The organism is Streptomyces sp. LaPpAH-108, assembly GCF_000373625.1.
Lineage (GTDB): Bacteria > Actinomycetota > Actinomycetes > Streptomycetales > Streptomycetaceae > Streptomyces.
In genome coordinates, this window is sequence record NZ_KB891987.1 from 1 (window position 1) to 230,686 (window position 230,686).

The following is a 230,686-nucleotide window of genomic DNA, read 5'->3' on the forward strand; positions in this document are numbered from 1 at the left end:
AGCGCCGATGGTACTGCAAGGGGGACCTTGTGGGAGAGTAGGACGCCGCCGAACAAATTTTAGGGAAACCCCCGCACCAGTTGGTGCGGGGGTTTTCTGCGTTCCGGGACCTTTATAGGGTCGGGTATATGCGCTACGACCTCATTCTTTTCGACAACGACGGTGTCCTGGTGGACAGCGAACCCCTCTCCAATCGGCTGCTCGCCGCGTACCTCACCGAGCTGGGGCACCCGACGTCGTACGAAGACTCCATCCGGGACTACATGGGCTCGGCCATGCACCGCATTCACGAGCTGGTCCTGGAGCGGACCGGGCGGCGGCTTCCTGAGGACTTCGACGATGTGTTCCATGCGCGGGTCTTCGCCGCGTTCGAGCGGGAGTTGCGGCCCGTCGCCGGGGCCGACGGTGTGCTGGAGAAGCTGGCCGCGGATCGGGTGCCGTACTGCGTGGCGTCCTCCGGGAGTCATGAGCGGATCCGGGTGGGGCATCGGGCGACCGGCCTGGACCGGTGGTTCGACGAGGGGCGGGTCTTCAGCTCGCAGGACGTGGGGCGGGGCAAGCCGGCGCCCGACCTCTTCCTGTACGCGGCCGAGCGGATGGGGGTCGCTCCCGATCGGTGTCTGGTCGTGGAGGACTCGCCGCTGGGTGTGCAGGCGGCCGTGGCGGCCGGGATGGACGTGTACGGGTTCACCGCGATGACCCCGGCCGAGCGGCTGGCCGGGGCGAATCAACTCTTCTCCACCATGGGTGAGTTGGCCGACCTGCTGGTATGACGGGGGCCATCGCCCGGGGGCTGACAATTGTCATGCGGACCTCCGGACGATCGTTTCTACTGCCGGACCCCCCTCGGCCGCGAAGCTGAGGGCATGACGAAGACGACGGGGAACCAGAGCCGACGGCCGAGCGCGCTGGAGAACTTCAAGCCGCTGCTCGTGGACGTGGCGGTGCCGCTCGGCGCGTACTACGTCCTGAAGGATGCCTTCGGGATGAGCACCTTCGCCGCTCTCGTCTGGAGCAGTGTGGTGCCCGCCGCGCGGACCGTGTGGAGCTTGGTGCGGGAGCGCACCGCCAACGCGCTCGCGCTGCTCATCCTCACCGTGAACGTGGTCGGCCTGGCGCTCAGCTTCGTCTCCGGCGACCCGCGGCTGATGCTCGCCAAGGACGGCGCGGTCAGCAGCACGGTCGCCGTCGGCATCCTGGTGTCCGTGGCGCTCGGGCGGCCGATGATGACCGCGGGCATGAAGCCCTTCCTGGTGAAGGGGGACGCGGCCAAGGAGGCCGCCTGGGAGCGGCTGATGTCGGGTGCGGCGGCCGGGTCGGCGGACTTCCGGCGCAAGGAGCGGGCCTTCTCCGTGGTGTGGGGTGTGGCGCTGCTGGCCGAGTGCGGGGCGCGGGTGGTGGGGGCGTACACCGTGCCCGTCGACACCATGGTGTGGCTGGGCGGGGTGCTGATGGCCGTGGTGATGGCCCTGGCGTTCGTGGTCAGCGGGGCCGTCGCCGCCGGGCCGATGGAGCGCATCCTCGCCGACGAGGTGAAGAGGAGCGGTGGCCCCGTGGCCCCGAAGTGCCTCGCCGCTGCCTGACCCGGCGTCCGGCCGACTGCCGGTCACCAGCCCTGCGTCCGGCTGAAGATGAACAGAACTCATCTTTGGCCGGATCTACCCATGCGCACCCCGGGGCCCTACGCTCGCCGCCATGACGGATGTGCTGCGGCGCGGCAGGGCCTCGCTGGCGTTCGGCTTCTTCACCCAGGGCGTCGCCTTCGCCCTGCTCGTGACGCGCATCCCGGCCGTCCAGGAGCGGTACGGGGTCTCCGACGCGCTGCTGCCCGTCTTCCTCGCCGCGGTGCCGATCCTCGCCGGGTGCGGGAGTGTCGCCACCGAGCGCCTGGTGCGGCGGATACGGCCCAGCCGGTTGCTGCGCTGGTCCCAGCCGGTGGTGCTGCTGGCGCTGCTCGGGGTCGGGGCCGGGGATCAAGTCGCGGAGCTGGCTGTCGCGTTGGGGGTGTTCGGGCTGTCGGTGGGGGCGCTGGACGCCTCCATGAACATGCTCGGGGTGAGCCTCCAGCAGGCGTACGGGCGCAGCATCATGCTGAGCTTCCACGCGGCCTACAGCCTCGGTGGCATCCTCGGGGCCTCGCTCGCCTGGGTGGGCGCGCACGGGGAGTTGGCGCTGTGGGTGTCGTATCTGCCCGTGGTCCTGGTGCTGTTGCCCGCGACGCTGGTGGGGAGCCGGTGGTACGTCGACGGGGAGAGCACATCGGCGGGGGAGCAGGCCGGTGCGGGGGGCGGGGTCGCGTTCCGGGTGCTGCTGCCGTTGTGTCTGGTGATGACGTTCGCGTACATCGGGGACTCGACGGTCTCCAACTGGAGCGCGAAGTACGTCAAGGACGTGCTCGGCGGCTCGGAGCAGCTGGCGACCGTGCCGTACAACGTGTACATGGTGACCACGCTGGTGGGGCGCGCCCTTGGGGATCTCGGGGTGCGGCGGCTCGGGGCGGTCGCGGTGGTGCGGCTGGGGGCGCTGGTGGCGGCGGGCGGGTTCGTCGTGGTCGCGGTGGCGCCGGGGGCGTGGCCCGGGATGCTCGGGTTCACGCTGGTGGGGCTCGGGCTGTGTGTGCTGGTGCCGCAGACCTTCGCCGCCGCCGGGCGCCTCTTCCCCGGGGGGTCGGACGCGGCGATCGCGCGGCTCAACATCTTCAACTACGTCGGGTTCCTGGTCGGCTCGCCCTTGGTGGGGGCGCTCGGGGACGCCTGGAGCTATCGCGGGGCGATGCTCGTGCCGATGGCTCTGGTGCTGGTCACCACGGTGTACGCCCGGTCGTTCGGGTCCGGAGGCGACCGATACGGTGGCGGGCATGAGCGGCCGCGCACAGCTGATGTGGGACGAGGCAGTAACGGGCTATGACTTCGGCCCGGACCACCCGATGGCTCCGGTGCGCCTGGAGCTGACCCGGAAGCTGGTGTCGGCGCTCGGGCTCGACAAGGAGCTGGAGATCGTGGCCGCGCGGCCCGCCGGGGAGTCCACGCTGCGCCTGGTGCACCGCGAGGACTACATCGACGCGGTGAAGGCGGCCTCGGCCGATCCGGGCGCGGCGGACGGAGCGTACGGGATCGGGACGGTCGACGATCCGGCGTTCGCCGGGATGCACGAGGTGTCGGCGCTGATCGCGGGGCAGTCGGTGGCGGCGGCGGAGGCGGTGTGGCGGGGGGACGCCGAGCACGCGGTGAACTTCGCGGGCGGGCTGCACCACGCGATGCCGGGCGGCGCGGCCGGTTTCTGTGTGTACAACGACGCGGCGCTCGCGGTGGCCCGGCTCCTGGAGCTGGGCGTCGAGCGGGTCGCGTACGTGGACGTGGACGTGCATCACGGGGACGGGGTGCAGGCGGCCTTCTGGGAGGACCCGAGGGTGCTGACGATCTCGCTGCACGAGCATCCGCGCACCCTGTTCCCGGCGACGGGCTGGCCGCAGGAGACCGGGGCCGGTGCGGGTGAGGGCGCGGCGGTGAACGTGGCGTTGCCCGCCGGGACCGGGGACGCCGGGTGGCTGCGGGCGTTCCACGCGGTGGTGCCCGAGCTGCTGGCGGACTTCCGGCCGCAGGTGCTGGTCTCGCAGCACGGCGCCGACACGCACTTCGAGGACCCGCTGGCGCATCTCGCGGTGTCGCTGGACGCGCAGCGGGCGGTGCAGCTGGCCTGTCACGAGCTGGCGCACGCGTACGCGGACGGGAAGTGGCTCGCGCTGGGCGGCGGCGGTTACGCGGTGGTGGACGTCGTCCCCCGGTCCTGGACGCATCTGGTGGGGATCGCGGCGGGCCGGGAGATCGCTCCCGAGACGGTGATCCCGGAGGGCTGGCGGCAGGAAGTGTACGCGCGGACACGGCAGTTGGGGCCGCAGCGGATGACGGACGGGCGCTGGCCGGTGGGTTACAGGGACTGGTCCGCGGGGTACGACCCGGCCGACCGTCTCGACCAGGCGGTGCTGGCGACGCGGCGGTCCGCGTTCCCGCTGCGGGGCCTGCTGCCGTGACCGGTGGGCGGCGTGCGGGCTCGCCGGCCGTGTCCGGTGGGGGCGCTCGGCGTTAGGCCGACCGTGCGGTCTTTGGCCGTTCCGGTCGCCGGGGCCGCGTTCGTGGGCCACTATCGCTGCCGTGTCGGAAACCGGTGCCCTGCGGGCGCACCTGCTGGCCGCCCGGCTCGCCGGTGAGGTGGCCACCGCGCGCGAGGACAGTCTGCGCCGCTACCGGCTGTTCGCCGCGTGCGACCCGCGGGTGCTGATCGGGATCGATCCCGTGCGGTCCTGGGGGCCGGGCGAGGTGCTGGCGCTGATGGCGGAGCGGTGCGGGGTGTCGGCCGACCCGGGGTGTGTCTCGGGCCCGGACGTGATCGACCCGGAGCGGACGCTGGCCGCGCTGGACGCCTTCGCGGGGCGGCTGCGGGCGGCGGCGGAACGGGGTGTGCCGGTGCTGTTCGGCACCGGGCATCCGGGCGCGCTGCTCGGTTTCTACGCCGGGTTGGCGGCGGCGATGTCGGCGGTGGGATGTGTTGTGCTCACCCCGGCGCAGGGTCGCTGTGTCGACATATTGACCCGGTTCGGTCTACGCACGCACCGCCTCGACTACGTACGAGGTGTTGCGTTGGTGCGGGAAGCGGGCGCCGGGCGCCCGGGGCGTGAGCCGGGGGCGCACAGCCATTCCCCGCTGCCGGTTCGGCTCGCGCTGGCCGCTCTGGCGGAGGCCGGAGAGCCGCTGCCCGGACTGGTCGTCGGGGACCACGGATGGGTCTGCGGCGCAGGTCAGCTGGGGTTCGAGGCGATCGGTCTGGCCGACTCCGACGATCCCGCGCCGTTCGTCGGCGAGGCGGAGGGGACGGTGTCCGCCGTCGTTCCGCTTGACGACGCCGTGCGGTCTAGTCACTACCGCCCGCTCACCCGCTACGTACTCAAACGGGCCTGTCTGTCACAGTAGGCCGCCGATGCGTCCACCTCTTCCCCACTCGCATCACCCGCCCCTACATTGGGGAGTGAGCACGCAACGACGAAGAGTCACCGGAAGGGGAAGCCGGTGGCCGTCGAGTGCGGAAGGTTCAGGTGTGTCATGGCAGCTGGTGAGAGGCCTCTGAACGAGGTTCAGTTCCTTACCGTGGCGGAAGTCGCCTCGGTCATGCGAGTCTCGAAGATGACCGTGTACCGGCTGGTGCACAGCGGTCATCTGCCCGCGATCCGGGTGGGGCGGTCCTTCCGCGTCCCCGAGCAGGCGGTCCACGAGTATCTGCGCGAGAGCTATGTGGGGGTGGAAACGGCCTGACGGCGCCCTCGCGATCTTCCCGGAAGACCTCGATTACGACCCTGGCGTCCGGGCGGGTAGGCTGTCCCCTCGTAGGTCGTATGGGCCCATGGCGCCCAACAACCGAGTCATGAGAAGTGAGCGAGGGTAGTCGTGGGCTCTGTTATCAAGAAGCGGCGCAAGCGGATGGCGAAGAAGAAGCACCGCAAGCTGCTCAAGCGCACGCGCGTTCAGCGTCGCAACAAGAAGTAGGCGACGCGCCGCGAAAGCGCGGTCGGTGGCCCTTCGTCCCTCTGGGGGCGGAGGGCCACCGGCATGTCCGGAGCCGTTCGGCATGTCCGGGCCCGTGTGGTCATCGTGGCGCAACACCGACCCGATAGGTTGGCCGCACACGGGGAACGCGGGCGGAGAGCCGGGTTTCGCGCGAGGTCGGGAAGGAAGGCGCTGGTCTTGGGGAAGATCGTGCTCGTCACCGGAGTGGCCCGGCAGCTGGGCGGCCGGTTCGTGCGCCGTATCCAGCGGGACGCCGACGTGGACCGGGTGATCGCGGTGGACGCGGTGCCGCCCGCGCACCATCTCGGCGGCGCCGAGTTCATCCAGGCCGACATCCGGCAGCCGACGATCGCCCGGGTGCTCGCGGAGACCGGCGCGGACACGGTCGTCCACATGGATGTGACCGGCACCGCGCTCGGCGGCGGCAGCCGGGCCACGGTCAAGGAGACCAACGTCATCGGCACCATGCAGCTGCTCGGTGCCTGCCAGAAGTCGCCCACCGTCAAACGGCTCGTGGTGAAGTCCAGCACCAACGTCTACGGCTCCGCCCCGCGCGACCCGGCCGTCTTCACCGAGACCACCCCGGCCAAGTCGCTGCCGAGCGGCGGTTTCGCCAAGGACGCCGTCGAGGTCGAGGGGTATGTGCGCGGGTTCGCCCGGCGCCGCCCGGACGTCGCGGTGTGCGTGCTGCGGTTCGCCAACATCCTGGGGCCGACGGCGGACACCCCGCTCGCCTCCTACTTCGCGCTGCCCGTCCTGCCGACCGTGTTCGGCTACGACCCGCGGCTGCAGTTCGTGCACGAGGACGACGTGATCGAGGTGCTGCGGATCGCCTCCCACGAGCCGCGCCGGGGCACCCTCAACAGCGGCACCTTCAACATCGCCGGGGACGGCGTGCTGCTGCTCTCCCAGTGCTCGCGCAGGCTCGGGCGGCCCACCGTGCCGCTGCTGCTGCCCGCGGTCACCTGGGCGGGCTCCCTGGTGCGTACGCTCGGTATGACGGACTTCTCGCCGGAGCAGATCCGGCTGCTGACCCACGGCCGGGTGGTGGACACCGGGCAGATGCGCGAGACGCTCGGCTTCGCACCGAGGTTCACGACCGCGGAGACCTTCGCGGACTTCACGCGCGGCCAGGGCCCCGGCCTGCTGCCGCCCGAGGCGCTGGCGGGAGCCGTCGACCGGATCGCCGCGCTGACCGCGAGAAGCGGTGGCCCCTTCCCGCAGCCCGGCGCCAACTGAGGAGCGCAGCAACAATGGCGGACGCCAAGGTCATTCCGTTCGACGACGACCGGTCCCGGGGAAGCTCCACAGGCCGCCCGCAGCGGCGCCGGAGCACGGGCGGCCGGCCTGCCGGGGCCGGTGAGAGCGCGCCGGTCCAGCCGCTGCCGACGCGGACCGTGCCCGAGGAGCACCCCGGGGAGCCGCCCGCGGGCGGCCCGCACGAGGACGACGGCGGGCTCGACCGCCGCATCGCGCGCGGCCTTTCCTTCCTGCGCCGCAGGCTCACCGGGGACTACGAGGTCGACGACTTCGGCTACGACGAGGAGCTGACCGACCAGGTCCTGATGTCCCTGCTGCGGCCGGTGTACGACAACTACTTCCGGGTCGAGGTCAAGGGCATCGAGAACATCCCGGCCGAGGGCGGCGCGCTGATCGTCGCCAACCACTCCGGGACGCTGCCGCTGGACGGCCTGATGATGCAGGTCGCCGTGCACGACCACCATCCGGCCGGGCGCCATCTGCGGCTGCTCGCGGCCGACCTGGTCTTCGTGCTGCCGGTGGTCAACGAGCTGGCCCGCAAGCTCGGGCACACCCTCGCCTGCACCGAGGACGCCGAACGGCTGCTCGGCCAGGGCGAGCTGGTCGGGGTGATGCCGGAGGGCTTCAAGGGCATCGGCAAGCCCTTCGGGGAGCGGTACAAGCTCCAGCGGTTCGGGCGGGGCGGGTTCGTCTCCACCGCGCTGCGGCAGGGGGCGCCGATCATCCCCTGCTCGGTCGTCGGGGCCGAGGAGATCTACCCGATGATCGGCAACGCCAAGACGCTGGCACGGCTGCTCGGCTTCCCGTACTTCCCGCTCACACCGACCTTCCCCTGGCTCGGCCCGCTCGGCGCGATCCCGCTGCCGACCAAGTGGACCATCCAGTTCGGCGAGCCGATCCCCACGGACGGCTATCCGCCGGAGGCGGCCGAGGACCCGATGCTGATGTTCAACCTCACCGACCAGGTCCGCGAACAGATCCAGCACACGCTGTACAAACTGCTGGTACAGCGGCGGTCGGTGTTCTTCTGAGGTCGCGCATACGACGACGGGGCGCCCCCGCTCGGAAAGGGGCGCCCCGTCGTCGTACCGTGCGCGGCTAGTTGGAGTCCTGGCTGTCGATGCCCAGGCCGGGCAGGAGGCCCGGCAGAAGCGGGGGCAGCGTGACGTCCGGCTTGGCCGACGGGGACTTCTCGGCGGACGGGGAACCGCCTTGCTCGGAGCCCGTCTTGGGCGGGTCGAGCAGTCCGCCGGTGCTGCCGCCGAGCAGGCCCTCGTCGCGGGCGCCCGCGGAGCCGCTGGGGCTGCTGCCGGGGCTCGCGTGCTTGCCGCCCGCGCTGGGCGTGCTGCCGGGCTTGCTGGGCGTGGCCGGGCTGTGGGTGCCGGAGGAGCTGGACGGGGTGGCGGAGCCCCGCTCGCCGTCCTTCTCACCGGTGGCGGGCGGCTGCGGGAGCAGGGACTCCAGCGGGGCCACCTCTTGGTCTATGGCGTCGAAGACGGAGGAGACCTGGTCCTTGACGTCCCCCAGCTGGACGGGCAGCCGGTCGCTCAGGGTCGTCCAGGTGCCGCGATGGGAGCGGGAGAAGGACGAGAGGGCCTGGATGGGGCCGAGGGACTGCGGGTCCGCCTCGTAGGCCGCGTGCAGCAGGCGGTGGCCCTCGGTGACGTCCTGGCGCATCCCGGACAGGGTGCGGCGGATCTCACCGATGGACTCGTGGTCGAGCTGGCCGCCCCGGCCGCGCTCCATCAGCCTGCGGGCCTCGTTGAGTCGGGTGGACGCCTGGTCGAGGTAGTTCTGGCCGCGTTCGCCGTCGCCCTCGCTCAGGTAGTTCAGCCGGAAGTCCTCGATGCCGCGTTTGAGGCCGTAGAGATGGTCGCCGGGCAGGGCGTCGGAGCTGGCGGCGGCCACTCCGCCGAAGGCGCCCGCGGTGACACCGAGGCCGAGTCCGCCCGCCGTGAGCCCCTTGGCCAGCCGCGAACGGGGCCGCAGTCTGCTCAGCGGGCTCGCCCGGTGGGCGCCCCGGCCGGGGGAGCGCTGCCCGGGCACCGACGCGTCCGCGGCTCCGCCCAGGGTGCCCTCCTGGAGCATGGCCTCCATCGCGGCCACCAGCTGGGCGCGCTGGACGACCTTGACCTCCGGGTCGAGCTGCGGCTTGGGCAGCGCGCCGAGGTCTCTGGTCAGGGACAGCAGCGCTCCCTGCTCGGAGGGGTCCTCGGTCGGCGGTGATCCCGCCCGTGCTGCGGACTGCTCGGCCGCCGTGTCCCGGTCGGACTGCTCCTCCAGGGCCTGGGCGAAGGCGTTCGCCCGCCGGTGCGCCGATACGTTCGCGATCACTGGCGGCACCTCCTCTCGTCATGACGGTCGACTCCTGTATCCCGCACAACGAGCGGCTCGGCACTTCGGTTACGGACGGCGGATGACCGGATCGGAAAGACAACTGGCGCTTACGGAACGTGAGTTGATCGGTGTTCGTGGTCGCGCAGCGTCAGCGGGCGTCGTCCGGGAGGAGCCGGGCGAGGGTGCGGACGGCGCGGTACTGGAGGGTCTTGATGGCGCCCTCGTTCTTTCCCATCACCCGGGCGGTCTCGGCGACCGAGAGGCCCTGGAGGAAGCGGAGCGTGACGCACTCCTGCTGCTGGGGGTTGAGCCGTCGTACGGCGTCGAGGAGGGCGGCGTTGGAGAGGGACTCCAGGACCGAGTCCTCCGGGGAGCGCTCGACCTCGTTGGCGTCGAGCATCTCGCCGGTGGTGACCTCCAGGCGGAAGCGGCTGGACTTGAAGTGGTCGGCGACCAGGTTGCGGGCGATCGTCACCAGCCAGGCGCCGAAGTCGCGGCCCTGCCAGGTGAAGGTGCCGATCCGGCGCAGGGCGCGCAGGAAGGTCTCACTGGTGAGGTCCTCGGCGGTGGCCTTGCCGCCCACGCGGTAGTAGATGAACCGGTAGACGGTGTCGCTGTACTGGTCGTACAGCCGGCCGAACGCTTCCGCCTCTCCGGCCTGGGCGCGTTCGACCAGGTCCATCATGCGGGCGCTGTCGCTGTCCGCCGCGGGGCGGCGGGCGGCGGGCGCGCCGGACGACGCGGTACGGCCGCGTCTGCCGACGGCGGCGCTGCCCTCGGCCAGTGCGTAGCACGGGCCCAGGGGTGCGCCGGTGGCGAGGGCGGGGACGGTGTGCGCGGTGGGGACGAGGCCGCGCAGCGTCTCTTTGACCGTTGCGACAGTTGCGCGCAGCGTAGCCAGGCCCGAGGCGTCAACCCCGACGTGTGGGTACACGGGACTCCCAGAGGCAGAGCTTCCATCACGTGCAGTACGGGACCGTTCACCCGTCGTAGCGACGGAGGGGTACCGGTTTGCGTCTGAGGAGAATAACGCTTCGTGTAGACCCTGCTACACCCAGTTGCTCAAATCGTCGATTACGTTGCTTCTGTTACCACTTGACGGCCTGCCAGCTTCCGGTTTCTGATCGTTTCTCGACCGAAAACCGGCCGATTCCTGTGAACCTGAGGCGTTTCCGGGTCGGGCGCACATAATCGGCCGACTTGAGAAACGATTCAGCGGAAAAGCCCGGTCCTGAAGTGGTCAGGACCGGGCTCGGGGTTCGTTCGACGGGGTCTGCGGCGGCGTCAGCGCCTGCGCCGGGTCAGGGCGATGGCCGCGGCCGTGCCGCCCGCCACCGCGCCCACGCCCGCCGCGGCCGGGATGCCGACCTTGGCGGCCTTGCGGCCGGTGCGGTAGTCGCGCAGCCGCCAGTCCTTGTCGCGGGCGTGCTTGCGCAGCTTGGCGTCGGGGTTGATGGCGTAGGGGTGGCCGACGAGCGAGAGCATCGGGATGTCGTTGTGACTGTCGCTGTAGGCGGCGCAGCGCGAGAGGTCCAGGTCCTCGGCGACGGCCAGCGCGCGCACCGCCTCCGCCTTCGCCGGGCCGTGCAGGGGCTCGCCCACCAGGCGCCCGGTGTAGACGCCGTCGACCGACTCCGCGACCGTGCCGAGCGCGCCGGTCAGGCCGAGGCGACGGGCGATGACCTGGGCGATCTCCACCGGGGCCGCCGTCACCAGCCAGACCTTCTGGCCCGCGTCCAGGTGGGCCTGGGCAAGCGCGCGGGTGCCGGGCCAGATGCGGTCGGCCATGTACTCGTCGTAGATCTCCTCGCCGATCGTCTCCAGCTCGGCCACCCGGTGGCCCTTGACGATGGAGAGCGCCGAGTCGCGCGCGTCCTGCATGTGCTCGGGGTCCTCGACCCCGGCGAGCCGGAACCACGCCTGCTGCCAGGCGAACTTGACGAGGTCGCGGGTCTCGAAGAACTTCCGCTTGTACAGCCCGCGCCCGAAGTGGAACAGCGCGGCGCCCTGCATCACGGTGTTGTCGAGGTCGAAGAACGCAGCCGCGCGGTCGTCGCCGAGCACCGGGAACTCCGGCTCGGCGGCCTCCGGTTCCGGTGTGTTCCGCGCCGATTTGCGGGCGGCCTCGGCCGAAGCCTCGCCTGCCAACACGCTCCGCGCCGTGGCGGAGCGCCTACGGGGGGTGAGCCATCCTAGAGCGGCCATGGCGTGAGCATAGCCAGTCCGTGACGCCGCTTCGGAGCCGAGAGGTTCGAAGGGCGTGAACTCTGCACGACCGCGTTGTTAAGGAGCGCGCGTGAGCGGAGTGAGAATGGGCGGCATGAGTCCCCTCTTCCGGCGCCCGCCCGCGCCCCAGGAGCGCCTGGTCACCCTGATCCGCAAGCCCGGCTGCCACCTCTGCGAGGACGCCCAGGCCGTGATCGAAAAGGTCTGCGCCGACCTCGGCGTGCCGTGGGAGAGCCGGGACATCACCGAGGACCGTGAGCTGTACGACACGTACTGGGAGCAGATCCCGGTCGTCCTCGTCGACGGCGAGCAGCACACCTTCTGGCGGGTGGACGAGGACCGCCTTCGTAAGGCTCTGACCAAGTAGTCCACAGGCGTCCCGGAACACCCGGAACGTCGCTTAGGATCGGACGCCTGTTTGGTCTCGGGGGCGGGATTCGCGAGGAGTGTGTAGCTTTGCCCCCAGGTACAGCCCCGGGAAGAGGGCGCGTGACCCCGGTCACGTTCGCCGGGCAAATCGGACACCATCTTTGTGCACACGTTCACAAAGACATAGCCTGCATTCGACGGGGCGGTCCGGGGACGCATGACCGCCAGCCCCGCTCTACCCGCAGGAGCACCGTGGCAACTGGCCGAACTCACCGACCGGCGACCCGCAGCCGAGGGATTCCCGAGGCCACTGTCGCCCGGCTTCCGCTGTACCTCCGAGCCCTGACCGCGCTGTCCGAGCGTTCGGTGCCCACGGTCTCCTCCGAGGAACTGGCCGCCGCCGCCGGAGTCAACTCCGCCAAGCTGCGCAAGGACTTCTCCTACCTCGGTTCGTACGGCACCCGGGGCGTCGGCTACGACGTCGAATACCTCGTCTACCAGATCTCCCGCGAGCTGGGCCTCACCCAGGACTGGCCGGTCGTCATCGTCGGCATCGGCAACCTCGGCGCGGCCCTCGCCAACTACGGCGGCTTCGCCTCGCGCGGCTTCCGGGTCGCGGCGCTGATAGACGCCGACCCCGCGATGGCCGGCAAGCCGGTCGCGGGCATCCCGGTCCAGCACACCGACAGCCTCGAGCAGATCATCGAGGACAACGGTGTCTCCATCGGCGTGATCGCCACCCCGGCCGGCGCCGCCCAGCAGGTCTGCGACCGGCTCGTGGCCGCCGGGGTCACCTCCATCCTGAACTTCGCGCCGACCGTGCTGACCGTCCCGGACGGCGTCGACGTGCGCAAGGTCGACCTCTCCATCGAGCTGCAGATCCTCGCCTTCCACGAGCAGCGCAAGGCGGGCGAGGAGATCGCCGCGAACGACGGCGCGCTGCCCGCGACCGCCCCGCGCGCCGCCGCCGGGCACTCGACCGAGCAGGGACCGGACGGGGACGTACCCGCCGTGATGCCCGCATGAGCCTCCTCGTCGTCGGACTGAGCCACCGCAGCGCGCCCGTGAGCGTGCTGGAGCGGGCCGCGCTGAGCACGGACGCCCAGATCAAGCTGGCCCAGGACACGGTCGCCGCCGAACCGGCCACCGAGGCCGCCGTGCTCGGCACCTGCAACCGCATCGAGCTGTACGCCGACGTCGACAAGTTCCACGCCGGTGTCGCCGAGCTGTCCACGCTGCTCGCCCAGCACTGCGGGGTCGGCCTCGAGGAACTGACGCCGTACCTCTATGTGCACTACGAGGACCGGGCCGTCCACCACCTCTTCTCGGTGGCCTGCGGCCTGGACTCCATGGTCGTCGGCGAGGGCCAGATCCTCGGCCAGATCAAGGACTCCCTCGCCCGCGCCCAGGAGCTGCACACCGCCGGGCGCCTGCTCAACGACCTCTTCCAGCAGGCCCTCAGGGTCGGCAAGCGCGCCCACTCCGAGACCGGCATCGACCGCGCCGGGCAGTCCCTGGTCACCTTCGGCCTGGAGCAGCTGTCCGCGGGCGAGGACGTCGAGGCGTGGGCCGAGGGCCGCCGGGCGCTGGTGATCGGCGCCGGTTCGATGTCCTCGCTGGCCGCCGCGACGCTCGCGCGCGCCGGGGTCGCCGAGATCGTCGTCGCCAACCGGACCTTCGAGCGCGCCGAACGGCTCGCCCAGATCCTCGCGGACGCCGAGGGCGCCCTCGCGCGCGCCGTGCGGATGGACGCCGTCTCCGCCGAACTGACACGTGCCGACGTCGTCGTCTCCTGCACCGGCGCCACCGGTCTGGTGCTCACCGCCGACGCCGTCGCCGAGGCACTTCAGGACCGCACCGGCGCGCCCGCCACCGAGGTCGCGGACAGCGGCCGTACGCCCGCCGCCGAGGTCCCGCTGCCGCCGACCACCGTCGGCACCGAGGAGAACTGCCCGCTGGACCTCGCCGCCGTGCAGGGCGCGAGCGGCTTCTCCGTGCACGGCGAGGCCGCCGTGGCCGGGCTCGACGCCGCCGCCCTGGAGCAGCACGCCGCCTGGGTCGCGGGCGGCACCGTGGACCGCCGCGAGCAGGGCACCGGCCGGGCGCTCAAGGCCGTCGAGGACACCCGCGCCGAGGCCGGGCTCATCGACGCGCTCGCCCAGACCGCCGCCACCGTCGGCCGCGTCCCCGAGCACCGCAGGCCCGAGCCCGTCGCGGAGATCCCGCGCCCGGCGCCCGCCGTCTTCCTGCTCGACCTCGCCATGCCCCGTGACATCGACGCCGCCGCGCACCGCCTGGCCGGGGTGCGCCTGGTGGACATCGAGTCGCTGGCCGAAGCCTCCGCCGACGCGCCGATGGCGGCCGACGTGGACCAGGTCAGGCGTATCGTCTCCGACGAGGTCGCCGCCTTCGGCGCGGCCCAGCGGGCCCAGCACATCACGCCGACCGTGGTCGCCCTGCGCACCATGGCCGCCGATGTCGTCGCCGCCGAGATCGCGCGGCTCGACGGCAGGCTGCCCGGCCTCGACGCGCGCCAGCGCGGCGAGATCCGCCAGGCCGTGCACCGGGTCGTGGACAAGCTGCTGCACGCGCCGACCGTACGGGTCAAGCAGCTCGCGGCCGAGCCCGGCGGCGCCGGGTACGCGGACGCGCTGCGCACCCTGTTCGACCTCGACCCCGAGACGGTCGCCGCCGTCTCCCGGGCCGTGGACAACACAGACGAGAAGGACCGACCGGCATGACTGACAACGCACTGAGGCTGGGGACGCGGCGCAGCAAGCTCGCCATGGCCCAGTCCGGGCTGGTGGCCGAGGCCGTGAGCCGGGTGACCGGCCGGCCCGTCGAGCTGGTCGAGATCACCACGTACGGCGACGTCTCCCGCGAGGCGCTGGCGCAGATCGGCGGCACCGGTGTGTTCGTCACCGCGCTGCGCGACGCGCTGGCCCGCGGCGAGGTGGACTTCGCCGTGCACTCGCTCAAGGACCTGCCCACCTCCCAGCCCGAGGAGCTGGCCCTGGCGGCCGTCCCGGAGCGCGAGGACCCGCGCGACGTGATCGTGGCGCGCGACGCGCTGAAGTTCACCGACCTGCCGCGCGGCGCCCGCATCGGCACCGGTTCGCCGCGCCGCATGGCGCAGCTGAACGCGTACGCCCGCGCCCACGGCCTGGACATCGAGACCGTCCCGATCCGGGGCAACATCGACACCCGCGTCGGATACGTGCGCGAGGGGCGGCTCGACGCCGTCGTCCTCGCCGCCGCCGGACTCCACCGGATCGGCCGCATCGACGAGGTGACCGACTTCCTGTCGGTCGACACGGTTCTGCCCGCCCCCGGCCAGGGGGCCCTGGCGATCGAGTGCGCCGCGGACAACGCTGCCCTCGTCGCGGCACTCGGCGAACTCGACGACCCGTCCACGCGGGCCGCCGTCACCGCCGAACGGTCATTGCTCGCCGCCCTGGAGGCCGGCTGCAGCGCCCCTGTGGGCGCGCTGGCCGACCTCCTGGCCGGCGGGTCAACTGTCAAGGAAATGCGCCTGCGCGGCGTCGTCGGCACCACCGACGGCTCGCGGATGGTGCAGCTGTCCACCACCGGTCCCGTGCCCCAGACGCACGAGCAGGCGACGGCGCTCGGTCGTGAGCTCGCCGCCGAGATGCTCGCCCAGGGCGCGGCCGGTCTGATGGGGGAGCGAGCACTTTGAGCCCCACCACCCTTCCCGCCGCCCGTCCGGAACACGGTCACGTCACCTTCCTGGGTGCCGGACCCGGAGATCCGGGACTGCTGACTCTGCGCGCCGTGGAGGCGCTGGGGAACGCGGACGTCCTGGTCGCCGAGCCCGATGTGCTCGACGTGATCCGGACGCACGCCCGCCCGGGCGTCTCCGTCGTGCCGACGGAGGTCTCCGCCGCAGACGCGTCCACAGGTGCGGGCGCACCCCAGCTCACGGTGGTTGACGGCACGTCAACAACCGTAGGGGCCCCGGCCGCTGCCCGGGATGCCGCTCATCTTGTCATGGAGGCCGCGCGCGGCGGCAGGCGGGTCGTGCGTGCGGTTTCCGGTGATCCGGGCCTGGACACGGACGCCGCCGAGGAGATGCTGGCCTGCGCCGCCGCCGGGGTGCCCTTCGAGGTCGTCCCCGGTGTCGCGGCGGCCACCGGTGTGCCCGCGTACGCCGGTGTGCCGCTCAGGGACGCGCAGGGCGCGGACGTGCGTTTCGTGGACGCGCGGACCGCCTCCGCCCGCTGCTGGACCGAGGTCGGCGCCTCCGACGGCACGGTGGTCGTCTCCACCGCGCTGGACTCCGTCGCCGCCGCGGCGGCCGAGCTGGTCTCGGCGGGCCGCAAGCCCGACACCCCGATGACGGTCACCGTCGCCGGTACGACCACCCGCCAGCGGACCTGGTCGGCCACGCTCGGCACGATCGCGCAGACGCTGAAGCAGGCGAAGGTGCTGCCGTCCCCGGACGGCGGGCGCCCGGTCATAGCCGTGGTCGGTGAGCGTTCGGCCGCCGCCCGCCGTGACCAGCTCTCCTGGTTCGAGTCCAAGCCGCTGTTCGGCTGGAAGGTGCTCGTGCCGCGCACGAAGGAGCAGGCGGCGTCGCTCTCCGACCAGCTGCGCTCCTACGGCGCGGTGCCGCACGAGGTCCCGACCATCGCCGTCGAGCCGCCGCGCACCCCGCAGCAGATGGAGCGCGCGGTCAAGGGCCTGGTCACCGGGCGCTACGAGTGGATCGCGTTCACCTCGGTCAACGCGGTCAAGGCGGTGCGCGAGAAGTTCGAGGAGTACGGGCTCGACGCGCGGGCCTTCGCGGGCATCAAGGTGGCCGCGGTGGGCGAGCAGACCGCCGCCGCGCTGATCGACTTCGGGGTGAAGCCGGACCTGGTGCCGAGCGGTGAGCAGTCGGCGGCGGGGCTCTTGGAGGACTGGCCGCCGTACGACCCGGTCTTCGACCCGATCGACCGGGTCTTCCTGCCGCGCGCCGACATCGCCACCGAGACGCTGGTGGCGGGTCTGATCGAGCTGGGCTGGGAGGTCGACGACGTCACGGCGTACCGCACCGTGCGCGCCTCGCCGCCTCCGGCGGAGACCCGCGAGGCGATCAAGGGCGGCGGCTTCGACGCGGTCCTGTTCACCTCGTCCTCGACCGTCCGCAACCTGGTCGGCATCGCGGGCAAGCCGCACAACGTCACGATCATCGCCTGCATCGGCCCGGCGACGGCCAAGACGGCCGAGGAACACGGGCTCCGGGTGGACGTGATGGCCCCCGAGCCGTCCGTCCACAAGCTGGCCGAGGCGCTGGCCGCCTTCGGCACCAAGCGGCGCACGGCCGCGCTTGAGGCGGGCGACCCGGTGACCCGGCCGAGCGAGCGGCGGCCGGGGGCGCGGAGGCGTCGTACGACGACGTGAGGCTGTGCTGAACCGAGCGTGGCGGGGTGTTCCCTTCGGGGGGCACCCCGCTCGCTTGTGCGGACGCCGGAGCCGGTCGGCTACCAGATCCCGTCGACCACTTCTTCGAGGGCCACGCTCCACTGGGACTCGTCGTCCTCGAACGGCAGCGAGTCGAACTCCGTGATGCGGGCGCGCAGGCGCTCGGCGCGGCGTGCCACCGCGTCCTCGTCCTCAGGCCTGTCCCGCAGGAAGCGCTGGAAGAGGCAGAGGGAGTGGACCAGCGACTCGACATCCCGGTGGAGCGGGATGTACGCGTCCAGCGGGTCGCTCTCCGGGAACGCGTACACCCGGCCGGTCGCGGGGTCCAGCGCGAGCAGCGAGTACGCGAAGCAGGCGAGCACCAGCCAGTCGCGGCACTCCCCGGGCACCTCCTCGTCCCGGTCGAGCCACTCGGACAGCACGATCGGACCGTGGTGATCCAGGTCCGCCCGCGACATGAACCACTCCGTGTCCGGCAGCCCCACCCGGCTCAGGAACTCCCCGGTCCGCCCGTCGAACCGGCATCCCGCCGTGTCCTGGCGTGCGTAGCGGACCACGTGGCCGAGGCCGAAGGCTTCGACCAGGTCGCGTGGGGAGACGGCGAAATCGGGCGGGGTCATGGGGTGCCTCACGCTCGGCCGGGCCGGCAGGCGGACAGGGCTTCCGGGAGCGTCGTGATGCCCTCGTCCGCCATGAAGTGGCCCGCGCCGGGGATCACCTGGGCGGTGGTGCCGAGGAGGGTGGCGAGGTGGTCGGTGTGGGAGGTGGGGACCAGGGGGTCGGCGTCCGAGCGGAGGATCGTGAGGTGGTCGATGCGGGCGGCGAGGGGGGTGGGGTCGCAGCCGTCGGCGATGTACGCGTCCAGTTCGGGTATCGCGGGCAGCGGATCCACGAAGCCGGAGACGAGGACCAGGGTGCCCAGGCGCCAGTCGCCGCGCAGGGTGCTCAGGTGGCGCAGGACGGTGAGGCAGCCGAGGCTGTGGGCGACGACCGTGGTGTCGGCGTCGGGGGTGCCGATCGCGGCGCCCGCGGCGGTCGTCCAGCGGTCGGGGTCGGGGTGGTCCGTGTCCGGGAGGGCGGGGATCGCCGTGGGGACGCCGTGCTCGTCCAGGCGCGCGGCGAGCCAGGGGAACCAGTGGTCCTCCGGAGTCGCGCAATAGCCGTGGATGATCGTGGCGCGGGGGCGCGTTGGTGTCCTCATGGTGGAGGACGGTACGGGTTCACGCCGGTGTGAAGGTCAAGGTGAGGGGCGCGGTGTGCTGATCGGGGAGCTGGCGGCGCGGACCGGGGTGAGCGCGCGCTCGCTGCGGCACTACGAGGAGCGGGGGCTGCTGGCGCCGGGCCGCGACAGCGGGGGGTATCGGCGCTACGCCGAGTCCGATGTCGTACGGGTGCTGCGGGTCCGGGCGATGGTCCGGGCGGGGGTGGGGACGGCGACCGTACGGCGGTATCTCGACTGTGTGCGGGAGGGTGCGGACGGCGTGGACGGCGTGGACGGCGTGGACGGGGTGCGGCTGGAGATGTGCCCGGGGCTGCGGGCGGAGCTGGACGCGCTGGTGGGGCGGCTGGATGCGCGGGAGGCGGAGGTACGGGAGACGCGGGGGAGGCTGGAGAGGTTGGTGGGGGGTGGGTGAGGCGGGGCGTGCGTCCCCGTTCGGCCGGTGCGCGGAGCGGCCCCGCGTCCGACAGTGCGTCGGCAAAGGCGCGGGTCGGGCGGGCGTAGCGTAGGGGATATGTCGAAGTACGGTTCCTTTCCTGGTACGCGTCCGCGGCGCCTGCGGACCTCGCCCGTCATGCGGCGGATGGTCGCGGAGACGCGGCTGAACCCGGCCGACTTCATCCTCCCGGCGTTCATCCGCGAGGGCGTGAGCGAGCCGGTGGCGATCGAGGCGATGCCCGGGGTCGTGCAGCACACGCGGGACAGCCTGAAGAAGGCCGCGCTGGAGGCCGTCGAGGCGGGGGTCTCCGGGATCATGCTGTTCGGCGTGCCGGAGGAGTCGAAGAAGGACGCGCTCGGTACGACCGGTACCGACCCGGACGGCATCCTCCAGGTCGCCCTGCGCGACGTGCGCGCCGAGGTCGGCGACGACCTGCTGGTGATGGCCGACCTGTGCCTGGACGAGTTCACCGACCATGGCCACTGCGGGGTGCTGGACGCCGAGGGCCGCGTCGACAACGACGCCACCCTGGAGCGGTACGCCGAGATGGCCCAGGTCCAGGCCGACGCGGGCGCCCATGTGGTGGGCCCCAGCGGCATGATGGACGGCCAGATCGGCGTCATCCGCGACGCGCTGGACCAGATCGGCCGCGAGGACGTGGCGATCCTCGCGTACACCGCGAAGTATTCCTCCGCGTTCTACGGCCCCTTCCGCGAGGCCGTCGCCTCCTCGCTCCAGGGCGACCGCAAGACGTACCAGCAGGACCCGGGCAACCTCCGCGAGTCCCTGCGCGAGCTGGAGCTGGACCTCGCCGAGGGCGCGGACATGGTCATGGTCAAGCCGGCCGGACCGTACCTGGACGTCCTCGCGAAGGTCGCCGACGCGGTGGACGTGCCGGTCGCCGCGTACCAGATCTCCGGCGAGTACTCGATGATCGAGGCCGCCGCGGAGAGGGGCTGGATCGACCGCGACCGCGCCATCTTCGAGACCCTGACGGGGATCAAGCGGGCAGGGGCGCGGAACATTCTGACGTACTGGGCCACCGAAGTGGCGCGCAAGCTGCGCTGATCCCTCCGGGGGTCAGGCCGTCGGTCGGTACGGCCAGAGCGTGTCGCAGGAATCCCAGGTGCTGCCGCTTTTGCACCGCAGTTCCCCGTCCTTGTCGAAGACGGCGGTGGGGGAGAACTTGAGACCTCCGATGTTCAGCGAGGCATCGGGGTCGGAGGTCTCCAGCGCGTAGGCGGCGGCCTGGAAGTTCGTCTGACGCTTCAGGTCCGGCACGGAGCACGAGCCGAGGTTGCTGTACCAGGTCTTCCCGGGATCGATTCTGATGCCGTGCGTCGTGTATCCGCCGGGGCAGTCCAGGGTCGTGCCGTACTGGTACTTCATCGTCATGTCGACCGTGATCTGGCCCTTGCCGACGTTCTTCAGCCTGACGCCGAACGCCGCGTCGGAGCCGGTGACTTGGGTGCAGGCGCTCACCTCCAGGTTCGATCCCGGCGGTGAGCTTCTCCAGTCGCTGCAGTAGATGTGCTGCCCCGAGTAAGGGACGCTGGGCGTCATGCGCTGCGGGGCGGGCTCCGGCTTCGCCTTCTCCGGCGCGGCGGCGTCCTCGGCTTTCGGCGTACCGGTGGTCTCCTTGGCCTTGGCCGACCGCGAGGGCGACGGGCTCGGGGGCGCGCTCGTGGCGGTGGGGCTCTGCGCGGCGGCGGCCGTCGCTTCCGGCTTCGTGCCCACTCCGCCGTTCACGGCGACGTAGGTCAGCGCTCCGACGGCGGCGAGACCCACGACCGTGAGGCCGATCGAGCGGCCGCCGAAGTGCATGTGCTTGGCCTGGTAGGCGTTGCCGCCTATCTGGGCGCCACCGGAGATCTCGTTGCTGGTGCGGTCGGAGGAGGAGGGTGCGGGCACGGTCAGCGGTCCCTGCCCAGGAGCGAGCGCAGCGAGAAGCCGCCGCCCTTGAGGTTGACGTTCTGCCCCTGGATGACGGCGCCCTGGACGGTGCTGCCGGACACCTGGTTGCTGTGCACGAGCTGGGTCACCTGCCCCGAACCCTGGTGCGTGGCCGACTCCTTCAGCCAGTCCCGCAGGTCCTCGGCGAAGGCGGAGTCGCTCTGGATGTACCGGTCCAGGGCGGCGGTCAGCGGGGCGGGGTCCGTCGCCGCGTCGTCGAGGGCCGACAGCGCGGTCTCGTCCCGGCGGAACCGGTGCCGGATCATGCCGAGCAGCGACTCCAGCGCCCTTGCTCCCACGGCGTCCAGTGCGCCCTGTCCTACGGCCGCGGCCACCGACTGTGCGAGCGCCCCGTCCATGCTCCCCCTCCAACTGCACTGCGGCACACGTGACTCGGCGTGCGCGTCGCTGCGTGAGAACGCGTCCTTCTGTCAGACGCGAAGTCAGATAATGGCAGACGCCGGGGACTTCCTGCGAGCGGCTTCGAAGCGTGTTGATTCTTCGGCTGGTTGACCCGTGCCGTACCGGTTCGGTCACGGCTTTCCGTGGTGGCTGGGTGGGGGTTGTGAACTGGGTTCACATCGTCTAGTCAGGGATCTTGGTATTTCCTTGAACCCGATGAGAGTGAGCCTGTGTCCACCGCTCCGCCTCCTGAACGGCCCGATGATTCCGGCGAGTCCGCGGCCATATCCGACGAGCAGTGGGACACGTTCCTGCGGGAGACGGTCGAGGGGGGTGGGCCGCCTGCGCCGAAGGAGCCGTCGGCTCGGGCGCGGGTGGTGGCGCGGCGGTTGCGGGAGGAGGGGGAGCGGGAGGCTGCCGCCGGTGGGCGGTTCGGGCGTCGTCGTAAGGCCGCGCAGGCGCCCGGCTGGCGTACCGGGACCGCGGTGCGGGAGAAGCGGCGCGGGCCGCTCTGGGCGGTGCTGGGGGTGCTGCTGGCCGTGGCGGTCTGTCTGGTCGCCGTACGGCCGTCCCTGTTGCTGGATCGGATACCCGGGGGCGGGCCTGTCTCCGGGGCGTCGCCGCTGCCCGCCGAGACGGCGCTGCCCAGTGGGGCGCCGGGTGCCGCGTCCGGGACCGCGACGCTCGACCATCCCTTCCGGGGGTCGCCCGCGCTGATCTGGGACGAGGGTGCGGACGCGATCGAGCTGCCGCCCGTGAAGGCGGTCGGGGGGTTCAGCGAGGCCGAGGTGGCGCTCGCGCTGCGGCTCACCAAGGACTACCTCGTCGACACCAACCTCGACCCGAAGGTCCTGCGCGGCGGACGGCCCGACAAGGCGCTGGCGCTGCTCGACCCGAAGCAGCCCAAGACGCTCTCGGAGCTGAAGCGCGCGCTGCGCGATCCGGATGCCGAGCACGATCCCCTTCCCTACGTCAGCCGTTTCGACCCCGCGCGGGTGCGGCCTGCCGGGGACGTGGTCAAGGTGCGGGGGCATCTGTCCTTCGCGGCGGGGCGGCCCGGTGAGATGAAGGTCCACGCGGATTACACCTTCGTCTACCCGCTCGTCCGGCGCGGCTCTGGCGACGACCGGCCGGCGGACGACCGCGTGGCCCGCTCGATCGTCCGCCGCGACGTGACGATGGAACTGCACGACCCGGCCACGTGGGACACCGTGAAGGGCAAGCTGGCGGTCGACTCGGTCTCGGTCAGCACCTACAACAACGAGTGCGGCGTCTCCGACGGCTACCTCCACCCCCTCTTCCCCGGCGCCGCCCCCACCGGCGCCCCGGCCCACGGCGACGCCAAGGACCCCTACGACCGCCGCGAGCCCCTGGACATCCGGCGCGACGGGGACTGCGGGCGGATCACGCGGTCCTGATCCATGCGCCGGGCGGCCATCTCCCTGGGGGCAGCGGGCGTTTCATGCGGGCGTTCTCACGTGTACACGCCACCCGCGAGGTTGTCGAAGAGCTCGACCCACTCGCTGTTCGGGTCGGCGAAGGGCAGCGGGTCGACGCGGGTGATGGTCTCCATCAGATCCCGTACTTCCGCCGCGCGGCGGGTGTCCTCGGCTTCGGGGTCCTCGGCGGGGGCGGATGCGTAGGACTCGATGTATCCCACGAACGAGACCAGGGTCTGCGCGAAGGACGAGAGGTCCTGATGGATCGGGATCGCCGTCTGGAAGGCGTCCGTGTACTGGAGGACCACGCCGCTGTCCGGATCGACGACCACCGCGTTGATCGGGAAGTCACCGAGGGGGACGATCCTGGTGACGCCCTCCGGGAACGTCCAGCCGCGTTCCCGGCGCGAGGCGCAGTCCCACACCAGATCGGGGTCGAAGTCCTCGGGGATACCGAAGGGAAGCTCCCACTCCTCGGACGAGGGGATGCCCACTTCGGTGAGGAATCTCAGGGTGTCTCCGCCGAAGCCGTACTGCAGGGCGGTGTGCCGGGGGAGTACGTGGACGTTGTCCTCGCCGACCGCCGTGGCCAGGTCATCCCTGTTCAGGCCGGAGCGCATCCGTCACCACATGCCCTCCAGCACCTCGTCGAGAAGGCGGTTCCACTCGGTGTCCTCGTCGGCGAGAGGCGTGGGGTCGATGCCGGTCACGCTCTGGCGGAACTCGTAGGCGTACGACTCCACTTCGTCTTCGTCCTCGGTGTAGGCGTCGACCAGTCTCCGGAAGGCGCACAGTGTGAAGACGAACGATTCGACGTCCCGGTGGAGCAGTTGGCTCGTGTCCTCGCCTTCGGGGTACGCGTGAACCGTTCCGGTCTCGGGGTCCAGGGCGATCACCGCCGTGACGAGAGAGCCGAGCACGGCCCAACGGCGTTGCTCCGGAGGGCAGATGCGGCTCTGGCGGTCGAAGAGGAGACCGAGTTCCCTCGGGGTGGGGAAGCCGTTCTCGGGCTCGGAGCGTGAGACGAAGGTCTGGTCGGTGGGCAGACCGACGCTCGCGAGGAAATCGGCGGTGGGCGCGTGGAGTTGGGTGCCGGAGTCCTGGGCGTAGTAATTGACGCCGTCCAGGCCGAACAGACGGATGACTTCTTCGCTGCTCACCGCGTGCTTCATGGGGGCCACAGTAACGTGCTTCACTTCTTGCCGTGGAGCCGTTCCAGGCCCTCGCGATACGCCTTGTGCTCCTTTCCCTGGGTCGACGGATCACTCTGGTCGTAGTCCGCCGCGTGGGTGACATTCGTGTGCGAGAAGAACGCACTGAGCCATCGTTCGCATCGGGGACTTTTCTGGCAGGGCGCTCTTTCGGTGAAAAGATCCTTGAGCCCGCTCGCATTTCCTGTCTGAAGAAGGGGATGGCCCATGGAGCGCTCGGAATGGAACCCGCCGCCGCTTTGTGCGACGAGGATCATTTCCCGGCCGCTTTGCGGATCTATGTACCGGCCGGCCGCGTAATTCTTGCCCTTGTAGTAGTCGTGTGCCTTGCGCGCCAGTTGGGTCGCCTGTGCCAGGTCACTCGTGGCGGCGTCGACCTTTCGCGACGTCACCTTGCCCTCGTGGCCCGAGGGGGTCTGCCATCGCTGCCGCTCGGACTCCGTTTTGGGCCGCCAGGCCGTGCCGCCCGGGGCGATGTTCGCGAGGTTGAGCCGGTCCTCGGCGTCGTGCCCGTGGGATCCCTTCGCCGGTATGGTGCCGTCCGGCATCAACCGGTCCACCGAACCGTCCGCGTTCAGGATGTACATCCGGACGTTGCCGTGCTCGTCGCGGCCCTTGTGGGATTCGACCCCCCTCACCCGGTCCTCGACATCCAGGTCCGTCCCCTTGTGCAGGCGGGATGTCGCCTTGACGCGGTCCGGGATGGTGTCTCGGAGGTGTTTGCCGACCTTGACCATGGCTTTTTCGCAGCCGGTCAGGGCGCCGTGGAGCATGGCGTCGAAGGGCTGGGTGAAGGCGTCGCGGCCTTTGGTGCGGCCGAAGGCGCCCTTGGCGCGGCCCAGGGGGGAGATGCCGGCCAGGCGGAGTTCGCTGCCGTGGGTGGAGAGCCGGCCGGCGCCGTGCTCGAACTCCTCGTGGTCGATGAAGAGGTCGGCGGCGGAAAGGCCCCCGCCGCCTGCCGAGGCGAGCTTCATGCCGTGGTGGCCGTGGGCGCCGTCGCCGTCCGGTACCGGGGGGAGGGAGAAGGCGTCGTCGACCATGTTCAGGACGGCGTCCTCGATCATCGCCTCCAGCTTGGCGTTGACCGGTTCGGTGACGCGGGCGATCAGTTCGTCGACGATCCGGTCGACGGCCTCGTCGATGAGGCGTTTGATCAGCTGCCGCATCGCCGTGACCTCGGCGGCGCCGATGAGGGCGGACAGGCCGCCCGTGACGACCGCGAGACCGGCCGTGACGCCCACCGAGGCCGCCATGACGGCGAGTTCGGCCTCGGCCTTGGTCTTCATCCCGAAGATGATGTCCGCGACGACGTCGCAGGCGTCGGCGAACAGCCGGGCCAGCTCAGGGATCTTGTCGAGGTGACCGGCCTTGACCTGGTTCCAGTGTTTCTCCATCGAGTCGACGGCCCAGCCGTGCGACGAGGCCAGGATGCGCTCCACCGACTTGTGCGCGTCCGCGCCGTGCCCCTCGAACTTGTCGGCGAAGTCCCGCATGGCATCGGCCATTTCGCGGTAGTCGTCCTCGTCGACGTTCGGGAAGTTGATGCCGATGAAGTCCAGTACGTCGTCCAGCCAGCCAGGCAGCGTATAGCCCATCCCCCGACGCCCCCTCATCCCCGTGATGCACCCTGCGGATACGAAAACCCTAGCGAATGACGGCAGTTGGGTCGCAAGGGTGTACGGGGTGTTCATGGCGGGGCTGTGACAACCCGCACGGTTCGATCACCGTGCGCGCACAGGGAGTTCAGCGGCGACGCGGGAAGGTCAGCGGGGGCTCAGCGCGATCAGGGACTCGTCCGTGCCGATCACGAGCAGACCCGACGCGGTCACCGCCAACGCCCGTACCGCCAGGCCCGGATGGAACGTGCGGGGCGGGGCGTCCGAGTCCGGCATGTGGTGTTCGACCTGGCCGTCGGCCCAGGCGACGGCCAGGACCGGGCCGTCCGGTGTCACTGCGGCGGCCAGTGCCGTCACCGGACAGGGGCGGGAGGCCAGAGGAGTGCCGAGCGGATCCGCCTGCGGACCCCAGGCCCGTACCCGGCCGTCCAGGCCGCCGCTGTAGAGGAGGGGGACCGCCGCACCACCGGCCTCCGGCGGGACCGGCGGGACCGGCAGGTCCAGCGCCGCCAGCGCGGTCACCGGCCCCTCGTGCAGGACGGCAGCGCGTTCGGCGTCGCCCGCCAGGAAACAGGCGTGCACCTGCCCGGTCGCGTCCCCCGTCGCCAGTACCGTCCCGGAAGCCGCCAGTGCCGTACCCGGGGACTCCTCGAGCCGGGCGTTCACCCGCTCCAGCGGCCCTTCCAGCGGCGCCGGGCCGTCGTCCAACAGCGCCTCCAGGCCCGTACGTTCGCGGACCGCGCCCGCGCGCAGGCGCAGGGTGCCCTCGGCGTCCAGGGCAAGGACCTCGCCCTCGGGGCCGACGGCGAGCGCCCGGGGCTGGCCGGAGGACTGCGGCAGGCGGCCGACCGGGGCCGCGTCCGTCGCGTCGAGCAGGCGGACGGTGCCCTGGTGGTCGGCCACCAGGAGCCGCCCGTCCCGTACGGCCAGCGCGCGCGCCGGACCCGGCCACGGCGGGCGCACGTCGTCGCGCACCCGGTGCCAGACCACCCGCCACGCGGCACCGCTCGCCAGGGCCGCGAGGCTCTCCGGGTGGCGCGGGTCGGCCCCGTCGCCCAGGGCGGAGAGCAGGGTCAGGGCCCGCACGGAAGGATCGCGCGTGTCCGTCAGGGACAGGCCCGCGCGCAGCCATGCCTCCCGCAGGCCCCCGTGCGCCCCGCCGGAGAGTTCGAAGAGCCGCGTCACGTGCCACGGGTCGGCCGCGCAGATCGCCGCCGGGTCGGCCAAGTCGACTGCAGGCGGCGGGACTTCGGCTTCGGCGGCCGACCGCTCCGGCGCCTGCCGTGCCGCCCACTCGGCGTACCGCCGTGGGTCCGTCCACTGGTCCTCGTCCAGACGCATCACCGCCGCGCCGGTGGTCCCGAGGCGCGCACCGGCTGCCGGGCGGGTTTCCACCACCAGGCGTATGTGGTCCAAGTCAAGGAGGGCCAGGGCGAGTTCGCTCATCGCCTCCGGGTCCTCCGCCGCGTGCAGATCCGGCAGGACCAGTACCGTACGCCGCCCGTCGGCGGCCAGCGTGGCCACCAGCTCGCCCGGCGTGCGGGCCGCCACCGACAGTTGCCGGGCCAGTGTCCAGGCCGCCGTCAGCGGGGACTGCCCGGCCAGCGGCGCGAAACCGTGCACGCGCCGTTCCGCCCGGGTGTCCGGGTGCGTCCCGTGGCCCACCAGCCAGGCCAGCAACGTCGATTTGCCGCACTGCGGACTGCCGGTGACCAGGCAGAGGCGAGGGGCGTCCGGGTCGGCCAGCCAGGACAGGAGGGCGGCGGCGGCCGGTTCGCGCCCTGCCTCGGGGCGGCTCCAGCGGGTCATCGTCCGGTTCTCCTCCGCTGCGCCGGTCAGCCGCGTCCCGCCTGTTCCGCCGCGTACGTGATCAGTTCCTTGAGGCCGTCCTCGCGGGACTCCGCCGTGTCGCCGTAGTCGAAGCTGTGCGTGAACTCGGCCTGGGGGAAGGTCGCCTGGAGCCAGACGGCACAGTAGTGGCCCGGCATCATGCAGGGTGCCAACTCGCAGTAGACGCGCCGGACCCGCTCCGGGGCGACGCCCTGGGCGTGCAGCTGGCGCCAGACCAGTTCCTCGGGGTGGGGCAGCCCCGGGCCGGTCGAGTCGGTGGCGATCTGCCGGGCGCCCGACGCGTCGACGTACTCGAAGGCGGCGGAGAAGGGGAAGTTGAGGGTGTGGCGCACGTCGTCCAGGACCTTCGGCCACCAGCTCTCGCGCTCCGCGAAGGCGTCGGGGTCGATCTGCCGCAGCTCGGCGTTGAGTTCGCGGAACGCGGCGGCGGCCACGGGAAGACTGGCCGAGGCGGCGATCACCGGGAGCCTGCGGTCCAGCGCGGCGAGAGAGGCGTCGAACTCCGGGATGCCGGAGCTGACGAACATGTCGTCCTCACCGAGTCCGAGGAACACCGCCTGCACCGCGCCGTCCGGCCGTACGCACAGATGCGCCAGCGGGTCCGTGCCGATCCGCAGCCAGTCCTCCTGCCCCGCGGGCGCGCGCAGCCCCTGGTGCCCGGCGAACATCCCCAGGGTCAGCCCGTCGGTGTCGCCCGCCGCCGTGAAGTACGGCGTCACGTGCAGCGGAACACCGGTGTCCGTCAGCGCCCGGCGGGCCGCCTCCGGCAGCCGTATGCCGTACGAACCGGGAATCTGGAACCGGCGCATCCCGTCCGGGCCGAAGTGGTCCGTGGACGGGTCGGGCACGCGCTCGGGCATCGGGCACCTCTCGGTCGGTGGGGAGCGTCGACTCCCCACCGACCTTAAGGGGTCGGGCGTCAGAGCTTCTCGGGCGTCCGGATGCCGAGGAGGGCCATGCCCTGGTGGAGGGTGCGGGCCGTCACGTCGCACAGGAAGAGGCGGTTCTCCACCTGGGCGGGCGTCTCGGCCTTCAGGACCGGGCACTTGTCGTAGAAGGAGGTGTACAGCGAGGCCAGCTGGTACAGGTACGCGGCCAGCTTGTGCGGGGAGTACTCCGCGGCAGCCTCCGCGACGACCTCGCCGAAGGAGTCCGCGTGCAGGCCCAACGCCCGCTCCGCCGCAGTCAGTTCCAGCTCGGGGTGGGCCACGGGGCGCACCCCGCCCGCCTTGCGCAGGATGGACTGGATACGGGCGTACGCGTACTGGAGGTAGACGGAGGTGTCGCCGTTGAGCGAGACCATCTGGTCCAGGTCGAACTTGTAGTCCCGGTTGGCCGAGGTCGACAGGTCGGCGTACTTCACCGCGCCGATGCCCACCTGGGCACCGCGCTCGGCGATCTCCTCCTCGGAGAGGTCCTGCGCCTTCTCGCGCACGACCGCCGACGCCCGGTCCACCGCCTCGTCCAGCAGATCCACCAGCCGCACCGTCTCGCCCTCACGCGTCTTGAACGGCTTGCCGTCCTTGCCGAGGACCGTGCCGAAGGCGAGCTGGACGGCGTGGACGTCGTCGTCGAGCCAGCCGATGCGGCGGGCGGTCTCGAAGACCATCTTGAAGTGCAGGGCCTGGCGGGCGTCCACCACGTAGAGGAGGGTGTTCGCCTTCAGGTGGAAGACACGGTCGCGGATCGCGGAGAGGTCGGTGGCCGCGTAGCCGTAGCCGCCGTCGGACTTCTGGACGATCAGCGGGACCGGCTGGCCGTCGGGGCCCTTGACGTCGTCGAAGAAGACGCAGAGCGCGCCCTCGGAGCGGACCGCGACACCGGACTCCTCCAGGAGGCGGCAGGTCTCGGCCAGCATGTCGTTGTAGCCGGACTCGCCGACCACGTCCTCGTCGCGGATCTCCATGTCCAGCTTGTCGAAGACGGAGTAGAAGTAGATCTTCGACTCGTCGACGAACCGCTGCCACATGGCCAGCGTCGCGGGGTCGCCCGCCTGGAGGTCGACCACCCGGCGGCGGGCCCGCGTCTTGAACTCCTCGTCGGAGTCGAAGAGCACCCGGGCCGCCTTGTAGAGGCGGTTCAGGTTGGACATGGCCTCCTCGCCGGACGCCTCGGTGACCTCGGAGTCCGCGGACTCCTTGTGGTCCAGCTCGTGCGGGTGCTCCTCCAGGTACTGGATGAGCATGCCGAACTGGGTGCCCCAGTCGCCGATGTGGTGGCGGCGGACCACCTTCTCGCCGGTGAACTCCAGGAGCCGTACGGCCGCGTCGCCGATGACCGCCGAGCGCAGATGGCCGACGTGCATCTCCTTGGCCACGTTCGGCTGGGCGTAGTCGACCACCGTGGTGCCCGGGTGCGCGGCGAGCGGGACGCCGAGGCGGCCCGTGTCGTCCGCGTACCGCGCGGCCAGGTTCTTCGTGATCGCGCCGTCCGCCACGGTGATGTTGAGGAAGCCGGGGCCCGAGACCTCGACGTCCGCGATCACGTCACCCGTGGCGACCCGGGAGACGACCTCGGTCGCCAGCTCGCGCGGGTTCGCCTTGGCCTTCTTGGCGAGCGCCAGGATCCCGTTGGCCTGGTAGTCGGCCCGGTCGCTTCGTCGCAGCAGCGGGTCGACGCCGTCGGCCTCCGGGAGGGAGGAAGCGAGGGCGTTCGCGAGGCGCTGGTTGACGAGATCGGTGAGCGACGTGACCGAGGCCATAAGGGTGGGTGCCGTTCTCCTCGTGGATGACTGGATGCGGCCAGTATCCCATGGGGGGTAAAGCGGTTTTTGCGGAGCGCTCGGGGCGCGCGGTGGCCGGGCGAGGCGCGGGTCGTGGGTGGCTGGTCGCGCGGTTCCCCGCGCCCCTGAACAGGCGGCTGCGCCGCCTGTGGGGCACAGAAGGGGGAAAGGGGTTTCCGTGGTTGCCACCGGAGCTGGGAGAATGGAGCGGTCACTCACAGAACTCAGAAAAAGAGGACGTGCCGATCGTGGCTCAGAGCAGCGAGACCACCGACTGGGTCTCCCGTTTCGCGGATGACGTCATCGAGGAGTCGGAGCGTCGGGCTCCCGGCAAACCGGTCGTCGTCGCCTCCGGGCTCTCCCCGTCCGGCCCGATCCACCTGGGCAACCTGCGCGAGGTCATGACCCCGCACCTGGTCGCGGACGAGATCCGGCGCCGCGGGTACCAGGTCCGCCATCTGATCTCCTGGGACGACTACGACCGCTACCGCAAGGTCCCGGCCGGGATCGCGGGCGTCGACGAGACCTGGGCCGAGCACATCGGCAAGCCGCTGACCTCGGTCCCGGCGCCCAAGGGCTCCGCGTTCCCGAACTGGGCCGAGCACTTCAAGGCCGCCATGACCGACGCGCTCGCCGAGCTGGGCGTGGAGTTCGACGGGATCAGCCAGACCGCGCAGTACACCTCGGGCGTCTACCGCGAGCAGATCCTGCACGCGATGAGGCACCGCGGCGACATCGACGCGATCCTCGCGCAGTACCGCACCAAGAAGGCCCCGGGCAAGAAGCCGCAGCAGAAGGCGGTCGACGAGGCCGAGCTGGAGGCCGAGGAGGGTTCCGGCGCCGCCGCCGAGGACGACGGCAGCTCCGGCTCCGCCGGGTACTTCCCGTACAAGCCGTACTGCGGCGAGTGCGGCAAGGACCTCACCACCGTCACCTCCTACGACGACGACACCACCGAGCTGTCGTACACCTGCACCGCGTGCGGCTTCGGCGAGACGGTCCGGCTCAGCGAGTTCAACCGGGGCAAGCTGGTCTGGAAGGTCGACTGGCCGATGCGCTGGGCCTACGAGGGCGTGATCTTCGAGCCCTCCGGTGTCGACCACTCCTCGCCGGGCTCCTCCTTCCAGGTCGGCGGCCAGATCGTCGGCATCTTCGACGGCAAGCAGCCCATCGGCCCGATGTACGCGTTCGTCGGCATCTCCGGCATGGCCAAGATGTCGTCCTCGCGCGGTGGCGTGCCCACCCCGGGCGACGCGCTGAAGATCATGGAGCCGCAGCTGCTGCGCTGGCTGTACGCCCGCCGCCGCCCCAACCAGTCCTTCAAGATCGCCTTCGACCAGGAGATCCAGCGGCTCTACGACGAGTGGGACAAGCTGGCGGGCAAGGTCGCCGACGGCTCCGCGCTCCCCGGTGACGTCGCCGCCTACACCCGCGCCGTCGGCACCGCCGCCGGTGAGCTGCCGAGGACCCCGCGCCCGCTGCCGTACCGCACGCTGGCCTCGGTCGCGGACATCACCGCGGGCCATCAGGACCAGGCGCTGCGCATCCTGTCCGACCTGGACCCGGCGAACCCGATCACGGACCTCGCCGACGCCCGCCCCCGGTACGACAAGGCGGAGGCGTGGATCAACACCTACGTCCCCGCCGACCAGCGCACCATCGTCCGCGAGGAGCCGGACGCCGAGCTGCTGAAGTCGCTGGACGAGGAGGGGCGTGAATCGCTGCGCCTCCTTGCCGACGGCCTCGCGGACAACTGGTCCCTGGACGGCCTGACCCACCTGGTCTACGGCGTCCCGAAGGTGCGCGCGGGCTTCTCCGCCGACGCCACCGCCAAGGAGCTGCCGCCGGAGATCAAGACGGCCCAGCGGACCTTCTTCGCCCTGCTGTACCACCTGCTGGTCGGCCGCGACACCGGCCCGCGTCTGCCCACCCTGCTGCTGGCGGTGGGGCAGGAGCGGGTACGGGCCCTGCTCGGGGAGTAGGCCGCACGGTGACGTGAGAGGGGGCGCCCGGTGTGACACCGGGCGCCCCCTCTCACGTACACGGATCGCGTGTCAGGCGATGTGGTCCTCTTCCATCTGCTTCAAGTGACGCTGCTGGAAGCGCTCGGCCAGCACCTTCGCGTCATTGGGGTCGATGGTCAGACCGAACGTGGCCTGTATGTCGTCGGCCAGCATCGGGCCCGTCGGGTAACTGCCGTCTATCGACTGCCGGAAGACCTGGTACAGGTCCTCCTCGTCCGGCTCCGGGAGGCCGCCGCCCTCGCCCAGCTCACGGGTGCGGTTCGGGCCGACCGGGATCGGGAAGCTGCCCGTCTCCTCCGGGGAGGGCTGCTGGAACTGCTCGGGCGGCTGCTCCTCGTACCAGTCCTCGTACTGCTCGTCGGGCACGTACTGCGGGTCCGGGACCGGCTCGAAGGACGGGTCGTAGCCGCCCTGGTACTCGATGTCGGCCGGTGCCTTCCCCTGGAACCAGGGGCTCTGCTCGTCGCCCTCGGGGCCCATGGGGGCGCCCTGCTGCGGGAACTGGCCGGCGGACGGCTGCTGCGGGAGCGGCGGCTGCTCGGGTACCGGTGCCGCCTGGAGTTCGACGCGCTGGGGCAGTACCGGAACCGGCGGAGCCACCACCGCCTCGATGCCCGCCGCCGCCAGGCCCGCCGGGGCGGTCTCCGCGAGCGGGACGCCGTAGCGCGCCAGGCGCAGCGGCATCAGGGACTCCACGGGTGCCTTGCGGCGCCAGGCGCGGCCGAAGCGGGAGCGCAGCCGGGCCTGGTAGACGAGACGTTCCTGCTCCAGCTTGATGACCTGCTCGTAGGAGCGCAGCTCCCACAGCTTCATCCGCCGCCACAGCAGGAAGGTCGGCACCGGGGAGAGCAGCCAGCGCGTGATGCGCACGCCCTCCATGTGCTTGTCCGCCGTGATGTCCGCGATCCGGCCGACCGCGTGCCGGGCCGCCTCCACGGAGACCACGAACAGGATCGGGATGACCGCGTGCATCCCGACGCCCAGCGGGTCCGGCCACGCCGCCGCGCCGTTGAAGGCGATGGTGGCCGCCGTGAGCAGCCAGGCCGTCTGGCGCAGCATCGGGAAGGGGATGCGCATCCAGGTCAGCAGCAGGTCGAGCGCGAGCAGCACACAGATGCCCGCGTCGATGCCGACCGGGAACACATAGGAGAAGTTCCCGAAGCCCTTCTTGAGGGCCAGTGCGCGGACGGCCGCGTACGAACCGGCGAAGCCGATACCGGCGATGATCAAGGCGCCGGCCACGACCACGCCGATGAGTACGCGGTGCATCCGAGTCAGCTGAAGTGGCGCGGCCACTCGTACTCCCCTCCCGTTACGTGTTGTTGCGCGCAACAGGGTGGCACACGTGTACGCCGAACGTGGTGCCGGTCAGTCCTTCTTGTCGTCCTTCGCGGACGCGGAGGCGCTGGGGGAGGCGGACTTGGAAGCCTTGCCGGAGGCCGGTTCGGACGCCTTCCCGGACGGCTTCCGCGACGGGGCGGCCGAGCCGCCCTCGCCCGAACCCGCCGTCTGACCACGGCCGTTGGCGGCCGAGACGGAGGCGATGACCTCCTTGACGGCCTTCTCGGCGTCCTTCGTCAGGTCGTCGGCGTCCGGGGTCTTCTCGCCCGCGAGACCCGCGCCGTTGTAGTCGAGCGTGACGACCACATTCTGGACCCGGGCGACCACCGTCTGCTGCTTGAAGGCGCCTTCCTTCTTCTTGAGGTCGTAGCGCACCGCCGTCGCCTCGTCGCCCGTGCCGGTCAGCGGCTGCGACTTGGTGCTCTTCGCGCCCGAGACGTGCTCGGCGTCGGTGAGCTGGCGGGTGTAGTACGAGTGGGCCTGGTCGTTGCCGCTGCCGCGCGCCCCGTCGGAGTCGAAGCGCAGCAGGGAGACGCTCAGCCAGCGGAACTGCGAGCCCTTGACGCCGTTGTCGTCCAGGCTGGTCCACGAGCAGGAGGAGCGGGCGGTGGTGTCGTCGCTCTTGCCCTTCTTGCCCGACTTGGTCTTCGGCACCAGGTCGTCCAGCGTCTTCTTGCCCAGCGCGTCGCAGGGGTCGGGAAGCTTCTGGTACGCGGCCGGGGCGACCGTCGGGGTGGTGTCGGGCGAGGACGTGCCCGCCGTGCCGCTGCCCGCGCTCTGCCGGGCGGCCGGGGTGTCCTTGTTCGCGGAGTCGCCGGAGTCCGACGAGCAGCCCGCGGTGATGAGCACCGCGGGCACCGCTGCCGCGCACACCAGAGCGCGGCTCAGGCGCCCGGCTCGGGGGTGGGCACGGTCGTCTCGCTGTACGGCTCGCTGCATGGTTCCTTCACTCATGACGCTCGGTGGTCGTGCGGGTTCCTGCGACGTCACGGTACGCGGTGAAGGTGGCGTGTGTTTCCGGTTCGCGCGGTGCGCGAAGTGACGTGAGGGGCGGGCGAGGGGGCGTCAGCCGTTGAGCTTGTCGGCCAGTTGAGAGGCCAGATCCCGGGCCCTGTCCTGCATTTCCTTGCTGTCCGGGACGGCGCCGACGACCATCGGCTGCTCCTCGTACTCGAGGGTGACGACGACGTTGGACGTGCGGAACACCACAGTCACGGTGCGCGGTTCGGACGTCGAGCCGGAGGTGGAGAGCTGGTCGTCGAGGTACGCCTCGTCGCCGAGGTCGGGCAGTGCGCGGGGGCGCAGATCGGCGGCGTCGGCGGCGGTCTCCGAGGGGTCGGGGCTCGCGCTCGCGTCCGGGCTCGCCGTGGCGCTCGGGTCGGCGGAGGGGGAGGCGGGTTCGCCGCCCGGGGCGCCGGGGACGGGCAGATGGGCGGCCTTCTCCATGCCCTGGAACAGCTTGCGGGCCTCGCTGTCGTCGCTGACCGCGTTGTCGAAGGACACCACGCGCTCGAAGTCCACCGAGAGGCGGTCGGTCGCGGTGGTGGACTCCACCTTCCAGTGGCAGCCCACCTTGCGGTCGGTGTCGTAGGTCAGCTCGGGCACGCCCCGGTACGCCTTGTCGCGCTGGTCGGGGTCGGTGATCTGGCGGATGCCGGGCAGCAGCGAGCCGAGGGTGTCGTGGCCGACGGCGCCGCAGGGCTCGGGCAGGGTGCGGTACTTGCCGGGCTGGGCGGCGACGGTGGCGGTGCCCGCGTCGCCCGGGTTGGCGTCGTCGGTCGAACTCGCTCCGTCCGAGCCGCTCGTGCAGCCTGTCAGCAGCGCCGCGAAGAGGGCGGCGGTACCGATGACGTGGGCCTTCCGCTGCACGGTCGGGCTCCTCTCGACGGGGTTGCGGGCCGGCGGTGTGTGCGCCGGTGCTCCAGTGTCCCCGCTGGTTATTCGCTTGCCGCGGCGGGGCGCCTGCTGGACACAATGTGTATCGCACGCACCACCGCGGACGCCGGTCCCTTGTCCCTTATCGCAGACCATGGCGCCGCTTTTGCGTTCTGCGCCTTTTCAGGCTTTTTCTGTCACCGGGGGATCGAGGAAGAGATGTCGTACGTAGAGATACCGGGCGCCCGGGTGCCCGTCCGCATGTGGGCCGACCCCGCCACCGTCGAGGACGGCGCGCTGCGCCAGCTCCAGAACGTGGCGACGCTCCCCTGGGTGCGCGGCCTCGCCGTCATGCCGGACGTCCACTACGGCAAGGGCGCGACGGTCGGCTCGGTCATCGCGATGCGGGGCGCGGTGTGTCCCGCGGCGGTGGGGGTGGACATCGGGTGCGGGATGTCGGCGGTGAAGACGTCACTGACGGCGAACGACCTGCCGGGGGATCTGACGCGGCTGCGGTCGGGGATCGAGCGGGTGATTCCGGTGGGGCGGGGGATGCACGACGACCCTGTCGAGCCCGGGCAGTTCCACGGTCTGGCCACGGCCGGCTGGGAGGAGTTCTGGGGCCGCTTCGACGGGGTCGCCGGGGCCGTGAAGTTCCGTGAGGAGCGCGCCCACAAGCAGCTGGGAACGCTCGGCAGCGGAAACCACATGATCGAAGTCTGTCTCGACCAGTCGGACTCGGTCTGGCTCATGCTCCACTCCGGCTCCCGCAACATCGGCAAGGAGCTGGCCGAACACCACATCGGCGTCGCGCAGAAGCTCCCGCACAACCAGGGCCTGGTGGACCGCGACCTCGCGGTGTTCGTCTCCGACACCCCGCAGATGGCGGCCTACCGCAACGACCTCTTCTGGGCGCAGGAGTACGCCAAGTACAACCGCACACTGATGATGGCCCTCCTCAAGGACGTCATCCGCAAGGAGTTCAAGAAGGCGAAGCCCGTCTTCGAGCCGGAGATCTCCTGCCACCACAACTACGTGGCGGAGGAGCGGTACGACGGCATGGACCTGCTGGTGACCCGCAAGGGCGCGATCCGGGCCGGTTCCGGCGAGTACGGCATCATCCCCGGCTCCATGGGGACGAGTTCGTACATCGTGAAGGGCCTCGGCAACACCGCCGCCTTCAACTCCGCCTCGCACGGCGCCGGTCGGCGCATGAGCCGCAGCGCCGCCAAGCGCCGCTTCACCACCCGGGACCTGGAGGAGCAGACCCGGGGCGTGGAGTGCCGCAAGGACTCCGGCGTGGTCGACGAGATCCCCGGCGCCTACAAGAACATCGACCAGGTGATGGAGCAGCAGCGCGACCTGGTCGAGGTGGTGGCGAAGCTCAAGCAGTTCGTCTGCGTGAAGGGCTGAACTCCGCGCTGCTGCGGCCTACTTGGCGTGGCGGACCGCGTAGATCATGACGAAGGCGATTACGTGGATGCCGAAGAGGAAGTACGCCAGGAAGTACCAGACCTGGCGTTCGTCCTTGGTCTCCTGGGCGAGGCGGCGTTTTTCGGGGGTGTTCTCTTCGGTCGGCATCACAGTTCCCGGTGGACCTTGGTGTTGGAGGCCTGGGCGCGGGGGCGCAGGACCAGGAGGTCGACGTTGACGTGGCTGGGGCGGGTGACCGCCCAGGTGATCGTCTCGGCCACGTCGTCGGCGGTGAGGGGGGCGGCGACGCCCTCGTAGACCTTGGCGGCCCTGGCCGTGTCGCCGTTGAAGCGGGTCAGGGCGAACTCGTCGGTCTTGACCATGCCGGGGGCGATCTCCACGACGCGGACCGGTTTGCCGACGATCTCCAGGCGCAGGGTCTCGGCGAGGACGTGCTCGCCGTGCTTGGCGGCGACGTAACCCGCGCCGCCCTCGTACGTGCCGAGCCCTGCGGTGGAGGAGACGACGACCACCACGCCGTCGCCGCTCGCCTCCAGCTTGGGGAGCAGGGCCTGGGTGATGTTGAGGGTGCCGATGACGTTCGTCTCGTACATCGTGCGCCAGTCGGCCGGGTCGCCCGTCGCCACCGGGTCCGCGCCGAGCGCGCCGCCCGCGTTGTTGACCAGCACACCGACCGTGCGGAACGCCGTCGCGAACTCGTCCACCGCCACGCGGTCCGTCACGTCCAGCGGGTACGCCGTCGCCGCGTGGCCCGCCGCGTTGATCTCCTCCGCCAGCGCCTCGATCCGGTCCTTGCGGCGCGCGGTGAGGACGACCCGGTACCCCGCCTCGGCCAGGCTGCGGGCGGTGGCCGCGCCGATCCCGCTGCTCGCGCCCGTGACGACGGCGATACGGGCGGCGGCGGACGGGGCTGCGGGGGCCATGGGCTGCTCCTGTGCGGTCAAGAAACGGGGCGCTGCCCGTCCAGCGTAGGCGAGCGCCCATCGCCCGGTTCGCGGCGGGCGCGTCTCAGCCGCCGTTCCTCGGCGCCCACATGATCAGCGCCATTCCCGCCAGGCACACCAGTGCCCCCGCGATGTCCCACCGGTCGGGGCGGTAGCCGTCCGCGACCACGCCCCACAGGATCGAGCCCGCCACGAAGATCCCGCCGTACGCGGCCAGGATGCGGCCGAAGTGGGCGTCCGGCTGGAAGGTGGCGACGAAGCCGTACGCGCCGAGGGCCAGCACCCCGCCCGCCATCCACAGCCAGCCCCGGTGCTCGCGCACGCCCTGCCAGACCAGCCACGCGCCGCCGATCTCGAAGAGCGCGGCGACGACGAAGAGGGCGGCGGAGCGGAGGATCAGCATGGGGGAAGGGTGTCATGTCCCGTCCGGGCGCCCCCGGCGTGCGTCCGTTCACCTGATGGACGGCGCCTGGCCTCCGGCCCACGTGGCATACATCCCCTGGGCCCCGCGCGACCGCGCGCCACGGCCTCTCGGTACGGCAGCGGTACGGCAGCGGGCTGGAAGTGGTGAGCGGCATGGGCGTGCGGGCGAGGACGTGGGTGCTGCTGGCGGTGTGCGGGGGCGCTGCGCTGGGCTTCGGGGGGACGGCGGGCGCGACCGGGGCGGCGGCGGCCGGTTCCTCGTCGGTGAAGGTGTCCGGGACCGTTCCGCTCCCGGCGCGGGCGGCGCGGTCCGGCCCCGCACCGGCCACGGCACCCCGGCCCGCCACACCGCCCCACGCCGACCTCTCCTTCCACGGGCACGCCGTGCTCACCGGTGACCGGGTCGAGGTCCGGCTCACGCCGCGTGACGCGGGCCCCTCCGCCGTCGCGGACGCGAGCGTGCGGCTGCGGTGGTCGGTGGCGCTGGCCGAGCGGCAGGAGCTGCCGTCGGCGTGTGCGCGGACCGGGGAGCGGACCCTCGTCTGCGGGACCGGCGCACTGGCCGTCGGGCGGGCCGGACGCACCCTCGCGCTGACCGTCGCCCTGCGGCAGGCGGCCTCGGAGGTCACCCTGGAGGTGGAGCCCGCCTGGAACGGCGGCGTGAGCGACCCGGACCGTTCGAACGACCGCCTGAAGGTGCTGGTCCTGGACACGGGCGACGCGTACGCGTTCTGAGCGGACGCGCTCCGCCGGGCCCCGCGAGGGCAGCCGCAGCCGACGTACGGGAGGTCCACATGGCCGGGAACCACACCGCCCGCGCCGGGCTGCTGGCGGAGCTGGACGCGGTGTCCCGGCGGTACATCGCCTCGTACGCCCTGTTCAGCCAGGCCGTCGCCGACCGCATCGGGCTGCACCCCACCGATCTGCAGTGCCTGAACCTGCTCACCCTGGAGCCGGAGCCGGTCACCACCGGCCGGGTCGCGGAGCTGACCGGGCTCACCACCGGCTCGGCCACCCGCCTGGTGGACCGCCTGGAGCGGGCCGGATACGTGGTCCGGGGCCGGGACGAGGCCGACCGGCGCCGGGTGCTCGTGGTGCCCGTACCGGAGCGGATCGGGCAGTTCCGGCGCGTGTGGGAGGCGCTGTCCGGCGACTGGTACCGGATCTTCGACGAGCTGGACGACGCCGAACTGGCCGTGATCGTGCGGCACATGGAACGCACGGTGGAGTTCTCCGAGAAGCAGGCGGCCCGGCTGCGCGAGGACCGTCCGCCGGAGGACCGCAAGCCCCCGACGGAGCCCGGCGGCGGACGTCAGCCCGACGTCAGCGGGGCGTCAGCGAAACGTGGGTCCGGGGGCGGAGAGTAATCGATGTCAGCAGGTCGGGGCGGGTTTCACCCGCTTCCCGGTCACTCTTCGCACGACCTCACGGGGGACTTCCCATGCGTACGCTCCACCGCTCCACCACGCTCGCCGCCGCCGGTACCGCCGTCCTCGCCCTCGCCCTGACCGCCTGCGGCGGCTCGGGCTCCGGCTCCGGCGCGAAGGACGAGGGCGCCGCGAAGCCCGCGGCCACGGTGGCGGCCAAGCCCTCGAAGGACGCCTCCGCCCCGGCCGGGTCGGGCACCGCGACCTCGGTGACGCCCGGCGGCACGTCGAAGGGCGCCGGTACCGGTGGCGCCACGGCCGTCACGCAGAGCGCCGCCGCCCAGCAGGCCGCCACCAAGTCCGGCGCCAAGGACACCGACAGCTACGCCTACTCCCACCCCTGCGCGGGCGGCCAGATCACCGTGCGGGTGACCAAGCGCGCCGCCACCCAGCGGGTGATCGAGGTCCGCAACACCGGCGCGACCGCCTGCGGCCTGAGCTACTACCCCGCCGTCGACCTCGGCTCCTCCCAGTCGGCCGACCAGAGCCGCAATGTCAAGCCGCTGGTCCCCGGCGGCCTCGGCGGCCCGCCCGCGTACGTGCTCCACGCGGGCCGCACCGCCTACGCCGTGATCGACCTCGACCCGAGCGGCGCCACCACCGGCACCGCGCCCGGCATCGACGAGATGAACGTGCTGGCCGACGGCGACCACATGCCCGCCGCCGAGACCAAGAACTTCCCGCTCGGCTCCGGCGCGAAGGTCCTCGAGCCCAAGCTGGGCCTGTACCGCGCGACGGTCGCGGACGCGGTCGCCTCGATGAAGCAGGCGGACACGCAGTCCTGAGCCACCGCGCCCCGAGCCTTCGGCCGGGCCGGTGACGGTGAGATCCCGGTAAAAAGGACCACCGTGGATCACCGGTCCCGGCCGAACGCCCGCGCGCCTTGGCAGACTGGTCGGGTGCCCCAGACTGTGCTCCTCGCCGAAGACGACCGCGCCATCCGCCACGCCCTGGAGCGTGCCCTCACCCTGGAGGGCTACGCGGTGACGGCGGTCGCCGACGGTGTCGAGGCGCTGGCGCAGGCCCACCGCACCCCGCCGGACGTGCTGCTGCTCGACGTGATGATGCCCGGCATCGACGGCCTCCAGGTCTGCCGGGTACTGCGCGCCGAGGGCGACCGCACCCCGATCCTGATGCTCACCGCGCTGGTGGAGACCGCCGACCGCATCGCGGGCCTGGACGCGGGCGCCGACGACTACGTGGTCAAGCCCTTCGACGTGGAGGAGGTCTTCGCCCGGCTGCGCGCCCTGCTGCGCCGTACGACCCCCGCCGCCGCGATCCCGGCCCCGGCCGTGAGCCCGGAGGACCGTCCGGTGGTCTCCGAGCGCCACCAGGTGGGCGCCGCCGGGCTGCGCATGGACCTCCAGGCCCGCCGCTGCTGGCGCGGGGTGCGCGAGCTGGAGCTGACCCGCACCGAGTTCGAGCTGCTGGAACTGCTGGTGCGCAACGCGGGCATCGTGCTCGACCACTCCACGATCTACGACCGCATCTGGGGCTACGACTTCGGCCCCGGCTCCAAGAACCTCGCCGTCTACGTCGGCTATCTGCGCCGCAAGCTGGACGAGCCGGGCGCCCCGCAGCTGATCCACACCGTGCGCGGTGTGGGGTACGTGCTGCGGGAGGAGTAGTGGGCCGTCCCTGGCGGGCGCCGGGCCGCTCCCGGACCGGCCGGACCAAGCTGGTCTCGCTGCGCACCACCTTCGCGGTGTCCTTCGCCGCCGTCACCGCCGCCGTCACGATCCTGGTCGGCATCCTGTCGTACGGCTCGGCCGCCCGGCTCGTGCGGGTGGACCAGCAGTCGGTGTTCACGCAGGTCGTGCAGGACGTACGGGACGAGGTCCGGCAGCACGACATGACCCCGGACGACTTCTCCTCCTCCCGCCCCGGGCACGATCTCGTGCGGCCCGCGCGGACCGACGTGCAGGTGCTGGGGGCGCGCGGCGACATCGTCGACCACGGCAGCCCGGTGCTGCCGGTGACCGCCGCCGACCGGGCCGCCGCCGGGGCGCGGGCGGCCGGGAAGCTGGCCGAGCACAAGGACGTACGGGTCGGCGAGGACCTGTTCCGGGTCGCCACCGTCTCGCTGGGCGACGGCAAGGGCGCGGTGCAGGTGGCGCAGGAGTTCAGCGACACCGAGGACCTGCTGCGCACGCTCCAGCAGCGGACGCTGATCCTGATGGCGGCGGTCGTGGTGGGCGCGGGGCTGTTCGGCTGGTGGCTGGCCCGCCGGATCACCCGGCGCCTGGTCGTGCTCACGGCCGCCGCGGAGGACGTGGCCCGCACCCGGCGGCTCGGCATCGAGGTGCCCGTCGCCGGGCTCGACGAGGTGGGACGGCTCGGCCGCGCCTTCGACCGGATGCTCGGGCGCCTCGCCCAGTCCGAGGAGGACCAGCGGCGCCTGGTCCAGGACGCGGGGCACGAGCTGCGCACGCCGCTGACCTCGCTGCGGACGAACATCTCGCTGCTGCGGCGCCTGGACGAGCTGCCGCCCGCCACCCGTGAGGAGCTGGTCGCGGACCTCGGCCTGGAGGCCCGCGAGCTGACCGACCTGGTCAACGAGCTGGTCGACCTCGCCGCCGGGCAGTCCGACTCCGAGCCGCCGCAGCGGGTGGACCTGGCCGACCTCGCGGAGGACGTGGTGGGGCTCGCGGGGCGCCGTACCGGCCGGGAGATCGTGCTGCGGGTCAGCGGCGACACCGGGACCGAGGGGCGGCCGGGGATGCTCCAGCGGGCCATCTCGAACCTGGTCGAGAACGCGGCCAAGTTCGACCGGGACGGCACCGCGCCGATCGAGGTCCGCGTCACGGGGCCCGTCCGCGCGGGCACGGTCCGGGTGGAGGTCCTGGACCGGGGCCCCGGTATCGCCGAGAGCGACCTCATCCGCGTCTTCGACCGCTTCTACCGCGCCGCCGACGCCCGCTCCCTGCCGGGCTCCGGCCTCGGCCTCTCCATCGTCCGAGAGGTGGCGACGGCGCACGGGGGAGCACCGTTCGCCTACCGGCGCGAGGGCGGCGGGGCGGTCATCGGGTTCACGGTGGGGGGCGGGGCGGCGGTGCCGGGCGATTCCGGGGGTGCGGCCGGGGGCGGATGACCGGGGGCGGGGGCGGTCGGCGTTCCCGCCGGGGAGTCCTGCGGGGCGTGGCCGGTCTCCGCCGGGGGTGTTTCGTGGGGCCTGGCTGGTCTCCGCCGGGGAGTCCTGCGGGGCGTGGCCGGTTCCCGCCGGGGGTGCCCCCGTGGGGCCTGGCTGGTCTCCGCCGGGGAGTCCTGCGGGGCCTGGTCGGTTCCCGCTAGGGGTGCCCCGTGAGGCCCGGCCGGTCTCCGCCGGGGGTGCCCCGTGAGGCCCGGCCGGTCCCCGCCGAGGGTGTCCCGTGGGGCTTCGTCAGCCTTCGTCGGGGCCGTCCCGGCGGGACGTGGCGAGGGTCCAGGCCAGGTTGCCCGCCGCCGCTCCGGCCGCGACCGCCGCGACGATCACGCCGCCGGTCGCCAGGCCGTCGCTGAAGAGGTGGGGGCGCCGGTCGAGGCTGTGCAAGCCGAAGCCGCACAGCTCGTACACCCCGACGGCGGCGACGACGAGGCTGATGATCAGCAGGGTCAGCGTGGGGGTGAGGTCGCGCAGGTCGATGCCCGCCGCCGTACCCGGCACCGCCGGTCCCGTGTCCGGTCGCGTCTCCTGCATGTCTCCCCTGGTGGACTGGATGGACTCCGGTGCCGCGCACACCGGCCGAGGTGCGTCACGGGTCGGGGTGACGCCCGCGGCACCCGGCCGGAGCCGGTAGCGCGGCCTTTCCATGATGACCGAGATCGCGGACACCTTCGTACGGGGCGCGCGGGGCGCCCCGTACGGAGCGCCCCGCCTTACGCCCCCCCGGGCGCCCTTGACCCTGCCCCCGGGGGCAGGGTTTAGCGTGCCGTGACATGAGCGGTGCGGGGGACGAGAACGAGGTGGACGGGATGCGGATCGGGGAGCTGGCCCGGCGCGCCGGGACCACGGTCAAGGCGGTCCGCTACTACGAGTCCCTCGGGCTGGTCACCCCGTCCCGCCGCCCGAACGGCTACCGCAGCTACGACGCGGTCGACCTGCGCCTGGTCCAGGAGATCCGGGCGCTGAAACGCCTCGGCATCCCCGCCGAGCGCACCCGCCCCTTCCTCGACTGCCTGACGGCGGGCCGTACCCACGCCGACTGCCCGGCGTCACTGGCGGGCTACCGCGACGCGGCAGACGAACTGGCTGTGCGGATCGAGGAGTTGACGGCGAGGAGGGCGGTGCTGCTGGCACGCCTCGAAGCGGCGGCGCGCCCCCTGCCGACGGACGCACACCCCCCGCCGAAGGAGACCCAGGCGATGCACGACGACCACCTCACCCTGCCCGCCGGTCTGCCCGTCCCCCCGGACGACGGCGCCGCCGATCACCTCCCCGGCACCCGGATGCCGTCGCTCACCCTGGCGGACACGGCGGGCGGCACGGTCCGGCTCGACGGTCTCGGACCCGGCCGTGCGGTGATCTACGTCTACCCCCTCACCGGCCGTCCCGGCACGGATCTCCCCGAGGGCTGGAACGCCATCCCCGGCGCCCGGGGCTGCACGGTGGAGTCGTGCGGCTTCCGCGACCACTTCGAGGACCTGCGGGCGGCGGGCGCGGCGCGGGTGTACGGGCTGTCCAGCCAGGACACCGGCTATCAGCGCGAGGTCGTGGACCGGCTCCGGCTGCCGTTCCCGATGCTCTCCGACCCCGGGTTCGCTCTCGCCGGGGCGCTGGACCTGCCGACCTTCGAGGCGTCGGGGGCGCGGCTGTACAAGCGGCTCACGCTGATCGTCCGCGCCGGGGTGGTCGAGCACGTCTTCTATCCGGTCTTCCCGCCCGGTGAGCACGCGGAGCGGGTGCTGGAGTGGCTGCGCGAGCGCGGGGCGGAGGGCGCGGGCGGCTGAGCCGCGGGCGCTCTGTCGTGCCCGGGCTCAGTGGCGTAGTGCCGTCGCCACCGTCGCGTGGACGTCGCCGGTCAGTTTGCGGTGGCTGCGGGCGGTGGCCTGGCGGTGGGAGCCCGCGCTGACGTTGTCGATGGTCACGACGACGGTGTCCAGCAGATTGCCGTTCTTGTCGTCGAAGTTGACCTGCGCCACGAAGGACTTGCGGGAGTCGGTGGTGTTGTTCGCGGTCACCGCGACGTTGGCCCGGCCGTCGGAGTCGGTGGTGATCCCGCCCAGCGTCACGTCGCTCTTGGCGTTCACCCCGCCCTTGACCTGGTCCAGCTTCCGCTTGGCCTCCGCCGTGGCCGAGGCCAGCGAGTCGGAGGCGCGGGAGGCGAGGGAGGAGGCCGCCGAGGCCGCCCTGCTCGCGCTGTCGGACGGGCTGCTCGACCCGTCCGAGCACCCGGCGGACGCCAGCCCGAGCGCCACGGCCAGCACGGCCCCGGCCGTGCCTCTTATCCAGTACCCCGCCATGTCCCGCCTCCGTACCTCGCCGAAGATCACCGCTCCCAGTCAAGGGGCGCGCGCCCCGCCCCGCACGCCGTGTGGGACACCCGTGCGACCGGTCCACCCGAACGGGTCACCGTCGCTGGCACGCGCCCCCCGCCCGGGATCTGCTGCTCACAAGTGCCCGTCCGGCCGGGCCGCGGCGGACTCGGAGCTGAGGAGTGCGGGCATGGCGCAGGAGCAGCCGTCGGGGCGGGACCGGGAGGACTGGGACGAGTTGCGGGCCCGGGTGGCCGCGCTGGAGGGACGGCGGCCCCGGCGGCACCCCGGGCGGGCCGTCGTCGCCTTCGTGCTCGTCGTGCTCGGCTGTCTGCTCGCCCCGCTCGGGGTCGTCGCCGCCTGGACCGCCGATCTCGTGGACGACACCGACCGCTACGTCGCCACCGTCGCCCCGCTGGCCCGCGACCCCGCCGTGCAGGACGCCGTGGCGAACCGGGTCACCGACGCGCTGATGGGCCGCCTCGACATCCCCGGGCTGCTGGAGAAGGTGGCGCCCAAGGACCGGCCGCTTGTCGAGAAGGCGCTCGGCGGCATCGGCGGCTCGCTCCAGGGGGCGGTGCGCAGCTTCGTCAACGACAAGACGCGGGAGGTCGTCGCGTCCGACGCGTTCGCCACCTTCTGGACGGGCGCCAACCGGCAGATCCACACCAGCGTGGACAAGGCGCTCACCGGCAGCGGGGGCGGCGCGGTCACCCTCCGGGGCGACAAGGTGGAGATCGATCTCGCGCCCGTCATCGAGCAGGTCAAGGACCGGCTGGTCGACTCGGGGCTCGGCCTCGCGGGCAAGATCCCCGTCGTGCACACCAGCTTCACCGTGCTCCAGGCGGAGGAGGTGGGCAGGCTCAAGACGTACTTCCGGCTGCTCGACCTGGCCGGGCTGTGGGTGCCCGTCCTCGCCGCCGTCCTGCTGATCGCCGGGGTGCTGACCGCCGTACGGCGCCGCCGGGCGCTCGTCGCCGCCGCGCTCGGCTTCGCCTTCACCGCCCTGCTGCTCGGCCTCGGCCTGACCGTCTTCCGGGTGATCTACCTGGACGCCCTGCCCGCCGACGTGTCCCAGCCCGCCGCCGAGGCCGTCTACGACACCCTCACCCGGTTCCTGCGCACCGCCGTACGGGCCGTGATCGCGCTCGGCGTGGTCGTCGCCCTCGCGGCGTGGCTCTCCGGACCCGGCCGGTACGCGCGCGGCGCACGGCAGTTGTGGCACGCGGGCATCCTCGCCGTACGCGGCCAGGCCGACCGGTTCGGGATGCGCACCGGGCCGGTCGGGCCCTTCGTGCACCGGCACCGGGTCTGGATCGAGTGGCTGCTGGTGGCGGGGGCGGTCGTCGCGTACGTCCTCTGGACCCACCCCACGGTGTGGGTGGTGGTCGGGCTGGCGCTGGCGCTGCTGTTCGCGCTGGCGGTGGTGGACTTTCTGGCGGAGGACGCGGGGGAGCGGGAGGGTGTGGGGGACCGGGCAGCCGGGGGCGCGGGGGCCGGGGTCAGCGGTCCGCCGGGCCGTCCTTGAGCTGTCTGTCCTCGCTCCCCTTGAGCGCGGCCTCGTCCCCCTTGATCCGCCCCGCCCCCAGCCACCGCCTCAGCGGCGGCTCCTGCGCCAGCACCGCGCCGATCGTCACCGCGAAGGTGATCGCCGCGCTGAGCACGATCAGCCAGGACAGCAGGGCCAGCACCAGGCCGAGGGAGCCGTACTCGCGCAGGGAGCGGTTGAGGGCCTGCGGCATGTAGATCCGCGCGGTCAGGCTGAGCGCCGTCGACGCCGCCGAGGCCAGCAGCGCGCCCGGCAGCAGCGCGAGCCACGGCACCCGCGCCGCGAGCAGCAGCCGCTGGGTCCACAGCCACACGAAGGTGCCGACCAGGAAGAGCAGCGGGGTGCCGAGCCACAGCCCGGCGCCGAAGCCGTCACGCACCGGCGCCTGGAAGAGGATCACCAGCACCAGCACGAGCAGCCACACCACCCACCGCCACGCCGCGATCCGCGTACCGGCTTTCGGCAGCCGCCACGCCCGCTCGCACACCCGCGCCATCGCCCGGCTGAAACTGGTCGCCGAGAGCAGCGCCACCACCAGGCCGATGATCCCGCTGGTCTCCCGCAGCTCGGGATCGGTGGACTCGTCGAGCACCTGGTCCAGCTGCCGACTGGCGCCGCCGGTCAGCCCGAACACCGCCCGCAGCGAGTCACGCAGCTGCTCGCGCACACTCTCCGGCGCGAACGCGGCGAACGCGAACAGCAGCGGTACGGCCGCGAGGAACGCCTGCGCGGCCAGCCGGGTGGCCGCGTCCAGCAGATTGGCGGAGAGCAGCCGCCCGGTCAGCGCGGTGATGACGGGGAAGCGCCGTTCCGCCTCCGCGCGCAGCCGCGCGAGCCGCGCCTTCCACGCCATACCGCCTCCCGACCCGCACGGCTCCCGGACCCCCAGTCAACGGCGCGGTCGGCGCGGGCGGCGAGCGGTACGCGTCCGATCGGGCGCGCACGCGCCGGGCGAGAGCGGCAGTGCCGTGTCCGCGCGCGTGCCGTGTCCGCGCGCGGTCCGCAGCCCGAGGGAGCACGAGATGGCGCTCAGCAGCGACGGCGGCGGACCCCTGAGCGGAGCGGGCGCACGCACCCTTGTCCGTGAGTCGTACTGCGCCTAATGTCAAGATCGTTTAGGTCAACGACTCACCAAGACAAGGGAATCATGCGAAGACTGTGTCTTCTTCTGGCGACCGTGCTGGCCGCCCTCACCGGCGTGGTGGCGCTGCCCGCCACGTCCGCGCTCGCCGCCTCGGCGCCGCCGTCGTCCACCGGTCAGCGCTGGGCGCTGAAGGTCAACGGGGTGTACGTCTCCGCCGAGGTCAACGACTCCGGCGACCAGAACGGCAAGCTGCGGGCCCGCTCGGCGTCCGTGGGCTCCTGGGAGACCTTCAGCCTGCACACCGACAACGTCGCGGGCGTCGGCTACGGCACGACCGTCTCGCTCCGCAACGAGGAGAACGGTCTCTACGTCACCTCGGAGGTCGACACCAGCGGCGCCCAGAGCGGGATGCTGCGTGCCCGGGGCACCAACAGCGGTTCCTGGGAGCGCTTTTACGTCGTCCCGCAGGGCGGCGACCAGTTCGCGCTGAAGTCCGCCGCCAACGGGCTCTATGTCACCGCCGAGTTCAACTACACCGGCGGCGACCAGGGTCTGCTGCGCGCCCGTTCCTCCTCTGTGGGCAGTTGGGAGCGCTTCACCTTCGTGCCGGTCGCCGGTGCCGGTGACACGGAGGCGCCCCCGCAGTCGACCGTGACCGCCTCCGGGCGGCACGACATCGCCTCGTGGAACGTGTGCGCGAACAACAACCCGAGCGCGGCGTGCAAGCTGCAGTACGCCGACGGCGACACGGTCGGCGCCAACGTCGCCCCCGCCGTGGACGGTTACCTGAACCACCGCCCCGAGGCGATCTTCTTCCAGGAGATCTGCGAGAAGGCGGTCAAGCCGCTGGAACTCGAGTTGGAGACCCGGCTCGGCGGCGGCTGGGACGTACGGTTCGCGCCCACGTACTACAAGGTCGTCGCCACCGACGGCACCAGTGACACCGGTCTCCTGGCCCAGAAGACCTGCGCCGACAGCACCAGCCACAAGGACCGGGGCTCCTTCGGCATCGCGCTCGCGGTCAAGGACACCAACACCTGGTACCGCGGCTACACCCTGCCCTCGCCCGACAAGAAGGAACAGCGCCCCGCCCTGTGCGCCACCGTCCCCGAGACCGGGACCGTCTACTGCAACGCGCACTTCAGCAGCGGCTCGTACTTCGTCGACGGCAAGCAGGCAGGTGACGACCCCAACGGCACATCCCGCCGCGAGCAGTCCGACGCCCTCAAGGGCATCGTCGACAAGCTCCAGGAGCACGGCTACACCCCCTTCCTCGGCGGCGACCTCAACACCACCCACGCCTCCGTCGACTTGCTGTCGAGCCTGTACGCCTCCCACCAGGAGTGCGGTCAGCCCACCCCCGGCTCGCCCCACGACGGTGCCCCCACCGACGGCGACAACAAGATCGACTACCTCTTCGGACCCACCGGCGCCACCTACGCCTGCGAGGTCGTCGACCCGTCCGTCTCGGACCACCGCATGATCCACGCGACGGTCACGCTCTGACGGAGTGCCGGGACACCCCGGTCGGCGGACGCCGCGCTCACTCCGCCGCAGTCTCCGCCGACCCGTCCCGCCGCCACGTCATCGTCACCTTGAGCTGCGCCTCGCCCTCCGACTTGGCGATGACGGCGCCGAATTCGGCGTTGAACCGTATGCCGAACTCCAGTCCCACCTCGTCCGGACGGCTCGGCATGTCGCGCAGCCGCCGCAGGGCGGAGACGGCCGCGTTCCGGATGCGGTCCATGCCGTCCTCGAAGGAGGCGGTGGCGTCGGCCACGGCGTTTCCCAGACGGGAGACCTCCACGACGGCGGGGTCGTCGTCGGCCACCTCGACGATGAGGTGGCCGTCGCCGTCGGGCGCCGGAAAGCGCAGTAGGTGTGTCATGCGATCCCCCTCACGTGGCCGACCAGGCAAGCCTGTCGACCCCACGCTGTATGACCTGCGGCCGTCTTCCACTGGCGAGGCATTGCGGCCACCATGGAAGCGCATCCGGAGCCGCCGAACCACCATGTCAGGGGGAACCACGGTATGGCAGACCCTGCGAAGGACTTCTGTTCCGACCTTCTCGATCTGTCGGGGATCTCTTTGGCGGAGCTGCACTCCAGTGACGATCCCGCGTTGCGACGCGCGTTGAGCCAGGTGAGTGCCAAGGCGACCTTGGCTTTCGGGACGCTGGCCGGTGACAGCCAGAGCGAGGAGATGAGGTACGTCCGCAGGCGGCATCCGGACGAGTGCGGCCGGTGACCCCTCGGCCCCTGGACGTCCACCGGGTGTCCCTCGACTCGCTGCGCGCCATGGCGGCAGGCGACGCGAGCGAGACGGATCTCGCACTGCTGTGTTCCGCGCAGCGCAGCCAGCTCCTGCTGATCCTGCGCGCCCTCCTGGACCGCGGCGACGAGGCGGCCCGCCGCACCCGGCACCGCGGCGGCGTCCCCTCGGGCCGTACGGCCTGGCGGCTGCTGTGCGCCGCCGAGGAACAGGCCCCCGAGGCGGTGGAGGCCGTCCTGGCCGACCCCACCGTCATGGCGTGGGCCCTGCGCCTGCTCCGGCGCCTGAACGGAGCGGTCACCGGTGCGCCGTCCGCCGCCCCGCTGTGGGCCGACCTCGGCCAGTTCCACGCGCTGGCGGCGACGGCGGCCCTGCGCGCCGGGGTGCCCTGCGTCCTGCGCGTGCCCGCCCACCGCGGCCTGGTGTGGCTGCCGGGAGCCGGGATGGCGGGCCCGGTCGCCCGGCGCCGCTGGAGCGAGGCGGAGATCCGGGTGAGCGAGGAGGGAGCCGTCGTCCAGGGGGAGGACGGCCGGATCGTGCTGGATCGCCGCCTTCCCGACCCGGCGCCGCACTGGCGGCCCCTGCGGACCGTGCACGGTCTCGCGCCCGGCGGGCGGCCGGGGGAGCGACCGGCCGGGCCCTGGCTGGACACGGTCAGCCCCTACCGGGACTTCACGCGGTACCCCAGATCTCCCGCCCGCTCCGGCGACCGCCGATTACCCGCCTGGGAGGCCCGTCTCGCCGGTGCGTACGCCCTGCTGGGCCGTGAGTCCCCGGCGGACGCCGCCGCGCTGGGAGCGCTGGTACGGACGCTCGTGCCGGGCTCGCTCCGCAGGGCCGAGGGAGGCATGGTGGCCAGCGCCTCCTCCCTGGACGCCTTCGGCGCGGTCATGCTCTCCCTGCCCCACGACGTGACACAGGCCGCCTCGGTCCTCGTCCACGAAGCGCGCCACCAGCAGCTCAACGCCCTGCTCAGCATGGTGCACCTGGTCCGCGTCCCCGAGGACGGGGCCGAGGGGGCAGGCGAGGAGCGGCGCTACTACGCGCCCTGGCGCAGTGACCCCCGACCGGTCAAGGGACTGCTCCACGGAGTGTTCGCCTTCGCGGGGGTCGGCCGGTTCTGGCGGACCCACCGGAGCCACGCGACCGGGCCGGAGGCCGAGCGGGCGGACTTCGAATTCGCCGTGCTCCGGGAGCAGCTGGCGGAGGCGGTGGCCGCCCTGCTGACCGACGACAACCTCACCGAGGCGGGCCGCCTGTTCACCGAGGAGATCGCGGCCCAGGTCTCGGCCTGGCAGGACGACGAGGTCGCGGCCGTCCCCGCCGCGCTGGCCCGGCACTACTGCGCGCTGCGGCGCGCGGTGTGGCGCGCCCGGCACCTGGAGATTCCCGCCGCCGAGGCCGACCGGCTGGCCAAGGCGTGGACGGCCGGAGCCGCCGCTCCCGCCCTGCCGCCGTCCGCGCTCCACGCGCGGCCCGGTCTGATCCGCCCCGACACGTTCGGACCACTGGCCCGGATCCGCCTGTCCGCACCCGCCGACTTCGTCAGCCGACGCGCGCTGGCCGACGACAGCGGGGAGCCGCCGCTGCGCGCCGAGTGCGCCGCTGTCGCGGGGGACACGGAACAGGCCGCGCACTGGTTCGCGGAGTGGACCGCGCGCGACCCGGAGGACTTCGAGGCATGGATCGGCGCCGCGCTGGCGGCTCCGGCACCCGCCCGGGAACGGGGACCGGGCGACGCCCTGCTGCTGGGCCGCCCGGAGGCGGTGACCGGTCTCCGCCGGGCCCTCCGGGCGGCCGGAGGCCCGCTCCCCGCCCCTGCCGACCTCGCCGCATGGCTGGCAGGAGCGGGCACCGGAGACTAGAGCGAGAGCAGGTCGATGTCGCCGTTGGCCCGCAGTCCCCGCTCGGCGTCGAGGGTCGCGGGGTGGGAGGGGCCCAGCACCAGCCGGTACCGGTCCAGGGCCCGGTCGTACAGCTCGTCGCTCTCCGCTGTCCTGCGCAGTGCCTTGAGGTCGTGGCTCAGGTTGAGTTCGACGGCGAGGTTCGCCGGGTGGTCGACCCGCAGCCGTGCCGACTCCTCCTTCAGCGCCTCGTCGATGGCATGGGCCTCGTCGATGCGGCCGAGGGCGAAGTGGTCGCTGGCCAGATTCATACGGGCCAGCAGAGTGCGGGGGTGATCCGCACCGAGCACCCGGGTCAGGCCGTCGTCCGACTCCTGGTCGAGTTCCAGCGCGGCCTCGGTCTGCCCCAGCAGTCGCAAGGTCACCGCCAGGTTCATGGCGATGGCATAGCTGTGGGGATGGTCCTGGCCGTACCGCTCGCGGTGTTTCTCCAGCACTTGTTCGCTCAGGGCACGGGACTCCTGAAGCTTGCCGATCTGGCGCAGGTCGTTGGCATGGCTGGCCGCGATCAGCAGATAGTGACGGCTGTCGGTGCCCAGGAGGACGGCGATCAGCTCCAGATACTTGCTCGACAACGCGTACGCGCTCTCGTGGTCGCCCATCTTGCGCAGCGTCACACACCGGTTGCGGTTCACCAGCGCGACGAACGGGTGCTGTTCCCCGAACCTGCTGGTGACCTCGTTGGCCAGCTCCGCGTAGCCGTCATTGGCTTCCTCGTAACGGCCGACCTCCTGGAGGTCGAGCAGATAGGCCTCGCGTGTGCCCAGGGTCTGGATGTGGTCCTCGCCCAGGACCTCGATCCTGCGCTCCCAGGTGTCGTTGTCCAGCGCGAGGGCCTGTTCCGATTTACCGGCCAGGCGCAGGCTCACCGCGTAGTTGTGCGCGGCGAGCAGGGTCGCCGGGTCGTCCCTGCCGAACTCCCGTGTGCTGGCCTCGAAGACCTGCTGGTCCATCTCCCGGGCCTCGTCGAAATGCCCTCGGTTGCGGTGATGGATGGCCAGATAGCTCTGCGCCCGCAGCGTGTCCTCGTGTCCCTCGCCCAGGACCTGGCGGTAGCGGTCCACCAGCCCGGCCTGCATCTCGTAGGCCTGCTGGAGGTCGTCCCGCGTCCCCCGCTCGCGCAGGGCCTCCGCGACCTGCTGGTCGACGGCCAGGACCTCCTCGTGATCCTCGCCCAGGTCCGTGCGCCAGATCGCCGCGGCTTCCTCACCCAGACCCAGAGCCGTGGCGTGGTCGCCCCGCGCCCGCAGGAACCGCACCTCGTTCAGCACGAGCCGCCGGGTCCAGCCGTCCTTGCATTTCACGGCGTCGGACGCCCGCAGATGACTGAGCAGGGACGAATACCGGGGCCAGAAGACGGAGCGCTGTGGATTGCGCGGGTCCGCGTGCGCCAGCAACTGGTGTGCGGCGTGCCGCATCTGTTCCTGTTCCTGGGTGTTCATCTGCTCGATCAGCACGCGCTGGACCAGCCGGTGCATCAGCACCGTGTTCTGCCGATGGTCGATACGGGCCAGGGCATAGCGCCCGATCTCCCGGACCGCCCGGCCCAGTTTGACCGGGTCGTCCAGCGCGGACTGGAGTTCCGGCGGCACGGAAATACCCCGTACGGCGGAGAAGAGGTCCCATTCGATGGGTTCGGGAGCGAAGAAAGCGCAGACCTGGAGAAGCTGCAGCGCGTCCGGACGTGTCTCGCGCAATCGGCCCAGCGACACGTTCCAGGCGGCAGCGACCGACCGGTTGTAGTCATGGGGCGGATCGGACTGCATCAGCTCCGTGAAGTTGCGCTCGTACACCTCCAGATACTGCTGCACCGGCATCCCCGTCTCGGCCAGCCAGACCGCCGCCTGTTCGACCGCGAGCGGGAGGTCGCCGAGTGCCGAGGCGAGGTGGTCCACGGCTTCGTCCGGGAGGTTCTGACTGCGGCGCCGCAGCAGGGCCACGCTCTCCTCACGGGTGAAGACGTCCACTTCCAGGGAGCTGACGCTGGTGGACCAATGGGAGTTGCGAGATGTCACGATGATGCTGCCCGATCCGGCACTGGGGAAGTAATTGCGTACAGTCCTCGGATCTTCGGCGTTGTCGAACACCAGCAGCCAGTCGCCGTACGGTTCATTGCGGCGGAGGGCGTCCAGTACCGCGGGCACAGCGCTCATTTCGGAACCCACCTGCAGGCCGATCCGCTCGCCCAGTTCGATCAGCGACTGGACGATCTGACTTTCCTGCTCGGACGGGATCCACCAGATGAGCCGGTAATCGCGGCTGTGCCGGTAGACGTACTCGATGGCGATCTGGGATTTGCCCACGCCGCCCATGCCGTGCAGCGCTTCGGGCAGGACTGCCGCGACACCGCCGCGCAGCCGCTCGCGCAGCCTTTCCAGCAGGGTTTCCCGCCCCGTGAAATTCCGGTTCCGCTGGGGCACGTTCCCCCAGATGCGGGGGGAATCGGACGGCTTCGGCGGGCTGGGGGCGACAGGGGAACCGGCGGACACGGTGTGGCCTCCTTGTCGCGGCGGGGAAGGAGCGGGGGAAGCGGTGGCGGATGGCGGCCGCGCTGCCGGTGAATTCCCCGTGGGCGGTGGGGCGTTCGGTATGTCGGAGATCTGAGGTGATGCGGATTCGTAATGTAACGTGTCTTTAGGTGTGATGTCCAAATTTGACCGCATTTCCTGGGGTGATGAGTACCCCATTGGGTGTACATCTATCTGTTTGGTTGCGCCGTCGGTGGCGGCAGTGAGTTGATGGACCGGCCTGGGGCCGGTGCGTTGCAGCAGTCGTCCGAGGCTGTTCGCGCGCGCCAGAAAAGGGCCCGACACCGAGCACAGCGCCGTGTACAGATGCGCGACAAAGGGACGCGTCTGCTCGGTCATCGGCGGATCCGCGAGATCGCCCTCCGGTGCCACGAGCGCGCCCGCGCCCTCACCCCACAGCGCCTCCAGGCGGGGACCGAGATGACGCTCGATCTCGCGCAACGCCCGTACGGTCTCCGTCCGGGAGCCGAGCGCCAGCAGTTCCTCCCGCACGCCCCCCTCGAAATCGAAGGACACGTGGTGGACGTTCTCGGCATCCGCTGTACCGCCGGTGGGCCCCACCAGGCCCAGCAGCAGGATCTCGGAGAGGTTCCAGGGGCGCGCCCGGGGCAGTGACTGCTGGAGCAGCCGCATGACGGGAAGGTTGAGCGGAGCCGCCGCGAGCCGCTGGGCGAGGGCATAGGCGGCGGGCGAGGCCGTGGCACGGAAGCGCCGCACCACGGCGGCGGCCCGTTTGGCCCGCAGCTCGGCGGACGACGACCCCGGGGCACGGTCGTCGTCCGGCGTACCGCTTCGGGGCGCGGCCACGAGGTCGGCCAGCTCCGTCGTCACGGGTCCGACCGCGGCGGACCGCAGATCCCCGTCAGGGCCTGTCCACAAGGTCGCCAGTTCATGCCCCTCGCCCGCGCCCGCTCCGGCCACCAGACGCGCCCAGCGGCCCAGCGCCACGGGCCGCAGCTCGACGACCGGCACCGGGACAGCCGTCTCCCGGCCGCTGCCGCGACCGGGGTGCGGCCACGGGTCCAGGGGGTCCGGGCCGCCATGCTTCACATCGGTCTCGTACGCCAGGTTGGGGGCGGTGGCAGCGGGGGCCCGCAACTGGGCGGCGGTGACCGTGGGCAGGGTCAGGTCCCACAACTGCTGCGGGAGCAGGCTCAGTACGGCGACGGGGGAGGACCGGCCCAGCCGGTGCAGGACCGAGGCGGCGCGGCCGGTGCGCCAGGCGCTGTGACCGCCGTCGGTGACGGCCAGCAGGAGCTGCCTGCTGTCCGGCCGCACCCCGGCCGCCGTACCCGCGCCGACGTCCCAGCGCACCAGCCGTACCGTGCGGAACGCGGCCGTGCGCTCCATCAGTTCGGCGATCTGCCGTGCCGTGTGCGACCACAGGACCATGGAGGGACTGGAGTCCAGCAGCAGCACGAGATCCAGCCTGCGTTCCCGCACCGGCCGGCACACCGGTGTCCACACCCCGGTGGCCGCCACCCGTTCGGCGGTCGCCTCCTCGTCCAGCTCCTCGTCGTACGGCGAGCTGTACGTCAGCCGCAGCGGACGCAGTGACCTGCCGAGCGCGAGGGTGTCGGCCAGCTGAGGCGAGGCGGGCCATTCGGCGTGCCCCGCCCCGGTCCCCGTGTCCGCGGGGACGTCAGGGACATCGGGGAGGGTCAGCGGGCGTAACGGAGGACGCTCCGCCGCCGGGAGCGCGTCGAGCACAGGACCGGGGCCGACCGGCTGCTCCTCCTCCTGGGACACGAGCGGGGGGCGGCTGTCCTGGTCCTGGGGTGGGCCGGGGTCCGCTTCGCTCGGTGAGGCCCGGTCGGCGGCCCGGGGCCCCGCCTGCCGGGGACGCTCGCGGGGCCGCTCGCCGCGTTCCAGGGCGGCCCGCCCCGGAACGTCGAACAGCGGTACGGAGCTGTCCCGGTAGGCCGCCAGATAGAGCGCGTCCGCCAGATCGGTCCAGGCGGGCAGGGCCGGGTTCCGGTCATGCCCGGACTCCCCCTCCGGCGGTACGGACGGGGGCAGGGGCTCGGGGGATGCGGCGGTCATCCGGCCCTCGATTCCGCCCCCGCTCCGTCGAGCCGGTGCCACAACGCGTCCACGAGTTCCTCCAGCGACTCCTCGTCACCGGAGAAACGCCCTGAAGTCGCCAGGAACACAGCGTTGAGCAGCTGATCCATCGCGAGGCCGCCCCGCTCCCTGCTGTGGTGCAGGAACTGGTCGATCAGGCCCTGCGCGCGTGCGGAGCCCGAGGAACCGGAGGCGGCCTGGCGCAGATGGGCCATGACCATGTTGACGAGCTGCGGGCGGTCCGGGTCGGGCATCCGCAGGCGCAGACAGCGGCGCAGGAAGGCGGGCGGGAACTCCCGTTCACCGTTGGAGGTGATCACCACGACGGGGAACGCCCGGCACGTGACGACGCCGTCGACGATGTCGGCGCTGCGGCCCGGATCGTCGGTCATGACGGTCACCCGGGGGTGCAGCCGACGGGCCCGTACCAGCTCGGCGACCGGGAACTGGCCTTCCTCGAACACGCTCAGCAGGTCGTTGGCCAGGTCCTGGTCGCTCTTGTCCAGCTCGTCGACGAGCAGCACACGGGGGAGGTCGTACGGCAGCAACGCCGTGCCCAGCGGGCCCAGTTGGAGGTAGTCGCCGATCCCGGGCAGGCGCTCGTCGTCCGCCGTGCCCGCTGTGTCCGCCGTGTTCGCCTCGCCGGTGAGGGGGTGCCGCGTACCGCGCAGGGCCGCCGCGTCCTGGACCCGGCCGATCGCGTCGTACTCGTACAGCCCGTTGCGCAGGGTGGTGCGGCTGGTGATGTGCCAGCGCAGGACGCGGCCCAGCCGTAACTCCCGGCTGATGCGGTACGCGAGCGACGATTTGCCGGTGCCGGGACGTCCGGTGACCAGCAGGGGGCGGCGCAGGAGCAGGGCCGCGTTCACCATGTCGGCCTCGCGCCTGAGCTGGTCGGAGCCGTGGGACGACGTACCGACCCGGCCCAGCCTGCGCTCGATCTCCTCGTCGTCCGGCGGCGGTGGCGGGACGACGGGACCGCCGGTGAAACGGCGCCAGGGCGGCGGGGGCGGCAACAGCGTTCCGAGATCGGTGTCGTAAAGAGGCTTTCCCGTGCCGCGGTAGATCCACCACCGGCTGTCCGGACCGTGCTGCCCCGGCACCGCCGGGCTCATCGTGTCCTGGGGCGCGGTGCCGCTCGACCCGTTCGCCTCCCCGGCCGGACGCGTCCTTTCCGCCTCACCGTCTCCTGGAACCATGTCGCCCTACCCTCCCCCCTGCGCGGAAGACTCCGCCGCTTCTCCCGGTCCGCCCGGCAGGCGGTACGGGTCGTCCCAGAGCAATGCTGCGTGGTGACCGAGCGCAGAGGAGCCACCCTCAGCAGGATCCCCGTCTCCGGCCCCAATACGCAACGCCCTGACCGCTTCAGGTAACCGGTGAACGCCCGTGCGGGCGGCAATTTCCAGCAATTCATGCCGGAAGGCGGGGTCGATTCCGCCACGGCGGTCCCAGATGACTATGGGCACTCCCGCCCGGAGGGAGGCGTCCAGCTCGTCGGTTCCGGAGTTCATGGTTCCCCGGCTGCCCGGCGGTCCGCTCAGGACGACCATCACCGGGTGCGGATCCGCGAGCAGCCGGTCGGGGTGCTCGCCGGGAAACCAGTGGACCGGGCCCCGGCAGCCGGGCTTCAGCGTGTCCCAGCGCTTGGCCCACCGGCCGTGGGTGGCCCGGCTCTCCACCCGCTCCAGGCTGCGCAGCACGACGGGATGATCCTTGCCCAGGGTGGCCTCCGCACCGCCGAATCCCTCTTTCGCCCAGGTCTCGACCGGCAGATGCAGCAGGCTTCTGGGCAGCACGAACTCCAGGGCGAGGTCGTCCCGGCACAGATAGGCCCACCCGGTCTCGGCCTCCTGCACCAGCCACTTCACGCGTTCGGGGAGATCCGCCACGTCGATCTCCAGATCGCCGCCCTTGACGGGATACGGAGCCGGACTGCTGCCGTTGCGGTACCAGTAGGTGAGCTGCTGCATGTGCGCGCGGTCGGAATAGAACAGAGGACGGAGTCTGATCATCAGCCATGTGGCGGGGGCCCAGACGGCCTCCTTGTCGACCCCGGGTAACGACATGGGCGGTACGGCACTCACCGGGGGAGCCGATTCCCCGGTGGACCGGTCGGCCGGACGACCGCTCTCGCCTCCGGCGGCGGTGGGCAGGCGCGCGGCGCTGCCGTGGTCGAGCACCGTGCCGCCGGGATACGCCTCCGGCAGCTGCCGGTGCTCCGCCGCCCAGTCCAGCAGCTCCTGCCGCTGACGTCCCTCGGCATACCGCGCCAGCCGCTCCACCAGCACCACACAAGGCAACGCCCGCCCCGGCCGGGCGTTCAGCGTCGCCGCGTGCAGCACCGCGGACCACGGTTCCGCGCAATGGGCCGGGAGGGGGTCGGGGCGGTCGCCGAGGGCTTCGTGGAAGACGCCCGCGATGTCGAGGACTTCGAGGCCGCCGAGGAGGGTCATCAGGCGTTCCCAGGTGGGGGCCGGGAAGAGGGGGACCTCGGCGAGGGCGATGGCCGTGCGCAGGCGGGCCATGTCGCGGGTCTCGCCCTCCAGCATCGAGACCACACCGCCCAGCACCCGCAGCCCGTCCGGGTGGGCCATCACCTCGCGGAGCAGGAACATCAGGGCGATACGGCGGCGGCTGGTGTCGGGCAGCACGATCCTGATCCGCAGCGCCCGCCCCACCTGACGCGCGCACTCGTGCAGCAGCACCGGTTCCTCGAAGCACGGGACGGCGTCCAGCGCGTCGAGCAGCACCTTGGGCGGACCCCAGGACTCCGGAGCGAGCGTCACGAGGATGCGCCTCCCGGGAGCGCCGGCCACAGCCTCTCCAGAAGGTCCAGCGCGGCCCGCCCGGCCCGGGACTCACCGTCGAGCAGCCGTACGGCGTCGACCAGGGCGCGCCGCCCGTCCGGATGCTCGGCGCACGCCTGGACGAGGAAGAACACCTGAAGCCGGGGGCGCGGGTGCGTCCGTACGGCACGACGGATACGGGGCGGCAACAGCCCCCGCAACGCGGCACCACCGTCGTCCTCGACCGGGGGGACGTTCAGGAGAGCGTCGGCGAGGGCGAACTGGTCGCGGTCGGAGGGGGGTGGCGGGGGCGCGGGGGGTGATTCCGGCCTTGGCCGTGACACCGCTTCCGTGAACGCTTCCGTCCCGCCCAGTTCCGGCCACTCCCGTGCCGCCGCCTCCAGGGGAAGCATCCATGCCGCCCGGGCCTGTTGATCGGTGTACGCGGCGGTGACCATTCCCACGATCCGGTCGGTGGCCGTGTCCCACACCCCCGCGCCGCTGAACCCGGGGCCGACGCGGGGGCCGCCGATGCCGATGCCCTCCAGCTGGACCCAGTCGCGGTGCGGGCCGCCCCGGCCGACCAGCCGGGCCCGGGCCCACAGTCCGTCGGGCGCGCCCGTGGGATGGCCGTACAACCGGACCTCGCGCCGGTCCGGTTCGCCGCAGGGTCCGATCCGCGCCACCGCCGTATCGCCGGGCGGCGCCCCGGATAGGCGCAGGACGGCGAGGTCGCCGCCGGATCCCCCGGCCAGCGGGCCGGGGAACCAGGCGTCCGGTACGACGGTGGCCTCGACGGGCGTGCCCCCTGGCAGCCCCGGCACGTCGATCAGGACGACCCCCTCGGGTGCGATCCCGGCTCCGACTCTGGCCCCGACTCCGACTCCAGCCCCGGCCTCGGCCCTGGGCCCCTCACCTCCGGGCCTCCGACCCCCGGGCCCCTCACCTCCGGGCCTCCGACCCCCGGGCCCCTCGCTTCCGGGTTCCCGACCTCCGAGCTCCCCACCCTCGGGCCCCCGACCCCCAGGCCCCCGATCTCCGGGCTCGCGACTCCCGGGCCCCTGACTCCCAGGCCCTCGATCTCCGGGCTCGCGCCCCGCAGGCCCCCGACCCCCGGGCCCCCAGCCTCCGGCCCCCCGCCCGAGCGCCGAGGTCACCACATGCGCGCAGGTCAGCACCACATCCGGTCGTATCAGAATGCCCGCGCCCCGTACGGCCCCGTGCGGCGACAGGACGCGCACTCTGCCTAAGGCCACCGCCCCCGCGGCATCCCCCTTCGCCACTGACCTGCCCCTTCCCCCGCATGGCACCGCCGATGGACGGCCCCACGAATGAACCAGCGTACGAAGCGCACGCGCTCCGCACACGGGCTGTGCGTATCCCGGAGCTTTACCGGATGCGGCACCGGCGAATCATCGGTACACGCAGACGGCGTGCCGGGGGCGCACGCGCCGCGTCGCGGCCGGATCACTCGCCCCGCCCCTGGTCCCACCGGAACCGCCGTACCGCCACCCCCGCCCCCGCGATCCCCCACAGCGCCAGCACCCCGAGGTCGCCCCAGGGGAAGCTCGCGGAGCCGGAGGCGAAGGCGTGCAGGAGGGCGTCGTTGAAGGGTTTCACCGGGAGGGCGGCGGCGAGGGAGTTCAGCGCGGAGGAGTGGATGGGCATGTAGGTGCCGGAGATGAACACCAGGGGGAACAGGACGAGTTGGACCACCGCGGGGGCCGCTTCCGCGTTGCGGATCAGGGCGGCGACCGCGACGCCGAGGGCGCAGAAGGCGGCGGCGCCGAGAAGGAGGGCGGCGACGAGGGCGGGCCAGTGGGAGAGGGCGGGGAGCGGGACGCCGTACAGGGTGCCGACGGCCGTGATGAGCAGGACGTCGACCAGGCTCACCAGGACGCAGTGGGCCAGCAGTCCGACGAAGTACACCGACGCGGGCAGGGGAGTGGCGCGGACCCGCTTCAGTACTCCGCTCTGGCGGCGGGTGGCGAGGACGATCGCCAACTGGCTGTAGCAGGAGCTGAGTACGGACAGTGCGGCGATGGTGGCGACGTAGTACTGGAGCGCGGAGCGGCCGTAGTAGAAGTCGGTCGCGCCGATGCCGCCGAACAGGCCGCCGAAGACCGCCATCACCACGACCGGGAAGACGAACGTGAAGAACGCGCTCTGCGGATTGCGCCAGAACGACAGCTGCTCGTAAAGGATTTGATGCCGGAGGAGCCGAAGGCCGCGTCCGGTGGGCACGCTCATCGGGTGCTCTCTTCCGGGGTGACCTCGTGGGGTGCCGTGAGGCGCAGATAGACCTCTTCCAGGGTGGGCCGGTCCACCGTCAGGCCGTTGAGGACGGTGTCGCGGCGCAGGGCCCAGCCGGTCAGGAGGTGCAGCGTCGCGGTCGGCTCGGTGGACTCGACGGTGAGCAGGCCGTCTTCACCGATCACGGCGTCAACGGGCAGGTCTGCTACGGCGGTTCCGGCGGGCGGCGCGAAACGGATGCGGGTCGTCGCGGTGTCACGGCCGCCGAGGGTCGCGGGCGTGCCCTCGGCCACGATGCGGCCGTCCGCGATCACCGCCACCCGGTCGGCCAACTGCTGTGCCTCTTCCATGTAATGGGTGGTGAGGAGGATGGTGGTGCCCGTCGCGCGCAGCTCCCGGATCAACTGCCAGGCGTTGCGGCGGGCGTTGGGATCGAACCCGGTGGTCGGCTCGTCCAGGAAGAGCAGCGCGGGGTCGCCGATCACGCCCAACGCGAGGTCCAGGCGCCGCCGTTGACCGCCGGACAGCGCCCGTACCTTCTGCTTCTCCAGACCGCCGAGGCCGACCAGGCCGATCACCTCGTCGGTGTCGCGCGGCGCGGGGTAGTAGCCCGCGTTGCGGGCGACGGTCTCGCGGACGGTGAGATACGGCTCGACCGCCACGTCCTGCAACACCAGCCCGATCCGCTCCCGCAGCGCCCGCCCGGTCGCCCTCTCCCCCGGATCGAGCCCGAGCACTTCGGCCCGCCCCGCGTCCCGGTCCCGGAAGCCCTCCAGGATCTCCATGGTGGTCGTCTTGCCCGCCCCGTTCCGTCCGAGCAGCGCGAAGATCTCCCCATGCGCCACGCGGAAGTCCACCCCGCGCACGGCGTGGACGTCCCCGTACCGCTTGTGCAGCCCCGCCACCACGACCGCCTCGCTCATCCCCGCACACACCGCACCTCCAGCGTCAGGCCGAGCCGCCGCCCGGCCATCCCCGGCGAGGCGGTCACCCCGAACTCGGTGCGGTCGACCTGGAGGGTGGCCCGCACGGTGAAGGCGTCCGCGAGCACGTCGAGCCGTACGACCGACAGCCGCACCGGCCGGGAGACCCCGTGCGCGGTCAGCGTGCCGGAGACCGAGTCCGCCGCCACCTCCTCGGAGACGAACGTGATCAGCGGGTACGTGCCGGTGTCCAGGAACCTCGCCGACCGTACGGCGGTGTCCCGCTGCGCGTTGCCGGTGCGGAAGCTCGCCGCGTCGGCCTCCGCGCGGATCCGCGAGCCGGAGAGCGGGTCCGCCACGTCGACGGTGCCGCCGCGCAGCGCGAACGTGCCGCGCACCGGCAGCAGTCCGAAGACGTGCGTGGTCCTGAAGGAGAGCGTCGAGCCGTCCGGGTCGATCGTGTAGCGGCCCGGGTGGGGCGTCTGGAGGGTCGTCGGAGTGGTGCCGCCTGTCGCGTCCATGCCCCCATTGCACGACGCGGGCGGGCGGTGCGGAAGGGCGAACGGTCCTATGGGAGACCTGCGTTGGAGTTCACGGCACCCGACTTTCGTAGGGTCCGCGACCGCCGGAAGTCCCCGATCCCGCCGACCGGGACCACCCCGCGCCCCCGGTGTCCTACGGTGGCCCGCATGACCGAGGGACCATGGCACTGCCGGCACCGGCTCGCCGTGGACGTGGCGATCGCGGCCGTCTTCGTCCTGCTCGACACCGGCCTCACCCTGGCCGGGGCCACCTGGTGGCCCGACCGTCCGGGCCCGCTCGCCTGGACCCTGCTCGGCGCCCAGGCCCTCGCGTGCGCCTCGCTCGCCGTGCGCCGTACCGTCCCGCTGACCGTCGTCGCCGTACTCGGCGCGTTCACGCTCGCCGTGTCGCTGCTGGTCTTCCCTGCCGGACTGCTGACGCCCCGTCATCCCGGCGGCATCTGGGCGCCCTTCGCCACGCTCCCGGCGGCGTACGGCCCGCTGTTCTACCGGCGCGAGCAGTGCGGCAGCCGCAACCGCCGTACCGCGTACGCCGTGCTCGCCGCCCTCACCCTCGTCGTCATGCGGCCCTGGGAGCCGTCCCTGACCACCCTGACGATCGGGCTGCTGCGCACGGCGGTCGGACCGCTCCTCGCGCTGTACTTCGACGCCCGCCGCCGCCTGCTGCGCGCCCTCGTGGAGCGGGCCGAACGCGCCGAGCGGGAAAGGCACTTGCTCGCCGAGCGGGCCCGCGCCGCCGAACGCGCCCGGCTCGCCGGGGAGATGCACGACGTGGTCACCCACCGGGTCAGCCTGATGGTGCTCCAGGCGGGTGCCCTGAAGGTGACGGCACCGGACGAGGAGACCCGGCGGGCGGCGGAGGAGCTGCGCGCCGCGGGCTGCCAGGCGCTGGAGGAACTGCGCGACCTGGTCGGCATTCTGCGCGCCGCGCCGGAGGGCGACCGGACCCCGTCGGTGGCGGGCTTCGCCGCGCTGGTGGCCGAGTCCGTGGCGGTCGGCATACCGACCGAGCTGATCGAGGAGGGCGACCCGGCGCTGGCCTCCCCGGTGGTCGGACGCACCGCCTACCGGGTGCTGCGCGAGGCCCTGACCAACGTACGCAAGCACGCGCCCGGGGCCAGGGTGCGGGTGAGCGTGGCGTACGACAGCGCGCGGGTACGGCTCACCGTCCACAACACCGCGCCCACCGGCGCCCCGGCCGCGGCCCTCGCCGGTACCGGCTCCGGCCTCGGGATCGCGCGCCTGCGGCAGCGCATCGAGCTGGTGCGGGGCACCCTGCGTGCCGGACCCTGTTCCGACGGAGGGTTTTGTGTCGAGGCGACGCTGCCCGCGTTCGTCCCGACCGCCGAAGTGGAGGCATGAGCATGATCCGGGTCGTGGTGGTGGACGACGAGCCCATGGTCTGCGGATTCCTGCGGACCATCCTCGGCTCGGCCCCGGACATCGAGGTCGTCGACGAGGCCCACGACGGCGCGGCGGGCCTCGACGCGGTCCGGCGCGGGCGCCCGGACGTCGTCCTCATGGACCTGCGGATGCCCGGCATGGACGGCCTGACCGCGATCGAACACCTCGGCCGGCTGCCCGACCCGCCGCACACCCTGGTCCTGACCACCTTCGACGCCGACCAGTACGTCCTGCGCGCGCTGCGCGCCGGAGCGACCGGCTTCCTGGTGAAGTCCACCCCGCCCGAGGAGCTGATCGGCCTCGTACGGACCGCCGCCCAGGGCCACACCGTCCTGTCCCCCTCGGCCGCCCGCCGCCTGGTGGCCGCCTCCACCGACCGCCTCTCCGCCCACGACCGCGCCCGCGACCTGGTCGCCACCCTGACCGAACGCGAACTCCAGGTCCTCACCGGCCTCGGCGAGGGCCTCTCCAACGCCCACATCGCCACCCGGCTCCACCTCTCCGAAGCCACGATCAAGGGCTACGTCTCCCGCACCCTGGAAAAACTGGACTGCACGAACCGGACCCAGGCGGGGTTGCTGGCGCATGACGCGGGCCTGACGGACTGACCTACCGACCGACCGTCAGGGCCAGACCAGGCAGTAGGGCTGATGCCCGGCTTCGTGGATGCAGTGGGAGGAGCGTCGCCCTTCGTGCAGCGATTGAGGGCGGCAGGTTGACCTGGTGTTTCTTGGCGAATGGGCGTGGAGCTGGGGAAACTTGTCTCTGTAGTTCTTACCGGCCCTGATGATCGCTGGTCTCGTGACCTGTGCTGCTGCCCCACTAGCTCCCGCTGCGTGCCGACGATCTGCGCGCTCCCGGAACCTGGAACGGCCCAGCCCTCTTCCCGGGCGTGAAGCAACCTCAGCGATCGCCCCTGGCTTAGGGCTTGTATTGGTACTAGCCTTGCTTCTCATCAACCCGGCCTAACTTCAGGAGCGATCGATCGAATGCGCGTGCTGTACGGCCGGGAAAAGCCTATCCGAACGCTAATCGACCCCAGCATCCCAGTGGTCGTGGTCACCGGAGACAGTGGTGTCGGGAAGAGTACCGTCCTTTCAGCCTGCCGAGACTCGGTACAAGAGAGCCATCTTGCGTCTGTAAATATCACTCGATTGCCCCACCGGACCGGCGGCCTGCAAGTGTCGATCTTCAATCAGTTGATGCTTATTGCTACTCAATTGATCCGCGAGCAGAAGTCCGCAACCCAGTTCGCTCAAAAGGTCGCGAATCGAGCCCGCGCCGTCATCGGACCTCGACGGAAAGACTTTGCACTAGCTGTAGCTAAAGAGCTTCTCAATGTCGTCAAGGAGCGAGTAGGTAGCGATACAGGGCAAGCAATGGGTGAGTTCTTTGCCGACATCTCGGCAGACAATAGCGAGTCGATGCTCGAAAGGTTGCATACTCAGGTTGACGCTGACGCCCTGCAAGCCCTAGTCGATATCGCCGACGAGGTCGCTTCGGCGAGCGAGGCATCACCTCTGTACCTTTTCTTCGAGAATGCTCAAAACCTCTCAGACGAGGATTTGCGGCAGCTGGCAGACCTCCCGTCTATGTTGCCTGAAAGGGTAGTCCTGCGTCTGGAGCACATGGACTCTAAAGATGATCACCGACGCAGGATTCGGCTGATGGTTTCTGCAGGCATCGTTGAGGCTCCTTTGCGTGGACTCGGCGAGGAAGTAGTGCAATTTTGGTGCCAAACGCAGAATATCCCTGAAGCACTTCACAAGCGTATCCATCGTTCCACTAACGGCTACCCTCTATTTGTGGATGATGCAATCAGTCAGGTTAAGGCAAATCGTAGGCTCGGCAACATCTCGCCCAATGAAAACTTCCGCGCGAGCACAATCGACGGTCTGAACGATCTAGATCCTGAGGCTGCGTCTGCAGCGCGTCGATTGTCGGCTTTCATTGATCCGCCGCAACGAGAGCATATTACGGATATTCTGGGTGAGGGGATGACCCTAGCTCGATGGGAAGGCGTGGAAGCCCGACTTGAGCGCGCTAGGATTTTCACAACGAGCGCCGACGGTATCCCCTGGTTTCACGAACTACGCCGACGTTGTATCTGGGAGAGCCTTTCTTCAGCGTTTCGGAGGGAAGTAGCAGATCGAGCGGTCTCCTTTATTGCGGATTCTTTCGAGGAAACACGCAACCCCGAGTTGCTCATCAATCTTGCGCTCGTGGCCTCTGATAGTAGCGAGGTGAGAAATGATCCGCGAGCCCGGCATATCGTAGACGCAACGCTTGACGAGGTGGCGCTACTTAGCGCTCTTCTAGAAATCGCCGAAGTTGATAATCGGAGCCCTAACCCGGAAATACCGACAGCACTTGGTGACTCGGTATTTGACTACTGCCGACTTGTATTCATGGCTGAGGTTGACGCTCTCAGCGCGCTAGAGAACCTTAATTCGGCAGAAATCGTCTTTGTTTCCGCAGATGATAATGCATCTGTCTTGATTCCTCGTCTTAGCAGGCTCGCATTCATACTAGCTCTTGGCAGGGCGGGGGTAGAACTCCCCCGTTTCCCAATTCCTGCGATCGCTTCGACAATTTTCGGAACCGCCTTCTCCCCGCGCCTGCTCGACTTCGTGACGTGCTCTTACGGGATCGGATATCCGCGATTGAGGAAAGTCGTTGAGGATGGGGTCAAGGCTCATAAGATTCAAGCACAGCAACAGTCCTCTGGCCGTAGCGTGCATTCCGTTTTCCTGCGAGGTTCGATCGAACAGCAACCGTTCTATGCTTATTCGACTTTCTCTGATGCCGAGACAGCCGCGCGTAGTTTCGCAGATCTCCGGGGTGCAGCTGGTCGGCATTGGGGCGTAAGTGTCGATATTGATCAACTATTTCAGTTGCCGACGGTAAGGATCCGAGACAGGCGTTTCACGAACGCCCTTGAAAGAATCAAGTTCACGCCTCATCCCGAATCTTCTTTCATGAAGGAGGTGAGTAAGAAAGCCGCCCTTTTGCGGTATGTGCGCGCTAGCTGTAGCGGCATCGAAAGGGCGGTACTAGACCTTGAAGAAACGACTAGCTATTTCGTTTTGGAAAAAGGGCGAGACGCCGTGGTCGTTGAAGTTACCGGTGGTGGCGACGGTGTTAAGAAGCTAGATGGATTGGTTCCAGATGATTACAGATTTGCGGGGCCGTACAGATGGGCTGATCTGAGGAAGATGCTCAATCTTGGAATTGGGGAGAAGGTAGGAAGAATAACGTTCAGTACGGCAGGCGCAACTCGTTATGAACCAAAAAATATCCTTGATGCACTGTCAAGTAAAGCACGCCAGTTCAATAAGAGTCAGCCATTCCTTAATGTCAGTACGTCGAGCTCTGCGCTTCAAGCTGCCTTGAGTGCCTCGCTGCGGGATACGTACCATGATGCTCAAGCGCTATGTGCTGTCTTGAGTCAGTATGGTGACGTGAGCCTAATGCCCAGAAAAACCCTTCTGGTGATCTACATTCACGGCGAGGAAGGAAAATATTTCAGTTGGGGGAATTCAAGGGCTGTCTATCTTAGGTTTCCAACCCCCGGCGCGGCTCATGACACTATCAAAGTGAAAGTAATCGAATGCGAAAGCATCGATTCTCGTGCAGAAGATTTTAATTCACATTTCGCTGAAGATCTCAGAGAAGCCCCTCATTCGCTCGATGTGGACAGAATTACAGGCTCGGCGGTTACTAGCTTCTGGCTTCGTCGAGAACTCGGTTACGAGGATTCTGTAACATTTCTTCCCTTGGAGGGAGTCTCTGAGGAGTAACTGCGTAGCGCTGGTATCGGGCATGCAGCAACTTGTGCATCGCGCTTGCGCTTGATGCATTATATTCTTCGACCCACCCCCATGCTTATTGTCTAAGTCAAAGAAAATAGGGGCGGTCTGCTACTCGAGGCGAATCGTGCGATCATCGAGGCCGCAGCCTATACTGCACGCCTGTGCTACCACGTACTCGACTCCCGCCATTACCCATCCCAACTCAGTGCTGACCTCACAGCAGGCAGCATCGGGCACCGTAGTCCGGGCCGTTGATCCTCCGGATTCCTAGGACGCGTGCAAACGAGTTGCTGCGTGATTTCAGCCGACCCGGAGGCGAGTCGGCGTTGGACCGCCTACTGGTTGCGACGGGGGAGAGAGGTTGTGAGGGCACCGGCAGTTCGTCGACTCACTAGCATCCGCTCGCGTTTGGTTTGCAGAGCCTTGAGACGCGAGTCCCGGCGCACTGGGCTGCTGGGAGGCACTTCGACTGTTCGTCGGGCTGGTCAGTGGCTCGCGCGGATCATGACTGTGAGCACTGGTGAGGCCGGTGACGGCTGGCTCTGGCCGATGTCCTCGTACCCCCACGACTCGTAGAGCGCGTGGACCTTCCCGTCCCCAGAGGCCGGGTTGACCATGAGCGTCACGTACGGTTCGTCGCGGATGGCGAGCAGGGCGTCATGGATGCGGCGGGCCGTGCCAGTCTTCCGCCAGCTCGGCCGGACCCCGATCTCCTTCAGGGCCACCGCCGGGCGCTCGGTGTACTTCCCCGGCGGCGTCGGGCTCGTGCGCTGCCAGTAGCGGTCGCCGTGCTCGATGGTGTTGCCGTAGGCGTAACCGACCGGGTGGCCGTCCGCGTACGCGAGGACGGCTGTGAATCCCGGCTCGGTGCTGTGTCGGTCCAGGCGTTCGCCGAAGGCGGTGACCGCGTAGTTGGGCAGGTGGAGGAGCGGGGCGCGCACGTCGGCGTACACGTCGAGGAGATCGCCGCGGACGGGGTCGAGGGTCGTGAAGGTGCGCAGTTCGATGGCGGGCGCCGTGGTCATGCGGCCATCCTCCAGGCGGCGGTGTGCTCGGTCCAGGTTCGCGCGGTGGAGCTGCCTGGCGCGACGGCGCGCAGCGCGGCCCCGAACTCCTGCAGCATGCGTGTGACCCGGGCGTGCTGGGTGGCGGCTTCGGTGGGGACCTTCATCGCGGTGGCCGTGGCGGCGTCGGGGGCGCCCTGCGCGAGCTGGGCGTGTGCGAGCCGGGTGGTGGTGATGGCGCGGGAGCGGATCATGTAGGGCCGCAGGGCGGACAGGCAACGGTGGGCGTGGTACTCCGCCGTGGCGTAGTCGCCGAGGGCCAAGTGAGCGGAAAGGGCCAGGGAGTCCAGTTCGGCTTGGTCGTAGAAGGCGAGCATCCAGACCGGCCGGTAGTCGGCGGGGTCGGCACGCAGCATGGCGTCCTGGGCCTGTTCGAAGGCCCGGCGGGTGCCGGTGCGGTCCTGCGCCGCGCCGTGGATGGCGCCCTGACGGGCCAGGCCGAGGGACGCGAACAGCGGGTCTCGGCGGGTGAGGTGCAGGTTGCGGGCGACGTCGTTGGCGGCGAAGGCATCCGCCGGTCGGCCCATGTGGCGGTACATGGTGCCCGCGTGGCTCCAGATGCGGAACTTGATCGCCTGGTCGCCGGACATCTCGGCGAGTGCCTGGGCTTCACGCATGTGCGCCTTGGCGACGTCGTAGCGCCTGCCGTCGATGGCGGCCCACATCGCGGAGGAGCGGAAAGCCGCTGCGGAGGCGTAGAGGTTGCTGCGCACCCGTTGGGTGGCGCTTCCGGCGTTCTGGAGGTTGAGCGCCTCGTCGGCGAGGGCGGCGGCCCGCTGCTCGATGCCGAGTTGGCCGCCATGGCGGTGGTCGCTGGCGATGATCTCGGCGAAGCGCTTGTTCAGGCGGTTGACATCGCTCATGCCGATGCGGCGCGGGGATGCGGGGCCGGGAGCAGCGGCTGCCGCAGCAGCAGCGGCCGCGATGCCACCGACGAGAGTACGGCGCTTCATGTCGGGGTCCTCCTGCTGCGGTGGGGCCGGGGTGGACGAAGGACCGCCCCGTGGCACGAACCCCAGAGCGACGGCGGGTAGCCCGGTGACGTCCTCAAGCGCCTTTCGGGCAGCCGACTTCGGCCACGTGACCCGGCCCGCTTTCCACGCCCGGACCGATGAGCCGTCGAGCCCTCCAATGCGCCCGGTCAACCGTTCAATGGTCCTGTTCACAGCCTCGGCGAGGCTGTTGGAGCTGTAGCCGTGTTCGGTCATCCACGCCTCAAGAACGGTGTTGCGGGTGGTGTCCACGCGGGCACGCTAGTCCGCGCGATCCTCACCCGCCAGGTAAAGGCGAGGCCAAAACGCCCTAGGCGGGTCTGTCGGCTGAGTGCTTGAACGCCCTAACCAAGCTGTTGGAAAAGGGAGTTGTCTGGGTGCTGGTCACTCGTCGCGCCTCACCGCGCGGGCGGCTGTTGACGGCTCGGGCCGCCCCTGAGGTTTTTCTGCAGGAGTGGGCCGGGCGCCGAGACGACACGAAGGCTCCACCTCAATGACGAGTCTGAGAACCCACTTGAGGCACTCCCCGTCGGCCCCCCGACGTACAGCCAGACTTTCCCCTGTGAGCCGTCCACAGCCGAGCTTTGCCGCGTACTCGGGCGGCAAGTGAGCATCCCCGCATGCCTCGGCCGCCTCAAGACCCAGGCGCCCGGCCCCTTCAAGGAGCGGCGATCGATGTCCGCTTGATCGGACTGCCGGCACACGACTTCCCGGCCTGAGGCAGGCACCCGCGAGGACTTCCTGCGCGGAGCACGCCTCCTTGCGCCGGGCGGCCAGGAACCGCTCGGGGAGCAGCCGTCCGGCAACGCTCCTGTGACAGCGCACCTGGTGGGCGCTCCAGCCCAGTAAACCCACAGCGATTACAAGGAGTTGAAGTATGACGCGCAGCACCGTGGTTTCCAGCCGCACCGAAGTGCGCCCGCAGTCCCCGGGAGCGTCGGACGGCTTCGACCTGGACATCTCCCTCGTCGAGATCGCCGACCCCGCGGGCCTGGTCAACCTGACCGACGACAACTGCGGGTCCACCTGCGGCGCCTGCACCACCAACGTCGCCTGACGGACTCCAAGTCACCCCGGTCTGGTGCCGCCGCGTCTCCGCGTGGCGGCACCAGCCGCCCGGCCCCGTCACCTACGGAGGTACTCGGTGATTGCTCCGCCCGCAGCGTTCCGTGCCGGTTCCACCGCTCTCGTGCGCGCCACCGCCCGGCCCTCGCTGCCGTTTCCTCCATGCCCTGACCTCGATGACTGCTCGCCCAGTGGTTCGTCTGCCCGTGTGGCGTGGCTACGCGCGGTCTGGGCGGACAAGGACGTCGCTGAGGCACTCCAGCACTCCAGCCCGGCTCTGGCCACGCAGGTACGGGCCATGTGTACGGACGAGCATCCCGCCTACCGGGATGTGCAGCGCGCGACGCTGTCCGTCGCTCGCTACCTGCTGCGGGCCCAGCACCGGGCGACACCCTTCGGCCTGTTCGCCGGCGTGGCCACCGCGAAGTTCGCCTCCCAGGCACGGGCCGACTGGGGCGAGGAGCACGTGGCCGTCGGCCGCGCGGGAGCAGAGTGGCTGGCGGCCCTGGTCGCACGGTTGGAGTCGTACCCGGACCTCCTCGAACGGCTGCCCGTAGTCGTCAACAACACTGTGACGTACCGAGGCGACCAGCTCGTCGTGCCGTTCCAGCCCGACGTCCAGGACGACCGGACTCGCGCGGTCGAGGCGGCTGTGACCTTGACCGGACCGGTGCGCGCGGTCGTTGCCGCGACCCGACTGCCCATCGGGTTCGGCACCCTCGTGGACAAGCTCCAGGCGGAGTTTCCCGAAGCCGGTCCCGAGAGAGCTCGTCACCTGCTGGCGGAGTTGATCCGGCGGCGGGTACTGATCACGAGCTTGCATGCTCCAAGCACCGAGACCGACGCCCTCGGGTATCTGGTGGGTCAGCTCGACGCGATCGACGCTGGAAGCCTCTCCCCGGTCGCGGAGGCCGTACGCGAACTCCACGCGGTCCGGGCGGGCCTGAAGAAGTGCGCCACGCACGGCGGCCGGGACAGTGTCGCGGCGCGGATGCGAGACGTCCTCCCCGGCCTGCGTCGCCACCCCGTCGCGCTCGACCTCCGTCTGGACGCACAGATCGTTCTCCCGGAAGCGGTCGCCCAAGAGATCGAGCGCGCCGCTCTCGTCCTGACCCGCTTGAGCGTCCGCCCGTACGGGACCGCCGCCTGGAACGAGTACCACCAGCGGTTCTACGAGAGGTACGGCATCGGCACGATGGTGCCGCTCATGGAGGCCGTGGCGGACAGCGGTATCGGCTGTCCCGACGGCTACCCGGGCGCTCCGGCCGGTGCAAGCAGACCCCGCGTTTCCGCTCGGGATGACGCCCTCGTACGGCTGGCTCAGGCCGCCGCGCTCGACAGCCGTGACGAAGTGATCCTCACGGACGAACAGATCGACGTCCTGGACATGGGTTTTGACGAGCCTCGGCTGCCACCGCACCTGGAGATCGGGGTGCGAGTGCACGCGGCCGACCTGGAGGAGCTGCAGCGCGGGCGGTTCCGGCTGGAGCTCGTGAGCGTGTCCCGTGGCGTCGGCGTCTCCACGGGCCGATTCCTCGGCGTGCTGGCCCCGGCCGACAGGAAGGCTCTGGCCACAGAGCTTGCCGATCTCCCGGCCGCGGACGGCGACACCAGGCCCGCGCAGCTCTCTTTCCCGCCCCTGCTCCCCGAGAGTGCCCACGTCACCCGCTCCCCGCAGGTTCTCCCCACCGTGATCAGCCTTCAGGAACACCGCGCCCCACGGGACGCCGTCCTCACACCGGCGGACTTGGCTGTGGGGTGCGACGGCCGCCGCATGTACCTCGCTGTCCCCGAGCGAGGTCATCGCGTCGAGGCGATCGGTATGCACGCGCTGAACCTGCGCACGCACACCCCGCCACTGGTGCGGTTCCTCACCGAACTGTCCCGGGCCCAGTGCGCGCAGGTCACCGTCTTCGACTGGGGCGCCGCAACGGCGATGCCGTTCCTTCCACGGCTGCGGTACGGCCGGACCGTGCTGGCCGCGGCGCGCTGGCGGCTGGAAGCGGCCGAACTGCCCGGCCAGGCGCGCCCCCGGGCCGAGTGGGACGCCGCGCTCGGCGACTGGCGTGCCCGGCGGAGGCTGCCGCGCCGCGTCCACCTCGTAGAGGACGACCGGCGCCTCTTCCTCGACCTCGACGAGGCCGGCCACCGTGCGCTCCTGCGCAGACACCTCGACAATTCGCGCCTGGCTCTGCTGGCCGAGGCCCCGGAACCGGAAGCGTACGGCTGGTGCGGCGGGCGAGCCCACGAGATCGTGGTGCCCCTCAAAGCAGCCAGGCCGTCGGCATGGCCGCCGCTGCCCGCCCCCAGCCGGGCCCGTGCCCTGTCTGCGGCCCAGATGCAGACGCCTGCGTCTTCCTCGGTTCTTCTGTCCGCCCTTTACGGTGATCCCCGCCGCCAAGACATTTTGCTCTCCCGGCACTTGCCCGATCTCCTCAAACAACTCGGCCACCCGCCCTGGTGGTTCATCCGCTTCCGTGACCCGGGCCAACACCTCCGCGTACGCATCGCTCTGCCCGACCCGGAAGCCTTCGCCGACACGGCCCGAACGGTGAGCGCGTGGGCCGACGAGCTACGAAGCATCGGTCTGCTGGCCGACCTGCGCTATCCCACCTCCTACCGCGAGACGGGCCGCTGGGGCTCGGGCAGGGCGTGGGAGGCGGCCGAGGAGGTCTTCCGGGCGGACTCGCGCGCCGTCCTGGCCCAGCTCGCGCAGCCGCAGCGCCCCGGACCGCGCACGCTGGCGGCGGCCCACACCGTTGCCATCGCGTCCGCGTTCCTTGGCAGCACCGAGGCCGGGATGCGGTGGCTGATCGACCACATCCCGAAGACAGCCCCCAGACCCGTTCCGCGCCCGCAGTTCACCGACGCCGTACGGCTCGCCGACCCGTCCGACGACTGGGCAGGGCTGCGCCGTGTTCCGGGCGGGGACGCCATCGTGTCGGGATGGTCGGACCGGGATACGGCGCTCGTCGACTACAGGCCGCACCTGCCAGGCCCGGACACCGAGGGCATCGCCGTCGACGACGTCCTGACCTCCCTGCTGCACGTCCACTTCGTGCGTCACGTCGCTGTGAACTTCCCGGAGGAAGAGGCGTGCCTCTACCTCGCGCGTGCCGCCGCCCTGGCCTGGACCGCCCGTACCAAGGGAAGAGCGTCGTGACCGCCCACCTCGCGCTCGGCCTGGCCGACGCCGTCGCCGCCCGGCTCGCCGACCCCGACACCGTGCCCCTCGGCACCAGGACGCTCTCCTCGGACCGGCAGCACCTTGCCTACGGCCCGCCCGGAATCGCGCTCCTGCACATCGAGCTGGCCGCGAGCGGCCTCGGCCCGTGGCAGCGCGCCCACGACTGGCTTGCCGCAGCCTCCCGGCAGCCGCTCACCAGCGGCCCGAACAGCCACCCGTTCTACGGAATGCCCGCCTTCGCCCATGCCCTGAGCCGCACCGCCGACCACCTTCCCGGCTCCTACCAGCGTGCCCTCGAAACGATGGACAGACAGATTGCCGTCGATGTGAGACACCGCCTCGACACCGCACACCGCCGCATCAACGCTGGACGCCTGCCGCAGCTCGCCGAGTTCGACGCCATCCGGGGCCTCACCGGATACGGCGCCTACTTACTGCGCCGCGATCCCGGCAGCTCCACACTGCGCGCCGTTCTCGACTACTGCGTACGCCTCACCGAACCGATCACCCACCGCGGCGAGACGCTGCCGGGCTGGTGGGCGGAGACCGGGCCCTCGGGCAGCCCGGACGACCGATTCCTCGAAGGACACGCCAACACCGGTGTGGCGCACGGCATCGGCGGCGTGCTCGCGCTCTTGGCCCTTGCTGCTCGGAAAGGCTCGGCCACCGATGGGCACCACGCGGCGCTGCACACCATCCTGGCCTGGCTGGACCGCTGGGCGGAGAAGACCAGCGGTGGATCGGTCTGGCCGTACTGGGTCACGCGGGGTGAGCTGCGCAGGGGGCGTCTCGTCCCGTCAGCCTCCGGTCGGCCCTCCTGGTGCTACGGCACCGCCGGCCTCGCCCGGGCCCAGCAACTCGCCGCACTGGCCCTCGGCGACGTCAGCCGTCAGATCGACGCGGAGAACGCGCTCGTGGCCGCCCTCACCGATCCCGAGCAGTTGAAGGCCACGACGGACAACGGCCTCTGCCACGGGTTCGCCGGTCTCGCCCACGTTGCCGTGCGGATGGCCGACGACGCCCACCCGTCAACCGTGCGTCGACTCCGTGCCGTGATCCCGGCCCTCCTGGCTGCGGTCATCCCTCCGGGCACCGACCCGGAACTCATGGCCACCGCGCTCATCCAGGACGAGAAGGGCGGCCCCGGCCTGCTCGACGGTGCGGCCGGAACAGCCCTGGCCCTCCTCGCGCCCAGCACAGCCGTACCTCCCCGGTCCGCCTGGGACGCATGCCTCCTCATCGCTTGATCCACCGACCCAAGGACCTCTATGCCTCCCGACCGTTGGCAACAGCACAACATCACTTTCTTCGACCGCGAGATCGCCCGGCGCACCATCGTCGAATGCCTCGGCCCCGCCCTGATCGCGGCAGAGGCCGACGGGCAGCTCACCGGCTGGTGGTTCATGAACAAGCAGCCCTGGCCGTTGCGTTACCTCGCCGACAAGCCCTCACCAGCGATCGAGTCGCTCCTGAGCGATCTCATCGGCGACGGGGCGGTCGTGTCCTGCCTGCCCTGCGTCTACGAGCCCGAGACCGACACGTTCGGCGGACCCGAGGCCATGGAGGCAGCCCACGGACTGTTCCACAGCGACTCCCGCCACCTGGTCACGTATCAGCCGGGCCCGAAGCACTTGGGACGCCGGGAGACCGCTGTCCTGCTGGCGAGCGTCATGATGCGCGGTGCTGGACTCGACTGGTTCGAACAGGGCGACGTATGGGCGAAAGTCGCGGCCCTTCGACCGACCGCCAATCCACCAACGCCCGAACGAGCCCCCGAGCTGGCTCCGGCCATGCGAAAGCTCATGGCCGTCGACGCCCATAGTCTCTGCCGCCCAGGTGGCCCACTCCACACTCACGAGGAATGGGTGACCGCCTTCGACCGGGTAGGCGCCACGCTCGCCAACCTCGCAGCCCGCGGCGCCCTCACCCGCGGCCTGCGAGCCGTCATCGCCCACCACGTGATCTTCCACGCCAACCGCGCCGGTCTCCTCCGGGAGGACCAGAGCGCCCTCTACGACATCGCACGAGAGGCAGTCATGGGAACGAGTGACCACACCGCGTCGCCCACCGGTGCAACGGCCGCCGTCGATAGCGTCAGCGCGGTGAACACCGACACGACCACCACCCCCGCAGCGGCCGCCGAGCGCCTCCGCAACGCCCTGGTCGATCAGCTCCGTGCGGACGGACACGCTCGCACGCCCGCCGTCGAGACCGCGCTGCGGACCGTGCCCCGCCACGTGTTCGTGCCCGACGCATCACTCGAAGACGCCTATGCCAACGCGCCCGTGCACATCAAGTACGACACCGACCGCACGTCCATCTCCTGCGCCTCCCAGCCGGGTGTCGTCGCCCTCATGCTGGACCAGCTCGGTGCCCAGCCCGGCGAGCGCGTCCTCGAACTCGGCGCCGGAACCGGCTACAACGCCGGTCTGCTCGCCCACCTCGTCGGCGAGAGCGGTCATGTGACCACCCTCGACGTCGACGACGACCTCGTGGAGGGTGCTCGCGCGCACCTCTCCGCCGCCGGGATCACCAACGTGGAGGCTGTGACCCGCGACGGGGCCCTCGGCTACGCGGAAGCAGCGCCGTACGACCGGATCATCGCCACCGTCGGCGCGCACGGCGTACCGCACGCCTGGCTGCAGCAGCTCGCACCCGGCGGCCGACTCCTCGTTCCCCAGCGCCTCAAGGGCACGGTGTCCCGCTCCATCGCCTATGAGCAGCGTGACGGCCGGTGGGTTTCCCTCGGCAGTGAGATGAACACCTTCATGCCGCTTCGGCGGGGCATCACCGACGACGACCGCCGAGTGATCCCGCTCAGTACGGACGGCACGGTCCGCCTTCAGGCGCCCGCCGGGCAGCCGATCGACACCGACGCCCTCGCCGGTGTCCTGGACCAGCCCCGCACCGAGGAATGGACCGGCATGACGGTCCAGGCCATGGAATCGCCGGAGTGGATGGAACTGTTCGTCGCCTGTTCGCTTCCCTCGGGCCTGATTCGGATGCTGTTCCCCCGGAGCGCCAAGGGAACTCTGCTCACCGAGGACCCCTACCCCTCGTCGACCGCCGTCGTCGACAAGGGTGCCGTCATCTACCTGGCGCGGCGGTTGTCGGAGAGGCGGACCCCCGAGGGCGGCAAGCTCTGGGAGTTCGGCGTCATCGGCCACGGCCCCGGCAGCGAGGAGTTGGCCGCGAAGGTCGCCGACGCCATCCGTACCTGGGACCGCGAATACCGCGGGCGCGAGGCCACGTTCGAGATCCAGCCCCTCGACGCCCCTGAGATCGAGCAGCGCCCTGGCCTCTTCGCTCTCGACACCGCGCTGAACCGCATCGTCGTCGACTGGCAGTGACGCCTCAGGCGTGGCGGACGGGGCCGCCGACGTACGGCCGGCGGCACCGTCGCCTCACCGCTTCTCACTCATGCCCGGGGGACTCATGGACCCACACGGACCCACGGCCCAACGCTTCCCACTCGTTGCCCGATTCCGGCCCGCTTGCCTACCGCTGCCCGAGCGCGTGCGCGCTCTCGTCGACCTGGCCGACACTGCGGTGAACAAGACCGACCAGGGGCTCGCGTCAGCCGTCTACAACCAGGCCGCGCTCATCGCCTCCGATCTCGACCTTCCCATCCTCGCCCGCGAGATGTGCCACCAGCACGCCGCCGCCTACCTCCACGCCTGCCCTCTGCCCGGCATGAGCGCGATCCGGGGGCTGGAGCCCGTCGTCAACCTCGCCCGCCTCCAGATCCGCGCGGGCCACGCTGATGAAGGCCGCCGACGACTGCTCGACCTGTACGGGGCCGTCGAGGCGGGCGTAGCCGCTCGGTTCGAGGGCATCGCGGTACCGGCGGCCCTCACCGCGACCGACGAGGACCGCCACGAGGTCCGTGCGTGGCTCTGGCGCGTGCTTCTCGCCGATGGCACGCGCACGCTGACGATCGAGGGACGCTGGGCCGAGGCACTGACGTACATCGAAGCTCACCGAGGTGTGGGCAAGCGGATGCTCGACGGGCGCCAGGTCGCCGTACTTGCGGCTCTCGTTGAGGGTGACACGGCACGGGCCACGGTTCTCCTCGCCGACACGGCTCTCGGCGACCCCTGGGAGCAAGCCGTTACGACATGCCTGACCGTCGTGTGCCGCCGCGACGCCGGACAGACGGTCGACGACCACCTGGCGGACCTGACGGTCACCTACCTCGAGCACCCGTCTGAACCTGGGATGACCGTCTTCGATTCCCGGCTCGGTCTTACCGTCCTCGACGCGATCGGTTCCGCCGATTCGCCCGCCGCACACCGCGTCGTCGAGGACCTCTACCGCAGGACGATGGACGCCGGGGACGGCTACGCGGCCCGCGAGAACCTGGCGCACCCTCTGTTCACCGAGATCGCCACGGACCGGCAGGTGCAGGACTGTCGCTCACTGGTGCGTTCCTGCGCCCTCGCAGCCGGAACCATCCCGGATGAGCAGCGCGGAGAGCTGACGGCTGCTCTGCGTGCCGGCGACGGTGTGATCCGGGAAAGCCTCGCAAGCTCCTGAGCTGTTGAAGCCGGAAGTCCCGCCCAACCCCCTAAGAAACGGAACCCCGGCTCACGGCCACACCAAGCAATACGGCTGATGCCCCGCCTCGTGCAACCGATGGCTGAAGTCCTGCCATTCGTGGAGGAGTTGGTACACATTGAACGCGTCCCGGGGCCCGCCCCGGTCCGGGACCGTCGACCAGATGAAGGCCGCCGCGCCCACCGCTTCCTCGCCTATGTCGCGCAGGGGGTCCACCACGGTCATGGGGAGCTTGACCACCGCGTAGTCCGGGTGCAGGACGACGAGTTCGAGGGGCGGCACCTTGTGCAGGGGGACGCCCTCGATGCCCGTCAGGACCATCGCCGCCATCGTCTCCGGCTTGATCTTGGTGAACATGCCGTTCATGCCCAGCTCGTCGCCGCCGAGTTCCTCGGGACGCATCGAGATGGGGACGCGGGCCGCGGTCGCACCGTCCGGCGCGCCGAAGTACTTGTACGTCACCCCCACCCGACCACCATTCCTGCTCCCCAACCGGAGGCTCTCGGCCCGGTCGTCGGGCCGGCGGTCGCTCTGCCGGTCGTGCCGCTCGGGCTCACTCGGTACACCCTGTGTCTGACGTGCGTCAGCCTGACGTGCTTCGGTCGCTTCCTCCGCTTCGCGCCGGTGCCTTCCCCGCCGGGCTCGCCGAGGACCCAGGTCATCAGTCCCCTCGCCCAGTCCGCCACCGCGATGCATATCTCCACCCGAGTGCTTTTCTAGGACGCGTGGCCCCCGCCGCGCAACCCGATCATCGTGTCAGTGACCTCCCCCACGGCCGCCCGCCGAAACGTGCGGTGAATCTTCAGTCCGCAGGAAAAACCCCGGTCCCCGATCACTACGTGCCGCATGAGGTGTGTGTATCAGGTGTCAGTCTCGCAGATCGTGAAAGATCGGCCAGGGGTTCCGGAAGGAAGGTCCGGCGGACCCCGATCGAAAGATTCGAAAGATTCGAGACCCACGCCCACACCCACGCCCGTAGTCCACACCCACGGCCGTAGTCCGCGCCGACGCCCGCAGTCCCGGCCCACCCCCGCCGCCCACGCCCACCCCGCTCCCCGGCTCCCTCCCGCCCCACCGCCTACCCTGAGGGAGTCACCCCGCCACCGGAGTCCGAGAAGCCGGAGTAGTCGCACGCCATGAGTGCCCAGAGCGAAACGCCCTATCCCTACGACGCGCCCGCATCCCAGGCGCTCTTCGACCGCGCCTCCGCCGTCACCCCGGGCGGGGTGAACTCCCCGGTGCGCGCCTTCCGTGCCGTCGGGGGCACGCCCCGGTTCATGGTCTCCGGCAGCGGGCCGTATCTGACGGACGCCGACGGGCGCGAGTACGTGGACCTGGTGTGCTCCTGGGGTCCGATGATCCTCGGGCACTCGCACCCCGAGGTCATCGCGGCCGTGCAGGAGGCGGTCGCGCGCGGCACGTCCTTCGGTACGCCCGGCGAGGGCGAGGTCGCGCTCGCCGAGGAGATCGTGGCCCGGGTCGCGCCCGTCGAGCAGGTCCGCCTGGTCAGCAGCGGCACCGAGGCGACCATGAGCGCGATCCGGCTGGCCCGCGGGTTCACCGGCCGGTCCAAGGTGATCAAGTTCGCCGGGTGCTACCACGGCCACGTCGACGCCCTGCTCGCCGCCGCCGGTTCCGGTGTCGCCACCTTCGCGCTGCCCGACACCCCGGGTGTCACCGGCGCCCAGGCCGGGGACACGATCGTGCTGCCGTACAACGACCTGGAGGCCGTACAGGAGGCCTTCCACCGGCACCCGGGCGAGATCGCCTGTGTGATCACCGAGGCGTCGCCGGGCAACATGGGCGTCGTCCCGCCGGACCCCGGTTTCAACCAGGGCCTCAAGGACGCCTGCGCCAAGAACGGCGCGCTGTTCATCTCCGACGAGGTGATGACCGGCTTCCGCACCTCCCGCGCGGGCTGGTTCGGCGTCGACGGCGTCGTCCCCGACCTGATGACCTTCGGCAAGGTGATGGGCGGCGGCTTCCCCGCCGCCGCGTTCGGCGGCCGTGCCGACGTGATGGCCCACCTCGCCCCGGCGGGCCCGGTCTACCAGGCGGGCACCCTCTCCGGAAACCCGGTCGCCACCGCCGCGGGGCTCGCCCAGCTCCGGCTGCTCGACGACGCGGCGTACGACACGGTCGACGCGGTCTCCGCGCAGATCCAGGCCCTGGTCACCGAGGCGCTGAGCAAGGAGGGCGTGGCCCACCGGCTGCAGAACGCCTCCAACATGTTCTCGGTGTTCTTCACCGACCGGCAGGTGCGCACCTACGAGGACGCCCGGCGGCAGGAGTCCTTCCGCTTCAACGCGTTCTTCCACTCGCTGCTGGCGAACGGCGTGTACCTCCCGCCGTCGTCCTTCGAGTCCTGGTTCGTGTCCACGGCCCACGACGAGCGGGCCCTCCAGAAGATCGCCGACGCCCTTCCGGCGGCGGCCCGAGCCGCCGCGGAGGCGACCGCGTGAGCACCCACACCGGTGACAACGGGACGAACGAGCAGGACATCACGGTCGTCCACGTCATGCGGCACGGCGAGGTCGACAACCCCGCCGGTGTCCTCTACGGCCGCCTGCCCGACTACCACCTCTCCGAGCTGGGCCGCCGCATGGCCGACCGGGTCGCCGAGCACCTGGCCCCGCGCGACATCACCTACGTCGTCGCCTCCCCGCTGGAGCGCGCGCAGGAGACCGCCACCCCGATCGCCAAGGCGCACGGGCTCGACCTCGCCACCGACGAGCGGCTGATCGAGGCCGAGAACGTCTTCCAGGGCAAGACCTTCGGGGTCGGCGACGGCGCGCTGCGCAACCCGGAGAACTGGAAGCACCTGGTCAACCCGTTCAAGCCGTCCTGGGGCGAGCCGTACGTCGACCAGGTCGTGCGCATGATGGGCGCGCTCAGCGCGGCCAAGGACCGGGCCCGGGGCCACGAGGCGGTGCTGGTCAGCCATCAGCTGCCGATCTGGATCGTGCGCTCCTACGTCGAGCGGCGCCGCCTGTGGCACGACCCGCGCAAGCGGCAGTGCACCCTCGCCTCGCTGACGAGCTTCACCTTCCGGGGCGACAAGATCGTCTCCGTCGGCTACAGCGAGCCCGCCCTCGACCTGGTCCCGGCCCACCTCCACGCGGGCGCCAAGCCCGCCAAGGGCGCCGGACAGGGCAAGGCGTTCGGCGCCTGAGGCGGGCATGAATCCGCCCATAAGGAATGGTTCGTACGGCGTTGTCGTGTCCGCTGCGAAATAGGCGGCGGATCGCGCAACCTCCCCGTTCGTCACGCCCTCTGACCCAGTGACACCAGCGGGCGTGACGGATCGGGGAACCCATGCACACCATCTCCCGGAGGGGAATACTCGGGCTCGGCGCGGGCGCGGCGGCGGCCGGGCTCGCGGGCTGCGGGACCGTGAAGTCCGCCCACTCCCCGGACGCCGGCGGCCACGGTGCCGGTTCCGGCAAGCACGCGGGCGACGGCAAGAACCATCCCGCGCGCCCCAAGGCGCGTCCCATCGGCGACGGCTCCACCTCCTTCACCGGCGCGCAGCCCCACCAGCCCGCCCGCCCCGAGCCGCTGGAGCCGGGCCAGACCCCGCCCCAGTTCGTGGTCTTCTCCTGGGACGGCGCCGGAGAGGTCGGCAACGGCCTCTTCCCGCGCTTCCTGGACCTGGCCAAGGAGCACGGCGCGAGCATGACCTTCTTCCTCTCGGGGCTCTATCTGCTCCCCGAGTCGAAGAAGCGGCTCTACAACCCGCCGAACAACCCGCGCGGCGCCTCCGACATCGGCTACCTCACCGACGCGCACGTCAAGGCCACGCTCGCCAATGTCCGCCGGGCCTGGCTGGAGGGCCACGAGATCGGCACCCACTTCAACGGGCACTTCTGCGGCGGCTACGGCACGGTCGCCCACTGGACGCCCCGCCAGTGGAAGAGCGAGATCGAGCAGGCCAAGTCCTTCGTCAAGGAGTGGCGCACCCACACCGGCTGGACCGACCTGCCCTCGCTCCCCTTCGACTACGACAAGGAGCTGACCGGCGGCCGTACGCCCTGTCTGCTCGGCCAGGACAACCTGCTGCCCACCGCCCGCGAACTGGGCTGGCGCTACGACGCCTCCTCGCCCGGCGGCCGTCAGGTCTGGCCCTCCAAGCGGCTGGGCGTCTGGGACCTGCCCCTTCAGCAGATACCTTTCCCCGGACACTCTTTCGAGGTCCTGTCCATGGACTACAACATGCTCGCCAACCAGTCCGTGAACTCCACCAACGCCCCCGCCCACAACTACCCGGGCTGGCGCAAGCAGGCCGCCCAGGCGTACATATCCGGCTTCCGGCGGGCCTACGAGACGAACCGCGCGCCCTTCTTCATCGGCAACCACTTCGAGCAGTGGAACGGCGGCCTCTACATGGACGCCGTCGAGGAGGCGTTCCAGCACATCGCGCGCGAGAAGGAGAAGGGCGCCGATGTGCGCCTCGTCTCCTTCCGGCAGTTCGCGGACTGGCTGGACGTGCAGAAGCCCGAGGTCCTCGCCGGGCTGCGCACGCTCGACGTGGGGCAGAAGCCCGCCGGGGGCTGGAAGGGATTCCTCGCTAAGGGCGGCAGCGGCAAGGGCGCCGCGTGACGGTCGGCAAGGCGACCGGGCATGACGGCCTGTCCGTTATGCCCGGTGTAAATACCGGCTGAAATGGGGTTTTCCGTCAGCAGGGGGGCGCGCGAAGGCCCCGGAACAGCCATGCGAAACTTTTCACATGAGTACCCGTAGCCGCGCCGCTCTGCTCGGTGCCGTGACCGCCCTCGCGGCCCTGGTCCTGTCCGCGTGCGGCAGCGGCGGCATCTCCGGCGGGGGCGGCGACACCAACTTCGTCACCGGTGACAACGGCGTCGACACCGTCGCCCCGGACCAGCGCGTCCAGGCACCCGACCTGTCCGGGAAGACCATCGACGGCAAGCACCTCGATGTCGCCGACTACCGGGGCAAGGTCGTCGTCATCAACGTCTGGGGCTCCTGGTGCGGCCCCTGCCGCGCGGAGGCCAAGTACTTCTCCAAGGTCTCCAAGGAGTACGCGGACAAGGGCGTGCAGTTCGTCGGGATCAACACCCGCGACTCCAACACCACCCAGCCCCGCAACTTCGAGAAGGCCAACGGGATCACGTACCCCAGCCTGTACGACCCCACGGGCAAGCTCATGCTCCGCTTCGAGAAGGGCACCCTCAACCCGCAGCTGATCCCCTCCACGCTGATCATCGACCGGCACGGGAAGGTCGCCGCGCGCGCCCTGGAGCAGCTGGACGACCTCGCGCTGCGGGAGATGCTCAAGCCGGTCGCGGCGGAGAAGTGACGTGAGCCCGCTCCTCACGCTCGCCGCAGGCGGGCAGAACCAGACCGTGCTCAACGGCGCCCTGCTGCTCGCCCTGCCCGTCGCGGTGCTCGGCGGGCTCGTCTCCTTCTTCTCGCCCTGCGTCCTGCCGCTGGTGCCGGGCTACCTCTCCTACGTGACCGGCGTCACCGGCACCGACCTGGCCGACGCCCGGCGCGGCCGGATGGCGACCGGCGCCGCCCTGTTCGTGCTCGGCTTCACCGTCGTGTTCGTCTCCGGCGGCGCCCTGTTCGGGTTCTTCGGCCAGACCCTCCAGAGCTACAAGGACATCCTGACCCGGGTGCTCGGCGTGCTCATGATCGCGCTCGGCGTCTTCTTCATGGGCCTGATGCCCTGGCTGACCCAGCGTGAGTTCCGCTTCCACCGGCGCCCGGCCACCGGACTCGTCGGCGCCCCCCTGCTCGGCGCCCTCTTCGGGATCGGCTGGACGCCCTGCATCGGCCCGACCCTCGCCTCCGTCGTCGCCCTCTCCTCCCAGCAGGCGAGCGCGGGCCGGGGCGCCATACTCACCGTCGCGTACTGCCTGGGGCTCGGCGTGCCCTTCGTGCTCACCGCCGTCGCCTTCCGCAAGGCGCTCGGCGCGTTCGGCTGGGTCAAACGCCACTATGTCTGGGTGATGCGCATCGGCGGCACGATGATGATCGTGACCGGTGTGCTGCTGCTGACCGGGGCCTGGGACCACCTGGTGCAGGGGATGCAGACCTGGTCCGACGGCTTCTCTGTGGGGATCTGATGAGCAAGACCACTACCGACACCTCCCCGGAGGGCCTGGGCGCGGCCGGCTCCCAGCTGTCCACCGCGCCCCAGGAGGACACGTCGACCCCGCCCTCGCTGGGCGTCATCGGCTGGGCCCGCTGGTTCTGGCGGCAGCTGACCTCCATGCGGGTCGCGCTGCTGCTGCTCCTGCTGCTCTCGCTCGGCGCGATCCCCGGCTCGCTGATCCCGCAGACCGGCGCCGACGCGAGCAAGGTCGACGACTTCCGCAAGGCGCACTCCACGCTCGCGCCCGTCTACGACCAGCTCGGGCTCTTCCACGTCTACAGCTCGGTGTGGTTCTCCGCGATCTACATCCTGCTGTTCGTCTCCCTCATCGGCTGCATCGTCCCGCGCACCGGGCAGTTCGTCGGCCAGCTCCGCAGCCGTCCGCCGGGCGCCCCGAAGCGCCTTGACCGGCTCCCGGCGTACACCACCTGGCGCACCACCGCCGACCCCGAGCAGGTCCGTGAGCAGGCGCTCGCACTGCTCAAGAAGCGCCGCTTCCGCGCCCACCGGGTCGGCGACGCGGTCGCCGCCGAGAAGGGGTACGTGCGCGAGCTGGGCAACCTGGCCTTCCACATCGCCCTCATCGTGCTGCTCGTCGCCTTCGCCTCGGGCCAGATGTTCAAGTCCGACGGCACCAAGCTGATGGTCGAGGGCGACGGCTTCTCCAACGCGCTGCCGATGTACGACGACTTCAAGTCCGGCAGCATGTTCCAGGCCGACGACCTGGTGCCGTTCAGCTTCGACCTGAAGGACTTCACCGGCACCTACGAGATGTCCGGCCCCAACCGGGGCACCCCGCGCACCTTCCAGGCGAAGATCGCCTACAGCGAGGGCGCGTACGGCAAGCAGCGCACCACCACCGTCAAGGTCAACGAGCCGCTGAGGATCGGCGACTCCAAGGTCTACCTCGTCAGCCACGGCTACGCCCCCGTGATCACCGTCCGCGACGGCAAGGGCAAGGTCGTCTACCACGACGCGGTCCCCCTGCTCCCGCTCGACGGCAACGTCACCTCGCAGGGCGTCGTCAAGGTCATGGACGGCTACCGCGACGCCCAGGGCACCAAGGAACAGCTCGGCATCCGGGCCTTCTTCCTGCCGACCTACGGCGGCGGCACCAACGTCCTCTCCCAGTTCCCGGCGCTGCTCAACCCGGTGCTCAACCTGGAGCCGTACCACGGCGACCTCGGCGTGGACGCGGGCCTGTCGCAGAGCGTCTACCAGCTCGACCAGCGGCACCTGAAGGGCTACAAGGACGCCAAGGGCGCCCAGCTGCGGGACAACCTCAAGCCCGGCCAGACCATGAAGCTGCCGAACGGCGCCGGAACGGTGACCTTCGAGAAGGACATCAAGGAGTGGGCGGGCTTCGAGATCGTCCAGGAGCCCGGCGGCGGCTGGGCCCTCGGCGGCGCGCTCGCCGCGATCTTCGGCCTCGCCGCGTCCCTCTTCATCCAGCGCCGCCGCGTCTGGGTCCGCGCGGCCACGGGCCCCGACGGCGTGACCGTCGTGGAGATGGCGGGCCTCGGCCGCAGCGAGTCCGCGAAGGTCCCCGAGGAACTGTCCGACCTCGCCGGAACCCTGTACGACCGCGCGCCGGGCGCCCCCGAAAGCGCCGCCCCCGCCGACGACGACACCAACGACGACACCGACGCATCCCACGTCGTACCTGCCGAAGGGGCTGAGCAGTGATCCTCGCCGCCGCCACCAACGAACACCTCGCGAGTGTCAGCAACACGCTGATCTACTCGTCGATGGCCGTCTACACCCTGGCCTTCTTCGCGTACATCGCCGAATGGCTCTTCGGCAGCCGCAGCAAGGTCGGCCGTACCGCCGCCGCGCTCACGGCCGGAGGCAAGGCGGCGAAGACCGAGGGCCCCGCCGTCACCGTCAAGCAGGCGGGCGGCACCGCCGTCCTGGAGCGGCCCCAGGTCGTCGTCCGCCAGGCGGCCGGTGCCCGGGACGTGCCGGACGGCCCCGGCGCCCACGGCGGCGACGTCCAGGGCGACATGTACGGCCGGATCGCCATCTCCCTGACCGTCCTGGCGTTCCTCGTGGAGCTGGCCGGTGTGGTCGCCCGCGCGGCCTCCGTGCAGCGTGCCCCCTGGGGCAACATGTACGAGTTCAACATCACCTTCTCCACCGTCGCCGTCGGCGTCTACCTCGGGCTGCTCGCGCTGAAGAAGAACGTGCGCTGGCTCGGCCTGTTCCTGATCACCACGGTCCTGCTCGACCTCGGCCTCGCCGTCACCGTGCTCTACACGGCCAGCGACCAGCTGGTCCCGGCCCTGCACTCGTACTGGCTGTACATCCACGTCTCCACCGCGATCTTCTGCGGCGCGGTGTTCTACGTGGGCGCGGTCACCACGATCCTGTACCTCTTCAAGGACTCCTACGAGAACAAGCTGGAGAACGGCGGCACGCCGGGCACCTTCGCCCGTTCGGTGCTGGAGCGGCTGCCCGCCTCGGCCTCGCTGGACAAGTTCGCCTACCGGGTCAACGCGGCCGTCTTCCCGCTGTGGACGTTCACGATCATCGCGGGCGCGATCTGGGCGGGCGACGCCTGGGGCCGCTACTGGAACTGGGATCCCAAGGAGACCTGGTCCTTCATCACCTGGATCGGCTACGCCTGCTACCTGCACGCCCGCGCCACCGCCGGATGGAAGGGCCGCAAGGCCGCCTACCTGGCGATGCTCGCCTTCGCCTGCTGGCTGTTCAACTACTACGGCGTCAACATCTTCGTGACCGGCAAGCACTCCTACGCGGGCGTGTGACCGGCCGGTACGGGACACTGGTGCCATGAGCGGTTCCATCGAACAGGGCACCAGTCAGACCCACGGGAACACGCACATACTCCATCTGCTGGTGCGTGTCCCGAGGCCCATGGAGGACATCTGGCCCGCGCTGGCCACCGCCGAGGGCCTGACCGGCTGGTGCGTCCGGGTGGACGTCCTCGAACCCCGCCTGGACGGCACCGTCGCGCTGCGCGGGCTCGGGGCGGGCCGCATCACCGCCTGGGACGTGGACCGCGTCGCCGAGTACACCGTCGAGGGCGGCGGCCGGATCCGCTTCCACCTGGAGCGCGACGGCGAGATGGGCAGCGCGCTGCGCTTCACCCACGAGTTCCAGGGCGAGGGCGCCACGGAGGCGGACTGGCGCGCACGCTTCGAGCGCCTGCTCGGCTCACTGAGCTGAGCAGGCCGCCGGACCCTCCTCGCCCAGCCCCGCCCGCAGCGCGTCCCTCAGCCGGGTCAGCCGGGTGATCTCCGCGTCGAGCGCGGCGATGCGCCGTTCCACGACCGCCGCCCCGACCGCGCCCTGCCGTGCCGTACCGGCCCGCGCCGTCCCGGCCGTCGTCGTCCCGCACGGGCGGGGGTCCGCCGCCAGGAGGGGCAGACGGTCGGCGACGGCCGTCAGGTCCGAGACGGTGAGACCGAGGGCGAGCAGCCGCCGGATCACCTGGAGCAGGGCCAACTCGTCCGGGCCGTAGTCCCGCTGCCCCGAGCCCGTACGGCGCGGCGGCGGGAGCAGCCCGCGCTGCTCGTAGAAGCGCAGCGCCCGGGGTGTCGTCCCCACAGCCGCCGCCGCGTCCCCGATCCTCATGCCCGGCCCGCCCCTCGGCTCTACGGCAGCTCCACCACGACCGTGCCGGAATACTGCCCGGCGACCAGTGCGGACAACGCCTCCGGGGCCCGGTCGAGTCCCGGGATCCGGGTGACCGGGAAGCGGATCTCCCCGGCGCGCAGCCAGCGCCCGAACCGGCCGGTCCACTCCTCCTCCACGCCCGGGTGCTCCGAACCCCGGTAGCCCCCGAGGGTGACTCCGCGCACGACGAGCCGGAAGGAGTCCAGCTCCACCGGCGCCGTCGCGCCCGCGCCCCCGGCCGCCAGCTGGCCGTCCAGCGCGCCGACCAGAGAGAACCGCGCCCCGGTCCGGGCCGCGTCCACCGCCGCGGCGAGCTGGTGCCCGCCCACGGTGTCCAGCAGCACGTCGATGCCGTCGGGGGCCGCCCCGGCGAGCCGGTCGGCGAAGTCGCCGGGGTCCGTCCCGGCGGTGACCACCGCGTCGTAGCCCAGCTCGGAGACCAGCCGTTCCGCCTTCGCCGGGGAGCGGGTCGTGCCGATCACCCGGGCCGCGCCCAGCAGCCGGGCGGTCTGCCCGGCCAGCGAGCCCACCCCGCCCGCCGCACCGGTGACCAGCACGACGTCGCCCGCGCGCACCCGGGCCACCCGGGTGAGCGCGCCGTAGGCGGCCGAGCCGGAGGAGAGGGCGGCGACCGGATCGGGCAGCGCGGGATCGACCGGGGCGCACAGGGCCACCGGGACCAGGGCGTACGTGCGCCAGCCGAGCGGGTGCGTCACCAGGTCGCCGGGGCGGAACGGACCCGCCTCCGGGGCGGCGACCACCTCGCCCACGGCCGGGCCGAACAGCGTGTCCCCGGGCCGCAGCCCGGGCACCGGGGTGTCTCGCGCGGCCCCGCCGATCAGGGTGCGCAGACCGGCGAAGACCTGGAAGGCCCGGTTGCGCACGAGCACATGACCGGGCCTGGGTACGGGCGGCGGCACCTCGGCGACGGTGAGGTCGCCGGGCACGGGCAGCCCCTCGGGCACGGCGGCGAGCCGCACCTCACGGACGGTGGCGGGCGGGGCGGAGGTCATGGGCGTCTCCCGGGACGGCGGGCGGCAAGGGCCCGGGGACGCTAATCCCTGCCCCGCACGTCAGGGGCAAGCCCGGACGCTCACCCCGGGAGTGCCGACATCAGATCGCGCAGCCGCTCCGTGTACAGGCGCATGTTCTTCGTCGCCACGTCCGTGTCCGGATGGCGGCTCGCCAGCCAGAGCCCGTCGTGCAGACGGCTGACCCAGACGCAGACCTGGTCGCCGTAGGACACGCGGAGCAGCGCGTGCGCCTTCTGGCCGGTCCAGCGGTCGGCGCCCGCGATGCCCCGGGTGTCGACGTACGACACGATCGAGTACAGGTCGGGCGAGGTGGGCCGGAAGTCGGCGCCGAGCAGGCGCAGCACCCGGGCCAGCGGCATCCGGGACAGGGCGCGGTTGGACTGCAGCTCGGCGCGGACCGTGCGCAGGGTGGCCGTCAGATCGGGGGTGTGGGACACCGGGACCTCGATGGGGGCACCGCCCACGTACCAGCCGACCGAGTCGGTCCAGCGGGACTTCACCCGGGTGTGGAAGGGCACGACCGTGCGGTACACCGGCTGCTCGCCCAGCTCGTGCACGATCAGCGCGGTGGCCGCGAGCAGCCCGACCAGGCTCCCGCCGTACGGGCGGCAGTACGCCTCGAACGCCGCTGCCGCCTCCGCGTCCACCAGCGGCTCGCAGATCATCTTCTGCCGGGGCAGCGGGCCGCCCGGCTCGACCCCGAGGTCCACCGGGAACGAGGGCAGCGTGCCGTCGCAGCGCTGGATGAACTCCCGCCAGCGGGAGACGATCGCGTGATCGCCGTCGAGCCGGTCCGCGTCCGCGCGCTCGATCTCGCAGAAGTCCACGTAGCTCGCCGCCGGGGTGCGCACCACCGGGCCGCGCCCCTGGAGCCCGGCCGTGTACAGCTCCTCGATCTCGGCCGGGATGCCGTGCAGCGAGTAGGCGTCCACGTTGCTGTGGTCGAAGGCGAGGAAGACGGTGGCCGAGTCCTCGCGCACGACCGCCGCGTAGATCAGGTTCGGCCAGCGCAGCGCGTCCGCCACCGTGTCGAAACGGTCCTGGAGATGCCCGGCCAGCTCCTCGGCGTCCGGGAAGTCGCCGACCGTCTCCCGGTGCAGGGTCACGTCGTCCGCGTCCAGCGTGAAGCGGCGCAGTTCGTCGCCCTTCCCGCCCGCCCAGCGGAAGCCGCTGCGCAGCGTCTCGTGCCGTACGGTCCAGGCGCGCAGCGCCTCCTGGAGGACGTCGAGATCGACCGGGCCCGGCAGGTCGAAGGCGGCCCCCAGCCAGGTCGGCACGAACAGGCCGTCCTCGCGGACGGACCTCGCGGTCCTGATGTGCGACTCCTGGATGTAGGCCGGGGGCCGGGAGTCCTCCGGCAGGCTCGCCGCCGTCGCGACGGTCGCCGGACTCAGCGTCCACTCGACGAGCCGTCCCGGCCGGACCTCGCAGCGCTGGATGTCAGTGATTCGCACGCGTCTCCGATCGCAGAGGGGGCCCACTGGACGGGCCCCCGCTCAAGGGAATGCCGTCCCGAGCGGTGGAGACATGCCCGCGCCGGTCATTTCAGCGGAACGGATGGCCAGCCGAACGCGGAAGTGATTAACCGACCGTGACGGGTGCGCCCTCAGACCCCGATGTCCTCGCCCCACAGCTCCGGCCGCTCCGCGACGAACCCCCGCATCAGCGCGACACACTCCGGATCGTCAAGGAGCACGATCTCCACCCCGTGCGCGGCCAGCCACTCGTGCCCGCCGGAGAACGTCTCCGCCTCCCCGATCACCACCCGCGAGATCCCGAACTGCCGCACCAGACCCGAGCAGTACCAGCACGGCGAGAGCGTGGTCACCATCGTCGTCCCCCGGTACGACCGCTGCCGCCCCGCCGCCCGGAACGCGGCCGTCTCCCCGTGCACCGAGGGGTCGTCGTCCTGCACCCGCCGGTTCCGCCCCCGCCCGAGCAGTTCCCCGCCGGGGCCGTACAGCGCGGCCCCGACCGGCACCCCGCCCTCCGCCCGCCCGGTACGGGCCTCCTCCAGGGCGGTGGCGAGCCACGCCCGCGCCAGCTCCGTGTCCATGCGGGCACTGTGCCCGGCCGGGGGCGAGCGGGAAACGTACGGTCAGCGCGGCCGGTACGCGGTGGCCAGCACGGACACGGTGATCCGGCGGGGGAGGACCGGCTCCGCCGGGCCGAGGTGACGGGCGGTCGGGGTCATGCCCAGCAGGTCGCGGGCGTCGGCCGGGGGTACGGACAGGACGTACTCCACCCGCTCGGTGACCGCCGCCGTGAAGTACGGCTCCATCGCCCGGCGCAGCCGCTCCTCCTTGGCCGGGTCGACCGCCACCGGCGCGCGCAGCTCGGCCAGATGACCCCCGGTCGGACGCACCACGACCAGCCGCCCGCCCGGGCGCAGCACCCGGTGGAACTCGGCCGGATTGCGCGGCGCGAACACGTCGAGGACCACATCGGCCACCCGGTCGGCCAGCGGAAAGGGACGGAACACGTCCCACGCGGCAGCGGCGGCCCGCTCGTGCGCCCGGGCCGCCGTCCGCAGCGCCCGCACCGAGCTGTCCAGGCCGAGGCCACGCGCCCCGGGCAGCCGGTCGAGCGCACCGGCGAGGTAGTAGCCCGTACCGCAGCCGACATCCAGCACCAGGCCACTCCCCGTGCAGCCCTCCGCCGCCAGTTCCGCCACCGCGTCCCGCACGGGCCCGTACCGCCCGCCGGACAGGAAGCGCTCCCGCGCCCGCACCATCGCCGGGTCGTCCCCGCTGGTGGCCCGGGCACCGGTGAGCAGCCCGGCGTAGCCGTGCCGGGCGATGTCGAAGGCGTGCCCCGCCGGACAGCGCAGCACGCTCCGCTCGCGGCGCAGCGACGGCGCCCGGCACACCGGGCAGCGCAGCAGGCCGAGGACGGCATCGAGGGCGGGGAAGGGGGATGCGGGCAGGGGTGATGCGGACATGGCGGTGCTCCTGGCATGGCGTCGGGAAGGGACCGCGCCCGCGAGTGCGCCGTAGAACCGGGAAAAGGGCGTACCGGCCCGGAGAAGGGCGACGCCAAGAAACGGGGGGCACACCGCGGGCACGCCGAGGAGGGCGATGCCGTCCGGCGTCGCCCTCAGTGCCGTCCGGTCACAGGAAGCAGCGGTGCGGGGTGCTCAGGAATGCCACACCGGGATTCTACGAGCCCGCTCAGTCCCGTCAGTCCCGGTCGGGGTCGTCCTTCTCCAGGGACTTCAGGAACTCCGGGTTGTCGTCCGGGGCGATCCAGGGGGTCGCGGGGGCGGGGCGCTGCCGCACCTTGCCGACGAGCAGCCAGGCGACCGGGCCGACCAGGATCTCGCCGAACAGGAGGATGACGACCACCCAGGCGAGCTTGGGAAGGTGGCGGACCTCGTCCTCGGGGGTGTTCAGACAGTCCACGAAGGCATAGATCCACAGGGCCAGGACCAGCAGGAACGGCAGATACCTCAGCATGGGCGCGCGTTCTCCCGACGGTGTGTACGGCCCCGGTGACCGAGCCAGCGTATCCGGTGGCCGATACTGGGACACATGGCTTATGACGATCTTCGCTCCCTGCTGCGGGCGCTGGAGCGCGAGGGTGACCTCAAGCGCATCAAGGCCGAGGTCGACCCGTACCTGGAGGTCGGTGAGATCGTCGACCGGGTGCAGAAGGCCGGCGGACCGGCACTGCTCTTCGAGAACGTCAAGGGCTCCGCGATGCCCCTGGCGATGAACGTCTTCGGCACCGACCGCCGCCTCCTCAAGGCGCTCGGCCTGAAGTCGTACGCCGAGATCTCCGACAAGATCGGCGGACTGCTGCGGCCCGAGCTGCCGCACGGCTTCGTCGGCGTCCGCGAGGCGTTCGGCAAGCTCGGCGCGATGGCGCACGTCCCGCCGAAGAAGGTCAAGGGCGACCACGCGCCCGTCCAGGAGGTCGTCCTCACCGGCGACGACGTGGACCTCGACGCGCTGCCCGCCCTCTTCACCTGGCCCAAGGACGGCGGCTCCTTCTTCAACCTCGGCCTCACCCACACCAAGGACCCCGAGTCCGGCGTCCGCAACCTCGGTCTGTACCGGCTCCAGCGGCACGACAAGCGCACCATCGGCATGCACTGGCAGATCCACAAGGACAGCCGGAACCACTACCAGGTCGCCGCGCGCCGGGGTGAGCGGCTGCCGGTCGCCATCGCCTTCGGCTGCCCGCCCGCCGTCACCTACGCCTCCACCGCGCCGCTGCCCGGCGACATCGACGAGTACCTGTTCGCCGGGTTCATCGCGGGCAAGCGGATCGAGATGGTCGACTGCAAGACCGTCCCGCTCCAGGTCCCGGCCAACGCCGAGGTCGTGCTGGAAGGCTGGCTGGAGCCGGGCGAGATGCTGCCCGAGGGGCCCTTCGGCGACCACACCGGGTTCTACACCCCGCAGGAGCCGTTCCCCGCGCTGACGATCGACTGCGTGACGATGCGGAAGCGGCCGTTGCTCCAGTCCATCGTGGTGGGGCGTCCGCCGACCGAGGACGGGCCGCTCGGCCGCGCCACCGAGCGCTTCTTCCTGCCGCTGCTGAAGATCATCGTCCCGGACATCGTGGACTACCACCTCCCCGAGGCGGGCGGCTTCCACAACTGCGCGATCGTCTCGATCGACAAGAAGTACCCGAAGCACGCGCAGAAGGTGATGTCCGCGATCTGGGGGGCGCACATGATGTCCCTGACCAAGCTGATCGTGGTCGTCGACTCCGACTGCGACGTGCACGATCTGCACGAGGTCGCCTGGCGGGCGCTCGGCAACACCGACTACGCCCGTGACCTGGTGGTCGCCGAGGGCCCCGTCGACCATCTCGACCACGCCTCCTACCAGCAGTTCTGGGGCGGCAAGGCGGGCATCGACGCCACGAAGAAACTGCCCGAGGAGGGCTACACGAGGGACGGGGGCTGGCCGGACATGGTCCTGTCGGACCCGGATACGGCCGAACGGGTGACCCGGCGGTGGAAGGAGTACGGACTGTGAAAGACATCGGAATGATGGCGTCGAGCAGCGCGAAGACGGGGTTTCCCCGCCGACGCGGGGATGATCCGGAGTACGGACTGTGAGCACCTCGTCCGCCGCCGCGATCCCGCAGCCGGGCCGCACCAAAGCCTTCCTGCGCCTGGTGATGATCGAGCACTCGGTCTTCGCGCTGCCCTTCGCCTACATCGCCTCGCTCACCGCGATGTACCAGTGGGACAAGAACGTCCACTGGGCCCGGCTGCTGCTCGTCACCATCTGCATGGTCGGCCTGCGCACCTTCGCGATGGCCGTGAACCGGATCATCGACCGCGAGATCGACGCCCGTAACCCGCGCACCGCCCACCGCGAGCTGGTCACCGGCGCGATGTCGGTACGGCACGCGTGGACCGGCGCGCTGATCGCGCTGATCGTCTTCCTCGGCTCGGCCGCCCTGCTGAACCCGCTGTGCCTGGCGCTCGCGCCGGTCGCGGTGATCCCGATGGTGGTCTATCCGTACGGCAAGCGGTTCACCAACTTCCCGCAGGCGATCCTCGGTATCGCCCAGGCGATGGGCCCGGTCGGCGGCTGGCTCGCCATCTCCGGCACCTGGTCCTGGGACGCGGTGATCCTCGGCCTCGCGGTCGGCATCTGGATCGGCGGCTTCGACCTGATCTACGCCTGCCAGGACGTCGAGACCGACCGCGAGATCGGCGTGAAGTCGGTCCCGGCCCGCTTCGGCATCCCGGCGGCGATCTGGGGCGCGCGGGTGTGCCACGCGGCCACGATGGCCCTCTTCGTCTGGTACGCCCTCGCCACCCACGCGGGCGCGTTCTTCTGGCTGGGCCTGGTGATCGTGGGCTCGGCGTTCGTGTACGAACACCGGATCGTGCGACCGCACGACTTGTCGCGCCTCGACCGGGCGTTTTTCTCGACGAACGGGTTCATCGGCATCAGCCTGTTCGTCTGCGCGCTGATCGACCTGCTGGTGCGGGGCTTGACCTTCTGACACGTTCGGGTGGCGCCCGGCCACGAGCCTGGCCGGGCGCCCACGCGACGGCCATGCTGGTCAGGCGTCGGCCGGTGCGCTCTCCCCGCGGAGCGGGGGTGGTCCCAGCGCGATGCCGATGAATCCGTTCACGCTCATGTCGTCCCCGCGCCTGCGGGGCTTTCGCGGACCGCCCGGCCGACGCCCGTACCGGCCCTGTCGTGCGGCGGTCCGGCGTACCACCCCACCCGGCCTGAGCACAGCCCGTCACGCCGGTACTCTCAAGGTGTGAACGCAGGAGAATCGCAGCGCGTGCCTTGGATCGTGGGGGTTTCCGGAGCTTCCGGGACGCCGTACGCGGCTGCCGTGCTGCGGGCGCTGCTGGACGCCGGTGAGGCGGTGGACCTGGTGGTCAGCCGGGCCTCGCGGCTGACGCTGCTGGACGAGACGGGCATCTCCTTCCGCGACGCGCACTGGCAGGAGGACCTGCGGGAGTGGCTGGGGCGCGGCGCGGACGGCAAGCCCGGCACCTTCGAGGCGGACGTGCGCGGCGTGCGGTACTGGAACGCGGGGGACCTGGCCGCGGGGCCGTCCTCGGGGTCGTACCCCGTCAAGGGGATGCTGATCGTCCCCGCCTCCACCGCCTGCGTCGCCGGAGTCGCCCTCGGCCTGTCCAAGGACCTGCTGCAGCGCGCGGCGAGCGTCACGCTCAAGGAGCGCCGCCCGCTGGTCGTGGCCGTACGGGAGACCCCGCTGAACGGTCAGACCCTGCGCCATCTCGTCGCCCTGGACGACGCGGGCGCGAGCGTGGTCCCCGCCTCGCCCGCCTTCTACGCGGGCGCCACCCACATCCAGGACCTGGTGGACTTCGTGGCCGGGCGGGTGCTGGACGCGGCGGGTGTGGGGCACGGGCTCTACCGGCGCTGGAAGGGCGAACTGGGCGGCGGGGCGCGGAACACGTAGCAGAGCAGGCAGCGGTACTTCTCCATCAGCGGTACTTCTCACTCCACTTGGCAATTTCACACCGGAAGGCTTCGATCGCATGGACGCGGTGGACAGGCAGCTCATCCAGGCCCTGAGGGAGAACGGCCGGGCCTCGTACGCGGAGCTGGGCCGCCTGGTCGGTCTGTCGGGGCCGAGCGTCACGGACCGGATCAACCGGCTGGAGGCGGCCGGGGTCATCACCGGCTACCGCGCGACCGTGGACGCGGCCTCCCTCGGCCTCGGCGTGACCGCGCTGATCGGCATCTCGCTGTCGGACGCGGCCGACCACGAGGACGTGGCGCGCAGGCTCAAGGACCTCACCGAGATCGAGGACTGCTGGTTCATCGCCGGTGACGACTCCTTCATGCTGAAGGTCCGCTCCTCCGACGTGGACGGCCTGGAGAAGACGATCCGCAGGCTCAGCGGCACCAAGGGCGTCTCCCGCACCCGCACCACGATCGTGCTCTCCACCAAGTGGGAGAACCGGGTCGGCGAGCTGCCCGAAGAGGTGTAGTCACCAGGGGCAGGTGTTCCGGGGGGAGTACGGTTGGTCAGGTTGTCGGCGAAAGGTGTTGGTATGGACGTCGGGCTCAAGCGCGAGCTGGAGGAGAAGGTCCGCTCCGGTGAGCGGCTGACCCGTGAGGACGGCATCGCACTCTACGCGTCGGACGACCTGGCCTGGCTCGGCGGCCTCGCGCACGAGGTGCGGACGCGCAAGAACGGCGACGTCGTGCACTTCAACGTCAACCGGCACCTCAACATGACCAACGTGTGCACGGCGTCCTGCGCCTACTGCTCGTTCCAGCGCAAGCCGGGCGAGAAGGACGCGTACACGATGCGCATCGAGGAGGCCGTGAAGCTGGCCAAGGCGATGGAGTCGGAGAACCTGACGGAGCTGCACATCGTCAACGGCCTCCACCCGAACCTGCCCTGGCGCTACTACCCGCGGTCCCTGCGGGAGCTGAAGGCCGCGCTGCCGCAGGTCTCGCTGAAGGCGTTCACGGCGACGGAGATCCACCACTTCGAGACCATCTCGGGTCTGTCGGCCTCCGAGATCCTGGACGAACTCATCGACGCGGGCCTGGAGTCGCTGACCGGCGGCGGCGCCGAGATCTTCGACTGGGAGGTCCGCCAGCACATCGTGGACCACCGCACGCACTGGGAAGACTGGTCGCGCATCCACCGCCTGGCGCACGAGAAGGGTCTGAAGACCCCGGCCACGATGCTGTACGGCCACATCGAGGAGCCGCGCCACCGCGTGGACCACGTGCTGCGGCTGCGGGAACTGCAGGACGAGACCGGCGGCTTCCAGGTCTTCATCCCGCTGCGCTACCAGCACGACTTCGTGGACATGAAGGACGGCAAGGTCCGCAACAAGCTCCAGGCGCGCACCCAGATGGCGACCGGTGCCGAGGCGCTGAAGACGTTCGCGGTCTCCCGGCTGCTGTTCGACAATGTGCCGCATGTGAAGGTGTTCTGGGTGATGCACGGCGTGCAGACCGCCCAGCTCGCCCTCCAGCACGGCGCGGACGACATGGACGGCTCGGTCGTCGAGTACAAGATCACGCACGACGCGGACAACTACGGCACGCCGAACAAGCTGACCCGTGACGATCTGCTCGACCTGATCCGTGACGCGGGCTTCCGCCCGGTCGAGCGCAACACGCGCTACGAGATCATCCGCGAGTACGAGGGCCCGGACCCGCTGCGCCGGGAGACGCCGCAGGCGATGCGCGTCTGAGGCGGGGGCGGTCGCTCGTACCGCCGGTCGGAATTCTGTGGCCACGGGGCCGAGGTAAGGACTACCTTGGCCCCGTGGCTCTTACTTTCACCCTGGACCCCGCCGTCACCCCCGATCTGCGCGACGGCCTCCTCGACCTGTGGACGGAGGTCACCAACGCGGGCGGCGCCGTCGGCTTCGTACCGCCCGTGACCCGCGAGGAGATACGCCCGGAGCTGGTCCGCACCCTGATGCGGCTGTCCGAGGGGCACAGCAGGCTGCTGGTCGGGCACGACGAGGACGGCCGGGTCGCGGCGACCGCGTTCCTCACCTTCAACACCCACCGCCTGATGACCCACTGGCTGTGGCTGTACACGGTCATGGTCCACCCCAAGCACCAGGGCCGGGGCTACGGCCGCGACCTGCTCACGGCCGCCGCCGACGCGGCTCGCGGCTTCGACGGGATAGAGGCGATCCGGCTCGGCTGCCGGGGCGGCCACGGTCTGGAGCGCTTCTACGCCTCCTGCGGCTACCAGGAGGTCGGCCGGGTGCCCGGCGCCATCCGCGTCGCCCCCGGTGACCACCGCGACGACATCACCATGCTGCTGCCGCTGCGCTGAGACCCGCCGCCAAGATCGACCGCTCGGCGTGCTTCACTGGGCGATGCCCCTTGGGGGGCTTCGAACCCGTACGAACGGAAGTGGATGGACATGCTCCGCTACACGCTGATGCGTCTCGGCGTCTTCGCCGGCTGCCTCGTGGTCGCCTGGGGAGCCGTCTACTCGGGCCTCTTCCCGCGCGGCTTCGGTGACTCCAACTTCTTCTGGGTCGTCCTCCTCGCACTGGTCCTGTCCGCCCCGATCAGCTGGATCGTGCTGCGCAAGGAACGCGAGCGGGCCTCCGTCCAGATCGTCGGCCGCGTCGACCGGATGAAGGCCAACCTGGACGCCAACCGCAACCAGGAGGACGGGGCGGACGACAGCGTGCGCACCCAGTCCCAGCCGGGCTGACCGAGCCTTTTCCGCCGCCTTCCCGCCCCGGTCCCAGAAGCGGCCGGCGGCGCATCGTCCCACGTCAGGCCCCGATACCCTGATACGCGATCCGCGCCCCCGTCCCGGGCGCGCCCCGCTGCGAAGGGAAGTCGCCCGTGGAGTTCCGGCTGCTCGGCACGGTCTCCGTCGACACCTTCACCGGGCCCCTGCCGCTCGGCCCCGCCAAGCGCCGCAGCCTGCTGGCCGCGCTGCTGCTGTCGGCCAACACCCCCGTCTCGGTGGCCCGGTTGACGGAGTCGCTGTGGGACGAGACGCCCCCCTCGCAGGCCCGCAGCGTCATCCAGGGGCATGTCTCCCGGCTGCGCGCGCTGCTCACCGGCGCGGACGCGGCGGCGTACGGGGTCGAGCTGGTCACGCTCACCGACGCCTACCTCCTGCGGGTGCCCGAGTCCCTGCTGGACGCGCAGCGGTTCGAGGAGCTGCTGATGATGGCCCGGCAGCAGCGCGAACCCGCCGACGCGGCCATGATGCTCACCGAGGCCCTGTCGCTGTGGCAGGGCCCCGCGCTCGGCGGCGCCTTCACCGGGGCACCGCTCCAGGCCGCCGCGCACACCCTGGAGGAGTCGCGGCTCGCCACCGTCGAGGAACTGGCCCGCACCTACACCGCGCTCGGTGAGCACCACCGGGCGGCCACCGTGCTGCGCCCGGAGGCGGTCGCGCATCCGATGCGGGAATCGCTGGCCGCCGCCCTGATCAAGGCGCTGTACGGCGCGGGGCGCCAGGCGGAGGCGCTGGACTGGTTCCACCGCACCCGGCGGCTGCTCGCCGACGAACTGGGCATCGACCCCGGGCGGGAGCTGGCCGACGCGTACGCGCTGGTCCTGCGGGGCGGGGAGGTCGCGGACGCACCGGTCGTGGCCGCGTCCGTACCCGTGGCCGTCCCCGAGTCTCCGGCGGCTCCGATCCCGGCCCCGGCCCCGGCCCCGGCCCCGGTCGCCGTCGATCCGCTGGTCCGGCTGCCCTCGCCCGCCGCCCCGGTCGTCCCGCCCGCCGAGCTGCTGCCCCGGGCGCCCCGGGGTTTCCAGGGCCGTACGGAGGAGCTGGCCGCGCTCAGCCGGGCGGCGGCGGGCGAGGCGCCCGTGTGCCTGATCACCGGTCCCGCCGGGGTGGGCAAGACGGCGCTGGCCCTCCAGTGGGCGCACCACAAGGCGGCCGTCTTCCCGGACGGGCGGCTCTACGCGGATCTGCGCGGCTTCAGCGAGACCGGCGAGCCCACGCTCACCGACGTCCTGCGGGAGTTCCTGCCCGCGCTCGGGGTGCCGCCGCGCCGGGTGCCCGAGTCCGCGTCGGCCGCCGCCGCGCTGTTCCGCACCCTGACCGAGCGGCGCAGGCTGCTGGTCGTCCTGGACAACGCCCGTGACTCCGCGACCGTACGGGCCCTGCTGCCCGGCGGACCCGACTGCGTCACGCTCGTCACCAGCCGCCACCGGCTCGAAGGGCTCATCGCGTCCGACGCGGCCCGGCCCGTGCCGCTGGACGTGCTCGAACCGCAGGACGGCATGGCGCTGCTCGCCGGAGTGCTCGGCGAGGAACGCGTGCTCGCGGAACCGGTGGCGGCCCAGCGGCTCGCGGAACTCTGCGGCGGCCTCCCGCTGGCCCTGCGCGTGGTCGCCGCACGCCTGGCCGGACGCCCCGGCAGGCCGCTGGCCGCGCTGGCGGCGGAGCTGGCCGACGAACGGGGGCGGCTGGCCCGCCTCGCCGTGGACGACACCGGGGTCGCGGCGGCTCTGCGCCTGACCGTCCAGCAACTCCCGCCGGACGCCGCAGAGTTGCTGGCCCGGCTCGGGCATCACCCTGGCAGCCATGTCGACGCGTACGCGTGCGGGGCGCTCCTGGAGACAGGACCCGCCGACGCGCAGGCCACGCTGGAGCGGCTGGGCGCGGCCCACCTCGTCACGGAGACGGCGCCGGGCCGCTGGACGCTGCACGACCTGGTCCGGCTGTACGCCCGGGACATGGAACCGGAGGCCGGACCCGCGGCCCTGGTCCGGGCCCTGGACCACCTGACCGCGACCGCGCTCGCCGCGACCGACACCGCCGAACCCGGCGGCGGCGCCTGCTTCGGGCTGCCGGACGACTTCCACCACCCGTGCGCGGTACGGGAGTTCACCGACCGGGCCGAGGCGCTTGCCTGGTTCGCCGCCGAACGCGACGACCTGGCCCGCGCGGTGGCCGCCGCCCGCTCCGCCGGGTTCCACGACCGCGCCTGGCGGCTCGTCCTGCTCCACTGGCCGCAGGTGGTGCTGCGGGTGCGCGACGGCTGGGTGCCGCTGCTGGAGTCCGCCCTGGACTCGGCGCGGATACGGCAGGACGCGTACGCCGAGGCACGGGTGCTCAGTCTCCTCGGCTGGGTGCTCACGGAGGAGGGCCGCACCGCCGAGGCCGTCGCCCTGCTGGAGACCGCGCCCGCGCTGGCGCGCAAGGCGGGCGACGGCCCGGGCGAGGTGACCGCCACGATCAACCTCGCCGTGGCCCGCGCCGAACACGGCGACCTGGACACCGCGTTGGAGGACTGCGAGCGGGCCGCCGGACTGGCCCGCGCCGCATCCGACTGGCACACGGAGATGCTCGCCCTCCAGCACCTCGCCCGCACCCTCCTGACGGCGGGTCACCCGGACCGCTCCCTGGACACCGTCCGCACCGCCCTCACCCTCGGCCCCGAACACGAGGAACCCGCCCGCCGCGCCCTCCTCCTCACCACGGCAGGCGAGGCCCACCTCTCCCTCGGCGCCCACGAAGAAGCCGTCCACCTCCTGGAACGCGCCGCGGACGAGGCCGAACGCGAGGGCTACGACGAGGGCGCGGCCCGCGCCCTGGAGTGCCTGCTGCGGGTGGCGGAGAAACCGGAGTACCGCACCCGGCACGAGCGCGCGGTGCGGCGGCTTGCGCGGGAGGCGTGAGCCGGGCCGGGACCGTAGGGGCGGCACCCGCTCCGTGATCTTGCGGTTACCGCGAGGTTATGGATTCGACGCCTCAATTCGTACAACCATTGACCGTTGTGCTCAAAGTCACCACCTTTGCGGAATCTTGGGTTCCGTATGCCCGATTCTTGGGGTTGCCTCGTTGTTGATCAGTGCCGTTCTTTAGATGAAGGAACTGTGAGCACGATGTGGGTGGGATATGGCGGGGTTGTGGTACCGGTCGCGGGGGACAAGTGGGGCGGTCGGGGCGCTGCTCGGCATCACGCTGACGACGGGACTGGTCGTCCCGGTCGCTGATGCCGCAGCCGCTGTACGGACGGCCGCGGCATCGTCGAGCGCGGCCGACGCGACGACGATCCACTCGGAGTCGGAAGCCCTGGCGAAGGCCGAGAAGTCCGGCGAGCCGGTGGAGGTCACGTCCCTGCGGGGCGAGAGCAGCGAGGTGTTCGCGACGCCGGAGGGAGACCTGGAGGCTCGCGAGTACCTGCGCCCGGTGTGGGCGCGGGACAACGGCAGGTGGAAGCGCGTCGACACGGAGCTGGCGGCGACCGGGGAGGGGATGGTCGCCCCGAAGTCCACGACGGTGGGAGTGCAGTTCTCGGGCGGCGGCGACAAGGCGCCGCTCGTGCGCCTGGAGCGCGCGGGGCGGAAGCTGAGCCTGTCGTGGCCGACCGCGCTGCCGAAGCCCGAGTTGTCGGGAGCCGTGGCGACGTATCCCTCGGTGATGCCGGACGTCGACTTGCGGATGACGGCCCAGGAAGACGGCTTCACCCAGCTGCTGGTGGTGAAGTCGGCCGAGGCGGCGGCCAGTTCGGAGCTGGCCCAGCTCCGGCTGAAGCTCGCGGCCGACGGCATGGACGTCAAGGAGACCGGCGCGGGCGGTCTCCAGGCGCTGGACCAGGGTTCGAAGGGAACCGTGTTCGAGGCGCCGAAGCCGATGATGTGGGACTCCAGCCCCGGCGACGCTCCGGCGCCCCGGTCGGCGAAGTCCGCGGCCACTACGGCCACCGCGACCACGGACGACGAGACCGGGGAGCCCGGCGCGGGTGAGTCGGGCAAGCTGGCACCCGTGGGCGTGACGGTACCGGCCGCTCAGGACGAGTTGGTGCTGACCCCGGACCAGGACGTGCTGACGGGCGAGGACACCCACTACCCGGTGTTCATCGATCCGCAGTGGTACTCGCCGCGTGCGTCGGCGTGGACGATGGCGTCGAAGTACTGGGCGTCGTCGCCGCAGTGGAAGTTCAACGGCGATCCGGACGCCGGCATGGGCTACTGCAACTGGACGTACTGCCAGCCCAGCGACACCAAGCGGCTCTTCTACCGCATACCGGTCTCGAAATTCGCGGGCAAGTCGATCCTCTCGGCGGAGTTCGTGGTCCACAACACATGGTCGGCGTCCTGCTCCAGCCGCGCTGTCGAGCTGTGGGAGACCAAGGACATCTCGTCGTCGACGACATGGAACTCGCAGAACGCGTCGGGCTTCTGGGCCAAGCGGCTGGCGTCGGAGTCGTTCGCGTACGGCTACTCGGGCTGCTCCGCCAAGGACGCCGAGTTCGACGTGAAGTCCGCGGTGCAGTCGGCCGCGAACGCCAAGGACTCCACGATGACGTTCGGGCTGCGCGCCGCCAGCGAGTCGGACGCGTACGGGTGGAAGCGGTTCTCCGACAAGGCGCATCTGCGGGTGAAGTACAACCGTCCGCCCGCGCAGATCAGGATGTCGCAGCTGACCATGGAGTACGGCGGCACCTGCAAGAAGCCCTCCGGCGCCGCGCGCGTGCGCACCCTGGGCAAGATCTACGCGAACAGCGTGACCGATCCGGACGGTGACACCGTCTCGGTGCAGTTCCAGGCGAAGTGGGACGGCGGGTCATGGAGCCCGGCGAAGACGTCGGCGAAGAAGTCGGGATCCTCGTTCTCGATCAGTCTGCCGTCGTCGATTCCCACCGACAAGACCGTCAACTGGTACGCCCGCTCCTATGACGGGGCGCAGTACTCGCCGTGGTCGTACGCGGGTGATCCGACCGCCTGCTACTTCGTCTACGACACGTCGGTGCCCAAGGCCCCCACGGTCGGCTCCGGCGAGTACCCGGCCTCCGACCCGGACGATCCGGACGACCCCTGGTACGACGGAGTGGGCCGGTACGGCTCGTTCGAGGTCAAGGGCTCCGGCAGTGACGTGACGAAGTACTGGTACGGCGTCAACGGCGACCCGTCCTCGAAGAACGAGATCACCACGTCCGGGGGCGCGGCGCGGATCGCGAAGGTGCTTCCCGCCGCGCCCGGCGTGAACTTCTTCACCGCGCGGGCCTTCGACGCCGCCGGGAACGCCAGCGAGATCCGCACCTACCAGTACCGGGTGAAGGCAGGCCAGCCCGAACGGGCGACCTGGCAGCTGGACGAGGCCGAAGGCGCGGACGAGGCCAAGGGCTCGACACCGGCGCGCAAGCTGGCTCTGCACGGTGGCGCCACACCCGGCGCGGCCGGTGTGCAGGGGAGCGCGGTGCACTTCAACGGCACCGACGGCTACGCCTCCACCGACCTGCCCGCGGTGGACACCAGCGGCGGGTTCGCCGTCTCCGCCTGGGCGAAGCTCGACAAGATCCCGACCGCGACGGCCGACGTGGTCGTGGCCCCCGGCAACAACGCGCCGGGTCTCGAGCTGTATTACTCGACGACCTACGGCTGGTCCTTCACCCAGTACAAGTCCGACGACACCTCCGCCGGGCTCGTACGCGCCGGGCAGGGCGACACCAGCAAGGTGAAGGCGGACACCTGGACGCACCTCGTCGGGTCCTACGACTCGGCCAGAGACGTGCTCGAGCTGTACGTCGACGGTGTGCTGGCCGCCTCGACGCCGTACAGCACACCGTGGGAAGCCAGGCGCGGTCTGCAGCTGGGCGCCAAGAAGTTCACCGGCACGCCGGGCGCGCTCTTCCCGGGCGCCATCGACCAGCTGCAGCTCTTCGACAAGCCGCTGACGCAGAGCGAGGTCGACAAGCTGCACGGCAAGCAGTCCGTCGGTGACCCGGGCCGGCCCGCCATCGCCGTTTTCGACCTGGACGAGGAGAGCGGTGCCACCGAGATCACCGGGCACGGCGGAGTTCTGCCCGCCCGGTACAACGGCACGGTGACCACGGGGGTGGAGGGCATCGCCGGGAAGGCCACGAAGTTCGACGGCTCCAGCGGGTACGCGAAGATCGGGCAGGCCAGCGGTGCGCACGTGAACACCTCGCGCGCCTTCACCGTCTCCGCGTGGGCGAAGCTGGACAGGAAGCCGACAACCGCCGCGGTGATCGCCGCACAGGCCGGCAAGGACCGGCCAGGTTTCGAGCTGTACTACTCGGCGGCGTACGACCGCTGGGCGGTCAACCAGTACTCGTCGGACGCCCCCACCGCGACGCCGGTACGTGCGATGCAGGCCGACGGCGTGACGGCCCGGGCGGGCGAGTGGACGCAGCTGGTGGGGGTTCACGACCCGGTGGCCGACACCCTCACCCTGTACGTCAACGGCGTCAAGGCGGGCTCGACCAAGCTGGCCGGTGCCTTCTACGCGGACCGGTCGATGTACATCGGGGCGGGCAACTACAGCGGGGACATGGCGAGTTACTTCCCCGGAGTCATCGACGACGTGCGCCTGCTCGACCGGCCGGTCTCGGCCGAGGAGGCCCAGCAGATGTTCCGGCAGCGCCCGCTGGTCAAGGCCCGCTGGATGTTCGAGGAAACCTCCGGCACCACACCCGCGACGGTCGCGGACGCCGCGGGCACCGGCAACAAGCTGACCCTCAACGGCGGCGCCGCCCAGTCGGACCAGAGCTACATGGACCTCGGCGCGATGGAGCTCGACGGTTCCACCGCGTACGCGAGCGCCGACACGGTACCGGTCGACACCTCGGGCAGCTTCACGCTGACCGCGTGGGCGCAGGCCGCGGCGATGCCTGCCGGACCGGTCGCGCTGACCAGCGCGGAGGGCAGCAGCCGGAGCGCGTTCACGGTGCGCTTCGTGCCCGATGCCGTCGACCCCGAGAACCGCCCGGGGAGCTGGCAGCTGTCTGTCGCGGACAGCAACAGCCCGAGTGCCACCGTCGTCGAGGTGGCCAACGGCGAGTTCTACGACGCCCGGGCCTGGAACCACCTGGCGCTGGTCTACGACGGCTTCGCCAAGGAGGCCCGTCTGTACGTCAACGGCGGCCTGGCCGAGGTCGCCTGCGAGGACGCCGACGGCGACGGCACCGAGGACAGTCCCACCTGCGCCGACCTGGTGCCCTGGTCGGAGAACACCCTCGCGTTCAAGGCGACGTCGCTGCAGATCGGCCGGGAGGGCACCGGCAGCGGCGCCGGGCACTACTTCCCCGGTCTCGTCGACGACGTGTGGGCCTTCCAGGGCGCGCTGAGCGACGCCCAGGTCGAAAAGCTCGCGGTCAGCTGGTTCGACGTACCCACCCAGGTACCCGGCGACTGACCATCCCCGCGGGGAAGGGCGCCGGGTCGCACCCGGCGCCCTTCCCGTGTCCCCGAAACCGCGCGCGCCCCGGAGCTGTGGCCGCGCACACCCTTCCAGCGAGAAATTGATCCAGAAATGTACCGAATAAGACGGCCACGCCGCACGGTCGGGCAGCTACGGCGCAAGATCGCGCTGGGCGCTTCGGCGGTCATGGTGGCCACACTGGTCCAAGCGGTCGCCTTCGCCCCGTCCGCCGCCGCCGGTACGGGCCGCCCGGGGGCCACCGACCCCGACAAGCCCGTCGCCGGAAAGTCCCTCACCAAGACCGAGCCGCGCAGACTCCAAAAGGGTGCGCGCACGCCGCGGAAGGCACCGAGGGCGAAGTGGCCCGCAGCCGATGACGCCGTGGTCACGCTCGCCGAGCCGGCCTCGAAGGCGAGCAGCCCGGTCAAGGCCGCGGGCCTGCCCCTCAAGCTGAACACGCCGTCGGCCAAGCAGGCCAGGAAGCCGCTCGACGGCAAGGTCACCACCCGTGTCCTGTCGCAGCGGGCCGCGAAGAAGGCAGGCGTCGACGGCCTGCTGTTCACCCTCCAGCCCGCGTCCGCGAAGGACTCGGGCAGTGTCGGCGCGAGCGTGGACTACGCGGACTTCGCCGAGGCGTACGGCGGCGGCTACGGCTCCCGCCTGACCCTGGTCGAACTGCCCGCCTGCGCGCTCACCACGCCGGACAAGGCCACGTGCCGTACCACCGCACCGGTCGCGACGGACAACGACACCGAGCGGCAGACCCTGACCGCGCGCACGGTCTCGCTGAGCGCGGGTGCGCCCACCGTTCTGGCCGCCGTCGCGGGCGACTCGGCGAAGACCGGCGATTACAAGGCGACCCCGCTGTCCCCGTCGGCCACCTGGACCACGGATCTCAACACCGGCGACTTCGGCTGGTCGTACGACATCCCGGTCCCGGAGGTGCCGGGTGAGCTGGCTCCCAAGCTGGGCCTGTCGTACTCGTCCGGCATGATCGACGGCCGGACCGGCAACACCAACAACCAGTCCTCCTGGGTCGGCGACGGCTTCGACCTCGAACCCGGTTCGATCGAGCGCCGCTACAAGCCGTGTGCGGACGACGGGCAGAAGGCCGACGACGGCGTCAACAAGCCCGGCGACCTGTGCTGGGGCTACGACAACGTCTACATCACCTTCAACGGCAAGGGCGGCGAACTCGTCCCCACCGGCAAGGACGACGAGTTCCGGTTCCAGCAGGACGACGGCTCCCGCATCGCCCGCCTGAAGTCCACCGCCCGCGGCAACGGCGACAACGACGGCGAGTACTGGCGGGTCACCGACCCCCAGGGCAACCGCTACTACTTCGGCTACAACCGACTGCCCGGCTGGGCCGACGGCAAGGAGACCACCGACTCCACCTGGACCGTGCCGGTCTACGGCGACGACTCCGGTGAGCCCTGCCACGCCGCCACGTTCGCCGGCTCCTGGTGCCAGCAGGCCTGGCGATGGAACCTCGACTACGCCGTCGACACCCACGGCAACGCCATCGCCTATTACTACGACAAGGAAGAGAACTCCTACGGCCGCAACCTCAAGGCCGCGGACGACACCCGCTACACCCGTGGCGGCTACCTCGACCGCGTCGAGTACGGCCTGAAGTCGTCTTCCCTGTACGGCACCCAGGCGCTGGCCAAGGTGGACTTCACCAGCTCCGAGCGGTGCATCCCCGACAGCCACACCGACTGCTCGTCGATCTCCAAGGACTCCTTCTACTGGTACGACACGCCGTGGGACATGAACTGCGACGAGGCCACGGAGTGCGACAACGGCCGTGTGGCGCCGACGTTCTGGACCCGCAAGCGGCTGACCGGCATCACCACCGAGGTCCTCGGGGGCAGCGGCTACAACAAGGTCGACTCCTGGGCGCTGACGCACCGCTGGGGCACCGCGGACATCGACTACCAGCTGCTGCTGGACTCCATCCAGCACACCGGCCACACCGCGACCCCCGCGATCACCCTGCCGAAGACCACCTTCGCCTACACCCAGTTGGAGAACCGGCTCGACCGGACCGGCGACGGCTACGCCCCGTTCGTCAAGGCCCGGCTGTCCACGGTCGCGGACGAGTACGGCGGCCAGATCGACGTCGACTACTCGGCACCCGCGTGCCAGGCCTCCGCCCTGCCCACCCCCGAGTCGAACACCACCCGCTGCTTCCCGCAGATGCTCGGCGGCTCGGACGAGGAAGACCCCGAACAACACTGGTTCAACAAGTACGTCGTCACCTCGGTGACCGCCACCGACCGTACCGGCGGCGCACCCGACGCGGTCACCTCCTACGAGTACCTGGGCGACGCCGCCTGGCACTACGACGATGACGACGGCCTGACCAAGGAGCAGAACAAGACCTGGTCCCAGTGGCGCGGCTACGGCCACGTCCGTGTGCGCACCGGCGGCCAGGGCGGCGCCGACGCCATGAAGACGCAGCAGGACTCCTTCTTCCTGCGCGGCATGGACGGCGACCGCAAGAACGCCTCCGGCGGCACCAAGTCCGTCTCCGTCACCCTCGGCGAGGGCGAGGGCGACCCGATCACCGACCACGAGTCGGCGGCCGGGTTCCTCTACAAGACCGCCAAGTACTCCGGCCCCGGCGGCAAGGTCCTGGAGAAGACCGTCGAGCGGCCCTGGCACCACCAGACCGCCGAGCGCGAGCGCTCGTGGGGCACGATCACCGCCAACCTGACCGGCACCGCCAACTCCAAGACGTACACCTCGCTCGACGACGGCGCGGGCGTCAAGTGGCGCACCACCGCGGTGAGCACCACCTTCGACACCGTCGCCGGGCGCGTCACCGAGACCAACGACCAGGGCGACACGTCCACCACCACGGACGACCGGTGCACCCGCACCACCTACGCCACCAACACCGACAGCAACATCCTCACGCTTCCCTCGCGCGAGGAGACCGTCGCGGTGGCCTGCGGCGCCACCCCGAACCGCGCCAAGGACGTCATCTCCGACGTGCGCACCGCCTATGACGGCGGCGCCTACAGCGCCGCACCGACCAAGGGCGACGAGACGGCGACGGCCACGCTGAACAAGCACGACGGCACCACCGCCCGCTACCTGGAGGCCGGTACCACCTACGACTCCTACGGCCGGACGCTGACGGCCACCGACCTCACCGCGGACGTCACCGCGACCGAGGGGACGGCCCCCGTCCGCACGGCGCGCCAGGACGGCCTGACCAACACCACCGCCTACACCCCGGCCACCGGCTTCGCGGCCACGGTCACCACGACCACTCCGCCGGCCAAGGCCCAGGACGCCACGTCCGCACAGACCAGCACCACCACACTCGACCCGCTGCGCGGCCAGCCGCTCACCCAGAAGGACACCAACGGCAAGGTCAAGACCTTCACGTACGACGCCCTCGGCCGGGCCGAGAAGGTATGGCTCGCCGACCGCAAGACGAACCAGACCCCGTCGTACGCCTTCGGCTACTTCATCGAGGACGGCAAGCCGGCCGCGATCCGCACCCAGACCCTGGACAACGGGGGCGCCCAGATCGCCTCGTACACCCTGTACGACGGCCTGCTGAGGGAGCGCCAGACCCAGGACGTCGGACCCGACGGCGGACGCCTGATCTCCGACACCTTCTACGACGAACGCGGCCTGACCGCCAAGACGTTCGCGAGCTACTACACCACCGGAAACCCCGGCCGCGACCTGTTCAAGCCGGTCGACGCGCTGAGCGTCGAGACCCAGGTCCGGCACACCTACGACGGACTGGGCCGCGAGACCGAGTCGAAGCAGCTCGCCGGAAACGGTGACGGCGGTGCCGTCCTGGGCACCACCCGGATCAGCTACGGCGGCGACCGCACCACGGTCGTCCCGCCCGAAGGCGGCACCGCCACCACCACCCTGACCGACGCCCGGGGCAACACCACCGAGCTGCGCCAGCACCACAGCCGCAGCGAGAGCGCCGACTACGACACCACCACCTACACGCCCACCCCCTCCGGCTCCCTGGCCAAGGTCACCGACCCGGCCGGCAACGAGTGGCGCTACGAGTACGACCTGCTGGGGCAGCAGACCAAGGCCGTCGACCCCGACAAGGGAACGACCCTCAGCCACTACAACGACCGAGGCGAACTCGTCACCACCGAGGACGCCGAGGGCAACGTCCTCTACCGCGTCTACGACCAGCTCGGCCGCCAGACCGAACTGCGCGACAAGGACGCCACCGGCGCCCGGCGCGCGTCCTGGACGTACGACACGGTCAGCGGGGCCAAGGGCCAACTGGCTTCTTCCACCCGCTACGTGGGCAGCAGCGAATACACGACCAAGGTCACGCAGTACGACCAGCAGTACCGGGCGCTGCGCACGTCGGTGACCATCCCCGTCTCCGAAGGCGCGCTGGCCGGTACCTATCAGACCGGCACCAGCTACAAGCCCTCCGGCCTGATCGCGGGCGTGTCCTACTCGGCTGCGGGTTCGCTGCCCGGCGGCTCCTACGCGTACACCTACGACGAGGCCCTGCGCCCGGTGTCGATCCTCGGTGACGGCTTCCGGTCCGACACCACGTACTCCCACACCGGCAAGCCGCTGCAGTACGCCTACGCGTCGACGGCAGGCGGGGCGAAGAAGACGTGGGTGACCAACACCTACGAGTGGGGCACCCAGCGCCTGGCCACCTCGCGCGTCGACCGCCAGGACATCGCCGGAGTCGACCGGCTCAACACCTACCGGTACGACCAGGCGGGCAACGTCCTGTCCGTCGCCGACCAGTCGCGTGCGGGCACCGACAACCAGTGCTTCACCTACGACTATCTGCGTCGGCTCACCGCAGCGTGGGCCGAGGGCGACACCACGTGCTCCAGCACCCCCTCGGCAGGCGTCACCGGCGGGGTGGCCGCGTACTGGCACTCCTACACCTACGACAAGGTCGGCAACCGCAAGACCGAGACCCTGCACGATCTCACCGGGGAGACCGCCAAGGACGTCAAGCGCGCCTACGCCTATCCCGCGGCCGGAACCAGCCAGCCGCACACCCTCACCGAGGTGACCCAGACGGGGCCGGGCGGCACCGCGAAGACCAGCTACACCTACGACGCGACCGGCAACACCGAGAACCGTGTGGTCGGTGGCGACACCCAGAAGCTGAGCTGGGACGCCGAGGGCCGTCTCGCCAAGGTCACCCAGCCCGTCGCGGGCAAGGCCGACGAGGTCACCGAGTACGTCTACGACACCGACGGAAACCGTCTCATCGAGCGCGGCCCGAACGAGACGACGCTCTCCCTGGGAGGCACCGAGCTCGTTCTGGCCAAGGGCGCCAGCAAGCCCAAGGCCACCCGCTACATCGACCTCGGCAGCGGCAGCCAGGCCGTCCAGTCCGACGACGGCGGCATCACCGTCACCGTCGCCGACCATCTGGGCACCGGTCAACTCGCCGTGAAGGTCAGCGATCTGGGGCTCTCACAGCGTCGTACGCTGCCCTTCGGCGGCGCCCGTGGTGACATCACCGGCACCTGGACCGGCTCCAAGGGCTTCGTCGGCGGCACCGACGACACCGACGACACCGGCCTGACCCACCTCGGCGCCCGCGAGTACGACCCCGCCATCGGCCGGTTCCTCTCCGTGGACCCGGTCATGGACCTGGCCGACCCGCAGCAGATCAACGGGTACGCCTACGGCAACAACAGCCCTGTCACCAACGCCGACCCGGACGGGCTCAAGTACTACCCCGTCTCCGGACCGTGCGTGCCCGTCCCCACCCCTGGCTGCAAGTGGCAGGACGACGGCGACGGCATCGCCACCAGCGGCAAGGGCTACAAGGGCGGCAGCAGGAACGGCAACGGCGGCAGCGCCGGCACGCCGAAGATCGTCGTCACCGTCACCGCCCAGGCTCCGACCTGCGGCACCGGGCGGGACAACATCATCAGCACCCTCAACTGCACGATACCCACGGTCCCCAAGGGCATGGGCGAGCAGATGAGCTTCCTTGATGCCAACAAGATGTTCATCAAGGAAATCGTCCTGCCCGACACCGAGGCGTGGCGCAAGTGCCTCACCGAGGGCGACGCCAAGAGCTGTGCCTGGGCATCGACCGACCTGCCCTGGCTCAAGGCCGCGAAGTTCCTCAAGATCAGCAAGCTCAAGAAGCTCAAGCGGATCAAGAAGATCGGCTGCAAGTGCTTCCTGGCCGGTACCGGCGTCCTCATGGCCGACGGAAGCACCAAGAACATCGAGGACATCGAACTCGGTGACACGGTCCTTGCCACCGACCCGGAAACCGGCAAGTCCGAGCAACGCGAAGTCACCGCGACGATCGTCACCGACAGTGACAAACGCTTCACCGAGCTGACCCTCGACACCCCGGAGGGCTCCGAACAGCTCACCGCCACCTACGAGCACCCGTTCTGGTCCGTCTCCGCACACCGGTGGATCGAGGCAGGCGACCTCGAACCCGGCATGACCCTGCGGACGGACGACGGCCGCCAGCTCAAGATCACCGCAACCCACCAGTACACGGATCACGCCCGCACGTACAACCTCACCATCGCGGGGCTGCATACGTACTATGTGCTGGCGGGCGAGACTCCGGTGCTCGTTCACAATTCTGGCGGCTGCAGCGTTGCGGATGGTCCCCGACTTCGGGCGAAGCTCGCAGCGGAAGAGCTTGCTGGAGCAGATGGGCACGCCTTCCAGAAGCATGTCGTGGAGCAGGGTGAGTTCCCTGGAATTCGGACCCGTGCGCAATTCGCCGACATGATTGAAGATGTAATCCTCAACGGGAAGCGTCGCGTGCGATCCGATGGTACATCTGCCTATTGGCGGAACGGGGTAATTGTGATCCGCAACCCCGGATCCAGGGACGGTGGCACTGTCTTCGCACCTAAAGAGGGCTATAGCTACTTCACCAGGAACTTCAAGTTGCAGTGAGAAGAGGATTCTGATGCATGTAGAGGATCACGGGGATCAGATCGTGATCACGGCGTCCAGGAAGGAATTCTTTCTGGTCGAAGCGCTCATGATGGAAGCGCTGGAGACTGGGGATGACCGGGACTTTCAGACGCGCGTAGGGGCAACCAAGGATCAGGTGAGGGATCTCCTCGACGGCCTGCCGGATTTGCCGCTCGGCGGTGGGAGTCAAATGTCGTGATGTGATCGCCCACGCAAAACTGAAGCCCCGTCAGGCATGTCCTGGCGGGGCTTTTGCGCGGCGTGTCCAGCTCCACCAGCGCCCTGCGCGCGCTCAAGCAGGAAGGGCTCGTCTACCCCCAGCTCGGCCGAGGCGGCTACGTTGACGCTTCCGTCGACCAGAACGCCGCCCCGGTGTTGATACGCCAATCACTACGTTAATTTCACCCGGCTTCGATGAGGTCGGTCGGCGCGTAGCGGGTCAGGGATTCGAGGTTCGATGCCTCACGCTTCCAATCGGAGCGTGACGCGTCTCTAGCAGTCGGGCGGGAGCTTGACTTCCCGAGCCGCTTTCGTGGCAGCTGGGATGGATTCTTCGACCTGCTGTCTGCCGAGTTTCAGGAGACGCCGCGCCGATTGATCGTGGAGCTGCTGAACATCGATCGGGGCATCCAGGACTCGGCTCAGTACGAACGCACCGAAGTGCCGGGGGAGGCCACGGCGTGCGGGACGCGGATCGTCGTCCTGGTGAGCGGGTTCAGGCCGTTGACGATGGTGGCGGCCGACAATCCTGCGTTTCCATGGCTCCGGGGAGCCCAGTTTTTTTTGGGGGGCGTTCTTCTTCACTAGGGGATGCTTCATATGCGTACCTACCGCAGCCGTCTTGCCGTTTTCTCCGCCGTGACCACCGCCGCGCTCGCTCTCACGCTCACCGCGTGCGGGGGTGACGACACCGGCGCCGGGGCCGGGGCCAAGGAGTCCGGGGTGGCGGGGGCGTCCTCGCCCTCCGCTTCCGCTTCCGTCTCCGCCTCCCCGTCCGCCGTCGAGCAGAGTGGGGACAAGGAGCAGGGGAAGCAGGTCGTGGGCGGCACCGGCTCGGCCACCGCGCCCGCCTGCACCGCCAAGGGGCTGGGGATCAGTGCGGAGACGCAGGACGGGTCGCCGTACACCCACCTGGTGCTCACGGCGAAGAACACCTCGGGCCGTACCTGCCGTATGACCGGCTTTCCGGAGATCCGTTTTCTGGACAACGCCCGGGGCACGGTCCCGTCCGTGGCCAAGAGCAAGCCGGTCACGGCGGTCGTCCTGGAGCCCGGGGTCGCCGCCTACGCGGCCGTGCGTATCTCCGACGGCGGGCGCAAGGAGAGCACCGAGGCGGTGAAGGACTTCTCCGTGACGCTGCCCGGCGGTGCCGGTATGGCGATCGTGCGGGCCCCCGGTGCCGAGGGCATCGCCGTCGACCCGGCGCGGTGGGCCACCGGCTACTGGACGCGGGAACTGCGCAACGGCGCCGACGAGTTCTGATCCACCGGGGTCTCTCCGGCGCGGAAGCAGAACATCCCTCACGAAATCCCCGAGGCTGCACAGCCCCGGCTCCGGAACACCGCGCGATCCGCACAGCGCCGCCACAGCGGCCTCGTACGATCGCCAGCCGGACCGGTGGTGACGACAGGCCCCAGGACCGGCCGCCGGTGAACGCCTCGGTGTGCGAGGCGCGTATCTCATGCAGCAAGCAGTTCCCGCTGCACGCCCGAGGAGCCGCCCGTGACCGCCCCGTACCCGCACGCCCCCGTCGTCTCCGGACCTCCGGTCTCGGCCCTGGACTACGACGGCCGTCCCGTCCTGGTGGAACCCGAGATCCGGCGGCTGGACGGAGCGGTACGGGAGGTCGCCGTACCGCCGTTCGCGCCGTCGGTGACCCACGGCTCGCTCGCGGACCTGCCGTTCGAGAACGCCGAGGCGGACCCCGGCGCGATCGTCATCAGCCGCCGGGGCGCGGACGGCGAGTGGGAGGACGTGACGGCCGCGCGGTTCGCCGCCGAGGTCCTCGCGGTGGCCAAGGGGCTGATCTCCGAGGGCCTGATGCCGGGCGACCGGATCGCGGTGATGGCCCGCACCCGCTACGAGTGGACGCTGCTGGACTTCGCGGCCTGGGCCGCGGGCCTGGTCACCGTGCCCGTCTACCCCACCTCCTCGGTCTACCAGACCAGTTGGATGCTCGGGGACTGCGGCGCCGTCGCCCTGATCACCGAGACCCGCGAGCAGGCCGCCGCGATGGCCCCCGAGCTGGACCGGCTGCCCGGGCTGCGGCACGTGTGGGTGATCGACGACGGGCACGTGGAGCTGCTGGCCGAGGTCGGCGACCGTACGGCGGACGGCGAAGTCGCCGTACGACGCGGCATGCTGGGCCCCGACACCCTCGCCACCCTGATCTACACCTCCGGCACCACCGGACGCCCCAAGGGCTGCGCCCTCTCGCACGGCAACTTCTTCGCCGAGGTCGACAACGCCATCGAACTCCTCCACCCGGTCTTCAAGGCGACGACCGGCGAGGAGGCGTCGGTGCTGCTGTTCCTGCCGATGTCCCACGTCTTCGGCCGCATGGTCGCCATCGCCTGCGTCCGCGCCCGGGTCCGCCTCGGCCACGCGCCCAGCCTCAAGCCCGAGCATCTGCTCCCGGACCTGGCCGCGTTCCGCCCGACCTGCCTGTTGACCATCCCGTACATGCTGGAGAAGGTCTACAACACCGCCCGCGCCAAGGCCGAGTCGGCCGGAAAGGCCGCCGCCTTCGACCGCGCCGCCGCCACCGCCGTCCGCTACGGCGAGGCCCTGGAGGCCCGCCGCAGCGGCACCGGAAGCGGCCCGGGCGCCTCTCTGAAGGCGAGCCGTTCCTTCTACGACCCGCTCGCCTACCGCAAGCTGCGCGCCGCCATGGGTGGCAAGGTCCGCTACGCCATCTGCGGCGGCTCCCCGCTCGGCCGCCGCCTGGCCGCGTTCTACGCCGGGGCCGGGATCGAGATCTTCGAGGGGTACGGCCTCACCGAGACCACCGGCGCCACCACGGTCACCCCGCCGCTCAAGCCCCGTATCGGCACGGTCGGCTGGCCGCTGCCCGGCACCCGGATCAGGATCGCGGCCGACGGCGAGATCCTGATCGCCGGGGACCATGTGCTGCGCGGCTACTGGGACATGAACGCGGGCGGCGTCGTCCCCGCCACCCGCGACGGCTGGCTGCCGACCGGCGATCTGGGCGAGCTGGACGACGACGGCTACCTCACCATCACCGGGCGCAAGAAGGAGCTGCTGATCACGGCGGGCGGCAAGTCGGTCGCCCCGGCCCCGCTGGAGAACTGGCTGCGCCAGCACCCGCTGATCTCCCACTGCCTCCTCGTCGGCGACGGCCGCCCCTACATCGGCGCCCTGCTCACCCTGGACCCCGACGGCCTGGACCACTGGCGCCAGATGAACGGCAAACACCCCGTCCCCGCCGAACTCCTCCTGAACGACCCCCAGTTGGCAGCGGTCCTCCAGGACGCCGTCGACCAGGCCAACCAGCTCGTCTCCCGCCCCGAGTCCATCCGCCGCTTCACCGTCCTCCCCACCGACTTCACCGAACGCGCGGGCCACCTCACCCCCTCGATGAAACTCCGCCGCGCCCGCATCCTGCGCGACTTCGCGGACGAGGTGGAGGGGCTGTACGCGGGGGCGGGGCGGGTCACGGGGCCGTAAGAGGGGTCAGCCCGGGCCGTGGACCACGGCACCGGGCCGCAGCCCCGCAGCCCCGCCCCGCTCACCGCCCCGGTCACCGCGCCCTGGCGAACAGGAACGCCTGGGCCACCGCCTCCCCCAGGCTCTCGTCGGGTTCACGGACCGTGCGGGAGACGAGGGCGAATCCGGCGTCGCCGAGCAGCGCCGCCATGTGCGCGGGGTCGCGGCGCAGGAAGTCGAGGGTGACGGGGTGGCCCCAGGGCTGCTCGTGGCGGCGCGGGCGGTCACCGGCCTGGAAGGCGAGCAGGAGGTGGCCGCCCGGGGCCAGGACCCGGCGGTACTCGCGAAGCAGCTCGGGGAGCCGGTCCGCCGGGGTGTGGATGCTGGAGTACCAGGAGACGACCCCCGCCAGCGCGCCGTCCGGGAGGGGAAGCTCCAGCATGGAGCCCTGTTCGAAGCGCAGCCCCGGGTGCTCGCGGCGGGCGATCTCCACCATGGCGGGGGAGAGGTCGAGCCCGTACACGTCGAGCCCGAGGGCGGCGAGGAGGGCGGTCACCTCTCCGGGGCCGCAGCCGAGGTCGGCCACCGGCCGCCCGGGCCCCACCAGCTCGGCGTACGCGCGCAGCAGCGCCCGGTCGAGCGGCCGGCCGGCGTAGGAGTCCCGGAACGTCGCGGCGTAGTCCTCGGCGATCGCGTCGTAGAACGTGCGGGTGGCGGTGAGGAAGCCGGGGGCGCCGGGGGAGTCGGTCATGCGGACGGACCCTACGGGGTGAACGCGGCGCGCCGAGGGGGCGGCGGAGGGGATTCGGCCACGGACGCGGCACGCCCGGAATCCCGGCCGATTCCCCCGGCTGCACGCGTCCGAAGGAGTGAGGGGCGCTCCAGGGAGGGCGGGGCGGAATCCGCGCGCGCAATCCGTGCGCCGGGCGCGCCCGGCGAATGCGGCGGGCCGGAATTCACCGGGAATTCATGCGGGCGCCCCCGGGAAAGGCAGGAGCCCCGTTGCCGGAAGGCACGGGGCTCCTTGGGTACTGCACTCAGGTTCTGCGATCAGGCAGTGATCAGACGGGGGAGACGTTCTCCGCCTGCGGGCCCTTCGGGCCCTGCGTCACGTCGAAGGTCACCTGCTGGTTCTCCTCGAGCGAACGGAAACCGTTGGCGTTGATCGCGGAGTAGTGAACGAAGACGTCGGGGCCGCCGCCCTCCTGGGCGATGAAGCCAAAGCCCTTTTCGGCGTTGAACCACTTCACGGTTCCGGTAGCCATAAGCCCTCCTTGGGCTCAAAAGGGTTGCCCTGCTCCAGAACCTGCAAGTGCGAAACGATGCTGCACGACTGCATTCGTCTGAAAACGACGAGAGCCCGCGGTCACATGCTCCGCAGGCTCTGTACTGCAAGGGAAACCAAACTGCAACTTGCGGCGAGCCTAGCACGCAGGCCGCCGAATGCAATAGAGGTCAAGATCACGTCACCCGAATGTTTGAACCCTCGGACGGACGCGCTGACGCCGGGCCGGTCCAGGACCACCGCCGGACGGGGTCTAGTCTCGCGATGTGGACAATTCTCGCACCCGGCCGCGCGTCGGCCACATCCAGTTCCTGAACTGCCTGCCCCTGTACTGGGGGCTCGCGAGAACCGGCACGCTCCTTGACTTCGAGCTGACCAAGGACACCCCGGAGAAGCTCAGCGAGCAGCTGGTACGCGGCGATCTCGACATCGGTCCGATCACCCTCGTCGAGTTCCTGCGCAACGCGGGCGACCTGGTCGCCTTCCCGGACATCGCGGTGGGCTGCGACGGCCCCGTGATGTCCTGCGTGATCGTCTCGCAGGTCCCCCTCGACCGGCTGGACGGCGCCCGTGTCGCCCTCGGTTCGACCTCGCGCACCTCGGTCCGCCTGGCCCAGCTGCTGCTGGCCGAGCGGTACGGCGTGACCCCGGACTACTACACGTGCCCGCCCGACCTGAGCCTGATGATGCAGGAGGCGGACGCCGCCGTCCTCATCGGCGACGCGGCCCTGCGCGCCAACCTGCTCGACGGCCCCCGCTACGGCCTTCAGGTGCACGACCTGGGCGCGCTGTGGAAGGAGTGGACCGGGCTGCCGTTCGTCTTCGCGGTGTGGGCGGCCCGGCGCGACTACCTGGAGCGCGAGCCGGAGATCACCCGCAAGGTGCACGAGGCGTTCCTCGCCTCCCGCAACCTCTCCCTGGAGGAGGTCGGCAAGGTGGCCGAGCAGGCCGCCCGCTGGGAGGCGTTCGACGAGGCGACCCTGGAGCAGTACTTCACCACGCTCGACTTCAGCTTCGGCGCCCCGCAGCTCGCGGCGGTCACGGAGTTCGCGAGCCGCGTCGGTCCCACGACCGGGTTCGCGGCCGACGTGAAGGTGGATCTCCTGAGGCCGTAATCACTACGCTGCGGGCGGTAGGCGTACCGGACCCACGGGGGGCCAGGGGGCGCCTGCGGGGGAGGGGTGGACGCCATGCAGCCGCTCGAAGCGGACGAACCGGCCGCCGTCGGGCCCTACCGGCTGCTCGGCCGGCTCGGCTCCGGCGGCATGGGCCGGGTCTACCTCGGCCGCAGCGCGGGCGGCCGTACGGTCGCCGTCAAGATCGTCCACCCGCACTTCGCGCTGGACGAGGAGTTCCGCGCCCGATTCCGCCGCGAGGTCGCCGCCGCGCGCCGGGTCGGCGGCGCCTGGACGGCCCCGGTCCTGGACGCCGACCCCGACGCGCCGGTGCCCTGGGTGGCGACGGCCTACGCGGCGGGCCCGTCGCTGGCCGCCGCTGTCACCGAGCGCGGCCCGCTGCCGGAGCCGACGGTACGGGCGCTGGGGGCGGGCCTCGCGGAGGCGCTGGCCGCCGTCCACGCCCTCGACCTGGTCCACCGTGACGTCAAGCCGTCCAACATCCTCCTGACGATCGACGGCCCCCTCCTCATCGACTTCGGCATCGCCCGCGCCACCGACGGCACCGCCTCCCTCACCTCCACCGGCGTCTCCATCGGCTCGCCCGGCTACATGGCCCCCGAGCAGATCCTCGGCACCCCGGTCACCGGAGCGGCCGACGTCTTCTCCCTCGGCGCGGTCCTCGCCTACGCGGCGACCGGCACGGCCCCTTTCGCCAGCGACTCCGCGGCGGCGCTGCTGTACAAGGTCGTCCACGAGGAGCCCGAACTCGACGGCCTGAGCGGCGACTTGCGGGAGCTGGTGGCCGCCTGCCTGGCCAAGGACCCGGCGTCCCGCCCCACCCCCGCCGAGCTGTCCCGCCGTCTGGCCCCCGAGGGCGCGGCCCCGCTGATGGCCTCCGGCTGGCTCCCGGCCCCCCTGCTGGAACAGGTGAGCCGCAGCGCGGTCGGCCTGCTGAACCTGGAGGGGACGCCCGAACGGCCGTCGGGACCGGTGCCGTTCACGAACCCGGCCGTGGAGCCCGCCGAACAGACCGTCGGAGCGGGGGAGTTCGGCCCGGCACCGGTGATGCGCGCGCCCGGCGCGGAGCAGGCCCCGGCCGACACTCCGCCCCCACCCAGTGCGCCCCCGGACCCGCCCGGACGGCTCACCCTCAGTGTCGCCGCCGCCTCCACGCCAGGGGAGTCCGGCCGGGGGCGCCGGGTGAGCTGCACGGTCGCGGTGGCCGTCGCCGCCGCGCTGGTCGGTGTCACGGTGGGTCTGGGGTGGCTGCTGGGCCCCTGGGGCGGTGACGGCGGCCACGACACGGCGGGCGGGAAACCAACCTCTTCCGACGGCAGCGCGGCCGAACCCTCGAAGTCCCCGTCCCCCGGTCCGACCGGAAGCGGGGCCGTACCGGACCGCTACCTCGGCACCTGGGAGGGCGAGGCCACCGGTCTGGGCGGGACGCTTCCCATGGGAACCTTCCGGCTCACCGTCCATCAGGCGGCCGTGGGAAAGGAGTTGGGGCGGATGCGGCAGACGGACCAGCTGGGCGCGGTCTGCGTGGACGTGCTCACGCTGAAGCAGGTGACGAAGAGCAAGCTCGTGCTCACGTCGACCGGCGCCGACGACAACCACGCGGGCTGCAACCCCGCCCCGCACCCGGTGGAGTTGACCCCGACCGGCGACAAACTGACGTACACGTCGGACAGTTCGGCGGAGGGCAACCCCGTGGCCCGGCTGTCGAGGGCGGACTGATGACGGACGACCTGCTCCCGGTGGCCGTGGCCGCCCTCTGGGGTGCGGGCGCGGGCGCGCTCCTGCCCCGGGCCGCCTACCGCTTCACCGTCCCCGAGGGCGAACCCTGGCGCTCCCGCTGCCCCGACGGCCACGCGCTCCGGGGCTGGCTGGGCCCGCGCCCCTGCGCGCGCTGCACGACGGCCGTGCCCGCGCGGCTCTCCCTGCTCACGGCGGCGGTCTGCGCGCTCCTGGCCCTGGCCACCGGCGCCCGCCCCGAAGTGGCCGTCTGGCTCCTGCTTGCCCCCGCGGCCGTGCTCCTCGCGGCGGTGGACCTCCGGGTGCGCCGCCTCCCCGACCCGCTGACCCTCCCCCTGGCGGCGGTCACCCTCACCCTCCTGGCCCTGGCCGCGCTGGTCCCGGAACACGCGGGCCACTGGCTCACCGCCCTCTACGGCGCCTTGGCCCTCGGCACCGGCTACCTCCTGCTGCACCTCCTCAACCCCTCCGGCATGGGCTTCGGCGACGTCAAGCTGGCCCCGGCCCTCGGCGCCGCCCTCGGCTGGTACGGCTGGCCCACCCTGATGCTCGGCACCCTCGCCGCCTTCGCCTCCGGCGCCCTCTACGGCCTCACCCTGGTCGTTCTGCGCCGAGCCGACCGCAAGTCCACGATCCCCTTCGGCCCCTTCCTCCTGACCGGCACGTTCCTGGGCCTGCTGGCGGGGGCGTACAGCGCCTGAAGTCGGTCAAGACCCACAGCTGGCGTAGGCTGGCGTGGTCTGTCCACAACCCTTGACGAAAGGGACGCCCGGTGACCGAGAAGGCCGAACTCGCTTCTTTGGATGTCGCAGCCGTGCTGGACCGAGCGGCAGCGGGCGGACGCATCACGCCCGAGGAAGCGCTCGTCCTGTACCGCGACGCCCCCCTGCACGCGCTGGGCGCCGCCGCCGACGCCGTACGCCGCCGCAAGTACGCGGGCATCGAGCACATCGCGACGTACATCATCGAGCGGAACATCAACTACACGAACGTGTGCGTCACGGCGTGCAAGTTCTGCGCGTTCTACGCGGCCCCGAAGGACACCAAGAAGGGCTGGACGCGCGACCTCGACGACATCCTGCGCCGCTGCGCGGAGACGGTCGAGCTGGGCGGCACCCAGATCATGTTCCAGGGCGGCCACCACCCGGACTACGGCGTCGAGTACTACGAGTCGCACTTCAAGGCCATCAAGGACGCGTTCCCGCAGCTGGTCATCCACTCCCTCGGCGCGTCCGAGGTCGAGCACATGGCCCGTATCTCCAAGGTGTCGGTCGAGGAGGCCATCACCCGTATCCACGAGGCGGGTCTCGACTCCTTCGCGGGCGCCGGTGCCGAACTCCTCCCCGCCCGCCCCCGCAAGGCCATCGCCCCGCTCAAGGAGAGCGGCGAGCGCTGGCTGGAGATCATGGAGACCGCCCACAAGCTGGGTGTGGAGTCCACCTCCACCATGCTGATGGGCACCGGCGAGACCAACGCCGAGCGCATCGAGCACCTGCGCATGATCCGGGACGTGCAGGACCGTACGGGCGGCTTCCGCGCCTTCATCCCGTACACCTACCAGCCGGAGAACAACCACCTGAAGGGCCGCACCCAGGCGACGCTCTTCGAGTACCTGCGGATGATCGCCATCGCCCGCCTCTTCCTGGACAACGTCCAGCACATCCAGGGCTCGTGGCTGACCACCGGCAAGGAGGTCGGCCAGCTGTCCCTGCACTACGGCGCGGACGACCTCGGCTCGATCATGCTGGAGGAGAACGTGGTCTCCTCGGCCGGTGCCAAGCACCGCTCCAACCGCCTGGAGATCATCGACCTGATCCGCAAGGCGGGCCGCACCCCCGCGCAGCGCGCCACTACGTACGAGCACCTGGTCGTCCACGACGACCCGGCGAACGACCCGGTGGACGACCGCGTGGTCTCGCACATCTCGTCGACGGCGATCGAGGGCGGCACCGCCCACCCGGAACTGAAGCTGATCGCCTCCAACTAGGGTCTTTCGGTTGGATCAGGCTGGATCAGGCACCAGACCCCGCGAGCCCGGCCTGATCCAACCGAGAGGCCCTAGGCGCACGATGCTGACACTTCACGTCGCTGAGCACACCCCCGAGGCGGCGATCCTCATCGACGGCCCGACCGTCGTGGCCGTGGCCCCGTACGAGCGGCTGGCCGCCGCCGCACCCCAGGCCCGGGTGCGGCGCTGGCCCGGCATCCTGACCCCGGGCCTGCTGAATCCGTACGCCCCGGAACTCCTGGAGTCCACCTACCATCCGGACCCCCGCGAGGCGGCCGAGCTGGGCACCGAGCCCATCACCGGAGAACGCGCCCGGCAGCTCTTCCGCACCGACCCCGCCCGCCTCGGCGCCAGCGCCCGCCGAGGCGTCCAACGCCTGCTGGCCCACGGCACGGTGGCGGTGGCCGGGGAACTCCGCTCCCGGGCCGCGACCGACGCGGTGCGCCGGGCCGGGCTCGCGGTGGGCAGGCGGCCGGACCGGCTGCCGGGTCCTGCGGCGCTGTCCCCGACCCCGCTGATCCTGCTGCCCGCGCCCGCGCCGGGCGGACCCGCCCGGTTCGCGGTGTTCGACGTCGCGGACCGTGCCGACCTGGTCCGGCGCGGCGCGGGGACCTGCGTGGCGACCGTGATCGGCGGCCGTCTGGTGTACCGGGCCCGCTGACCGGGCCCGCTGACCGGGCGCGCTGGCCGGGGCGGCGACCACGGCGGCCCCTTTCGGGGGCCGGATCAGCCCGCCAGCGCCTTCCCGAACGCCCCCGCGCTCTGCCGTACGCCGCTGCAGTCCGTGGCCGCGTCGTCCGAGGCGGAATCGCCGTCCGCGCACGGCTGGTCGCGGAAGGACGACCACATCGACACCCAGCCGATCCCCTTCCGTTCGGCGAACCTCCGCACCTGCGCGGCGTCGGACAGGGTGAACGTCTCGCCCTGGACGTCGTTGACCCCGATCATCGAGGTGAGCGCCATGCCCTTCCAGGCGTCCGCGTCCGAGGTGCCGAAGATCTTCCGCAGCTGGGCGTGGGCGGCCGTCGCCGAGGTGACGGCGTAGTCGCCCATGTCGCCGGTGTACGACTCGCCGTAGTTCATGGTCATCAGGTTGACCGTGGAGACCTGGACGTCGTACGTGTTCGCCGACCTCAGCAGCGCCAGGCTGTCCGCGTCGAGCCCCGAGGGCATGACGGGAAGCGTGAACGACACCTTCAGGTCCGGGCGTTCCTTCTGGAGGGCGGCGATCGCCCGGGAACGCAGCGCGACCGACGCGGAGTCGGTGAGTTCCGTGCCCTCGATGTCGAAGTCGGCCTGAGTCGCGCCCGCCGCGTCCAGCGCCTTCCCGTACGCCGTCGCGAGCTGCGCGGCGCTGGTGCAGGCCGAGGCCAACTCCGTGCCGGAGGCGCCCCCGAAGGACACCCGCACGGTCGCGCCGTCCGCCGTCAGCGCGTCGATCCGGGACTTCACGGCCGCGTCGCCGAGGGCGTACTCGCCGTTCCACCCGGGCGTGCACCCGCTGCCGTCGGAGATCACGAACGCCAGGTTGTACGTCGTCGGGGAGCCCGCCGCGTCGTTGGCGGACGGTGTCGTGGCGCTGACGTACGGCGCGAAGGAGGTGGCCGCCGCGGCCGACGTGGCGGCGGAAGGGGCGGGGGCGGACGGCGCGGCGGTGGAGCCCGAGGAGCACCCCGCGACCGCCAGAGTCAGCAGACAGGTGAGGCCCGCCGCGGCTCTCAGGACATTCCTCATCGCACACGCACCCGCTCTCGTGATTCACGTCGCGGCATCGGAACGCACTCCGCGCCGCCTCGAAAACCTCTCATGCGCGCCCGGCCGTCGAGAGGACCGGGAATTCACAGCGAACTCTGCGGTAGAGGGGGACCAACCGGGCAAACAGGACGACCATTCCGGGCAATCAACCCGTTTCCCCTTCTCCTGGGCCGTGCGGGCACCCCCTGTATCTCACAGGAAGGTGACAGACCGGGCCGTTCCTCATGGGTAGCTCACAAGAACACAGATGGTGGCCATATAAAGCCTCTCTACCGTCCGGGGAATGCATTCCGAGACCGTCATCGAAAGCCGCGCCGCCGGGAGTGGTCGCCGTCGCAAACGCGGCAACGGGACCTCCCCCGACGCGGGCCCCGTGTTCGTCGACACCTCCGGACGCCGGTCCAAGGTGCTGCGCCGCATCGGCCTGCTCGTCGGCACCGTCTGCCTCGGCTACACGGCGATCCTGGTCATGGCCTTCATGGGCTGGGGCACCTCGCTCACCCCGTCCTCGCTGCTGCCCTTCGACGGCGGGCAGAGCGCCCGGCGCCCCGGCTTCGAGCAGCCGGACGAGGCCCACCGGCCCACCGGCGTGCCGTCGCCCCCGGCCACCACCGGGCCGTCCGCCACGGGCCGGTCCGCCACCGCCCCGGCCGCCCCGGCGACCGCCGGCTGAACGGGACGCGACCGCACATGAGCACTTCGACGCCCGCGCGGGGCCGCCGCCGCGCCCCCACCCGTATCGAGCGCGCGGCGGGCAGGGCCGCCGCGCTCCAGCGGCCCCGTGTCGTCCTCGCCCTGCTGCTCCTGCTCGCGCTCACCTGCGTGATGCTGCTCGACGGCTATCTGCGGGCCGAGGTCGGCGGCGACGAGCGGGTGCGCAGCGGGGCCTCCTCCAGCGAGGTCCCCGACAAGGTCCTGAACGGCGGCCCGATCCTGACCTTCCAGGGCGGGCGGGCCGCCACCGTCTCCGTCCCGGACAAGACCATCGCGCTCACCTTCGACGACGGCCCCAACCCCACCTGGACCCCACAAGTCCTGAAGATTCTTGAGGAGAACGACGTCCCGGGCACGTTCTTCCTGGTCGGCTCGATGATCTCGCGCTACCCCGGCATCGTGAAGACGATGGTCGAGGACGGCAACGAGGTCGGTGTCCACACCTTCACCCACGTCGACCTCTCCTACCAGAGCGGGGCCCGCGTCGAGCGCGAGATGCGGCAGACCCAGCTGGCGCTCGCGGGCGCGGCCGGGATCACGACCACGCTCTTCAGGGCGCCGTACTCCTCGGAGACGGACGCGATCGACAACTACAGCTGGCCCGTCTACAAGAAGCTCGGCGCGGAGGGGTACACCAGCGTCTTCGTCGACACCGACAGCGACGACTGGAAGCGGCCGGGCGTCTCCGACATCGTCAAGTGGGCCACACCCAAGGGCACGAAGGGCGCCTCGGTGCTCTTCCACGACGCGGGCGGCGAGCGCTCGCAGACCATCAAGGCGCTGCCCGCGTACATCAAGAAGATGAAGGCGAAGGGCTACACCTTCACCACCATCAGCGGCGTACTGGAGAAGCAGCGCGCGGCGAAGGCGGCCGGGCAGCGTGCGGCGGACGCGGGCGGGCAGGGCGGCGCGCCCGGTGCGGCCCGTGGCCCCGCCGGGTCCGGTGCCTCGGTCCTCCAGGCCGCCCACCACCGGGCCACCGGCGCCACCCTCTACGAGGGCAAGGCGCTCCTCGCGGCCGTGGCGGTCGCCGAGTGGACCGTGCCCGCGCTGTCCGTCGGGCTGATGATCGTCGGCGTGGCGGTGATGGGCCGCTTCGGCATGATGCTGATCCTCGCCCGCCGTCACCACCGGCAGCGCAACCGGCGCCGGTTCACCTGGGGACCGCCGGTCACCGAGCCGGTGACCGTGATCGTCCCGGCGTACAACGAGAAGGAGTGCATCGCCAACACCCTCGCGTCGCTGGCGCGGAGCACCCATCCGATCGAGATCGTCGTCGTGGACGACGGCTCGACCGACGGCACCGCGGAGATCGCCGAGTCCCTCGGCCTCCCCAACGTCCGTGTCGTCCGGCAGGACAACGCGGGCAAGCCCGCCGCGCTCAACAACGGGGTCCGCAACGCCCGTCACCCCATCGTCGTGATGATGGACGGCGACACCGTCTTCGAACCGGACACCGTGCACCGGCTGGTGCAGCCCTTCGCCGACCCCGAGATCGGCGCGGTCGCGGGCAACGCCAAGGTCGGCAACCGCGGCACGGTCATCGGCGCCTGGCAGCACATCGAGTACGTCATGGGCTTCAACCTCGACCGGCGCATGTACGACCTGCTGCGCTGCATGCCCACCATCCCCGGTGCCATCGGCGCGTTCCGCCGGGACGCGGTCCTGGGGGTCGGCGGGATGAGCGACGACACGCTCGCCGAGGACACCGACATCACCATCGCCCTGCACCGCGCGGGCTGGCGGGTCGTCTACGAGGAGCACGCCCGGGCGTGGACCGAGGCCCCGGGCTCGCTCAAGCAACTGTGGTCGCAGCGCTACCGCTGGTCCTACGGCACCATGCAGGCGCTGTGGAAGCATCGCAAGTCCCTGACGGACAGGGGTCCTTCGGGGCGCTTCGGCCGGGTCGGGATGCCGCTCGTGGTGATCTTCCAGGTGATCACGCCGGTCTTCGCCCCGCTCATCGACGTGTTCACCGTCTACTCCATGATCTTCGTCGACTTCCGGGCGGCCCTGCTGGCCTGGCTCGCCGTCCTGGCGCTGCAACTGGTCTGCGCCGCCTACGCGTTCCGCCTCGACCGGGAGAAGTACCGCTATCTGCTGATGATGCCGCTCCAGCAGCTGGCCTACCGCCAGATGATGTACCTCGTCCTGATCCACTCCTGCGTCACCGCGCTCACCGGTGGCCGTCTGCGCTGGCAGAAGCTCAAGCGCACGGGCGAGGTCGGCACTCCGGCGGGGGTGGGGCGATGAGCTGGGAGCAGCCGTACGGGTATCCGGTGGCCCAGGCGGCTCCTGAACCGGAGCCGACCCCCGCACCGGAGCCGACCGCGCCGGAGCCGACCCCCGCACCGGAGCCGACCGCGCCGGAGCCGACCCCCGCGCCCGCTCCGCCCGCGGGCCGGGACCGCTACTTCGACGCCCTCCGCGCGGTCGCCCTGATCCGTGTCGTCGCGTATCACACCTTCGGGTGGGCCTGGGCGGGGATGGTCTTCCCCTCCATGGGGATCATGTTCGGGCTGGCCGGTTCCCTCATGGCCAAGTCGCTGGAGCGCCCCGCCCTGACGGTGATCCGCGGTCGGCTGCGGCGGCTGCTGCCCCCGTTCTGGTTCTGGGGTCTCTTCGTCGTGCTCGCGATGCTGCTCCACGGCTGGATGCCGGGGCGGCAGATCGTCTACTGGGTCGTGCCGCTGGGCGACCCGCCCGGCAGCGCCTGGGGCGAACAGGCGTGGGAGATCGTCTGGTACCTGCGCACCTACCTCTGGTTCGTACTGCTCTCCCCGCTGCTGCTGAGGCTCTTCCGGCGGGCGCCCGTCCCGGTCCTGCTGCTCTCCCTCGCCCCGGTCCTGGTGCTGAACTTCCTCTGGGCGGGCCCGGACAACCGCTTCGGCAGCGCCCTGTGGGACCTGGCGACGTACCTCTTCTGCTGGCTGGCCGGGTTCGCGCACCGCGACGGCGTGCTCCAGCGGCTGCGGCCCCCGGCCGTCGTCGTGCTCTCCCTGGCCGCGATCGGCTACGGCGGCTGGTACGCCTTCGCCCACCAGGCCGACTTCGGCACCTACGACCTGGACGAGAACCCCCTGGCCCAGGCGTTCTGGTCGGCCGGGGCCGTGCTCCTGCTGTTCTGGGCCAAGGCGCGCTACCGGGTCGACTTCGCGTGGCTGAGCCGCTTCCGGCGCACCGACCGGATGGTGACCGTCTTCAACGCCCGCGCCGTGACGATCTACCTCTGGCACGAGATCGCGCTGGTGCTCGCCGTCCCGCTGATCGACCGGTTCTGGGACGTGCCCGCGTTCGAGAGGTATCTGCCGCTCGGCAGCCAGTGGTTCCTGTTCGGCGTCGGCTGGGTCCTGATCGCGGTGTTCGTCCTGGCCTGCGGGTGGGTGGAGGACGTGGCCGCGCGGAAGAGGCCGAGGCTGCTTCCGTGACGCCGTACCCCCTCCTGACGCGTACGCCCCGCCCTCTGCTGCCACAATGGACCGGTGACCCGCGCTTCCCTGAACAAGCAGCCGCACGAAGTCGCCTCGATGTTCGACGACGTGGCGGAACGGTACGACCTGACGAACGACGTGCTGTCGCTCGGCCAGGACCGGCGCTGGCGCAAGGAGGTGGCGAGAGCGGTGGACGCGCGCCCCGCGCAGAAGGTCCTCGACCTCGCGGCGGGCACGGCGACCTCCTCGCTCCCCTTCGCGCGGACGGGCGCCTATGTCGTCCCGTGCGACTTCTCCCTCGGCATGCTCCAGGTCGGCAAGAAGAAGAACCCCTGGCTCCCGTTCACGGCGGGCGACGCCACGAGGCTGCCGTTCAAGGACGACACCTTCGACGCCGTCACGATCTCCTTCGGGCTGCGCAACGTGCAGGACACGGACGCCGCGCTGCGCGAGATGTACCGCGTGACCAAGCCCGGGGGCCGCGTGGTGATCTGCGAGTTCTCGCACCCGACGTGGACGCCGTTCCGCACGGTGTACACGGAGTACCTGATGCGCGCGCTGCCCCCGGTGGCCCGCTCGGTGTCCTCGAACCCGGACGCGTACGTGTACCTGGCCGAGTCGATCCGGGCCTGGCCCGACCAGCCCCGGCTCGCGGAGAAGCTGCGCAAGGCGGGCTGGTCGCGCGTGGCGTGGCGGAACCTGACGGGCGGCGTGGTGGCGCTGCACCGGGGCTTCAAGGAGAGCTGACCTCGAACGCGTCCCCGGGTTCCCGCAGTTCGCGCTGCATCCCCCCGGACGGCGGCTGTGGCAGCCGGGGCTCCCGGACGCCCCCGCCGCCCTCGCCCTCCCCGAAGTCGAACCACACGTACACCATCGAGTCCGGCGGCACCTCGGCCCCGGGCGGCGGGTACTGGCGTACGACGTAGTCGACGACGGTGCGGGCGAAGTCGGGCCGGTCGGGGGCGTTGAGGAACAGCCCCCGTGCTCTGGCCGTCTCCCGCGCGTCCACGGCCATCAGCCCGACCAGACGAGGGACACGCACCTCGGATGTTTTGGGTGGTATGTGCACAGATGTCACCCCCAGCGGTACTGGAAGGGTAACTCCGCGCGCGGGCGCCCGGAAGCGAGAAGTGTCTTTCTGTGACAGTTGGTTACTCTCTGTCACGGATCTCGGTCACGGCTCCAGCCGGTAGGTCACAGCTCCAGCCGGTAGCAGTGCCCCTGCCGCTCCGAGGCCGGGGTCGTGAACGTCTCCACGAGCCGCATCCCCAGCCGCTCCGTCACCGCGATGGACCGCGCGTTCTGCGCGTCGACCATCGCGACCACCCGCGCCACACCGGCCGCGCGCAACCGCTCCAGCGTCGCCTCGGCGGCGGCCGTCGCGTACCCGCGCCCCCAGTGGGCGCGCCCGAGCCGCCAGCCGATCTCGATCTCACCGGCCGGTCCCCAGGCGTGCGGCCAGGGCTGCGCCCCGGTGAACCCCACCACGTCCCCGGCGGAGTCCAGCACGGACCACAGACAGAACCCCAGCTCCGCGTCGTGCCGCCGCTGCCGCGCGGTCAGTTCCTCGTACACCGACAGCTCGGCGGCGCGGCCCCCGTGGAACTCCATGACATCGGGATCGTCGAACACCCGGTGCCAGACGAAGGCGTCCTCGTCGGTGGGCACACGCAGCCGTACCACGGGGTGAGTTCGGTTCACGGATCAGCCCTTCAGCCGGTTGATCAATTCTGCTGAATAGACTGCCCATGTCCAGTGCCGGTCGGCACGAAGATTCCGAACCTTGGGGAGATCCCGCCGTGACCGAGCCCCTCTCCGACCACTCCGCCGATGTGATCGTCGTGGGCGCGGGCCCAGCCGGCGCCTCCACCGCGTACCACCTCGCCCGGGCCGGACTCGACGTACTCCTGCTGGAGAAGACCGAGTTCCCGCGCGAGAAGGTGTGCGGCGACGGCCTCACCCCGCGCGCGGTGAAGCAGCTCGTGGCCATGGGCATCGACATCTCCGAGGAGGCCGGCTGGCTGCGCAACAAGGGTCTGCGCATCATCGGCGGCGGCTCCCGGCTGCAGCTCGACTGGCCGGATCTCGCGTCGTTCCCGAACTACGGCCTGGTCCGCAAGCGCGACGACTTCGACGAGCAGCTGGCGCGCAACGCGCAGAAGGCGGGCGCGCGGCTGTACGAGCGCTGCAACGTCACCGGCCCAGTCCTGGACGACCGTACGGGCCGGATCACGGGCGTGACGGCCAAGCTCGGCGAGGAGAAACGCGAGGTCACCTTCCACGCGCCGCTCGTCGTGGCCGCCGACGGCAACTCCACGCGCCTGTCGGTCTCGATGGGGCTGCACCGCCGCGAGGACCGTCCGATGGGCGTGGCGGTGCGGACGTACTTCACCTCGCCGCGCCACGAGGACGACTACCTGGAGTCCTGGCTGGAGCTGTGGGACCGCCGGGGCGCGCAGGACCGGCTGCTGCCGGGCTACGGCTGGATCTTCGGCATGGGCGACGGCACGTCCAACGTGGGCCTCGGCGTGCTGAACACCTCGGACTCCTTCAAGGAGCTGGACTGGCGCGAGGTGCTGAAGGCGTGGTGCGCCTCCATGCCGGAGGACTGGGGCTACACCCCGGAGAACATGACAGGCCCGATCCGCGGCGCGGCCCTGCCCATGGCCTTCAACCGCAAGCCGCACTACACGCGCGGCCTGCTGCTCGTCGGCGACGCCGGCGGCCTGGTGAACCCCTTCAACGGCGAGGGCATCGCCTACGCCATGGAGTCCGCCCAGCTCGCCGCCGACGTCATCGTCCAGGCCCACGCCCGCGCGACCCCGGCCCAGCGCGAGATCGCCCTCCAGCGCTACCCCCAGGTCCTCAAGGACACCTACGGCGGCTACTACACCCTCGGCCGCGCCTTCGTGAAGCTCATCGGCAACCCCAAGATCATGCAGATCGGCGCCCAGCGCGGCCTGACCCACCCCCTGCTGATGAAGTTCGTCCTGAAGCTCCTGGCGAACCTCACCGACCCCACGGGCGGCGACGCGATGGACCGCGTGATCAACGGCCTGACGAAGGTGGCCCCGAAGGCCTGACCCGTCAAAAATCCGTACGGCTACGGCGCCTGGGTACGCGTACTCAGGCGCCGTAGCCGTGTAAGGGTGCAGCCGCTGCTGTCGGCGGGGCGGGGGCGTGCCCGCCACCCCGTCCGTCTATGCGGAACCGCGTACGGCGGTTACCCGGCTCCTGACCCGAGCATCCCTCGTCACGTGGCAGCGGGTTCTGAAGCCGACCGGTGGGCCCGGCGGGCCAGTACGGCGTCCCGGTGGGTCGTCATCTGGCGCAGTGCCTCTTTCCGGTCGCGCTTGGAGAGGCGGTCCAGGTAGACGAATCCCCGGGTGTGGTCGGTCTCGTGGTGGAGGCAGCGGGCGAAGTAGCCGGTGCCCTCGATGCGGAGGGGGTTGCCGTCGCGGTCCTGGCCGTGGACGACGGCGTGTTCGGGGCGGGGGACGGACATCGTGGCGCCGGGTACCGAGAGGCAGCCCTCGGTGTCCTCGACGAGGGGGCGGCCGGGCGGGGAGGTCTCCAGCACCGGGTTGACGATGTGGCCGACATGGCGGACACCGTCGTCGTCGGGGCAGTCGTAGACGAACAGGCGCAGGTCGACGCCGACTTGGCTGGCGGCCAGGCCCGCGCCCTCGGCGACGTACATCGTGCGGAACATGTCGTCGATCAGGGCGGCGAGGTCGGGGCCGAACTCCGTGACGTCGCGGCACGGCTTGTGCAGGACTTCCTCGCCGGTCTCGGTGACCCGGCGTACCGTGCCGCGCGCGGCCTCGGGGGCATGACGGGGGAAGTAGGCGGCGGGGGCACCCTGGACGAACACGCGGGGCATGGCGGCTCCTTGGCTCGGTGGACGGCCGCCGTCCGGCGGCCGTCCACCGAGCATGCCAGGAGACGCACGAGGGCCGCTGCCCCCCGCGCGGCAGCGGCCCTTCGTACGGATCGGGTACCGGTGGGTCAGAGGACCCGGACGGCGCCGGTGGGCGGGTCGTAGGAGAGCGGCTTCTCCGCCACGCCCGAGGAGGGGTTCTGGGCGCCGACGAACATGCCGTCGCCGACGTAGACCGCCACGTGGTACGCGCTGCCCGCGCTGCCCCAGTAGAGGATGTCGCCGGGCTGGAGGTTGCTCAGGGAGACCTGGGTGCCCGCGGTGGACTGGTCCTGGGAGACGCGCGGCAGGCTCACGCCGACCTGCTTGAAGGCGGTCTGCACGAGGCCCGAGCAGTCGTAGGCCGAGGGACCGGTGGCGCCGGAGACGTACGCCTTGCCGACCTGCGACTTGACGAAGCTGACGATCGCGGCGGCCGAACCCGTCGCCGAGGACGAGCCCGTGATGGTGCTCGCGTCGGCGCTGCTGCCGGAGGCGGACGCGGTGAGCACCGTGCGCTCGGCGTTGCGCGTGGCGCGGGCGGCGGCCTCCTTGCGGGCCTCCTCCTGCGCCTTCTTCTTCGCCTCGGCCTTCTGCTTGGCGTCGGCGAGGTCCGCCTTGGCCTGCTTGGCGGCGTTGGCCGCGGCGGCGTCGCGCTCGGCCTGCAGCTCGTAGTTGGCGGCCGCCTGCTGGGTGGCGTCGGCGGACTGGGCGACCTGGGAGGCCACGTCGGCCGTCAGGGTGGGGAGTTCGAGCGTCTGTGTCGCGGGCGCGGCGTCGGCCGCGTTCGCGTAACCGGCCGCTCCTGCGACCGCCAGGGTGCTGAGGACGCCGACGGCGGCACCGGAGCGCACGGCGATCGACGACGCGCTGCGGCGGGGCTTCCGGTGGCTGCGTATGTGAGCGGTGTGGGACATGGGAACAACCGGTACCAGGGGCTCCTTCATATCTTCAAGAAACGTGTGCTGCGCCACAATTGTTCAACGGCGGCCCCGAAAACCTTTCGCGCCACCCTTTATTGACGCCGTAACGGACATAGCGGGCGCCTGTCATAGGCCCGTTGATCACGGTCTTTGATCATTACGCCCGAATTGCCCCCGGCCTACCATCGGTTGGGGTAGTTGGCCAAGCCCGGTTACGGAATGATCACTACCGGCGTGACGGAGGTCACGAAACCGGCTCGTGAACGCGCGCACGTGCGACATCGCGTCCACTTCGCACCTCCCGCTTCCCCCTGACGCGTGAACGCGCAGCCCTAGCACCCCGCCTCGTCCAGCACCAATTTGCATGTACGGGAACTCTCTTGATATGGAGACGCCCTCTCGGACCTGCGGTAACAGGCGAGATTCTCACTTCTGGTGATCAACTGAACGCTTCGCGTGCGAAGATCACCCATCATCCGACTTCATGATCCTTCGTCAGGTGGTGGAGATCACAAAGCTCGTGCAATACCCCGTGTCGCAGATCACAGAGCGGCGGGCATAAGATGCGGAGCAGTTGGGCTTGTGACCTGCTTCACATGTTCTCGATCTTCGCCGGGACAGGTGGGGTTCATGGGACGCGTGCGGCGGAAGTGAGCCCCCGAACCATCGAACCGCCACCAGTCAATGCCGACTGAGAGGAGCGAGGAGCGGTGAACGCGTATGCGCCCATCCTCGTACTGGGAGCCCTCGGGGCAGGCTTTGCGATCTTTTCCGTGATCATGGCCGCGCTGATCGGCCCGAAGCGCTACAACCGCGCGAAGCTGGAAGCCTACGAGTGCGGCATCGAGCCGACCCCCACGCCGGCCGGCGGCGGGCGCTTCCCCATCAAGTACTACCTGACGGCGATGCTCTTCATCGTCTTCGACATCGAGATCGTCTTCCTCTACCCCTGGGCCGTCACCTTCGACGCGCTCGGGGTCTTCGGGCTCGTGGAGATGCTGCTCTTCGTGCTCACCGTCTTCGTCGCGTACGCGTACGTATGGCGGCGCGGCGGCCTGGAATGGGACTGAGGGGCCATACGACATGGGACTCGAAGAAAAGCTGCCGAGCGGCTTCCTGCTGACCACCGTCGAACAGGCCGCGGGGTGGGTGCGCAAGGCGTCCGTCTTCCCGGCCACCTTCGGACTGGCCTGCTGCGCCATCGAGATGATGACCACGGGAGCCGGACGCTACGACCTCGCCCGCTTCGGCATGGAGGTCTTCCGCGGCTCACCGCGCCAGGCCGACCTGATGATCGTCGCGGGCCGGGTCAGCCAGAAGATGGCGCCGGTGCTGCGCCAGGTCTACGACCAGATGCCCAACCCCAAGTGGGTGATCTCCATGGGCGTCTGCGCCTCCTCGGGCGGCATGTTCAACAACTACGCGATCGTCCAGGGCGTCGACCACATCGTCCCGGTCGACATCTATCTGCCCGGCTGCCCGCCCCGCCCGGAGATGCTGATCGACGCGATCCTCAAGCTCCACAAGAAGATCCAGGGCGGAAAGCTCGGCGTCAACGCCGAGGAAGCCGCCCGCGAGGCGGAGGAAGCCGCGCTCCAGGCCCTGCCCACGATCGAGATGAAGGGGCTGCTGCGGTGAGCGACGCAGAGGGCACCAACCCCGAGAAGGACCTCTCGGCCTCCAACCTCCCCGGCCAGCGCGGCCAGGGCGGCGAGGAGATCCGCGTCCAGCGCGGCATGTTCGGCGCGAACAACGGCGGCGACACCTCCGGTTACGGCGGTCTCGTCCGCTCGGTGCGCCTCCCGGGACCGGCGACCCGGCCCTACGGCGGCTGGTTCGACGAGGTCGCCGACGAGCTGGAGGGCGCCCTGGAGGAACAGGGACTCCTCCCGGACAACGCCATCGAGAAGACGGTCGTCGACCGCGACGAGATCACCTTCCACGTCGAGCGCGAGCACCTGGTCCGCGTCGCCCGCACCCTGCGCGACGACCCGGCGCTCCGCTTCGAGCTGTGCACCGGCGTCAGCGGCGTCCACTACCCGCACGACAAGGGCCGCGAGCTGCACGCCGTCTACCACCTGCGCTCGATCACCCACAACCGGCTGATCCGGCTCGAGGTCTCCGTCCCCGACGCCGACCGGCACATTCCGACCCTGGTCCCCGTCTACCCGACCAACGACTGGCACGAGCGCGAGACCTGGGACTTCTTCGGGATCGTCTTCGACGGACACCCGGCCCTGACCCGGATCATGATGCCGGACGACTGGCAGGGCCACCCGCAGCGCAAGGACTACCCCCTCGGCGGCATCGCCGTCGAGTACAAGGGCGCCCAGATCCCGGCTCCGGACCAGCGGAGGTCGTACTCGTGAGCACTCCCCCCGTAAGCGGCCGCGAGACCACCGAGGGAACCGTCTACACGGTCACCGGTGGCGACTGGGACGAGGTCGTCCAGTCCGCGGCCAAGGCCGACGACGAACGCATCGTCGTCAACATGGGTCCGCAGCACCCGTCCACCCATGGAGTGCTCCGTCTCATCCTGGAGATCGAGGGCGAGACGGTCACCGAGGCCCGCTGCGGCATCGGCTATCTGCACACCGGCATCGAGAAGAACCTCGAGTTCCGCACGTGGACGCAGGGCACCACCTTCGTCACGCGCATGGACTATCTGACGTCCTTCTTCAACGAGACCGCCTACTGCCTCGCCGTCGAGAAGCTGCTCGGCATCGAGGACCAGATCAGCGAGCGGGCCAGCATCATCCGGGTGCTCCTCATGGAGCTGAACCGGCTCTCCTCGCACCTGGTGTGCATCGCCACCGGCGGCATGGAGCTGGGCTCCACCACCATCATGATCTACGGCTTCCGCGACCGGGAGATGATCCTCGACCTCTACGAGCTGATCACCGGCCTGCGGATGAACCACGCCTACATCCGCCCCGGCGGACTCGCCCAGGACCTGCCCCCCGGCGCGGTCGACCGCATCCGCGAGTTCATCAAGACCATGCGGAAGAACCTCCCGGAGTACGACAAGCTCGCCACCGGGAACCCCATCTTCAAGGCCCGCATGCAGGACGTCGGCTATCTCGACCTGGCCGGCTGCATGGCGCTCGGCGCCACCGGCCCGATCCTGCGCTCCACCGGCCTCCCGCACGACCTGCGCAAGGCGCAGCCCTACTGCGGCTACGAGACGTACGACTTCGAGGTGCCGACCGCCGACACCTGCGACTCCTACGGCCGCTTCCTCATCCGGCTGGAGGAGATGCGCCAGTCGCTCTCGATCGTCGAGCAGTGCCTGGACCGGCTGCAGCCCGGGCCCGTCATGGTCGCCGACAAGAAGATCGCCTGGCCCGCGCAGCTCGCGCTCGGCCCGGACGGACTCGGCAACTCCCTCGACCACATCAAGAAGATCATGGGCACCTCCATGGAGGCCCTGATCCACCACTTCAAGCTGGTCACCGAGGGCTTCCGCGTCCCGCCCGGCCAGGTCTACGCGGCCGTCGAGTCCCCCAAGGGCGAACTCGGCGTGCACGCCGTCTCCGACGGCGGCACCCGCCCCTACCGGGTCCACTTCCGCGACCCGTCCTTCACCAACCTTCAGGCCATGGCGGCGATGTGCGAGGGCGGCCAGGTCGCCGACGTGATCGTCGCCGTGGCCTCCATCGACCCCGTGATGGGAGGCGTCGACCGGTGACCACCTCTTCCTCCGAGCGGGGCGTCGGCCTCGGGATGCCCGAGCTGCCCCCGCCCGCCTACCCGGACGACGTCCGGGCCCGGCTCGAGCGGGACGCGCGCGAGGTGATCGCGCGCTATCCGGACTCCCGCTCCGCCCTGCTGCCCCTGCTTCACCTCGTGCAGTCCGAGGAGGGCTACGTCACGCGCACCGGGATGCGGTTCTGCGCGGACATGCTGGACCTGACCACGGCCGAGGTCACCGCCGTGGCGACCTTCTACACGATGTACCGGCGCCGCCCCTCCGGCGACTACCAGGTGGGCGTCTGCACCAACACCCTGTGCGCGGTCATGGGCGGCGACGCCATCTTCGAGACCCTTCAGGAGCACCTGGGCGTCGGCAACGGCGAGACCACAGGGGACGGCAAGGTCACCCTGGAGCACATCGAGTGCAACGCGGCCTGCGACTACGCGCCCGTCGTGATGGTCAACTGGGAGTTCTTCGACAACCAGACCCCGGCCAGCGCGACCCGTCTCGTCGACGACCTGCGCGCCGGAGAGCCCGTCGAGCCCACGCGCGGGGCCCGGCTGTGCACCTTCAAGGAGACCGCCCGCATCCTGGCGGGCTTCCCGGACGAGCGCCCCGGCGCCGTCGCCGAGGGCGGCAGCGCGGGCCCCGCCTCCCTGGTGGGGCTCCGGCTCGCCAAGGGCGAGGCGCACCCCGCGCGCGTGGTCCACCCGCGCGACGGCGGCCCGCACGAGGAGGAGCCGGTCCACGACCCGTCGCCCACCGAGCACCTCAGCTCCCACGACGCGCCGCAGGACACCTCGGCCTCCGACCCGGCGCATCCGGCGGGTCCGACCGCAGAGGAGGGGGAGTGATGACGTTGGCACCCGACCTCAAGGACACCAGCCCCGAGAAGCTGCTGGCACCCGTGCTGTCGGCCTTCTGGGACGAGGACCGCTCCTGGACGCTGGACGTCTACCGGCGCCACGAGGGCTACGAGGGCCTGCGCAAGGCGCTCGCGATGTCCCCGGACGACCTGATCGCCTACGTCAAGGAGTCCGGGCTGCGCGGCCGTGGCGGCGCCGGATTCCCGACCGGCATGAAGTGGCAGTTCATCCCGCAGGGCGACGGCAAGCCGCACTACCTCGTCGTCAACGCCGACGAGTCCGAGCCCGGCACCTGCAAGGACATCCCCCTTCTCTACGCCAACCCGCACAGCCTCATCGAGGGCATCGTGATCGCCTGCTACGCGATCCGCTCCTCGCACGCCTTCATCTATCTGCGCGGCGAGGTCGTCCCCGTCCTGCGCAGGCTGCACGAGGCCGTGCGCGAGGCGTACGCGGCCGGGTTCCTCGGCGAGGACATCCTCGGCACCGGGCTCGACCTCGAACTCACCGTGCACGCGGGCGCGGGCGCCTACATCTGCGGCGAGGAGACCGCGCTGCTCGACTCCCTCGAAGGGCGCCGCGGCCAGCCCCGGCTGCGCCCGCCCTTCCCGGCCGTCGAGGGTCTGTACGCCTGCCCCACCGTCGTGAACAACGTGGAGTCCATCGCCTCGGTTCCCGCGATCCTCCAGCACGGCAAGGACTGGTTCCGCTCCATGGGCAGCGAGAAGTCCCCCGGCTTCACGCTCTACTCGCTCAGCGGCCATGTCGCCAGCCCCGGCCAGTACGAGGCCCCGCTCGGCATCACCCTGCGCCAGCTGCTCGACATGAGCGGCGGGATGCGCCCGGGCCACCGGCTGAAGTTCTGGACCCCGGGCGGCTCCTCCACCCCGATGTTCACCGCCGAGCACCTGGACGTGCCGCTCGACTACGAGGGTGTCGGCGCCGCCGGTTCCATGCTCGGCACCAAGGCGCTCCAGTGCTTCGACGAGACCACCTGCGTGGTCCGCGCGGTCACCCGCTGGACCGAGTTCTACGCCCACGAGTCCTGCGGCAAGTGCACCCCCTGCCGCGAAGGGACGTACTGGCTCGTGCAGTTGCTGCGTGACATCGAGGCGGGCAAGGGCGTGATGTCCGACCTCGACAAGCTGAACGACATCGCCGACAACATCAACGGCAAGTCCTTCTGCGCCCTCGGCGACGGCGCGGCATCCCCGATCTTCTCCTCGCTGAAGTACTTCCGCGAGGAGTACGAGCAGCACATCACGGGCCGGGGCTGCCCCTTCGACCCGGCCAAGTCGACGGCCTGGGCGGACCGCCCGGAGGTGAACGCATGACCGTACAGCAGGCTGCTAGCGGCTCCGCCGCGGGCCAACGCCCCTCAGGCGGGGGGCAGGCGGCGGTCCCGCCGGAGGACCTCGTCACGCTGACGATCGACGGCATCGAGATCAGCGTGCCCAAGGGCACCCTGGTCATCCGGGCCGCCGAACAGCTCGGCATCGAGATCCCGCGCTTCTGCGACCACCCGCTGCTCGCCCCGGCCGGTGCCTGCCGCCAGTGCATCGTGGAGGTGGAGGGCCAGCGCAAGCCGATGGCCTCCTGCACCATCACCTGCACCGACGGCATGGTGGTGCGCACCCAGCTCACCTCGCCGGTCGCGGAGAAGGCCCAGAAGGGTGTGATGGAGCTGCTGCTCATCAACCACCCGCTGGACTGCCCGGTCTGCGACAAGGGCGGCGAGTGCCCGCTGCAGAACCAGGCGATGTCGCACGGCAACGCCGACTCCCGCTTCGAGGGCCGCAAGCGCACCTACCCCAAGCCGCTCGCCATCTCCAGCCAGGTCCTGCTCGACCGCGAGCGGTGCGTGCTGTGCGCCCGCTGCACCCGCTTCTCCAACCAGGTCGCGGGCGACCCGATGATCGAGCTGATCGAGCGCGGCGCGCTCCAGCAGGTCGGCACCGGCGAGGGCGACCCCTTCGAGTCGTACTTCTCCGGCAACACCATCCAGATCTGCCCGGTCGGCGCGCTCACCTCCGCGGCGTACCGGTTCCGCTCCCGCCCCTTCGACCTCATCTCCTCGCCGTCGGTGTGCGAGCACTGTTCCGGCGGCTGCGCCACCCGCACCGACCACCGGCGCGGCAAGGTCATGCGGCGCCTGGCGGCCGACGACCCCGAGGTCAACGAGGAGTGGATCTGCGACAAGGGGCGCTTCGCGTTCCGGTACGCGCAGCTGCGGGACCGGCTCGACACGCCGCTGGTCCGCAACGCCGACGGCGTCCTGGAGCCCGCCTCCTGGCCCGAGGCGCTGGACACGGCGGCGCGCGGACTCGGCGGCGCCCGCTCCCGCGCCGGTGTCCTGACCGGCGGACGGCTCACCGTCGAGGACGCCTACGCGTACAGCAAGTTCGCGCGCGTGGCGCTCGACACCAACGACATCGACTTCCGCGCGCGCGTGCACAGCGGTGAGGAGGCCGACTTCCTGGCCGCCCGGGTGGCGGGCCGGGGCCGCGATCTCGACGGTACGGGCGTCACGTACACCGCCCTGGAGCAGGCGCCCGCCGTGCTGCTCGTCGGCTTCGAGGCCGAGGAGGAGGCGCCCGGCGTCTTCCTGCGGCTGCGCAAGGCCTGGCGCAAGCACGGCCAGAAGGTCTACGCGCTGGCCACCCACACCACCCGGGGCCTGGAGAAGGCGGGCGGCACCCTGCTCCCCGCCGCCCCCGGCACCGAGCCCGAGTGGCTGGACGCGCTCGCGAGCGACTCCGGCCTGGAGGCGCCCGGCACCGAGGCCGCCGGGGCGCTGCGCGCCGACGGCGCGGTGATCGTCGTGGGGGAGCGGCTCGCGGGCGTGGAGGGCGGTCTGACCGCCGCCGTGCGCGCGGCCACCGCGACCGGCGCCGAGCTGGTGTGGATCCCGCGCCGGGCGGGTGAGCGCGGCGCGGTCGAGGCGGGCGCGCTGCCCTCGCTGCTGCCGGGCGGGCGCCCGGCCACCGACCCGCGCGCGCGGGAGGAGGTCGCCGCCGCCTGGGGCCTGGCCGAACTGCCGGGCCGCTACGGCCGCGACACCCAGCAGATCGTGGAGGCCGCCGCGACCGGCGAGCTGTCCGCGCTCCTGGTGGCCGGGGTGGAGGTCGACGACCTGCCCGACCCGGCCCGCGCGCGGGACGCGCTCGACGCGGTCGGCTTCCTGGTCTCGCTCGAACTGCGGCCCAGCGAGGTCACCGAGCGCGCCGACGTGGTCCTGCCGGTCGCCGCGGTGGCCGAGAAGGGCGGCACCTTCCTCAACTGGGAGGGCAGGGTGCGCTTCTTCGAGGCCGCGCTCAAGCCCGACCAGATGACCCGCCGTCTCGCCCCGACCGACGGCCGGGTGCTCCAGATGCTGGCCGACGCCATGGACGTCCACCTCGGACTGCCGGACCTGGCCACCACGCGCGCGGAGATCGACCGGCTCGGCGCCTGGAACGGCGCCCCGGCCGCCGACCCGACGGCCACCGCCGGGGTGCTGCCCCGCCCGGCCGCCGGAGAGGCCGTGCTCGCCGGACACCGGCTCCTGCTCGACCTCGGCGTCCTCCAGCAGGGCGACGACGCGCTCGCCGGAACCCGGCACGCCGCCCGCGCGCGCGTGTCGGCCGCGACGGCCGCCGAGGCGGGCGTCGAGGACGGCGCCCCGCTCGCCGTGACCGGCCCGGCCGGAACCACAGAACTCCCGCTCCTGATCACGGAGATGCCCGACCGGGTGGTCTGGCTCCCGCTGGACTCCACCGGCGCGGGCGTCGCCTCCGACACCGGGGCGCGGCCCGGCTCCCTCGTCCGTATCGGCCCGGCGGTGTCCGACGGCCAGGCCCCGAAGGAGGACCGAGGATGAGCCCGTTCCTCGCCGCTGAAGACCTCTCGCTGTTCGGCAGCGACCCGTGGTGGCTGGTCGTCGTCAAGGCCGTCTTCTGCTTCGCGTTCCTCATGGTGACCGTGCTGCTCTCCATCGTCTGGGAGCGCAAGGTCGTCGCCTGGATGCAGCGGCGCATCGGCCCCAACCGGCACGGCCCCTGGGGCATGCTCCAGTCGCTCGCCGACGGCGTGAAGCTCATGCTCAAGGAGGACGTGGTCGTCAAACGCGCGGACAAGCTGATCTATGTCCTCGCACCGATCGTCGCGACCGTCCCGGCCTGCATGGCGATCGCGGTGATCCCGTTCGGCCCCGCAGGCAACGAGATCTCGATCTTCGGCCACCGCACCACCATGCAGCTCACCGACCTGCCGATCGCGATGCTCTACATCCTCGCGGTCGCCTCCGTCGGCATCTACGGCATCGTGCTCGCGGGCTGGAGTTCCGGCTCGACCTATCCGCTGCTCGGCGGTCTGCGCAGCTGCGCGCAGATGATCTCGTACGAGATCGCCATGGGCGCCGCGTTCGCCTCGGTGTTCCTCTACTCGGGCTCCATGTCGACCTCGACGATCGTGGAACAGCAGCAGGACCGCTGGTACATCGTGCTGCTGCCGATCTCCTTCCTCCTCTACATCGTCACCATGGTGGGCGAGACCAACCGCGCCCCCTTCGACATGCCGGAGTCCGAGGGCGATCTGGTCGGCGGGTTCAACACCGAGTACTCGTCCATCAAGTTCGCGCTGTTCATGCTCGCCGAGTACATGAACATGGTGACGGTCTCGGCCGTCTCGGCCACCCTCTTCCTCGGCGGCTGGCGGGCCCCCTGGCCCATCAGCACCTTCTGGGAGGGCGCCAACCACGGCTGGTGGCCGATGCTCTGGTTCGTCATCAAGGTCCAGCTGCTGCTGTTCTTCTTCATCTGGCTGCGCGGCACACTGCCCCGCGTCCGCTACGACCAGCTGATGAAGCTCGGCTGGAAGGTCCTGATCCCGGTCTCGGTGGTCTGGCTGATGCTCGTCGCGACCGTCCGGGTCCTGCGCAACGAGAACTACGGCTTCGCCGACATCGCCCTCTACGTCGGCGGCGGGGTCCTGACCCTGCTGCTGCTCTCCTTCGTCGCCGACATGTTCCGCGAGAAGGCGAGGGCCGCCGAAGTCCCGGTCGAGCAGCCCGCGTTCGACCCCCTGGCGGGCGGCTTCCCCGTCCCGCCGCTGCCCGGCCAGGAGCTGCCCCCGGTGCCCCGGCGCCGCCCGCGTCGCACCGAGCGGGAACTGATTGTCAGTGGTGGGCCGGACACTGTCAGTGACGGAACCACGGATGGAAAGGAGGCGTCCGATGGCTGAGGAGCCGAAGGAGACCGCACCTGGTTTCCAGAACCCCGTGGCCGGCTTCGCCGTGACCTTCAAGGCCATGTTCAAGAAGCGGCTCACCGAGCAGTACCCGGAGCAGAAGAAGACCACGGCTCCCCGCTTCCACGGACGGCACCAGCTCAACCGCCATCCGGACGGCCTGGAGAAGTGCGTCGGCTGCGAACTGTGCGCCTGGGCCTGCCCGGCGGACGCCATCTACGTGGAGGGCGCCGACAACACCGACGAGGAGCGCTACTCCCCGGGCGAGCGGTACGGCCGCGTCTACCAGATCAACTACGCCCGCTGCATCCTGTGCGGGCTGTGCATCGAGGCGTGCCCCACGCGCGCGCTGACGATGACCAACGAGTTCGAGCTGGCCGACTCCAGCCGCGCCAACCTCATCTACACCAAGGAGCAGTTGCTCGCCGGTCTGGAGGAGGGGATGGTCGACAGCCCGCACGCGATCTTCCCGGGCACCGACGAACAGGACTACTACCGGGGCCTGGTGACCGAGGCCGCCCCCGGCACGGTCCGCCAGGTGGCCACGTCGAAGGGTGAGAAGCCCGAGGACGAGGAGGTGGAGGCATGAACGCCTACACCACCTCCACCGGCGAGGCCGTCCAGTTCTGGATCCTCGGCACCGTCGCGGTGATCGGCGCCCTGTGCACCGTCCTGATGAAGCGGGCCGTGCACAGCGCGCTCTCGCTCGCCGGGACCATGATCGTCCTGGCGGTGTTCTACCTCGCCAACGGCGCCTACTTCCTGGGCGTCGTGCAGATCATCGTCTACACCGGCGCCATCATGATGCTGTTCCTCTTCGTGGTGATGCTCGTCGGCGTGACGGCCGCGGACTCGCTCAAGGAGACCATCAAGGGCCAGCGCTGGCTGGCCCTGCTGTGCGGGCTCGGCTTCGGTGTCCTGCTCGTCGGCGGCATCGCCAACGCCTCCCTGAAGCAGTTCGAGGGCACCGGCCAGGCGAACGCGAACGGCAATGTGCAGGGCCTGGCGGCCCTCATCTTCACCAAGTACGTCTTCGCCTTCGAGATCACCGGCGCCCTGCTGATCACGGCCGCCGTCGGCGCCATGGTCCTCACCCACCGCGAGCGCACCGAACGCGCCAAGACCCAGCGCGAGCTGGCCGAGCAGCGCGTCCGCGAAGGCAAGCACCTGCCCCCGCTGCCCGCCCCCGGTGTCTACGCCCGGCACAACGCCGTCGACATCGCGGGCCTGCTGCCCGACGGCACCCCCTCCGAGCTGACCGTCAGCGCGACCCTGCGCGAGCGCGGCCAGATCCGGGACGTGTCCGCGCGGGCGCTCGGTGACCTCAAGGCACTGGAACAGCGCGCCCAGGAACGCCTGGAGCGCACGGAGAGCGAACCGGTGAACCTCAAGCGGACGGAGGACGCGTCGCAGTGAACCCCGTCAACTACCTCTATCTCGCGGCCCTGTTGTTCACCATCGGCGCGACCGGCGTGCTCATCAGGCGCAACGCGATCATCTTGTTCATGTGCATCGAGCTGATGCTCAACGCGTGCAACCTCGCGTTCGTCGTCTTCTCCCGGATGCACGGCAACCTCGACGGCCAGATCATCGCCTTCTTCACGATGGTGGTCGCCGCGGCGGAGGTCGTGGTCGGCCTCGCGATCATCGTGTCGCTGTTCCGCGCCCGCCACTCGGCCTCGGTCGACGACGCCGGCCTGATGAAGCTGTAAGGGGTCGGAAGAAACGTGGAGAACCTGATCGCGCCGCTCATCGCGGCGCCCCTGCTCGGAGCCGCCGTGCTCCTGCTCGGCGGCCGGCGCCTGGACCGCGTCGGCCACTGGATCGGCACCCTGCTGTCCACCGCCTCCTTCGTCATCGGACTGGTCCTGTTCGCCGGGCTGCTCGGCAAGGACGCCGAACACCGCACGCTGATCCAGCACCTGTGGACCTGGATCTCGGTCGGCGACTTCCAGGCGGACGTCACCTTCCGGCTCGACCAGCTGTCGATGACGTTCGTCCTGCTGATCACCGGCGTCGGCTCGCTGATCCACCTCTACTCCATCGGGTACATGGAGCACGACGAGCGGCGCCGCCGCTTCTTCGGCTACCTCAACCTGTTCCTCGCGGCGATGCTCCTGCTGGTCCTCGCCGACAACTACCTGCTGCTGTACGTCGGCTGGGAGGGCGTCGGTCTCGCCTCGTACCTGCTGATCGGCTTCTGGCAGCACAAGCCCAGCGCCGCGACGGCCGCGAAGAAGGCGTTCCTGGTCAACCGCGTCGGCGACATGGGCCTGTCCATCGCGATCATGCTGATGTTCACCACCTTCGGCACCTTCGCCTTCGGACCGGTCTTCGAGCGCGCCGGGGACGCCTCCGAGGGCAGGCTCACCGCCATCGCGCTGATGCTGCTGCTCGCCGCGTGCGGCAAGTCGGCCCAGGTGCCGCTCCAGTCCTGGCTCGGGGACGCCATGGAGGGCCCGACCCCGGTCTCGGCCCTGATCCACGCGGCCACCATGGTGACCGCGGGCGTCTACCTCATCGTCCGCTCCGCCGCGATCTTCAACGGCGCCCCGGACGCACAGCTCGTCGTCACCGTGGCCGGCGCGGTCACGCTGCTCTTCGGTGCGATCGTCGGTTGCGCCAAGGACGACATCAAGAAGGCGCTGGCCGGTTCGACCATGTCGCAGATCGGCTACATGGTCCTCGCGGCGGGCCTCGGCCCCATCGGCTACGTCTTCGCGATCATGCACCTGGTCACGCACGGCTTCTTCAAGGCCGGGCTGTTCCTGGGCGCCGGTTCGGTCATGCACGGCATGAACGACGAGGTCGACATGCGCAAGTACGGCGGCCTGCGGAAGTACATGCCGATCACCTTCGTCACCTTCGGCCTCGGCTACCTAGCGATCATCGGCTTCCCCGGCTTGTCCGGCTTCTTCTCCAAGGACAAGATCATCGAGGCCGCCTTCGCCAAGGGCGGCACCGAGGGCTGGATCCTCGGCGGCGCGGCCCTGCTCGGCGCGGCCGTCACCGCGTTCTACATGACGCGCGTGATGCTGATGACGTTCTTCGGCGAGAAGCGCTGGCAACCGGATGCGGAAGGACATGAGCCCCACCCGCACGAGTCCCCGCGCACCATGACGATCCCGATGATCGTGCTCGCGGTCGGCTCGGTCGCGGGCGGTGCCTTCTTCGACGTGGGCGAGCGCTTCCTGCACTGGCTGGAGCCGGTCACCGGGCACGCCGAGGGCCACTCCCCGCTGAGCGCGCTCACCGTCACCGGCGCCACCATGGTCTGCCTGGTGATCGGCGTGGGCCTGGCCTGGGCGCAGTACGGCCGCAAGCCGGTCCCGGCGCTCGCCCCGCGCGGCTCGCTGCTCACCCGGGCGGCCCGCCGCGACCTGTACCAGGACGACTTCAACCACGTCGTCCTCGTACGCGGCGGCGAGCACCTGACGCGCTCCCTGGTCTATGTCGACCACACCCTGGTGGACGGCGTGGTCAACGGCACGGCGGCCGGGTTCGGCGGTCTGTCCGGGCGGCTGCGCCGGGTCCAGAACGGCTTCGCCCGCTCCTACGCGGTCTCGATGTTCGGCGGCGCGGCCCTGCTGGTCGCCGCGACCCTGCTGATGAGGGCGGTCTGATACCCATGTCGTTTCCCCTGCTGACAGCGACGGCGGTGCTCCCGGCCCTCGGGGCCGTCGCCACCGCGGCCGTACCGGCCCGGCAACGCACCGCCGCCAAGTGGCTGGCGCTGCTCGTCTCGCTGGCCACGCTCGCCCTGGCGATCGTCGTCCTGGTCCGCTTCGACCCGGGCGGCGCGCGCTACCAGCTCACCGAGTCCCACGCCTGGATCAAGGACTTCGGGGTCCGCTACGACCTGGGCGTGGACGGCATCGCGGTGGCGCTGATCGCACTGACCGCGCTGCTGATCCCGTTCATCGTGCTCGCGGGCTGGCACGACGCCGACCCGCTGGAGACCGGCAGCACGCGGTGGCGCCCCACCCAGGGCTTCTTCGCGCTGATCCTGGCGGTCGAGGCGATGGTGATCATCTCCTTCGAGGCCACCGACGTCTTCGTCTTCTACATCTTCTTCGAAGCCATGCTCATCCCGATGTACTTCCTCATCGGCGGCTTCGGGGACCGTGCGCACGAGCACGGGGAAGTGGCGGCGTCCACGCAACGGTCGTACGCGGCCGTGAAGTTCCTGCTCTACAACCTCGCCGGCGGTCTGATCATGCTGGCCGCGGTCATCGGGCTCTACGTGGTCGCCGGGAGCTTCAGCCTCCAGGAGATCGTGCAGGCCCGCGCGAACGGCTCGCTGCACATGGCGACCAGCACCGAGCGCTGGCTGTTCCTCGGCTTCTTCTTCGCCTTCGCGGTGAAGGCGCCGCTGTGGCCGCTGCACACCTGGCTGCCCAACGCCATGCAGGAGTCCACCGCCCCGGTCGCCGTCCTCATCACGGCGGTCGTCGACAAGGTGGGCACCTTCGCGATGCTCCGCTTCTGCCTCCAGCTCTTCCCGGAGGCGTCGAAGTGGGCGACGCCGGTCATCCTCGTCCTGGCCCTGATCAGCATCGTCTACGGCGCGCTGCTCGCGGTCGGGCAGCGGGACATCAAGCGCCTGGTGGCGTACGCGTCGATCTCGCACTTCGGCTTCATCGTGCTCGGGATCTTCGCGATGACCAGCCAGGGCCAGTCCGGCGCGACGCTCTACATGGTCAACCACGGCATCTCGACGGCCGCGCTGATGCTGGTCGCCGGGTTCCTGATCTCCCGGCGCGGCTCGCGGCTCATCGCGGACTACGGCGGCGTGCAGAAGGTCGCCCCGGTGCTCGCGGGCACCTTCCTGGTCGGCGGCCTCGCGACCCTGTCGCTGCCCGGACTCGCGCCGTTCGTCAGCGAGTTCCTGGTCCTGGTCGGCACGTTCGCGCGCTACCCGGTGATCGGGATCATCGCCACCTTCGGCATCGTCCTGGCCGCGCTGTACACGCTGGTGCTCTACCAGCGGACGATGACGGGGCCGGTGAAGCCCGAGGTCTCCGCGATGCCCGACCTGCGGGTGCGCGAGGTGCTGGTCGTCGCCCCGCTGATCGTGCTGCTGGTCTTCCTGGGCGTCTATCCGAAGCCCGTGACCGACATCGTCAACCCGGCGGTCAAGCAGACCCTGTCCGACGTACACGAGAAGGACCCCAAGCCCGCGGTGGAGGCGGCCAAGTGAGTGCGACAGCCGTCCACAGCCTGTGGACAATGGCGGCGGACCCGATCCCGAAGATCGAGGCGCCGAAGATCGAATACGGACAATTGTCGCCGACGCTCATCGTGTTCGGCGCCGCCCTGATCGGCGTGCTGATCGAGGCGTTCGTCCCGCGCCGCTCGCGCTACTACGCCCAGGTGTTCGTCTCGGCCGTCGCGCTGTGCGCCGCCTTCGCGGCGGTCGTCGCGCTCGCGGCCGGGGGGTACGGCACCACGAAGGCGCACGTCGCGGCCATGGGCGCGATCGCGGTCGACGGACCGGCCCTCTTCCTGGAGGGCACGATCCTGCTGGCCGGGCTGGTCGGCCTGTTCACCTTCGCGGAACGGCGGCTCGACCCGGCGGCGCACGGCAACCGGGTCGACTCCTTCGCGGCCCAGGCGGCGGCCGTGCCGGGCGGCGAGGGCGAGAAGGCGGCCGTGAAGGCCGGGTTCACCACCACCGAGGTGTTCCCGCTGCTGCTCTTCGCGATCGCCGGGATGCTGGTCTTCCCCGCGGCCAACGACCTGCTGACGCTGTTCGTGGCCCTGGAGGTCCTCTCCCTCCCGCTCTACCTGATGTGCGCGCTGGCCCGCCGCAAGCGGCTGCTGTCGCAGGAGGCCGCGGTCAAGTACTTCCTGCTCGGCGCGTTCGCCTCCGCGTTCACGCTGTTCGGCATCGCCCTGCTCTACGGCTACGCGGGCTCGGTGTCCTACACCCGCATCGCGCAGGTCGTGGACGGCACGGTCAGCGGGGTCGACCCGGCGCTCGCGGACACGATGGGCAACGACGCGCTGCTCCTGATCGGCATGGCGCTCCTGGTGATGGGCCTGCTGTTCAAGGTGGGCGCGGTGCCGTTCCACATGTGGACGCCCGACGTGTACCAGGGCGCCCCGACGCCGGTCACCGGCTTCATGGCCGCCGCGACCAAGGTCGCCGCGTTCGGCGCGCTGCTGCGGCTGCTCTACGTGGTCCTGCCGGGGCTGCGCTGGGACTGGCGGCCGGTGATGTGGGGCGTGGCCATCATCACCATGCTGGGCGGCGCGATCATCGCCATCACCCAGACCGACATCAAGCGCCTGCTCGCGTACTCGTCCATCGCGCACGCGGGCTTCATCCTCGCGGGTGTGATCGCCACGTCGCAGAACGGCGTGTCGTCGGTGCTGTTCTATCTGGCCGGGTACTCCTTCGTGACGATCGGCGCCTTCGCCGTGGTCACCCTGGTCCGCGACGCGGGCGGCGAGGCCACCCACCTCTCCCAGTGGGCGGGGCTCGGGCGCCGTTCCCCGCTGGTGGCGGCGGTCTTCGCGGTCTTCCTGCTCGCCTTCGCGGGCATCCCGCTGACCAGCGGCTTCGCCGGAAAGTTCGCGGTCTTCCGGGCGGCGGCGGAGGGCGGCGCGGCCCCGCTGGTGGTCATCGGTGTCCTCTCCTCCGCCATCGCGGCCTTCTTCTACATCCGGGTGATCGTCCTGATGTTCTTCAGCGCCCCGAAGCCGGACGGCCCCACGGTCGCCGTCCCCTCCCCGCTGACGACGACGGCGATCGCGATCGGTGTCGCGGTGACGGTGGTGCTGGGCGTGGCCCCGCAGTACTTCCTGACCCTGGCGAACCAGGCGAGCGTGTTCGTCCGCTGACGCGACCCGCTTCGCACGACTGCCCGGTACCCGTTCGCGGGTGCCGGGCCGTGGTGTGTGAGCGGGGGAAGCCGGGGTGTGAGCGGGGGAACCTGTGGATAACTTCCGGGGCTGTCGGCGCGGGCGCCTATGGTGGATGCGGTGGTCGGGACGCGGCGCACGGGGGACAGGCGATGAGTGGGACAGGCGGGATCGGTGGGATGGCAGTGGTGACGGAGGAGGCCGGGGCGGCCAGGAGCGAGGCGCTGTCCGCGCTGCACCGGGTCTTCGGGTACGAGGCGTTCCGGGGCGAGCAGGAAGCGATCATCGAGCATGTGGTGGCGGGCGGTGACGCCCTGGTCCTCATGCCGACCGGCGGCGGCAAGTCGCTGTGCTACCAGATCCCGGCCCTGGTCAGGCCGGGCACCGGCGTCGTGGTCTCGCCGCTGATCGCGCTCATGCAGGACCAGGTGGACGCGCTGCGGGCGCTCGGTGTGCGGGCCGGGTTCATCAACTCCACGCAGGGCTTCGACGAGCGCCGCACGGTCGAGGCCGAATTCCTCGCCGGCGAGCTGGACCTGCTCTACCTCGCCCCCGAGCGGCTGCGCGTGGACGCCACGCTCGACCTGCTCTCCCGGGGCAGGATCTCCGTGTTCGCCATCGACGAGGCGCACTGTGTCTCCCAGTGGGGCCACGACTTCCGCCCGGACTATCTGAACCTCTCGCTGCTGGGCGAGCGCTGGCCGGACGTGCCCCGGATCGCCCTGACCGCCACGGCCACCCGGGCCACCCACCAGGAGATCACCCAGCGGCTGAACCTCCCCGAGGCCCGCCACTTCGTCGCCAGCTTCGACCGGCCCAACATCCAGTACCGGATCGTCCCCAAGGCCGACCCCAAGAAGCAGCTGCTCGCCTTCCTGCGCGAGGAACACGCCGGGGACGCGGGCATCGTCTACTGCCTCTCGCGCAACTCCGTCGAGCGCACCGCCGAGTTCCTGACCGCCAACGGCATCGCCGCGGTGCCGTACCACGCGGGTCTGGACGCGGCCACGCGCGCCGAGCACCAGTCCCGCTTCCTGCGCGAGGACGGCCTGATCGTCGTCGCCACCATCGCCTTCGGCATGGGCATCGACAAGCCGGACGTCCGCTTCGTCGCCCACCTCGACCTGCCCAAGTCCATCGAGGGCTACTACCAGGAGACCGGCCGCGCGGGCCGTGACGGACTGCCCTCCACCGCCTGGATGGCGTACGGCCTCAACGACGTGGTGCAGCAGCGCAAGCTGATCCAGTCCGGCGAGGGCGACGAGAACTTCCGCCGCCGCGCCGCCGCCCACCTGGACGCGATGCTCGCCCTGTGCGAGACCGCCCGGTGCAGGCGCGGCCAGCTGCTCGCCTACTTCGGCCAGGAGCCCGGCGCGGAGGCGTGCGGCAACTGCGACACCTGTCTGACCCCGCCGGAGACCTGGGACGGCACGGTCGCCGCGCAGAAGGTCCTCTCCACGGTGGTGCGGCTCCAGCGCGAGCGCGGCCAGAAGTTCGGCACCGTGCAGATCGTGGACATCCTGCTCGGCAAGCGCAGCGCCAAGGTGATCCAGTTCGACCACGACCAGCTCTCCGTCTTCGGTATCGGCGAGGACCTGAGCGAGGGCGAATGGCGGGGCGTCGTACGGCAGTTGCTCGCCCAGGGGCTGCTCGCGGTCGAGGGTGAGTACGGCACGCTGGTGCTCACCGAGGAGAGCGGCGCGGTGCTGCGGCGCGAGCGGGAGGTGCCGCTGCGCAAGGAGCCGAAGCGGCCCACCACGGCCCGTTCCTCCGGCGGCCGGGGCGAGCGCAAGGCCAAGTCCGCGGCGGCCGAGCTGCCCGCCGGACTGGTCCCCGTCTTCGAGGCCCTGCGCGCCTGGCGTGCCGAGCAGGCGAAGGAGCAGGGCGTCCCGGCGTACGTCATCTTCCACGACGCCACCCTCCGCGAGATCGCCACGGCCCGCCCGGCCTCGGTGCGCGAACTCGGCACGATCAGCGGGGTGGGCGAGAAGAAGCTCGCGACGTACGGCGAGGGGGTGCTGGCGGTGCTCAACGGGCAGCCGGGGACGGAGAGTTCGGTCGACGCGGCGCCCGCTGCCGCCCCCGAGCCCGCCGCGCCCGCTCGGTCCGCCGGGGGTGCCGCGCCCGCTGCGGCCACTGCGGCCACCGGCCACGACGACCTCTGGCCCGGCGACGACGAAGAGCCCTACTGGGACTAGCCGTCGGCGCTCACGCCAGAGCCGTCAGCCCCGGCGCGAAGGTGATCAGGAGGGGCAGCAGCGGGACCAGCGCGGCCACCGCCGTGGTCAGCGCCCGCTGCCTGCGCAGCAGCCGGGGCGGGGGCTCGAGGAGGCGGTCCACGCGCTCGCCGAGCAACCGGCGGCTGGAGGCGCAGGACAGCACGCCCCGGTGCTGGTTCAGCTCGATCAGGGCCAGCGCGGTGGTGAGGTGGCCGCAGCGCCGGGAGGCGGTGTCGTCGGCGGCGAGTTCGACCAGCCGGTGCGTCTGGTCGCGGAAGTGTGCGAAGAGCGGGATGCGCGGGAAGCCCGTCGCCAGCGCGCTCGACAGATGCAGCAGCCAGTCGTGGTGGGCGCGGGCGTGACCGCGCTCATGGGTGAGCACCGCGTCCAGCTGGTGGTCGGTCAGCCGGTGCAGCGCCCCGGTGGTCACGACCAGGCGGGGCGGATGCCCGGGCAGCCACCAGGCGTCCGGGTACTCGTCCTCCAGGACCAGCAGCGGACCGCGCCCCGAGGGCAGCCCGGCGGGCAGCTCCGGGGCTCGCTCGTCCAGGTGCGCCCGGGTCACCCCGCGCCGCCGCCGCACCTCGGTCAGCTCGCGGGCCAGCATGGCGGTGGTCCAGGCGGCCCCGGAGGCCAGCAGCACCGTGAGCACGGCGGCCCACGGCGGCGCGGCCGAGAGGTCGTACGCGGCGGTGACGGCGGGCGGGGCGGGCGCGAACACATGGTCGCGGACGGTGTGGAAGACGGCCGCCGCGCCCAGCACCAGCGCGGTCAGACAGCACAGCAGCACGGTGGCGACCAGGCACTGCCACACCCACAGCGCCACCACCGGCTCCCGGTCGGGCCAGGCGGCCCGGGTGAGCGCGCGGGGCGCGGGCAGCGCGGCCGTCAGCGCGACGGTGCTCAGCAGGAGCAGGCAGACGGTCATGCCGGGGCTCCGGTTCCTGGTGGCCAAGGGTGCGGGGCGGTGGTGCGTGTTACGCCAGTATGACGCGGGGAGGGCCGTCCGTCAGTCGTCCTGCGGGCCGAAGGGGGAAGCGACCCGGCCCGGTGGGGACTTGCGCGTCGGCGGCCCGGCCTCACCACCCGTGGCCACCGCCACCCGTGCTCAACTCCCCACGACCCGCCCGCTCACCTCGCCCAGGCCGATCCGCGTCCCGTCCGCCCCCGGCGCCCACGCCGACAGCGTCACCACGTCGCCGTCCTCCAGGAACGCCCGCTTCCCGTCCGGGAGTTCCAGCGGATCGCGGCCGTTCCAGGTCAGCTCCAGCAGGGAGCCGCGCTGGTTCTCGGCGGGCCCGCTCACCGTGCCGGAGGCGTAGAGGTCGCCGGTGCGCAGGGAGGCGCCGTTGACCGTGAGGTGGGCGAGCTGCTGGGCGGCGGTCCAGTACATGGTGGAGAAGGGCGGCTCGGAGACGACCTGGCCGTTGACGGCGACCGAGATGCGCAGGTCGTAGCCGCCGGGCTCGGTGCCGGAGTCGTCCAGGTAGGGGAGCAGGGGGTGCGTGCGCTCGGGAGGTGCCACGCGCGCGTGCTCCAGCGCGGCCAGCGGGGTGATCCACGCCGACACCGAGGTCGCGAAGGACTTGCCGAGGAAGGGGCCGAGGGGGACGTACTCCCAGGCCTGGATGTCGCGCGCGGACCAGTCGTTGAGGAGGCACAGCCCGAAAACGTGCTCGCGGAAGGCGGTCAGCGGCACCGGGACGCCCTGCGCGGACGGCGTGCCGACCACGAAGCCGACCTCCGCCTCGATGTCCAGCCGGACGGAGGGACCGAAGACGGGCTCCGGGTCGCCGGGGCCCTTGCGCTGCCCGGAGGGCCGTACGACATCGGTGCCGGAGACGACGACCGTGCCCGCGCGGCCGTGGTAACCGATGGGCAGATGCTTCCAGTTGGGGGTGAGCGAGTCCGCGGCGTCGGGGCGGAAGATGCGGCCGACGTTACGGGCGTGGTTCTCCGAGGCGTAGAAGTCGACGTAATCGGCCACCTCGAAGGGGAGATGGAGCCGGACCTCCGCGAGCGGGTGGAGGTGGGCCGCCACGACGGTGCCGTGGGCGGGGTCGGTGACCCAGGTGGTCAGCGCGGTGCGCACCCGCGACCACGCCTCGGGTCCGGCGGCGAGCAGTGTGTTCAGCGTGGGCCGCGCCAGCAGGTCCGCGTCCGGGGAGCCGAGCGCCGTGGCGACCGCGCCCGCGTCGAGCACCCGGTCGCCGAGCCGGACCCCGACCCTCCGTTCGGCGCCGTCGGAGGGCGAGAACACGCCATAGGGAAGGTTGTGCGGGCCGAAGGGGTCGCCCTCGGGGACGTCGAAGGGGGGCATGAGTGCCGCCTCACTCTCATCCGGACCGTGCCTGGTGTGGCCATCCATGTGGTCGGCCCACACGTTACGGCCGGGACAGCTGGATTGGCAGCACCCTCAACCGCGTTGACGAGCGGTTCCGTGGCCGTTTCGGACGGCCGCCACACAGTTGTCCGCCCCATGGCTAAAGAGTTCGCAATGTCCGAATAGCTCTTGTCGGAGGGAAGTGTTCCGGCTTAGCGTCCTTGGGGGACACGGGCGGGGTGGGTCCGGTCCAAAGGGGGGACACGTGGGGGGACGACCCGTGGCCGGAAGCCGCACGCCGGTCCAGGCGGACCGTGAAGTGCCCGGTCTCATAGTCAAGTTCGGCGGCTATCCGCTGCACCACGGCGGAGTCGGCGCGATCCGCAGCCTCGGCAGGCTCGGCGTGCCGATGTACGCGATCACCGAGGACGCCTACACCCCGGCCGCCGCCTCCCGCTATCTGAAGCGGGCCTTCGTCTGGCCGACCACCGGGGCCGAGGAACCGGAGCACCTGGTCGAGGGGCTGCTGCGGATCGGCCGCCGCATCGGGCGCCCCACGGTCCTGATCCCGACCGACGAAGAGGCCGCCGTCCTCATCGCGGAGCACCAGGACGCGCTGGCCGGACCCTTCCTCTTCCCGCGCGTGGAGGCCGCGCTGCCCCGCCGCCTCGCCAGCAAGCAGGGGCTGCACGAGCTGTGCCAGGAGCACGGGATCGCGACCCCGGTGACGGTGTTCCCGCGCTCGTACGCCGAGATAGCCGAGTTCGCGGAGCGGGCCCGCTTCCCGGTGGTGGCCAAGAACCGCGAGGCGTTCGTCCGGCGCAGCCGGCCCGCCGTGGGCGGCACCACCCGGATCGCCACCCGCGCGGGACTGCTCGACCTCGCCCGCGACTGGGGCGAGGACCCCGGCGTCATCCTCCAGGAGTATCTGCCGAGGGAGTCCGCCGAGGACTGGATCGTGCACGGCTGCTTCGACGCCGACGCGGGTCCGCTCGCGCTCTTCACCGGGGTCAAGGTGCGCTCCTGGCCGCCGCACGCGGGGATGACGGCGCACGCGTACGTCGTGGACAACCCCGAACTCGCGGACCTGGCCGCCCGGTTCATCAAGGAGATCGGCTTCAGCGGGGTCATCGACCTGGACCTGCGCTTCGACCGGCGCGACGGGCGGTACAAACTCCTGGACTTCAACCCCCGGATGGGCGCCCAGTTCCGGCTCTTCGAGAGCGAGTCCGGGATCGACGTCGTACGCGCCCTGCATCTGAATCTCACCGGGCGGCCCGTCCCCGAGGGCGCGCAGCGCTCCGGGAACCGGTATGTGGTGGAGAACATCGACCTGCCCGCGCTCCTGGCCTACCGCCGCAGCGGCTACACCACGCCGCACGCCCCGGCGCGGGCGAGCGGCACGGAACTAGCGTGGCTCGCGGCGGACGACCCGATGCCGTTCGTCACCATGCTGGCCCGCTTCGTACGGCCGGGCGCGAAGCATCTCTACGGGCTGTGGCGGACCAACCGGCGCGGTGGCGGCGGCACTTGATCCAGGCGGCGGCGACGCGAGCCGGTCCATGCGGCGGCGCTGATCCGCCGCGAGGCGACACGAGGGCAAGGTGCGGGCAAGGTGCGGGCAAGGCGCAGGTGACGCGCGAGGACAACGCGCGGGCAAGACGAAGCGGCAAGGCCACGAGGGTGGCGCGAACGCGTCCTGGGAGGGACTTCGTGATGCGACCGGTAGCAGTCGTCGGGGCGGGGCCGTACGGCCTGTCCACCGCGGCCCATCTGCGGGCGCGGGGGCTGCCCGTCCGTGTCTTCGGCGACCCCATGGTCAGCTGGCGCGACCACATGCCCGAGGGGATGCTGCTGAAGTCGACGCCCGCCGCCTCCAGTCTGGACTGCCCGCAGCCGGGGCACACCCTCGCGGACTACTGCGACGCGGCGGGGATCAGGCGGCTGGTCACCGACGAGGACATCATCCCGGTGGAGACCTTCATCGCCTACGGGCAGTGGTTCCAGCGCAAGCTGGTGCCCGGCCTGGAGCGGGTGCGGGTGGTCTCCGTGGAGCGGGCGCGGGGGAGCGGGGGCTTCGAGCTGAAGCTGGACTCGGGGGAGGCGTTCGAGGCGCGCGCGGTGGTGGTGGCGACGGGGCTTTCCGGGCTCGCCCATCTGCCCCCCGAGCTGGCGGGCCCGGCCTCTGGCGCCCTCGGCCCCGCCGCCCCCGTCTCGCATGTCTACGAGCACCATGACCTCGGCCGCTTCTCGGGCAAGGAGCTGATCGTCGTCGGCGCGGGGCAGTCCGCGCTGGAGACGGCCGCGCTGGCCGCCGAGGCGGGCGCCCAGGTGCGGGTGGTCTCGCGCGGCCGGGGCCGGGTGGCCTTCGGCGCCCCGCCCTGGGAGCAGCCCCGCCTGCGCCCCGAGTCGCCGTTCGGCCGCGCCTGGTCCCTGTGGGCGCTCAGCTACCACGCCGACCCCTACCGCTTCCTGCCCGACCCCGTCCGCCACCACCTCGTCCGCCGGGTCCTCGGCCCGCTCGGCGCGTGGTGGCTGCGCGACCGCTTCGAGGGAAAGGTCCAGGTCAAGGAGGTCCAACGGGTCGTCTCCACGGACGTCTCGGACGGCGCCCCGGTCCTCAAGGTCCTCACCCACGGCGGTCGCACCGAACACCTCACCGCCGACCACGTCATCGCCGCCACCGGCTACCGCGTCGACATCTCCGCGATGGACTTCCTGAGCCCCACCCTCCACACCCACCTCACCACCACCCGAGGCACCCCCTGCCTCGGCCCCGGCTACGTCTCCTCCCTCCCCGGCCTCTACTTCACCGGCCTCCCCGCAGCCTCCTCCTACGGCCCGGTGATGCGCTTCGTCTGCGGCACGCAATTCGCCTCCCCACGCCTGGCGAAGCACCTGGCTGCGGCACACGGCTGAGGGCCGCGGGGCCCCGGGCTCCGACGCGCCGGTCCGCCCCCGGGCAGCCACCGACCCCAAAGGCCCGCGTCACCGATAGCCACCGCCTGCGCCTTGGCAGCACCCCGGGTCGCGTCCGGTCACCTCGGTTCCGACCGCGCTGCGGCTGGCTGCTCCCGGGCCGCGCGGTCGTACCGGTTTCTCGCTCGCGTTTCGGTGGCAGGCTGCGGCGTCTCCCGGTCGCGCCCCGGCCGCGCGTCCCGGGTAGTCACCGGCTGCACCTCGGGTATGTCCGGGCATCCGCACCCGACCTTGCCGCGGCTGCGCTCGGGCACATACCGGCAGCGCCCTGGCCATACCTGGGGGAGCCCATGGGACTGCGCCTCGGTCGTGTTCCGGTGCCAGCCCGAGACCGTCACGGGTAGCCGCCGACTGCGCCCCGGCCGCGACTCGGCAGCTCCCGGGGCGCGTCCGGTCACCCGACCGGGCCGCCCCGAGGGCACCTTGGCCGCCCGAACCGCGTCCCGATAGCCGCTCGGTGGCGCCCGGTCAGGCCGCCCTCGACCGCGCTGCGGCAGGCTCCCGGCCGCACCGGGCTGCGTCCCGGGCAGCCGCTTGGCCGCACCTCGGACACGCGCCGGTAGCTCCTCCGGTCGTTTCCGGGTGGCCCCCGCCGGACCGTGTTGCGGCTACCTCCAGGTCACGTCCGGCTGCGTTTTGGCCGCATCGGGCAGCCGTCGGGCCGTTCTCGCTTGTGTTTCGGCGCCCGGCCGGGTCGTCTCCCGGTAGCGCGTCGGCCGCCCCGGTTGCGCCTGGCGGCCCGCACTTGACCGCGTTGAGACAGTCCCCGGCTGTGCTGGACAGCACCCCGGGGCCGACGCGAGCCGACCGGGTGCGGTCATGGCGTTGCCGCCAGGCGATCGGGCCGCGTCCGGAACCCGGTCGAGGTGCAGCCGTCATGGCGGCCTGGGGTGTCCCGGCCCCCGGGCGACCCGCGCCGTCACCCGACGACCGCGTGCAACTCCCGTACCCCGCCCATGAGTCGGAGACCCCCCGCGTCCGTATTCTCTGATCATGGCCGCACCTCCCCTTCCCGCACTCATCGCCACCGACCTGGACGGGACGCTGTTGCGTGGTGATGACACCGTTTCGGGGCGGTCGCGGGCCGCTCTGGCAGGGGCCGTGAGGGCAGGGGCGCGGCATCTGGTGGTGACCGGGCGGCCGGTGCCGCGGGTGCGGGGGTTGCTGGAGTCGCTGGGGGCGGGCGGGCTCGCGGTGTGCGGGCAGGGGGCGCAGGTGTACGACGCGGGGGCCGGGCGGATGCTGTGGTCCGTGCGGCTGGACCGGGAGCTGGCCGAGACCGCGCTCGGCAAGATCGAGGCGGAGGTCGGCCAGGTGTACGCCGCCGTCGACCAGGACGGGGTGGACGGGCTGACCCTGATCGAGCCGGGCTATCTGATGCCCCACCCGACGCTGCCCGCCGTACGGGTGGACCGGCGCGACGACCTCTGGCGCGCGCCCGTCAGCAAGGTGCTGCTGCGTCACCCCGGACTGTCCGACGACGAGCTGACCGAGGCCGCCCGCTCGGTCGTGGGCTCGCTGGCCACGGTCACCATGTCCGGGCCCGGCACCGTCGAACTCCAGCCCTGCGGCATCACCAAGGCCACCGGACTCGCCCTGGCCGCCGAACACCTGGGCCTCGGCCGCGCGGACACCATCGCCTTCGGCGACATGCCGAACGACATCCCCATGTTCCAGTGGGCCGCTCACGGCGTCGCCATGGCCAACGCCCACCGTGAACTGCGCGCGGTCGCGGACGAGATCACCCTCTCCCACGAGGACGACGGCGTCGCGGTCGTCCTGGAGCGGGTGTACGGGCTTCGGCCCCAGGGTCAGGAGAATCAGGAGAAGAAGGGGCGGGGCGCCCATAGGTGACCTCACCTACGGGCGCCCCGCCCCGGGAAACGTCCCCTACGGCCTAGTACGGGCCGTTGACGTTGTCGATCGAGCCGTACCGGTGCCAGGCGTAGTTGCACGCGGCCGTGATGTTCGCGACCGGGTCGTACGGGTCGAAGGAGGTGCCCGCCACGTGGTACGCGGTGAAGGTCGGGTCGATGACCTGGAGCAGGCCCTTGGACGGGGTGCCGTTGATGGCGTTGATGTCCCAGTTGTTGATGGCGAGCGGGTTGCCCGAGGACTCGCGCATCACGTTGCGGTGGATGCCGTTGTAGGTGCCCGGGATGCCCTTCTGGGCCATGATCGCGAGGGACTCGCGGATCCAGCCGTCGAGGTTGTTCGCGTACCCGGCCGGGGTGGTCGCGGCAGCCGGAGCGGCGGCGGGCGCGGCGGCCGGGGCGGCGGAGGCGCTGGTGGCACCGATGAACGGCAGCGCGAGCACGGCGGCACCGGTACCGGTGACGGCGAGCGTACGGACGATGCGCTGGGCGCGGGCACGGCGCGGCTGAGCGGCAGCAGTCATGACACGTTCCTCTCCGGCGCCTGCGAGGTGAGCTGTCGGGTTCGGGCGGGGAGGTGCCCGGCCGCTCACATCCGTGTCCGTCGGACACGAACGCTCCGTGCCCGATGGACACGAAGTCGCGGCTTCACCCCGAGCCGTTGCGGGGTCGACGCGCGTCGACCCATCCCGGCGGCCTACCTGGTTCCCCCGCTCCTGCCGTACGAAATGAGTTCGTCGAGTGGGTGTGTCGGGCCCGGCAGGATTCGGCGTCGCCCGACGGGCCGGAACGTATGCGAGAGCACATGTCCGGAACAAGTGCCGGATTCACATAAAGCCATGGTTGATCTTGACTTGCCCCAATTGGGGTACTTGATCCTTTGCGCTCGCGCACGCTCAACTGCCCCATGAAGCAAGGCGAGCGGGGTACTTGGGACCTGTCGGCCGCCCCGGTGTGTCTGGTGACCCAACTCACGAAACCGCAAAATACGCAAAGTCAGACATGGGCGATTAGGTGGATTTGATCCGTCTGTGGGTATTAGGGAGTGTCGGTCCGGTCGGGTGCGGAACCTCTGGGGTGGTCCCGTTCGTTGGAGAAGAGACCCCCCTCCGCATGGGGGTCGGCCGGACACCCGCCCGGCGCGCCGTCCGCCGACAGCAGGCACATCGTCCTGTTAAGTCGATGAATGTCCGTCCATGTCCGCAATAGAAGAAGACAACCGCTGTGACCCGATACCACCCGTGGTGGACCGGTGGGTGAGAGCGGTGATGCAAACGCGACCGGATACGCTGAGCCGAGTGATGGCAGCGACCTATCGACAAACCGTGTAGTCGCCAGCAGACACCAGCAGACAGGAGACCCCTCGTGACCGTCGGCGAGCCGTTCGGGCTGAGCGTGCGGGACCAGGCACTGGAAGCCGATGTCCAGGCCGGATTGACGGCTGTCGAGGAGGGCCTGCTAGAGGCCACCAAGAGCGAGGTCCCCTTCATCACCGGAGCCGCGCAGCACCTCGTGCGGGCCGGCGGCAAGCGGTTCCGTCCCCTGCTCGTGCTCCTCGCCGCCCAGTTCGGCGACAAGTACGCCCCGGGCATCGTGCCCTCCGCCGTCGTCGTGGAGCTGACCCACCTGGCCACGCTCTACCACGACGACGTGATGGACGAGGCCGCCGTGCGCCGCGGTGTGGACAGCGCCAACACCCGCTGGGGCAACTCGGTGGCGGTCCTCACCGGAGACTTCCTCTTCGCCCGCGCGACGCAGATACTGGCCGACCTCGGCCCGGAGGCCGTCCGCGTCCAGGCCCTCGCCTTCGAGCGGCTGGTCACCGGTCAGATAATGGAGACCGCGGGTCCGATGGACGGCCGCGACCCGGTCGAGCACTATCTGGACGTGCTCTCCGGCAAGACGGGCTCCCTGGTCGCCGTCTCGTGCCGGTTCGGCGCGATGATGTCCGGCGCCGACGAGACCGTGGTGGACGTGCTCACCCAGTACGGCGAGCGCCTCGGCGTCGCCTTCCAGCTGTGCGACGACGTCCTCGACATCGCCTCCGACACCCGGGAGTCCGGCAAGACCCCGGGCACCGACCTGCGCGAGGGCATCCCCACGATGCCGGTGCTCCGGCTGCGCGAGCGCGCCGCCCGGCTCGGCGACGCGGAGGACGTCGCGCTGTGCGAGCTGCTCGACTCCGACCTCACCGACGACACCCGGCACGCCGAGGCGCTGGCCGCGCTCCGGTCGCACCCGGCCCTGGAGCAGGCCCGCCGCGACGCCGTGCGGTACGCGGAGGAGGCCCGCGCCGCGCTGGCCCCCCTCAAGGACTGCACGGCCAAGGCGGCCCTGCTGGAACTGTGCGACGCGGTGGTGCACCGCACCGGCTGACCGGGCAGACGTACGACAGGGGGCGGTGCCGCCCGTACGACCCCTACGGGTCGGGCGGGCAGGACCGCCCCCTGCGTCATACCGCAGGTGTACGCCGAGTTGGCTCCGTGGACTGACGTGTTCACGCGGCCGATTTGGTCTGATGGTGACCACGGAAACCACCACTGCTCACCGATTCGGGTGAGAATGGCGGCTGGGTGGATTATCGCGAGGGGCAGCCGCCGCCGACCACGGAGGTAAGGCACACATGGCACCGTACGCATCCGACGACACCAGGGGCACCGCACCGGACGAGAACCCGCGCGCCCGCCGTCGCAAGGCCGTCCGGTACGTCGTTCCGGTCGCGGTGACGGGGGTGGCCGCGGCCACGATCGGCCTGGTCCCGGCACTCGCCGACACCGGTGACCCCGATCTGCCGAAGATCAGCGCACAGCAGCTCGTGGAGAAGATCGCCCGCTCGGACGTCCAGCGGCTGTCCGGCACGGTGAAGATCAGCACCGACCTCGGTCTGCCGGACCTCGGCGGTCTGGAGAACGGCCTGGGCTCCGGCTCCGGCGGTCACGACGGCTCCTCCGCCGACCCGAGCAGCAAGCTCACCGAGCTGGCCTCCGGCACCCACACCCTGCGCGTGGCCGCCGACGGCCCGGACAAGCAGAAGCTCTCGCTGCGCGAGCGCGGCGCGGAGTACAGCCTCATCCACAACGGCAAGGACGTCTGGGGCTACGACAGCGGCAGCAACGAGGTCTTCCACGGCACCGCCGAGCAGCACGGCAAGGAGCGCGAGGACGACCGCCACGGCACGCCCCAGGACTTCGCCGAGAACGCCCTGAAGGCGGTGGACGACACCACGTCCGTCACCGTGGGCGGCACCGAGCGGGTCGCCGGGCGCGACGCCTACAAGCTGCTGATCAAGCCCAAGCAGCAGGGCAGCACCGTCGGCGCGGTCACCATCGCGGTGGACGCGAAGACGGGGACGCCGCTGAAGTTCACGCTCACCGCGAAGAGCGGCGGCAAGCCCGTCGTCGACACCGGCTTCACCCAGGTCTCCTTCGCCAAGCCCGCCGCCTCCACCTTCGACTTCACCCCGCCCAAGGGCGCGAAGGTCACCGAGGAGAAGGACTCCGGCAAGCGGGAGCACGCCGGGGGTCCGGGCGCGCTGTTCGGCGGCGCGGCCGAGGGCGGCAAGGTCATCGGCAAGGGCTGGACCAGCGTCGCCACCTTCGACACCGGCGCCAAGGGCGGGATGCCCTCCGGCTCGGCGGGCGGCTTCCTCGGCTCGCTCGGCGACCAGGTCACCGGCGACTTCGGCAAGGGCACGGTCTTCTCCACCCGCCTGGTCAACGCCCTGATCACCGACGACGGCAAGGTCTACGCGGGCGCGGTCACCAAGCAGACCCTCCTGAAGACGGCCGACGCCGAGAACTGACGGGTCCGCTTCCGCGGAGGACGAGCATGACTGGGGAGCCGATGAACGAGCCGTCCTCCGCGGAAGCGCCCGGGAGATCCGAGGCCGGTTCTTCGGCCTGGTCCGGCGCCGGTCCGGTGATCGCCACCCAGGGCCTCACCAAGCGCTACGGCGGTCAGCTCGCCGTGGACGGACTCGATCTGACCGTCCCGGCGGGCAGCGTCTTCGGCTTCCTCGGGCCCAATGGCTCGGGCAAGACCACGACCATCCGGATGCTGATGGGGCTGATCGAGCCGACCTCCGGTACCGCCCAGGTGCTCGGCCGCCCGATGCCCCGCGCCGGCCGGGCCGTCCTGCCGCAGGTCGGCGCGCTCATCGAGGGCCCGGCTCTCTACGGCTTCCTCTCCGGCCGCGACAACCTCCTGCGCTACGACGCGGCCGACCCCACCGCCGACCCCCGCACCCGGCGCGCCCGCGTGGCCGCCGCCCTCGACCGGGTCGGTCTCGCCGCCGCCTCCGGGAAGAAGGCGAGGGCGTACTCGCTCGGGATGAAGCAGCGCCTCGGTCTCGCCGCCGCCCTGCTCCAGCCGCGCCGTCTGCTGGTCCTGGACGAGCCGACCAACGGCCTCGATCCCCAGGGCATGCGGGAGATCCGTACCCTCGTGCGCGAGCTGGCCTCCGACGGCACCACCGTCTTCCTCTCCTCCCACCTCCTGGACGAGATCGAGCAGGTCTGCACCCACGCGGCCGTGATGAACCGGGGCCGTCTGGTCGTCCAGGGCGCGGTGGCCGAGCTGGCCGCCGGGGCGCACGGACGGCTCGTGGTGAGCACCCCGGACCCGGCGGACGCCGCCCGGGTGCTCAAGGAACAGGGCGTCGCGGACGTGGCCGTCGAGGGCGAGCGGGTGACCGGCGCACCGCCCGCGCGGGACCTCGCCGAGATCAACGCGGCCCTGGTGACGGCGGGCGTCCGGGTCCGCGGCTTCACACTCGAACGCGCCTCGCTGGAGGACGCGTTCGTGGCACTGACCGGAGAGGGCTTCGATGTCGCGGGCTGAGCCGACGTACCCCGTCCCCCGGGCCCCGCGCCCGCTGTGGACGCTCGGGCTGCTGCGCAGCGAGCTGGTGATCACGGTGCGCCGCTGGCGTACCCTCGTGCTGCTCGCCGTACTGGCGGCCGTACCCGTACTGATCGGGATCGCGGTGAAGGCCGAGACCAGCGACGGCGGCTCGGCCGGGGGAGGCGGCGGCGGACCGGCCTTCCTGTCGCAGATCACCAACAACGGCCTGTTCCTGGTGTTCACGGCGCTGGCCGCGACCCTGCCGTTCTTCCTGCCGATGGCCGTCGGGGTCGTCGCCGGGGACGCGATCGCGGGCGAGGCGAGCGCGGGCACCCTGCGCTATCTGCTGGTCGCCCCGGCGGGCCGCACCCGGCTGCTGCTGACCAAGTACGCGACCGTCGTGGCCTTCTGTCTGCTCGCCACGCTCGTCGTCGCCGTCACCGCGCTGATCGTCGGGGCGCTGCTCTTCCCGCTGGGCGACGTCACCACCATCTCCGGCACCCGGATCTCCTTCGCCGACGGCATCGGCCGCGCCCTGCTGATCGCGCTGGTCGTGGCCGCCTCCCTGACCGGCGTGGCCGCGCTCGGCCTGTTCGTGTCGACGCTGACCAACAGCGGGATCGCGGCGATGGCGACCACGGTCGGCCTGCTCATCACCGTCCAGATCCTCGACCAGCTGCCCCAGCTGCACGCCCTCCAGCCGTACTTCTTCTCCCACTACTGGCTGTCCTTCGCCGACCTGCTGCGCGACCCGGTCCCCTGGGAGGACGTGGGGCGCAACCTCGGCCTCCAGGGGCTGTACGTCGCGGTGTTCGGCGCGGCGGCGTGGGCGCGGTTCACCTCGCGGGACATCGAGGCGTAGGACTTACGGCGCGCGGGCCTCGGGCGTACGGGCTCAGGCGTACGGGTTCAGGCGTCCTGGTGCGGGAAGCGCGCGAGGGGCGCCTCGCCCGCGAAGAAGGTCTTGGCGCGGGCCAGCGCGTCGGTGTCCTTGCGTACGTCGCCGGGCGCGCTGCCGTTGCCGAGCAGGACGCCGCCGAACCTCATGCCCATGTACGCGGCCGAGTTGTTGAGCGTGCCCACCAGCGGGTCGGCGACCGAGGGGTTCGCGCCCGCGAGCGCGGTGACGCCCCACAGGGTGCGCCCGGCCATGTGCTCCTTGAAGCCGAGCCCGGGGATGCGCAGCCAGCCCGACCAGTGGTCCAGGTAGTGCTTGGTGAGGTACGAGACCGAGTACCAGTACAGCGGCGAGGCGATCACCACATCCGTGGCCGCGAGGGTGGCGTCCAGCAGCCGTCCGGCCGGGGTGTCCGAGGCGGGCCGTACGTGATCGCTGTCGTGCCGCAGATCGGTGAACTCCGGCAGCGTCAGCTCGGACAGCCGCAGCCACTCCCGCTCCGTGTCGGAGGGGAGCTGCTCGGCGGCGGCGCGGGCCAGGAACTCGGTGTTGCCCTCGGTGCGGGCACTGCCCAGAACGAAGACGAAGCGGCGGTTCATGGTTCTCCCGGGGTGGTGGCGGGCGGCTTCCTCGATACAGTCGCCAGCATTTTATGCACACACACTTATTCCCGGGGCGGCCTTTCCGCGCGGCTGATGCGAGGCTGTGACGCGCTGGTGACGGCCCGGCCGAGGAGGGCCCGGCACACTGGCAGACAGGAGGCGTACGGCCGGACGGCGGCGCCGGGGGAGTGAGGGAACGATGTCCGGACTGAGTCTGGAGAAGAAGCGCACGGTCTCGATCCCGGCGGCGCGGAAGGCACCTGCCGAACCGATTCAGCAGACCGAACCGGTCCCGGCCGCCAGCCGCTTCGACACCCTGGCCGAGGAAATCCTCTCCGACTCCCTCACCGGCCCCCTGGCCCCGATCGCCGAGGCGATCCGCGACGGCCGCACCACCCAGGCGGCGTCCCTGGCGTCCCGGACGATCGCCCACGCGGCCCGAGTCCTGGGCCCCCGCCACCCCGAGGTCCTGACCCTGGGTGAACTCACGGCCTACATCGCCTACTTGACCGGCGACGTCCGCCACGCCTGCGAACTCTCCCTCAACCTCGCCTACCGCCACCGCGAATCCACCGACCCCACCGCGGCCTACGCCAACGTCCTCAGCGCGTCCACCGCCTGGCGAGCGATCCCGGACCCGTCTGTGGCCCTCCCCCTGGGCCACACCCTGACCACCCTCTGGACCCTCCTGACCACAGAACCGGGCCCGGCGTCGACGGACGACCCACATCTGCTGGAGTCGGCCCGGGGGCGTCTGCCGCGCCTGGCGGCGCGAGCGCGATCCGCCGGGGGCCCGGCCTAGCCCCTCGGCCGGCCGGTGCCGCCAGGAGCGAGCGGATGGGCGGCATGCCGGTTCCCATGGGGCCAGTTGCCAGGGCCTTGAGGACACTCGGAAGTCGGCAGCAGGTTCATGCGGAACAGATCCGCGCGCCTAGCTCACGCAGAACTCGTTGCCCTCCGGGTCCGCCAGGACCACCCACTCGCCCGCCGGTTCGGAGACCTCGCGCAGGACGCGGGCGCCGAGGGTTTTCAGGCGGGTGATCTCCTCGGCGCGGTGGTCGGGGCCGGGGTGGAGGTCGAGGTGGAGGCGGTTCTTCCCCGTCTTCGGTTCGGGGACGCGCTGGAAGAGGAGGCGGCGGCCGAGGCCGGTGCCCGTGGCGGGGTCGTACGGGTCGTCGGGGTGGCGGACGCCCACGAGGTCACGGAAGGCGGGACGACCGTGGTACTCCACGGTGGCCTCGCCGTCGAGCGCCCCGAAGGACAGCAGCCGTTCGATCAGCGCGCTGTTGTCCTCGGGCTCGTACCGCAGGGCGGCGGCCCAGAAGTCGGCCTGCGCATGCGGGTCGGCCGCGTCGATGACGAGCTTCCAGTGCAGCGGGGCGGGGGAGGGGTTCGTCATCCCTCACTTATAACCGCAGGGGCGGCCGGGCGCCGGGTGATCGACGGAACGGTGCGTCGCGGCGCCCCTCGGGGAAGGTCGGGCTCTCCCCGGAATCCCGGTGGCTCAGGGCTCCGCCGTGGCCGCCTCGGCCGGAGTCGTGGCCGCCGTCGGCACGGCCGCGGCCGACCGGGCCACCACCCGGGCTCGCCGTGCGGAGCGCATCGCGTTCCAGGTCAGGAGGATCAGGGCGAGCCAGACCAGGGCGAAGCCTGCCCAGCGCTCGGGGGGCATTTCCTCGTGGAAGTAGAGGATGCCGAGGATGAACTGGAAGACGGGGGCCAGGTACTGGAGGAGGCCGAGGGTGGAGAGGGGGACGCGGATCGCCGCCGCGCCGAAGCAGACCAGGGGGAGGGCGGTGACGATGCCGGTCGAGGCGAGGAGCGCGGCGTGGCCGGGGCCCTCCGTGGTGAAGGTCGCGCCGCCGTGGACGGAGAGCCAGATCAGGTAGGCCAGCGCGGGCAGGAACTGGATCGCGGTCTCGGCCGCCAGCGACTCGACACCGCCGAGGTTGACCTTCTTCTTCACCAGCCCGTAGGTGGCGAAGCTGAAGGCGAGACAGAGTGAGATCCACGGCGGGTGGCCGTAGCCGACGGTCAGCACCACCACCGCGGCGAAGCCCACCCCGACCGCCGCCCACTGCACCGGCCGCAGCCGTTCCTTGAGCAGCAGCACGCCCATCGCGATGGTCACCAGCGGGTTGATGAAGTACCCGAGGGACGCCTCCACCACGTGCCCCGCGTTCACCGCCCAGATGTAGACACCCCAGTTCACGGTGATGACGGCGGCGGCCAGCGTGATCAGCGCGAGGCGGCGCGGCTGCCGCAGCAGCTCACCGGCCCACGCCCAGCGCCGTACGAAGACCAGCGCGACCGCGACGAAGACGAGGGACCACACCATCCGGTGGGCCAGGATCTCCATCGCCCCGGCGGGCTTCATCAGGGGCCAGAACAGGGGGACCAGGCCCCACATGCCATAGGCCGCGAAGCCGTTCAGCAGACCTATTCGGTGCTCACCCTTGGACGTCCCGGCCACGGGCCCCTCCTTCTCGCATTCCAGCCACGCGAGAAAGAAGGTAGCGCCGCCCCGGGCCGCGTGTCATGTCCGTATCGCCATACGGTCATGACACACGGCCGGGAAGAACCTTCACCCCTTCAGCGCCGCCTCGATCGCCACCGCCAGCGGCGTCGTCGGGCGCCCGATCAGGCGCGACAGCTCCCCGCCGGAGACCACCAGATCGCCCCGCTCGATCGCCTGGTCCACCTCGGTGAACACCGCCACCAGCGGCTCCGGCAGCCCCGCGCCGGTCAGGATCGTCTCCAGCTCCGGCACGGAGACCGACCGGTAGACGATCTCCCGCCCGGTCGCCCGGCTCAGCTCCGCCGCGTACTCGGCGAAGCTCCACGCCGTGTCGCCGCCCAGCTCGTACGTCGAGTTCTCATGGCCCTCGCCGGTCAGCACCGCGACCGCCGCGGCGGCGTAGTCGGCGCGCGCGGCCGAGGAGACGCGGCCGTCGCCCGCCGCCGCGACCACCGCGTCATGCGCGAGGACCGGCGCCAGGTTCTCGGTGTAGTTCTCGTGGTACCAGCCGTTGCGCAGCAGCGAGTACGGCAGCCCGGAGGCGAGCAGCGCCTTCTCGGTGGCCCGGTGCGGGGCGGTGAGCCGTACGTTCAGCGTGCCCGGCGCGCTGGTGTACGCGAGCAGCGCCACCCCCGCCGCCCTGGCCGCGTCGATGACGACCTGGTGCTGGACCGCGCGGTCCTTGGTGATCTCGTTGCCCGAGATCAGCAGCACCTTGTCGCCCTCGGTGAAGAGACCGTCGAAGGTCTCGGGGGTGTTGTAGTCCGCGACGGCGATCCGCACCCCGCGCGCGGCGAAGTCGGCGCCCTTCGCCTCGTCCCGCACGACGGCGGTGAGCTCCCCGGCGGGGACCTTCTCCAGCAACTGCTCCACGACCAGGCGGCCGAGGTGTCCGGTGGCTCCGGTGACGACGATGCTCATGGGATGCGCTCTCCTTGGGGCTGGCAAGCAGCGGTCGGTATGACACTCACCCTAGGAGCGGCACTAACCAAGTGAAAGTACCCACTTTGAAGTAAGGTACTGGCATGGCAGTAAGTGACATGGCGGAGGCCGAGGCCCTGTGCCCGTACCGGCTGGTCCTGGAGCACGTCACCAGCCGCTGGGGCGTCCTCGTCCTGATCGAGCTGCTGGACCGCTCCTACCGTTTCGGCGAGCTGCGCCGCGCCATCGACCGGTGGAACGGCCGGGGCGTCAGCGAGAAGATGCTCACCCAGACCCTCCAGACCCTGGAGCGCGACGGCCTGGTCCACCGCGACGCCCGGCCCGTCATCCCGCCCCGCGTCGACTACTCCCTCACCCCGCTCGGCCGCGAGGCCGCCGAACAGGTCAGGTCGCTGGCCCAGTGGACCCACGACCGCATGGAGCGGGTGGACGAGGCGCGCCGGACGTATGACGAGGCCCGGGCCACGTCCGCCGCCCGGGCCTCGTAGCACCGGTGACCCTCAGCCGATGACCGTCCAGCTGTCCCCGCCCGCGAGCAGCGCGGCCAGGTCGCCCTTGCCCCGCTGTTCGATCGCGGTGTCGAGCTGGTCGGCCATGAGCGTGTCGTAGACCGGCCGCTCCACCGAGCGGAACACCCCGATCGGGGTGTGGTGCAGGGTGTCCGGGTCGGCCAGGCGCGAGAGGGCGAAGGCCGTGGTGGGGGAGTCGGTGTGGGCGTCGTGGACGAGCAGGTCCGCCTCGTTCTCCGGGGTGACGTCGACGACCTTCAGGTCACCGGTCGCCCGGTCGCGCACGACGCCGCGCTCACCGTCCGCGCCGCCGAAGCGCACCGGCTGCCCGTGCTCCAGGCGGATCAGGGCCTCCTCGGCGCGCTGCTTGTCCTTGAGGGCGTCGAAGGCGCCGTCGTTGAAGATGTTGCAGTTCTGGTAGATCTCGATCAGCGCGGTGCCGGGGTGGTCGGCGGCCTGGCGCAGGACCTCGGTGAGGTGCTTGCGGTCGGAGTCGATCGTGCGGGCCACGAAGGACGCCTCCGCGCCGAGCGCGAGGGAGATGGGGTTGAAGGGCGCGTCCAGGGAGCCCATCGGCGTCGACTTGGTGATCTTGCCCAGCTCGGAGGTCGGGCTGTACTGGCCCTTGGTCAGGCCGTAGATCCGGTTGTTGAACAGCAGGATCTTCAGATTGACGTTGCGGCGCAGCGCGTGGATCAGATGGTTGCCGCCGATGGAGAGGGCGTCCCCGTCGCCCGTGACCACCCACACGCTCAGATCCCGCCGGGAGGCGGCGAGTCCGGTCGCGATGGCCGGGGCGCGGCCGTGGATGGAGTGCATCCCGTAGGTGTTCATGTAGTAGGGGAAGCGGGAGGAACAGCCGATCCCCGAGACGAAGACGATGTTCTCCTTCGCCAGGCCCAGCTCCGGCATGAAGCCCTGGACGGCGGCGAGGATCGCGTAGTCACCGCAGCCCGGGCACCAGCGCACCTCCTGGTCGGACTTGAAGTCCTTCATGGACTGCTTGGCCTGCGCCTTGGGGACCAGCTGGAGCAGCCCGTTGCCCGGGTCAGTCATCGATGGCCTCCTTCAGCGCGGTGGCAAGCTGTTCCGCCTTGAACGGCATCCCGTTGACCTGGTTGTAGGAGCGGGCGTCCACCAGGTACTTCGCCCGGATCAGGGTGGCGAGCTGGCCGAGGTTCATCTCGGGGATCACCACCTTGTCGTAGCGCGCCAGGACCTCGCCCAGGTTGGCCGGGAAGGGGTTGAGGTGACGCAGATGGGCCTGGGCGATCGGCACACCGGCCGTGCGCAGCCGCCGTACCGCCGCCGTGATCGGGCCGTACGTCGAGCCCCAGCCCAGCACCAGCGTGCGGGCGCCGTCCTGCTCGTCCACCCGGAGGTCGGGGACCTCGATGCCGTCGATCTTGGCCTGGCGGGTGCGGACCATCAGGTCGTGGTTGGCCGGGTCGTAGGAGATGTTGCCCGTGCCGTCCTGCTTCTCGATGCCGCCGATGCGGTGCTCGAGACCGGGCGTGCCCGGGATCGCCCAGGGGCGGGCCAGAGTCAGCGGGTCGCGTGCGTACGGCCAGAAGACCTCGGTGCCGTCCTCCAGGGTGTGGTTCGGGCCCTGGGCGAACTGCACGGTCAGGTCCGGGAGTTCGTCCGGCTCCGGGATGCGCCAGGGCTCCGAGCCGTTGGCCAGGTAGCCGTCGGAGAGCAGGAACACCGGGGTGCGGTAGGCCAGCGCGATCCGGGCCGCCTCCAGCGCGGCGTCGAAGCAGTCGGCCGGGGTTCTCGGCGCGACCACCGGGACCGGGGCCTCGCCGTTGCGGCCGTACATCGCCTGGAGCAGGTCGGCCTGCTCGGTCTTGGTCGGCAGACCGGTGGAGGGGCCGCCGCGCTGGATGTCGACGATCAGCAGCGGGAGTTCGAGCGAGACCGCGAGTCCGATCGTCTCGCTCTTGAGCGCCACACCAGGGCCGGAAGTGGTGGTCACGGCGAGGCTGCCGCCGAACGCCGCGCCCAGCGCCGCGCCGATCCCCGCGATCTCGTCCTCCGCCTGGAAGGTCCGCACACCGAAGTTCTTGTGCTTGGACAGCTCGTGCAGGATGTCGGAGGCCGGGGTGATCGGGTACGAGCCGAGGAACAGCGGCAGTTCGGCCTGCCGGGAGGCGGCGATCAGGCCGTAGGCCAGGGCGAGGTTGCCCGAGATGTTGCGGTACAGACCCGGCGGGAAGGCGCGGGCGGCCGGGGCCACCTCGTAGGAGACGGCGAAGTCCTCGGTCGTCTCGCCGAAGTTCCAGCCCGCGCGGTACGCGGCGATGTTGGCCGCCGCGATGTCCGGCTTCTTGGCGAACTTGGTCCGCAGGAACTTCTCGGTGCCCTCGGTGGGCCGGTGGTACATCCAGCTCAGCAGCCCAAGCGCGAACATGTTCTTGCTGCGCTCGGCCTCCTTGCGGGAGAGGTCGAACTCCTTCAGGGCCTCCACCGTGAGCGTGGTGAGCGGCACCGGGTGCAGCTGGTAGCCGTCCAGCGAGCCATCCTCCAGCGGGTCGCCCGCGTAGCCGACCTTCTGGAGGGCGCGCTTGGTGAATTCGTCGGTGTTGACGATGATCTCGGCGCCGCGCGGCAGATCGCCGATGTTGGCCTTCAGGGCGGCCGGGTTCATCGCGACCAGGACGTTCGGCGCGTCGCCCGGGGTGAGGATGTCGTGATCGGCGAAGTGGAGCTGGAACGAGGAGACACCCGGCAGGGTGCCCGCGGGGGCACGGATCTCGGCGGGGAAGTTGGGGAGGGTGGAGAGGTCGTTGCCGAAGGACGCGGTCTCGGAGGTGAAGCGGTCGCCGGTGAGCTGCATTCCGTCACCCGAGTCCCCCGCGAACCGGATGATCACCCGGTTCAGGCGCCGCACGTCCTTCGCGCCGCCCGGTGTGTGCTGCTCTCCCACGACCGTGTCGTCGGCCGGTTCCGCTGGGCTGCTGACCTGGCTGGTCACTGAACTGGACCTCCTTCGAGGCGGCTGTTCATGGGCGGCCGTCCCACCGGCCGTCCAGGATCAACCCTACGTCGGTTAGGGTCGCCTTCCGAGGCCATCCACATGGTGGACGGCTCCCCGGGACGGCCTCGGCGGGCTGACAGTCCATGATTTCCCGTCCCGGCCGGGGACCACTCGAAAGACACTCCCCAGGTGGCCCCTGGTTTCTGTTCGCCGCTACTTCTGTTCGCCGCTACGAGTTCAGGTACGTCAGCACCGCCAGCACCCGGCGGTGGTCCCCGTCGCTCGGGGTCAGGCCCAGCTTCATGAAGATGTTGCTGACGTGCTTCTCCACCGCGCCGTCGCTCACCACCAGCTGCTTGGCCACGGCCGAGTTCGTCCGGCCCTCCGCCATCAGCCCCAGCACCTCGCGCTCGCGCGGGGTGAGCCCGGACAGCACGTCCTGCTTGCGGCTGCGGCCGAGCAGCTGGGCGACGACCTCGGGGTCGAGAGCCGTACCGCCCTGCGCGACCCGCACCACCGCGTCCACGAACTCGCGCACGTCGGCGACCCGGTCCTTGAGCAGATAGCCCACGCCCCGGCTGGACGCGGCCAGCAGCTCGGTGGCGTACCGCTCCTCCACGTACTGCGAAAGGACCAGCACCCCGAGCCCCGGGTGCGCCTTGCGCAGCTCTACGGCGGCCCGTACGCCTTCGTCGGTGTGGGTCGGGGGCATCCGTACGTCCGCCACCACCACGTCCGGCAGCTCGTCCGCCGCGTTCAGCTCGGTGATGGTCTTGACCAGCGCCTTCGCGTCCCCGACCCCGGCGACCACCGCGTGACCCCGGTCGGTCAGCAGCCGGGTCAGCCCCTCCCTGAGCAGCACCGAGTCCTCGGCGATGACCACACGCACCCTGTTCTCCACGCTCTCCCGGCCCCCTGCTGCCCGCTGCGACACCTTCTCCGCCATGCGGACCAGCATCCCGCAATTGCGGGGGCGCGGGGGCTTCTCCGTTGTGCTTCGGCTGTGCTTCGGCCCGGGCGGGGCCGCGTTTGTGTTTCGGCCCGGGCGGCGCCGCGTTGTGCTTCGGTTCGGGCGGGGTCGCGGGACCGAGTCCCCGCGAGGCCGCCCGGCTCGGTCTGGCTGCGGCCGTCGGCTGTGCCTTGCTGACGCGCGTCCGGCTCGACTCCGCTGCGGCCTCCGGCCAGGTCCCGCGAGGCTGCTCGACTTCGTCCGGGCGGCCTGTCGGCTGTGCCTCGCCGATGTGTCCGGTTCGACCCTGCTGCGGCCTCCGGCCAGGTCCCGTGAGGGCGCTCGACTTCGTCCGGCCGGGCCGTCGGCTGTGCCTTGCTGACGCGTCCGGTTCGACCTCGCTGTGACCTCCGGCCAGGTCTCGCAGGGGCGCCCGGTTTCGTCCGGGTGGGCCGCCTGCTCGGCCTGGTGCGTGTGCGCGGCTCGATCCTGTGAGGGCGCCCGGCTTCGTCCGGCCGGGCTGCCCGGGGTCAGCCTGGCATGTGTGTCCGGCACGGTCCTGTGAGGCTGCCCGGTTTTGCCCGGCTGGGGCTGTCGGCTCGGCCCGGCGCGTGCGCCTGGCCTGGTTCCGCGAGTGCGCCCGGTTCGTCCGGCTGGGGTCGTCGGCTCGGCCTGGCGCGTGTGTCCGGCTCGACCCCGCTGCGGCCTCCGGGCAGGTCTCGCGAGGCTGCCTGGTTTCGTCCGGGTGGGCCGCCTGCTCAGCCTGGCGCGTGTGCACGGCTCGGTCCCGCCAGGGCGCCTGGCTTTGTCCGGCCGGGGCCGTTGGCTCGGCGAGGCCGTCCGGCTCGGTCCCGGGAGTGCGCTCAGCCTTGTCCCGCTGGGGTCGTCGGCTCGGCCTGGTGCGTGTGCTCGGCTCGGTCCCGCCAGGGCATCGTCAGGGCGTCGGGTCAGGCCCGCCAAGGCAGTTCCGCTGTGATGCGGGTCGGGCCGCCGGGTGGGGAGTCGACCACCAGGAGGCCGTCCACGGCGCCCAGCCGTGCCGACAGGCCCGCGAGTCCGGACCCCTTGGCGGGGTCGGCGCCGCCCACGCCGTCGTCCGTGACCAGCAGCATCAGGCGGTCGTCGGTGCGCCAGAGGTCGACGGTGGCGTGGTGGGCCCGGCTGTGTTTGCTGATGTTCTGGAGGAGTTCGGAGGCCGTGTAGTACGCGATGCCCTCGATGGCGGCGGCGGGGCGGCCCGGCAGGTCGGTGGTGACCGTCACCGGGACCGTGCAGCGCGCGGCGACGGAGGAGAGGGCGGGGTCGAGCCCCCGGTCCGTCAGGACGGCGGGGTGGATGCCCCGGGCCAGGTCGCGCAGCTCGCGCAGGGCGGTCTTCACCTCGCCGTGCGCCTCGTCGACCATGCGGGCGGCGGCCTCCGGGTCCTCGCGCAGCTTCTCCTTGGCGAGCCCGAGGTCCATGGCCAGGCTGACCAGCCGCGCCTGGGCCCCGTCGTGCAGATCCCGCTCGATGCGCCGCAGGTCCGCCGCCGCCGTGTCCACCACCGCCCCGCGCCCCGACTCCAGCCGCTCCACGCGCTGCGAGAGCCGCGACGGACCGAGCAGCCCGCGCACCAGCAGCCCGTCCACCGTGGTCAGGCCGCGCAGGATCCACGGCGTGACCAGCGTGAACACCAGGCCGATCAGCGAGGTCACGGTGATCTCGAACGGGTTGTCCAGATACACGCTGTGGTGCTCGTCGCCGTAGAGCTGGATGCCGCCCTGCCCGGCGTACATCGGGAACACCCAGAACCACAGCGGATACGTCAGCAGCGCCCAGCCGTACGTCCAGAAGCTCACCCCGACGGCGAACGAGAACACCGCCCAGGGGAAGCGGAGCAGCGCGAAGAGGAGGTTGCGCCAGGAGCTGCCGCTCTTCAGCACGGCGCCGATCCAGGCGAGGGCGCCGGGGCCGCGCACGGTCAGCGGCTCGGGCTCGGCCACGTCGACCCGGAGCAGCCCGCGCGCCCGCGCCCGCTCCAGCGCCCCGAACCCCCGGCACCCGGCCAGCCCCAGCGCCAGCACCGGAATCCCGACGAACGTCACCAGCAGCCCCGCCCCGAGCGACACCGCCGTCACCGCCCACACGAACATCACGATCGCGATCGGCAGGCTCAGCAGCACATACCCGAACTCCCGCCACGTCCGCCCCTCGAACGGCGCCCGCAGCCCAGCGGGCACACGATGCCCCCGCCCCCCACCGGATGCCCTGGGAACCCGGTACCCCTGTCCGTCGTACTCGGTGGCCATCGCCGTGGTCCGCCTCTCGTCACGTGGGTGTCCGAACCGTGCCTTCAGGTTTCCGTGCGGGGTGGGTGCGGGGCCATGACGTGGGCTGGTGTCGGGGGCGGGGGTTTTCCCTACCGGCGGGGGCGGGGCGGGGCACGGCGGTCAGTCCCGGGCGTCGTAGTCGGCCCGTGCCTCCCGCACCTCGGCCATGTGGTCCTCCGCCCAGCCCTTGATCGCGCGCATGACGGGCAGCAGGGAACGGCCGAGCGGGGTGAGCGCGTAGTCGACACGGACCGGGACGGCGGGGGTCACGGTCCGGGTGACCAGGCCGTCGCGCTCCAGGTGCCGGAGCGTCTGGGTGAGCATCTTCTGGCTCACCCCGGCCAGCCTGCGGTGCAGGTCGCTGTACCGCTTCGGGCCGTCGGCGAGCGCCGTGACCGTGAGGCTGACCCACTTGTCGGCGATGCGGTCCAGGAGCTGACGGGCCGGGCATTCGGCGAGATAGGCGTCGTACTCGCGCTTCGCCTCGACCCTGCGCTCCGCGGCGGTGCGGGTGGGCATGGCTCTCCTTCCGGTGCCGAGGGCACCTCGAAGTGTGTACTTCCCGCTGGAGAGTAGCCCTCTCTACGGTGAGCGGCATGAGCACTGGACACGCGGGCGGGACGATGCGGGCGGTGGTGGCCCGGGGGTACGGCGGGACCGAGGTCCTGGAGACGGTGACGGTTCCGCTGCCGGAACCAGGCCCCGGACAGGTACGGATCCGGGTCGAGGCGGCGACGGTCAACCCCGTTGACCTAGCCACTCGTTCGGGCGCGCTGGCCGACGGCGGGCTGATGGCGGCGCGGTCGTGCACGGGCCTCGGCTGGGACGTGGCGGGCGTGGCCGACCGGCTCGGGGCCGGGGTGACGGCGTTCGCGCCGGGGGAGCAGGTGATCGGGCTGCGCGATCTGCTGGACGTGTCGCTGGGGACGTACGCGGAGTACGTGGTGCTGGACGTGACGGCGGTGGCACCGGCGCCACGCGGTGTGTCTCCGGCGGCCGCCGCGACCCTGCCGCTGAACGGCCTTACTGCGGCGCAGTCCCTGGACCTGCTGGCCCCGGCCCCGGGGAACACCTTGCTGGTGACGGGGGCGGCCGGAGCGGTGGGCGGCTTCGCCGTGGAACTGGCGGTACGGCGTGGGGTGCGGGTGATGGCCCACGTGGGCTCAGCGGACCGGGAGTTCGCGTACGGCCTCGGTGCGGAGTGGACCGTGGGCCGGGACGCCGGGGCCCTCGCGGCCGAGGTCCGTCGGCTGGTCCCGGGCGGCGTCGACGGGGTCCTCGACACGGCCGGTCTCGGCATCCAGGCCCTCGCCGCCGTCCGGACGAGGGGCGCCTACGTCACGGCGGCGGTGGGCTCGGCACCGCCACCGCTGCGCGGCATCCGTGTCCACGAGCAGTGGATCAGCGCGGACGGGGCGGCGTTGGCCGGCCTCGCCGCGCTGGATCTGACCCTGCGCGTGGCGGACGTGCTCCCGCTGGAGGGGGCGGCGCGGGCGCACGAGCACTTGGCGAAGGGCGGCCTTCGGGGGCGGCTGGTGTTGGCGCCCTCGGCGCGTTAGGCGGGCATCGGCTCCTACGCCGTCCGGTCCCGCCAGGGCAGCTCCGCCGTGATCGCCGTCGGGCCGCCGGGCGGGGAGTCGATCAGGAGGAGGCCGTCCACCGCGCCGAGGCGTTCCGTCAGGCCGTGGAGGCCGCCGCCGGGGGTCGCGGTGGCGCCGCCCGTGCCGTCGTCGCGGATCTGGAGCATCAGGCGGTCGTCGGTGCGCCAGAGGTCGATGGTGGCGTGGTGGGCGTGGCTGTGTTTGCTGATGTTCTGGAGGAGTTCGGAGGCGGTGTAGTAGGCGATGCCCTCGATGGCGGGGGCGGGGCGGACGGGGAGGTCGGTGGTGACGGTCACCGGGACCGTGCAGCGGGTGGCGATGGAGGAGAGGGCCGCGTCGAGTCCCCGGTCGGTGAGGACGGCGGGGTGGATGCCCCGGGCGAGGTCGCGCAGCTCGCGCAGGGCGGTCTTCACCTCGCCGTGCGCCTCGTCGACCATGCGGGCGGCGCCCTCCGGGTCCTCGAGCAGCTTCTCCTTCGCCAGGCCCAGCTCCATGGCGAGGTTGACCAGGCGGGCCTGGGCCCCGTCGTGCAGGTCGCGCTCGATGCGCCGCAGGTCCGCCGCCGCCGTGTCCACGACCACGCCCCGGTCCGACTCCAGCTCGGCTATCCGGCGTTCCAGCTCGTCGGAGGGCGCCAGCAGCCCCCGGGCCAGCGCCCGGTCCACGGCCGCCAGCCCCCGCGCGATGAACGACAGCACGGGCCAGAGCACGAACAGCGAGGTCAGGATCGTGCAGAAGGTGAAGATGCCCCAGGGCAGCCGGATGAAGAAGTAGAGCAGCGTCCGCCAGCCCACCGGATCGCGCAGCACGAGCCACAGCCGCCGCGACAGCTTCCGGTCCCGCGCGCCCAGCAGCGACAGCGGCGACGGCTCGGGCACCCGCACCCCGAGCAGGCCGCGCACCCGCGCCCGCTCCAGCCGACCCAGCAGCCGCGCCCCCAGCAGACACCCCGCGAGCAGCGGCAGCCCCAGGACCGTCACGGTCAGCCCCGCGCTGACGGACACCGAGGTGACGACATAGACGAAGCCGAACACCGCCACCGGCAGGTTCAGCAGCAGATGCGCGATCTCCTTCCAGGTGGGGGCGCCGAAGGGGAGACGGGCGGGGGGCAGGGGGTCGGCGTCGGAGCGGGAGGTGGGGGTGGTTCGGCGGGGGGTGGTTTGGGGGACGTGGCTGGTCGGGGTGGCGTTGGGCATGTCGGCTCGGGGGAGGGGGCGGCTGGTGGGGTCGGCGCCGGCTCGGTAGGCGAGGCTGGTCCCGTCGGCGGCGGGCAGGTCGGCGGCGGCAGCCCGGAAGGTGTCGGCGGCCGGGGGCGCGTCGGCAGACCCGGGAGAGGCAGCGCCCCGGAGGGGGTCACCGGCCCGGAGCGGTCCGGCGCCCTGGTCGAGGTCGGCGGCCTGGAGGGAGTCGGCACCCTGGTCGACGTCAGCACCCCGGAGGGCACTCGCACCCCGGACGGGCGCGGCATGGTGATCAACGTCGGCGACCCGGAGGGCATCGTCCCCGTCCCGGCCCGCGGCGGAGGCGGCAGCGGTCATGGCGCTCAGCCTGCCGTGCCCGACACCCCCCGCGCCATGCGGCAGTCCGCCTTCCGCCCCCGGGGGAAAACCCCACCCCGCGCCCCTCCCGGCCCCTCTCAGCGCGTGACGACCTGCTTACCGCTCCTGTGCCAGGGCCTAGACTCCCGTGCATACAGACCCTCGGATCGCGTCACGTCACGCGGTTCACCGGGGTCACCCAGGGCACGCGGAACACACAGGTCAGGGAGCGAGGAGAAGGACGGTGCGGGAGACGTTGGGGGACTCGACGGTCGCCGCGGCCAGCCTCGCGGCGGACCAGCCCGGGTCGTACTTCGGGTCGTACTCGGTCGTGGGGCTGCTCGCCGTCGTCGGCGTGCTCTTCGTCGCGGTCGCCTTCGGCGCGGGACGGCTGCTGCGGCCCGTCGTCCCCACCCCCGAGAAGCTGATGACGTACGAGTGCGGCGTCGACCCGGTCGGCGAGGGCTGGGCCCACACCCAGGTCCGCTACTACGTGTACGCGTTCCTCTACGTGATCTTCGCCGTCGACTCGATCTTCCTGTTCCCCTGGGCGACGGTCTTCGCCGCCCCCGGCTACGGCGCGACGACCCTCGTGGAGATGTTCATCTTCCTGGGCTTCCTCGCCGTCGGCCTGCTGTACGCATACAAGAAGGGCGTCCTGACATGGACGTGAACCCGGCCGCCGCCTCTGCGCCGGTGTCGCTCCCCGACCCGGTGCCGCTGCCCGAGCCGAAGAGGCTCGGCGCGCTCGCCCGGCTCGCCCCCGAGCCGATGAAGGTCGTCCTCAACTGGGGCCGCCGCTACTCCCTCTGGGTCTTCAACTTCGGCCTCGCCTGCTGCGCGATCGAGTTCATCGCCGCGTCGATGGCCCGGCACGACTTCATCCGGCTCGGCGTCATCCCCTTCGCGCCGGGCCCCCGCCAGGCCGACCTGATGGTCGTCTCCGGCACGGTCACCGACAAGATGGCGCCCGCCGTGAAGCGGCTGTACGAGCAGATGCCCGAGCCGAAGTACGTCATCTCCTTCGGCGCCTGCTCCAACTGCGGCGGGCCGTACTGGGACTCGTACTCCGTCACCAAGGGCGTGGACCAGATCATCCCGGTCGATGTCTACGTCCCCGGCTGCCCGCCGCGCCCCGAGGCGCTGCTCCAGGGCATCCTCAAGCTCCAGGAGAAGATCGCCCGCGAGTCGCTGGGCGAGCGGTACGGCTCCGCCCGGCCTTCCCCCGCCGCCCTCCAGAGCGGCCTGGTCAAGCCGCCGGCCACCCCCTCCCCGGGAGACGCGCGATGACGACGACCGGCTGGCTGCCCGCCGACACCGAGGAACTGTTCGGACCGGGGGCCACGGCGGAGGAGTCGTACGACGTCCTCACGGTGGACGTGGCCCCGGAGGCCTGGCTCGACGCCCTGGAGACGGCCCGTACGACCCTGACCTGCACCTACTTCGACTGGCTGAGCGCGGTCGACGAGCCGGGCACGGGTTTCCGCGTCTCCGCGCACGTGGTGGCCCTGCATCCGGTACGGCGCCTCCTCGTCCGTACGACCGTGCCGCACGCGGCGCCGGTCCTGCCGTCCGCCGTCGGCGTCTACGCGGGCGCCGCCTGGCACGAGCGCGAGACCCACGAGATGTTCGGCGTCGACTTCACGGGCCACCCCGGCCTGGAACACCTCCTCCTCCCCGAGAACTTCGAAGGCCACCCCCTCCGCAAGGACTTCGTCCTCGCCGCCCGCGTCGCCAAGTCCTGGCCCGGCGCCAAGGAACCCGGCGAGTCGGAACACGGCACCCCGAAACGCCGCCAGATGCTCCCCCCGGGCGTCCCCGACCCGAACGAATGGGGCCCCCTGAAGGGCCAGCTCCCGCCTGCCCCGACGCGTGAGCGCCCTGCGCGAGCGGGGGATCGTCCGGTGCGTCGTGCGCGGTCGGTGTCGGAGGGGTCGGCCAGCCAGGAGGCGGCTGCGGACCGTCCGGTGCGCCGCTCCCGCTCGGCATCGGAGGGTTCGGCCAGCCAGACGCCTCCGGCGCCGGAGGGTTCGGCGAGTCAGGAGGCCGCTGCTGCGGAGCGCCCGGCACGTCGCACGCGCTCCGCGTCGGATGGCTCCGCCAGCCAGGACACTGCTGCGGCGACGGAGGGCCGGGTGCGTCGTGCGCGGTCGGCGTCGGAGGGCTCGGCCAGTCAGGACGCTTCCGCGGTGCGGCGTACGCGCTCGGCATCGGACGGCTCGGCGAGCCAGGACGCTTCCGCAGCGGCGGAGGGCCCGGTGCGTCGTTCCCGTTCGGCGGCGGACGGTTCCGTGAGCCAGGCGGCTCCTGCGGGTGAGGGGCGGCCGGTGCGTCGTTCCCGCTCGGCTTCGGAGGGTTCGGCCAGTCAGATCGCGGGTGCGGCGCAGGCCGCTGAGCCGACGTCGGCCGAGGACACCGGGGCTGGGACGGCTGGCGGCGGCGACAGCTCTGCCGGTTCTTCCGGGGGTGAGGCGATTGGCGAAGCCGCTGGTTCTCCCAGTGTGGCGGGGCCCGGGTCGGCCGACGGCCCTGCCGATGCCGACCATGTTGGATCGGCGGGCGAAACGACAGGCGCCGCCAACCCCGCTGATGCCCCGTCGGCAGCCGAGGCCGCCGGTGCCGCTGGCCCTGCGCGTGACGCCTCGGCCGCCTCCCGGCCCCGCCGCACGCGGAGCGCGAGCGACGGCTCGGTGAGCCAGACGTCCGGTACGGACCGCCAGGACACGGAGTCCACACCGGAGGACGCGGAGCCCGCGCCGGAGGCGCCGACGACGCCCGGGACACCGGAGCCGGGCGAGCCCCGTACCCCGGGCCGCCCGCGCCGGATGCGTAGCGCCTCCCAGGGCTCCGCGTCCCAGCAGAGCCCGGCCACCCCCGAACCCCCGACCCGCCGCAGCACGGCCCCCCGCAGCGCGGACGCCCCCTGGCACCACGCCCGCCCGGCCTTCGACGAACCGACCCCGCAGCCCAGCCGGGCCGAGCCACAGGCCCCGCCCGCCAACCAGCCCCCCGAGCCGGAGGCCCCACCGGCCCCCGAGCCCACCCCTGCCCCGGACACCGCCCCGGAGCCCGACGCGACCCCGTCCCAGGCGCCAGAGCGGCCAGCCGATTCGTCCCCGACCCCCAACCGGACCCCCGGGCCGGAGGCCCCACCGACCCCCGCGCCCAGCCCTGCCCCGGAGAACGCCCCGGAGCCCGACGCGACTCCGCCCCCTTTCCTGGCACCGGAGCAGACAGCCGGTTCGTCCTCGGCCCCCGAGCCGGACCACGCGCCCGAGCCCGGCCCTGCCCCGGACGCCGCGCCGGAGGCCAGCGCACCTGTGTCGTCTCGGGTGCCGGAGCCGACCCACGACTCAGCCTCGGCCTCTGAGCAGGCGCCCGAGGCTCCTGAGTCCGGCTCTGCCTCGGGCAACGCGTCGGAGGCCAGCGCTCCTGCTTCGTCCAGGGCGTCGGAGCGGACAGGCGATTCGGCTCCGGCCCCCGACCGGGCTTCCGAACTGGACCAGGCCCCCCAGCCCGGGCAGGCCCCTGGGCCCGGCCCTGGCCCGGACACCGCGCCGGAGACCGGTGCGACTCCTGCCCCGTCCGGGGTGTCGGAGCCGACCCGCGACTCAGCCTCGGCCCCCGACCGGGCCCCCCAGCCCGGGCAGGTCCCTGAGCCCGGTCCCGGTCCGGACTCTGCGCCAAAAACCGGTGCGATTCCTGCCCTGTCCGGGGCGTCGGAGCCGACCCGCGACTCGGCTCCGGGCTCCGATCGGACCTCTGAGCCGGACCCCACCCCCGAGCCGGGCCAAGCGCCCGAGCCCGAGCAGAGCCCTGAGCCCAACCGGGCACCGGACAGCGGGCGTGAGTCCGGCGCGGCTCCCGCCTCGGAATCCGCCCCGGACCCGGCGCAAGACCGGACCGCAAGCCCGGCGCCCAGGTCTGACCACGCCTCAGGCTCCGACCGAGCCCCCAGGCTCGGCCAGGCTCCGGACAACGCGGAGCGGCGCAGTCAGACCCCGACCCCGTACCCGGCCCCGAGCTCGGACCACGTCCCGGACCCCCACTCGGACCCGGACCCCGCCCCTGAGCCCGGCCACGACCCGGACCCCGAGCCCGGCCACGACCCGGACCCGGACCCCACCCAAACCCCGGACCGCCCCCCGCGCTCCGACCACCCCACCCCCGAGAACCCCACAGGAGGCCCGCAGTGAACGACGTATGGTCCGTCGCTCTGCGGCTTCTGGTCGTGTTCGTCGTGTTTCTCACCTTTCCGCTGATCGTGGGTCAGACGGAGCACAAGGTGATGGCGCACATGCAGGGCAGGCTGGGGCCGATGTACGCGGGTGGGTTCCACGGGTGGGCGCAGCTGGTCGCGGACGGGGTGAAGTTCGCGCAGAAGGAGGACGTCGTACCGGCGGGAGCCGACCGGCGGATCTTCCAGCTGGCACCGGCGGTGGCGCTGCTGCCGTATCTGCTCGTGCTGCTGGCGATCCCGATCGGACCGGGCAGCGGCGCGGTCGGACAGGTGGTCGACGCGGGGATCTTCTTCGTGCTCGCGGTGATGGGCGTCGGCGTGCTCGGCTCGCTGATGGCCGGATGGGCGAGCGCGAACAAGTTCTCGCTGCTCGGCGGCCTGCGGACCGCGGCCCAGCTGCTGGCGTACGAGCTGCCGATGCTGCTCGCCGCCGCGTCGGTGGCGATGGCGGCGGGGACGGTGTCCCTGCCCGGGATCGTCGGCGCGTTCCACTGGTGGTGGGTGCCCTGGCAGATCACCGGCGGGATCGTCTTCTTCGTCGCCGGACTCGCCGAGCTGCAACGCCCGCCGTTCGACATGCCCGTGGCGGACTCGGAGATCATCTTCGGCGCGTACACGGAGTACACCGGCCTGAGGTTCGCCCTGTTCCTGCTCGCGGAGTACGCCGGGATCGTCGTGCTGTGCGGCCTGACCACCGTCCTGTTCCTGGGCGGCTGGCACGGCCCCTGGGGCGCCGACGGACTCGGCTGGGTGTGGACCCTGCTGAAGACCGCGGTGCTCGCGTTCCTCGTGATCTGGCTCCGCGTCACCTACCCCCGGCTGCGCGAGGACCAGCTCCAGAAGCTCTCCTGGACCCTCCTCGTCCCCCTCGCCCTCGCCCAGATCGCCCTCACCGGCGTCGTCAAGGTGGTGATCTCCTGATGCCCCGTATCCCCGGCTCCGGCCTGGCCAAGGGCCTGGCCGTCACCCTGCGCACGATGACGAAGAAGACCGTCACCGAGCGGTACCCCGACGTGGAGCCCGAACTGCCGCCCCGCACCCGCGGAGTCATCGGCCTGTTCGAGGAGAACTGCACGGTCTGCATGCTGTGCGCCCGCGAGTGCCCCGACTGGTGCATCTACATCGACTCCCACAAGGAGACGGTCCCCGCCGCCACCCCCGGCGGCCGAGAGCGCAGCCGCAACGTCCTGGACCGCTTCGCCATCGACTTCTCGCTGTGCATGTACTGCGGCATCTGCATCGAGGTCTGCCCCTTCGACGCGCTGTTCTGGTCACCGGAGTTCGAGTACGCCGAGACCGACATCCACGAACTCACCCACGAGCGCGACAAGCTCCGCGAGTGGATGTGGACCGTCCCGGCGCCGCCCGCCCTGGACCCGCACGCCGAGGAGCCCAAGGAGATCGCCGCCGCCCGCAAGACCGCCGACAAACTGGCCGCCGCACAAGCGGCCGAAGCGGCCGAGGCCGCCGAGGCGGCAGCACCGAAGCCCGAGGAACCCGAGGAAAAGGAGGGAGAGTCGTGAGCCCCACCGCGGCCACCCTGGCCGCCGCCCCCCACGGCTTCCTGTCCCCGACCGGCGTCGAGATCGCCTTCCTGCTCGTCGGCCTCGCCACCCTCGGCGCCGCGCTCATCACCGTCACCACCCGGCAGCTCGTGCACGCCGCCCTGTGGCTGGTGGTCGCGCTCGGCGGCCTCGCCGTCGAATACCTCCTGCTGACCGCCGAGTTCATCGCCTGGGTGCAGGTCCTCATCTACGTCGGTTCCGTCGTCGTCCTCCTCCTGTTCGGACTGATGCTCACGCGGGCCCCCATCGGCCGCTCCCCGGACGCCGACTCCGGCAACCGCTGGGCCGCGCTCGCCGTCGCGGTGGGCGCCGCCGGGGCACTGGTCTGGGTGGTCGTGGACGCCTTCCGCGCCACCTGGATCGACCTGGAAGGACCGGCCGCCGGGACCACCCGCGTCACCGGCGAGAGCATCTTCCGTAGCTGGGTCCTGCCCTTCGAGGCCCTGTCCGTGCTCCTCCTCGCCGCCCTGGTCGGCGCGATCGTCCTGTCCCGCAAGGCCAAGGCCGAGGCCGGTCAGGACCAGGCACCCGGCGCCCCCGGGCGCACGAAGGCCCCCGGCGTCCCGAGCCCCACGCGGCCCCCCGCCGAGCCCACGCAGCCCCCCGGCGAGAAGGAAGGCGCCCGCTGATGCACCTCGCCTACCCCGCCGTCCTCTCCGCCCTCCTCTTCTGCACCGGCCTCTACGGCGTCCTCGCGCGCCGCAACGCGATCCTGGTCCTCATGTCGGTCGAGCTGATGCTCAACGCCGTCAACCTCAACCTCGTCGCCTTCGACGTCTGGCTGAGCCGCGCCGCCCGCGACACCCTGCACTCCGGCCAGGCGCTGACCCTGTTCACCATCGCCATCGCCGCCGCCGAGATCGGCATCGGCCTGGCGATCGTGCTCGCCGTGTACCGCAACCGGGGCACCTCCGACATCGACCGACTCCGCGACACCGCCGAAGGCCCCGACACCGCCGAGGGCCCCGACGCCCCCGGGGCCGAGAAGGCTGAGGCCACCGCGTGACCACGACCACCCTCGCCGCCCTCGTCCCCGTCCTCCCCTTCCTCGCCGCCGCCGGACTCCTGCTCGGCCGCACCGCGCCCGGCTTCGTCCGGCCGCTGGCCGTCCTGCCCGTCCTCGCCTCCCTCGTGCTGGCCGCGCTCGTCGCGGCCCGCCAGGGCGGCGGCCGGGCGATCGACGCGGCCACCCTGCTGACGCCCACCGGCTCCGTCCCGGTCGACCTCGCCCTGCACATCGACGGCTTCGCCGCCCTCGTCGCCGTCCTGGTGGCCTTCGTCGCGAGCTGTGTGCAGATCTACTCGACCGGCTATCTGCGCGAGGACCCCCGCTACCCCTCGTACGCGGCCCTCGTCTCCCTCTTCACCTCCGCCATGCTCCTGGTCGTCTACTCCGGCGATCTGATCGTGCTGCTGGTCGGCTGGGAGGTCATGGGCATCTGCTCCTACTTCCTCGTCGGCCACTACTGGGAGACCCCCGAGGCCCGCGCCGCCTCCCTCAAGGCGTTCCTCGTCACCAAGCTCGGCGACGTGCCGTTCCTGATCGGCCTGTTCGCGCTCGGCACCGACGCCGGGTCCTTCCGCATCACCCGCGTCCTCGCCACGGTCGCGAACGGCGGACTCGACCACCCGACCCTGATCGCCCTGCTGCTCCTCGCGGGCGTAGCGGGCAAGTCGGCGCAGTTCCCGCTGCACACCTGGCTCCCGGACGCGATGGCGGGCCCGACCCCCGTCTCCGCGCTGATCCACGCCGCGACCATGGTCGCCGCCGGTGTCTACTTCATCGCCCGTCTCCTGCCCGTCTTCGAGGCGTCCGCCGCCGCGATGGTGGTCCTCGCCGCGATGGCCGCCGTCACCATGGTGGGCTCCGGCCTCTGCGCCCTCGCCCAGGACGACATCAAGCGCGTCCTCGCCTACTCGACCATCGGCCAGCTCGGCTACATGACCGGCGCCCTCGCCGTCGGCGACCGGGGTGCCGCCGTCTTCCACCTCCTGTCCCACGGCGCCTTCAAGGCGCTGCTGTTCCTCGCCGCCGGTGTGGTCATCCACGCCGCGGGCACCAACTCGCTGGCCGCCATGTCCCGCATGAGCCACCTGCGCGACCGCGTCCCGGACGCCTTCTGGACGATGACCGTGGCGCTGCTCGCCCTCGCCGCGATCCCGCCGTTCAGCGGCTTCTTCTCCAAGGAGTCCGTCCTCGGCGCCGCCGAACACACCGCCACCGGGCACGACGGCCCGGTCCCCGGCGCGGCGGGCTGGATCGTCCTCGTCGCCGGTCTCGCGACCGCCGTCCTCACCGCCGCCTACGCCACCCGCCTGTGGCTGCTCGCCTTCCGGGGCCGGGGCGCCGAGGCCCCCGCCCCCGTCCGCGAACCCCTCAGCATGACCGTCGTGCTCTGGGTGCTCGCCGTGCCCTCGCTGGCCTTCGGCGGCCTCGCCTACCGCACGCTGCCCGGCTGGTTCGACGGCCGCAGCCTCGCGCCCACCCTGCTCACCTCCGTCCTCGGCACCGGCCTCGCCGTCGTCGGCGGACTGCTCACCTACGGCGTCTGGCAGCGCACCTCCGCCCGCGCCGCCCGCGTCCCGCTGGGCGCCGTCGCCGCGCACCCGGAGGGCGACGCGGGCCACGTGGAGGCCGAGGCCATCGCCGCGCACGAGGCGGCCTACGGCGACATCGCCCGTGCCCCCGACCCGGCCGACCCCGCGCGCGTGCTGCTCGGCCCGCTGTTCCGGCCCGCCGCGACCGGCTTCCACCTGGACGCCGTGTACTCCGCGCTGTTCGTCCGCCCGGTCCTCGCCGGAGCGAGCCTCGTCCGCTTCCTCGACCGCGAGGTCGTCGACACCTACGTGCGCGGCGCCGCCGCGCTGCCCCGGCTGCTCGGGGCCGCCGTACGCCGGGCACAGACCGGCAACGTCCAGACCTATGTGAGCGCGCTGCTCGCCGGCACCGCCGTCCTGACGGTCGCCGTCCTCCTCGTCGCCTCGGGAGCGTGAGCGGGCGTGATCGGTATCAACGAGTCAGTGATGCAGTTTCTTCTGGCGTTCATCGTCGCCGTCCCGCTCCTCGGAGCCGTCGCCGCTCTCCTGCCGGCACCGCCCGGGCTGAAGGGCAAGTCCCCCGACCAGGCCGTGCTCCGCCACGGCGTGACCGTGACCGGCGTGGTCCTCATCGCCGCGATCGTCCTCGCGCTCGGCTTCGACCACGACCACCCGTCGAGGATGCAGGCCCAGACCGACATCAGCTGGATCCCCGCACTCCATGTGCGCATCCACCTCGGCATCGACGGCATCTCGCTCCCCCTCGTCGTCCTGACCGCGCTGCTGACCTTCCTCTGCGCGCTCTACACCTACTTCAAGCCGCCCACGGGCCCGTCCCCGAAGGCGTTCACCGCCCTGGTCCTGCTGCTCGAAGGCGGCACCCTCGCCTCCTTCGCCGTACTCGACCTCGTCCTCTTCTTCCTCGCGTTCGAGACCGTGCTCGTCCCCATGTACTTCCTCATCGCTCGCTGGGGCGGCGAGGGCCGGAGCAGGGCCGCGTGGAAATTCATCCTGTACACGCTGCTCGGCTCCGTGATCATGCTGCTCGGCCTGCTCCTGATCGGGATCAAGGCGGGCACTTTCGACATGGTGGCACTCGCCACTGACAACGGCCGGTCCCTGAGCACATCCGTGCAGGTCATCGCCGTTCTGGCGATCGGCGTCGGGCTCGCCGTGAAGACCCCGATGTGGCCCCTGCACAGCTGGCTCCCGGACGCCCACACCTCGGCCCCGACCGTCGGCTCGGTCCTCCTCGCCGGCGTCCTGCTGAAGATGGGCACCTACGGGTTCGTCCGCATCCTGCTCCCCGAGGCACCGCAGGGCTTCCACGTCTTCGCGCCCTACCTCGCCGCCTTCGCCGTGGTCGGGATCATCTACGGCTCCCTGGCCTGCCTCAACCTCGCCAAGCCGGGAGCCAAGGGCGACCTCAAGCGGCTCATCGCCTACTCCTCCGTCGGCCACATGGGCTTCGTCCTGCTCGGCATCGCCACGATGACCCCGACCGGCGTGAACGGCGCCCTGTTCGCCAACATCGCCCACGGCCTCATCACCGGCCTGCTGTTCTTCCTGGTCGGCGCCCTCAAGGACCGCACCGGCAGCACCGACCTCGACACCCTTGCCGAGCACACGGGCGCCGCCCTCTACGGCAGGGCCCCGCGCCTCGGCGGACTGCTCGCCTTCGCCGCCGTCGCCTCGCTCGGGCTGCCCGGGCTCGCCGGGTTCTGGGGCGAGATGCTGTCCCTGTTCGGCGCGTTCCGGCCCGCCGCAGACCTCAACCGCACCGCCTACCTCGTCTTCATGGCGATCGGCGCCTTCGGCACCCTGCTCACCGCCGCCTACCTGCTGGTCGTGGTCCGCCGGGTCTGCATGGGCGACATGAAGCGCGACCTGCCCGAACTCACCGACGTACGTGGCTACGAGCTGGCGGCCTGGACCCCGCTCGTCGTCCTCACCCTCGTCGCCGGACTCTGGCCGAGGTCCCTGCTCGGCCTCACCGACCCGGCCGTGCAGCAGCTCCTTGCGGGAGGCACCCGATGACCGCCCTGGCCCAGCCGCTCGCCCAGTCGGCGGTCCAGTCCGTCGACTGGCTCGCGATCGCGCCGCCCGTCATCGCCGCCGTCACCGCCCTCGTGGTGCTCGTCGCCGACCTTTTCCTGCCAGCGACCCGTAAACCCCTCCTCGGGTGGGTTTCCGTCACGGGTCTGGCCGCCGCCGGGCTCATGCTGCTGCCTCTCCTGGACGGCCACCGGGCCACCTTCTGCGCGGGAAGCGGCACCACGCGCGCGTGCAGCTACGCCGCCGACCACTTCACCCTCGCCATCCAGCTCCTCGTCCTCGGCGGCGCCCTCCTCGCGGCCCTGCTGTCGATGACCGGCCTCAAGGACGAGCACCGGCGCGTCCCGGCCGGGGAGTTCTGGTTCCTGCTGCTGTCCTCGGCGGCCGGGGCCGCCCTGCTGCCCGCCTCCCGCGACCTCGCCACCCTGGTCGTCGCCCTGGAGGTCGCCTCGCTGCCCGCCTTCGCCCTCGTCGGCATCCGGCACGGCGATGGGCGCTCCGCCGAGGCGGCCCTGAAGTTCTTCCTCTCCTCGGTCACCGCCACCGCCGTCAGCCTCATGGGCGTCAGCTTCGTCTACGCCTCCACCGGCAGCCTCTACCTCACCCAGATCGCCCAGCGCCTGCCGCACGTCGACGGACAGTTCCACGTCCTCGCCCAGACCGGCGTCGTCCTCACCCTGATCGGCTTCGCCTTCAAGACGGCCGCCGTCCCCTTCCACTTCTGGGTGCCCGAGACCTACGTCGGCGCGCCGCTGCCCGTCGCCGCCTACCTCTCGGTCGTCGGCAAGGCCGTCGGCTTCTCCGGGCTGATCCTCGTCACCGTGATCGGCTTCCCGTCGTACGCCGACGTCTGGGGCCCCGCCCTCGCGATCCTCGCCGCGCTCACCATGACCGCCGGAAACGTCGGCGCCCTGCGCCAGAGCGGCACGCGCGCGTACAGCGCGGTACGGCTGCTCGCCTGGTCCTCCGTCGGCCAGGCGGGCTACCTCCTCGTACCGATCGCCGCCGCTGGATACACCCGCGACGCCCGCCAGGCCATCGGCTCCACCGTGGCGTACGCGCTCATGTACGGCGCGGTCAACCTCGGTGCCTTCGCCGTGGCCGCCCTGGTGGGCCGTACGCGCCCCGCCCACCGCATCGCCGACTACCGGGGCCTGTACGCCACCCACCCCGTCACCGCGCTGCTCCTGGCCTTCTTCCTGCTGTGCCTCGCGGGCCTGCCGCCCGGCGTCATCGGCCTCTTCGCCAAGGTCACCGTGTTCTCCACCGCCGTGCACGCGGGCCTCGGCTGGCTCGCCGTCCTCATGGCCGTCAACGTGGTGATCGCGCTGTACTACTACCTCAGGTGGACGGCCCTGCTGTTCCGCGCCCCCGAGGGCGAACCGGCCCGCCACCCCGTCCCGGCCCCCCTCACGCTCGCCCTCGCCCTCACCGGCGTCGTCGGCGTCGCCCTGTCCGGCGCACCGGAACTGGTCCTGCGCTTCGCCGCCACGAACCTGTTCTGAGCGCCCCGCCCACCCGTACGGACGTACGGCACCCCCGCCCGCACCTGGGAACTCGCGGCCGTCGCCTGGCGTTGACCAGTGCGGGAGGGTCCACTGGACCGAAGGGTTCGCTGCACGACTTGGAGGGCGCACCGTGCACCGCCGGCACAACGGGCTCAGGACCGCAGTACTCCTCGGGGGGCTGTCGGCGCTCATCATCGTCATCGGCAGCCTCTTCGGGCGTACGGGCCTGATCGTCGCCGTCCTGGTGGCACTGGCCACCAACGCGTACGCGTACTGGAACAGCGACAAGCTGGCCCTGCGCGCGATGCGGGCCCGCCCGGTCAGCGAGTTCGAGGCGCCGGAGCTGTACCGGATGGTGCGCGAGCTGTCCACGCAGGCCCGCCAGCCCATGCCGCGCCTGTACATCTCGCCCACCGAGGCCCCCAACGCCTTCGCCACCGGCCGCAACCCGCGCAACGCGGCCGTGTGCTGCACCGAGGGCATCCTGCGCCTGCTCGACGAGCGCGAACTGCGCGGCGTCATCGGCCATGAGCTGAGCCATGTCTACAACCGCGACATCCTCATCTCGTCCGTGGCAGGCGCCCTCGCCTCGGTGATCATGTTCCTGGTGAACTTCGCCTGGCTGATCCCGATCGGCCGCTCGGACGACGACGACGGCCCCGGCCTGTTCGGCATGCTGCTGATCATGATCCTCGGCCCGCTCGCCGCCACCCTCATCCAGCTGGCCATCAGCCGCTCCCGGGAGTACGAGGCCGACGCCTCGGGCGCCCAGCTCACCGGCGACCCGCTCGCCCTCGCGGGGGCGCTGCGCAAGCTGGAGACCGGCACCCAGCAGCTGCCGCTGCCTCCGGAACCGCGCATCGAGACCGCGAGCCACATGATGATCGCGAACCCGTTCCGTCCCGGCCAGGGGCTGTCGCGGATGTTCTCCACGCACCCGCCGATGGCGGAGCGCATCGCCCGACTGGAACAGATGGCAGGTCGAAACCGGTGAAGACACTCCTCAACATCATCTGGCTGGTCCTGAGCGGCTTCTGGCTCTTCCTGGGCTACCTGCTCGCGGGCCTGCTGCTCTGCATCACCATCATCGGCATCCCCTTCGGGATAGCCGCCTTCCGCATCGGCATCTACGCCCTGTGGCCCTTCGGGTACACCACGGTCGAGCGCCGCGACGCGGGCGCGCCGTCCTGCGTCGGCAACGTCCTCTGGCTCGTCCTCGCGGGCTGGTGGCTGGCGCTCGCCCACATCACCACCGGTGTGGCGCTGTGCCTGACGATCATCGGCATCCCGTTCGGCATCGCCAACTTCAAGATGATCCCGGTCTCGCTGCTGCCCCTGGGCCGCGAGATCGTCCGCACGGACGAGCCCTTCGGCGTGCGCTGACGCAACCGTCACCTGCCCGGACGGCGTCTTCCCGGACGGAACGGAAGACGACCCCTGCTCTCCTCACACATGGTCCTCACCGAATTCTCAGCGGTCGGACAGTGAGGAGACAGCGCGGAAGGGCAGGTAACTCGGCATGAGCATCATCGGTTGGATCATCCTGGGCCTGCTGGCCGGCGCCATCGCCAAACTCCTGCTCCCGGGCCGCGACCCGGGCGGCTTCATCGGCACGACCCTGATCGGCGTCGCGGGCGCCTTCATCGGCGGCTGGATCTCGTCCCGCTGGCTCGACCACCCGATCAGCAAGCACTTCTACGACGGGGCGACCTGGGCGGCGGCGATCGGCGGCTCGCTGGTGCTGCTGATCCTGTACCGGGTGCTGTTCGGCAACTCGCGGGACTGACGCGGCCCGGTGGAGTGCGCCGGACCCGCCGGACCGGGTCAGTCACCGGAGCGCTGCTCGCGGCGGTGGGTGCCGCGGGCCAGCTCCTGCAGGATCTCGTGCTCGGACCGCCGGGTCGTACGGGCCAGCGTCTGCAGCAGCGCGGCGCACAGGGCGGCCGTGCCGTCCAGCAGTGTCTCCGTGGCGGCGGTGTCCTCACGTCGCCGCTCGCCCAGATACTCCGTCAGAAGCTCGTCCCCGGAGACGTAGGCAGTCATGAACTCGATCCCGGTCCGGATCCGGTCGTAGTCGCTGCTCATGCGGGAACGATCGCACAGGGCGGGGCGGGTTGCGAACGGTCGGCCGGCGAGGAAGCCCTCGCCGGCCGCTCAGCTCACCGATAGTTCACGAACTGGAGGGCGAAGTCGAAGTCCTTGCCCTTCAGGAGAGCGATGATGGCCTGGAGGTCGTCACGGCTCTTGGAGCTGACGCGCAGTTCCTCGCCCTGGACCTGGGCCTTGACGCCCTTGGGGCCCTCATCGCGGATGATCTTCGCCACCTTCTTGGCGTTCTCCTGGGAGATGCCCTCCTCGATGGAGGCGAAGATCTTGTACTCCTTGCCGGACAGCTGGGGCTCACCCGCGTCCAGCGCCTTCAGCGAGATGCCACGCTTGATCAGCTTGGACTCGAAGACGTCGAGAACGGCCTTCACGCGCTCCTCGGAGTTCGCCTCCATGAGGATCTTCTCGCCGGACCAGGAGATCGAGGCACCCACGCCCTTGAAGTCGTAGCGCTGCGAGATCTCCTTGGCGGCCTGGTTGAGGGCGTTGTCGACCTCCTGCCGCTCGACCTTCGAGACGATGTCGAAACTGGAGTCGGCCATGTCCTGTGGCTCCTTGCATCGGGGTGCGGATCGAGTGCGGCCCGGCCTTGAGAGGCGACGGCCGCCGCGCCCGGCATCCTGCCGGGCCGCATCCGCACCAGCCTAGCCACCCCACCCGCCTCGGGGCGGAGATCAACCGGGTGGCGAAGCACCCCTCCGCATCGGGTATTGTTTACGTCGTTGCCACGGAGCACCGCGAACAGCGGCCCTCCCGAACCAACACCCCCCGGCGGTGTGCCCGAGCGGCCAAAGGGAGCAGACTGTAAATCTGCCGGCTCAGCCTTCCCAGGTTCGAATCCTGGCGCCGCCACACGGGAACGAAGGGCCCGTGACCTGCTGTCTCAGCAGGTCACGGGCCCTTCGTCGTACCTCCGGACAATGGGCGACATTCCGGCGATTCACGCCTGGCTGCTGCGGCACACCTTCCGGGCTTTCCGCCGCGCTGGGCTCCCGTCGAGGATCGCGCTGAAGCCCCCGGCCAGGGAAACGTCAAGCGGCGCGGCAGCCCTCCGAGGGCTGCCGCGCCACCCGGGGTGGAGCAGAGGGAACGGTCAGGGACGGTCAGCGGCGGTGGTCGCGGCCGTGACCGCGGTCGTCGCCGCGGCCGCCGCGGCCACCCCACGAGGCGTCGTCGACGACACGGCGGCGGTCGTCGCGCAGCGTCGCGGTGTCGCGGTTGTTGTCCCAGACGTAGTTGCGGCGGTCCAGGTAGACGTCACGCGAGGTGTCACGGCCGACACCCGAGTGGACGCGGACGGTCGCGTGGCCACCGAGGCTGAAGTGGCGGAAGGTGTAGGTGATGCCGCGACGGCTCTCCGACAGCGTCCACCCGCTGAGGTTCACGCGGTTGCGGGAGTTGTTGGTCAGCTCCACCCACTCGTTGTTCAGCGAGCGGTTGGAGCGGTTGTCGAAGCCGGGGGAGTCGTACTGCACACGGCTGATCTGCACGTCCGCCCGGTGCGGGCGGGCGTCCGCGGCGGAGGCCGGCAGGGCCACCGAACCGACCAGAGCACCGGCCGCGATGGCGACGGCGGCCAGGCGGCGAGCGGTCACGGAAGCTGAAGCAGTCACAGGTTCTCCTGCATGGTGCGGGCACATCCGCATACGGAGGCCGTACGCGGAGTCGTGCGGTGTGCGGATGGCGACCAACTGGCCGCGCATCCACACCTTGTCCGGGATGCGGACGTGATGTGGGGAAAACGTGAACCGTGTTACTGATCGAGCATGTATCTGTGACTCTTACCTGTAACGTCCATTCATAGGAAAAATGCACCGAGTTGACCGCTTTGCGGGCCCAGAATCCTTGTGATCACTGGGGACCGGGCATTTTCCGCCATACCGCGCCACCCCGGCCGCCCGGCCGCCGTCACCCGAAAGTGAGTAACAGAAGTGCGTGACAGAACGGCGCTCACCGGCCGTCACATGCGCCCCTGACCGGTGCGCCCGCCCCCGCCCGGGGCAGACTGACGGCATGTCCTCCCGTCGCAGAACCTGTCCCGTGTGCCGCCGCGAGATCGCCGTCGTCGCGGGCCGCTTCGCCCGCCACGACCCGCCCGGCGCGCGCGAACACGGCGAACTCGTCTCCTGCTCCGGCTCCCGCAGCCACGCCCAACTCGGCACCGTACAGCCCGCGTTGGACGGCTACATCGTGCCCGAGTTCCCCGGGCAGCTGCCGCTCTTCTGAACCCCGGAGCCCGGCCTCTCAGCCCCGCGCCACCGGCCTAGCCGCCCGCCACCGCCTTCACCGCCACCGCGACCGGCGTCGACCCCGCGATCAGCTCCAGCGTCAGCCCCGCCGTCGCCGAGGACTCCACCAGATCCGCCAGCACGGCCGCCACGTCGTCCCGTGACACCGGCCCGCGCCCGGTGTGCGCCGCCAGCGTCACCAGCCCGGTGCCGGGCTCGTCGGTCAGCGAACCGGGGCGCAGGACCGTCCAGTCCAGCGCCTCCTGCCGGGTGACGTACGCGTCCGCCTCGCCCTTGGCCCGCAGATACACGTCGAACACCCCGTCACCGGAGTGAGCCGGGTCCGCGCCCATGGAAGAGACCACCAGGAACCGCCGTACGCCCGCCCGCACCGCCGCCCGCGCGAACAGCACCGCCGCGCCCTTGTCCACCGTCTCCTTGCGGGCCGTCCCGCTGCCCGGCCCCGCACCGGCCGCGAACACCGCCGCGTCCGCGCCGCGCAGACACGCCTCGACCTCCTCGGGGGACGCCGACTCCAGGTCGAGCACGACCGGTTCGGCACCGGCCGCCCGCAGGTCCCCGGCCTGCCCCGGGTCGCGGATGATCCCCGCCACCTCGTCCCCGCGCGCGGCGAGCAGACGCTCCAGCCGCAACGCGATCTGTCCATGCCCTCCGGCGATGACGATGCGCATGTCTTCGACCGTACGCCCGGCCTCCGCCCTCCGCCGAACGGGTGGGCGCCCGCCCGCCGGAGCACTCCCGCGACCGTCCCTCACGACAGCTTCCCCCGCCCCTGCCTCGGCAGCCCCAACTCCTCCGCCGCCGCGGAGTTGCAGTACTCCCGCACCGCGCTCGTACGGGCCACCACGCGCCCCCGGTGCACCACGATCCGGCTGTAGGCGAGGGACAGCGCGCCCGGCAGCCGGTCGCCGCGCACCGCGAGGAGTTCGGCCGGGAAGCCCGCCTCCACGCGCACCTCGGGCAGCCCCAGCGCGGCGCGCGCCGAGGCGCTGACCGTGTCGTAGGCGTCCTCGGGGCTCAGACCGTGTACCGAGGAGAGGAGATAGGCCGCCTCCAGCGGGTCGCCCCGGCCCACCGGATTGGCCACGTCCCGCATCGCGCCGCTGCCCGCCGCCACCCGCACCCCGGCCGCGCGCAGCAGCCGTACCGGAGCGGCGCCCCGGATGTCCGCGGCGCCGCAGACGCCCTGGGGCAGGCACATCACCGTCACTCCGGCCGCCGCGAGCTGGTCCACCGCGCGGCGCGCGACGTCGAGGGGGAGCCGGGCGAGCCCCGCGCACGGGCCGATCGTCACACCGGCGCGCAGCCCGCCCGCCATGGCCGCGAGCCGGGCGAGCCGGGCCGGGTCGGCGGCGTCCGTGTGCAGGTCCACCGGGGCGCCGTGCTCGGCGGCCAGCTCCAGGACCGTCGCCGCGTACCCCGTGGGGTCCGGGTCCACGTCCGGGCAGCCGCCCACCACCGAGGCGCCCATCTTCACCGCGTCCCGCAGCAGCGCGAGCCCGTCCGCCCCGGCCGTCCCGGTCAGCAGCCGGGGCATCGCCACCGCCGTCAGCTCCGCGAGCCCGTGCAGCGAGCGCCGGGCCTGCAGGACCGCCTCCAGCGCGCCGAGCCCGCGTTCCTCGCCGACCCGGACGTGCGCGCGGGACGCCGTCGCCCCGTGCCCCAGCTGGAGCAGCGCCGCCTCGGTGGCCCGGCGCTGGACGTCCTCGGGGGCGTACGACACCGGGCCCGGCTGCTCGGCGCTCAGCGCGGTGTCGCCGTGGGCGTGCGGTTCGGCGGGGGCGGGCAGCAGCAGATAGCCGCCGAGGTCCACGCGGGAGACGGTGCCGGGCGGTCCCGGGGCCAGGCTGCCGGCCGTGCCGACCGCCTCGATGTGTCCGCCCGACACCCGTACGTCCACGGTCCGGCCGTCGGTCAGCCGGGCCCCGCACAGCAGGAGCGTGGCCGGGTCGGGGCGGCCCGGGGGCCCCGGCGGATTCGGCGGCTGCGGATGACTGTCGGGCATCGGACTCCAGGGGCCGGGTCGGAAGGGCGGAACGGCACGAGGGGACGGAACGACGGACGGGACGGCGGAATGGGACAGAAGCCGCAGGGGCCGCGGCTCAAGATCACGCTGAGTAGTCCCGAGCCTAGGGTCGGCATCCGCGCGGGCCGTGGAGGCCGCATTAGTCGTACCGGCCGTGGTCACCCCAGGTCAGCCGCCTGCCGGGGGCCGGTGTGGGCGGGGTGCCGAGGCGGCGCGAGGGGCGGGAGAGGTGCCCGGGACGGGCGGCCGGATACGGATTTGGGCGAACGGCGGCGGACCGTGTAATGTCTTCCTCGCTCGCCCCAATAGCTCAGTCGGCAGAGCGTCTCCATGGTAAGGAGAAGGTCAACGGTTCGATTCCGTTTTGGGGCTCTGGTGTGAGAAGTTCCCGTCGCGAGGCGGGAACGGATCTCATCAAAGCGGTGTAGCTCAGTCGGTAGAGCAAGCGGCTCATAATCGCTGTGTCACCGGTTCAAGTCCGGTCACCGCTACTGACAGTAGCCGATTGTGGGGTCGGTCCTTCAATCGGCTACTCTTTCCTGCGTTACTAGCCCATCCGTTCGTCCTAGGAGCACTCACGTGGCTGCCACCGACGTCCGCCCGAAGATCACGCTGGCCTGCGTGGAGTGCAAGGAGCGGAACTACATCACCAAGAAGAACCGGCGTAACAACCCGGACCGTCTTGAGATGAAGAAGCACTGCCCGCGTTGCAATGCGCACACCGCGCACCGCGAGACGCGATAAATCAGGCTCGTACATGAGGCCGCCCCCAGACACACGGGGGGCGGCCTCATGTCGTTTTATCTCACGTGTCGCACCAGGGCACGCGAGTCGATGCCGCAGCTAGACCAGGAGGTTCCGGGCCATGGCGCTCGACCAGTCCTTCGTGGGGTGTACGTACCCGCCCACCGCGCCCTACGAGGTGGGCCGCGAGAAGATCCGTGAGTTCGCCGAGGCCGTCGGTGAGGCCAACCCGGCGTACACCGACCCGGAAGCCGCGCGCGCTTTCGGTCACCCCGATGTGATCGCCCCGCCGACCTTCGTGTTCTCCATCACCTTCCGCGCCGCCGGACAGGTCGTCCAGGACCCCCAGCTCGGTCTCGACTACAGCCGCGTCGTGCACGGCGACCAGAAGTTCGCCTACCGCCGCCCGGTGCGCGCCGGTGACCGGCTCACCGTCACCTCCACCATCGAGGGCATCAAGTCCCTCGCGGGCAACGACATCCTCGACATCCGGGGCGAGGTGCACGACGAGGCCGGAGAGCACGTCGTGACCGCCTGGACCAAGCTGGTGGCCCGCGCGGCCGAGGAGGGCTGAGCACCGATGACGGCGAAGATCGCCTACGACGACGTCGAGGTCGGCACCGAGCTGCCCGCCCAGACCTTCCCCGTGGACCGCGCCGCCCTCGTGCGCTACGCGGGCGCCTCCGGGGACTTCAACCCCATCCACTGGAACGAGCGCTTCGCCAAGGAGGTGGGCCTGCCGGACGTCATCGCGCACGGCATGTTCACCATGGCCGAGGCGATCCGTGTGGTCACCGACTGGACCGGCGACCCGGGCGCGGTCGTGGAGTACGGCGTCCGCTTCACCAAGCCGGTCGTCGTGCCCGACGACGACAAGGGCGCGGAGATCCACGTCTCCGCCAAGGTCGCGGCCAAGCTCGACGACCACACGGTCCGCGTGGACCTCGTCGCCACCAGCGGCGGCCAGAAGGTCCTGGGCATGTCCCGGGCGGTCGTACGGCTGGCCTGACGGCCGCCACGGTCCGCACGAGCACGGCCCGCGTGAGCGGTGAGTAAGGGGCGTTCGCCATGGCGGGCGCCCCTTACCGCTGACCCGGTCTCGTAGTCTGTGCCCGTGCACGTACTCCACGACGCCCCCCTCGCCCCGCTGACCACCTTCCGACTGGGCGGCCCCGCCACCCGGCTGGTCACCGCCGTCACCGACGCCGAGGTGATCGACGCCGTCCGGGAGGCCGACGACACCGGCACCCCGCTGCTCGTCATCGGCGGCGGCTCCAACCTGGTCATCGGCGACAAGGGCTTCGACGGCACCGCCCTGCGCATCGCCACGCGCGGCCTGGAGCTGCGCGGCACCACCCTGGAGCTGGCCGCGGGCGAGGTCTGGAGCGACGCCGTCGCCCGCACCGTGGAGGCCCGACTCGCCGGGATCGAGTGCCTGGCCGGTATCCCCGGCTCGGCGGGCGCCACCCCGATCCAGAACGTGGGCGCCTACGGCCAGGAGGTCTCCGCCACGATCACCGAGGTCGTCGCCTACGACCGCCGGGCGGGGGAGACGGTCGTGCTGAGCGGCGAGGAGTGCGGCTTCTCCTACCGCCACAGCCGCTTCAAGGCCGACCCCGAGCGCTACGTCGTCCTGCGCGTCCGCTTCGGCCTGGAGGACGCGGGCGGGCTCTCCGCGCCGGTCAAGTACGCCGAGACGGCCCGCGCGCTCGGTGTCGAGGTCGGCGACCGGGTGCCGCTGGCCGAGGCCCGTGCCACCGTGCTGAGGCTGCGTGCCGGGAAGGGCATGGTGCTCGACCCCGAGGACCACGACACCTGGTCCGCCGGGTCCTTCTTCACCAACCCGATCCTCACCGAGGAGGAGTTCGCCGCGTTCCACGCGCGGGTGCGCGCGCGCCTCGGTGACGGCGTCGAGCCGCCCGCCTACCCGGCGGGGGAGGGGCACCGCAAGACCTCGGCCGCCTGGCTGATCGACAAGGCGGGCTTCACCAAGGGTTACGGCACCGGCCCCGCCCGCATCTCCACCAAGCACACCCTCGCCCTCACCAACCGCGGCGAGGCCACCACCGAGGACCTGCTGGCCCTGGCCCGCGAGGTCGTCGCCGGGGTCCGCGAGGCCTTCGGCGTCACGCTGGTCAACGAGCCGGTGACGGTGGGCGTCAGCCTCTGACCGCCGGGGTCAGTACGCGACCCCGACGCCCTGCTTCACCGTCACCGGGTCGTCGATCATGGTCAGCATCGCGTGCGCCACGTCCGCGCGCCCGATGAAGCGCCCGCCGTGCGGGAAACCGTCGATCACCATGCGGTAGCGGCCCGTGAGCGGCTTGTTCAGCAGCTTCGGGGGCCGTACGGCCGTCCAGTCGGTGCCGCTCGCCGCCAGCTCGGCCTCCGTCTCGCGCAGGTCGGCGTAGATGTCCTTGAAGACCGCCGACACCACGCGCCGCATCCCCCGGTCCAGGGCGCTCTCCCGCTCCGGGGCGGGGCCGATCGGCGCGGCGGTCACCACGAGCAGGCGGCGTACCTCCTCCGCCTCCATGGCGCCCAGGACCGTACGGGTCAGCGGGGCGGCCACCCCGGCGTCCTTGCGCGTCCGCGCGCCGAGCCCCGACAGCACCGCGTCCCGGCCCGCGACCGCGGACCGCAGCGCCTCGGGGTCGGACAGACCGGCCCGGACCACGCCGAGCCGTTCGCCGGTCACGGTCAGCCGCGCCGGATCCCGGACCACCGCCGTCACCTCGTGCCCGGCCTCCAGCGCCTGCTTGACGATCTCCCCACCGATACCCCCGGTGGCACCGAAAACGGTGAGCTTCATGGCGACTTCCCTTCCTCTTCCCCTCCTCGGACACACCTCGGCGCCCACACTCCGCACCGAGGTGGGTGAGCATTCACTCACCCCTGTCCCTTCTAGAGTGGGTAAACACTCACCTGTTCGTCAAGGACGATTGGACGACCCATGCAGACGAAGCCGGCCCGCGTCCGCATCCTCGACGCCGCCCACGAGCTGATGCTCACCGTCGGCCTTGCCCGCGCCACCACCAAGGAGATCGCCAAGGCGGCCGGTTGCTCCGAGGCGGCCCTCTACAAGTACTTCGACAGCAAGGAGGACCTGTTCGTCCAGGTCCTCCACGAGCGGCTGCCCGGCCTCACCCCGCTCCTTTCCGGCCTCACGGCCGCGCCCGGGCAGGGCACCTTGGAGCAGAACCTCACCGGCATCGCCCGCGAAGCCGCCCTCTTCTACGAGCAGAGCTTCCCGATCGCCGCGTCCCTCTATGCCGAGCAGCAGCTCAAACGCCGCCACGACGACGCGCTGCGCACCCTCGGCTCAGGACCCCACGTCCCCATCGAGGGCCTGGACGCCTATCTGCGGGCCGAACAGGAACTCGGCCGCGTCCGCCCCGACGCCGACACCTACGCCGCCGCCCTGCTCCTGCTCGGCTCCTGCGTCCAGCGCGCCTTCGCCTACGACGCGAGCCCCGACGGCACCCGGCCCCCCGTGGACGACTTCGCCGCCCGCATGGTCCGCACCGTCCTGAGCGGCATCGCCGCCTGAGCCCCGTACGACGGCCGCTCAGACCGCCGGGCGGGTCAGCCAGTCGTCGACGCCCGCGAGCAGCTGTTCCTTCTTCGCCTCCGGGGCCGCCGAGCCGCGCACCGACTGGCGGGCCAGTTCGGCCAGTTCGGCGTCCGTGAAGGCGTGGTGGCGGCGCGCGATCTCGTACTGCGCGGCCAGGCGCGAGCCGAACAGGAGCGGGTCGTCGGCGCCGAGCGCGAGCGGGACGCCCGCCTCGAAGAGGGTGCGCAGCGGGACGTCCTCCGGCTTCTCGTAGACCCCGAGCGCCACGTTCGAGGCCGGGCAGACCTCGCAGGTGATCCCCCGGTCCGCCAGCCGCTTCAGCAGCCGCGGGTCCTCCGCCGCGCGCACGCCGTGCCCGATCCGGGAGGCGTCCAGGTCGTCCAGGCAGTCCCGCACCGAGGCCGGACCGGTCAGCTCGCCGCCGTGCGGCGCCGCGAGCAGGCCGCCCTCGCGGGCGATGTGGAAGGCCCGGTCGAAGTCGCGGGCCATGCCCCGCCGCTCGTCGTTGGAGAGCCCGAAGCCCACCACGCCCCGGTCCGCGTACCGCACCGCCAGGCGGGCCAGCGTGCGCGCGTCCAGCGGGTGCTTCATCCGGTTCGCGGCCACCAGCACCCGCATCCCCAGCCCGGTGTCGCGGGAGGTGGTCTCCACCGCGTCCAGGATGACCTCGAGGGCCGGGATCAGACCGCCGAGCCGGGGTGCGTACGAGGTCGGGTCGACCTGGATCTCCAGCCAGCCCGAGCCGTCCTTCAGATCCTCCTCGGCGGCCTCCCGGACCAGCCGCTGGATGTCCTCCGGCTCGCGCAGGCACGAGCGGGCCGCGTCGTACAGCCGCTGGAAGCGGAACCAGCCGCGCTCGTCCGTGGCCCGCAGTCTCGGCGGCTCCCCGCTGGTCAGCGCCTCCGTCAGCGCGTCGGGCAGGCGGACACCGTACTTGTCGGCCAGTTCGAGGACGGTTCCCGGCCGCATCGACCCGGTGAAGTGCAGATGAAGATGGGCCTTCGGCAGCTCAGAGACATCACGTACACGCTCCATCCCCAGATCCTGCCGCACCCGTGCGTCACATCGGTAGCGGGTTCCCCTTTAGTGGGCTTGCTCGCACACAGAAGCGGGCGCGACCTCTCGTCACAAGAGAGCGCGCCCGCTGCCGAAGAGAAGAGAGGAACCTCAGTCCCGCGCCTCCGCCAGCAGCTTCTGCAGCCGGCTCACACCCTCGACCAGGTCCTCGTCGCCGAGCGCGTACGACAGCCGCAGATAGCCCGGCGTGCCGAACGCCTCACCCGGCACCACCGCGACCTCGGCCTCGTCCAGGATCAGCGCGGCCAGCTCGACCGAGTCCTTGGGGCGCCGGCCCCGGATCTCCTTGCCGAGCAGCGCCTTGACCGACGGGTAGACGTAGAAGGCGCCCTCGGGCTCCGGGCAGACCACGCCGTCGATCTCGTTGAGCATCCGCACGATCGTCTTGCGGCGCCGGTCGAACGCCTCGCGCATCGCCGCCACGGCGTCCAGGTCGCCGGAGACCGCGGCGAGGGCGGCGGCCTGGGCCACGTTGGAGACGTTGGACGTGGCGTGCGACTGGAGGTTCGTCGCGGCCTTGATCACGTCCTTCGGGCCGATCACCCAGCCCACCCGCCAGCCGGTCATGGCGTACGTCTTGGCGACGCCGTTGACCACGACGCACTTGTCGCGCAGCTCGGGCAGGATCGCGGGCAGCGAGGTGAAGCTCGCGTCGCCGTAGACCAGGTGCTCGTAGATCTCGTCGGTCAGCACCCACAGGCCGTGCTCGACGGCCCAGCGGCCGATCGCCTCGGCCTCGGACTCGGAGTACACCGCGCCGGTCGGGTTGGAGGGGGAGACGAAGAGGACGACCTTCGTCTTCTCCGTGCGCGCGGCTTCCAGCTGCTCGACGGTGACGCGGTAGCCCGTCGTCTCGTCGGCCACGACCTCCACCGGGACACCGCCCGCCAGGCGGATCGACTCCGGGTACGTCGTCCAGTACGGCGCCGGGACGATGACCTCGTCGCCCGGGTCGAGGATCGCGGCGAACGCCTCGTAGATGGCCTGCTTGCCGCCGTTGGTCACGAGGATCTGGGACGCGTCGACCTCGTAGCCGGAGTCGCGCAGCGTCTTCGCGGCGATCGCGGTCTTCAGCTCGGGCAGGCCGCCCGCCGGGGTGTAGCGGTGGAACCGGGGATTCCGGCATGCTTCGACGGCCGCGTCGACGATGTAGTCCGGAGTCGGGAAGTCGGGCTCACCGGCGCCGAAGCCGATCACCGGACGTCCGGCGGCCTTGAGGGCCTTGGCCTTGGCGTCCACGGCGAGGGTGGCGGACTCGGAGATCGCGCCGACTCGGGCGGAGACCCGGCGCTCGGTGGGAGGGTTTGCAGCGCTCATGGGGCCCATCGTTCCAGACCGGAAACGCCCCGGGTACACGGGTTTCACAGACTGAACGGCGACGGACCGCGGACAGAACCGGTGTCCGAATCCGGGCCCCGGCCAGGACGATCACCGCTGCGGTGTACCCGGGCAGGCACTTTCTGTTCGACGCCGGGCCCCGGACCACGTACACTCACACCTCGTTGGTCTCCAGCGGTCCCGCACAGCCGGTGCACACCGGGCACTCGGTCGGATGCGGTACGTTGGGGAGCACACAAAGGGTCGTAGCTCAATTGGTAGAGCACCGGTCTCCAAAACCGGCGGTTGGGGGTTCAAGTCCCTCCGGCCCTGCTACACACACCGCCAGGATGTGTGCGCATGTACGTACTGCAATGCACCGCCGTGCGGCTCAGGAACCGGGCGCGGCACGGCCACGACCCGGGATCAGGTGAGGACGCATGACGGACGCCGTGGGCTCCATCGATACGCCTGATGCTCAGGACGAGCTGCAGAAGAAGCCCCGCAAGGGCGGCAAGCGCGCCAAGAAGGGCCCGCTGAAGCGCCTCGCGATCTTCTACCGCCAGATCATCGCGGAACTCCGCAAGGTCGTCTGGCCCACGCGCAACCAGCTGACGTCGTACACCACTGTGGTGATCGTCTTCGTTGCCGTCATGATCGCCCTGGTGACCGTGATTGACTATGGGCTCAACCACGCGGCCAAGTACGTTTTCGGCTGAGCCAAAAGCGAAGGGCGCCGTGGTACCGGCGCCCGTTTTCGCATGTTCCACCCCTATGTATCCAGGAAGAAGCAGCCATCGTGTCTGACCCGAACCTGAACGACGCCACCGAGCCGGACGAGACGGTCGACGACGAGCTCGACATCGTCGAGGGCGCGGACGAGCGCGACGAGTTCGAGGCTGCCGAGGAAGAGGCGGGCGAGCCGGCCGAGGAGGCCGCCGTGCACGTCGAGGGCGACGCCGAGGCGGTCGTCGAGGTCGCCGAGGACGTTGTCGAGGTCGAGGAAGAGACCGAGCCCGTCGACCCGGTTGTCGCACTCCGCGAGGAACTGCGCACGCTCCCGGGCGAGTGGTACGTCATCCACACCTACGCCGGTTACGAGAACCGCGTGAAGACCAACCTGGAGCAGCGCGCCGTCTCGCTGAACGTCGAGGACTACATCTTCCAGGCCGAGGTGCCGCAGGAAGAGGTCGTCCAGATCAAGAACGGCGACCGCAAGACGATCAAGCAGAACAAGCTGCCGGGTTACGTCCTGGTCCGCATGGACCTGACGAACGAGTCCTGGGGCGTCGTCCGCAACACCCCCGGCGTCACCGGCTTCGTCGGCAACGCCTACGACCCCTACCCGCTGACCCTGGACGAGATCGTCAAGATGCTCGCCCCGGAGGCCGAGGAGAAGGCCGCCCGCGAGGCCGCCGAGGCCGAGGGCAAGCCCGCCCCGCAGCGCAAGGTCGAGGTCCAGGTGCTGGACTTCGAGGTCGGCGACTCGGTCACCGTCACCGACGGCCCCTTCGCCACCCTCCAGGCCACGATCAACGAGATCAACGCCGACTCGAAGAAGGTCAAGGGCCTCGTCGAGATCTTCGGCCGCGAGACCCCGGTCGAGCTGAGCTTCGACCAGATCCAGAAGAACTAGCACCCGCCGGTTCCCCCTGGGCACACGCTTCCGGGCAGGTCGGACGAGCTCTCGCAGCGCGTCTGACCTGCCCGGTTTTTAGCCGCGCATCTATACCCGTTATCGTTGTGCGGTATGCCTGCATCCGGGTGGTTCCCCGGGCGCGGGCAGGACCCGAATCGAAAGGACCCGGAGAGCTATGCCTCCCAAGAAGAAGAAGGTCACGGGGCTTATCAAGCTCCAGATCAACGCCGGTGCGGCGAACCCGGCTCCGCCGGTCGGCCCCGCGCTCGGTCAGCACGGCGTCAACATCATGGAGTTCTGCAAGGCCTACAACGCCGCGACCGAGTCGCAGCGTGGCTGGGTCATCCCGGTGGAGATCACGGTCTACGAGGACCGTTCCTTCACCTTCGTGACCAAGACTCCGCCGGCCGCCAAGATGATCCTCAAGGCCGCGGGTGTCGAGAAGGGCTCCGGCGAGCCGCACAAGACCAAGGTCGCCAAGATCACCGAGGCGCAGGTCCGCGAGATCGCCACGACCAAGATGCCCGACCTCAACGCCAACGACCTGGACGCCGCGTCGAAGATCATCGCCGGCACCGCCCGTTCCATGGGCATCACGGTCGAGGGCTGATCACCCCCTTGTAGTCATGCGGCCCGACCGGCCGCACGTGGCAGGGCCTGCTCGGCCCGTACCACGACTCCTTTCCCAGAACACACAGGAGCAGTTGTGAGCAAGCGCAGCAAGGCTCTCCGCGCTGCGGACGCCAAGGTCGACCGGGAGAAGCTGTACGCCCCGCTCGAGGCCGTCCGTCTCGCCAAGGAGACCTCCACGACCAAGTTCGACGGCACCGTCGAGATCGCCTTCCGCCTGGGTGTCGACCCGCGCAAGGCCGACCAGATGGTCCGTGGCACCGTGAACCTTCCGCACGGCACCGGTAAGACCGCCCGGGTCCTGGTCTTCGCGACCGGCGACCGTGCCGAGGCCGCGCGTGCCGCGGGCGCCGACATCGTCGGCTCCGACGAGCTGATCGACGAGATCTCCAAGGGCAACCGCCTGAACGAGTTCGACGCCGTCGTCGCCACCCCGGACCTCATGGGCAAGGTCGGCCGCCTCGGCCGCGTCCTCGGCCCGCGTGGTCTGATGCCGAACCCGAAGACCGGCACCGTGACCCCGGACGTGGCCAAGGCCGTGTCCGAGATCAAGGGCGGCAAGATCGAGTTCCGCGTCGACAAGCACTCGAACCTGCACTTCATCATCGGCAAGACGTCGTTCGACGACACCAAGCTGGTGGAGAACTACGGCGCGGCCCTGGAGGAGATCCTCCGTCTGAAGCCGTCCGCCGCCAAGGGTCGCTACATCAAGAAGGCCGCCGTCAGCACCACGATGGGCCCCGGCATCCAGATCGACCCGAACCGCACCCGTAACCTCCTCGTCGAGGAGGACCCGGCCGCCGTCTGAGCCCCTGGCTCGTGAGGCAGCCGCGTCGGTGACGCGTCAGCAGGGCGGACCCCGCAACCGTGAGGTGGCGGGGTCCGTCCTTTTCTGTGCGCGCTTTTTCTGTGCGCGCGCTGTCAGTGCTCCGCGCTACGGTGCGCACACGACAACACACCAAGGGGTGGGGAAACACATGCAGAGCACGACCGTCCGCCGTACGGCCCTCGCGGTCGCCGTCGCCGCCGCGCTGTCCGGGGTGGCCGCCTGCGGCGCCCAGGACGACGGGAAGGGCGGCAGCAAGGCCCACGACGCGGTCTCGCTGAGCCCCATCGCCGCGCTGCGCGCCGCCAACAAGTCGACCGACCAGGCGGAGTCCGCGAAGGTGCGCTCCACCATGAGCCTCGGCAAGCTCATGGAGACCTCGGCCGACGGCGCCCTCGCCTGGGGTGATGGCCTGCGCGGTGAGATGACCATCACCTACACCGGCGGCGACATGGCCGAGCTGATGCGCAAGGCCGGTTCCGCCTCCTCCGAGGCCCGCTATCTGCCGGATGCCTTCTACTCGAGGATGAGCGGCACCTTCGCCAAGCAGTACGGCGGCAAGCACTGGGTCAAGTACGGCTACGCCGACCTGGCCAAGCTGGGCGGCCGGGGCGCGACCGCGTACCTCCAGGACCAGGTCCGCCACAGCTCCCCGAACCAGTCGGTGAAGCTGCTGCTCGCCTCCGGCGACGTGAAGAAGGTCGGCGCGGAGAAGGTGGACGGCACCTCCGCCACGCACTACTCGGGCACCGTGGACATCGCCGCGCTCGCCCGCAAGAACAGCGGTCTGACGACCGGGCAGCTGTCCGACCTCAAGAGCGAGCTGACCCAGGCCGGTATCACCACCGAGACCATCGACATCTGGCTGGACGGCAAGAACCTGCTGGTCAAGAAGGTCGAGCGGGCCAAGACGGCGAACGGCACGATGGTCAGCACCGCCCACTACAGCGACTACGGCGTCAAGGTCACGGCCGAGGCGCCCGCGGCGAGCGACACCAAGGACTTCAAGGACCTGATGAAGTCCACGACGGCGGGCAGCGGCGTCACGTCCTGACCGCCATGTCCTGAGACGCGGAGGCCACCGGGGTCCGGAGGGCACCGATTTGCTCGACGGTGCCCCGGTCCCGTACTCTCTCGGAGAAGCCAAAGACCGCTGGTCGTTGCCGTGCGCTGTAATGAGCGCCCGGTGGCCGAAGGACCTACTGAAAAGTGGGCGACCCGCGCAGGTGACTGAGGAAGAACTCCCGGAGCAGACGCGCTCACGCGTGTGCGGCCGGTCGAGTCCGCCCCGAGCGCCTGCGCCGGGGCGTTTCGTTTTACAAGTCCTCCTTCGGGTCCGCGCGGTCAGAATCACCCGGAAGGAGGCCGAGGCTCTATGGCGAGGCCCGACAAGGCTGCCGCGGTTGCCGAGCTGACGGACAAGTTCCGCAGCTCCAACGCCGCCGTGCTGACCGAGTACCGCGGTCTCACCGTGGCGCAGCTCAAGACGCTGCGCCGGTCGCTCGGTGAGAACGCCCAGTACGCCGTGGTGAAGAACACGCTGACCAAGATTGCGGCCAACGAGGCCGGGATCACGCTGGACGACCAGCTCTTCGCTGGTCCGACGGCTGTCGCCTTCGTCACCGGTGACCCGGTGGAGTCGGCGAAGGGTCTCCGTGACTTCGCCAAGGACAACCCGAATCTCGTCATCAAGGGCGGTGTCCTTGATGGCAAGGCGATGTCCGCCGACGAGATCAAGAAGCTTGCGGACCTCGAGTCCCGCGAGGTTCTGCTCAGCAAGCTGGCCGGTGCCTTCAAGGGCAAGCAGTCTCAGGCTGCTCAGCTCTTCCAGGCGCTGCCGTCGAAGCTCGTCCGCACCGTGGACGCTCTTCGCGCCAAGCAGGCCGAGCAGGGCGGTGCCGAGTAATTCGGCTCGCTTTCTGATCCTGGCCGCCTGACGCGGCGAGGGTCGCAGCGGGCCCTAAGTACGCCCGCCTCACCCAGTACATCCGGCACCTGCCGAATTAGTGGAAGGACCGCCATCATGGCGAAGCTCACCCAGGACGAGCTGCTGGCCCAGTTCGAGGAGATGACCCTCATCGAGCTCTCCGAGTTCGTGAAGGCCTTCGAGGACAAGTTCGACGTCACCGCCGCCGCTGCCGTCGCCGTCGCCGGCCCGGCCGCCGCCGGTGCCCCGGCCGAGGCCGCCGAGGAGCAGGACGAGTTCGACGTCGTCCTCACCGGCGCCGGCGAGAAGAAGATCCAGGTCATCAAGGTCGTGCGCGAGCTGACCTCCCTGGGTCTGAAGGAGGCCAAGGACCTCGTCGACGGCACCCCGAAGCCGGTCCTCGAGAAGGTCAACAAGGAGGCCGCTGAGAAGGCCGCCGAGGCCCTCAAGGGCGCCGGTGCCTCCGTCGAGGTCAAGTAAGACCTCACGGGGTTCAGCGAACCTCATAGCGCGCTGATTGCGGCCCGAGAGGGTCTGTAACGCGAACGCACCGAAGAGCGATCATCCATCCGGGTGGTCGCTCTTCGGCGTGTTGGGAGGGGGACCACGGTTGCCTTGCACTCGTGGTGGCGAGGGGTATGGTGATCATCGTCGTGTCTCCGGACGGCCCCGTTCCGGCTGGGGGGCCTTGACGAACCGCACGCAGCGCGCAATTCTCAGGACGCGTCGTCACAACGATCCGAATCCGAGGCATGGATCGACGGCGAAGAGGGCAGTATCAACGTGCGTTGAGGGCAGCATGCCGAGGGCGTCGAAGACGAGGGCGTTGAGAAAGACGAAGGGTCTGCGAAACCCGGACTGGACATCAGTGTGCCAAGTGGCTACACTGACCCTTTGCGCTGCCTGTTAGCTGTCCCCTGCCCGTCACCAGGGGTCTGCCCTCACCCGAGCACTGACGGCCGAACTTCCCTGACCTGGGGTTTTCCGTCCTTCGCGCTGGGAGAGGGGCCGGTACGCGCGTAGTGAGTCCGAGCCCTCGGAAGGACCCCCTCTTGGCCGCCTCGCGCACTGCCTCGACCGCGAATACGAACAACGGCGCCAGCACCGCCCCGCTGCGCATCTCCTTTGCAAAGATCAAGGAGCCCCTCGAGGTTCCGAACCTTCTCGCGCTCCAGACCGAGAGCTTCGACTGGCTGCTCGGCAACGACGCCTGGAAGGCTCGCGTCGAGAAGGCTCTCGAGAACGGTCAGGACGTCCCCACCAAGTCCGGTCTGGAGGAGATCTTCGAGGAGATCTCCCCGATCGAGGACTTCTCCGGGTCGATGTCGCTGACCTTCCGCGACCACCGCTTCGAGCCGCCGAAGAACTCCATCGACGAGTGCAAGGACCGCGACTTCACGTACGCCGCTCCGCTCTTCGTCACCGCCGAGTTCACCAACAACGAGACCGGCGAGATCAAGTCCCAGACCGTCTTCATGGGCGACTTCCCGCTCATGACGAACAAGGGCACCTTCGTCATCAACGGCACCGAGCGTGTCGTGGTGTCCCAGCTGGTCCGTTCCCCCGGTGTCTACTTCGACTCCTCCATCGACAAGACGTCCGACAAGGACATCTACTCGGCCAAGATCATCCCGTCCCGGGGTGCCTGGCTGGAGATGGAGATCGACAAGCGCGACATGGTCGGTGTCCGCATCGACCGCAAGCGCAAGCAGTCGGTCACCGTCCTGCTCAAGGCGCTCGGCTGGACCACCGAGCAGATCCTCGAGGAGTTCGGCGAGTACGAGTCGATGCGCGCCACCCTGGAGAAGGACCACACCCAGGGCCAGGACGACGCGCTGCTCGACATCTACCGCAAGCTGCGTCCGGGCGAGCCGCCCACGCGCGAGGCCGCGCAGACGCTGCTGGAGAACCTGTACTTCAACCCGAAGCGCTACGACCTGGCCAAGGTCGGCCGCTACAAGGTCAACAAGAAGCTGGGTGCGGACGCTCCGCTGGACGCGGGTGTCCTGACCGTCGAGGACGTCATCTCGACGATCAAGTACCTGGTGAAGCTGCACGCCGGTGAGACCGAGACCACGGGTGACAACGGCCAGACGGTCGTCGTCGAGACCGATGACATCGACCACTTCGGCAACCGTCGTCTGCGCAGCGTCGGCGAGCTGATCCAGAACCAGGTCCGTACGGGTCTCGCCCGTATGGAGCGTGTCGTGCGCGAGCGCATGACCACCCAGGACGTCGAGGCGATCACGCCGCAGACCCTGATCAACATCCGGCCGGTCGTCGCCTCCATCAAGGAGTTCTTCGGCACCAGCCAGCTGTCGCAGTTCATGGACCAGAACAACCCGCTGTCGGGTCTCACCCACAAGCGCCGTCTGTCGGCTCTTGGTCCGGGTGGTCTCTCCCGTGAGCGGGCCGGCTTCGAGGTCCGTGACGTGCACCCCTCGCACTACGGCCGCATGTGCCCGATCGAGACGCCCGAAGGCCCGAACATCGGTCTGATCGGCTCGCTCGCCTCCTACGGCCGGGTCAACGCGTTCGGTTTCGTCGAGACTCCGTACCGCAAGGTCGTCGACGGCCAGGTCACCGACGAGGTGGACTACCTGACCGCGGACGAGGAGGACCGCTTCGTCATCGCGCAGGCCAACGCCACGCTCAACGACGACATGCGCTTCGAAGAGGCCCGCGTCCTGGTCCGCCGTCGTGGCGGCGAGGTCGACTACGTCCCCGGTGACGAGGTCGACTACATGGACGTCTCGCCGCGCCAGATGGTGTCGGTCGCGACCGCCATGATCCCGTTCCTCGAGCACGACGACGCCAACCGTGCCCTCATGGGCGCGAACATGATGCGTCAGGCCGTGCCGCTCATCAAGAGCGAGGCCCCGCTCGTCGGCACCGGCATGGAGTACCGCTCCGCCGTCGACGCCGGTGACGTGGTCAAGGCCGAGAAGGCGGGTGTGGTCCAGGAGGTCTCCGCGGACTACGTCACGACCGCCAACGACGACGGCACGTACATCACGTACCGCCTGCACAAGTTCTCGCGCTCCAACCAGGGCACCTCGGTCAACCAGAAGGTCATCGTCAACGAGGGCGACCGGGTCATCGAGGGCCAGGTCCTGGCCGACGGTCCGGCCACCGAGAACGGCGAGATGGCGCTGGGCAAGAACCTGCTCGTGGCGTTCATGCCGTGGGAGGGTCACAACTACGAGGACGCGATCATCCTGTCGCAGCGCCTCGTGCAGGACGACGTCCTCTCCTCGATCCACATCGAGGAGCACGAGGTCGACGCCCGTGACACCAAGCTCGGCCCCGAGGAGATCACCCGGGACATCCCGAACGTCTCCGAGGAGGTCCTGGCGGACCTCGACGAGCGCGGCATCATCCGCATCGGCGCCGAGGTCACCGCGGGCGACATCCTCGTCGGCAAGGTCACGCCCAAGGGTGAGACCGAGCTGACCCCCGAGGAGCGTCTGCTCCGCGCGATCTTCGGTGAGAAGGCCCGCGAGGTCCGCGACACCTCCCTGAAGGTGCCGCACGGCGAGACCGGCAAGATCATCGGTGTCCGCGTCTTCGACCGCGAAGAGGGCGACGAGCTGCCGCCGGGCGTGAACCAGCTGGTCCGCGTCTACGTCGCGCAGAAGCGCAAGATCACCGACGGTGACAAGCTCGCCGGCCGTCACGGCAACAAGGGTGTCATCTCCAAGATCAACCCGATCGAGGACATGCCGTTCCTGGAGGACGGCACCCCGGTCGACATCATCCTCAACCCGCTGGGTGTCCCGTCCCGAATGAACCCGGGTCAGGTCCTGGAGATCCACCTCGGCTGGCTCGCCAGCCGCGGCTGGGACGTCTCCGGCCTCGCGGAGGAGTGGGCCCAGCGTCTGCAGGCCATCGGCGCCGACCAGGTCGACCCCGGCACCAACGTCGCCACCCCGGTCTTCGACGGTGCCCGCGAGGACGAGCTGGCGGGTCTGCTGCAGCACACCATCCCGAACCGCGACGGCGAGCGCATGGTGCTCCCGACCGGCAAGGCGCGGCTGTTCGACGGCCGCAGCGGTGAGCCGTTCCCGGACCCGATCTCGGTCGGCTACATGTACATCCTCAAGCTGCACCACCTGGTCGACGACAAGCTGCACGCGCGCTCGACCGGTCCGTACTCGATGATCACCCAGCAGCCGCTGGGTGGTAAGGCTCAGTTCGGTGGTCAGCGCTTCGGTGAGATGGAGGTGTGGGCCCTCGAGGCCTACGGCGCCGCGTACGCCCTCCAGGAGCTGCTGACCATCAAGTCCGACGACGTCACCGGCCGCGTGAAGGTCTACGAGGCCATCGTCAAGGGCGAGAACATCCCCGAGCCCGGCATCCCCGAGTCCTTCAAGGTGCTCATCAAGGAGATGCAGTCCCTGTGCCTCAACGTGGAGGTGCTGTCCTCGGACGGCATGTCCATCGAGATGCGCGACACCGACGAGGACGTCTTCCGCGCTGCGGAGGAGCTCGGTATCGACCTGTCCCGGCGCGAGCCGAGCAGCGTCGAAGAGGTCTGACGGGAGTCCGGTACGGGGGCTCGGTCCCGCAAGGAACCAAGCCCCCGTCCGGCCCCAGGACCCCCGTTTCAGACCCCATGACTCACAACCCTGAGAGGGATTGACGCATAGTGCTCGACGTCAACTTCTTCGACGAGCTCCGGATCGGTCTGGCCACCGCTGACGACATCCGTCAGTGGAGCCACGGCGAGGTCAAGAAGCCGGAGACCATCAACTACCGCACGCTCAAGCCCGAAAAGGACGGACTCTTCTGCGAGAAGATCTTCGGTCCGACCCGGGACTGGGAGTGCTACTGCGGCAAGTACAAGCGTGTCCGCTTCAAGGGCATCATCTGTGAGCGCTGTGGCGTCGAGGTCACGCGCGCCAAGGTGCGCCGCGAGCGGATGGGCCACATCGAGCTCGCCGCTCCCGTCACCCACATCTGGTACTTCAAGGGCGTTCCGTCGCGCCTGGGCTACCTGCTCGACCTCGCTCCGAAGGACCTCGAGAAGGTCATCTACTTCGCGGCGTACATGATCACGTACGTCGACGAGGAGCGCCGTCAGCGCGACCTGCCCTCGCTGGAGGCCCATGTCTCCGTCGAGCGTCAGCAGATCGAGAACCGCCGCGACTCCGACCTGGAGGCCCGCGCCAAGAAGCTCGAGACCGACCTGGCCGAGCTGGAGGCCGAGGGCGCCAAGGCGGACGTGCGCCGCAAGGTGCGCGAGGGTGCCGAGCGCGAGATGAAGCAGCTGCGCGACCGCGCGCAGCGCGAGATCGACCGTCTCGACGAGGTGTGGAACCGCTTCAAGAACCTCAAGGTCCAGGACCTGGAGGGCGACGAGCTGCTCTACCGCGAGCTGCGTGACCGCTTCGGCACGTACTTCGACGGCTCGATGGGTGCCGCGGCGCTGCAGAAGCGCCTGGAGTCCTTCGACCTGGAGGAGGAGGCCGAGCGCCTCCGCGAGATCATCCGCACCGGCAAGGGCCAGAAGAAGACCCGTGCGCTCAAGCGCCTCAAGGTCGTCTCCGCGTTCCTGCAGACCAGCAACAGCCCCAAGGGCATGGTGCTCGACTGCGTGCCGGTCATCCCGCCGGACCTGCGTCCGATGGTGCAGCTGGACGGTGGCCGCTTCGCGACCTCCGACCTGAACGACCTGTACCGCCGGGTGATCAACCGCAACAACCGTCTGAAGCGCCTGCTCGACCTGGGCGCTCCGGAGATCATCGTCAACAACGAGAAGCGCATGCTTCAGGAGGCTGTTGACGCCCTCTTCGACAACGGTCGTCGTGGTCGCCCGGTCACCGGTCCCGGTAACCGCCCGCTGAAGTCCCTGAGCGACATGCTGAAGGGCAAGCAGGGTCGTTTCCGGCAGAACCTGCTCGGCAAGCGAGTCGACTACTCGGCGCGTTCCGTCATCGTCGTCGGCCCGCAGCTGAAGCTGCACCAGTGCGGTCTGCCCAAGGCCATGGCGCTGGAGCTGTTCAAGCCGTTCGTGATGAAGCGTCTGGTCGACCTGAACCACGCGCAGAACATCAAGAGCGCCAAGCGCATGGTGGAGCGCGGTCGCACCGTCGTGTACGACGTCCTCGAAGAGGTCATCGCCGAGCACCCGGTGCTGCTGAACCGTGCTCCCACCCTGCACCGCCTCGGCATCCAGGCCTTCGAGCCGCAGCTGGTCGAGGGCAAGGCCATCCAGATCCACCCGCTCGTCTGCACCGCGTTCAACGCGGACTTCGACGGTGACCAGATGGCCGTGCACCTGCCGCTGTCCGCGGAGGCGCAGGCCGAGGCCCGCATCCTGATGCTGTCCTCGAACAACATCCTCAAGCCCGCCGACGGCCGTCCGGTGACGATGCCGACCCAGGACATGGTCCTCGGTCTGTTCTTCCTCACCACCGACGGAGAACTGCGTGACACCAAGGGCGAGGGCCGCGCGTTCGGCTCCACGGCCGAGGCGATCATGGCGTTCGACGCCGGTGAGCTGGCCCTGCAGTCGCCGATCGACATCCGCTTCCCGGTGGGCACCATCCCGCCGCGTGGCTGGACGCCGTCGGCGCGCGAGGAGGGCGAGCCCGAGTGGCAGCAGGGGGACTCGTTCCGCCTGCGCACCACCCTGGGCCGCGCGCTCTTCAACGAGCTGCTGCCCGAGGACTACCCGTTCGTCGACTACTCGGTGGGCAAGAAGCAGCTCTCCGAGATCGTCAACGACCTGGCCGAGCGCTACCCCAAGGTCATCGTGGCGGCGACGCTCGACAACCTGAAGGCGGCGGGCTTCTTCTGGGCGACCCGTTCCGGTGTCACCGTGGCCATCTCCGACGTCGTCGTTCCCGAGGCGAAGAAGGAGATCGTCAAGGGCTACGAGGCGCAGGACGAGAAGGTCCAGAAGCAGTACGAGCGCGGTCTGATCACCAAGGAAGAGCGCACTCAGGAGCTCATCAACATCTGGACCAAGGCGACCAACGAGGTCGCCGAGGCGATGAACGAGAACTTCCCCAAGACGAACCCCATCTTCATGATGGTTGACTCGGGTGCCCGAGGAAACATGATGCAGATGCGGCAGATCGCCGGTATGCGTGGTCTGGTGTCGAACGCCAAGAACGAGACGATCCCGCGTCCGATCAAGGCGTCCTTCCGTGAGGGCCTGTCCGTGCTGGAGTACTTCATCTCCACGCACGGTGCCCGTAAGGGTCTGGCCGACACCGCCCTGCGTACCGCCGACTCGGGTTACCTGACCCGTCGTCTGGTGGACGTCTCGCAGGACGTCATCATCCGCGAGGAGGACTGCGGCACCGAGCGTGGTCTCAAGCTCCGTATCGCGGACCGCGGCGCGGACGGTGTGCTGCGCAAGGCCGACAACGTCGAGACCAGCGTGTACGCCCGTGCGCTGGCCGAGGACATCGTCGTCGACGGTGTGGTGCTGGCCCCGGCCAACACCGACCTGGGCGACGTCCTCATCGACGAGCTGGTCAAGCACGGTGTCGAGGAGGTCAAGACCCGCTCGGTCCTGACCTGCGAGTCCGCCGTCGGCACCTGCGCGATGTGCTACGGCCGTTCGCTCGCCACCGGCAAGCTGGTCGACATCGGTGAGGCGGTCGGCATCATCGCCGCCCAGTCCATCGGTGAGCCCGGTACCCAGCTGACGATGCGTACCTTCCACACCGGTGGTGTGGCCGGTGACGACATCACCCAGGGTCTGCCCCGTGTCGTCGAGCTCTTCGAGGCCCGTACCCCGAAGGGTGTCGCCCCGATCTCCGAGGCCTCCGGCCGCGTGCGGATCGAGGAGACCGAGAAGACCAAGAAGATCGTCGTCACCCCGGACGACGGCAGCGACGAGACGGCGTTCCCGATCTCGAAGCGCGCCAAGGTCCTGGTCCGCGACGGCGAGCACGTCGAGGTGGGCCAGCAGCTCACCGTGGGTGCCACCAACCCGCACGACGTGCTGCGCATCCTGGGTCAGCGTGCCGTCCAGGTCCACCTGGTCGGCGAGGTCCAGAAGGTCTACAACTCGCAGGGCGTGTCGATCCACGACAAGCACATCGAGATCATCATCCGGCAGATGCTCCGCCGTGTGACGATCATCGAGTCCGGCGACGCCGAGCTGCTGCCCGGCGAGCTGGTCGAGCGGTCGAAGTTCGAGACCGAGAACCGTCGTGTGGTCCAGGAGGGCGGTCACCCGGCCTCCGGTCGTCCGCAGCTCATGGGTATCACCAAGGCCTCGCTGGCCACGGAGTCCTGGCTGTCGGCGGCGTCCTTCCAGGAGACGACGAGGGTCCTGACGGACGCGGCGATCAACGCCAAGTCCGACAGCCTCATCGGCCTCAAGGAGAACGTCATCATCGGTAAGCTCATCCCGGCCGGTACGGGTCTGTCCCGCTACCGCAACATCCGGGTCGAGCCGACCGAGGAGGCCAAGGCCGCGATGTACTCGGCCGTCGGCTACGACGACATCGACTACTCGCCGTTCGGCGCCGGCTCCGGCCAGGCCGTGCCGCTGGAGGACTACGACTACGGTCCGTACAACCAGTAAGCGAGCAGTCCGAAGGGCGGCATCCTCTGCGGGGGGTGCCGCCCTTCGGCGTTGCCGTCCGGGCATTTCCGTCCGGGCATTTCCGCCCGGGAAGGGGCGATCGGGCGCATCATGGAGAGACTCCGGCCGGGGGTTTCGGGAGGTGTTCCGTGTCGTATCCACCGTGGTGGCAGGGGAACGGCCGTGTGCCGGGACCGGTCCCGGGCAGTGGTCCCTCGTTCCTGCTGGCCTCGCACGCCGACCGGGAGCGCACCGTGGACGTGCTGCGCGCCGGGTACGGCGAGGGGCGCCTGGACAAGGGGGAGTTCGACCGGCGGGTGGAGCGGGCCTACGCGGCCCGTACGGTGGGCGAACTGGCGCTGGTGGTGGCCGACCTGCCGCACGGCCCCGCAGCGCAGCAGACGGCCTTCGGGGCCGTCCCGCCGGCCTTTCTGCCGCCCCCGCGACCGCGGACCAACAGCAAGGCGATCGGGGCCGCCGTCTGCGGGCTGCTGTGCCTGCTGACCGCCGGGCTCACCGGCATCCCGGCGATCGTGCTTGGGCACACCGCGCGCGGCGAGATCCGGCGCACCGGTGAGGACGGCGACGGACTCGCGCTGATCGGGCTCGTGACGGGCTGGCTGTCGGCGGCCGGCTGGGCCGTGTTCTGGCTGCTGCTGATCGTGGCCGCCGCCTCCGGCTCCTGACCTGTGCGGGCGTCCACGCGTGTCCGGCATGTGAAATCCGCGCCCTTCGGCGGCCCGGGGTCTTGACATGCTCCGTCCGTCGCGTGCGGGTGCCCCGCATTTGTTTTGACCGAAGTCCATGCGGTAGGTACGCTCATACCTTGTGCCTGGGGTGTGCCCTGGCTCCCGTGCGTGCCTTCGACCGCGCGGCGAGCCGTCACCGGCCATCGCAATCCGCGCTCTTCCCCTTCGTGGTGGGAGACGGCCGGATTCGACACACCCGACCGCGTGGGTCGGCGAAGTTCCAGGTTAGCTTCACCATTCGGCACACAGAAACCGGAGAAGTAGTGCCTACGATCCAGCAGCTGGTCCGTAAGGGCCGGCAGGACAAGGTCGAGAAGAACAAGACGCCCGCACTCGAGGGTTCGCCCCAGCGTCGCGGCGTCTGCACGCGTGTGTTCACGACCACCCCGAAGAAGCCGAACTCGGCCCTGCGTAAGGTCGCGCGTGTGCGTCTGACCAGCGGCATCGAGGTCACGGCCTACATTCCGGGTGAGGGACACAACCTGCAGGAGCACTCCATCGTGCTCGTGCGCGGCGGCCGTGTGAAGGACCTGCCGGGTGTTCGCTACAAGATCATCCGCGGCTCGCTCGACACCCAGGGTGTCAAGAACCGCAAGCAGGCCCGCAGCCGCTACGGCGCCAAGAAGGAGAAGTAAGAATGCCTCGTAAGGGCCCCGCCCCGAAGCGCCCGGTCATCATCGACCCGGTCTACGGTTCTCCTCTGGTGACCTCCCTCATCAACAAGGTGCTGCTGAACGGCAAGCGCTCCACCGCCGAGCGCATCGTCTACGGCGCCATGGAGGGTCTGCGTGAGAAGACGGGCAACGACCCGATCATCACGCTGAAGCGCGCGCTGGAGAACATCAAGCCGACCCTCGAGGTCAAGTCCCGCCGCGTCGGCGGTGCGACGTACCAGGTGCCGATCGAGGTCAAGCCCGGTCGCGCCAACACGCTCGCGCTGCGCTGGCTCGTCGGTTACTCGCGCGCCCGTCGCGAGAAGACGATGACCGAGCGTCTGCTCAACGAGCTTCTCGACGCTTCGAACGGCCTCGGTGCGGCCGTCAAGAAGCGCGAGGACACGCACAAGATGGCCGAGTCCAACAAGGCCTTCGCGCACTACCGCTGGTAGTCGCTACCCACATCGAGACCGAGAGAAGACTGAAGCCTTATGGCTACCACTTCACTTGACCTGGCCAAGGTCCGCAACATCGGGATCATGGCCCACATCGACGCGGGCAAGACGACCACCACCGAGCGGATCCTGTTCTACACCGGTGTGTCGTACAAGATCGGTGAGGTCCACGACGGCGCCGCCACGATGGACTGGATGGAGCAGGAGCAGGAGCGTGGCATCACGATCACGTCTGCTGCCACCACCTGCCACTGGCCCCTCGAGGGCAGTGACTACACCATCAACATCATCGACACCCCGGGTCACGTCGACTTCACCGTCGAGGTGGAGCGTTCGCTCCGCGTGCTCGACGGCGCCGTGACGGTGTTCGACGGTGTCGCCGGTGTGGAGCCGCAGTCCGAGACGGTGTGGCGTCAGGCCGACCGTTACGGCGTGCCGCGCATCTGCTTCGTCAACAAGCTGGACCGTACCGGCGCCGAGTTCCACCGCTGCGTGGACATGATCTCGGACCGCCTGGGCGCCCAGCCGCTCGTCATGCAGCTCCCGATCGGTGCCGAGGCCGACTTCAAGGGCGTCGTGGACCTGGTCCGCATGAAGGCGCTCGTGTGGTCCGCCGAGGCGGCCAAGGGCGAGATGTACGACGTCGTCGACATCCCGGACACCCACACCGAGGCTGCCGAGGAGTGGCGCGGCAAGCTCGTCGAGGCCGTCGCGGAGAACGACGAAGAGATCATGGAGCTGTACCTGGAGGGCCAGGAGCCCACCGAGGAGCAGCTGTACGCCGCGATCCGTCGTATCACCATCGCGTCCGGCAAGTCCGACGGCACCACCGTCACCCCGGTGTTCTGCGGTACCGCGTTCAAGAACAAGGGCGTCCAGCCCCTGCTCGACGCGGTCGTGCGCTACCTGCCGACCCCGCTCGACGTCGAGGCCATCGAGGGCCACGACGTCAAGGACCCCGAGGTCGTCGTCAAGCGCAAGCCGTCCGAGGACGAGCCGCTGTCCGCGCTCGCGTTCAAGATCATGAGCGACCCGCACCTGGGCAAGCTCACCTTCGTCCGGGTCTACTCGGGCCGCCTGGAGTCCGGCACCTCGGTGCTGAACTCCGTCAAGGGCAAGAAGGAGCGCATCGGCAAGATCTACCGCATGCACGCGAACAAGCGTGAGGAGATCGACTCGGTGGGCGCCGGTGACATCGTCGCCGTCATGGGCCTGAAGCAGACCACCACCGGTGAGACGCTGTCCGACGACAAGAACCCGGTCATCCTGGAGTCCATGGACTTCCCGGCGCCGGTGATCCAGGTCGCCATCGAGCCCAAGTCCAAGGGTGACCAGGAGAAGCTGGGTGTCGCCATCCAGCGTCTCGCGGAGGAGGACCCCTCCTTCCAGGTTCACTCGGACGAGGAGACCGGCCAGACCATCATCGGTGGTATGGGCGAGCTGCACCTCGAGGTGCTGGTCGACCGTATGCGCCGTGAGTTCAAGGTCGAGGCCAACGTCGGCAAGCCGCAGGTCGCGTACCGCGAGACGATCCGCAAGGCCGTCGAGCGTCACGACTACACCCACAAGAAGCAGACCGGTGGTACCGGTCAGTTCGCGAAGGTGCAGATCGCGATCGAGCCCATCGAGGGCGGCGACGCGTCGTACGAGTTCGTGAACAAGGTCACCGGTGGCCGTATCCCGAAGGAGTACATCCCTTCGGTGGACGCCGGTGCGCAGGAGGCCATGCAGTTCGGCATCCTGGCCGGTTACGAGATGACGGGCGTCCGCGTCATTCTTCTCGACGGTGGCTACCACGAGGTCGACTCCTCCGAGCTCGCCTTCAAGATCGCCGGTTCGCAGGCCTTCAAGGAGGCCGCGCGCAAGGCTTCCCCCGTGCTCCTCGAGCCGATGATGGCCGTCGAGGTCACCACGCCCGAGGACTACATGGGCGAGGTCATCGGCGACATCAACTCCCGCCGTGGCCAGATCCAGGCCATGGAGGAGCGGGCCGGTGCCCGCGTCGTGAAGGGCCTCGTGCCCCTCTCGGAGATGTTCGGCTACGTCGGAGACCTCCGCAGCAAGACCTCGGGTCGCGCAAGCTACTCGATGCAGTTCGACTCCTACGCCGAGGTTCCGCGGAACGTCGCCGAGGAGATCATCGCGAAGGCCAAGGGCGAGTAACGCACCCCGTTTACACGCTTTAGGCTTGACACCGACCGCCGGGGTCGGACCACTCGGAAACACCCCGGCGGGCGGCATCCCAGCAAAGATCACCTGGCGCCGATGAGTAAGGCGTACCAGAACCACTCCACAGGAGGACCCAGTGGCGAAGGCGAAGTTCGAGCGGACTAAGCCGCACGTCAACATCGGCACCATCGGTCACATCGACCACGGTAAGACGACCCTCACGGCCGCCATTACCAAGGTGCTGCACGACGCGTACCCGGACCTCAACGAGGCCACCGCGTTCGACAACATCGACAAGGCGCCCGAAGAGCGTCAGCGCGGTATCACCATCTCCATCGCGCACGTCGAGTACCAGACCGATGCGCGTCACTACGCCCACGTCGACTGCCCGGGTCACGCGGACTACATCAAGAACATGATCACCGGTGCCGCGCAGATGGACGGCGCGATCCTCGTGGTCGCCGCCACCGACGGCCCGATGCCGCAGACCAAGGAGCACGTGCTCCTGGCCCGCCAGGTCGGCGTTCCGTACATCGTCGTCGCCCTGAACAAGGCCGACATGGTGGACGACGAGGAGATCCTGGAGCTCGTCGAGCTCGAGGTCCGTGAGCTCCTCTCCGAGTACGAGTTCCCGGGCGACGACGTTCCGGTCGTCAAGGTCTCCGCGCTCAAGGCCCTCGAGGGTGACCCCGAGTGGACCCAGTCGGTTCTCGAGCTGATGAAGGCCGTCGACGAGGCCATCCCGCAGCCCGAGCGTGACGTCGACAAGCCGTTCCTGATGCCGATCGAGGACGTCTTCACGATCACCGGTCGTGGCACCGTCGTCACCGGTCGTATCGAGCGTGGTGTCCTCAAGGTCAACGAGACCGTCGACATCATCGGCATCAAGCCGGAGAAGACCACCACCACGGTCACCGGCATCGAGATGTTCCGCAAGCTGCTCGACGAGGGCCAGGCCGGTGAGAACGTCGGTCTGCTGCTCCGCGGCATCAAGCGCGAGGACGTCGAGCGCGGCCAGGTCATCATCAAGCCCGGTTCGGTCACCCCGCACACCGAGTTCGAGGCCCAGGCCTACATCCTGTCCAAGGACGAGGGTGGCCGCCACACGCCGTTCTTCAACAACTACCGTCCGCAGTTCTACTTCCGTACGACGGACGTGACCGGCGTGGTGACCCTCCCCGAGGGCACCGAGATGGTCATGCCGGGTGACAACACCGAGATGAAGGTGGAGCTCATCCAGCCCGTCGCCATGGAAGAGGGCCTGAAGTTCGCCATCCGTGAGGGTGGCCGCACGGTGGGCGCCGGCCAGGTCACCAAGATCACGAAGTAAGTTCCCTTGCTTCGAGGTCACTGACTGACCTTCGAGAGGCCCGTACGACTCCGGTCGTACGGGCCTCTTCGCGTTGTCCGGGGTTTTGGGCGGCGCGGGCGGTACTGGTGTCGGCGGAGGCGGGCTGCCGGCCTCCTCGCCCGCTCAGCAGCGTTCGGTGGCGCGGGCGTTGCAGGACGCTCTGGAGCCGGACACCCGGGCGGCCGGGGCGTACGCGGGCGACGAGACCTCCGCCGCCGTGAAGGCGTTCGGCGCCCGGGACGGCGACGGCTGGCTGACCTCGGCGGCCCTGCGCAGGGCGCACACCGCCTGGGGCGGGCAGATGCGGAACCTGCTGGACCGGCTGGGCGCGGAGGCGGCGGCGATCGCCTCCCTGCTGCGGGATGCGCACGCGCAGTTCACGGAGTTGCGGGGGCGGTTGGGCGCTGTGCGTCGGGAGGCGCTGGCGGCGGGGCTGCGGGTCTCCGAGCGTGGGGTGTCGGCGGACGGTGCCGACGACTCGGCCGTACGGTCCTGGCAGGAGCGCATCGACCATGCCGTACGGGCGGTGTCGGATGCGGACGAGGGGGTGCGGCTCGGGCTGACCTCGGCGGTGGACGGTGGCGGTGCGGGCCGGGGCTTCAACGGGTCCGCTCTGGGAGACGTCGAGCGGTACGAGGCGCTGGCGGCGGAGAGGCCGCTGGAGCGGCTGAGCCGGGGCGGACGGCGAACTCGCCGAACTGCGGCGGGCGTTGCGCGACAACAAGGGGGAGTACGCGGGCGCCCGCTCCGGCTGGTTCGCGATCGACCCCGTGGACGGCGCGCTGCCCCTGATGAGCCGCGACCCCTCCGCTACCTGGTGAAAGAACGGGACGGGTCGGTCACCCTCCGGGATGTGGAACCCCAGTTGATGCAGCTCGGCGGAGTTCATTCGGTAGCCGGGTGTGAGGGAGAGTTCGTGCCGGTCGTCCGTTCAGCGCGTCCTCCCCGCGTGCTGGTGTTTGACCTGTGTCACTCTCGGGGTAATCTCTTCCGCTCGATTGGCCAGCGGCAGGGACCGTGTGGCAAACTGTCCTAGTTGCTCGGTCGAGTGTTGATGCTGCGCGCCTCCCGCCGGGAGGACCGGAAGCGAGTCCCACAGTACTCGTCAACCCCTCGTGGGTTGGACGTACGGGAATCTTCCGGGAAGCGTGGGTGCGGCACCGGCCAGGCACTCGGTGGGCCTTCCGCCCCCGGTCTGCGGTTCCGGACGGGCCGTGTGCATTCCCCCGATGGGATGTTCCGTATAGGGATATTTCTGTCAGCGGGAGCGCGACACGCCCGACCGCGTGGGTCGGAGAGAAGGCAATCGGAAACCACCGGGTTCCAGAGCGTTGAGAGACAGGACTACTGAGTAGCCATGGCGGGACAGAAGATCCGCATCCGGCTCAAGGCCTACGACCACGAGGTCATCGACTCTTCGGCGAAGAAGATCGTCGAGACGGTGACCCGCACTGGTGCGTCGGTCGCGGGCCCGGTGCCGCTGCCCACTGAGAAGAACGTGTACTGCGTCATCAAGTCGCCGCACAAGTACAAGGACTCGCGCGAGCACTTCGAGATGCGCACGCACAAGCGCCTGATCGACATCCTCGACCCGACGCCCAAGACCGTTGACTCCCTGATGCGACTCGACCTCCCGGCCGGTGTCGACATCGAGATCAAGCTCTGAGGGTCGGTGATCTGAGAATGGCTAAGCAGATCAAGGGCATCCTGGGCGAGAAGCTCGGCATGACGCAGGTGTGGGACGAGAACAACCGTGTTGTTCCGGTCACCGTCGTCAAGGCCGGTCCGAACGTCGTGACCCAGGTCCGCACCAACGACGTCGACGGCTACGAGTCGGTCCAGATCGCCTTCGGCGAGATCGACCCGCGCAAGGTGAACAAGCCCCTCAAGGGCCACTTCGCCAAGGCCGACGTAACTCCGCGCCGCCACCTGGTGGAGCTCCGTACCTCCGACGCCAGCGAGTACACGCTGGGTCAGGAGATCACTGCCGAGGTTTTCGAGTCGGGCGTCAAGGTCGACGTCACCGCGAAGAGCAAGGGCAAGGGCTTCGCCGGTGTCATGAAGCGCCACAACTTCAAGGGTGGCAAGGCGTCCCACGGTGCCCACCGTGTGCACCGCATGCCCGGTTCCATCGGTGGCTGTGCCACCCCCGGCCGTGTCTTCAAGGGCATGCGCATGGCGGGTCGCATGGGCAACGAGCGGGTCACCACCCAGAACCTGACCGTTCACGCCGTTGACGCGGAGAAGGGCCTGCTCCTCATCAAGGGCGCGGTTCCTGGTCCGAACGGCGGCCTCGTCCTGGTCCGCACCGCGGCCAAGGGGGCCTGAGGACTATGAGCACCATTGACATCCTGTCGCCCTCCGGCGACAACGCCGGGACCGTCGAGCTCCCGGCCGAGATCTTCGACGTCGAGAAGATCAGCATCCCGCTGCTTCACCAGGTCGTCGTCGCGCAGCTGGCCGCGGCCCGTCAGGGCACGCACAAGGTCAAGAGCCGTGGCGAGGTCCGTGGTGGCGGTAGGAAGCCTTACCGTCAGAAGGGCACCGGCCGCGCGCGCCAGGGTTCGACCCGTGCGCCGCAGTTCGCCGGCGGTGGCGTCGTCCACGGCCCCACGCCGCGTGACTACTCGCAGCGGACCCCGAAGAAGATGAAGGCCGCGGCCCTGCGCCACGCCCTCACCGACCGGGCCCGCAACGCTCGCATCCACGTCGTCACCGGCGTGGTCGAGGGTGCGACTCCCTCCACCAAGGCCGCGAAGAGCTTCCTCGGCAAGATCAGCGAGCGCAAGAACGTGCTCCTGGTCATCGAGCGCTCCGACGAGGCCGCGCTGCTTTCCGCGCGCAACCTGCCCCAGGTCCACATCCTGGAGCCGGGCCAGCTGAACACGTACGACGTTCTCGTCTCGGACGACGTGGTCTTCACCCAGGCCGCGTTCGAGTCCTTCGTGTCTGGCCCCAAGGCCGCTGACACCGAAGGGAGCGAAGCCTGATGGCTACGCGTCACCCGAGCATCGCCTCGAAGGCCGCCAAGGCCGCCAAGGCCGCGCGCGTCGCCAAGGCGAAGCGCCACGCCACCGAGGGCAAGAACACCGTCGAGACCCCGCTGAGCAAGTCGTACACGGACCCCCGTGACGTCCTGCTGAAGCCGGTCGTCTCGGAGAAGAGCTACTCGCTCATCGACGAGAACAAGTACACGTTCATCGTCGACCCGAACGCCAACAAGACCCAGATCAAGCAGGCCGTCCAGGCGGTCTTCGACGTCCAGGTCACCGGGGTCAACACGATCAACCGCCAGGGCAAGCGCAAGCGCACGAAGACCGGCTTCGGTCAGCGTGCCGCCACCAAGCGCGCGATCGTGACCCTCGCCGAGGGCGACCGTATCGACATCTTCGGCGGTCCGACCGCCTAAGGGCGGTCCGGATCGTCCGATATCGGACGAGGACTGAGAAATGGGAATCCGCAAGTACAAGCCGACTACGCCGGGCCGTCGTGGTGCCAGCGTCGCCGACTTCGTCGAGGTCACGCGGTCCACGCCGGAGAAGTCGCTGGTCCGCCCGCTGCACAGCAAGGGCGGCCGTAACAACGCCGGTCGTGTGACCGTTCGCCACCAGGGTGGCGGACACAAGCGCGCCTACCGAGTGATCGACTTCCGTCGTCACGACAAGGACGGCGTGCCGGCGAAGGTCGCGCACATCGAGTACGACCCCAACCGCACCGCGCGCATCGCGCTGCTGCACTACGCCGACGGCGAGAAGCGCTACATCCTCGCCCCGCGCAACCTGCAGCAGGGTGACCGCGTCGAGAACGGTCCCGGGGCCGACATCAAGCCGGGCAACAACCTGGCCCTCCGCAACATCCCGGTCGGTACCACGATCCACGCGATCGAGCTCCGTCCCGGTGGCGGTGCCAAGTTCGCCCGTTCCGCCGGTGCCTCCGTGCAGCTGCTCGCCAAGGAGGGCGCCTACGCCCACCTGCGTATGCCGTCCGGTGAGATCCGCCTGGTCGACGTGCGCTGCCGCGCCACCGTCGGCGAGGTCGGCAACGCCGAGCAGAGCAACATCAACTGGGGTAAGGCCGGCCGTAAGCGGTGGCTGGGCGTTCGCCCGACCGTCCGTGGTGTGGTCATGAACCCGGTTGACCACCCGCACGGTGGTGGTGAGGGCCGGACCTCCGGTGGTCGCCACCCTGTGTCCCCGTGGGGCAAGAAGGAAGGCCGTACTCGTTCGCCCAAGAAGGCGTCGAACAAGTACATCGTCCGCCGCCGCAAGACGAACAAGAAGCGCTAAGGACGGGTTGAGATGCCTCGTAGCCTGAAGAAGGGGCCCTTCGTCGACGACCACCTGATCAAGAAGGTGGACGCCCAGAACGAAGCCGGCACCAAGAACGTCATCAAGACCTGGTCCCGCCGCTCGATGATCATCCCGGCGATGCTCGGACACACCCTCGCGGTGCACAACGGCAAGACCCACATCCCGGTGTTCGTCACCGAGTCGATGGTCGGCCACAAGCTCGGCGAGTTCTCGCCGACCCGCACCTTCCGGGGCCACGTCAAGGACGACCGGAAGTCGAAGCGCCGCTAGTAGCGGATCGCATTCAGACACGTAAGTAACTGAGAGGGACAACCATGGAAGCCAGGGCCCAGGCGCGGTACATCCGCGTTACGCCCATGAAGGCCCGCCGCGTGGTGGACCTTATCCGTGGCATGGATGCCACGGAGGCTCAGGCTGTTCTGCGATTCGCTCCGCAGGCAGCCTCCGTGCCGGTCGGCAAGGTGCTCGACAGCGCCATCGCCAACGCCGCGCACAACTACGACCACACCGACGCCGACAGCCTCTACATCTCCGAGGCGTACGTCGACGAGGGCCCGACCCTGAAGCGGTTCCGGCCGCGTGCCCAGGGCCGTGCCTACCGGATCCGCAAGCGGACCAGCCACATCACCGTGGTCGTCAGCAGCAAGGAAGGAACCCGGTAATGGGCCAGAAGGTTAACCCGCATGGGTTCCGGCTCGGTGTCACGACCGACTTCAAGTCGCGTTGGTACGCCGACAAGCTGTACAAGGACTACGTCAAGGAAGACGTCGCCATCCGTCGGATGATGACGTCCGGCATGGAGCGCGCCGGCATCTCGAAGGTCGAGATCGAGCGCACCCGTGACCGCGTGCGGGTGGACATCCACACCGCTCGTCCGGGCATCGTCATCGGCCGCCGTGGCGCCGAGGCCGACCGCATCCGCGGTGACCTCGAGAAGCTCACGGGCAAGCAGGTCCAGCTGAACATCCTCGAGGTCAAGAACCCCGAGACCGACGCTCAGCTGGTTGCCCAGGCCGTCGCCGAGCAGCTCTCCTCCCGCGTCTCCTTCCGTCGGGCCATGCGTAAGAGCATGCAGTCCGCCATGAAGGCCGGCGCCAAGGGCATCAAGATCCAGTGCGGTGGCCGCCTCGGTGGCGCCGAGATGTCCCGCTCGGAGTTCTACCGCGAGGGCCGCGTGCCCCTGCACACGCTCCGCGCGAACGTGGACTACGGCTTCTTCGAGGCCAAGACGACCTTCGGCCGCATCGGCGTGAAGGTCTGGATCTACAAGGGCGACGTCAAGAACATCGCCGAGGTCCGCGCCGAGAACGCTGCGGCCCGTGCGGGTAACCGCCCGGCCCGTGGTGGTGCCGACCGCCCGGCCCGTGGTGGCCGCGGTGGCGAGCGGCGCGGTCGTAAGCCGCAGCAGGCTGCCGGTGCCGAGGCCCCCAAGGCCGAGGCTCCCGCCGCCGCCGCTCCGGCTGAGAGCACCGGAACGGAGGCCTGACCGACATGCTGATCCCCCGTAGGGTCAAGCACCGCAAGCAGCACCACCCGAAGCGCCGTGGTCAGGCCAAGGGCGGTACGACGGTCGCGTTCGGCGAGTACGGCATTCAGGCCCTCACGCCGGCGTACGTGACCAACCGCCAGATCGAGGCGGCCCGTATCGCGATGACCCGCCACATCAAGCGTGGCGGCAAGGTCTGGATCAACATCTACCCGGACCGTCCGCTGACGAAGAAGCCTGCCGAGACCCGCATGGGTTCCGGTAAGGGTTCTCCGGAGTGGTGGATCGCGAACGTGCACCCGGGCCGGGTCATGTTCGAGCTGTCCTACCCCAACGAGAAGATTGCGCGTGAGGCCCTCACTCGTGCGGCTCACAAGCTGCCGATGAAGTGCCGGATCGTCAAGCGCGAGGCAGGTGAAGCGTGATGTCGGCCGGTACCAAGGCGTCCGAGCTGCGCGAGCTGGGCAACGAGGAGCTTCTTGCGAAGCTCCGCGAGGCCAAGGAAGAGCTGTTCAACCTCCGTTTCCAGGCGGCGACTGGTCAGCTCGAGAACCACGGCCGTCTGAAGGCGGTCCGCAAGGACATCGCGCGGATCTACACCCTGATGCGCGAGCGTGAGCTGGGCATCGAAACGGTGGAGAACGCCTGATGAGCGAGAAGAACGTGACTGAGAACGCAGAGGCCCGCGGCTTCCGCAAGACCCGCGAGGGTCTCGTCGTCAGCGACAAGATGGACAAGACCGTCGTCGTCGCCGTCGAGGACCGCGTGAAGCACGCGCTGTACGGCAAGGTCATCCGCCGTACGAACAAGCTCAAGGCGCACGACGAGCAGAACGCCGCGGGTGTCGGCGACCGTGTCCTCCTCATG

General features: G+C 70.8%; 205 protein-coding genes, 4 tRNA genes, 1 pseudogene and 1 riboswitch (1 of these 211 cut by a window edge). Of the genes and pseudogenes, 142 read left to right on the forward strand and 68 right to left on the reverse strand.

What is annotated here, in order from left to right:
• Positions 1–128: 128 nt before the first annotated feature.
• From B079_RS0100005 to B079_RS0100045, 9 genes are all read left to right on the forward strand, one after another.
• A complete protein-coding gene (locus tag B079_RS0100005; RefSeq protein ID WP_026248205.1) occupies positions 129–773 on the forward strand; it encodes an HAD family hydrolase in 645 nt (214 codons plus the stop codon).
• 93 nt (positions 774–866) lie between these two features.
• On the forward strand, positions 867–1,583 hold the full coding sequence (locus B079_RS0100010; protein ID WP_018543719.1) for a VC0807 family protein: 717 nt from the start codon (positions 867–869) through the stop codon (positions 1,581–1,583).
• Between the two features lie 112 nt (positions 1,584–1,695).
• Positions 1,696–2,907, forward strand: coding sequence for an MFS transporter (locus B079_RS0100015; protein WP_086022309.1), 1,212 nt, complete (start codon positions 1,696–1,698; stop codon positions 2,905–2,907).
• A complete protein-coding gene (locus B079_RS0100020) occupies positions 2,858–4,030 on the forward strand; it encodes an acetoin utilization protein AcuC (RefSeq protein WP_026248206.1) in 1,173 nt (390 codons plus the stop codon). The genes B079_RS0100015 and B079_RS0100020 overlap by 50 nt, the downstream gene beginning before the upstream one ends.
• A 121-nt stretch (positions 4,031–4,151) precedes the next feature.
• Entirely contained in the window at positions 4,152–4,967 is an 816-nt protein-coding gene (locus B079_RS0100025; RefSeq protein WP_018543722.1) for a phosphatase, read from the forward strand.
• Positions 4,968–5,096: 129 nt separating this feature from the next.
• Entirely contained in the window at positions 5,097–5,306 is a 210-nt protein-coding gene (locus tag B079_RS0100030; RefSeq protein WP_093781815.1) for a helix-turn-helix domain-containing protein, read from the forward strand.
• 132 nt (positions 5,307–5,438) lie between these two features.
• Positions 5,439–5,537 (forward strand): 30S ribosomal protein bS22, encoded by a 99-nt coding sequence (locus B079_RS33465; protein ID WP_003948845.1) that lies wholly within the window; start codon positions 5,439–5,441, stop codon positions 5,535–5,537.
• A 198-nt stretch (positions 5,538–5,735) separates the two neighbouring features.
• Positions 5,736–6,797, forward strand: a complete 1,062-nt coding sequence (locus B079_RS0100040; protein ID WP_018543724.1) for an NAD-dependent epimerase/dehydratase family protein — start codon at positions 5,736–5,738, stop codon at positions 6,795–6,797.
• Between the two features lie 14 nt (positions 6,798–6,811).
• A complete protein-coding gene (locus B079_RS0100045) occupies positions 6,812–7,849 on the forward strand; it encodes a lysophospholipid acyltransferase family protein (RefSeq protein WP_018543725.1) in 1,038 nt (345 codons plus the stop codon).
• A gap of 67 nt (positions 7,850–7,916) precedes the next feature.
• Here the strand turns inward: B079_RS0100045 and B079_RS0100050 are convergent, their stop codons facing one another.
• The 3 genes from B079_RS0100050 to B079_RS0100060 all read right to left on the reverse strand — a co-directional run bounded on the left by B079_RS0100050 (position 7,917) and on the right by B079_RS0100060 (position 11,360).
• Positions 7,917–9,152 (reverse strand): DUF5667 domain-containing protein, encoded by a 1,236-nt coding sequence (locus tag B079_RS0100050; RefSeq protein ID WP_018543726.1) that lies wholly within the window; start codon positions 9,150–9,152, stop codon positions 7,917–7,919.
• A gap of 151 nt (positions 9,153–9,303) precedes the next feature.
• Positions 9,304–10,089, reverse strand: coding sequence for an ECF subfamily RNA polymerase sigma factor, BldN family (locus tag B079_RS0100055; RefSeq protein WP_018543727.1), 786 nt, complete (start codon positions 10,087–10,089; stop codon positions 9,304–9,306).
• A gap of 350 nt (positions 10,090–10,439) precedes the next feature.
• Entirely contained in the window at positions 10,440–11,360 is a 921-nt protein-coding gene (locus B079_RS0100060) for an HAD family hydrolase (protein ID WP_078495781.1), read from the reverse strand.
• A 106-nt stretch (positions 11,361–11,466) separates the two neighbouring features.
• Between B079_RS0100060 and B079_RS0100065 the strand changes: the two genes are divergently transcribed.
• The 5 genes from B079_RS0100065 (at position 11,467) to B079_RS0100085 (ending at position 17,153) form a co-directional block, all read left to right on the forward strand.
• On the forward strand, positions 11,467–11,748 hold the full coding sequence (locus tag B079_RS0100065; RefSeq protein ID WP_018543729.1) for a glutaredoxin family protein: 282 nt from the start codon (positions 11,467–11,469) through the stop codon (positions 11,746–11,748).
• 254 nt (positions 11,749–12,002) lie between these two features.
• Positions 12,003–12,776, forward strand: coding sequence for a redox-sensing transcriptional repressor Rex (locus B079_RS0100070; RefSeq protein WP_026248208.1), 774 nt, complete (start codon positions 12,003–12,005; stop codon positions 12,774–12,776).
• A complete protein-coding gene (locus tag B079_RS0100075; RefSeq protein ID WP_018543731.1) occupies positions 12,773–14,491 on the forward strand; it encodes a glutamyl-tRNA reductase in 1,719 nt (572 codons plus the stop codon). Before B079_RS0100070 ends, B079_RS0100075 begins: the two co-directional genes overlap by 4 nt.
• On the forward strand, positions 14,488–15,447 hold the full coding sequence (hemC, locus tag B079_RS0100080; protein ID WP_018543732.1) for a hydroxymethylbilane synthase: 960 nt from the start codon (positions 14,488–14,490) through the stop codon (positions 15,445–15,447). Before B079_RS0100075 ends, hemC begins: the two co-directional genes overlap by 4 nt.
• Positions 15,444–17,153, forward strand: a complete 1,710-nt coding sequence (locus B079_RS0100085; protein ID WP_018543733.1) for a uroporphyrinogen-III synthase — start codon at positions 15,444–15,446, stop codon at positions 17,151–17,153. Before hemC ends, B079_RS0100085 begins: the two co-directional genes overlap by 4 nt.
• Before the next feature lie 80 nt (positions 17,154–17,233).
• Here B079_RS0100085 and B079_RS0100090 read toward each other — a convergent pair whose 3' ends face one another.
• Positions 17,234–17,794: an SUKH-4 family immunity protein gene (locus B079_RS0100090; RefSeq protein ID WP_018543734.1), complete on the reverse strand. Its 561-nt coding sequence runs from the start codon at positions 17,792–17,794 to the stop codon at positions 17,234–17,236.
• Between the two features lie 8 nt (positions 17,795–17,802).
• Entirely contained in the window at positions 17,803–18,375 is a 573-nt protein-coding gene (locus tag B079_RS0100095; RefSeq protein ID WP_018543735.1) for an RBBP9/YdeN family alpha/beta hydrolase, read from the reverse strand.
• Between the two features lie 55 nt (positions 18,376–18,430).
• Between B079_RS0100095 and B079_RS35650 the strand changes: the two genes are divergently transcribed.
• Both B079_RS35650 and hemB read left to right on the forward strand, forming a co-directional pair.
• Positions 18,431–18,808 carry a MerR family transcriptional regulator gene (locus tag B079_RS35650; RefSeq protein ID WP_018543736.1) on the forward strand — a complete coding sequence of 126 codons (378 nt, stop codon included), beginning with the start codon at positions 18,431–18,433 and terminating at the stop codon, positions 18,806–18,808.
• A gap of 99 nt (positions 18,809–18,907) precedes the next feature.
• Positions 18,908–19,900, forward strand: a complete 993-nt coding sequence (gene hemB, locus B079_RS0100105; RefSeq protein WP_026248210.1) for a porphobilinogen synthase — start codon at positions 18,908–18,910, stop codon at positions 19,898–19,900.
• 12 nt (positions 19,901–19,912) lie between these two features.
• On the opposite strand, the gene B079_RS0100110 is transcribed toward hemB, so the two are convergent.
• Together B079_RS0100110 and B079_RS0100115 are read right to left on the reverse strand one after the other, a co-directional pair.
• On the reverse strand, positions 19,913–20,743 hold the full coding sequence (locus B079_RS0100110; RefSeq protein WP_018543738.1) for a hypothetical protein: 831 nt from the start codon (positions 20,741–20,743) through the stop codon (positions 19,913–19,915).
• Between the two features lie 2 nt (positions 20,744–20,745).
• On the reverse strand, positions 20,746–21,144 hold the full coding sequence (locus B079_RS0100115) for a hypothetical protein (protein WP_018543739.1): 399 nt from the start codon (positions 21,142–21,144) through the stop codon (positions 20,746–20,748).
• 273 nt (positions 21,145–21,417) lie between these two features.
• Between B079_RS0100115 and B079_RS0100120 the strand changes: the two genes are divergently transcribed.
• A complete protein-coding gene (locus tag B079_RS0100120; RefSeq protein ID WP_026248211.1) occupies positions 21,418–22,605 on the forward strand; it encodes a hypothetical protein in 1,188 nt (395 codons plus the stop codon).
• A gap of 56 nt (positions 22,606–22,661) precedes the next feature.
• Here the strand turns inward: B079_RS0100120 and B079_RS0100125 are convergent, their stop codons facing one another.
• From B079_RS0100125 to argS, 6 genes are all read right to left on the reverse strand, one after another.
• A complete protein-coding gene (locus B079_RS0100125; RefSeq protein ID WP_018543741.1) occupies positions 22,662–23,246 on the reverse strand; it encodes an SUKH-4 family immunity protein in 585 nt (194 codons plus the stop codon).
• A 3-nt stretch (positions 23,247–23,249) separates the two neighbouring features.
• Positions 23,250–23,798: an SUKH-4 family immunity protein gene (locus B079_RS0100130; protein WP_037801043.1), complete on the reverse strand. Its 549-nt coding sequence runs from the start codon at positions 23,796–23,798 to the stop codon at positions 23,250–23,252.
• Positions 23,799–23,818: 20 nt separating this feature from the next.
• Positions 23,819–25,432, reverse strand: a complete 1,614-nt coding sequence (locus tag B079_RS36390; protein ID WP_018543743.1) for a nucleic acid/nucleotide deaminase domain-containing protein — start codon at positions 25,430–25,432, stop codon at positions 23,819–23,821.
• A 168-nt stretch (positions 25,433–25,600) separates the two neighbouring features.
• Entirely contained in the window at positions 25,601–27,262 is a 1,662-nt protein-coding gene (locus B079_RS0100140) for a WD40 repeat domain-containing protein (protein ID WP_026248212.1), read from the reverse strand.
• 26 nt (positions 27,263–27,288) lie between these two features.
• Complete coding sequence (locus tag B079_RS0100145; RefSeq protein WP_026248213.1) at positions 27,289–28,164, reverse strand: SUKH-4 family immunity protein; 876 nt, start codon at positions 28,162–28,164, stop codon at positions 27,289–27,291.
• 59 nt (positions 28,165–28,223) lie between these two features.
• Positions 28,224–30,005: an arginine--tRNA ligase gene (gene argS, locus B079_RS0100150; protein WP_018543744.1), complete on the reverse strand. Its 1,782-nt coding sequence runs from the start codon at positions 30,003–30,005 to the stop codon at positions 28,224–28,226.
• Between the two features lie 260 nt (positions 30,006–30,265).
• Between argS and lysS the strand changes: the two genes are divergently transcribed.
• Positions 30,266–32,008, forward strand: a complete 1,743-nt coding sequence (gene lysS, locus B079_RS0100155) for a lysine--tRNA ligase (protein WP_018543745.1) — start codon at positions 30,266–30,268, stop codon at positions 32,006–32,008.
• A 72-nt stretch (positions 32,009–32,080) separates the two neighbouring features.
• Here the strand turns inward: lysS and B079_RS0100160 are convergent, their stop codons facing one another.
• From B079_RS0100160 to B079_RS0100170, 3 genes are all read right to left on the reverse strand, one after another.
• On the reverse strand, positions 32,081–33,319 hold the full coding sequence (locus B079_RS0100160) for a DUF2637 domain-containing protein (protein WP_018543746.1): 1,239 nt from the start codon (positions 33,317–33,319) through the stop codon (positions 32,081–32,083).
• Positions 33,320–33,418: 99 nt separating this feature from the next.
• Positions 33,419–34,330, reverse strand: coding sequence for a DUF3558 domain-containing protein (locus tag B079_RS0100165; protein WP_234016718.1), 912 nt, complete (start codon positions 34,328–34,330; stop codon positions 33,419–33,421).
• 126 nt (positions 34,331–34,456) lie between these two features.
• A complete protein-coding gene (locus tag B079_RS0100170) occupies positions 34,457–35,260 on the reverse strand; it encodes a hypothetical protein (protein WP_018543748.1) in 804 nt (267 codons plus the stop codon).
• 225 nt (positions 35,261–35,485) lie between these two features.
• Between B079_RS0100170 and B079_RS0100175 the strand changes: the two genes are divergently transcribed.
• Positions 35,486–36,679: an RtcB family protein gene (locus B079_RS0100175; RefSeq protein WP_018543749.1), complete on the forward strand. Its 1,194-nt coding sequence runs from the start codon at positions 35,486–35,488 to the stop codon at positions 36,677–36,679.
• Positions 36,680–36,697: 18 nt separating this feature from the next.
• On the opposite strand, the gene B079_RS35415 is transcribed toward B079_RS0100175, so the two are convergent.
• From B079_RS35415 to B079_RS0100190, 3 genes are all read right to left on the reverse strand, one after another.
• Positions 36,698–36,847, reverse strand: a complete 150-nt coding sequence (locus B079_RS35415; RefSeq protein ID WP_018543750.1) for a hypothetical protein — start codon at positions 36,845–36,847, stop codon at positions 36,698–36,700.
• Positions 36,847–37,623 (reverse strand): SDR family NAD(P)-dependent oxidoreductase, encoded by a 777-nt coding sequence (locus tag B079_RS0100185; protein ID WP_018543751.1) that lies wholly within the window; start codon positions 37,621–37,623, stop codon positions 36,847–36,849. The genes B079_RS35415 and B079_RS0100185 overlap by 1 nt, the downstream gene beginning before the upstream one ends.
• An 85-nt stretch (positions 37,624–37,708) precedes the next feature.
• The gene (locus tag B079_RS0100190) at positions 37,709–38,047 is read right to left on the reverse strand and encodes a YnfA family protein (protein ID WP_018543752.1); all 339 of its coding nucleotides are present in this window, start codon (positions 38,045–38,047) and stop codon (positions 37,709–37,711) included.
• Between the two features lie 173 nt (positions 38,048–38,220).
• Between B079_RS0100190 and B079_RS35665 the strand changes: the two genes are divergently transcribed.
• The 5 genes from B079_RS35665 (at position 38,221) to B079_RS0100215 (ending at position 42,585) form a co-directional block, all read left to right on the forward strand.
• Complete coding sequence (locus B079_RS35665; RefSeq protein ID WP_018543753.1) at positions 38,221–38,802, forward strand: hypothetical protein; 582 nt, start codon at positions 38,221–38,223, stop codon at positions 38,800–38,802.
• A 59-nt stretch (positions 38,803–38,861) separates the two neighbouring features.
• The gene (locus B079_RS31060; RefSeq protein WP_018543754.1) at positions 38,862–39,434 is read left to right on the forward strand and encodes a MarR family winged helix-turn-helix transcriptional regulator; all 573 of its coding nucleotides are present in this window, start codon (positions 38,862–38,864) and stop codon (positions 39,432–39,434) included.
• A 74-nt stretch (positions 39,435–39,508) separates the two neighbouring features.
• Positions 39,509–40,279: a DUF4232 domain-containing protein gene (locus B079_RS0100205; RefSeq protein ID WP_018543755.1), complete on the forward strand. Its 771-nt coding sequence runs from the start codon at positions 39,509–39,511 to the stop codon at positions 40,277–40,279.
• A gap of 114 nt (positions 40,280–40,393) precedes the next feature.
• Entirely contained in the window at positions 40,394–41,122 is a 729-nt protein-coding gene (locus B079_RS0100210) for a response regulator transcription factor (RefSeq protein ID WP_078495784.1), read from the forward strand.
• Positions 41,122–42,585 carry a sensor histidine kinase gene (locus B079_RS0100215; RefSeq protein WP_018543757.1) on the forward strand — a complete coding sequence of 488 codons (1,464 nt, stop codon included), beginning with the start codon at positions 41,122–41,124 and terminating at the stop codon, positions 42,583–42,585. The genes B079_RS0100210 and B079_RS0100215 overlap by 1 nt, the downstream gene beginning before the upstream one ends.
• Before the next feature lie 288 nt (positions 42,586–42,873).
• Here B079_RS0100215 and B079_RS0100220 read toward each other — a convergent pair whose 3' ends face one another.
• Positions 42,874–43,170 carry a hypothetical protein gene (locus B079_RS0100220; protein WP_018543758.1) on the reverse strand — a complete coding sequence of 99 codons (297 nt, stop codon included), beginning with the start codon at positions 43,168–43,170 and terminating at the stop codon, positions 42,874–42,876.
• A 239-nt stretch (positions 43,171–43,409) separates the two neighbouring features.
• Between B079_RS0100220 and B079_RS0100225 the strand changes: the two genes are divergently transcribed.
• On the forward strand, positions 43,410–44,420 hold the full coding sequence (locus B079_RS0100225) for a MerR family transcriptional regulator (protein WP_018543759.1): 1,011 nt from the start codon (positions 43,410–43,412) through the stop codon (positions 44,418–44,420).
• Positions 44,421–44,447: 27 nt separating this feature from the next.
• On the opposite strand, the gene B079_RS0100230 is transcribed toward B079_RS0100225, so the two are convergent.
• Positions 44,448–44,933 (reverse strand): hypothetical protein, encoded by a 486-nt coding sequence (locus B079_RS0100230; protein WP_018543760.1) that lies wholly within the window; start codon positions 44,931–44,933, stop codon positions 44,448–44,450.
• A 202-nt stretch (positions 44,934–45,135) separates the two neighbouring features.
• Here B079_RS0100230 and B079_RS31065 point away from each other — a divergent pair, with 202 nt between their 5' ends.
• Positions 45,136–46,473, forward strand: a complete 1,338-nt coding sequence (locus B079_RS31065) for a hypothetical protein (protein WP_018543761.1) — start codon at positions 45,136–45,138, stop codon at positions 46,471–46,473.
• Here B079_RS31065 and B079_RS0100240 read toward each other — a convergent pair.
• A complete protein-coding gene (locus B079_RS0100240; RefSeq protein WP_018543762.1) occupies positions 46,448–47,347 on the reverse strand; it encodes a YhjD/YihY/BrkB family envelope integrity protein in 900 nt (299 codons plus the stop codon). The two genes, B079_RS31065 and B079_RS0100240, sit on opposite strands and share 26 nt — an antisense overlap.
• A gap of 294 nt (positions 47,348–47,641) precedes the next feature.
• Here B079_RS0100240 and B079_RS33140 point away from each other — a divergent pair, with 294 nt between their 5' ends.
• Positions 47,642–49,084 carry a fascin domain-containing protein gene (locus B079_RS33140; RefSeq protein WP_158684927.1) on the forward strand — a complete coding sequence of 481 codons (1,443 nt, stop codon included), beginning with the start codon at positions 47,642–47,644 and terminating at the stop codon, positions 49,082–49,084.
• Positions 49,085–49,121: 37 nt separating this feature from the next.
• Here B079_RS33140 and B079_RS0100250 read toward each other — a convergent pair whose 3' ends face one another.
• A complete protein-coding gene (locus B079_RS0100250) occupies positions 49,122–49,466 on the reverse strand; it encodes a CU044_2847 family protein (RefSeq protein WP_018543764.1) in 345 nt (114 codons plus the stop codon).
• Between the two features lie 144 nt (positions 49,467–49,610).
• On the opposite strand from B079_RS0100250, the gene B079_RS0100255 reads away from it, so the two are divergent.
• Positions 49,611–49,826 (forward strand): hypothetical protein, encoded by a 216-nt coding sequence (locus B079_RS0100255; RefSeq protein ID WP_018543765.1) that lies wholly within the window; start codon positions 49,611–49,613, stop codon positions 49,824–49,826.
• Positions 49,823–51,715: an aKG-HExxH-type peptide beta-hydroxylase gene (locus B079_RS0100260; protein ID WP_158684928.1), complete on the forward strand. Its 1,893-nt coding sequence runs from the start codon at positions 49,823–49,825 to the stop codon at positions 51,713–51,715. The genes B079_RS0100255 and B079_RS0100260 overlap by 4 nt, the downstream gene beginning before the upstream one ends.
• Here B079_RS0100260 and fxsT read toward each other — a convergent pair.
• The 7 genes from fxsT to B079_RS0100295 form a co-directional block, all read right to left on the reverse strand.
• Positions 51,712–56,325: an FxSxx-COOH system tetratricopeptide repeat protein gene (gene fxsT / locus B079_RS0100265; RefSeq protein ID WP_018543767.1), complete on the reverse strand. Its 4,614-nt coding sequence runs from the start codon at positions 56,323–56,325 to the stop codon at positions 51,712–51,714. The two genes, B079_RS0100260 and fxsT, sit on opposite strands and share 4 nt — an antisense overlap.
• On the reverse strand, positions 56,322–57,461 hold the full coding sequence (locus tag B079_RS0100270; protein ID WP_018543768.1) for an AAA family ATPase: 1,140 nt from the start codon (positions 57,459–57,461) through the stop codon (positions 56,322–56,324). The genes fxsT and B079_RS0100270 overlap by 4 nt, the downstream gene beginning before the upstream one ends.
• Before the next feature lie 90 nt (positions 57,462–57,551).
• Entirely contained in the window at positions 57,552–59,132 is a 1,581-nt protein-coding gene (locus B079_RS31075; RefSeq protein ID WP_158684929.1) for an effector-associated domain 2-containing protein, read from the reverse strand.
• Entirely contained in the window at positions 59,129–59,956 is an 828-nt protein-coding gene (locus tag B079_RS31080; RefSeq protein WP_018543770.1) for an effector-associated domain 2-containing protein, read from the reverse strand. Before B079_RS31080 ends, B079_RS31075 begins: the two co-directional genes overlap by 4 nt.
• Before the next feature lie 643 nt (positions 59,957–60,599).
• Positions 60,600–61,382: an ABC transporter permease gene (locus B079_RS0100285; protein WP_018543771.1), complete on the reverse strand. Its 783-nt coding sequence runs from the start codon at positions 61,380–61,382 to the stop codon at positions 60,600–60,602.
• Complete coding sequence (locus B079_RS0100290) at positions 61,379–62,308, reverse strand: ABC transporter ATP-binding protein (RefSeq protein WP_018543772.1); 930 nt, start codon at positions 62,306–62,308, stop codon at positions 61,379–61,381. Before B079_RS0100290 ends, B079_RS0100285 begins: the two co-directional genes overlap by 4 nt.
• Positions 62,305–62,829 carry a YceI family protein gene (locus tag B079_RS0100295; RefSeq protein WP_018543773.1) on the reverse strand — a complete coding sequence of 175 codons (525 nt, stop codon included), beginning with the start codon at positions 62,827–62,829 and terminating at the stop codon, positions 62,305–62,307. The genes B079_RS0100290 and B079_RS0100295 overlap by 4 nt, the downstream gene beginning before the upstream one ends.
• Positions 62,830–62,997: 168 nt before the next feature.
• Here B079_RS0100295 and B079_RS0100300 point away from each other — a divergent pair, with 168 nt between their 5' ends.
• The 3 genes from B079_RS0100300 to B079_RS33480 all read left to right on the forward strand — a co-directional run bounded on the left by B079_RS0100300 (position 62,998) and on the right by B079_RS33480 (position 68,054).
• Complete coding sequence (locus tag B079_RS0100300) at positions 62,998–64,212, forward strand: sensor histidine kinase (protein ID WP_018543774.1); 1,215 nt, start codon at positions 62,998–63,000, stop codon at positions 64,210–64,212.
• A 2-nt stretch (positions 64,213–64,214) separates the two neighbouring features.
• Positions 64,215–64,862 carry a response regulator transcription factor gene (locus tag B079_RS0100305; RefSeq protein WP_018543775.1) on the forward strand — a complete coding sequence of 216 codons (648 nt, stop codon included), beginning with the start codon at positions 64,215–64,217 and terminating at the stop codon, positions 64,860–64,862.
• A gap of 381 nt (positions 64,863–65,243) precedes the next feature.
• Positions 65,244–68,054 carry an ATP-binding protein gene (locus B079_RS33480; RefSeq protein WP_078495845.1) on the forward strand — a complete coding sequence of 937 codons (2,811 nt, stop codon included), beginning with the start codon at positions 65,244–65,246 and terminating at the stop codon, positions 68,052–68,054.
• 497 nt (positions 68,055–68,551) lie between these two features.
• Here the strand turns inward: B079_RS33480 and B079_RS0100310 are convergent, their stop codons facing one another.
• Together B079_RS0100310 and B079_RS0100315 are read right to left on the reverse strand one after the other, a co-directional pair.
• On the reverse strand, positions 68,552–69,091 hold the full coding sequence (locus tag B079_RS0100310; RefSeq protein WP_018543776.1) for a GNAT family N-acetyltransferase: 540 nt from the start codon (positions 69,089–69,091) through the stop codon (positions 68,552–68,554).
• Complete coding sequence (locus B079_RS0100315; RefSeq protein ID WP_234016721.1) at positions 69,088–70,374, reverse strand: XRE family transcriptional regulator; 1,287 nt, start codon at positions 70,372–70,374, stop codon at positions 69,088–69,090. Before B079_RS0100315 ends, B079_RS0100310 begins: the two co-directional genes overlap by 4 nt.
• Positions 70,375–70,999: 625 nt before the next feature.
• Here B079_RS0100315 and B079_RS0100320 point away from each other — a divergent pair.
• The 5 genes from B079_RS0100320 (at position 71,000) to B079_RS0100340 (ending at position 78,910) form a co-directional block, all read left to right on the forward strand.
• Complete coding sequence (locus B079_RS0100320) at positions 71,000–71,179, forward strand: FxLD family lanthipeptide (protein ID WP_018543778.1); 180 nt, start codon at positions 71,000–71,002, stop codon at positions 71,177–71,179.
• A gap of 216 nt (positions 71,180–71,395) precedes the next feature.
• The gene (locus tag B079_RS0100325) at positions 71,396–74,350 is read left to right on the forward strand and encodes a lantibiotic dehydratase (RefSeq protein WP_018543779.1); all 2,955 of its coding nucleotides are present in this window, start codon (positions 71,396–71,398) and stop codon (positions 74,348–74,350) included.
• On the forward strand, positions 74,347–75,621 hold the full coding sequence (locus B079_RS0100330) for a lanthionine synthetase C family protein (protein WP_018543780.1): 1,275 nt from the start codon (positions 74,347–74,349) through the stop codon (positions 75,619–75,621). The genes B079_RS0100325 and B079_RS0100330 overlap by 4 nt, the downstream gene beginning before the upstream one ends.
• A 21-nt stretch (positions 75,622–75,642) precedes the next feature.
• A complete protein-coding gene (gene fxlM, locus B079_RS0100335; RefSeq protein WP_018543781.1) occupies positions 75,643–77,724 on the forward strand; it encodes a methyltransferase, FxLD system in 2,082 nt (693 codons plus the stop codon).
• A gap of 85 nt (positions 77,725–77,809) precedes the next feature.
• Positions 77,810–78,910 (forward strand): hypothetical protein, encoded by a 1,101-nt coding sequence (locus B079_RS0100340; protein WP_026248218.1) that lies wholly within the window; start codon positions 77,810–77,812, stop codon positions 78,908–78,910.
• Positions 78,911–78,961: 51 nt separating this feature from the next.
• Here the strand turns inward: B079_RS0100340 and B079_RS0100345 are convergent, their stop codons facing one another.
• Complete coding sequence (locus B079_RS0100345; protein WP_199779845.1) at positions 78,962–79,627, reverse strand: hypothetical protein; 666 nt, start codon at positions 79,625–79,627, stop codon at positions 78,962–78,964.
• Positions 79,628–80,067: 440 nt separating this feature from the next.
• On the opposite strand from B079_RS0100345, the gene hemL reads away from it, so the two are divergent.
• The 8 genes from hemL (at position 80,068) to B079_RS0100395 (ending at position 88,238) form a co-directional block, all read left to right on the forward strand.
• Complete coding sequence (gene hemL / locus B079_RS0100360) at positions 80,068–81,393, forward strand: glutamate-1-semialdehyde 2,1-aminomutase (protein ID WP_018543785.1); 1,326 nt, start codon at positions 80,068–80,070, stop codon at positions 81,391–81,393.
• Positions 81,394–81,449: 56 nt separating this feature from the next.
• Positions 81,450–82,103 carry a histidine phosphatase family protein gene (locus B079_RS0100365; protein WP_051094965.1) on the forward strand — a complete coding sequence of 218 codons (654 nt, stop codon included), beginning with the start codon at positions 81,450–81,452 and terminating at the stop codon, positions 82,101–82,103.
• A gap of 143 nt (positions 82,104–82,246) precedes the next feature.
• Complete coding sequence (locus B079_RS0100370) at positions 82,247–83,530, forward strand: hypothetical protein (protein WP_018543787.1); 1,284 nt, start codon at positions 82,247–82,249, stop codon at positions 83,528–83,530.
• Between the two features lie 127 nt (positions 83,531–83,657).
• The gene (locus tag B079_RS0100375; protein ID WP_199779846.1) at positions 83,658–84,248 is read left to right on the forward strand and encodes a TlpA family protein disulfide reductase; all 591 of its coding nucleotides are present in this window, start codon (positions 83,658–83,660) and stop codon (positions 84,246–84,248) included.
• A gap of 1 nt (position 84,249) precedes the next feature.
• The gene (locus B079_RS0100380) at positions 84,250–85,020 is read left to right on the forward strand and encodes a cytochrome c biogenesis CcdA family protein (RefSeq protein WP_018543789.1); all 771 of its coding nucleotides are present in this window, start codon (positions 84,250–84,252) and stop codon (positions 85,018–85,020) included.
• Positions 85,020–86,735: a cytochrome c biogenesis protein ResB gene (gene resB / locus B079_RS0100385; protein WP_018543790.1), complete on the forward strand. Its 1,716-nt coding sequence runs from the start codon at positions 85,020–85,022 to the stop codon at positions 86,733–86,735. Before B079_RS0100380 ends, resB begins: the two co-directional genes overlap by 1 nt.
• Positions 86,732–87,817: a c-type cytochrome biogenesis protein CcsB gene (gene ccsB / locus B079_RS0100390; RefSeq protein WP_018543791.1), complete on the forward strand. Its 1,086-nt coding sequence runs from the start codon at positions 86,732–86,734 to the stop codon at positions 87,815–87,817. The genes resB and ccsB overlap by 4 nt, the downstream gene beginning before the upstream one ends.
• Before the next feature lie 25 nt (positions 87,818–87,842).
• Complete coding sequence (locus B079_RS0100395; RefSeq protein ID WP_018543792.1) at positions 87,843–88,238, forward strand: hypothetical protein; 396 nt, start codon at positions 87,843–87,845, stop codon at positions 88,236–88,238.
• On the opposite strand, the gene B079_RS0100400 is transcribed toward B079_RS0100395, so the two are convergent.
• The 6 genes from B079_RS0100400 to B079_RS0100425 form a co-directional block, all read right to left on the reverse strand.
• Positions 88,227–88,646 (reverse strand): MerR family transcriptional regulator, encoded by a 420-nt coding sequence (locus B079_RS0100400; RefSeq protein WP_018543793.1) that lies wholly within the window; start codon positions 88,644–88,646, stop codon positions 88,227–88,229. The two genes, B079_RS0100395 and B079_RS0100400, sit on opposite strands and share 12 nt — an antisense overlap.
• Before the next feature lie 20 nt (positions 88,647–88,666).
• Entirely contained in the window at positions 88,667–89,701 is a 1,035-nt protein-coding gene (locus tag B079_RS0100405) for an MDR family NADP-dependent oxidoreductase (protein WP_018543794.1), read from the reverse strand.
• A gap of 80 nt (positions 89,702–89,781) precedes the next feature.
• Complete coding sequence (locus B079_RS0100410) at positions 89,782–91,176, reverse strand: condensation domain-containing protein (RefSeq protein ID WP_018543795.1); 1,395 nt, start codon at positions 91,174–91,176, stop codon at positions 89,782–89,784.
• Between the two features lie 152 nt (positions 91,177–91,328).
• Positions 91,329–91,778, reverse strand: coding sequence for a nucleoside deaminase (locus B079_RS0100415; RefSeq protein ID WP_018543796.1), 450 nt, complete (start codon positions 91,776–91,778; stop codon positions 91,329–91,331).
• 42 nt (positions 91,779–91,820) lie between these two features.
• A complete protein-coding gene (locus B079_RS0100420) occupies positions 91,821–92,648 on the reverse strand; it encodes a putative RNA methyltransferase (protein WP_026248219.1) in 828 nt (275 codons plus the stop codon).
• A gap of 253 nt (positions 92,649–92,901) precedes the next feature.
• Positions 92,902–93,177, reverse strand: coding sequence for a PLD nuclease N-terminal domain-containing protein (locus B079_RS0100425; RefSeq protein WP_018543798.1), 276 nt, complete (start codon positions 93,175–93,177; stop codon positions 92,902–92,904).
• Between the two features lie 75 nt (positions 93,178–93,252).
• On the opposite strand from B079_RS0100425, the gene B079_RS0100430 reads away from it, so the two are divergent.
• The 14 genes and pseudogenes from B079_RS0100430 to B079_RS0100495 all read left to right on the forward strand — a co-directional run bounded on the left by B079_RS0100430 (position 93,253) and on the right by B079_RS0100495 (position 117,451).
• On the forward strand, positions 93,253–94,710 hold the full coding sequence (locus tag B079_RS0100430; protein WP_018543799.1) for a menaquinone biosynthesis decarboxylase: 1,458 nt from the start codon (positions 93,253–93,255) through the stop codon (positions 94,708–94,710).
• Between the two features lie 79 nt (positions 94,711–94,789).
• Positions 94,790–95,695: a menaquinone biosynthesis prenyltransferase MqnP gene (mqnP, locus tag B079_RS0100435; protein ID WP_018543800.1), complete on the forward strand. Its 906-nt coding sequence runs from the start codon at positions 94,790–94,792 to the stop codon at positions 95,693–95,695.
• A gap of 291 nt (positions 95,696–95,986) precedes the next feature.
• The gene (locus tag B079_RS0100440) at positions 95,987–96,637 is read left to right on the forward strand and encodes a UbiX family flavin prenyltransferase (protein WP_026248220.1); all 651 of its coding nucleotides are present in this window, start codon (positions 95,987–95,989) and stop codon (positions 96,635–96,637) included.
• Between the two features lie 79 nt (positions 96,638–96,716).
• Positions 96,717–97,172, forward strand: coding sequence for an Lrp/AsnC family transcriptional regulator (locus B079_RS0100445; RefSeq protein WP_018543802.1), 456 nt, complete (start codon positions 96,717–96,719; stop codon positions 97,170–97,172).
• Between the two features lie 63 nt (positions 97,173–97,235).
• Positions 97,236–98,399, forward strand: a complete 1,164-nt coding sequence (mqnE, locus tag B079_RS0100450) for an aminofutalosine synthase MqnE (RefSeq protein ID WP_018543803.1) — start codon at positions 97,236–97,238, stop codon at positions 98,397–98,399.
• Positions 98,400–98,473: 74 nt separating this feature from the next.
• Positions 98,474–98,998 carry a GNAT family N-acetyltransferase gene (locus B079_RS0100455; RefSeq protein ID WP_018543804.1) on the forward strand — a complete coding sequence of 175 codons (525 nt, stop codon included), beginning with the start codon at positions 98,474–98,476 and terminating at the stop codon, positions 98,996–98,998.
• A 90-nt stretch (positions 98,999–99,088) separates the two neighbouring features.
• Positions 99,089–99,388: a DUF4229 domain-containing protein gene (locus B079_RS0100460; RefSeq protein WP_026248221.1), complete on the forward strand. Its 300-nt coding sequence runs from the start codon at positions 99,089–99,091 to the stop codon at positions 99,386–99,388.
• 137 nt (positions 99,389–99,525) lie between these two features.
• A complete protein-coding gene (locus B079_RS0100465; RefSeq protein ID WP_018543806.1) occupies positions 99,526–102,330 on the forward strand; it encodes an AfsR/SARP family transcriptional regulator in 2,805 nt (934 codons plus the stop codon).
• 220 nt (positions 102,331–102,550) lie between these two features.
• Positions 102,551–106,813, forward strand: coding sequence for a LamG-like jellyroll fold domain-containing protein (locus B079_RS0100470; protein ID WP_018543807.1), 4,263 nt, complete (start codon positions 102,551–102,553; stop codon positions 106,811–106,813).
• A 192-nt stretch (positions 106,814–107,005) separates the two neighbouring features.
• On the forward strand, positions 107,006–113,743 hold the full coding sequence (locus B079_RS31085) for a polymorphic toxin-type HINT domain-containing protein (protein ID WP_018543808.1): 6,738 nt from the start codon (positions 107,006–107,008) through the stop codon (positions 113,741–113,743).
• 13 nt (positions 113,744–113,756) lie between these two features.
• Entirely contained in the window at positions 113,757–113,963 is a 207-nt protein-coding gene (locus B079_RS0100480; RefSeq protein ID WP_018543809.1) for a hypothetical protein, read from the forward strand.
• Positions 113,964–114,226: 263 nt separating this feature from the next.
• Positions 114,227–114,385: pseudogene (locus B079_RS36500) on the forward strand (hypothetical protein); the annotation flags it as partial.
• A gap of 198 nt (positions 114,386–114,583) precedes the next feature.
• On the forward strand, positions 114,584–115,246 hold the full coding sequence (locus tag B079_RS0100490) for a DUF4232 domain-containing protein (protein ID WP_018543811.1): 663 nt from the start codon (positions 114,584–114,586) through the stop codon (positions 115,244–115,246).
• A gap of 294 nt (positions 115,247–115,540) precedes the next feature.
• The gene (locus B079_RS0100495; protein WP_051094966.1) at positions 115,541–117,451 is read left to right on the forward strand and encodes an AMP-dependent synthetase/ligase; all 1,911 of its coding nucleotides are present in this window, start codon (positions 115,541–115,543) and stop codon (positions 117,449–117,451) included.
• Positions 117,452–117,524: 73 nt separating this feature from the next.
• Here the strand turns inward: B079_RS0100495 and B079_RS0100500 are convergent, their stop codons facing one another.
• Together B079_RS0100500 and B079_RS0100505 are read right to left on the reverse strand one after the other, a co-directional pair.
• Entirely contained in the window at positions 117,525–118,181 is a 657-nt protein-coding gene (locus B079_RS0100500; RefSeq protein WP_018543813.1) for a class I SAM-dependent methyltransferase, read from the reverse strand.
• A 310-nt stretch (positions 118,182–118,491) separates the two neighbouring features.
• Positions 118,492–118,695 carry a cold-shock protein gene (locus B079_RS0100505; RefSeq protein ID WP_018543814.1) on the reverse strand — a complete coding sequence of 68 codons (204 nt, stop codon included), beginning with the start codon at positions 118,693–118,695 and terminating at the stop codon, positions 118,492–118,494.
• Positions 118,696–118,981: 286 nt separating this feature from the next.
• Between B079_RS0100505 and B079_RS0100510 the strand changes: the two genes are divergently transcribed.
• The 5 genes from B079_RS0100510 to B079_RS0100530 all read left to right on the forward strand — a co-directional run bounded on the left by B079_RS0100510 (position 118,982) and on the right by B079_RS0100530 (position 124,257).
• Positions 118,982–119,830, forward strand: coding sequence for a menaquinone biosynthetic enzyme MqnA/MqnD family protein (locus B079_RS0100510; protein WP_018543815.1), 849 nt, complete (start codon positions 118,982–118,984; stop codon positions 119,828–119,830).
• 75 nt (positions 119,831–119,905) lie between these two features.
• Entirely contained in the window at positions 119,906–121,570 is a 1,665-nt protein-coding gene (locus B079_RS0100515; RefSeq protein WP_026248222.1) for a serine/threonine-protein kinase, read from the forward strand.
• Positions 121,570–122,289 carry an A24 family peptidase gene (locus B079_RS0100520; protein WP_018543817.1) on the forward strand — a complete coding sequence of 240 codons (720 nt, stop codon included), beginning with the start codon at positions 121,570–121,572 and terminating at the stop codon, positions 122,287–122,289. The genes B079_RS0100515 and B079_RS0100520 overlap by 1 nt, the downstream gene beginning before the upstream one ends.
• Before the next feature lie 71 nt (positions 122,290–122,360).
• Positions 122,361–123,575 carry a cyclic dehypoxanthinyl futalosine synthase gene (gene mqnC / locus B079_RS0100525; protein ID WP_018543818.1) on the forward strand — a complete coding sequence of 405 codons (1,215 nt, stop codon included), beginning with the start codon at positions 122,361–122,363 and terminating at the stop codon, positions 123,573–123,575.
• An 82-nt stretch (positions 123,576–123,657) separates the two neighbouring features.
• Positions 123,658–124,257 carry a hypothetical protein gene (locus tag B079_RS0100530; protein ID WP_018543819.1) on the forward strand — a complete coding sequence of 200 codons (600 nt, stop codon included), beginning with the start codon at positions 123,658–123,660 and terminating at the stop codon, positions 124,255–124,257.
• A gap of 65 nt (positions 124,258–124,322) precedes the next feature.
• Here the strand turns inward: B079_RS0100530 and B079_RS0100535 are convergent, their stop codons facing one another.
• The gene (locus B079_RS0100535) at positions 124,323–125,330 is read right to left on the reverse strand and encodes a chitinase (protein ID WP_018543820.1); all 1,008 of its coding nucleotides are present in this window, start codon (positions 125,328–125,330) and stop codon (positions 124,323–124,325) included.
• A 304-nt stretch (positions 125,331–125,634) separates the two neighbouring features.
• Between B079_RS0100535 and B079_RS0100540 the strand changes: the two genes are divergently transcribed.
• Genes B079_RS0100540 through B079_RS0100555 form a run of 4 tightly spaced genes read left to right on the forward strand, consistent with a single transcriptional unit; the run spans position 125,635 to position 130,243 of the window.
• On the forward strand, positions 125,635–126,024 hold the full coding sequence (locus tag B079_RS0100540; RefSeq protein ID WP_018543821.1) for a hypothetical protein: 390 nt from the start codon (positions 125,635–125,637) through the stop codon (positions 126,022–126,024).
• Between the two features lie 17 nt (positions 126,025–126,041).
• On the forward strand, positions 126,042–128,318 hold the full coding sequence (locus B079_RS0100545) for a bifunctional polysaccharide deacetylase/glycosyltransferase family 2 protein (protein WP_018543822.1): 2,277 nt from the start codon (positions 126,042–126,044) through the stop codon (positions 128,316–128,318).
• The gene (locus B079_RS0100550) at positions 128,315–129,493 is read left to right on the forward strand and encodes an acyltransferase family protein (protein ID WP_018543823.1); all 1,179 of its coding nucleotides are present in this window, start codon (positions 128,315–128,317) and stop codon (positions 129,491–129,493) included. The genes B079_RS0100545 and B079_RS0100550 overlap by 4 nt, the downstream gene beginning before the upstream one ends.
• A gap of 54 nt (positions 129,494–129,547) precedes the next feature.
• Positions 129,548–130,243, forward strand: coding sequence for a demethylmenaquinone methyltransferase (locus B079_RS0100555; RefSeq protein ID WP_018543824.1), 696 nt, complete (start codon positions 129,548–129,550; stop codon positions 130,241–130,243).
• Here B079_RS0100555 and B079_RS0100560 read toward each other — a convergent pair.
• Entirely contained in the window at positions 130,230–130,538 is a 309-nt protein-coding gene (locus tag B079_RS0100560; protein WP_078495789.1) for a PASTA domain-containing protein, read from the reverse strand. The genes B079_RS0100555 and B079_RS0100560 overlap by 14 nt on opposite strands.
• A 152-nt stretch (positions 130,539–130,690) precedes the next feature.
• Positions 130,691–131,197, reverse strand: coding sequence for a GNAT family N-acetyltransferase (locus tag B079_RS0100565; protein ID WP_026248223.1), 507 nt, complete (start codon positions 131,195–131,197; stop codon positions 130,691–130,693).
• Positions 131,198–131,244: 47 nt separating this feature from the next.
• Here B079_RS0100565 and B079_RS0100570 point away from each other — a divergent pair, with 47 nt between their 5' ends.
• The gene (locus B079_RS0100570; protein WP_051094921.1) at positions 131,245–132,579 is read left to right on the forward strand and encodes a geranylgeranyl reductase family protein; all 1,335 of its coding nucleotides are present in this window, start codon (positions 131,245–131,247) and stop codon (positions 132,577–132,579) included.
• A 170-nt stretch (positions 132,580–132,749) separates the two neighbouring features.
• Here B079_RS0100570 and def read toward each other — a convergent pair whose 3' ends face one another.
• Positions 132,750–133,379 carry a peptide deformylase gene (def, locus tag B079_RS0100575; protein ID WP_018543828.1) on the reverse strand — a complete coding sequence of 210 codons (630 nt, stop codon included), beginning with the start codon at positions 133,377–133,379 and terminating at the stop codon, positions 132,750–132,752.
• 125 nt (positions 133,380–133,504) lie between these two features.
• Positions 133,505–134,332 (reverse strand): C40 family peptidase, encoded by an 828-nt coding sequence (locus B079_RS0100580; RefSeq protein ID WP_018543829.1) that lies wholly within the window; start codon positions 134,330–134,332, stop codon positions 133,505–133,507.
• A gap of 716 nt (positions 134,333–135,048) precedes the next feature.
• Between B079_RS0100580 and B079_RS0100585 the strand changes: the two genes are divergently transcribed.
• The 15 genes from B079_RS0100585 (at position 135,049) to recQ (ending at position 153,189) form a co-directional block, all read left to right on the forward strand.
• Complete coding sequence (locus B079_RS0100585) at positions 135,049–135,408, forward strand: NADH-quinone oxidoreductase subunit A (protein WP_018543830.1); 360 nt, start codon at positions 135,049–135,051, stop codon at positions 135,406–135,408.
• A gap of 13 nt (positions 135,409–135,421) precedes the next feature.
• The gene (locus tag B079_RS0100590; RefSeq protein WP_018543831.1) at positions 135,422–135,976 is read left to right on the forward strand and encodes a NuoB/complex I 20 kDa subunit family protein; all 555 of its coding nucleotides are present in this window, start codon (positions 135,422–135,424) and stop codon (positions 135,974–135,976) included.
• The gene (locus B079_RS0100595) at positions 135,973–136,707 is read left to right on the forward strand and encodes an NADH-quinone oxidoreductase subunit C (protein WP_018543832.1); all 735 of its coding nucleotides are present in this window, start codon (positions 135,973–135,975) and stop codon (positions 136,705–136,707) included. Before B079_RS0100590 ends, B079_RS0100595 begins: the two co-directional genes overlap by 4 nt.
• Positions 136,704–138,026 (forward strand): NADH-quinone oxidoreductase subunit D, encoded by a 1,323-nt coding sequence (locus tag B079_RS0100600; protein ID WP_018543833.1) that lies wholly within the window; start codon positions 136,704–136,706, stop codon positions 138,024–138,026. The genes B079_RS0100595 and B079_RS0100600 overlap by 4 nt, the downstream gene beginning before the upstream one ends.
• A complete protein-coding gene (gene nuoE, locus B079_RS0100605) occupies positions 138,023–138,886 on the forward strand; it encodes an NADH-quinone oxidoreductase subunit NuoE (RefSeq protein WP_018543834.1) in 864 nt (287 codons plus the stop codon). The genes B079_RS0100600 and nuoE overlap by 4 nt, the downstream gene beginning before the upstream one ends.
• The gene (gene nuoF / locus B079_RS0100610; protein ID WP_018543835.1) at positions 138,886–140,232 is read left to right on the forward strand and encodes an NADH-quinone oxidoreductase subunit NuoF; all 1,347 of its coding nucleotides are present in this window, start codon (positions 138,886–138,888) and stop codon (positions 140,230–140,232) included. The genes nuoE and nuoF overlap by 1 nt, the downstream gene beginning before the upstream one ends.
• Positions 140,229–142,757 (forward strand): NADH-quinone oxidoreductase subunit G, encoded by a 2,529-nt coding sequence (locus tag B079_RS0100615; RefSeq protein WP_018543836.1) that lies wholly within the window; start codon positions 140,229–140,231, stop codon positions 142,755–142,757. Before nuoF ends, B079_RS0100615 begins: the two co-directional genes overlap by 4 nt.
• Positions 142,754–144,118 carry an NADH-quinone oxidoreductase subunit NuoH gene (nuoH, locus tag B079_RS0100620; protein WP_018543837.1) on the forward strand — a complete coding sequence of 455 codons (1,365 nt, stop codon included), beginning with the start codon at positions 142,754–142,756 and terminating at the stop codon, positions 144,116–144,118. Before B079_RS0100615 ends, nuoH begins: the two co-directional genes overlap by 4 nt.
• Positions 144,111–144,713: an NADH-quinone oxidoreductase subunit NuoI gene (nuoI, locus tag B079_RS0100625; protein ID WP_018543838.1), complete on the forward strand. Its 603-nt coding sequence runs from the start codon at positions 144,111–144,113 to the stop codon at positions 144,711–144,713. Before nuoH ends, nuoI begins: the two co-directional genes overlap by 8 nt.
• Positions 144,710–145,540 (forward strand): NADH-quinone oxidoreductase subunit J, encoded by an 831-nt coding sequence (locus tag B079_RS0100630; protein WP_018543839.1) that lies wholly within the window; start codon positions 144,710–144,712, stop codon positions 145,538–145,540. Before nuoI ends, B079_RS0100630 begins: the two co-directional genes overlap by 4 nt.
• A complete protein-coding gene (gene nuoK, locus B079_RS0100635; RefSeq protein WP_018543840.1) occupies positions 145,537–145,836 on the forward strand; it encodes an NADH-quinone oxidoreductase subunit NuoK in 300 nt (99 codons plus the stop codon). The genes B079_RS0100630 and nuoK (B079_RS0100635) overlap by 4 nt, the downstream gene beginning before the upstream one ends.
• Before the next feature lie 15 nt (positions 145,837–145,851).
• Positions 145,852–147,747 carry an NADH-quinone oxidoreductase subunit L gene (gene nuoL, locus B079_RS0100640; protein WP_018543841.1) on the forward strand — a complete coding sequence of 632 codons (1,896 nt, stop codon included), beginning with the start codon at positions 145,852–145,854 and terminating at the stop codon, positions 147,745–147,747.
• Between the two features lie 5 nt (positions 147,748–147,752).
• On the forward strand, positions 147,753–149,324 hold the full coding sequence (locus B079_RS0100645) for an NADH-quinone oxidoreductase subunit M (RefSeq protein WP_018543842.1): 1,572 nt from the start codon (positions 147,753–147,755) through the stop codon (positions 149,322–149,324).
• The gene (nuoN, locus tag B079_RS0100650; RefSeq protein WP_026248224.1) at positions 149,321–150,970 is read left to right on the forward strand and encodes an NADH-quinone oxidoreductase subunit NuoN; all 1,650 of its coding nucleotides are present in this window, start codon (positions 149,321–149,323) and stop codon (positions 150,968–150,970) included. Before B079_RS0100645 ends, nuoN begins: the two co-directional genes overlap by 4 nt.
• A 173-nt stretch (positions 150,971–151,143) precedes the next feature.
• Positions 151,144–153,189 carry a DNA helicase RecQ gene (gene recQ / locus B079_RS31090; protein ID WP_051094928.1) on the forward strand — a complete coding sequence of 682 codons (2,046 nt, stop codon included), beginning with the start codon at positions 151,144–151,146 and terminating at the stop codon, positions 153,187–153,189.
• 10 nt (positions 153,190–153,199) lie between these two features.
• On the opposite strand, the gene B079_RS0100660 is transcribed toward recQ, so the two are convergent.
• Positions 153,200–154,138 (reverse strand): M56 family metallopeptidase, encoded by a 939-nt coding sequence (locus B079_RS0100660; RefSeq protein WP_018543845.1) that lies wholly within the window; start codon positions 154,136–154,138, stop codon positions 153,200–153,202.
• 180 nt (positions 154,139–154,318) lie between these two features.
• Positions 154,319–155,530 carry a fumarylacetoacetase gene (fahA, locus tag B079_RS0100665; protein ID WP_018543846.1) on the reverse strand — a complete coding sequence of 404 codons (1,212 nt, stop codon included), beginning with the start codon at positions 155,528–155,530 and terminating at the stop codon, positions 154,319–154,321.
• Between the two features lie 268 nt (positions 155,531–155,798).
• On the opposite strand from fahA, the gene B079_RS0100670 reads away from it, so the two are divergent.
• From B079_RS0100670 to B079_RS31095, 3 genes are all read left to right on the forward strand, one after another.
• A complete protein-coding gene (locus B079_RS0100670; protein ID WP_234016723.1) occupies positions 155,799–157,067 on the forward strand; it encodes an ATP-grasp domain-containing protein in 1,269 nt (422 codons plus the stop codon).
• Positions 157,068–157,246: 179 nt separating this feature from the next.
• Positions 157,247–158,452 carry an FAD-dependent oxidoreductase gene (locus B079_RS0100675; RefSeq protein ID WP_026248225.1) on the forward strand — a complete coding sequence of 402 codons (1,206 nt, stop codon included), beginning with the start codon at positions 157,247–157,249 and terminating at the stop codon, positions 158,450–158,452.
• 1,053 nt (positions 158,453–159,505) lie between these two features.
• A complete protein-coding gene (locus B079_RS31095; RefSeq protein WP_051094930.1) occupies positions 159,506–160,366 on the forward strand; it encodes a Cof-type HAD-IIB family hydrolase in 861 nt (286 codons plus the stop codon).
• Between the two features lie 43 nt (positions 160,367–160,409).
• On the opposite strand, the gene B079_RS0100685 is transcribed toward B079_RS31095, so the two are convergent.
• Complete coding sequence (locus tag B079_RS0100685) at positions 160,410–160,910, reverse strand: transglycosylase SLT domain-containing protein (RefSeq protein ID WP_018543850.1); 501 nt, start codon at positions 160,908–160,910, stop codon at positions 160,410–160,412.
• Positions 160,911–160,912: 2 nt separating this feature from the next.
• Positions 160,913–161,136: riboswitch (cyclic di-AMP (ydaO/yuaA leader) on the reverse strand.
• A gap of 615 nt (positions 161,137–161,751) precedes the next feature.
• On the opposite strand from B079_RS0100685, the gene B079_RS0100690 reads away from it, so the two are divergent.
• From B079_RS0100690 to B079_RS0100705, 4 genes are all read left to right on the forward strand, one after another.
• Positions 161,752–162,762, forward strand: a complete 1,011-nt coding sequence (locus tag B079_RS0100690) for a polyprenyl synthetase family protein (RefSeq protein WP_018543851.1) — start codon at positions 161,752–161,754, stop codon at positions 162,760–162,762.
• A gap of 247 nt (positions 162,763–163,009) precedes the next feature.
• Positions 163,010–164,188, forward strand: coding sequence for a LolA family protein (locus tag B079_RS0100695; protein ID WP_018543852.1), 1,179 nt, complete (start codon positions 163,010–163,012; stop codon positions 164,186–164,188).
• 41 nt (positions 164,189–164,229) lie between these two features.
• Positions 164,230–165,225, forward strand: a complete 996-nt coding sequence (locus tag B079_RS0100700) for an ABC transporter ATP-binding protein (protein WP_018543853.1) — start codon at positions 164,230–164,232, stop codon at positions 165,223–165,225.
• Positions 165,212–166,090 carry an ABC transporter permease gene (locus B079_RS0100705; RefSeq protein WP_018543854.1) on the forward strand — a complete coding sequence of 293 codons (879 nt, stop codon included), beginning with the start codon at positions 165,212–165,214 and terminating at the stop codon, positions 166,088–166,090. Before B079_RS0100700 ends, B079_RS0100705 begins: the two co-directional genes overlap by 14 nt.
• 47 nt (positions 166,091–166,137) lie before the next feature.
• On the opposite strand, the gene B079_RS0100710 is transcribed toward B079_RS0100705, so the two are convergent.
• Positions 166,138–166,725 carry a flavodoxin family protein gene (locus B079_RS0100710; protein ID WP_018543855.1) on the reverse strand — a complete coding sequence of 196 codons (588 nt, stop codon included), beginning with the start codon at positions 166,723–166,725 and terminating at the stop codon, positions 166,138–166,140.
• A 202-nt stretch (positions 166,726–166,927) separates the two neighbouring features.
• On the opposite strand from B079_RS0100710, the gene B079_RS31100 reads away from it, so the two are divergent.
• The gene (locus tag B079_RS31100; RefSeq protein ID WP_018543856.1) at positions 166,928–167,530 is read left to right on the forward strand and encodes a hypothetical protein; all 603 of its coding nucleotides are present in this window, start codon (positions 166,928–166,930) and stop codon (positions 167,528–167,530) included.
• Between the two features lie 129 nt (positions 167,531–167,659).
• On the opposite strand, the gene B079_RS0100720 is transcribed toward B079_RS31100, so the two are convergent.
• The 3 genes from B079_RS0100720 to B079_RS0100730 all read right to left on the reverse strand — a co-directional run bounded on the left by B079_RS0100720 (position 167,660) and on the right by B079_RS0100730 (position 170,167).
• The gene (locus B079_RS0100720) at positions 167,660–168,127 is read right to left on the reverse strand and encodes a VOC family protein (protein WP_018543857.1); all 468 of its coding nucleotides are present in this window, start codon (positions 168,125–168,127) and stop codon (positions 167,660–167,662) included.
• 105 nt (positions 168,128–168,232) lie between these two features.
• Positions 168,233–169,201, reverse strand: coding sequence for an EamA family transporter RarD (gene rarD, locus B079_RS0100725; RefSeq protein ID WP_018543858.1), 969 nt, complete (start codon positions 169,199–169,201; stop codon positions 168,233–168,235).
• A gap of 111 nt (positions 169,202–169,312) precedes the next feature.
• Positions 169,313–170,167, reverse strand: a complete 855-nt coding sequence (locus B079_RS0100730; RefSeq protein WP_018543859.1) for an SDR family oxidoreductase — start codon at positions 170,165–170,167, stop codon at positions 169,313–169,315.
• A gap of 104 nt (positions 170,168–170,271) precedes the next feature.
• Between B079_RS0100730 and B079_RS0100735 the strand changes: the two genes are divergently transcribed.
• A complete protein-coding gene (locus tag B079_RS0100735; protein WP_026248226.1) occupies positions 170,272–170,676 on the forward strand; it encodes a winged helix-turn-helix transcriptional regulator in 405 nt (134 codons plus the stop codon).
• A gap of 12 nt (positions 170,677–170,688) precedes the next feature.
• Here the strand turns inward: B079_RS0100735 and B079_RS0100740 are convergent, their stop codons facing one another.
• The 5 genes from B079_RS0100740 to B079_RS0100760 form a co-directional block, all read right to left on the reverse strand.
• Positions 170,689–171,753, reverse strand: a complete 1,065-nt coding sequence (locus tag B079_RS0100740; RefSeq protein WP_018543861.1) for a 2-oxoacid:ferredoxin oxidoreductase subunit beta — start codon at positions 171,751–171,753, stop codon at positions 170,689–170,691.
• Positions 171,746–173,674, reverse strand: a complete 1,929-nt coding sequence (locus tag B079_RS0100745) for a 2-oxoacid:acceptor oxidoreductase subunit alpha (protein WP_018543862.1) — start codon at positions 173,672–173,674, stop codon at positions 171,746–171,748. The genes B079_RS0100740 and B079_RS0100745 overlap by 8 nt, the downstream gene beginning before the upstream one ends.
• 232 nt (positions 173,675–173,906) lie before the next feature.
• Entirely contained in the window at positions 173,907–174,578 is a 672-nt protein-coding gene (locus tag B079_RS0100750) for a response regulator transcription factor (protein WP_026248227.1), read from the reverse strand.
• 995 nt (positions 174,579–175,573) lie between these two features.
• A complete protein-coding gene (locus tag B079_RS0100755) occupies positions 175,574–176,914 on the reverse strand; it encodes a sensor histidine kinase (RefSeq protein WP_026248228.1) in 1,341 nt (446 codons plus the stop codon).
• A 141-nt stretch (positions 176,915–177,055) separates the two neighbouring features.
• Positions 177,056–177,454 (reverse strand): winged helix-turn-helix transcriptional regulator, encoded by a 399-nt coding sequence (locus B079_RS0100760; RefSeq protein ID WP_018543865.1) that lies wholly within the window; start codon positions 177,452–177,454, stop codon positions 177,056–177,058.
• A gap of 77 nt (positions 177,455–177,531) precedes the next feature.
• Here B079_RS0100760 and B079_RS0100765 point away from each other — a divergent pair, with 77 nt between their 5' ends.
• A complete protein-coding gene (locus B079_RS0100765; RefSeq protein WP_018543866.1) occupies positions 177,532–178,494 on the forward strand; it encodes an NADP-dependent oxidoreductase in 963 nt (320 codons plus the stop codon).
• A 14-nt stretch (positions 178,495–178,508) separates the two neighbouring features.
• On the opposite strand, the gene B079_RS31105 is transcribed toward B079_RS0100765, so the two are convergent.
• Entirely contained in the window at positions 178,509–179,732 is a 1,224-nt protein-coding gene (locus B079_RS31105) for a sensor domain-containing protein (protein WP_078495846.1), read from the reverse strand.
• A 586-nt stretch (positions 179,733–180,318) separates the two neighbouring features.
• On the opposite strand from B079_RS31105, the gene B079_RS0100775 reads away from it, so the two are divergent.
• The 13 genes from B079_RS0100775 to B079_RS0100835 all read left to right on the forward strand — a co-directional run bounded on the left by B079_RS0100775 (position 180,319) and on the right by B079_RS0100835 (position 193,766).
• Positions 180,319–180,747 (forward strand): NADH-quinone oxidoreductase subunit A, encoded by a 429-nt coding sequence (locus B079_RS0100775; protein WP_018543868.1) that lies wholly within the window; start codon positions 180,319–180,321, stop codon positions 180,745–180,747.
• Complete coding sequence (locus tag B079_RS0100780; protein WP_018543869.1) at positions 180,738–181,364, forward strand: NADH-quinone oxidoreductase subunit B; 627 nt, start codon at positions 180,738–180,740, stop codon at positions 181,362–181,364. The genes B079_RS0100775 and B079_RS0100780 overlap by 10 nt, the downstream gene beginning before the upstream one ends.
• Positions 181,361–184,270, forward strand: coding sequence for an NADH-quinone oxidoreductase subunit C (locus tag B079_RS36505; RefSeq protein ID WP_018543870.1), 2,910 nt, complete (start codon positions 181,361–181,363; stop codon positions 184,268–184,270). Before B079_RS0100780 ends, B079_RS36505 begins: the two co-directional genes overlap by 4 nt.
• Positions 184,267–185,235, forward strand: a complete 969-nt coding sequence (locus B079_RS0100790) for a complex I subunit 1/NuoH family protein (protein ID WP_018543871.1) — start codon at positions 184,267–184,269, stop codon at positions 185,233–185,235. Before B079_RS36505 ends, B079_RS0100790 begins: the two co-directional genes overlap by 4 nt.
• Positions 185,235–185,837, forward strand: coding sequence for a NuoI/complex I 23 kDa subunit family protein (locus tag B079_RS0100795; RefSeq protein WP_018543872.1), 603 nt, complete (start codon positions 185,235–185,237; stop codon positions 185,835–185,837). Before B079_RS0100790 ends, B079_RS0100795 begins: the two co-directional genes overlap by 1 nt.
• Positions 185,834–186,508 (forward strand): NADH-quinone oxidoreductase subunit J, encoded by a 675-nt coding sequence (locus B079_RS0100800; RefSeq protein ID WP_018543873.1) that lies wholly within the window; start codon positions 185,834–185,836, stop codon positions 186,506–186,508. Before B079_RS0100795 ends, B079_RS0100800 begins: the two co-directional genes overlap by 4 nt.
• Positions 186,508–186,885 carry an NADH-quinone oxidoreductase subunit NuoK gene (gene nuoK / locus B079_RS0100805; protein ID WP_018543874.1) on the forward strand — a complete coding sequence of 126 codons (378 nt, stop codon included), beginning with the start codon at positions 186,508–186,510 and terminating at the stop codon, positions 186,883–186,885. The genes B079_RS0100800 and nuoK (B079_RS0100805) overlap by 1 nt, the downstream gene beginning before the upstream one ends.
• Positions 186,882–188,873 (forward strand): NADH-quinone oxidoreductase subunit L, encoded by a 1,992-nt coding sequence (locus B079_RS0100810; RefSeq protein ID WP_018543875.1) that lies wholly within the window; start codon positions 186,882–186,884, stop codon positions 188,871–188,873. Before nuoK (B079_RS0100805) ends, B079_RS0100810 begins: the two co-directional genes overlap by 4 nt.
• A gap of 6 nt (positions 188,874–188,879) precedes the next feature.
• On the forward strand, positions 188,880–190,454 hold the full coding sequence (locus tag B079_RS0100815) for a complex I subunit 4 family protein (RefSeq protein ID WP_018543876.1): 1,575 nt from the start codon (positions 188,880–188,882) through the stop codon (positions 190,452–190,454).
• Positions 190,451–191,977 carry an NADH-quinone oxidoreductase subunit N gene (locus tag B079_RS0100820; RefSeq protein WP_018543877.1) on the forward strand — a complete coding sequence of 509 codons (1,527 nt, stop codon included), beginning with the start codon at positions 190,451–190,453 and terminating at the stop codon, positions 191,975–191,977. The genes B079_RS0100815 and B079_RS0100820 overlap by 4 nt, the downstream gene beginning before the upstream one ends.
• Positions 191,978–192,110: 133 nt before the next feature.
• Positions 192,111–192,974, forward strand: coding sequence for a zinc metalloprotease HtpX (gene htpX / locus B079_RS0100825; RefSeq protein WP_018543878.1), 864 nt, complete (start codon positions 192,111–192,113; stop codon positions 192,972–192,974).
• Positions 192,971–193,363 carry a YccF domain-containing protein gene (locus tag B079_RS0100830; RefSeq protein ID WP_018543879.1) on the forward strand — a complete coding sequence of 131 codons (393 nt, stop codon included), beginning with the start codon at positions 192,971–192,973 and terminating at the stop codon, positions 193,361–193,363. Before htpX ends, B079_RS0100830 begins: the two co-directional genes overlap by 4 nt.
• A gap of 136 nt (positions 193,364–193,499) precedes the next feature.
• A complete protein-coding gene (locus tag B079_RS0100835) occupies positions 193,500–193,766 on the forward strand; it encodes a GlsB/YeaQ/YmgE family stress response membrane protein (protein ID WP_018543880.1) in 267 nt (88 codons plus the stop codon).
• Positions 193,767–193,804: 38 nt separating this feature from the next.
• On the opposite strand, the gene B079_RS0100840 is transcribed toward B079_RS0100835, so the two are convergent.
• Both B079_RS0100840 and B079_RS0100845 read right to left on the reverse strand, forming a co-directional pair.
• Positions 193,805–194,065: a hypothetical protein gene (locus tag B079_RS0100840; RefSeq protein WP_018543881.1), complete on the reverse strand. Its 261-nt coding sequence runs from the start codon at positions 194,063–194,065 to the stop codon at positions 193,805–193,807.
• A 74-nt stretch (positions 194,066–194,139) separates the two neighbouring features.
• A complete protein-coding gene (locus B079_RS0100845; RefSeq protein ID WP_018543882.1) occupies positions 194,140–194,628 on the reverse strand; it encodes a YajQ family cyclic di-GMP-binding protein in 489 nt (162 codons plus the stop codon).
• A 228-nt stretch (positions 194,629–194,856) separates the two neighbouring features.
• Between B079_RS0100845 and B079_RS0100850 the strand changes: the two genes are divergently transcribed.
• A tRNA-Tyr gene (locus B079_RS0100850) sits at positions 194,857–194,938 on the forward strand.
• Between the two features lie 251 nt (positions 194,939–195,189).
• Here the strand turns inward: B079_RS0100850 and B079_RS0100855 are convergent.
• Positions 195,190–195,699, reverse strand: coding sequence for a lamin tail domain-containing protein (locus B079_RS0100855; RefSeq protein WP_037801050.1), 510 nt, complete (start codon positions 195,697–195,699; stop codon positions 195,190–195,192).
• 400 nt (positions 195,700–196,099) lie between these two features.
• Between B079_RS0100855 and B079_RS0100860 the strand changes: the two genes are divergently transcribed.
• Positions 196,100–196,312 carry a hypothetical protein gene (locus tag B079_RS0100860; protein ID WP_026248229.1) on the forward strand — a complete coding sequence of 71 codons (213 nt, stop codon included), beginning with the start codon at positions 196,100–196,102 and terminating at the stop codon, positions 196,310–196,312.
• Between the two features lie 37 nt (positions 196,313–196,349).
• Here B079_RS0100860 and B079_RS0100865 read toward each other — a convergent pair whose 3' ends face one another.
• Together B079_RS0100865 and B079_RS0100870 are read right to left on the reverse strand one after the other, a co-directional pair.
• Positions 196,350–197,006, reverse strand: coding sequence for an SDR family oxidoreductase (locus tag B079_RS0100865; protein WP_018543885.1), 657 nt, complete (start codon positions 197,004–197,006; stop codon positions 196,350–196,352).
• Between the two features lie 80 nt (positions 197,007–197,086).
• Positions 197,087–198,340 (reverse strand): amidohydrolase family protein, encoded by a 1,254-nt coding sequence (locus B079_RS0100870; RefSeq protein WP_018543886.1) that lies wholly within the window; start codon positions 198,338–198,340, stop codon positions 197,087–197,089.
• Between the two features lie 320 nt (positions 198,341–198,660).
• Here B079_RS0100870 and B079_RS0100875 point away from each other — a divergent pair.
• The 6 genes from B079_RS0100875 to B079_RS0100900 all read left to right on the forward strand — a co-directional run bounded on the left by B079_RS0100875 (position 198,661) and on the right by B079_RS0100900 (position 201,275).
• Positions 198,661–198,733, forward strand: a tRNA-Thr gene (locus B079_RS0100875).
• 46 nt (positions 198,734–198,779) lie between these two features.
• Positions 198,780–198,852, forward strand: a tRNA-Met gene (locus tag B079_RS0100880).
• An 88-nt stretch (positions 198,853–198,940) separates the two neighbouring features.
• Complete coding sequence (rpmG, locus tag B079_RS0100885) at positions 198,941–199,105, forward strand: 50S ribosomal protein L33 (RefSeq protein WP_003948671.1); 165 nt, start codon at positions 198,941–198,943, stop codon at positions 199,103–199,105.
• Positions 199,106–199,226: 121 nt separating this feature from the next.
• Positions 199,227–199,679, forward strand: coding sequence for a MaoC family dehydratase N-terminal domain-containing protein (locus tag B079_RS0100890; RefSeq protein WP_018543887.1), 453 nt, complete (start codon positions 199,227–199,229; stop codon positions 199,677–199,679).
• A gap of 6 nt (positions 199,680–199,685) precedes the next feature.
• A complete protein-coding gene (locus tag B079_RS0100895) occupies positions 199,686–200,114 on the forward strand; it encodes a MaoC family dehydratase (RefSeq protein WP_018543888.1) in 429 nt (142 codons plus the stop codon).
• Between the two features lie 105 nt (positions 200,115–200,219).
• On the forward strand, positions 200,220–201,275 hold the full coding sequence (locus B079_RS0100900; protein WP_018543889.1) for a UDP-N-acetylmuramate dehydrogenase: 1,056 nt from the start codon (positions 200,220–200,222) through the stop codon (positions 201,273–201,275).
• A gap of 9 nt (positions 201,276–201,284) precedes the next feature.
• On the opposite strand, the gene B079_RS0100905 is transcribed toward B079_RS0100900, so the two are convergent.
• A complete protein-coding gene (locus B079_RS0100905) occupies positions 201,285–201,917 on the reverse strand; it encodes an NAD(P)-dependent oxidoreductase (RefSeq protein ID WP_018543890.1) in 633 nt (210 codons plus the stop codon).
• 141 nt (positions 201,918–202,058) lie between these two features.
• Between B079_RS0100905 and B079_RS0100910 the strand changes: the two genes are divergently transcribed.
• On the forward strand, positions 202,059–202,655 hold the full coding sequence (locus tag B079_RS0100910) for a TetR/AcrR family transcriptional regulator (protein ID WP_018543891.1): 597 nt from the start codon (positions 202,059–202,061) through the stop codon (positions 202,653–202,655).
• An 18-nt stretch (positions 202,656–202,673) separates the two neighbouring features.
• On the opposite strand, the gene B079_RS0100915 is transcribed toward B079_RS0100910, so the two are convergent.
• Together B079_RS0100915 and B079_RS0100920 are read right to left on the reverse strand one after the other, a co-directional pair.
• Positions 202,674–203,714 (reverse strand): adenosine deaminase, encoded by a 1,041-nt coding sequence (locus tag B079_RS0100915; protein ID WP_018543892.1) that lies wholly within the window; start codon positions 203,712–203,714, stop codon positions 202,674–202,676.
• 132 nt (positions 203,715–203,846) lie between these two features.
• Complete coding sequence (locus tag B079_RS0100920) at positions 203,847–205,073, reverse strand: pyridoxal phosphate-dependent aminotransferase (RefSeq protein WP_018543893.1); 1,227 nt, start codon at positions 205,071–205,073, stop codon at positions 203,847–203,849.
• 260 nt (positions 205,074–205,333) lie between these two features.
• Here B079_RS0100920 and B079_RS0100925 point away from each other — a divergent pair.
• From B079_RS0100925 to tuf, 15 genes are all read left to right on the forward strand, one after another.
• Positions 205,334–205,406: transfer RNA gene (locus B079_RS0100925), tRNA-Trp, on the forward strand.
• A 107-nt stretch (positions 205,407–205,513) separates the two neighbouring features.
• Positions 205,514–205,792 carry a preprotein translocase subunit SecE gene (gene secE, locus B079_RS0100930; RefSeq protein WP_018543894.1) on the forward strand — a complete coding sequence of 93 codons (279 nt, stop codon included), beginning with the start codon at positions 205,514–205,516 and terminating at the stop codon, positions 205,790–205,792.
• 80 nt (positions 205,793–205,872) lie between these two features.
• Entirely contained in the window at positions 205,873–206,709 is an 837-nt protein-coding gene (nusG, locus tag B079_RS0100935; RefSeq protein WP_018543895.1) for a transcription termination/antitermination protein NusG, read from the forward strand.
• A 178-nt stretch (positions 206,710–206,887) separates the two neighbouring features.
• A complete protein-coding gene (gene rplK, locus B079_RS0100940; RefSeq protein ID WP_018543896.1) occupies positions 206,888–207,322 on the forward strand; it encodes a 50S ribosomal protein L11 in 435 nt (144 codons plus the stop codon).
• Between the two features lie 96 nt (positions 207,323–207,418).
• A complete protein-coding gene (gene rplA / locus B079_RS0100945; protein WP_018543897.1) occupies positions 207,419–208,150 on the forward strand; it encodes a 50S ribosomal protein L1 in 732 nt (243 codons plus the stop codon).
• A 169-nt stretch (positions 208,151–208,319) separates the two neighbouring features.
• Complete coding sequence (locus tag B079_RS0100950; protein WP_018543898.1) at positions 208,320–209,222, forward strand: hypothetical protein; 903 nt, start codon at positions 208,320–208,322, stop codon at positions 209,220–209,222.
• 321 nt (positions 209,223–209,543) lie between these two features.
• Positions 209,544–210,074 carry a 50S ribosomal protein L10 gene (gene rplJ / locus B079_RS0100955; protein WP_018543899.1) on the forward strand — a complete coding sequence of 177 codons (531 nt, stop codon included), beginning with the start codon at positions 209,544–209,546 and terminating at the stop codon, positions 210,072–210,074.
• A 117-nt stretch (positions 210,075–210,191) separates the two neighbouring features.
• Entirely contained in the window at positions 210,192–210,575 is a 384-nt protein-coding gene (gene rplL, locus B079_RS0100960) for a 50S ribosomal protein L7/L12 (protein ID WP_018543900.1), read from the forward strand.
• 572 nt (positions 210,576–211,147) lie between these two features.
• Positions 211,148–214,633, forward strand: a complete 3,486-nt coding sequence (rpoB, locus tag B079_RS0100965) for a DNA-directed RNA polymerase subunit beta (protein WP_018543901.1) — start codon at positions 211,148–211,150, stop codon at positions 214,631–214,633.
• A gap of 110 nt (positions 214,634–214,743) precedes the next feature.
• Positions 214,744–218,643: a DNA-directed RNA polymerase subunit beta' gene (locus B079_RS0100970; protein WP_018543902.1), complete on the forward strand. Its 3,900-nt coding sequence runs from the start codon at positions 214,744–214,746 to the stop codon at positions 218,641–218,643.
• A 185-nt stretch (positions 218,644–218,828) separates the two neighbouring features.
• The gene (locus tag B079_RS0100975) at positions 218,829–219,329 is read left to right on the forward strand and encodes a DUF1707 and DUF4190 domain-containing protein (RefSeq protein WP_018543903.1); all 501 of its coding nucleotides are present in this window, start codon (positions 218,829–218,831) and stop codon (positions 219,327–219,329) included.
• A gap of 326 nt (positions 219,330–219,655) precedes the next feature.
• Entirely contained in the window at positions 219,656–220,027 is a 372-nt protein-coding gene (gene rpsL / locus B079_RS0100980; RefSeq protein WP_003948652.1) for a 30S ribosomal protein S12, read from the forward strand.
• 2 nt (positions 220,028–220,029) lie between these two features.
• On the forward strand, positions 220,030–220,500 hold the full coding sequence (gene rpsG, locus B079_RS0100985; protein ID WP_003992340.1) for a 30S ribosomal protein S7: 471 nt from the start codon (positions 220,030–220,032) through the stop codon (positions 220,498–220,500).
• A gap of 39 nt (positions 220,501–220,539) precedes the next feature.
• Positions 220,540–222,666 (forward strand): elongation factor G, encoded by a 2,127-nt coding sequence (fusA, locus tag B079_RS0100990; protein WP_018543904.1) that lies wholly within the window; start codon positions 220,540–220,542, stop codon positions 222,664–222,666.
• Positions 222,667–222,808: 142 nt separating this feature from the next.
• Positions 222,809–224,002: an elongation factor Tu gene (gene tuf / locus B079_RS0100995; RefSeq protein WP_018543905.1), complete on the forward strand. Its 1,194-nt coding sequence runs from the start codon at positions 222,809–222,811 to the stop codon at positions 224,000–224,002.
• Between the two features lie 144 nt (positions 224,003–224,146).
• Here tuf and B079_RS35100 read toward each other — a convergent pair whose 3' ends face one another.
• Positions 224,147–224,626, reverse strand: a complete 480-nt coding sequence (locus B079_RS35100; protein WP_158684930.1) for a hypothetical protein — start codon at positions 224,624–224,626, stop codon at positions 224,147–224,149.
• A gap of 754 nt (positions 224,627–225,380) precedes the next feature.
• Between B079_RS35100 and rpsJ the strand changes: the two genes are divergently transcribed.
• The 11 genes in view from rpsJ to rpsQ are tightly spaced (at most 44 nt apart) and all read left to right on the forward strand, a layout consistent with a single transcriptional unit that may run on beyond the window.
• On the forward strand, positions 225,381–225,689 hold the full coding sequence (rpsJ, locus tag B079_RS0101005) for a 30S ribosomal protein S10 (RefSeq protein WP_003948644.1): 309 nt from the start codon (positions 225,381–225,383) through the stop codon (positions 225,687–225,689).
• A gap of 17 nt (positions 225,690–225,706) precedes the next feature.
• The gene (gene rplC, locus B079_RS0101010; RefSeq protein ID WP_018543906.1) at positions 225,707–226,351 is read left to right on the forward strand and encodes a 50S ribosomal protein L3; all 645 of its coding nucleotides are present in this window, start codon (positions 225,707–225,709) and stop codon (positions 226,349–226,351) included.
• Positions 226,352–226,356: 5 nt separating this feature from the next.
• A complete protein-coding gene (rplD, locus tag B079_RS0101015) occupies positions 226,357–227,013 on the forward strand; it encodes a 50S ribosomal protein L4 (RefSeq protein ID WP_018543907.1) in 657 nt (218 codons plus the stop codon).
• Entirely contained in the window at positions 227,013–227,432 is a 420-nt protein-coding gene (gene rplW, locus B079_RS0101020; RefSeq protein ID WP_018543908.1) for a 50S ribosomal protein L23, read from the forward strand. The genes rplD and rplW overlap by 1 nt, the downstream gene beginning before the upstream one ends.
• A gap of 40 nt (positions 227,433–227,472) precedes the next feature.
• The gene (gene rplB, locus B079_RS0101025; protein ID WP_018543909.1) at positions 227,473–228,309 is read left to right on the forward strand and encodes a 50S ribosomal protein L2; all 837 of its coding nucleotides are present in this window, start codon (positions 227,473–227,475) and stop codon (positions 228,307–228,309) included.
• A gap of 12 nt (positions 228,310–228,321) precedes the next feature.
• Positions 228,322–228,603, forward strand: a complete 282-nt coding sequence (gene rpsS, locus B079_RS0101030) for a 30S ribosomal protein S19 (protein ID WP_018543910.1) — start codon at positions 228,322–228,324, stop codon at positions 228,601–228,603.
• Positions 228,604–228,647: 44 nt separating this feature from the next.
• Positions 228,648–228,995: a 50S ribosomal protein L22 gene (gene rplV, locus B079_RS0101035; RefSeq protein WP_019329637.1), complete on the forward strand. Its 348-nt coding sequence runs from the start codon at positions 228,648–228,650 to the stop codon at positions 228,993–228,995.
• Positions 228,995–229,819 carry a 30S ribosomal protein S3 gene (gene rpsC, locus B079_RS0101040; RefSeq protein ID WP_010036723.1) on the forward strand — a complete coding sequence of 275 codons (825 nt, stop codon included), beginning with the start codon at positions 228,995–228,997 and terminating at the stop codon, positions 229,817–229,819. Before rplV ends, rpsC begins: the two co-directional genes overlap by 1 nt.
• 5 nt (positions 229,820–229,824) lie before the next feature.
• Positions 229,825–230,244, forward strand: a complete 420-nt coding sequence (rplP, locus tag B079_RS0101045; protein ID WP_004927269.1) for a 50S ribosomal protein L16 — start codon at positions 229,825–229,827, stop codon at positions 230,242–230,244.
• On the forward strand, positions 230,244–230,468 hold the full coding sequence (rpmC, locus tag B079_RS0101050; RefSeq protein WP_007494763.1) for a 50S ribosomal protein L29: 225 nt from the start codon (positions 230,244–230,246) through the stop codon (positions 230,466–230,468). Before rplP ends, rpmC begins: the two co-directional genes overlap by 1 nt.
• Positions 230,468–230,686, forward strand: partial view of a 30S ribosomal protein S17 gene (gene rpsQ, locus B079_RS0101055; RefSeq protein WP_018543912.1) — the 5' portion only. The gene runs 66 nt beyond the window's last position; only the first 219 of its 285 coding nucleotides appear in the window; it begins with the start codon at positions 230,468–230,470; the stop codon falls past the right edge of the window. Before rpmC ends, rpsQ begins: the two co-directional genes overlap by 1 nt.

Bases quoted from the DNA above. Each gene is read 5' to 3' on its own strand.
- B079_RS0100005 (WP_026248205.1), top strand. From the start codon at position 129: ATGCGCTACGACCTCATTCTTTTCGACAACGACGGTGTCCTGGTGGAC.
- B079_RS0100010 (WP_018543719.1), top strand. From the start codon at position 867: ATGACGAAGACGACGGGGAACCAGAGCCGACGGCCGAGCGCGCTGGAG.
- B079_RS0100015 (WP_086022309.1), top strand. From the start codon at position 1,696: ATGACGGATGTGCTGCGGCGCGGCAGGGCCTCGCTGGCGTTCGGCTTC.
- B079_RS0100020 (WP_026248206.1), top strand. From the start codon at position 2,858: ATGAGCGGCCGCGCACAGCTGATGTGGGACGAGGCAGTAACGGGCTAT.
- B079_RS0100030 (WP_093781815.1), top strand. From the start codon at position 5,097: ATGGCAGCTGGTGAGAGGCCTCTGAACGAGGTTCAGTTCCTTACCGTG.
- B079_RS0100045 (WP_018543725.1), top strand. From the start codon at position 6,812: ATGGCGGACGCCAAGGTCATTCCGTTCGACGACGACCGGTCCCGGGGA.
- B079_RS0100060 (WP_078495781.1), bottom strand. From the start codon at position 11,360: ATGGCCGCTCTAGGATGGCTCACCCCCCGTAGGCGCTCCGCCACGGCG.
- B079_RS0100065 (WP_018543729.1), top strand. From the start codon at position 11,467: ATGGGCGGCATGAGTCCCCTCTTCCGGCGCCCGCCCGCGCCCCAGGAG.
- B079_RS0100075 (WP_018543731.1), top strand. From the start codon at position 12,773: ATGAGCCTCCTCGTCGTCGGACTGAGCCACCGCAGCGCGCCCGTGAGC.
- hemC (WP_018543732.1), top strand. From the start codon at position 14,488: ATGACTGACAACGCACTGAGGCTGGGGACGCGGCGCAGCAAGCTCGCC.
- B079_RS0100090 (WP_018543734.1), bottom strand. From the start codon at position 17,794: ATGACCCCGCCCGATTTCGCCGTCTCCCCACGCGACCTGGTCGAAGCC.
- B079_RS0100095 (WP_018543735.1), bottom strand. From the start codon at position 18,375: ATGAGGACACCAACGCGCCCCCGCGCCACGATCATCCACGGCTATTGC.
- hemB (WP_026248210.1), top strand. From the start codon at position 18,908: ATGTCGAAGTACGGTTCCTTTCCTGGTACGCGTCCGCGGCGCCTGCGG.
- B079_RS0100115 (WP_018543739.1), bottom strand. From the start codon at position 21,144: ATGGACGGGGCGCTCGCACAGTCGGTGGCCGCGGCCGTAGGACAGGGC.
- B079_RS0100125 (WP_018543741.1), bottom strand. From the start codon at position 23,246: ATGCGCTCCGGCCTGAACAGGGATGACCTGGCCACGGCGGTCGGCGAG.
- B079_RS0100130 (WP_037801043.1), bottom strand. From the start codon at position 23,798: ATGAAGCACGCGGTGAGCAGCGAAGAAGTCATCCGTCTGTTCGGCCTG.
- B079_RS36390 (WP_018543743.1), bottom strand. From the start codon at position 25,432: ATGGGCTATACGCTGCCTGGCTGGCTGGACGACGTACTGGACTTCATC.
- B079_RS0100140 (WP_026248212.1), bottom strand. From the start codon at position 27,262: ATGACCCGCTGGAGCCGCCCCGAGGCAGGGCGCGAACCGGCCGCCGCC.
- B079_RS0100145 (WP_026248213.1), bottom strand. From the start codon at position 28,164: ATGCCCGAGCGCGTGCCCGACCCGTCCACGGACCACTTCGGCCCGGAC.
- argS (WP_018543744.1), bottom strand. From the start codon at position 30,005: ATGGCCTCGGTCACGTCGCTCACCGATCTCGTCAACCAGCGCCTCGCG.
- B079_RS0100160 (WP_018543746.1), bottom strand. From the start codon at position 33,319: ATGCACCGCGTACTCATCGGCGTGGTCGTGGCCGGCGCCTTGATCATC.
- B079_RS0100165 (WP_234016718.1), bottom strand. From the start codon at position 34,330: ATGCAGCGAGCCGTACAGCGAGACGACCGTGCCCACCCCCGAGCCGGG.
- B079_RS0100175 (WP_018543749.1), top strand. From the start codon at position 35,486: ATGTCGTACGTAGAGATACCGGGCGCCCGGGTGCCCGTCCGCATGTGG.
- B079_RS35415 (WP_018543750.1), bottom strand. From the start codon at position 36,847: ATGCCGACCGAAGAGAACACCCCCGAAAAACGCCGCCTCGCCCAGGAG.
- B079_RS0100185 (WP_018543751.1), bottom strand. From the start codon at position 37,623: ATGGCCCCCGCAGCCCCGTCCGCCGCCGCCCGTATCGCCGTCGTCACG.
- B079_RS0100190 (WP_018543752.1), bottom strand. From the start codon at position 38,047: ATGCTGATCCTCCGCTCCGCCGCCCTCTTCGTCGTCGCCGCGCTCTTC.
- B079_RS35665 (WP_018543753.1), top strand. From the start codon at position 38,221: ATGGGCGTGCGGGCGAGGACGTGGGTGCTGCTGGCGGTGTGCGGGGGC.
- B079_RS31060 (WP_018543754.1), top strand. From the start codon at position 38,862: ATGGCCGGGAACCACACCGCCCGCGCCGGGCTGCTGGCGGAGCTGGAC.
- B079_RS0100205 (WP_018543755.1), top strand. From the start codon at position 39,509: ATGCGTACGCTCCACCGCTCCACCACGCTCGCCGCCGCCGGTACCGCC.
- B079_RS0100220 (WP_018543758.1), bottom strand. From the start codon at position 43,170: ATGCAGGAGACGCGACCGGACACGGGACCGGCGGTGCCGGGTACGGCG.
- B079_RS0100225 (WP_018543759.1), top strand. From the start codon at position 43,410: ATGAGCGGTGCGGGGGACGAGAACGAGGTGGACGGGATGCGGATCGGG.
- B079_RS0100230 (WP_018543760.1), bottom strand. From the start codon at position 44,933: ATGGCGGGGTACTGGATAAGAGGCACGGCCGGGGCCGTGCTGGCCGTG.
- B079_RS31065 (WP_018543761.1), top strand. From the start codon at position 45,136: ATGGCGCAGGAGCAGCCGTCGGGGCGGGACCGGGAGGACTGGGACGAG.
- B079_RS0100240 (WP_018543762.1), bottom strand. From the start codon at position 47,347: ATGGCGTGGAAGGCGCGGCTCGCGCGGCTGCGCGCGGAGGCGGAACGG.
- B079_RS33140 (WP_158684927.1), top strand. From the start codon at position 47,642: ATGCGAAGACTGTGTCTTCTTCTGGCGACCGTGCTGGCCGCCCTCACC.
- B079_RS0100250 (WP_018543764.1), bottom strand. From the start codon at position 49,466: ATGACACACCTACTGCGCTTTCCGGCGCCCGACGGCGACGGCCACCTC.
- B079_RS0100255 (WP_018543765.1), top strand. From the start codon at position 49,611: ATGGCAGACCCTGCGAAGGACTTCTGTTCCGACCTTCTCGATCTGTCG.
- fxsT (WP_018543767.1), bottom strand. From the start codon at position 56,325: ATGACCGCCGCATCCCCCGAGCCCCTGCCCCCGTCCGTACCGCCGGAG.
- B079_RS0100270 (WP_018543768.1), bottom strand. From the start codon at position 57,461: ATGAGCCCGGCGGTGCCGGGGCAGCACGGTCCGGACAGCCGGTGGTGG.
- B079_RS0100285 (WP_018543771.1), bottom strand. From the start codon at position 61,382: ATGAGCGTGCCCACCGGACGCGGCCTTCGGCTCCTCCGGCATCAAATC.
- B079_RS0100290 (WP_018543772.1), bottom strand. From the start codon at position 62,308: ATGAGCGAGGCGGTCGTGGTGGCGGGGCTGCACAAGCGGTACGGGGAC.
- B079_RS0100295 (WP_018543773.1), bottom strand. From the start codon at position 62,829: ATGGACGCGACAGGCGGCACCACTCCGACGACCCTCCAGACGCCCCAC.
- B079_RS0100300 (WP_018543774.1), top strand. From the start codon at position 62,998: ATGACCGAGGGACCATGGCACTGCCGGCACCGGCTCGCCGTGGACGTG.
- B079_RS0100305 (WP_018543775.1), top strand. From the start codon at position 64,215: ATGATCCGGGTCGTGGTGGTGGACGACGAGCCCATGGTCTGCGGATTC.
- B079_RS33480 (WP_078495845.1), top strand. From the start codon at position 65,244: ATGCGCGTGCTGTACGGCCGGGAAAAGCCTATCCGAACGCTAATCGAC.
- B079_RS0100310 (WP_018543776.1), bottom strand. From the start codon at position 69,091: ATGACCACGGCGCCCGCCATCGAACTGCGCACCTTCACGACCCTCGAC.
- B079_RS0100320 (WP_018543778.1), top strand. From the start codon at position 71,000: ATGACGCGCAGCACCGTGGTTTCCAGCCGCACCGAAGTGCGCCCGCAG.
- fxlM (WP_018543781.1), top strand. From the start codon at position 75,643: ATGCCTCCCGACCGTTGGCAACAGCACAACATCACTTTCTTCGACCGC.
- B079_RS0100340 (WP_026248218.1), top strand. From the start codon at position 77,810: ATGGACCCACACGGACCCACGGCCCAACGCTTCCCACTCGTTGCCCGA.
- B079_RS0100345 (WP_199779845.1), bottom strand. From the start codon at position 79,627: ATGCATCGCGGTGGCGGACTGGGCGAGGGGACTGATGACCTGGGTCCT.
- hemL (WP_018543785.1), top strand. From the start codon at position 80,068: ATGAGTGCCCAGAGCGAAACGCCCTATCCCTACGACGCGCCCGCATCC.
- B079_RS0100365 (WP_051094965.1), top strand. From the start codon at position 81,450: ATGCGGCACGGCGAGGTCGACAACCCCGCCGGTGTCCTCTACGGCCGC.
- B079_RS0100370 (WP_018543787.1), top strand. From the start codon at position 82,247: ATGCACACCATCTCCCGGAGGGGAATACTCGGGCTCGGCGCGGGCGCG.
- B079_RS0100375 (WP_199779846.1), top strand. From the start codon at position 83,658: ATGAGTACCCGTAGCCGCGCCGCTCTGCTCGGTGCCGTGACCGCCCTC.
- resB (WP_018543790.1), top strand. From the start codon at position 85,020: ATGAGCAAGACCACTACCGACACCTCCCCGGAGGGCCTGGGCGCGGCC.
- B079_RS0100395 (WP_018543792.1), top strand. From the start codon at position 87,843: ATGAGCGGTTCCATCGAACAGGGCACCAGTCAGACCCACGGGAACACG.
- B079_RS0100400 (WP_018543793.1), bottom strand. From the start codon at position 88,646: ATGAGGATCGGGGACGCGGCGGCGGCTGTGGGGACGACACCCCGGGCG.
- B079_RS0100405 (WP_018543794.1), bottom strand. From the start codon at position 89,701: ATGACCTCCGCCCCGCCCGCCACCGTCCGTGAGGTGCGGCTCGCCGCC.
- B079_RS0100415 (WP_018543796.1), bottom strand. From the start codon at position 91,778: ATGGACACGGAGCTGGCGCGGGCGTGGCTCGCCACCGCCCTGGAGGAG.
- B079_RS0100425 (WP_018543798.1), bottom strand. From the start codon at position 93,177: ATGCTGAGGTATCTGCCGTTCCTGCTGGTCCTGGCCCTGTGGATCTAT.
- B079_RS0100430 (WP_018543799.1), top strand. From the start codon at position 93,253: ATGGCTTATGACGATCTTCGCTCCCTGCTGCGGGCGCTGGAGCGCGAG.
- B079_RS0100445 (WP_018543802.1), top strand. From the start codon at position 96,717: ATGGACGCGGTGGACAGGCAGCTCATCCAGGCCCTGAGGGAGAACGGC.
- mqnE (WP_018543803.1), top strand. From the start codon at position 97,236: ATGGACGTCGGGCTCAAGCGCGAGCTGGAGGAGAAGGTCCGCTCCGGT.
- B079_RS0100460 (WP_026248221.1), top strand. From the start codon at position 99,089: ATGCTCCGCTACACGCTGATGCGTCTCGGCGTCTTCGCCGGCTGCCTC.
- B079_RS0100470 (WP_018543807.1), top strand. From the start codon at position 102,551: ATGGCGGGGTTGTGGTACCGGTCGCGGGGGACAAGTGGGGCGGTCGGG.
- B079_RS31085 (WP_018543808.1), top strand. From the start codon at position 107,006: ATGGTGGCCACACTGGTCCAAGCGGTCGCCTTCGCCCCGTCCGCCGCC.
- B079_RS0100480 (WP_018543809.1), top strand. From the start codon at position 113,757: ATGCATGTAGAGGATCACGGGGATCAGATCGTGATCACGGCGTCCAGG.
- B079_RS0100490 (WP_018543811.1), top strand. From the start codon at position 114,584: ATGCGTACCTACCGCAGCCGTCTTGCCGTTTTCTCCGCCGTGACCACC.
- B079_RS0100500 (WP_018543813.1), bottom strand. From the start codon at position 118,181: ATGACCGACTCCCCCGGCGCCCCCGGCTTCCTCACCGCCACCCGCACG.
- B079_RS0100505 (WP_018543814.1), bottom strand. From the start codon at position 118,695: ATGGCTACCGGAACCGTGAAGTGGTTCAACGCCGAAAAGGGCTTTGGC.
- B079_RS0100515 (WP_026248222.1), top strand. From the start codon at position 119,906: ATGCAGCCGCTCGAAGCGGACGAACCGGCCGCCGTCGGGCCCTACCGG.
- B079_RS0100520 (WP_018543817.1), top strand. From the start codon at position 121,570: ATGACGGACGACCTGCTCCCGGTGGCCGTGGCCGCCCTCTGGGGTGCG.
- B079_RS0100530 (WP_018543819.1), top strand. From the start codon at position 123,658: ATGCTGACACTTCACGTCGCTGAGCACACCCCCGAGGCGGCGATCCTC.
- B079_RS0100535 (WP_018543820.1), bottom strand. From the start codon at position 125,330: ATGAGGAATGTCCTGAGAGCCGCGGCGGGCCTCACCTGTCTGCTGACT.
- B079_RS0100540 (WP_018543821.1), top strand. From the start codon at position 125,635: ATGCATTCCGAGACCGTCATCGAAAGCCGCGCCGCCGGGAGTGGTCGC.
- B079_RS0100545 (WP_018543822.1), top strand. From the start codon at position 126,042: ATGAGCACTTCGACGCCCGCGCGGGGCCGCCGCCGCGCCCCCACCCGT.
- B079_RS0100550 (WP_018543823.1), top strand. From the start codon at position 128,315: ATGAGCTGGGAGCAGCCGTACGGGTATCCGGTGGCCCAGGCGGCTCCT.
- B079_RS0100570 (WP_051094921.1), top strand. From the start codon at position 131,245: ATGTCCAGTGCCGGTCGGCACGAAGATTCCGAACCTTGGGGAGATCCC.
- def (WP_018543828.1), bottom strand. From the start codon at position 133,379: ATGCCCCGCGTGTTCGTCCAGGGTGCCCCCGCCGCCTACTTCCCCCGT.
- B079_RS0100580 (WP_018543829.1), bottom strand. From the start codon at position 134,332: ATGTCCCACACCGCTCACATACGCAGCCACCGGAAGCCCCGCCGCAGC.
- B079_RS0100590 (WP_018543831.1), top strand. From the start codon at position 135,422: ATGGGACTCGAAGAAAAGCTGCCGAGCGGCTTCCTGCTGACCACCGTC.
- nuoF (WP_018543835.1), top strand. From the start codon at position 138,886: ATGACGTTGGCACCCGACCTCAAGGACACCAGCCCCGAGAAGCTGCTG.
- B079_RS0100615 (WP_018543836.1), top strand. From the start codon at position 140,229: ATGACCGTACAGCAGGCTGCTAGCGGCTCCGCCGCGGGCCAACGCCCC.
- nuoH (WP_018543837.1), top strand. From the start codon at position 142,754: ATGAGCCCGTTCCTCGCCGCTGAAGACCTCTCGCTGTTCGGCAGCGAC.
- nuoI (WP_018543838.1), top strand. From the start codon at position 144,111: ATGGCTGAGGAGCCGAAGGAGACCGCACCTGGTTTCCAGAACCCCGTG.
- B079_RS0100630 (WP_018543839.1), top strand. From the start codon at position 144,710: ATGAACGCCTACACCACCTCCACCGGCGAGGCCGTCCAGTTCTGGATC.
- B079_RS0100645 (WP_018543842.1), top strand. From the start codon at position 147,753: ATGTCGTTTCCCCTGCTGACAGCGACGGCGGTGCTCCCGGCCCTCGGG.
- recQ (WP_051094928.1), top strand. From the start codon at position 151,144: ATGAGTGGGACAGGCGGGATCGGTGGGATGGCAGTGGTGACGGAGGAG.
- B079_RS0100660 (WP_018543845.1), bottom strand. From the start codon at position 154,138: ATGACCGTCTGCCTGCTCCTGCTGAGCACCGTCGCGCTGACGGCCGCG.
- fahA (WP_018543846.1), bottom strand. From the start codon at position 155,530: ATGCCCCCCTTCGACGTCCCCGAGGGCGACCCCTTCGGCCCGCACAAC.
- B079_RS31095 (WP_051094930.1), top strand. From the start codon at position 159,506: ATGGCCGCACCTCCCCTTCCCGCACTCATCGCCACCGACCTGGACGGG.
- B079_RS0100685 (WP_018543850.1), bottom strand. From the start codon at position 160,910: ATGACTGCTGCCGCTCAGCCGCGCCGTGCCCGCGCCCAGCGCATCGTC.
- B079_RS0100695 (WP_018543852.1), top strand. From the start codon at position 163,010: ATGGCACCGTACGCATCCGACGACACCAGGGGCACCGCACCGGACGAG.
- B079_RS0100700 (WP_018543853.1), top strand. From the start codon at position 164,230: ATGAACGAGCCGTCCTCCGCGGAAGCGCCCGGGAGATCCGAGGCCGGT.
- B079_RS0100705 (WP_018543854.1), top strand. From the start codon at position 165,212: ATGTCGCGGGCTGAGCCGACGTACCCCGTCCCCCGGGCCCCGCGCCCG.
- B079_RS0100710 (WP_018543855.1), bottom strand. From the start codon at position 166,725: ATGAACCGCCGCTTCGTCTTCGTTCTGGGCAGTGCCCGCACCGAGGGC.
- B079_RS31100 (WP_018543856.1), top strand. From the start codon at position 166,928: ATGTCCGGACTGAGTCTGGAGAAGAAGCGCACGGTCTCGATCCCGGCG.
- B079_RS0100720 (WP_018543857.1), bottom strand. From the start codon at position 168,127: ATGACGAACCCCTCCCCCGCCCCGCTGCACTGGAAGCTCGTCATCGAC.
- B079_RS0100730 (WP_018543859.1), bottom strand. From the start codon at position 170,167: ATGAGCATCGTCGTCACCGGAGCCACCGGACACCTCGGCCGCCTGGTC.
- B079_RS0100735 (WP_026248226.1), top strand. From the start codon at position 170,272: ATGGCAGTAAGTGACATGGCGGAGGCCGAGGCCCTGTGCCCGTACCGG.
- B079_RS0100740 (WP_018543861.1), bottom strand. From the start codon at position 171,753: ATGACTGACCCGGGCAACGGGCTGCTCCAGCTGGTCCCCAAGGCGCAG.
- B079_RS0100755 (WP_026248228.1), bottom strand. From the start codon at position 176,914: ATGGCCACCGAGTACGACGGACAGGGGTACCGGGTTCCCAGGGCATCC.
- B079_RS0100760 (WP_018543865.1), bottom strand. From the start codon at position 177,454: ATGCCCACCCGCACCGCCGCGGAGCGCAGGGTCGAGGCGAAGCGCGAG.
- B079_RS0100765 (WP_018543866.1), top strand. From the start codon at position 177,532: ATGAGCACTGGACACGCGGGCGGGACGATGCGGGCGGTGGTGGCCCGG.
- B079_RS31105 (WP_078495846.1), bottom strand. From the start codon at position 179,732: ATGCCCAACGCCACCCCGACCAGCCACGTCCCCCAAACCACCCCCCGC.
- B079_RS0100780 (WP_018543869.1), top strand. From the start codon at position 180,738: ATGGACGTGAACCCGGCCGCCGCCTCTGCGCCGGTGTCGCTCCCCGAC.
- B079_RS36505 (WP_018543870.1), top strand. From the start codon at position 181,361: ATGACGACGACCGGCTGGCTGCCCGCCGACACCGAGGAACTGTTCGGA.
- B079_RS0100795 (WP_018543872.1), top strand. From the start codon at position 185,235: ATGCCCCGTATCCCCGGCTCCGGCCTGGCCAAGGGCCTGGCCGTCACC.
- nuoK (WP_018543874.1), top strand. From the start codon at position 186,508: ATGCACCTCGCCTACCCCGCCGTCCTCTCCGCCCTCCTCTTCTGCACC.
- B079_RS0100820 (WP_018543877.1), top strand. From the start codon at position 190,451: ATGACCGCCCTGGCCCAGCCGCTCGCCCAGTCGGCGGTCCAGTCCGTC.
- B079_RS0100835 (WP_018543880.1), top strand. From the start codon at position 193,500: ATGAGCATCATCGGTTGGATCATCCTGGGCCTGCTGGCCGGCGCCATC.
- B079_RS0100840 (WP_018543881.1), bottom strand. From the start codon at position 194,065: ATGAGCAGCGACTACGACCGGATCCGGACCGGGATCGAGTTCATGACT.
- B079_RS0100845 (WP_018543882.1), bottom strand. From the start codon at position 194,628: ATGGCCGACTCCAGTTTCGACATCGTCTCGAAGGTCGAGCGGCAGGAG.
- B079_RS0100860 (WP_026248229.1), top strand. From the start codon at position 196,100: ATGTCCTCCCGTCGCAGAACCTGTCCCGTGTGCCGCCGCGAGATCGCC.
- B079_RS0100865 (WP_018543885.1), bottom strand. From the start codon at position 197,006: ATGCGCATCGTCATCGCCGGAGGGCATGGACAGATCGCGTTGCGGCTG.
- B079_RS0100870 (WP_018543886.1), bottom strand. From the start codon at position 198,340: ATGCCCGACAGTCATCCGCAGCCGCCGAATCCGCCGGGGCCCCCGGGC.
- B079_RS0100890 (WP_018543887.1), top strand. From the start codon at position 199,227: ATGGCGCTCGACCAGTCCTTCGTGGGGTGTACGTACCCGCCCACCGCG.
- B079_RS0100895 (WP_018543888.1), top strand. From the start codon at position 199,686: ATGACGGCGAAGATCGCCTACGACGACGTCGAGGTCGGCACCGAGCTG.
- B079_RS0100905 (WP_018543890.1), bottom strand. From the start codon at position 201,917: ATGAAGCTCACCGTTTTCGGTGCCACCGGGGGTATCGGTGGGGAGATC.
- B079_RS0100910 (WP_018543891.1), top strand. From the start codon at position 202,059: ATGCAGACGAAGCCGGCCCGCGTCCGCATCCTCGACGCCGCCCACGAG.
- B079_RS0100915 (WP_018543892.1), bottom strand. From the start codon at position 203,714: ATGGAGCGTGTACGTGATGTCTCTGAGCTGCCGAAGGCCCATCTTCAT.
- B079_RS0100920 (WP_018543893.1), bottom strand. From the start codon at position 205,073: ATGAGCGCTGCAAACCCTCCCACCGAGCGCCGGGTCTCCGCCCGAGTC.
- secE (WP_018543894.1), top strand. From the start codon at position 205,514: ATGACGGACGCCGTGGGCTCCATCGATACGCCTGATGCTCAGGACGAG.
- rplK (WP_018543896.1), top strand. From the start codon at position 206,888: ATGCCTCCCAAGAAGAAGAAGGTCACGGGGCTTATCAAGCTCCAGATC.
- B079_RS0100950 (WP_018543898.1), top strand. From the start codon at position 208,320: ATGCAGAGCACGACCGTCCGCCGTACGGCCCTCGCGGTCGCCGTCGCC.
- rplJ (WP_018543899.1), top strand. From the start codon at position 209,544: ATGGCGAGGCCCGACAAGGCTGCCGCGGTTGCCGAGCTGACGGACAAG.
- rplL (WP_018543900.1), top strand. From the start codon at position 210,192: ATGGCGAAGCTCACCCAGGACGAGCTGCTGGCCCAGTTCGAGGAGATG.
- rpsG (WP_003992340.1), top strand. From the start codon at position 220,030: ATGCCTCGTAAGGGCCCCGCCCCGAAGCGCCCGGTCATCATCGACCCG.
- fusA (WP_018543904.1), top strand. From the start codon at position 220,540: ATGGCTACCACTTCACTTGACCTGGCCAAGGTCCGCAACATCGGGATC.
- rpsJ (WP_003948644.1), top strand. From the start codon at position 225,381: ATGGCGGGACAGAAGATCCGCATCCGGCTCAAGGCCTACGACCACGAG.
- rplC (WP_018543906.1), top strand. From the start codon at position 225,707: ATGGCTAAGCAGATCAAGGGCATCCTGGGCGAGAAGCTCGGCATGACG.
- rplD (WP_018543907.1), top strand. From the start codon at position 226,357: ATGAGCACCATTGACATCCTGTCGCCCTCCGGCGACAACGCCGGGACC.
- rplW (WP_018543908.1), top strand. From the start codon at position 227,013: ATGGCTACGCGTCACCCGAGCATCGCCTCGAAGGCCGCCAAGGCCGCC.
- rplB (WP_018543909.1), top strand. From the start codon at position 227,473: ATGGGAATCCGCAAGTACAAGCCGACTACGCCGGGCCGTCGTGGTGCC.
- rpsS (WP_018543910.1), top strand. From the start codon at position 228,322: ATGCCTCGTAGCCTGAAGAAGGGGCCCTTCGTCGACGACCACCTGATC.
- rplV (WP_019329637.1), top strand. From the start codon at position 228,648: ATGGAAGCCAGGGCCCAGGCGCGGTACATCCGCGTTACGCCCATGAAG.
- rpsC (WP_010036723.1), top strand. From the start codon at position 228,995: ATGGGCCAGAAGGTTAACCCGCATGGGTTCCGGCTCGGTGTCACGACC.
- rplP (WP_004927269.1), top strand. From the start codon at position 229,825: ATGCTGATCCCCCGTAGGGTCAAGCACCGCAAGCAGCACCACCCGAAG.
- rpmC (WP_007494763.1), top strand. From the start codon at position 230,244: ATGTCGGCCGGTACCAAGGCGTCCGAGCTGCGCGAGCTGGGCAACGAG.